General features: G+C 42.7%; 165 protein-coding genes, 1 tRNA gene and 4 pseudogenes (1 of these 170 cut by a window edge). 49 read left to right on the forward strand and 121 right to left on the reverse strand.

Annotation, left to right across the window (positions count from 1 at the left end; translation table 11 throughout):
• On the forward strand, positions 1–915 hold the 3' portion of the coding sequence (locus tag AABW11_RS02340; RefSeq protein ID WP_340103023.1) for a succinylglutamate desuccinylase/aspartoacylase family protein. 39 nt of this gene lie to the left of the window's left edge; 915 of the gene's 954 nt are visible here — the last part of the coding sequence; its start codon lies beyond the left edge, outside the window; it ends in the stop codon at positions 913–915.
• A 15-nt stretch (positions 916–930) separates the two neighbouring features.
• Complete coding sequence (locus AABW11_RS02345) at positions 931–1272, forward strand: DUF952 domain-containing protein (RefSeq protein WP_340103025.1); 342 nt, start codon at positions 931–933, stop codon at positions 1270–1272.
• 44 nt (positions 1273–1316) lie between these two features.
• On the opposite strand, the gene AABW11_RS02350 is transcribed toward AABW11_RS02345, so the two are convergent.
• From AABW11_RS02350 to AABW11_RS02365, 4 genes are all read right to left on the reverse strand, one after another.
• Positions 1317–1739 (reverse strand): response regulator, encoded by a 423-nt coding sequence (locus AABW11_RS02350; RefSeq protein ID WP_340103026.1) that lies wholly within the window; start codon positions 1737–1739, stop codon positions 1317–1319.
• 656 nt (positions 1740–2395) lie between these two features.
• A complete protein-coding gene (locus tag AABW11_RS02355) occupies positions 2396–3619 on the reverse strand; it encodes a hypothetical protein (protein WP_340103028.1) in 1224 nt (407 codons plus the stop codon).
• 8 nt (positions 3620–3627) lie between these two features.
• Positions 3628–4080 carry a hypothetical protein gene (locus tag AABW11_RS02360; RefSeq protein WP_340103030.1) on the reverse strand — a complete coding sequence of 151 codons (453 nt, stop codon included), beginning with the start codon at positions 4078–4080 and terminating at the stop codon, positions 3628–3630.
• Positions 4081–4146: 66 nt separating this feature from the next.
• Entirely contained in the window at positions 4147–4683 is a 537-nt protein-coding gene (locus AABW11_RS02365; protein WP_340103032.1) for an adenine phosphoribosyltransferase, read from the reverse strand.
• A gap of 63 nt (positions 4684–4746) precedes the next feature.
• On the opposite strand from AABW11_RS02365, the gene tadA reads away from it, so the two are divergent.
• Positions 4747–5214 (forward strand): tRNA adenosine(34) deaminase TadA, encoded by a 468-nt coding sequence (tadA, locus tag AABW11_RS02370; RefSeq protein ID WP_340103034.1) that lies wholly within the window; start codon positions 4747–4749, stop codon positions 5212–5214.
• Between the two features lie 47 nt (positions 5215–5261).
• On the opposite strand, the gene AABW11_RS02375 is transcribed toward tadA, so the two are convergent.
• Positions 5262–6833 carry a VTT domain-containing protein gene (locus AABW11_RS02375; RefSeq protein WP_340103036.1) on the reverse strand — a complete coding sequence of 524 codons (1572 nt, stop codon included), beginning with the start codon at positions 6831–6833 and terminating at the stop codon, positions 5262–5264.
• A gap of 15 nt (positions 6834–6848) precedes the next feature.
• On the reverse strand, positions 6849–7643 hold the full coding sequence (locus tag AABW11_RS02380; protein WP_340103038.1) for a lysophospholipid acyltransferase family protein: 795 nt from the start codon (positions 7641–7643) through the stop codon (positions 6849–6851).
• Between the two features lie 278 nt (positions 7644–7921).
• Here AABW11_RS02380 and AABW11_RS02385 point away from each other — a divergent pair, with 278 nt between their 5' ends.
• The gene (locus tag AABW11_RS02385) at positions 7922–8740 is read left to right on the forward strand and encodes an alpha/beta fold hydrolase (protein WP_340103040.1); all 819 of its coding nucleotides are present in this window, start codon (positions 7922–7924) and stop codon (positions 8738–8740) included.
• Between the two features lie 231 nt (positions 8741–8971).
• Here AABW11_RS02385 and AABW11_RS02390 read toward each other — a convergent pair whose 3' ends face one another.
• The 23 genes from AABW11_RS02390 to AABW11_RS02500 all read right to left on the reverse strand — a co-directional run bounded on the left by AABW11_RS02390 (position 8972) and on the right by AABW11_RS02500 (position 38784).
• Complete coding sequence (locus AABW11_RS02390) at positions 8972–10807, reverse strand: hypothetical protein (RefSeq protein ID WP_340103042.1); 1836 nt, start codon at positions 10805–10807, stop codon at positions 8972–8974.
• Positions 10808–10821: 14 nt separating this feature from the next.
• Positions 10822–11673, reverse strand: a complete 852-nt coding sequence (locus AABW11_RS02395; RefSeq protein ID WP_340103044.1) for a type 4a pilus biogenesis protein PilO — start codon at positions 11671–11673, stop codon at positions 10822–10824.
• 3 nt (positions 11674–11676) lie between these two features.
• The gene (locus AABW11_RS02400) at positions 11677–13416 is read right to left on the reverse strand and encodes a PilN domain-containing protein (RefSeq protein ID WP_340103046.1); all 1740 of its coding nucleotides are present in this window, start codon (positions 13414–13416) and stop codon (positions 11677–11679) included.
• A 3-nt stretch (positions 13417–13419) separates the two neighbouring features.
• On the reverse strand, positions 13420–14679 hold the full coding sequence (locus AABW11_RS02405) for a type IV pilus twitching motility protein PilT (RefSeq protein ID WP_340103047.1): 1260 nt from the start codon (positions 14677–14679) through the stop codon (positions 13420–13422).
• A gap of 553 nt (positions 14680–15232) precedes the next feature.
• Positions 15233–15724, reverse strand: a complete 492-nt coding sequence (locus tag AABW11_RS02410) for a Crp/Fnr family transcriptional regulator (protein WP_340103048.1) — start codon at positions 15722–15724, stop codon at positions 15233–15235.
• 11 nt (positions 15725–15735) lie between these two features.
• Positions 15736–17508, reverse strand: a complete 1773-nt coding sequence (locus AABW11_RS02415) for a GspE/PulE family protein (protein ID WP_340103049.1) — start codon at positions 17506–17508, stop codon at positions 15736–15738.
• A 1098-nt stretch (positions 17509–18606) separates the two neighbouring features.
• A tRNA-Ser gene (locus AABW11_RS02420) sits at positions 18607–18695 on the reverse strand.
• A 95-nt stretch (positions 18696–18790) separates the two neighbouring features.
• The gene (locus AABW11_RS02425) at positions 18791–20317 is read right to left on the reverse strand and encodes an MFS transporter (RefSeq protein WP_340103050.1); all 1527 of its coding nucleotides are present in this window, start codon (positions 20315–20317) and stop codon (positions 18791–18793) included.
• Positions 20318–20362: 45 nt separating this feature from the next.
• The gene (locus AABW11_RS02430; protein WP_340103052.1) at positions 20363–21721 is read right to left on the reverse strand and encodes an alpha-amylase family glycosyl hydrolase; all 1359 of its coding nucleotides are present in this window, start codon (positions 21719–21721) and stop codon (positions 20363–20365) included.
• A 70-nt stretch (positions 21722–21791) separates the two neighbouring features.
• The gene (locus AABW11_RS02435) at positions 21792–24686 is read right to left on the reverse strand and encodes an alpha-amylase family glycosyl hydrolase (protein ID WP_340103054.1); all 2895 of its coding nucleotides are present in this window, start codon (positions 24684–24686) and stop codon (positions 21792–21794) included.
• A gap of 3 nt (positions 24687–24689) precedes the next feature.
• Positions 24690–25706 carry a LacI family DNA-binding transcriptional regulator gene (locus tag AABW11_RS02440; protein WP_340103056.1) on the reverse strand — a complete coding sequence of 339 codons (1017 nt, stop codon included), beginning with the start codon at positions 25704–25706 and terminating at the stop codon, positions 24690–24692.
• Between the two features lie 407 nt (positions 25707–26113).
• On the reverse strand, positions 26114–27373 hold the full coding sequence (gene ispG / locus AABW11_RS02445) for a flavodoxin-dependent (E)-4-hydroxy-3-methylbut-2-enyl-diphosphate synthase (protein WP_340103058.1): 1260 nt from the start codon (positions 27371–27373) through the stop codon (positions 26114–26116).
• A gap of 178 nt (positions 27374–27551) precedes the next feature.
• Entirely contained in the window at positions 27552–28403 is an 852-nt protein-coding gene (locus AABW11_RS02450; protein WP_340103060.1) for a rhomboid family intramembrane serine protease, read from the reverse strand.
• Positions 28404–28405: 2 nt separating this feature from the next.
• Complete coding sequence (locus tag AABW11_RS02455) at positions 28406–29035, reverse strand: rhomboid family intramembrane serine protease (RefSeq protein WP_340103062.1); 630 nt, start codon at positions 29033–29035, stop codon at positions 28406–28408.
• Positions 29036–29042: 7 nt separating this feature from the next.
• Complete coding sequence (locus AABW11_RS02460) at positions 29043–30545, reverse strand: phytoene desaturase family protein (protein ID WP_340103064.1); 1503 nt, start codon at positions 30543–30545, stop codon at positions 29043–29045.
• 529 nt (positions 30546–31074) lie between these two features.
• On the reverse strand, positions 31075–31809 hold the full coding sequence (locus AABW11_RS02465; RefSeq protein ID WP_340103066.1) for an ABC transporter ATP-binding protein: 735 nt from the start codon (positions 31807–31809) through the stop codon (positions 31075–31077).
• Positions 31810–31869: 60 nt separating this feature from the next.
• A complete protein-coding gene (locus AABW11_RS02470; RefSeq protein ID WP_340103068.1) occupies positions 31870–33258 on the reverse strand; it encodes an efflux RND transporter periplasmic adaptor subunit in 1389 nt (462 codons plus the stop codon).
• Positions 33259–33283: 25 nt separating this feature from the next.
• Complete coding sequence (locus AABW11_RS02475; protein ID WP_340103070.1) at positions 33284–34651, reverse strand: TolC family protein; 1368 nt, start codon at positions 34649–34651, stop codon at positions 33284–33286.
• Positions 34652–35125: 474 nt separating this feature from the next.
• Positions 35126–35575, reverse strand: a complete 450-nt coding sequence (locus tag AABW11_RS02480) for a DUF883 C-terminal domain-containing protein (RefSeq protein ID WP_340103072.1) — start codon at positions 35573–35575, stop codon at positions 35126–35128.
• Between the two features lie 10 nt (positions 35576–35585).
• Positions 35586–36014, reverse strand: a complete 429-nt coding sequence (locus AABW11_RS02485; RefSeq protein WP_340103074.1) for a phage holin family protein — start codon at positions 36012–36014, stop codon at positions 35586–35588.
• A 5-nt stretch (positions 36015–36019) separates the two neighbouring features.
• Entirely contained in the window at positions 36020–36226 is a 207-nt protein-coding gene (locus tag AABW11_RS02490) for a hypothetical protein (RefSeq protein ID WP_340103076.1), read from the reverse strand.
• A gap of 96 nt (positions 36227–36322) precedes the next feature.
• On the reverse strand, positions 36323–37549 hold the full coding sequence (locus AABW11_RS02495; protein WP_340103078.1) for an ABC transporter permease: 1227 nt from the start codon (positions 37547–37549) through the stop codon (positions 36323–36325).
• Positions 37550–37551: 2 nt separating this feature from the next.
• On the reverse strand, positions 37552–38784 hold the full coding sequence (locus AABW11_RS02500) for an ABC transporter permease (RefSeq protein ID WP_340103080.1): 1233 nt from the start codon (positions 38782–38784) through the stop codon (positions 37552–37554).
• A 155-nt stretch (positions 38785–38939) separates the two neighbouring features.
• Here AABW11_RS02500 and bshB1 point away from each other — a divergent pair, with 155 nt between their 5' ends.
• The 6 genes from bshB1 to AABW11_RS02530 all read left to right on the forward strand — a co-directional run bounded on the left by bshB1 (position 38940) and on the right by AABW11_RS02530 (position 52124).
• A complete protein-coding gene (bshB1, locus tag AABW11_RS02505) occupies positions 38940–39683 on the forward strand; it encodes a bacillithiol biosynthesis deacetylase BshB1 (RefSeq protein WP_340103082.1) in 744 nt (247 codons plus the stop codon).
• Positions 39684–40364: 681 nt separating this feature from the next.
• On the forward strand, positions 40365–43475 hold the full coding sequence (locus AABW11_RS02510; RefSeq protein WP_340103084.1) for a SusC/RagA family TonB-linked outer membrane protein: 3111 nt from the start codon (positions 40365–40367) through the stop codon (positions 43473–43475).
• An 18-nt stretch (positions 43476–43493) separates the two neighbouring features.
• Positions 43494–45389, forward strand: coding sequence for a RagB/SusD family nutrient uptake outer membrane protein (locus AABW11_RS02515; RefSeq protein WP_340103086.1), 1896 nt, complete (start codon positions 43494–43496; stop codon positions 45387–45389).
• 120 nt (positions 45390–45509) lie between these two features.
• The gene (locus tag AABW11_RS02520) at positions 45510–49175 is read left to right on the forward strand and encodes an FG-GAP-like repeat-containing protein (protein WP_340103088.1); all 3666 of its coding nucleotides are present in this window, start codon (positions 45510–45512) and stop codon (positions 49173–49175) included.
• Positions 49176–49333: 158 nt separating this feature from the next.
• On the forward strand, positions 49334–50050 hold the full coding sequence (locus tag AABW11_RS02525) for a DUF305 domain-containing protein (RefSeq protein WP_340103090.1): 717 nt from the start codon (positions 49334–49336) through the stop codon (positions 50048–50050).
• A gap of 55 nt (positions 50051–50105) precedes the next feature.
• Entirely contained in the window at positions 50106–52124 is a 2019-nt protein-coding gene (locus tag AABW11_RS02530; protein ID WP_340103092.1) for an LVIVD repeat-containing protein, read from the forward strand.
• A gap of 67 nt (positions 52125–52191) precedes the next feature.
• On the opposite strand, the gene AABW11_RS02535 is transcribed toward AABW11_RS02530, so the two are convergent.
• The 3 genes from AABW11_RS02535 to AABW11_RS02545 all read right to left on the reverse strand — a co-directional run bounded on the left by AABW11_RS02535 (position 52192) and on the right by AABW11_RS02545 (position 56715).
• On the reverse strand, positions 52192–52995 hold the full coding sequence (locus tag AABW11_RS02535; RefSeq protein ID WP_340103094.1) for a CDP-alcohol phosphatidyltransferase family protein: 804 nt from the start codon (positions 52993–52995) through the stop codon (positions 52192–52194).
• Between the two features lie 102 nt (positions 52996–53097).
• Positions 53098–53904 (reverse strand): inositol monophosphatase family protein, encoded by an 807-nt coding sequence (locus AABW11_RS02540; protein ID WP_340103096.1) that lies wholly within the window; start codon positions 53902–53904, stop codon positions 53098–53100.
• A gap of 210 nt (positions 53905–54114) precedes the next feature.
• A complete protein-coding gene (locus AABW11_RS02545; protein ID WP_340103098.1) occupies positions 54115–56715 on the reverse strand; it encodes a DUF5689 domain-containing protein in 2601 nt (866 codons plus the stop codon).
• A 253-nt stretch (positions 56716–56968) separates the two neighbouring features.
• Between AABW11_RS02545 and AABW11_RS02550 the strand changes: the two genes are divergently transcribed.
• From AABW11_RS02550 to AABW11_RS02580, 7 genes are all read left to right on the forward strand, one after another.
• On the forward strand, positions 56969–57610 hold the full coding sequence (locus AABW11_RS02550) for a thymidine kinase (protein ID WP_340103100.1): 642 nt from the start codon (positions 56969–56971) through the stop codon (positions 57608–57610).
• An 8-nt stretch (positions 57611–57618) separates the two neighbouring features.
• Positions 57619–58950: a NupC/NupG family nucleoside CNT transporter gene (locus AABW11_RS02555; RefSeq protein ID WP_340103102.1), complete on the forward strand. Its 1332-nt coding sequence runs from the start codon at positions 57619–57621 to the stop codon at positions 58948–58950.
• A 203-nt stretch (positions 58951–59153) separates the two neighbouring features.
• A complete protein-coding gene (locus AABW11_RS02560) occupies positions 59154–61097 on the forward strand; it encodes a peptidylprolyl isomerase (RefSeq protein ID WP_340103104.1) in 1944 nt (647 codons plus the stop codon).
• An 11-nt stretch (positions 61098–61108) separates the two neighbouring features.
• Entirely contained in the window at positions 61109–62020 is a 912-nt protein-coding gene (locus tag AABW11_RS02565; RefSeq protein WP_340103106.1) for a peptidylprolyl isomerase, read from the forward strand.
• Between the two features lie 4 nt (positions 62021–62024).
• Entirely contained in the window at positions 62025–63437 is a 1413-nt protein-coding gene (locus tag AABW11_RS02570) for a peptidylprolyl isomerase (protein WP_340103108.1), read from the forward strand.
• Positions 63434–64435: an AAA family ATPase gene (locus AABW11_RS02575; protein WP_340103110.1), complete on the forward strand. Its 1002-nt coding sequence runs from the start codon at positions 63434–63436 to the stop codon at positions 64433–64435. The genes AABW11_RS02570 and AABW11_RS02575 overlap by 4 nt, the downstream gene beginning before the upstream one ends.
• Positions 64436–64454: 19 nt before the next feature.
• The gene (locus tag AABW11_RS02580; RefSeq protein ID WP_340103112.1) at positions 64455–66593 is read left to right on the forward strand and encodes a hypothetical protein; all 2139 of its coding nucleotides are present in this window, start codon (positions 64455–64457) and stop codon (positions 66591–66593) included.
• Positions 66594–67164: 571 nt separating this feature from the next.
• Here AABW11_RS02580 and AABW11_RS02585 read toward each other — a convergent pair.
• The 5 genes from AABW11_RS02585 to der all read right to left on the reverse strand — a co-directional run bounded on the left by AABW11_RS02585 (position 67165) and on the right by der (position 70915).
• Positions 67165–67635, reverse strand: coding sequence for a redoxin domain-containing protein (locus AABW11_RS02585; protein ID WP_340103114.1), 471 nt, complete (start codon positions 67633–67635; stop codon positions 67165–67167).
• 14 nt (positions 67636–67649) lie between these two features.
• Positions 67650–68105 (reverse strand): hypothetical protein, encoded by a 456-nt coding sequence (locus tag AABW11_RS02590; protein ID WP_340103117.1) that lies wholly within the window; start codon positions 68103–68105, stop codon positions 67650–67652.
• A 135-nt stretch (positions 68106–68240) separates the two neighbouring features.
• Complete coding sequence (locus tag AABW11_RS02595; protein ID WP_340103119.1) at positions 68241–68795, reverse strand: hypothetical protein; 555 nt, start codon at positions 68793–68795, stop codon at positions 68241–68243.
• 18 nt (positions 68796–68813) lie between these two features.
• Positions 68814–69500, reverse strand: coding sequence for a NuoI/complex I 23 kDa subunit family protein (locus tag AABW11_RS02600; protein WP_340103121.1), 687 nt, complete (start codon positions 69498–69500; stop codon positions 68814–68816).
• 104 nt (positions 69501–69604) lie between these two features.
• Positions 69605–70915 (reverse strand): ribosome biogenesis GTPase Der, encoded by a 1311-nt coding sequence (der, locus tag AABW11_RS02605; RefSeq protein WP_340103123.1) that lies wholly within the window; start codon positions 70913–70915, stop codon positions 69605–69607.
• A 105-nt stretch (positions 70916–71020) separates the two neighbouring features.
• Here der and AABW11_RS02610 point away from each other — a divergent pair, with 105 nt between their 5' ends.
• Entirely contained in the window at positions 71021–71254 is a 234-nt protein-coding gene (locus AABW11_RS02610) for a hypothetical protein (RefSeq protein ID WP_340103125.1), read from the forward strand.
• Between the two features lie 48 nt (positions 71255–71302).
• Here AABW11_RS02610 and AABW11_RS02615 read toward each other — a convergent pair whose 3' ends face one another.
• From AABW11_RS02615 to AABW11_RS02625, 3 genes are all read right to left on the reverse strand, one after another.
• Complete coding sequence (locus AABW11_RS02615) at positions 71303–73327, reverse strand: ATP-dependent helicase (RefSeq protein WP_340103127.1); 2025 nt, start codon at positions 73325–73327, stop codon at positions 71303–71305.
• A gap of 132 nt (positions 73328–73459) precedes the next feature.
• Positions 73460–73942 carry a peptide-methionine (R)-S-oxide reductase MsrB gene (gene msrB, locus AABW11_RS02620; RefSeq protein WP_340103130.1) on the reverse strand — a complete coding sequence of 161 codons (483 nt, stop codon included), beginning with the start codon at positions 73940–73942 and terminating at the stop codon, positions 73460–73462.
• A gap of 95 nt (positions 73943–74037) precedes the next feature.
• Complete coding sequence (locus tag AABW11_RS02625; protein ID WP_340103132.1) at positions 74038–75246, reverse strand: DUF3095 family protein; 1209 nt, start codon at positions 75244–75246, stop codon at positions 74038–74040.
• A 112-nt stretch (positions 75247–75358) separates the two neighbouring features.
• Here AABW11_RS02625 and AABW11_RS02630 point away from each other — a divergent pair, with 112 nt between their 5' ends.
• Together AABW11_RS02630 and AABW11_RS02635 are read left to right on the forward strand one after the other, a co-directional pair.
• The gene (locus tag AABW11_RS02630) at positions 75359–76828 is read left to right on the forward strand and encodes a capsule assembly Wzi family protein (RefSeq protein WP_340103134.1); all 1470 of its coding nucleotides are present in this window, start codon (positions 75359–75361) and stop codon (positions 76826–76828) included.
• Between the two features lie 458 nt (positions 76829–77286).
• A complete protein-coding gene (locus AABW11_RS02635) occupies positions 77287–78636 on the forward strand; it encodes an MFS transporter (RefSeq protein WP_340103136.1) in 1350 nt (449 codons plus the stop codon).
• 467 nt (positions 78637–79103) lie between these two features.
• Here AABW11_RS02635 and AABW11_RS02640 read toward each other — a convergent pair whose 3' ends face one another.
• Genes AABW11_RS02640 through AABW11_RS02655 form a run of 4 tightly spaced genes read right to left on the reverse strand, consistent with a single transcriptional unit; the run spans position 79104 to position 81699 of the window.
• On the reverse strand, positions 79104–79442 hold the full coding sequence (locus AABW11_RS02640) for an MGMT family protein (protein WP_340103138.1): 339 nt from the start codon (positions 79440–79442) through the stop codon (positions 79104–79106).
• Positions 79435–80322: a Rossmann-like and DUF2520 domain-containing protein gene (locus AABW11_RS02645; RefSeq protein WP_340103140.1), complete on the reverse strand. Its 888-nt coding sequence runs from the start codon at positions 80320–80322 to the stop codon at positions 79435–79437. The genes AABW11_RS02640 and AABW11_RS02645 overlap by 8 nt, the downstream gene beginning before the upstream one ends.
• Positions 80322–81074 carry an AmmeMemoRadiSam system protein B gene (gene amrB / locus AABW11_RS02650; RefSeq protein ID WP_340103142.1) on the reverse strand — a complete coding sequence of 251 codons (753 nt, stop codon included), beginning with the start codon at positions 81072–81074 and terminating at the stop codon, positions 80322–80324. Before amrB ends, AABW11_RS02645 begins: the two co-directional genes overlap by 1 nt.
• Positions 81046–81699: a 4'-phosphopantetheinyl transferase family protein gene (locus tag AABW11_RS02655; protein WP_340103144.1), complete on the reverse strand. Its 654-nt coding sequence runs from the start codon at positions 81697–81699 to the stop codon at positions 81046–81048. The genes amrB and AABW11_RS02655 overlap by 29 nt, the downstream gene beginning before the upstream one ends.
• A gap of 756 nt (positions 81700–82455) precedes the next feature.
• On the opposite strand from AABW11_RS02655, the gene lysS reads away from it, so the two are divergent.
• The 11 genes from lysS (at position 82456) to AABW11_RS02710 (ending at position 95702) form a co-directional block, all read left to right on the forward strand.
• Positions 82456–83982, forward strand: coding sequence for a lysine--tRNA ligase (gene lysS / locus AABW11_RS02660; protein ID WP_340103146.1), 1527 nt, complete (start codon positions 82456–82458; stop codon positions 83980–83982).
• A 93-nt stretch (positions 83983–84075) separates the two neighbouring features.
• The gene (locus AABW11_RS02665; protein WP_340103148.1) at positions 84076–85302 is read left to right on the forward strand and encodes an FtsX-like permease family protein; all 1227 of its coding nucleotides are present in this window, start codon (positions 84076–84078) and stop codon (positions 85300–85302) included.
• Positions 85303–85427: 125 nt separating this feature from the next.
• Positions 85428–85697, forward strand: coding sequence for a hypothetical protein (locus tag AABW11_RS02670; RefSeq protein WP_340103150.1), 270 nt, complete (start codon positions 85428–85430; stop codon positions 85695–85697).
• Positions 85681–86175 carry a hypothetical protein gene (locus AABW11_RS02675; RefSeq protein ID WP_340103152.1) on the forward strand — a complete coding sequence of 165 codons (495 nt, stop codon included), beginning with the start codon at positions 85681–85683 and terminating at the stop codon, positions 86173–86175. Before AABW11_RS02670 ends, AABW11_RS02675 begins: the two co-directional genes overlap by 17 nt.
• A 56-nt stretch (positions 86176–86231) precedes the next feature.
• Positions 86232–86702, forward strand: coding sequence for a GbsR/MarR family transcriptional regulator (locus AABW11_RS02680; protein ID WP_340103154.1), 471 nt, complete (start codon positions 86232–86234; stop codon positions 86700–86702).
• Positions 86703–86978: 276 nt separating this feature from the next.
• Entirely contained in the window at positions 86979–87638 is a 660-nt protein-coding gene (locus AABW11_RS02685; protein ID WP_340103156.1) for a TetR/AcrR family transcriptional regulator, read from the forward strand.
• A gap of 47 nt (positions 87639–87685) precedes the next feature.
• A complete protein-coding gene (locus AABW11_RS02690; RefSeq protein WP_340103158.1) occupies positions 87686–89194 on the forward strand; it encodes a TolC family protein in 1509 nt (502 codons plus the stop codon).
• Between the two features lies 1 nt (position 89195).
• Positions 89196–90284, forward strand: coding sequence for an efflux RND transporter periplasmic adaptor subunit (locus AABW11_RS02695; protein ID WP_340103160.1), 1089 nt, complete (start codon positions 89196–89198; stop codon positions 90282–90284).
• Between the two features lie 2 nt (positions 90285–90286).
• A complete protein-coding gene (locus AABW11_RS02700; RefSeq protein ID WP_340103162.1) occupies positions 90287–93637 on the forward strand; it encodes an efflux RND transporter permease subunit in 3351 nt (1116 codons plus the stop codon).
• A 547-nt stretch (positions 93638–94184) separates the two neighbouring features.
• A complete protein-coding gene (locus tag AABW11_RS02705) occupies positions 94185–94460 on the forward strand; it encodes a hypothetical protein (protein ID WP_340103164.1) in 276 nt (91 codons plus the stop codon).
• 480 nt (positions 94461–94940) lie between these two features.
• On the forward strand, positions 94941–95702 hold the full coding sequence (locus AABW11_RS02710; protein ID WP_340103166.1) for a hypothetical protein: 762 nt from the start codon (positions 94941–94943) through the stop codon (positions 95700–95702).
• 94 nt (positions 95703–95796) lie between these two features.
• On the opposite strand, the gene AABW11_RS02715 is transcribed toward AABW11_RS02710, so the two are convergent.
• From AABW11_RS02715 to AABW11_RS02770, 12 genes are all read right to left on the reverse strand, one after another.
• Positions 95797–96852: a sugar phosphate isomerase/epimerase family protein gene (locus AABW11_RS02715; RefSeq protein ID WP_340103168.1), complete on the reverse strand. Its 1056-nt coding sequence runs from the start codon at positions 96850–96852 to the stop codon at positions 95797–95799.
• 75 nt (positions 96853–96927) lie between these two features.
• Entirely contained in the window at positions 96928–98085 is a 1158-nt protein-coding gene (locus AABW11_RS02720; RefSeq protein WP_340103170.1) for a Gfo/Idh/MocA family protein, read from the reverse strand.
• A gap of 790 nt (positions 98086–98875) precedes the next feature.
• A complete protein-coding gene (locus AABW11_RS02725; protein WP_340103172.1) occupies positions 98876–99553 on the reverse strand; it encodes a hypothetical protein in 678 nt (225 codons plus the stop codon).
• Between the two features lie 100 nt (positions 99554–99653).
• On the reverse strand, positions 99654–100574 hold the full coding sequence (gene murQ / locus AABW11_RS02730; protein WP_340103174.1) for an N-acetylmuramic acid 6-phosphate etherase: 921 nt from the start codon (positions 100572–100574) through the stop codon (positions 99654–99656).
• 14 nt (positions 100575–100588) lie between these two features.
• Positions 100589–102094, reverse strand: a complete 1506-nt coding sequence (accC, locus tag AABW11_RS02735; RefSeq protein ID WP_340103176.1) for an acetyl-CoA carboxylase biotin carboxylase subunit — start codon at positions 102092–102094, stop codon at positions 100589–100591.
• A gap of 17 nt (positions 102095–102111) precedes the next feature.
• Complete coding sequence (locus AABW11_RS02740; protein ID WP_340103179.1) at positions 102112–102825, reverse strand: alpha/beta hydrolase-fold protein; 714 nt, start codon at positions 102823–102825, stop codon at positions 102112–102114.
• A 432-nt stretch (positions 102826–103257) separates the two neighbouring features.
• Complete coding sequence (locus tag AABW11_RS02745) at positions 103258–104757, reverse strand: methyl-accepting chemotaxis protein (RefSeq protein WP_340103181.1); 1500 nt, start codon at positions 104755–104757, stop codon at positions 103258–103260.
• 22 nt (positions 104758–104779) lie between these two features.
• On the reverse strand, positions 104780–105358 hold the full coding sequence (locus AABW11_RS02750) for an SCO family protein (RefSeq protein ID WP_340103183.1): 579 nt from the start codon (positions 105356–105358) through the stop codon (positions 104780–104782).
• A 704-nt stretch (positions 105359–106062) separates the two neighbouring features.
• Positions 106063–106233: a hypothetical protein gene (locus AABW11_RS02755; protein ID WP_340103185.1), complete on the reverse strand. Its 171-nt coding sequence runs from the start codon at positions 106231–106233 to the stop codon at positions 106063–106065.
• A 352-nt stretch (positions 106234–106585) separates the two neighbouring features.
• On the reverse strand, positions 106586–106780 hold the full coding sequence (locus tag AABW11_RS02760) for a CsbD family protein (protein WP_340103187.1): 195 nt from the start codon (positions 106778–106780) through the stop codon (positions 106586–106588).
• 413 nt (positions 106781–107193) lie between these two features.
• On the reverse strand, positions 107194–109113 hold the full coding sequence (locus AABW11_RS02765; RefSeq protein ID WP_340103189.1) for a methyl-accepting chemotaxis protein: 1920 nt from the start codon (positions 109111–109113) through the stop codon (positions 107194–107196).
• A 498-nt stretch (positions 109114–109611) separates the two neighbouring features.
• Positions 109612–109851, reverse strand: coding sequence for a TIGR03643 family protein (locus AABW11_RS02770; RefSeq protein ID WP_340103191.1), 240 nt, complete (start codon positions 109849–109851; stop codon positions 109612–109614).
• Between the two features lie 373 nt (positions 109852–110224).
• Here AABW11_RS02770 and AABW11_RS02775 point away from each other — a divergent pair, with 373 nt between their 5' ends.
• Positions 110225–112198, forward strand: a complete 1974-nt coding sequence (locus AABW11_RS02775) for a sensor histidine kinase (RefSeq protein ID WP_340103193.1) — start codon at positions 110225–110227, stop codon at positions 112196–112198.
• A 264-nt stretch (positions 112199–112462) separates the two neighbouring features.
• Here the strand turns inward: AABW11_RS02775 and AABW11_RS02780 are convergent, their stop codons facing one another.
• The 10 genes from AABW11_RS02780 to trpE all read right to left on the reverse strand — a co-directional run bounded on the left by AABW11_RS02780 (position 112463) and on the right by trpE (position 122604).
• Positions 112463–113206 carry a methyltransferase gene (locus tag AABW11_RS02780; protein ID WP_340103195.1) on the reverse strand — a complete coding sequence of 248 codons (744 nt, stop codon included), beginning with the start codon at positions 113204–113206 and terminating at the stop codon, positions 112463–112465.
• Positions 113207–113258: 52 nt separating this feature from the next.
• On the reverse strand, positions 113259–114359 hold the full coding sequence (locus tag AABW11_RS02785; protein WP_340103197.1) for a DUF4837 family protein: 1101 nt from the start codon (positions 114357–114359) through the stop codon (positions 113259–113261).
• A gap of 24 nt (positions 114360–114383) precedes the next feature.
• Positions 114384–115202 (reverse strand): tryptophan synthase subunit alpha, encoded by an 819-nt coding sequence (trpA, locus tag AABW11_RS02790; RefSeq protein WP_340103199.1) that lies wholly within the window; start codon positions 115200–115202, stop codon positions 114384–114386.
• The gene (trpB, locus tag AABW11_RS02795) at positions 115199–116389 is read right to left on the reverse strand and encodes a tryptophan synthase subunit beta (RefSeq protein WP_340103202.1); all 1191 of its coding nucleotides are present in this window, start codon (positions 116387–116389) and stop codon (positions 115199–115201) included. Before trpB ends, trpA begins: the two co-directional genes overlap by 4 nt.
• Positions 116390–116496: 107 nt before the next feature.
• Positions 116497–117171: a phosphoribosylanthranilate isomerase gene (locus AABW11_RS02800; protein WP_340103204.1), complete on the reverse strand. Its 675-nt coding sequence runs from the start codon at positions 117169–117171 to the stop codon at positions 116497–116499.
• 5 nt (positions 117172–117176) lie between these two features.
• Positions 117177–117995 carry an indole-3-glycerol phosphate synthase TrpC gene (trpC, locus tag AABW11_RS02805; protein ID WP_340103206.1) on the reverse strand — a complete coding sequence of 273 codons (819 nt, stop codon included), beginning with the start codon at positions 117993–117995 and terminating at the stop codon, positions 117177–117179.
• A gap of 2 nt (positions 117996–117997) precedes the next feature.
• Positions 117998–119020 (reverse strand): anthranilate phosphoribosyltransferase, encoded by a 1023-nt coding sequence (trpD, locus tag AABW11_RS02810; RefSeq protein ID WP_340103208.1) that lies wholly within the window; start codon positions 119018–119020, stop codon positions 117998–118000.
• A gap of 343 nt (positions 119021–119363) precedes the next feature.
• Complete coding sequence (locus AABW11_RS02815) at positions 119364–119954, reverse strand: anthranilate synthase component II (RefSeq protein ID WP_340103210.1); 591 nt, start codon at positions 119952–119954, stop codon at positions 119364–119366.
• A gap of 99 nt (positions 119955–120053) precedes the next feature.
• A complete protein-coding gene (gene trpS / locus AABW11_RS02820; protein ID WP_340103212.1) occupies positions 120054–121043 on the reverse strand; it encodes a tryptophan--tRNA ligase in 990 nt (329 codons plus the stop codon).
• A 91-nt stretch (positions 121044–121134) separates the two neighbouring features.
• On the reverse strand, positions 121135–122604 hold the full coding sequence (gene trpE, locus AABW11_RS02825) for an anthranilate synthase component I (RefSeq protein WP_340103214.1): 1470 nt from the start codon (positions 122602–122604) through the stop codon (positions 121135–121137).
• Positions 122605–123834: 1230 nt separating this feature from the next.
• On the opposite strand from trpE, the gene AABW11_RS02830 reads away from it, so the two are divergent.
• From AABW11_RS02830 to AABW11_RS02875, 10 genes are all read left to right on the forward strand, one after another.
• Positions 123835–124620, forward strand: coding sequence for a hypothetical protein (locus AABW11_RS02830; protein WP_340103216.1), 786 nt, complete (start codon positions 123835–123837; stop codon positions 124618–124620).
• Positions 124613–126232, forward strand: coding sequence for a hypothetical protein (locus AABW11_RS02835; protein WP_340103218.1), 1620 nt, complete (start codon positions 124613–124615; stop codon positions 126230–126232). The genes AABW11_RS02830 and AABW11_RS02835 overlap by 8 nt, the downstream gene beginning before the upstream one ends.
• Entirely contained in the window at positions 126232–127281 is a 1050-nt protein-coding gene (locus AABW11_RS02840) for a hypothetical protein (RefSeq protein ID WP_340103220.1), read from the forward strand. The genes AABW11_RS02835 and AABW11_RS02840 overlap by 1 nt, the downstream gene beginning before the upstream one ends.
• Complete coding sequence (locus AABW11_RS02845) at positions 127278–128228, forward strand: hypothetical protein (protein WP_340103222.1); 951 nt, start codon at positions 127278–127280, stop codon at positions 128226–128228. Before AABW11_RS02840 ends, AABW11_RS02845 begins: the two co-directional genes overlap by 4 nt.
• A gap of 14 nt (positions 128229–128242) precedes the next feature.
• On the forward strand, positions 128243–129280 hold the full coding sequence (locus AABW11_RS02850) for a hypothetical protein (RefSeq protein WP_340103224.1): 1038 nt from the start codon (positions 128243–128245) through the stop codon (positions 129278–129280).
• Entirely contained in the window at positions 129273–130670 is a 1398-nt protein-coding gene (locus AABW11_RS02855) for an oligosaccharide flippase family protein (protein ID WP_340103226.1), read from the forward strand. The genes AABW11_RS02850 and AABW11_RS02855 overlap by 8 nt, the downstream gene beginning before the upstream one ends.
• The gene (locus tag AABW11_RS02860; RefSeq protein WP_340103228.1) at positions 130667–132211 is read left to right on the forward strand and encodes a hypothetical protein; all 1545 of its coding nucleotides are present in this window, start codon (positions 130667–130669) and stop codon (positions 132209–132211) included. The genes AABW11_RS02855 and AABW11_RS02860 overlap by 4 nt, the downstream gene beginning before the upstream one ends.
• Positions 132178–133239 carry a glycosyltransferase gene (locus tag AABW11_RS02865; RefSeq protein WP_340103230.1) on the forward strand — a complete coding sequence of 354 codons (1062 nt, stop codon included), beginning with the start codon at positions 132178–132180 and terminating at the stop codon, positions 133237–133239. Before AABW11_RS02860 ends, AABW11_RS02865 begins: the two co-directional genes overlap by 34 nt.
• A gap of 205 nt (positions 133240–133444) precedes the next feature.
• Positions 133445–134563: a non-hydrolyzing UDP-N-acetylglucosamine 2-epimerase gene (wecB, locus tag AABW11_RS02870; protein ID WP_340103232.1), complete on the forward strand. Its 1119-nt coding sequence runs from the start codon at positions 133445–133447 to the stop codon at positions 134561–134563.
• A 348-nt stretch (positions 134564–134911) separates the two neighbouring features.
• Positions 134912–135274: a four helix bundle protein gene (locus AABW11_RS02875; protein ID WP_340103234.1), complete on the forward strand. Its 363-nt coding sequence runs from the start codon at positions 134912–134914 to the stop codon at positions 135272–135274.
• 199 nt (positions 135275–135473) lie between these two features.
• Here AABW11_RS02875 and AABW11_RS02880 read toward each other — a convergent pair whose 3' ends face one another.
• On the reverse strand, positions 135474–136802 hold the full coding sequence (locus tag AABW11_RS02880; protein WP_340103236.1) for a nucleotide sugar dehydrogenase: 1329 nt from the start codon (positions 136800–136802) through the stop codon (positions 135474–135476).
• Positions 136803–137202: 400 nt separating this feature from the next.
• Between AABW11_RS02880 and AABW11_RS02885 the strand changes: the two genes are divergently transcribed.
• A complete protein-coding gene (locus AABW11_RS02885; RefSeq protein WP_340103320.1) occupies positions 137203–137553 on the forward strand; it encodes a transposase in 351 nt (116 codons plus the stop codon).
• Between the two features lie 531 nt (positions 137554–138084).
• On the opposite strand, the gene AABW11_RS02890 is transcribed toward AABW11_RS02885, so the two are convergent.
• From AABW11_RS02890 to AABW11_RS20065, 7 genes and pseudogenes are all read right to left on the reverse strand, one after another.
• Positions 138085–138453 carry a DUF5615 family PIN-like protein gene (locus AABW11_RS02890; protein ID WP_340103238.1) on the reverse strand — a complete coding sequence of 123 codons (369 nt, stop codon included), beginning with the start codon at positions 138451–138453 and terminating at the stop codon, positions 138085–138087.
• Positions 138450–138680, reverse strand: coding sequence for a DUF433 domain-containing protein (locus AABW11_RS02895; RefSeq protein WP_340103240.1), 231 nt, complete (start codon positions 138678–138680; stop codon positions 138450–138452). Before AABW11_RS02895 ends, AABW11_RS02890 begins: the two co-directional genes overlap by 4 nt.
• Positions 138681–139014: 334 nt before the next feature.
• Entirely contained in the window at positions 139015–139257 is a 243-nt protein-coding gene (locus AABW11_RS02900) for a DUF4926 domain-containing protein (protein WP_340103242.1), read from the reverse strand.
• 1 nt (position 139258) lies between these two features.
• Positions 139259–139612 (reverse strand): DUF6883 domain-containing protein, encoded by a 354-nt coding sequence (locus AABW11_RS02905; protein WP_340103244.1) that lies wholly within the window; start codon positions 139610–139612, stop codon positions 139259–139261.
• Positions 139613–139991: 379 nt separating this feature from the next.
• Complete coding sequence (locus AABW11_RS02910) at positions 139992–140303, reverse strand: type II toxin-antitoxin system RelE/ParE family toxin (protein ID WP_340103246.1); 312 nt, start codon at positions 140301–140303, stop codon at positions 139992–139994.
• Positions 140291–140473, reverse strand: coding sequence for a hypothetical protein (locus AABW11_RS02915; RefSeq protein ID WP_340103248.1), 183 nt, complete (start codon positions 140471–140473; stop codon positions 140291–140293). The genes AABW11_RS02910 and AABW11_RS02915 overlap by 13 nt, the downstream gene beginning before the upstream one ends.
• Positions 140474–140605: 132 nt before the next feature.
• A pseudogene (locus AABW11_RS20065) lies at positions 140606–140683 on the reverse strand (hypothetical protein); the annotation flags it as partial.
• 657 nt (positions 140684–141340) lie between these two features.
• Between AABW11_RS20065 and AABW11_RS02920 the strand changes: the two are divergent.
• Both AABW11_RS02920 and AABW11_RS02925 read left to right on the forward strand, forming a co-directional pair.
• Positions 141341–141583, forward strand: a complete 243-nt coding sequence (locus AABW11_RS02920) for a UPF0175 family protein (RefSeq protein ID WP_340103250.1) — start codon at positions 141341–141343, stop codon at positions 141581–141583.
• Between the two features lie 51 nt (positions 141584–141634).
• Positions 141635–142864, forward strand: a pseudogene (locus AABW11_RS02925) (ISL3 family transposase).
• A gap of 263 nt (positions 142865–143127) precedes the next feature.
• Here the strand turns inward: AABW11_RS02925 and AABW11_RS02930 are convergent.
• The 6 genes from AABW11_RS02930 to AABW11_RS02955 form a co-directional block, all read right to left on the reverse strand.
• The gene (locus AABW11_RS02930) at positions 143128–143601 is read right to left on the reverse strand and encodes a DUF3368 domain-containing protein (protein ID WP_340103252.1); all 474 of its coding nucleotides are present in this window, start codon (positions 143599–143601) and stop codon (positions 143128–143130) included.
• Positions 143602–143610: 9 nt separating this feature from the next.
• A complete protein-coding gene (locus AABW11_RS02935) occupies positions 143611–143859 on the reverse strand; it encodes a UPF0175 family protein (RefSeq protein WP_340103254.1) in 249 nt (82 codons plus the stop codon).
• A gap of 722 nt (positions 143860–144581) precedes the next feature.
• Positions 144582–144908, reverse strand: coding sequence for a DUF5615 family PIN-like protein (locus AABW11_RS02940; RefSeq protein WP_340103321.1), 327 nt, complete (start codon positions 144906–144908; stop codon positions 144582–144584).
• Between the two features lie 250 nt (positions 144909–145158).
• The gene (locus AABW11_RS02945; RefSeq protein WP_340103256.1) at positions 145159–145395 is read right to left on the reverse strand and encodes a DUF433 domain-containing protein; all 237 of its coding nucleotides are present in this window, start codon (positions 145393–145395) and stop codon (positions 145159–145161) included.
• A gap of 595 nt (positions 145396–145990) precedes the next feature.
• Positions 145991–146344 carry a HepT-like ribonuclease domain-containing protein gene (locus AABW11_RS02950; protein ID WP_340103259.1) on the reverse strand — a complete coding sequence of 118 codons (354 nt, stop codon included), beginning with the start codon at positions 146342–146344 and terminating at the stop codon, positions 145991–145993.
• The gene (locus AABW11_RS02955) at positions 146313–146642 is read right to left on the reverse strand and encodes a nucleotidyltransferase family protein (protein WP_340103261.1); all 330 of its coding nucleotides are present in this window, start codon (positions 146640–146642) and stop codon (positions 146313–146315) included. Before AABW11_RS02955 ends, AABW11_RS02950 begins: the two co-directional genes overlap by 32 nt.
• Before the next feature lie 543 nt (positions 146643–147185).
• Between AABW11_RS02955 and AABW11_RS02960 the strand changes: the two genes are divergently transcribed.
• Positions 147186–148643 (forward strand): capsule assembly Wzi family protein, encoded by a 1458-nt coding sequence (locus AABW11_RS02960; RefSeq protein WP_340103263.1) that lies wholly within the window; start codon positions 147186–147188, stop codon positions 148641–148643.
• Between the two features lie 23 nt (positions 148644–148666).
• On the opposite strand, the gene AABW11_RS02965 is transcribed toward AABW11_RS02960, so the two are convergent.
• The 25 genes from AABW11_RS02965 to AABW11_RS03085 form a co-directional block, all read right to left on the reverse strand.
• Positions 148667–149863, reverse strand: a complete 1197-nt coding sequence (locus AABW11_RS02965) for a glycosyltransferase family 4 protein (RefSeq protein ID WP_340103265.1) — start codon at positions 149861–149863, stop codon at positions 148667–148669.
• Entirely contained in the window at positions 149844–151142 is a 1299-nt protein-coding gene (locus tag AABW11_RS02970) for a UDP-glucose/GDP-mannose dehydrogenase family protein (RefSeq protein ID WP_340103267.1), read from the reverse strand. Before AABW11_RS02970 ends, AABW11_RS02965 begins: the two co-directional genes overlap by 20 nt.
• 1 nt (position 151143) lies before the next feature.
• Positions 151144–153090, reverse strand: a complete 1947-nt coding sequence (locus AABW11_RS02975) for a heparinase II/III family protein (RefSeq protein ID WP_340103269.1) — start codon at positions 153088–153090, stop codon at positions 151144–151146.
• 69 nt (positions 153091–153159) lie between these two features.
• The gene (locus tag AABW11_RS02980) at positions 153160–154503 is read right to left on the reverse strand and encodes a hypothetical protein (RefSeq protein WP_340103271.1); all 1344 of its coding nucleotides are present in this window, start codon (positions 154501–154503) and stop codon (positions 153160–153162) included.
• 8 nt (positions 154504–154511) lie between these two features.
• A complete protein-coding gene (locus AABW11_RS02985) occupies positions 154512–155648 on the reverse strand; it encodes a glycosyltransferase family 4 protein (protein WP_340103273.1) in 1137 nt (378 codons plus the stop codon).
• 1 nt (position 155649) lies between these two features.
• Positions 155650–156615, reverse strand: coding sequence for a sulfotransferase family protein (locus AABW11_RS02990; RefSeq protein WP_340103275.1), 966 nt, complete (start codon positions 156613–156615; stop codon positions 155650–155652).
• The gene (locus tag AABW11_RS02995) at positions 156597–157772 is read right to left on the reverse strand and encodes a hypothetical protein (RefSeq protein ID WP_340103277.1); all 1176 of its coding nucleotides are present in this window, start codon (positions 157770–157772) and stop codon (positions 156597–156599) included. The genes AABW11_RS02990 and AABW11_RS02995 overlap by 19 nt, the downstream gene beginning before the upstream one ends.
• The gene (locus AABW11_RS03000; RefSeq protein ID WP_340103279.1) at positions 157769–158749 is read right to left on the reverse strand and encodes a glycosyltransferase; all 981 of its coding nucleotides are present in this window, start codon (positions 158747–158749) and stop codon (positions 157769–157771) included. Before AABW11_RS03000 ends, AABW11_RS02995 begins: the two co-directional genes overlap by 4 nt.
• A 19-nt stretch (positions 158750–158768) precedes the next feature.
• Positions 158769–159599 carry a glycosyltransferase gene (locus tag AABW11_RS03005; RefSeq protein WP_340103281.1) on the reverse strand — a complete coding sequence of 277 codons (831 nt, stop codon included), beginning with the start codon at positions 159597–159599 and terminating at the stop codon, positions 158769–158771.
• Positions 159592–160227, reverse strand: a complete 636-nt coding sequence (locus AABW11_RS03010) for an acetyltransferase (protein WP_340103283.1) — start codon at positions 160225–160227, stop codon at positions 159592–159594. The genes AABW11_RS03005 and AABW11_RS03010 overlap by 8 nt, the downstream gene beginning before the upstream one ends.
• Positions 160228–160389: 162 nt before the next feature.
• A complete protein-coding gene (locus AABW11_RS03015; RefSeq protein WP_340103285.1) occupies positions 160390–161493 on the reverse strand; it encodes a DegT/DnrJ/EryC1/StrS family aminotransferase in 1104 nt (367 codons plus the stop codon).
• Complete coding sequence (locus tag AABW11_RS03020) at positions 161480–162472, reverse strand: Gfo/Idh/MocA family protein (RefSeq protein ID WP_340103287.1); 993 nt, start codon at positions 162470–162472, stop codon at positions 161480–161482. Before AABW11_RS03020 ends, AABW11_RS03015 begins: the two co-directional genes overlap by 14 nt.
• A 1-nt stretch (position 162473) precedes the next feature.
• On the reverse strand, positions 162474–163898 hold the full coding sequence (locus tag AABW11_RS03025) for an NDP-hexose 2,3-dehydratase family protein (protein WP_340103289.1): 1425 nt from the start codon (positions 163896–163898) through the stop codon (positions 162474–162476).
• 116 nt (positions 163899–164014) lie between these two features.
• Positions 164015–165478, reverse strand: a complete 1464-nt coding sequence (locus tag AABW11_RS03030) for a lipopolysaccharide biosynthesis protein (protein ID WP_340103291.1) — start codon at positions 165476–165478, stop codon at positions 164015–164017.
• Positions 165478–166011 (reverse strand): dTDP-4-dehydrorhamnose 3,5-epimerase, encoded by a 534-nt coding sequence (gene rfbC / locus AABW11_RS03035; protein ID WP_445263732.1) that lies wholly within the window; start codon positions 166009–166011, stop codon positions 165478–165480. Before rfbC ends, AABW11_RS03030 begins: the two co-directional genes overlap by 1 nt.
• A gap of 9 nt (positions 166012–166020) precedes the next feature.
• A complete protein-coding gene (rfbA, locus tag AABW11_RS03040; RefSeq protein WP_340103293.1) occupies positions 166021–166887 on the reverse strand; it encodes a glucose-1-phosphate thymidylyltransferase RfbA in 867 nt (288 codons plus the stop codon).
• Between the two features lie 3 nt (positions 166888–166890).
• The gene (gene rfbB / locus AABW11_RS03045) at positions 166891–167940 is read right to left on the reverse strand and encodes a dTDP-glucose 4,6-dehydratase (RefSeq protein ID WP_340103294.1); all 1050 of its coding nucleotides are present in this window, start codon (positions 167938–167940) and stop codon (positions 166891–166893) included.
• Entirely contained in the window at positions 167940–169133 is a 1194-nt protein-coding gene (locus AABW11_RS03050; protein ID WP_340103295.1) for a Wzz/FepE/Etk N-terminal domain-containing protein, read from the reverse strand. The genes rfbB and AABW11_RS03050 overlap by 1 nt, the downstream gene beginning before the upstream one ends.
• Before the next feature lie 204 nt (positions 169134–169337).
• Entirely contained in the window at positions 169338–169493 is a 156-nt protein-coding gene (locus tag AABW11_RS03055; protein ID WP_340103296.1) for a type II toxin-antitoxin system MqsA family antitoxin, read from the reverse strand.
• Between the two features lie 82 nt (positions 169494–169575).
• The gene (locus AABW11_RS03060) at positions 169576–169983 is read right to left on the reverse strand and encodes a type II toxin-antitoxin system VapC family toxin (RefSeq protein ID WP_340103297.1); all 408 of its coding nucleotides are present in this window, start codon (positions 169981–169983) and stop codon (positions 169576–169578) included.
• Entirely contained in the window at positions 169974–170204 is a 231-nt protein-coding gene (locus AABW11_RS03065; RefSeq protein WP_340103298.1) for a hypothetical protein, read from the reverse strand. The genes AABW11_RS03060 and AABW11_RS03065 overlap by 10 nt, the downstream gene beginning before the upstream one ends.
• 382 nt (positions 170205–170586) lie before the next feature.
• On the reverse strand, positions 170587–171312 hold the full coding sequence (locus tag AABW11_RS03070) for a sugar transferase (RefSeq protein ID WP_340103299.1): 726 nt from the start codon (positions 171310–171312) through the stop codon (positions 170587–170589).
• 563 nt (positions 171313–171875) lie between these two features.
• Positions 171876–175301 (reverse strand): HEAT repeat domain-containing protein, encoded by a 3426-nt coding sequence (locus AABW11_RS03075; protein WP_340103300.1) that lies wholly within the window; start codon positions 175299–175301, stop codon positions 171876–171878.
• A gap of 236 nt (positions 175302–175537) precedes the next feature.
• The gene (locus tag AABW11_RS03080) at positions 175538–177286 is read right to left on the reverse strand and encodes a RagB/SusD family nutrient uptake outer membrane protein (protein WP_340103301.1); all 1749 of its coding nucleotides are present in this window, start codon (positions 177284–177286) and stop codon (positions 175538–175540) included.
• 20 nt (positions 177287–177306) lie between these two features.
• A complete protein-coding gene (locus AABW11_RS03085; RefSeq protein ID WP_340103302.1) occupies positions 177307–180426 on the reverse strand; it encodes a SusC/RagA family TonB-linked outer membrane protein in 3120 nt (1039 codons plus the stop codon).
• A gap of 1067 nt (positions 180427–181493) precedes the next feature.
• Here AABW11_RS03085 and AABW11_RS03090 point away from each other — a divergent pair.
• Positions 181494–182543, forward strand: coding sequence for an arabinan endo-1,5-alpha-L-arabinosidase (locus AABW11_RS03090; protein ID WP_445263733.1), 1050 nt, complete (start codon positions 181494–181496; stop codon positions 182541–182543).
• 177 nt (positions 182544–182720) lie between these two features.
• Positions 182721–183671: an arabinan endo-1,5-alpha-L-arabinosidase gene (locus AABW11_RS03095; RefSeq protein WP_340103304.1), complete on the forward strand. Its 951-nt coding sequence runs from the start codon at positions 182721–182723 to the stop codon at positions 183669–183671.
• 739 nt (positions 183672–184410) lie between these two features.
• Here AABW11_RS03095 and AABW11_RS03100 read toward each other — a convergent pair.
• From AABW11_RS03100 to tnpA, 16 genes and pseudogenes are all read right to left on the reverse strand, one after another.
• Positions 184411–184878, reverse strand: a complete 468-nt coding sequence (locus tag AABW11_RS03100) for a transposase (RefSeq protein ID WP_340103305.1) — start codon at positions 184876–184878, stop codon at positions 184411–184413.
• A 516-nt stretch (positions 184879–185394) separates the two neighbouring features.
• Positions 185395–186126 (reverse strand): ThuA domain-containing protein, encoded by a 732-nt coding sequence (locus AABW11_RS03105; RefSeq protein WP_340103306.1) that lies wholly within the window; start codon positions 186124–186126, stop codon positions 185395–185397.
• Between the two features lie 397 nt (positions 186127–186523).
• On the reverse strand, positions 186524–188275 hold the full coding sequence (locus tag AABW11_RS03110) for a sodium:solute symporter (protein WP_340103307.1): 1752 nt from the start codon (positions 188273–188275) through the stop codon (positions 186524–186526).
• 199 nt (positions 188276–188474) lie between these two features.
• Entirely contained in the window at positions 188475–189875 is a 1401-nt protein-coding gene (locus AABW11_RS03115; protein WP_340103308.1) for an L-fucose/L-arabinose isomerase family protein, read from the reverse strand.
• A 22-nt stretch (positions 189876–189897) separates the two neighbouring features.
• Positions 189898–190599, reverse strand: a complete 702-nt coding sequence (gene araD, locus AABW11_RS03120; RefSeq protein WP_340103309.1) for an L-ribulose-5-phosphate 4-epimerase AraD — start codon at positions 190597–190599, stop codon at positions 189898–189900.
• Complete coding sequence (locus AABW11_RS03125; RefSeq protein ID WP_340103310.1) at positions 190596–192305, reverse strand: ribulokinase; 1710 nt, start codon at positions 192303–192305, stop codon at positions 190596–190598. The genes araD and AABW11_RS03125 overlap by 4 nt, the downstream gene beginning before the upstream one ends.
• Before the next feature lie 501 nt (positions 192306–192806).
• On the reverse strand, positions 192807–193517 hold the full coding sequence (locus AABW11_RS03130) for an NUDIX hydrolase (RefSeq protein WP_340103311.1): 711 nt from the start codon (positions 193515–193517) through the stop codon (positions 192807–192809).
• Positions 193518–193622: 105 nt separating this feature from the next.
• Entirely contained in the window at positions 193623–194645 is a 1023-nt protein-coding gene (locus AABW11_RS03135) for an aldose epimerase family protein (protein WP_340103312.1), read from the reverse strand.
• A gap of 302 nt (positions 194646–194947) precedes the next feature.
• A complete protein-coding gene (locus tag AABW11_RS03140; RefSeq protein ID WP_340103313.1) occupies positions 194948–195103 on the reverse strand; it encodes a hypothetical protein in 156 nt (51 codons plus the stop codon).
• A 95-nt stretch (positions 195104–195198) separates the two neighbouring features.
• Complete coding sequence (locus tag AABW11_RS03145) at positions 195199–195525, reverse strand: TonB-dependent receptor plug domain-containing protein (protein ID WP_340103314.1); 327 nt, start codon at positions 195523–195525, stop codon at positions 195199–195201.
• 161 nt (positions 195526–195686) lie between these two features.
• Positions 195687–197183 (reverse strand): sodium-dependent transporter, encoded by a 1497-nt coding sequence (locus tag AABW11_RS03150; RefSeq protein WP_340103315.1) that lies wholly within the window; start codon positions 197181–197183, stop codon positions 195687–195689.
• A 129-nt stretch (positions 197184–197312) separates the two neighbouring features.
• Positions 197313–197762, reverse strand: a pseudogene (locus AABW11_RS03155) (prolyl oligopeptidase family serine peptidase); the annotation flags it as partial.
• Positions 197763–197864: 102 nt separating this feature from the next.
• Complete coding sequence (locus AABW11_RS03160; protein WP_340103316.1) at positions 197865–198314, reverse strand: sensor histidine kinase; 450 nt, start codon at positions 198312–198314, stop codon at positions 197865–197867.
• 12 nt (positions 198315–198326) lie between these two features.
• Positions 198327–200942, reverse strand: a complete 2616-nt coding sequence (locus AABW11_RS03165; protein ID WP_340103317.1) for a ligand-binding sensor domain-containing protein — start codon at positions 200940–200942, stop codon at positions 198327–198329.
• Between the two features lie 23 nt (positions 200943–200965).
• Complete coding sequence (locus AABW11_RS03170; protein WP_340103318.1) at positions 200966–201592, reverse strand: response regulator transcription factor; 627 nt, start codon at positions 201590–201592, stop codon at positions 200966–200968.
• Positions 201593–201858: 266 nt separating this feature from the next.
• Positions 201859–202296, reverse strand: a pseudogene (gene tnpA, locus AABW11_RS03175) (IS200/IS605 family transposase).
• 260 nt (positions 202297–202556) lie between these two features.
• Between tnpA and AABW11_RS03180 the strand changes: the two are divergent.
• The gene (locus tag AABW11_RS03180) at positions 202557–204764 is read left to right on the forward strand and encodes a hypothetical protein (RefSeq protein ID WP_340103319.1); all 2208 of its coding nucleotides are present in this window, start codon (positions 202557–202559) and stop codon (positions 204762–204764) included.
• The last annotated feature ends 594 nt before the right edge of the window (positions 204765–205358 follow it).

Here is a 205358-nt window from a genome sequence, read left to right on the forward strand (position 1 = left end):
CTCGGTGAAGACAAGCAGGTAAATATTGGTATCGCCAGGCTTCCGACGTACACAAGTATAGATCTCTCGATTCGCATTATACGGGCAAAAAAAGATGGTCCGGTTGTTCTCTTGACAGGCGGGCTTCACGGTGATGAAATTAATGGAATTGAAATCGTCCGCCGGCTCATATCTGGAAATCAATTGAATCTTACCTCCGGTACCATCATTGCGATTCCGCTGATGAATGTTTACGGTTTTATTCAGAACGTACGTGGCGTACCAGACGGGAAAGATATCAACCGGTCGTTTCCCGGGACTAAAAACGGTTCTCTTGCCAAGCTTGTGGCCCATACAATTGTAAAAGAAATCATACCAAAGATTGATTACGGAATCGATTTTCATACGGGCGGGGCGAGCCGGGCAAACTATCCGCAAATTCGCTGTGTTCTCGATAATGAAATGAACCTTGAGCTTGCACAAGCATTTGCACCACCGGTTATTTTGCATTCAAGGTTAATTGATAAATCGTTTCGTAAAGCCGCCCAGCGCAAAGGCAAACCAATCATCGTATATGAGACGGGTGAATCTATGCGCTTTGATGAACACGGCATACAAACTGCCATTGAGGGTACTAATCGTCTGCTAAACCACCTTGGAATGCGCGAAGGTAAACTTGACTCTCCCTACAAACCGGCGGTATTCAAAAAGTCGAGCTGGATTCGGTCAAAGGTTGCCGGAATATTTAATCCCAAAGTAAAGCTCGGAGACATAGTGAAACCGCGCCAGATTGTGGGGAAAATTACTGATCCGTATGGAAATGAAAGTTTTCGGGTTATCAATCGCAACGAAGGGCGCGTAATTGGTTTAAATAACAGTCCGGTCGTTCACAAAGGAGACGCAATACTACATATAGCAACATCAGAACTTAAATGATAAGATGAGTACCGCATGCAGGAAGATTTAATATTTCATGTTGTTTCAAGGCGAAAATGGCCAAAATTAAACAAAGAAGGGGTCTATGCGCCCGAAGATTTTGATCCGGAAGAAGGAATTCGATGTGCTTTACCTCAAACACTGGAAGAGTATCTGAATACCGAATATAGCGGACGAAAAAATATTTTTTTGTTAGTTATCGATGTATCCAGGCTGGCAACGAATATGAAAAAGAGAAAAGAGGGGGGATATGTCACCCTGCATCAGCCCATAAATATTGATGCCATTCTGGATAAAATACAACTCGATTCAAACGAAAAAGGTGAATTTGATATCAATGTAAAGAGCTTTACATAATCATAGCCTCTAGTAAATCCCGGGAATGAAAAAATTCCGGTACGCTAAATCACCTTAATGGATTCAATTGACTCTTTAAGTTTATAAATAGATACCGGTTTGCAAATATAATCGTGAAATCCGTATTCACGAGCTCGTGACTTGTGGACAAAATCTGAATTCCCCGTGATATAAATGATGACGGGTTCATACACTTTTTTTATTTCCCGGGCCACATCTATGCCGTTATATGAGTCTTTTAGCATGATGTCTAAGAGTACGATATCGGGCTTATTCTTTACGATTTGTTTAACTGCATTTTCACCGGACGCTTCAGTTCCGATATGCTGAAGCCCGAGTTTGCTAACCATGATCTCAAGAATTAGTGATTGAATTCTATCGTCTTCAACAATAAATAATTTCATTTTTACACACAGAGAATCATTAGATAGGATATCGTTTTTGTTTTCAATTCGCTTGTAATTCATATGAAAAATTTTGTTCCGCAGTATTGATAAAATTTTAAATCGATATCTATAGCTTGGTTTTATCATTGGTGATTACGATCTGTATTTCGTTGGTATAGTAGGTTTCATAACCGGGTTTCTGTCAGGGTCAAAAATAAACGCTGGCAGATCCAATGTGTGTACAGCTATGGATTATGGATGCACCATCCGCGGACAAGTTGCTACGATCATTCAAATATGACGCAACATGAGTAGTTCAAATCTATAATGCTGTAACCCCCAAGAAAAGTTTAAATATGTAATTATTGCTGAACCACTAACTAAAGCTGAATAATTATGTCGTATAATATATATTATGTAAAGTTAAATTCGCATGACCATACGGGTCATATCTGAACCAGTATTAATGTATCATCCATCTGCCCTGTTTCAGCTTTTAACAGTCTGATTTTATTTTTGAGTTTATCAGATATTTTAATGGTGCCTTACGTCTGAGAAATCTGCTTACGATAAGTGAATCACTCTCTCGACTGAACTTCCATATATGGATTCACTTTATCAAAGCATTAACAATTAGTTGTTTGCAAAAAAAAGCCCGCACGAAAAAATTTCGGTGCGGGCTTTTTATATGCATTGCCTATTCAGCCATTACAGCTGAATGACTTATAGATCTTTGTTTAGCTTTTCTTGGTAACAAGTAAAACAATGAGTCCAATAATTACTGCAAGACTGATCAGAAACAGAATAAACATCAGGTTAGATACGGGTTCTGCGTGTCGAGCCCATTCACCTAATTTTATGTCAATTTCTGCTATTTCAGCCTGAGTCATTACCTCACCATTGATTAGATACTCGCCCCAGTCACCTTTAACAGTACTATTCCAGTAGTCGCTAAAGCTCTGATAAAGTTCCAAATCGGCCTGCTCGTTTTGTGCTATTGCAGTCTCAATGGCGTTATCAACAAATAGATTTAACGCGGTTACAAAGGCATCTTCATTCGAGAAAGAAGGTAATTCAATACCATTCTGATTGAATGCAGTGCTTATTGCATTCCAGAGCTTGTTATTAATGCTTGATTCCCAGGTTGATAACAGGTCAGTTATTTCCTGGCGTGCCTCAACGGGCGTTTCAGACGCATAGGTACTTGCCATTCTTTCCCCGATATCATCCCAAACTTCTGCAAAATAAGCATGTTGTGCCCGCATGCGAATATAATCCGGAGCTTCAAGATTTGCTTCCTGGTCAGCCTGGTTAATATATTCCGATAGAATCGTTTGGACAATATCGAGTGGATTATCGTCCATGCTTTCGCTTGCTTCAGCAATATCAGACTGAGTTTGAGCATCCATTGCCTGATATCTGCTCAGCAGATCTTCAAGAAATTCGATAACGAAGCTGTCTCTTGCCTCGATATTCTGCCGGTATTGTGTGACTAAAGCTGACAATCGTCGCTCGTTGGATGCTGATCTTTCGATTCGCTGACGCAAAGCAACGGCCTCTTCATCCATTTGAGTAACTTGATTTCTCAAATCCTCCATCTCTGCCTGTAGCTGAGCTATTCTTTCATTCAACTCTTCGACAATGTCGATGTTGTTTCCTGTTCCGGAGATACGATCACGCAGATCAGCAATGCGTCCCTGAAATGTTTCAGGGTGCATAGCTCCATTTATTAAATCCTGGTATCCCGAATAATCGGCTTCAAGCTGATCAATATCATCTGATATTTGACTTATGTCTTCAGATGAAACTGCATTGTCAATAGCCTGAGTTATTTCATTATACTCCGCCCTGAAATCTTGCCATATTTGGTAGTCGGATTGCTGAGCAAATGCCGAACTCCCTGCAACGATCATTAAAAGGGCTGCCAATGTAGAAATTGTTGGTTTCATTACTTTTCTCATATCTATCCCTATTGTCTGAGTCCGTTTTGATCTAGGTTGTACGTGTCTCCTGTTGCAATATCAACGAGCTCAATACGGCCGCTACGCTGATTAAAAGCCGGTTGTTGGAGTCCGTTACCTGTTATATTGATTTTAGTTTGAAGCTCGAGTTTACTTTCAGCAGGTGCAAACACATATACGTTGTTAAACCCTGCTGCTGTTAAGAAATAATATCCGGCACTGTTACGAATCAGACGAACCTGGTCTACAGAATCTACGCCCTCTTCTTCGAGTACAGGTGAAATATTAAATTGAACTGCATATCGCTGATCATGAACTTCCGCATTGGAGTCAGGTGTTAGTACGCTTTCAATGGGTTGTGCGTAATCAACTCCCTGCAGCACAAGTGATGGACCGCATGCAGCAGCGCCAAACAGTAATGCAACACACATTGAAAGTGTGATTAGTTTTGGTTTTGCCATAATAGTTATGTTTTCTGTGATGTTTTGGTGATTGGTTATATATGGTAAAATTTTAAAATTGTTTCTTTATACTGATAAAAGTGTGTGACAAGTATAAGATTTACCTTCAAGGAGTTCCAAACCTTTTAAACTATCTATGTGCATGATAAAGGAAAAAGCAATAATATTACCACCTAATTTTTCTATTAATCTGGCGCATGCCATTGCGGTTCCACCAGTTGCAATTAAATCATCATGTATAATTACATTTGCGCCTTTTGAAAGTGCATCTTTGTGAACTTCCAAAGAATCAACTCCATATTCCAGCTCATATTCTTCAGCAAACGTCTCTGCGGGGAGCTTACCAGATTTTCTTACTGGTATAAACCCGGCATTTAAATCCTGGGCCAATCGCGGTCCCAATAAAAATCCGCGCGACTCCAGCCCTGCGACAATATCTATTTTCAGCCCGTCATAAGGTTTTTTGAGCAACTCGGATGTCATCGAAAGGGTTTCCGGATCTGCAAGCAGGGGTGTGAAATCTTTAAATTGAATGCCCGGCATTGGAAAGTCCGGTATTGTCCGGATTTTACTATACAGTTTTTTAAGCTGTTCGTTTTTCATCTGTGTATTTCAGTATTTTAGCCATCAACATAGTTCAATCATAACATACCATTTTTCTAGCTTATGTTTAACGGAGATATGTCTTCGCCTCATGAAAGATTTATGCGAGAAGCGCTGAAGCTTGCTGAGACTGCTTACCTAAAAGATGAAGTTCCTGTGGGAGCTGTGGTGGTTCACCAAAACAGAATCATTGGGCGGGGCTACAATCAGGTTGAGATGCTGTGTGATCCCACGGCACACGCCGAAATGCTGGCTTTGTCGGCTGCTTGTACAACCCTGCAAGAAAAATACCTGCGTAACTGCACGCTTTATGTAACACTTGAACCTTGTATGATGTGTTCCGGAGCTGCCGTTTGGTCGAAGCTCGAGCGAATCGTTTTTGGAGCAATGGACGAGAAAGCAGGCTCATGCGGAACCGTTTTTAATCTGGCGTCGAATAATAAATTAAATCATCAAACTGAAATTATTCAGGGAGTTCTTGAGAGCGAGAGCAGTCAGCTTTTAAAGCGATTTTTTAAGTCGAAACGGTAACAGACTTTAGTCATAGCTATATAAATTCAAAAGCGAGAGGGCATAATTTATTTGCCTATTACCCTTTGCTTCAATCGAATCAGGTATACAGCAAGCTCTTTTCTTCCTTTTTTGGTTGATAGCGGTACAAGAAGCTTAAACCCAAAATAGAGAACAATCACCAGGGTAAAGAAAATGTGTATTGCATACTCCTGGTAAATTTGCAGGTAGTCGAGCATCTGCTGCCCAACAATAATAGATGTTCCCAGCACCAGAGGCGTCCAGATTAGAATAGAGATTAAGAAATAAATAAAAAATGTCGGAAATGCAGTTTGAAGAACGCCTGCAGAAAAATAGGTTGGAAATCGCGTGCCCGGCAAAAATCGGCTTCCCAGTATAATTTTGAAACCGTTGTTTTTGAATAACATCGCTGTCCAATCAATATCTTTTCGAGAAATGAGCCATTTGAATGGTGCTTTTTGTATGATTGGCCGTCCAAATATTCTTCCCAGCCAGTAGATACCTGAGTCTGCAACCAAAATACCTACAAATATCACCAGGAATGCTGCCCAAATTGTAATAACATTGCCGGCAGCCAGTAACCCGGCTCCAATACACCCTAAATCCTCGCTGATCAGTGTAACAATGGTCAAAAGCAAAACTAACATGAAAAACGCCCAGCCGGCTACCGGTGGAACATCTCCAAAGTTGAAATCCTGTTTTGCAAGCTCTATCCGTTCGGCGGAAATTTCGCCCGGCCCGGGTGTGGTTTTGGCATCAACGTTTGATAGAAACTCGTTATAGCTCCTGGCCCAGGTGACAGCTTTATCATGAATTGCAGAATGGTCTCCTTCATTTATTACTATTGAACTTTGTGGGATTAAACGATGATGCTCCCTGGCGGTATTAACTGAAATTTGCCGGTCTTTTTCAGAATGCAGAATATGTACCGGCAATTTAACAGACGATAGAATATCACGAAAAGCCCGTTGATCCATTTTGTTAAGAAATCGAGCTCCCTCAAGATCGATGGGAATATGTTTTTTCCAGTGTGCGAGTGGTAACCCATGATCCACCAGCCAGCCAACAGGGTACAAAATTGTGTAGATCGGTTGATTAAGCACATGATAGCCCAAAAAATGAAATTCCTGAACACCAATCGCCGAAATCATCGAGTAACTCCTTATGCTTCGTCTCATATTTTTTTCGAGCATCTGGATTGCAACGGCATTCCCGAATCCATGGCCAATAAGATCAACTTGGTCAATTCCTTTTTTTTCTAAAAAACGATGCAGAATATCAGCCCGGGCCTCCGGCGAGTGGGTTATCAATTCTCCCTCGCTGTTCTCTGATGGGAAAAGTGGAATAATAACCCGTCGTGAATCTGAAATTGTCTGGGAGAATCTCTCAAATTTTTGAATAGGTATAAATGGGTCAGGAATCATTAAAACTACGGATTGTCCGTTTGACGGACCAAAGTCTAAGTACGAAAATGGAAGTGCTGATCCCTCCCATTCAAGCGTTTCAGCAACTTCATATTTATAGGACTTATTCTCTACTGGAAAAAAATGCTGAACCAAAAGAGAAATTGAGTACAAAACAAGGAGTACCAGCAGGAGTTTTTTGTAGGTGCGGCTCATTACTAACTAGTACCTTTAAAACTGGAGGGGTTCAAATTTTGTGTCATTCGAACTGCACATCGGATTGAATAGCTGTGAAATATTTTTGTGAAGTTTTCGAGATAAAATCTTTCTATCATTATCTTTTATCACCTTGTCTCCAAAAGAAATGGTTGCGTGTATAACTTTTTCCTTTGCCAATCGGGTTAGGTGTGAATTGAGTGAGATATTTTCCCACCAGTTAACGACTTTGTAGGCCGTATCGTCTCCATTTTCTGTGGAATACCAGAGTGCACAGTAATGGGCACCCAGCTTTGAACGTGCCGGATACTCAAGCAGAGCCGCGCGAAACGGCAAAATTTCACATCCGGGGCTTGTCGTTCCTTCCGGGAACAAAGTAAGTCCTCTGTTATCTGTTACAGAATTTGAAATCTCTTCATTAACACGGGCTACATCAGACCGTCTTTTTCTGTCGATAAACACAACACCAATCGTTCTGGCAATAAAGCCAAGTACCGGCCAGTCAGCAACCTCTGATTTTGCAACGAAAGTGGTTTTTAACTGACTAAAAAGAACTATAATATCAATATAGCTCAGATGGTTACTGACCATAAAAAAAGGTGGTTCCGGTACATGGCCTTTAACATGCACCTTTATTGAGAGTGTTCTGGCTGCCCATCGGCCCCAGGTAGACAGAGTTTTATTGCGCCAATTGTCTACCGGCTTATCAAAAAGTCGTAAGACACCATAGCCGGCGATAAATGCCGAATACACTCCAAGGGTAACTGCAACAACAGATATGATCTTACAGAAGGCGTAGATTGATCTCATTGACTAAAGGTACTAATGTTTAAGAGGTAAATCTGCAGTTATCAAACGATTTTTTAGTCCATAAAAACCTAAACCAATTTTTTTGATGGTAAAGGTTTGATTATTTTAGTTTTCTGTTATTAGCAATCTGAGTTCATTACCTCGTCGTATATCTTTTATCGAATGTTGCGCGATCACCTTAAACGGGTTATGAAATATATACATTTTTAAATTTGAACTGAACCCGGGATTTTAATTATTGATCTTTTTTAAACTGCCAGCTTAGCGCTTCAGGAATTATGCTTCACTACAAAAAATTTATAAAAGATAACTCAAGTGACTGGGTAGTTTTCATCCATGGTGCCGGCGGTTCGTCTTCCATCTGGTTCAAACAGGTTCGTGCATACCAGGAGTATTTTAACGTATTACTGGTTGATTTAAGGGGACATGGTAAATCAAAAGAAATGAGTACGATGAAGGCGTATTACAAAGAAAAGTATACGTTTAAAACTGTCAGCCGCGATGTACTGGAAGTACTCAAGCAAAATAAAATTGAATCTGCCCATTTCGTCGGTGTGTCTCTGGGAACAATTATTATCAGGTCAATTGCGGAAATAAAGCCCGAGGTCGTAAAATCGGCTGTAATGTGCGGTGCAATCACACGGCTTGACGTCAGGTCCCGCATTCTTGTTTGGCTTGGACATACCTTCAAGAAAATTGTTCCCTTCATATGGCTTTATAAACTCTTCGCATGGGTAATTATGCCAAAAAGAAATCACCAGGAATCAAGAAGTATGTTTATAAGTGATGCAAAGAACCTTGCTAAAAAGGAGTTTCTTAAATGGTTCCGGCTAACCTATGATGTCAATCCACTGTTAAAATATTTCAAAGAGAAAGAGATGAAAAATCCCACGCTTTATGTGATGGGCAGTGAGGATCATATGTTCCTCCCTCCTGTTAAAAAAATGATTGGGAATTTTGAGCGAAGCGAGCTTAAAGTTATTGAAGGCTGCGGGCATGTTTGTAATATTGAAGAACCGGAACTGTTTAATAAGATCTCTATTGAATACTTGATCAAGCAAAGTTCCAATGTTCACCAGGATACTTTAGCCAACTGATAATTATTTTATAGTAACGCTACAAGATGTTGATACACAAGACAAAAGTTGTATTATAAAATCCAGATTACATCAATTTTTTTAAAGGACTCTTTCCATCATTTTACTATTCTGAATAACTCTTTGGTCTGGTCAAACGTGGTGTTGCACAAGATTACAGACCTTGATCAAAAAAAAAGCCCGAACGAATGATTCGGGCTTTTCTCGAAATGGGCTATACTTCTTTACAAGTTACTCTCCGTTTAACTTGAGCCTTCTCTCTTGCTTAATCAATCTTGATAACCATGCTTCAGGCTGTCGATTTGCCTGAATCTGTTTTACATATTCTATAGATTTCTCTTTTGATTCAAACCCTTTATAGGCGACAAAGAAAAAACCGGTCACCGGGTTGTACAGCATATGAGCATCCAGACCCTCCTCTTTAAAAGAACCATAAAGTCGATCAGCGTTACTTCTAACTTTAAAAGACCCGCCGATCACGTAAAACTCATAGTCGCCATGATTGCTATTCACATTATGCATCTCCATCTCCTTATAGGCTCCATCATATCCCGACAAATCACGTTTATGCAACGGTGTATGCTGAACTCCTGCGTATTCCGACCCCGGTCTGATCTCATTCATATCGACTTCTTCACGTTCAACAGTTTCAAGAATACGGCGATTACTGTTATCTGATGCTGATGTTACGTCTTCCGAATCGTTTACTGCCCCAGAAGCCGGACCATTCATGCCACTGTTTTGTGACGTAGATGGCGGTACCGGAGATTTATCGCTTATATATTCCATGTTGTTGCGATGTCGCTCTTGCTTCTGAGAAAGTAGTTCACCTTTACTTTGAAATGATCGTTCAAGTCGTTCATCCAAAGATTCCTCGAGCTCCGCCTGCAGCAATACGATAAGTTCTGATTCCTGGCGATCTACGGAGTTGTATCCAAATAAATATTTCAGGCCAAAAAACCATCCGGGTAAATCCTTCAGGATGGGAATTCCCCGGCGAACTTCTGATTCCTCTGTTCTGTAAAGACCTGCAATAACTGTACTTTCACCATCCAGTAAGAGTGCATGCGTATTAGCCTGCTGCTTATTGATGATGGTGCTGACAGGATCGGGTTGTGCTGATGATCGTTCTGCCTCAAGCTCCAGGTAGATAAGCGTGGTATCCCCTATTTCTACAATCTGTGGACGAACCAGCAGAATGGTTCCCGTACTAAAGAATTGATCAGTGACATTGCCCGCAAAATCCCGCTGTTTAATTGAGAAATCCTGTCCAACCTGGATTCGTCCTTCCTGGCCGTCCATTACCTTTACGCTTGGTGTTGCAAGTATTTGCCCGAGATTGTCGGCCTCAAAGGCACTGAACAGAGCCTGAACTTCAATACCTCCGCCAATATCTCCAAAGTTTACGATAGAATTGAAGACACTCTGAGACACATTTTGTGCGCCTTTAGAATTTACGGCTACAAATCGGCCATCGAACTCAGTGCTTGGTAAGCTTTCGCTTGATTCTTCTCCCACAAAATCACCCAGGTTATCCGGAACACTATTCGATATGGTGGACCAGTCGACCCCAATTTCCTGTAATGCACGTTTGTTACCCTCAAAAAACGTGGCATTGATACGAACTTCCCGTGTTTCGGTGTTAACGGTAAATCCGTCGAACTCTTCGCCCGAAATTCCGGAACTTTGAACAGTTTCGTCTGTAGCTGAAGTAAGTTCCGCTGCCTCCTTCTCGGTAACAATTTCGAGAATATCTTCTGACTCAAGTACAACAAGTTTCTGAACCCGCATAATGTAGTTAAGCGCGTCTTTCCAATGCATAGCTGGTAATGATACACCTATTGGGCCGGTTGTATTAGTACGATCGATGATAAATCGATTTTCGTATTGCTGGGCGTAGTTCGTGAGAACTTCAATTGCATCCTGGAACTGGGTTCGTCTATCGAACGATATCATCTCCTCTGGATTAGTATATTCCCGCGGCGGTCGTTCTGCTGCTGCCTGCGAAAAAGCAATTTGGGTGAAACCTAAAAGGAATATAATTGATAAAATGACTGATTTGATCATAAGTTTTGGACTGTTCATCGTTCTACCTCCAGCGATACTGATTCGATTATACCGCCCTTATTCAGGCGAAAATTGGCGATACCCTGATTAATATTTATGGTTTCGAGGAAACCGAGATACACTCTGTCGCCCTCTCGAAGTGTTTGTAGCGAGCCGGTTTGATCGAGCAGGTAAATCATGCCGTTACCTATTCCCACAAGCTGACTCTGTTCAATGTTAATTCTGTTTTCCGTATTCGGCTCAACATTTCGAATCAGCGGATAAAATGGGTTATGGGATGCAAGTGTAATCTGCCCCGAGATTCCCGGTGTGCCGGACACATTAAAGTAATTGAGCCGGTCGTAATAGCTGGACAAGCGCATTGTAAATGTTACATAGCTATATTCTTCTGCCTCATTAACAGGTGATATTACAAGCTGTTCAATCTTCTGAACGGGTTCACTATTCTCAATACGAGTCAGAAAGTTCAAAACGGATGTATATGGCCCTCTTCCTGAAAGTTGTGATGTAACAATACCATACCGGTCGTTGCTTGTGGAATCGCTAAACACATAATCGAATTCAATCGGCGCCGTGTCACTCAACAGCGACAGGTACCGGTAGATACGATCAGGATTATTGGTTCTAAAAAGAGTTTTATCAAAATTTTCGATAAACATTCTGGATTCTTCAAACTTAACTTCCAGTTCGGGTAATTGATCGGCTATGGCCTTTTTTCGGTCATATTCCGTTTGAAGAGAAGAAACCTCTGCCTCGAGCTGTTCAATTATTGGCTGCTGATAAAAGCGGATAAAAAGATAACCACCTGCTCCAATCAATATTAGAGCCACCAGCAGAATGAGAGTATTTCGTAATGCGTACGACATAATTTAAGGTGTTGAAGCGTCTGAGATTTCAGGATTCCATTGAGGTGTGAACAGCGACGGATCATCAACTACGTCGCGGATCATCATGGAGAAAGCGTAAATTTCTCTCTCGCGGATTTCCTGTTTGCGTACATTTAGCAGCGTCACGGTTTCAAATTGTGACGCAAGTTCCGGTATCCTCTCCTGATAGAGAGAAAAGCCGTCTACCATAATCAAATCTTCGTTTTGTCTGAACGACGAAACCCACAGACTTCCGGTATTTTGAACGGCGCGGTTAAACTCATTGAGAGTTACAGTCCATTTTATATTATTTTCATTGAGCTCCTGCAGCAGTGTAAGCTGTTCCTGCATTGTGCTCAACTCCTGCGAAAGCTGTTCAGATCTGGTTACAAGAGGTTCAACATTGGTAATCATCTGCGTGAGCTGTGATGATTCTGATTCCAATGACTCAATTTGAGACTGGTTTTGCTGGTAAAAATGATTCAGCACAACAGGACTCAATCCAATTAGAATCAGAAGCAGAATACCATGCCATTGAAGCCTGAAAATCTTTTGCTGATCAATTACGTAAGAGGGTAAAAAAGAGAGTCGTATTTTTTTGGTGATCTCCGATTTTGCCGCTATTTCGGCCAGACCAATGGCTGTTGTATAAAAGGGTACAGTTGCACTTAATGTATCTCCGTAAATGACCTTTTCATCATCAAAAGTGAACTCTTCAACCTTCAGCTCACTAAAGCTTTCACGAAAGAAGTCAAGAACAGGTGTGCCTTTTCCGTTGTTAAAAATGATCAGCTGATCAAGCCCGGGTACCTCTCCTGTATCTATCTGGAAAAGTATTTTCGAAAAAATAGTACTCAGATAGTTCTTATCATCATACCCTTCATTTATAACGGGAGATACCTGTAGCAGCTGTTCTCCTTTCAAAAAAAGGAGTCTGCTCTTTGTTTTTCCCACCTGGAGAAGAGCCGAAACAATTTCGGGATTCATCTCATAATGCTCTCGGTAGAGCCCCGCCATCACAGATTCATCCGGGGTGACATCACCAATCAGGTACTTTTCTTTATTATTGGTACCGGCATTGAAAACAAGTGAAAGCGTTGGCGACTCATATTCAAGAGACCCGATGACCAGTGTGCCGTCGTCGCGAATCTCAAAATCGTAAAGATCTACATTCGGCTGACGGTTATACAGCGAGTAGAGCTTGTCTTCAATAATATCAACGAGCTCTTTTTTCTTGAGTTCAGAATAATTCAGGTCGTTGAGGAACTGGAAAATAGTATCGCCGGCAGGGATATTTACCGCAACATATTTTCTTTCTGAATCAACCGACGACAGATAGTCATAAACCAGTTTCTCATTCGAAATCGATTCATCGGTCTCGGCCATCAGGTCTTCCCGTGGATCTTCCCCGAACTCCTCTTCATCGAGCTCAGCGAGATCAATTTCGCCGAACAGTTCATCCGTCTCTTCTTTAGCTGAGCTCTTTTTCGCTGTTTCTTCGGGTTGGGATTTATCAGTGCCGTTATCAAGGCCAAAAATGAGGTCAGCATCAAGCTCATCTTCAAACGCATCACTCTCCTCATCCTCCATTGGTAAAGGCGAATTTGCTTGTTTAATGGGATTCACAAGCGTTAACTGATCCACACGCACAACGCGAAGCTTATTTTTTTCAGATACTACCCTGGCAAATTTGAGGCTGTCCCCTTCCAGGCTAATTCCAATATATTCTTTAGGTTTAAACATAGCTTAGTAATCCAAGTCGTTAAGGAGCTGGTAAAGTCTCTTTTTGTTATTGGCATTGTTGATAGCTTCCTCTTTCGAGATGATGCCCTCATCAAACAGCCGTTTCAAATCCTGCTCCATCGTGATCATTCCTTTTTCGCTGCCTTCGGCAAGCATCTGGTAAATTTCATTGACGTTATCGTTACGGATAGCAGCGCGAACTGACGGTGTGACCAGTAAAACCTCCTTGGCCAGCACCCGTTTGCCATCAAGGCTCGGAATCAATTTTTGACTTATAACGCCGGTTAAAACATCTGCAAGCCTTGATCGCACCCTGTTTTGTTCCTCGGTGGGAACCTCACCCAAAATCCGCTCTATACTTTCCATTGCGGACGAGGTGTGGAGCGTGCCAAATGTTTTGTGACCAGAGTCTGTAATTTCCAATGTTGTCATGATGGTTTCCGGATCGCGAAGCTCACCAATTACAATAATATCCGGATCCTGCCGCAGCGCCTGAATCGCCCCGTTTTTAAACGACGTTACATCCCTACCAACTTCCCTGTGGCGAACCACGGAGCGTATCGGCGTGTGAATTAATTCAACCGGTGAGGCGATAATGACGATATGTGAGTCAACCGTACGGTTGTTGGCGTCAATAATCGTATCGAGCGTACTTGATTTACCGGACCCCGTGATTCCTGTGATGAGCGTCAGCCCATATTTATAATATTTCAGGCTAAGCGCTTTGGCTACTCCCGGATGTACACCAAGTGTTTTAAACGGACGGATTTCTTCATCAATTTTCCGCATGTTCAGCGCAAGGTGCTCAAGGTCGAAATAGGCATTGGCCCGAAACCGCTGGGCTTTTTCGCCATTCTGGGTTGGCAAGGAATACGAAAAGTCAAGGTTTCGATTCTGCAATAACTGATGACGCTGCTCCTCGGTGATAATACTGTGAATGAGCAGGTCGGTTTCCCTGTGGTTGAGCGTTTCAGGAATATTCAAGGGTGATTTATTGCCAAATACCCGATACCAAATCTTACCATCACAACCGCCGCCGCCAATATCAATATCCGATGCTTCATTCTTTCGCATGTGGAGCAAAAACGTATGCAGCGAATTCATCAGCTGCTTGCGTTTCAGATCATCAAGCTGTTTGATCTGTTTTCCAAGCTCGGCGTGATAGTCAAGTCCCCGGAAGGAATCCGGTATGTTTTGAAGGATCTCTCCCGCAATTGAACGAATCGGTGCCAACGATACTGTTGATGTTTCTGACTCAACCATGAAGCAGTGATTTTTAAATATTAAAAAAATCTAATGTTTACTTATATAGACCAACTCACAACCAGTTTGTTACAAAATAATTTGAAGAATGGTGATATTGATCAAAGACGATTTTAAGACTGCGGCCCGATAGTTAGCATTTACCGGGCGGGCAAGATCTACTTACTATTACTTATCGTCCAAAATGGTTTTTTCTAAAGAAAGGAGTGTAATAGATGATCGAAAAGATATGTCGTATGTCTGTACTGTCTGAAAACGAATCAGCAGCATTTAGGAGGTGAGCTACTAACCTGGATGAATTGCTGCTGTTGCCTAACGACAAGCTAAATCAATTGGCTCTTTGTTGATTTGTGTGGATAAAATTTAAAGTGCTTTCATGATTGGTAAAGATTTTAATCTCTGTTGACTTCATGCAGGCTTTAAAAAAACCCTGAATTGACATCTATGTCAAAATCCATTTCCGAATCATATCCTCATAGAAATGAAAAAACTTTTAATAACAATATTCACCAATTAATGAGGAATCTATTAGCCAACCAATTAAACCTTTGAGTTAAGGCAGCATTGATTTCTTTAAATAGTACAGCTGAGTGTTCATATTCGAGATTTTATTTTGCTGGATCTCTATGATGTTTTTGGTAAAAATATTGAAAAGTTTTTCCGGCCGTTTGCGAAAATAATTCAGCGTCTCATATCGATCATATTGCAGCATAATGCAGTCCACCTCGCAGGTTACTCTGGCAAGCCGGTTGTTTTTGCTGAACAGAAAGGTTTCTCCCATAAAATTCCGTTCGCCCAGGGTGGTCAGCTGAATATTTTCTTTCCAGATGGAAACTTTACCCGTTGCAATCAAATAAGCTGAGTTGACATATTCATCTTCCCTGATGATCGTATCTCCTTCCACGAACCGAATTTGTTCTCCCAGTTCGAGAAATGCAAGCGTATCTTCATAATGAAAGTTTTTCAACAGATGCGGCGGATCTTTTAACAAGTCCCGTAAATGCTTCTGCATAATATCTGTGCCCGATTGTTTTTCCTCTTTCATACTCAAATGTACTAATCGTCTACTGTGATTGCCATAATTTCCTCAACGGTGGTATCCCCTTTCTTGATTCGCTCTCTGCCCGATGCCCGAAGAGTAAGCATACCATTTTTTATAGCCGTTTCCTTAATGTGTTCTTCATCAATTTCTCCGCCAGACTGCAGGATAATACGTTTTATCTCTTTGGAAAAATAGAGCGCCTCCATAATTGCCACTCGTCCCTTATATCCGGTATTATAACATTTTTCACAGCCGGCTGCTCTATAAAATCTGGAATTTTCAATTTCAGTATCGTTGAATCCAATTCCCCGCAAAGTTTCATGCTCAGGGCTATACATTTCCTTACAGCTACAAAGTCGACGTACAAGTCGCTGTGCCATCACAAGATTCACCGCATTTGCTATCAAAAACGGCTCAATTCCCATTTTGTATAGTCGAGAAACCGCACTTGGAGCGTCATTCGTGTGAAGCGTTGAGAACGTAAGGTGACCGGTGTTCGCCATTTTAATGGCAACCTCGGCCGTCTGAAGGTCCCGCATCTCACCCACCAGCACAATGTCGGGGTCATGCCGAAGAATACCACGAATAGCTTGTTCAAACGTCATATTCTTACCAATCTTAAGCTGACGTGCGCCTTTAATCAGGTACTCCACCGGCTCTTCAATGGTAAGCACGTTCTTAGTGGGATCAATAACGTAGTAGAGTGCGGCCACAAGCGTGGTAGACTTACCGCTCCCGGTTGGTCCCGTAATAATTACTATACCAGACGGCTTCTCTATCGCTTTCACAAAATCTTTCTTGGCCTGCTCCTGGAGACCAAGTACGTTAAGGTCGGTAATTACCTCACGGTCATCCAAGATCCGAATCACAATTGATTCGAATTTACGATCAAACTGTGCCCCAACCATCGGCATAATCGACACCCGGTACCGAATGTTGTAGTTATCTACGGCCCGCTGGATAAACCCATCCTGTGAGCTGTCTCTTTCAAAGCGGTCTACATTTCGTGTTTTATCTTTGATGACAGCCGTAATCGCTTCCGGTTTCACATTTTTCTGCTGATACCAGAGCTGAAGCTTACCGTCTGTCCTGAATCGTATATCCGTTGTTGTTGGGCCGCTGGGGATGATATGCATATCACTTACCCCACGCCGAACCCCCTCAACCAGCATTCCCTCAACAAGGGAATTAAGCATACTTTGGTTGATTTCTGCATCAATTTCGTCCTCATCAACCTCCTCCTCTACCTCGCTGATATCACCATCCTCCATGTCGATATCCTCGAGCAGATCCAAAAACTCATTTTTCTGCTCGTAAACTTTGGAGAGGATATCATCAATCAATTCATACCGGCAATAACGAATGTCGAACTCTTTATAATTGAGGTTCGATATAAGATTCGATAATTCAGGGTTGGAAGGATCGGGTGTTGCAATAGTGAGCGAAGTGCTGTTCACAGCAACAGGTATTGCTTTTTGATGAACCAATTCATCAAGTGTTTCCTTGGGAACTTTTTCGAGATATGTTTTTATCGACTCTATTTGATCTTCCGGCAGGGCATCAACCCCATAATAAATCTCATCGAAAGCATAAATACTTGCGATTTCACGCATAATAGCGTGACGGTCCAGGTTGAGATCCTGGTGCAAGATTTGGCCCAATCGTCGGTTTGACCCTGCCGGCTCCTCATCGAGAATTTGTACCGCAAGGCTCAGCTCTTTCTCACTTATGACACCTCTGCTTAACAGTAGATTGCCGATGTGTTGTTTTGTATTAACCTTGCCCATACAATCTGGAAGTTCCTCTGATCAATCAATTTGTTGTTGTTCAAACCGGTACACTTTTGGGAATGCAAACCGGCCGATAAACTACCCTTGAACTATCTATTTGAGGGTAGTTGGGATTACACAGCGTTTGACGGTTTTAATAGTATTTGTAATGTTATCGGTCAAACAGCTGGGAAACTAAAGTGGGCTTGATGAGGTGAGTAAGTACCAGGATATTTAAAATGAAGTTTGAATCACCGGCACTAAAAGCAGCACATATTTGATAATGAAAGGCTACTGCTGAAACGAAAATTACCCACGACATTCCATTTTTGTTTTTAGAGAACTGAAAATTGATAAATTGTGAAAGATTTTCTCTCTTATGAAACGATGTGCGTAGACGTTGTGAAATACTGAGGGCCCCACCCCTGCCCCAATAATAACTGGCTTCGGAAGTTTTCTCAGGTCCGAACCCTCACTGGGATGGAAATAATAAAAACCCTTTGGAATGAATTTATCCCCACTTTTTTGAGACATAGCGATTTGCTGAAAAGACCTCTCCTCGCCCGAAGGCTAAAAAAAAATAATGTATCAACTGTAAATTAATTTACATGATATAGCCACGAAGTCCCGAGGACACTAAGGATCACAAAGGTTTAATGGTTGAAATTATGGAACTTAGTGTATCTTCGTGACCTTGTACCTTTGTGGATAAAATGACTAATCTAAGGGTTTAATTGGTAGTTCTTTCACAACCTCACCAAAACGAGACAGACTCCAAAGCGACAGGCGGTTGCTGAGCAGCAACGAGCCAGAGGTGGGTTTGTTGATCTGTAATATTAGAGAGACATGGATCTACCTTGGCAATCCGATGAGGAACCTGTCGGCATCTCTTTCGAGATTTTGATTGACCTCGTCAGACATTGCATTTTTAGAGAAAAAATTAAGCGAGGAATTTTAAAACTGTGCCTTGCTGAAACTCAAGGAAGCAGCTCTAAGAAAAATACCATCTCTCAGAAAAAAATGCGGAATGGGAGAGATTCTGCTATGGGCATCCATTCGGTATCTCTTTCGAGGTACTATAAAGGCGGGAAATATAAAGATGGAAATCGTAAAATGCGGAGAGGGAGGGATTCGAACCCTCGGTACCTCTTTCGAGGTACACACGCTTTCCAGGCGAGCCCATTCGACCACTCTGGCACCTCTCCGGGTGAAGAATTCAGTTGTTCCTGAAAACTTGCAAGCCAAGAATATAGGGGTTTACTAATCTACTATCAATAAAATGTGCTGTTCTTTCATAATCTTAAGACTCGGCATCTACATCATCAACGAAATACATGGTGCCGGCAGCAATAATCATCACAATTCCGCCCAAAACAAGAGCGAAAACGGCCTCTCCTTCAAAGTACGTTCGGGTAACGTAACCAAGAATAGTCGCAGCTATGAGCTGTGGTAAGACAATGAAAAAATTAAAAATTCCCATATAGAGTCCCATCTTTTGAGATGGAATCGAGCCAGCCAAAATTGCGTATGGCATTGCAAGAATTGACGCCCAGGCAATACCTATGCCAATCATGGAGTAAATGAGATGTATCGGGTCAGATATATAGTAGATCATGATCAATCCTATTCCGCCGAGTATGAGTGACAGCGCATGTACCCACTTTCTGCTCAGCAGTTTTGCCATTGGTGCCAGGCCAAATGCTACGATGGCGGCTACCCCATTGTAAACGCCGAACATCACACCAACCCAGTCGGCCCCTATGTTGTATAGTTCACTCGTTGTATCAGTTGCTTCGTAAACATGAGCCGTCACGCCGGCTGTCGTATAAATCCACATGGCAAACAGGGCGAACCATGAGAAAAACTGAACTAAGGCCAGCTGCTTCATTGTTTTGGGCATGTGAATAAAATCGTGCATCACCACTACCAGCCCCTGTTCTGTTTTTCCATTCTTTTGAAACAAACCTGCAAAAAACATAACCACACCAATTGCGATTAATCCGCCTGTAGCAACGTAAACTTCCTTATCCAGAGCATATTCATAGGTCAGGTAAGTTGTAATTACGCCAATGACTGTGAAAATAAGTCCAAGATTAATTTTCTTCTGACCTTCGCCGGCAATGATAGGGACATCCCGAATGGCGTTTTTGTCTTCTATTTCATTTTTTTCAGCCGCTTCAAATGCTTCCAGTTCCTCCGGTGTATATTCTTTTGTGCGAAAAACAGTCCAGAGTACAGCACTTAAAAATGCAAAAGCACCAAGGTAAAACGACCACTTGACTGATGGCGGAACCAGTCCGGGACCGGCCGTATTGGCCACGCCGAACCAATTTGTTAAGATCCAAGGAAGCGCGGATGCCACTACCGCACCTGTACCAATGAAGAAACTCTGCATGGCGAATCCTTTCGTTCGCTGTTCCGACGGCAGCATATCGCCGACAAATGCCCGGAACGGTTCCATAGAGATGTTTATAGAGGCATCCATAATCCATAACATACCTGCGGCAACCCACAATGCCGGTGAATTTGGCATAAAGATGAGTGCGATTGAGGCAGCTATTGCCCCAAATAAAAAATAGGGCCGTCGTCGTCCAAGCCGGGTCCACGTGCGGTCACTAAAATACCCGATAATCGGCTGAACCACGAGTCCTGTTAAGGGCGCGGCTATCCATAAAATCGGAATATCGTCCACATTTGCCCCGAGCGTCTCAAAAATACGGCTGACGTTTGCGTTCTGTAATGCAAACCCAAATTGGATACCGAGGAAACCGAAACTCATGTTCCAGATCTCCCAAAAGCTAAGTTTTGGACGTTTTTGAGGCTTCATATTTTTTGAGTAGGTGACTTATTAATTTTGGAGATGAAAACCGTATTAGCGGCTCAATAATTTATAGCGGTGGGGCTCCATTTCGTAGTTTGAAGAAACGCTGACCGAATCAAGGCTAAACTCATCAAACCAACGACCCTGGTCGCCTGAATCGAACGTGAAATTGACGGGTTCATCTGAGAAGTTTAATATCACAAATACCCGGTCTTCATCTTTGATTCGCTTATATGAAAATATCGCATCATTTCTATCGGTAGATGCCTTTAAGTAACTTCCACCCTCGTCACCGTTGTACAGTGCCGAATTTTCTGACTTAAGCGTCAACAGTGTTCTATAGAAATCTTCCAGTGGATAATTACCCCATTCAATCAGGTCTTTCTCGAAAAAATCGAGCTGCTGATCAAGGCGTGATTCCTGACCGCTATAAATGAGTGGCATACCCCAGACCGTAGCCGACATCACCGCAAAATTCTCGAAATTCTTGCCATACATCTCAGGATCGCTACCCGTCCAGGAGTTTTCATCATGGTTGGTTGTGAAAAACATGCGATAATCAGACTTATCGAATTGCTCAAAATTTTCATTAAGTGCTTCATCAATAGCAGACAGTTCAGCCTCACCGGCCCCAACATTCCTGATGGTTTCCGCATAATCCCAGGCATAGGTCATATCGAATGCCTGATGAAGTTCAGGGACTTCTGCCTCAGCCAGCATAAATACCGGCTTGATCTCGTCGAGCCTTTTCCTTGCTCTTACCCAAAAGTCAGTGGGTACCATGTAAGCAACATCTGCGCGATATCCGTCCACACCAAACTCACTTACCCAGTACTCCATCGCCTGGATCATCTGCTCCTGCATCTGGGGATTGTCTACATCAAGCTGAATAACGTCTTCCCAGTCTTCTACAGGTGGTACGAAGTTTCCATTTTCATCTGTTTCATAAAACTCGGGGTTTGTCTCCGTCCAGACATGATCCCAAGCGGTGTGATTAGCTACCCAATCGAGAAGGACGTTCATATCATACTCATGAGCCGTTTCAATAAGATTCCTGAATTCTTCTTTTGTGCCAAACTCCGGGTTTACGGCTCTGTAATCAGCCACTGAGTAATAACTTCCGAGGCTTCCCTTTCGGTTTTTCTCTCCAATGGGATGTATAGGCATCAGCCATAAGATTTCGACGCCCATCTCCTTTAATCGCGGAATGTGTTCCGTAAAGGCGTTAAATGTTCCTTCCGGTGAATACTGACGAATGTTAACCTCATAAATTGAGGCGTCAACAGACCATTCCGGTGGTTCGGGAACGTACGCTGATGCGGCTGGTGTCTCCTCATCGCATGACATCAGGAATGAGGCAACCAATAGCAGAGTAAATATCAGGGTAAATCTTGAAGATGATATATTCATGATGTCATAATTATTATTCAACACTCCATCAAGCAGGATGAGATTAACTCACCCTGCTTTAAAGGACGCACTATTTAATGAGCGACATTTTCTGAATTCGTGTAAGCCCCTGGCTTTCCAGTCGTGTAAAATAGATGCCGCTGCTTAATTGAGACGCATCAAAGGTGACCGTAAATGTTCCGGCCGGGTGATTTTCACGTTGAACAAGCGTTGCGACTTGCCGGCCCAGCGCATCGTAAACATTCAGCTGAACCGGGCTGGCCTGTGGGATATCATACGAAATGGTGGTCGTTGGGTTAAATGGATTTGGATAGTTCGGTCGGAGGCGGAAATTCTCAGGAATATCAGCACCGGCAATCTCTTCATTACTCACAAATACTCCTTCTTCCGATGCCGGAATTTCCTGTGACGTATAGATACGTACTTCACCTGGTGCCATCTCAAACGATTGATTGGTTTCTGTCGCATTGAGTTCGGTACCAGACACAAAATCATACCATGTGCCGGTTTCCGGAAGTGTAATAGATGCACTTTGGCCAAAAACTCCAAAATTGCCCACGATAACAGCGTTCATATCATTGTGCAGCAGTTCTAACGATTTGATTTCACCACTAAGTGATGAGCTAAACTGCGTTTCAGCACTCGTAAAAACCGGACTTGACTCCCGTAATCGTAACAGTTCGCTCCAGGTACGGTAAAGATTATACCGGACTGAATTGTCTGCATACTCCCAGCGAATTGGTTTTTCATCTGTTCGGCCGGGATCGGATGGCGTACAATCTCCCGATCCGCTGCCACCGGGCTTCAGGCACTCGCCTTCTCCCCATCCATAGCCGAGTTCACCAAACTGCCAAAGCATTTTCGGCCCCGGTATTGTTAGAAAGAAGGACCCTGTAAGCTTTTGCCTGTCAATGGCAGTCCTGAAATCTGTTACATCGTATTCCGTATCGCTGTTGCCGAACTTACGGTTTTTGAGCATAATCCACTGTTCATCATGGCTTTCCATATAGCCTACAAGATGAGGATTGCTCCATCCTCTGTTGGCAAAGTGAATACCTGAAAAGTTGGACTCCTGCGTATAGCCCATCGATGCCTGGCTGTAATTGTGATTATGGTTGCCCCATAGCATCATTCCATAATCGGAAAGTTCAATTTCCTCAGAATTCGCAGCAAAATGCTCAAGAATAACATAGGCTTCAGGATCGTAAGACCAGATTTCATCAGCCATCCGTTTGAGATTTGTAATACGCTGTTCATTGCGTCCATCAAGAAGCGATTGGTTATCAACATTTGATGCAAATCCTTTGCTTAAATCAAACCGATAACCATCAATATTATATTCTTCAAGCCAATGCCGGTTCATCCGGTCCAGCCAGTATTTGATGTAGCTATTGTCGTGATTCAGATGAAAAAAGACATTGTAGGCGTGGCCTGGTCCAAGCAGAGGATTTTCCGAACTATTTGTGCCAAACATACGGACCAGAGGTGATTTATCATGGGCGTGATTATACACCACATCCAACAAAACAGCCATGCCGCGCTGATGTGCCTCATCTACAAATTCTCTGAATGCCTGACGAGATCCATATGATTTCTCTAGTGCTCCATGAAATGTTGGATTGTAGCCCCAGCTGATGTTTCCGTCGAACTGCGATACCGGCATCAATTCAATTGCATTAATTCCCAGGTTCTCGAGGTAGCTAAGTGTATCGCGCAAGGTCGAAAATGAGCTCTCTTCAAGAAAATCGCGCAGGAGCAGCTCGTAAATGACGAGCTCTTCCTTGGCAGGACGTTGAAAGTCAGGAACTTGCCATTGGTAGTCTGTTTGTCCCGTTTCAATGACGGAAACCATTTCCTCTGTTAGCCCCGCTGGGTATTCAGGCATATCAGGATAGATCGTTTCCGGAATGTATTGGTCGAAGTCAGGATCCAAAACCAGCTCTGAATACAGGTCAGCCACACGCAATTCTCCATCAATCAGATATTGAAATGTGTGCTGCACGCCCGGCTGTAAGCCATCAATTTCGATCCAGAAATGGGCACTGTCTGCACTGGCTTCATCAAGATTCATGTAATACTCATCCTGTACTTCCCAATCAGAGAAACTCCCAATCACGTAAGCGAACTCTTTGCCCGGGGCAAAAAACGATAGCGTTACTTTGTCGGTGTCAGAGGCGTGATATGTGATTCCGTCTTCAATCCCCTGTGGCCTTGCCAGCCGTACAACATCAGGTTTGATGATAATACTGAGCGTATCAGATGCTGTGGTTCCTTGCTGATCTTCGGCCACAGCATAAAAGTCAGTACGGCCTGATCCTGTCACAACATATGTAGTCGAGAGCATGTCAGTGTCTGAAACACTTACAATTTCGGTATCACCCTGTAATAACGTTATGGAGGAAAGCGTCCCCAGTTCAGAGGAACCCGCAATTTCGAAATTTATGCTCTGACCGTCGTCCGCAAAAAAAGGATTTAGACCCACGATCGACGGGCTCGTAAACCGAACCTGGAGTTCATCATCAAACAAGTCAACAAAAAGATCTTCGGTTTGGAGCGAGCCGTCACTGTTTCGAAGGACAAACGCCAATTGCAGCACTTCACCTTCAGAATCAGGAATTTCATAATACTCCCTGATATCGTCAATTTGTAGTTCCCACTGATCGTTACCCAGCGACGTTAGTTGTGCACGAGAAATATTAACCGGCCAATCGGCAATGACGTAGGACCAGCTCCCGCTGTTTTTATCAGCTTCGTTAAGAATAACACCCGTATGGGCATACACGCTGCCGCTGTAGCCTTGAAGATCATTATTCTGGGTCTCTGACACATCAAACACAATTGTCAGTGGCTTATCCTCTGCCGGAAATGCCGGATCGGTTTTGATGGCCTGCCCAAAAAGGGATAGCGGAATAAAAAGCAGTATCAGCGTAGTGACTATGGTGCGTAAACTGTATTTGTAGTTCATATTCTATGCTATTTTTTTGCTATCAGCAAGAACTTCAGATGAGCTCCTGATAACAAGTTCAGGTTTATAAATCAGTGTTGTGGGTTCCTCTTTTGGCTTGCTGATGCGTTTGATCAGACTTTCTGTTGCTTCAGCTCCCATCTTGTATATTGGCTGATGAACGGTGGAGAGCCCGATATATTCGGCAATTGTAAGATTATCGTATCCAATTAACGGGATATGCTTGCCGGTCTCCTCCATCGCTTTCATCGCACCGATTGCTTTAATGTCTGATGCACAAACACAAGCTTCGGGTAGCGGATCTATGGACAGGATTTTTTTCATTGCCTGGTACCCGCTTTTTTCAGTGAATCCATCCCGTGCCATATCATCACCACGCTGAATTAAATAATCATCGATCTCTATTCCAGCTGCAGACAATGCTTTTTCATACCCTGTCAGCCTTTCAATTACGGGAACTGAATCCGGTGCTGCTGATAAATAAGCTATTCGTTTGAATCCTTTTTTTATGAAATAGTCAGTTGCCAGGTAAGACCCTTCAACGTTGTCAACGTTCACGGAATCAAAAAACGGATTGGAATCATCAATGACGGAAATGGGGACTTCAAATTTCTTGAAAACTTCCCACTTATTCTTTTCAAAGTGAAGGGAGACAAATAGATAACCATCAGCCCACTGACGTTTAATCTGGTATTCCACTTGTTTGAACGGGTCTTCATCAGACGTTATATGAACAATATTTAGCTCGAAATTCTTTGCAGTTAATTTGTCCTGGATGGCACTTAATACCTCCATGAAAAAGTGGTTCGATATGATGGGAATAAACATCATAATACTGTTCTTCTTTTTCCTGGCTAAGCCCTGTGCAAATACTTGTGGATGATATCCCATTTTATCAGCCACGGCCAAAACCTTATTACGTGTCGATTCCCGAACTCTGCCTTTTTCATTGAATACTCTTGAAACAGTAGCAATACTGACGCCCGCTGCTTTGGCTATATCGTAGATTGTATTAGGCAATGGTTGAGTTGATCTGGTTGAAAGTCAGTTGAAAATCTTGTCGTTTTTATGTTCCGATTCATTGTGCGCTATACATTTGAAGAATTCGGAGTCTGACAATATTATCTTTCTTTAAAATCATACGAAAAAACTACTGTCTTATCTTATAATCCTGAAAGATACAGCAAAATAGTGCATGAGCTGTTTTACCGATTATTAATGTAAGCGCTTACATAATATCTGAATAAAAAAATTCAAGGTCAACCTTTTTGATTGCATATATAAGTAATGCGAAAAAATGGTGGTATTTAGGAAAAGCTATACCGATATGAATAAAACCTGCAGCCAAAGCACCATTCTGCTGTAGGTACAGCACGATGTATTATACAAATAGTTAAAAAAGCTGTTTCACATTGAATGGTCGATTTCTATGATGCAGGCTGAGAATCTTTTTGCTCGTCTTGGTCAACTGAACCATTGCTATAATTCTTAACAACATAATTGTCGAGAATTTTTCTAAACTCTGCTCCTATTCCTTCACCCCTCAATGTTTTGTAATGTTCACCATCAACATATACAGGAGCTTTAGGCTCTTCAAATGTGCCGGGTAGTGAGATTCCAATATTTGCGTGGCGCGATTCACCCGGGCCGTTCACAACACAACCCATCACGGCCACATCCATTTCTTCTACACCCGGATAAACTTCACGCCATACCGGCATCGATTCCACAATGTAGTTTTGAATTTCATCGGCCAGCTCCTGGAAATAGGTACTTTTGGTACGCCCGCATCCCGGACAGGATGTTACCTGCGGAATAAAGCTCCGAATGCCCAGCGATTGAAGAATTTGCTGGCTTATGCGAACCTCTTCTGCCCTGTCGGCTCCGGGCATGGGGGTTAGCGATACTCGAATGGTGTCACCGATTCCTTCCTGCAGGAGAATACCGAGTGCAACAGAGCTAGCCACAGTGCCTTTCATTCCCATACCGGCTTCCGTGAGGCCAAGATGCAGCGGATATTTAAGGTCTTTGGCAATTCTTCTATATACCGTGATGAGGTCCTGTACGCCGGACATTTTGCAGCTAACAATAATTTTATCGGACGAAAGACCTACATCTTCTGCAAGAGCCGTTGAACGACGCGCACTCTCAACCATTGTATCGAGCATCACTTCCTTCGATGTTTTTGGGTTGGGGCGATTATTGTTTTCATCCATGTATTGTGCAAGCAGCTGCTGATCGAGAGAGCCCCAGTTCACCCCGATGCGAACCGATTTATCATATTTAATGGCCTGCTCAACAATTGTGCAGAAGTTTTTATCTCTTGTCTTTGTACCCGTATTGCCAGGATTAATTCTGAAGTTTGCCAGAGCCTTAGCCATATCCGGATAAGCCGGCAAAAGTTTGTGCCCGTTGTAGTGAAAATCGCCAATAATGGGAACCGTCACTCCCCTGTTCAGAAGTTTCTCTTTAATGTACGGGACCGCCTTCGCTGAGGCATCATTATTCACGGTTATCCGAACAAGTTCCGATCCAGATTTGTGCAGATGATCAATCTGATCAACAGTTTCATCTATATCCGCTGTATCAGTGTTTGTCATAGATTGTACAACAATCGGATGATCTCCGCCTACGGGAACATCTCCAACATTAACGGTAATAGATTTTCTGCGTTCAATAGTGTTCATAATGATTAATCAGATATTTGAATTTTCTGTATCGAAAAGTCTGCTGCTAAATTCTGTTTACTAACAAAAATTGTATTTCCTAACGTCTTCACACCTCAAACCGTGTGTAAATGAGAATAATTCAGAGTTTAAAAATAACACCCTAACAATATTTCTTGCCTGCAGTATCGTGAGTAACTTAGTTCCGTTTACTCAGCTCAAAAAGTTTCTGTTTCTCCTCTTTAGTGAGACCGTCATATCCTTTTTTAGAAATTTTTTCGAGAATTTCATCAAGTTCATCGGCATCCTTCTCTTCCATTATTTCCACATCTGCAACGGCGTACATATCTTTATTCTTCTGTCGCTTTTTCTTTTTCGATTTCGTCCCTTTTCCTTTAAACATCTGTTCGATAGGACGAATGAAAGAGCTTAAATCATATCCTTCGTAGTGCATTTTTACAAGCAAATAACCTGTGCCGGCACCGCCAAGGTGTACAAGACGTGCTATGTTATCTCCTGCTCCGATTAGCAAAACGTCGAGTGCTACAAGTCCAGCCACAAAGAAACGAGCTTCGATCGGGGGAAGGAACAGCAGCATGATGGGAGTGGTGGGAAACAGATATGCGAAAGCAACGAGTGTACCTAAAACAGCACCTGAAGCTCCAATCACAATATTTGATCCTACTATGGATGCAAGTGCAATCTGTAAAAGTGCGCCGCCAATACCGGCTCCAAAGTAAATAACTGAAAAGGATCGAGGCCCGATAGTCTCTTCAACCGTACGTCCCATCCACCAGAGCCAGAGCATATTAAAGATAAGGTGAAAGGCTCCGCCGTGAACAAACATATAGGTAACGATTCGCCAAGGCTGTGTAAGGGCTGTAAATGGATCAGGATTAAACCCAAAAACATTCACGATTAATTGGCCTGCGAATATCATCAACAAAAAAACGATAACATTTATCGCTATAATTGTTCGTATAACAGGTGGGATTCGCATGAATCCGCGCTTGAGTGTATTCCAGAAAGAATCGTAGTCGTACCTTGACATAATTAGTAACTCTGTTTTGAGCCTTTTAAGCCCCAGTACTTAATGAGAATAAAACCAACAACCATACCACCAAGGTGGGCAAAATGAGCAATACCGCTGCCCGGCCTGAATACACCGCTAAGCAGTTCAATGGCTCCAAAGATAGCAACAAAATACTTAGCTTTAATTGGAACCGGAGGTATCAGTAACACGATGTAGCGATCAGGAAACATCATACCAAAGGCAAGTAAGATTCCATAAACAGCACCTGAAGCTCCTACCGTAGGAGCACCGCCTGCACCAATGAACATATGTATCAGGGCAGCACCTATTCCGGTCAGGAAATAGTAGACGGTAAACCGTTTAGTTCCCCAAAAATTTTCAATAGCCTGTCCAAAAATCCAAAGAGCAAACAAATTGAAGAATATGTGCCCCAATCCACCATGTAAAAACATATATGTAACTAACTGCCAAGGTTCAAACAATGGATGACCAATAGGCCAGAGCGCACCAAACCGGAAAAGTAAATCCCCAATGGTTGGTGTAGCGATTGCCAGAAAACAAAGAGCATTAACAATAATAAGGTGTTTAACAGCCGGTGGAAATACTGAAAACTGTGCGTTAGGTGAAAAACTGTCGTTTTGAAAATTCAAAAAATCGTTATTGGTTTAAAAAGTTCTGTATTCTGTAATATACGTTGATTCCGCTTAAAGTTACGCCGGGAATTCCCTGACCCGGAAACACAGTATCTCCTACGAGATATAGTCCTCCAAACGGTGTTTCATTTGGTGTCCAGTCGAGTAACGAACGATCCATTTGCTGGGGGATTCCTCCTACGCGTCCTTTCTTTCGATACACCCAGTTATTCCATGTAACCGGGGTAGACGAAAATACCGTTTCAATATTTTCGCGACTGAAGCCGTCAAGCCGTTCAACCATAATCCGAAGAATCTGTTCCTGAACCATCTGTTTATGATGTTCATAGCTGCCGTTGAGCTGAAACCACCAGTCAGGGTCTGTATGGGTTGACACATTTATTGTACGAAACCCATCGGGCGACCGAACTCTGTCATTCGGATGGGACAAAGATACGAAGATTGAGTCGGAATTCAGGCCTTCTATCTTATCATCTTTACGGAGGTGTATTTGGTGATGAAGCGGGATGTTGCGTTCAAATACATCTTTTATGGCCATTCCCATCGTAAAGGCACCCCAGGCTTTTTGGTACTTGCCGCTCTCTTTATCGAAATATTCCGAAATCCGGCCATGAGTAATACCGCTCATATTCCAGACAGGCAGATTACTAATCACAAATCTGCTTTGGTAAGTAAGTTTTTTTCGTGCTTTTTCTGAAATTACTGTAAAAAGGTTGTCACGCTTATCAATGCTGATAACTTTCTCTTTATTTCGGACCTTACCGTTATTTTTTTCAATGAAATCTCTGAGCGTATGAATCATTACAACAAGGCCGCCGGGAACAGAATAATTTGTTGCGTTTGTATAGGTACACGCGGGAGCGCCAAACAGAAAAGGTGTTTCTGAAGATGTTGCCTGGGCCGATATCATCAGCTGCTCATCCAAAAAAGTGATAAAATCAGGGTTCGATATTCCTTTCTCTACAGCAACTTTTTTGACTGAGCGAAGTGCGTATGGCAAGACCCAAATATCCCTGGGATCATTTTTCAGCAGCCGAAACCAGTCGAGCGGTTTCTGAGGAGGAAAAAAGTGATTTTTACCTGATACTTTCCAAACAACATCTGCAACCTTAAATGCCAGTTTCCAAAAGGATTCTTGAGCATCACGTTCACCAAAATGTTTGATAGCTTCGTCAATCCACTTTTGCCGGTCCTGGTATCGTGTTATTTTTTCACCGTTGAAGTGAACCTGCATCGAGGGTTCTATAGGAATCTTTGGGATGGTAATGCCGAGATCTTCCTCAAGAATTCTAAGCGGCTGATGCTCATCAAAACCAATAAGGGTTGTTGCACCTGATTCAAAAATGTACCCTTTTCTTTTGTAGGATGAGCTGCAACCGCCAAGAGATAATCCTGCTTCCAGCACGAGCGTAGAATAGCCGGCGTTTGCCAGGTAGGATGCCGCCGTCATTCCTCCCATTCCCGACCCAATAATGATGCAATCGTAGATGATATTGTCTTTATTCATGCTGTTCAAACAATCATAAAGGATTGATGGGTTCCTGAGGAAAGCTTAAAATTTTACAAAATTAAGTTTCTCAGATGAGCAGTAACTGAACAGAAGAGGGCTTGCCAATACAGCGCGTCTGGACGCTGTTTCTGCTGGCTGAGAGATTAGAGACACCCATTAAATCTGACAGCGTTGGTTTTTTACCGCTGAAACCTGAGTTCGATTATAAATCAGGACCAAAAGCACTCCCCTCCTGTGTAAGGAGGGGCTGGGGGTGGTAGCCATTAGGTTTTTAAGCTTAAATACGACTCAAAAAGCCTGATTCAAACACCCTTCCCAAAGGGATCCCTTATATGGGAAAATGAGGTGCTGAAAGAAGCCCGGCAAAGCCCCGAGGGATCGGGACCAGAAAATACTGGCACCGGGATTGCTGTCAGGTCTTTATCCGACAAATAAGAATTAACATAACATTGGAAGGTTGACTCAAGAAGATAAAAGAGTCAAAATTTAATCCGAAGACGGCTGACACGGCGGCAATATTGAATCACTAAGCCACAATCGCAGTATCCAAATCTGCATTGGCAAGTACAGGCTGGCTGACCGGCTCGTCGGTTTCAATTACTCCATCACGCAACCTGATGATTCTGCGGGCGTGATCGGCAATTTCCTGTTCGTGGGTTACAACAATAATGGTATTGCCATTTCTGTAAAGCCCTTCAAAAAGGCGCATAATTTCATCACCGGTTTTGGTGTCGAGGTTACCCGTTGGTTCATCAGCTAACAAAATTGAAGGATCATTGACTAAAGCACGGGCAATTGCAACCCGCTGACGCTGTCCGCCGGACAATTCATTCGGCTTGTGATCCATTCGATCACCCAAACCAACTTTGTGCAATGTTTCAGATGCACGTTTTCTTCTTTCCTGGGTCTTCATGCCGGCATAAATCAATGGCAGTTCAACATTACTGAGGCAATCAGTTCTGGGAAGCAGGTTAAATGTTTGAAATACGAATCCAATTTCACGGTTTCTTGCCTGTGCCAGTTCACCATCATCCAGTTTACTTACATCGTTTCCATTCAGAACATACGTTCCTTCCGTTGGTGTATCCAGGCAGCCTATCATATTCATGAGTGTTGATTTACCAGAACCGGACGGCCCCATAATAGCGATGTACTCATTCGGGTGAATATCGAATGATACGCCATTGAGGGCATTTACTTTCATTGTACCCATCAGGTACGTTTTCTTTAAATCGCGGATTTTTATGACAGTTTCGTTCATTGTTTCTTCGTTTTGTTGCGTATAGGTTTGCTGGCGTAAATTATATTCTTCAGGAGGTGATTATGACTCGCTCGTCTGAATGTTATTTGACACTTTTATCTTATCATCCTTTTGCAGTTCGCGTGACAAAATTCGGTAATTACCGGTTACTATTTCATCACCATCCCGGACACCACTCAGAATCTGGATATGCGTGTTGTCACTAATTCCTGTCTCAACCTCGGTGCGTTTTGCAACGCCGTTATTGTTTATAAATACAACTTTCCTGAAATCTTCTTCCTTCGAACTCCTGTTGGTTCGCATGGCCTCACCGGCATTGGTATCAGCGCCCGTAGAATCTGATTCAAGTGAATCACTTTCGGCAGCGTCCGCAGCAAAGTCCCTAACTGTTACTGCCTGAATGGGAACTGAAACAACATCAACCACCGTATTTGTACGAATATCTACAGTGCCAGACATTCCCGGCTTAAAGTTTGGAGATTCGGCCCGGGTAGGTGTTTCCTGATCAGTTACCTGAACGATAAAGTCTTCTGGCCCCGAATCGAGATTGTGAGGTGTTGTGATACGAATTTTCACCTTATAGTTTGTGATCTGTTCGGCAGAACCACTACTTGAAACATCAGCTGAATTGGCAATTTCTGTCACCCGTCCTTCAAAAATACGATTTGGATACGCATCAACCTCAATATCAACAAGGTCGTCAGTACTCACATTAACGATATCGTTTTCGTTGACATCAACTTCAACTTCCATTTGGTTCAGGCGGGCAATTCTCATCATTTCAGTACCGGCTGTCTGGGCATTTCCAAGCACGCGTTCGCCCTCCTCTACTGAAAGCCTGCTGATTGTGCCATCTCGCGGTGCTCTTATGACCGTTTGCTGAAGTTCTTCCTCAGCCCTACGCAGTTGAGCCTGGGCACTTTGGATCTGGTATTCGGCTGCTTTTAAATTTGCCTGGCGAGCTTCGTACGTATTCTTAACCTGGCTATATTCCAACTCTGAAATAAGGTTTTGCTGATACAGCTGATCACTTTTTTGGAATTCTGACTGAGACTGCAGCATGTTAGACCGAGCCTCTTCCATTCTTGCTTGCTGAGAGAGAAGCGAGGCACGAAGCTCATCAATCCTGGCCTGGTAAATATCAGGTTTGATTCGCAGTAAAAGATCGCCTTCCCTGATGAAATCTCCCTCTCTGACGTTCAGTTCAATAATTTCACCGGATACATCAGGCCGGATAATTACCTCGGTTTCCGGCTGGATTCGACCAGAAGCTGACACGATTTGAGTGATGGTCCGAAGCTCAGCATTGGCGGTTTCTACGCTAATTTCATTCTCTCCGGAATCCATCCATCCCATCGCGTTTGCAACCACACCTGCAGCTACAAGCACGAGTACCAGGATGCCCGCGACTTTTAAAAGTTTTTTTGTTGCCGAACTACTTTTTGTCATCGTATTACTCTCACTGTCTGTTTAATTAGTTGATCTCAATATTTTCATCAAGGCGGCCGATATAATAATCAAGCAACCGTTGCTGAAAGATGAAGTTATACACCGCCTGAACCCGCTCCGACTGCGCCTGTACATAGTTTGCATTGGCAAGATTAAGCTCAATCAGTGTCGTTGCACCAATTTCGTATCGTTGTTGCTCAGTTTCGTATGCGCGTTCTGCAGCTATTAAAGATTTTTGAGATGATTCCAGCTCTTTTACGATAGAGGTATAATCATTATAAGCCTGTCGCACTTCTTCACTAATTTGGAATCGAACATTTTGCAACTCAAGCTCGCTATTTTTAAGCTGTATTTTAGAGCTTATGAGGTTTGTACGATTGTTCCATCTGTTGAATATCGGTATAGACACAGAAAAGCCTATGTTTCTGCTTCTCTGCAGATCGAAAAACTGGTCGCTGAAAGATGCAACCTCTCTAATCATAGGATTATCAGGGTCTGGCACCCGAAACTGATCACTCCAGCGAGAACTTATTCCTGCACTCGCTGAAACCGACGGGAGCAGATTGGCACGAGCGATGATTTGAGCCTGCTCATTACTCTCAATTGCAAGTTGCTGAGCCTTGAAATCACTTCTGTTATTCAATGCAGTATCAATCATCTCATTAAGATTAAAGTTGACAGGTGCAATTGAAAGTTCATCCACTGAAGGCACGTTAGTTTCAATATCGGTGATGGTATCATCCTGCATAATTCGAATCAATTGTGCTTTACTTACTTCCAGTGTATTTTCTCTCTGAATCACCGTCAGTTCATTACTGGCAACCGTTGCCTCCTGGTTAAACAGATCAACCGTTGGCAGTGAGCCTACGTCTACCTGAGCACGGATTTGTTCAAGCTGGCTTCTGGAAGCTTCCAATGTTGACTCTGCGATTTTCAAAAGTTCTTCATTTAATACGACTTGGAGATATCGGCTGGCCGTATTAAAGATGACCGTCTCTTTTAGCCTTTGATTTTCTTCTGCCGTTGACTGATTGTCTACCCTGGCCTGTCGTAAATTTGCGATGTTTGCAAAACCATTAAACACCGTTACGTTAGCGTTTAGGCTGCCTCCCACTCCTTTAGTAGTTGCATCCTCAAACGAAAGATCTTCCTGGATAAACTGACGACCAATATTCAGTGAGCCATTGAAGTTTCCACTGAGGGATGGTAAGAAATCTGCCTTCGCACTAAAGACACGTGTATCTGCAAGCTGCTTGTTATTTGCGGCTTGTTTCAGCTGGTAGTTATTTTCGAGAGCGATATCAATCGCTTCCTGTAAAGAAATGTTGGTCTGTGCTTGCCCAATTAGTGGAAGGAAAAGCAGTACTGTGATGATGGTGTATATGCGAATCATAATTGTTTTTTAGTCGAGTTTGGGTGGTACTACGCAAGAAGTGTAAGGAGAGTTACAGTATTTTTATTCCCGATTTAGAAATAAAAACTTTTTTTAACAATTCAGCTTTTCCAAAATGAACTACCTCGGGGCAGAGCCCACGAGGTATAAACTTAGAACCAATAATTTTTGGTCCAATATTGAGCTTATTCTGGAGTGTCCCCCTTCGAAGGGGGCAATGGGGGATGATCAGTTAAGTTTCTGAACCAAGTTCAGGACATCTCAACACTCAGAAAGTCATCCCCCAGCTCACTCCGTTCGCTTCCCCCTTCAAAGGGGGACTTTTATCCTTTCCGACCCAGAGGGTCGGGGAATTAAACCACTTTAGATTAAAAGAAGTGAATTTAAAATCGGTTGGAATTTTTAGATAGGTGTATAGTTACATTCCAACTCCATAAATGAATCAAGCACATTTCATCAAAGATGCGGTCCGGTTTACCTGTCTGACTTATAATCTGATGAAGGATTCTCTTCAGATGAATCCGATTTAGATGATGTAAGTCCGGGCATAACTTTGCGATCAACAATGTCTGATATGTAAATCATTGCACGTTTAGCTGCCATGCGTTTAAGTTCGCTAATGAGAAGAGATGTAAAACCGGTGCCTTTAGATCCCGAATTACTTCCGACGTCTGTTGGACGACCCGCGGATTTTCGTTTTTTGCGCCCTGATACGCCCGCAATTAATCCAACAGCTATTGAAATTCCGATAGCTTTAAAGGGATTATCCCTGATTTTTTTTATCGGTTTTAACGTGGTATCAATTCCGCCGCTAATTTTACTCGCTTTCCGGGAATACTTCTCTTCAATGAGTTCAATCTCACTCTGAAGTTTTTCCTTTCGTAATTGAATATCATCAATATTCTGATTTTTCTTTTTACTCAAAACCTCTCACCTAATTCAGTTTCTTTTTATCATTGTCAGGGTCAGCTAGTGATGCCGTCTTCTTTTCAAAATTCAGAGCAATCTTCTCAATAATGTCACTTTGGATCTTCTGTTCAAGATTTTTTGAACTTCTGTTATAGAAGATGAATCCAAGAATTAGCAGCGGCAGCGAAGCTAGAAAAAATCCCAGTGCCTGGCTATTCAGTAATTCTCCCAGAAAAAAACCAAGTGCAATCCATAGAAACACGATGCCAAAAGAGAGAAAAAGCAACCCTATAAATTTTTGTATAGATGTGGAGACCGTAAATGCAATTTGCTCCGCAACCGTTATTGAAAATAGCTCAATACGGTTCTCCACATATTTACGAATATCCGGCCCGGGGGTAATTCGGTTAGATGCAGATTTCTTTGTGTGCTGTTCTTTGGAATCAGAGTCCATATGAATCAGGATTTGAAAATCTTGCCGATTAAATAACCTGCAAGAGCACCGGCAAGTACGCTTTGAATTGGGTTTTTGCGTATGAAAAGTTCAGTTTCTGTTTTAAATTCATAAAACCGGTCTTGAATCTCAGCATTTTCGATCATCTGACGACCTTCATCAATTACATCTTCAAGATCTTCATTCAAACTATTTAAAATATCTTCTTCCATAATGTCACGCTTTTAATTTTAATTAACTGACTTAAGATAACAGACTGATATGTAATGAAAAAGAAGATTTGTCGGTAATCGTTCGGTAAATTTAGGCTATTCGTACCGGAGGCTCTCAATGGGATCGAGCTGGGCAGCTTTAAATGCGGGATATACCCCAAAAACAACCCCAATGATTGTCATCCCAAGCAATCCGCCAACAGCCGAACTCCAGGGAATCACCACGCTCGATTCAAGCCACAGAGCAGCAGCATTACCCAGGGCGGCCCCGAAAATAATTCCTATGACGCCGCCGATCTGGCAAATGGCTATCGCCTCCATCAAAAATTGAGAAACAATTGCTTTTTTAGTGGCTCCAACAGCCTTTCGCACCCCAATCTCGCGCGTGCGTTCGCTTACCGATACAAGCATAATGTTCATCACACCAATGCCTGCCCCAAGCAGAACAATACCACCTATCACAAACCCAATACTGTATAATATTGCCGTAAACGAGTTAAATGAGTTACTGAGTGACTCATTTGTTGTAATTTCAAAATTGTTCTCCTCAATTGGATCCACTTTGCGAATGACTCGCAAATATCCTGTAATTTCATCAATCGCTTTTTGAATATTTACAACAGATCCGGCCCGTACCTGGATGCCTATATTCTGGTTTTTTCCGTAAACCCCGGCCAAGTTTGAATAGGGAATAACTACAAACCGATCGAGCGTATTTCCAAATACATTTCCTTTGGCTTCAACCATTCCAATGACTGTGTATGGTCGGCCTTCAATCCGAATCGTTTTTCCCACAGCATCTTCTCTGTCAAATAAGGCGGACTCAACATCGGCACCTATAATCGCAACCGCTCGTGCATTGTCAACATCCTGCGGCAGAATATTCCGGCCTTCACTTAATGTATATGCATTGTTATCCAGATAAAACTGGTTACCCCCTCTAATGCTAATATTAGGTTCCGTTTCAATATCCTCGTACGTAACACGGGTGGTTCGGTAGGTTCGATTTGGTCCAATGTCGGATGAACGATCCGTGTAGTCCTGAAGTCGCTCCATCTGTTCAAGGGTGATATCCTCACGATTCCGGAGTTTTTCCCAGTCTTGCGGCCCCATCGAAATTGTGGGAGTTTTTGTGATGGTAATTACATCGCCCCCCATCAAGCTGAGAGTATCTTTAAAATAGGTATCGAGAACAAGCACTGCAGTGTTCGCCCCGATAATTGCAAACACGCCCACAGAGATTGCAAGCAGTGTTAATGATGAACGCAGTTTGTTGGCGCGAATACTGTCAATAGATTGTCGGAAAACTTCTATAATGTTCATAGTTACTCGTACCTGAGTGATTCAATGGGGTCAGATTTGGCCGCACGTCTGCTTGGTAGATATCCGAAAAGCAATCCAATAAACGTACAAAGAAGTATTGCATTTAAAACAGTGGTCCAGTCCATGTAGGCTACAAATATTTGATTAATGAGTTCAGTGATCCCAATAGATAAAATCACGCCAATCACACCGCCAAAGATGCAAATGACAATTGACTCCATGAGAAACTGGAGCTGAATTTCCCATGATTTTGCGCCAACTGCTTTTCTGATTCCTATCTCTTTAGTTCGCTCCTTCACAGATACGAACATGATATTCATTACCCCGATGCCGCCAACAAAAAGGGCCAATCCGGTTAAAAATATACCGATCCCGTAAATGGCAACCTTCATACCCTGAAATTCCTGTTCAAAGAGTGCTGCCTGGTTAATAGCAAAATCATCGTCCTCCATGGGGTCTAGTCCCCTGATGAGTCGCATGGCCCCAATAACTTCATATTCCCCCTCCTGGAGTGTCTCCTCGTCCGGAAATTGAACGGATATCTGAATTCCCCACCGCAGATCATAGATTGTACCGTAGGCTGAAATAGGAACAATCATTCTGTTATCGCCGTCCTCGAGTCCCAAAAAGTTTCCTTGCTCTTCAAGCAGCCCAATAACGTTAAACCGCTGGCCTCGGATCCGAACCTGTTTATTTAACGGATCAGAATTTGGAAAGAGAACCTCGGCAACACTATTGCCTAAAATGACGACTTTCGCCGCGCGCTGCTTTTCCTCTCCTGTAAAAGCCCGTCCTTCAGCAATATTTAAGCCGGCCGTTTCAAAATATGATGCGGTGGCACCATTTAACTGAACGTTATCAGCAGACCTGTCCTGAAATCGTATAGCGGTTCCTCTGCTTGCAGATGCCGATACTGCCGACGCACTTGGCACCAGCTCCCGAAGCTGGTCCACATATTCGAGCTGCATCTCCCTCCTATTGCGATATTCCCACCATTTATACTCTCCGCCAAATCCCCATGGCCATTTTTCAACAAAAACTACGTTTCGACCAAGCATATCCATACTTTCCTCGAACGATCGGTCAACGCCATCCGTAATGGTATTCATAGCCGTTACAGACACAATACCAATAACAATGCAGGTTGTGGTAAGCAGCGCACGCACTTTATTTGCCCAAAGAGCAGACATTGCAATCTTGGATCCTTCAACTAAACTTATATAAAGTTTTTTCATTAAAAAGCTATTGGGTTTGAAAATTGATCGGATTACTTTTAAGCATGGAGTTCATTTATTTGGTGCGCATGCAGACATTTCGCAGATGGAGTACGTGAAAAAATGACATTCGTTGCAATTTAAAATAGAAATTTTTACTCAATTGAAATTTCGATATGAAAGCTGATATACTCGCTTTTGGTGCCCATCCCGACGATACGGAGCTGGGGTGTTCAGGGACGCTGGCATCGCTCGTAAAACAGGGACAAACAGTAGTTGTTGCAGATCTTACACGGGGAGAAATGGGGTCAAGAGGAACGGCTGAAATTCGTTTACAGGAAGCACAAAAAGCCGCAGATATTATCGGTCTTGCTGATCGTGTAAATCTTGGCCTACCGGATACCCAGCTTGAAAACACCCGCGAATTTCAGATACCGATCATAGAAGTCGTTCGCCGGTATAAGCCACATATCTGCATCCTGCCAGCTCCCGCTGATCGCCATCCGGATCATGGAAACGCCTCTGCCCTGCTGATTGATGCCATTTTTTATAGCGGTCTTGTCAAAATTGAGACAAAAGATTCAGACAGAAAACTTCAGGACATTCACAGGCCATCGCATATTATTCACTACATGCAGGACAGACCTTTTGAGCCTGATTTTATTTTTGATATTACTGGTACACTTGAAACGAAAGAAAAGGCAATCAAAGCATTTGCAACCCAATTCAACGTTGCTGATCCGGGTGATGAACCTGAAACGTATATTTCCGATCCGTCCTTTTTTGATTCGCTTCGGGCCAGAGCAAAACACCTTGGCCATCTTGCGGGCTTTGAGTACGGAGAGGCATTTCAATACGCCTCTTCCCCATTTCCTGCACGAAACCTCGATTTTTTGATGGGTACCTCTCCCAAGCGGTGATTTGAGTTATAAATCAGTTTTGATTCTATTTAGACATTTTTAAAAAACATAGCCTTTGTCCAAACTTGAATGCTAAATATATAGTGCTCAGCAGGAAAGCTCTTGGGACTTAAAATAAACCTGTATAAAGTATCTCATACAAGCCCCACCTTTCTGTAAAGAAATTTTAGCATAAGGAGCCGAATTACTGAAAGGATTTAGTATCTGTGTCAACTGTGGAAGAACTTCAAACAAAATTTTTTAATTTTGAATAAATAATTTAATTGAAATACTATGTTTTTATTAAATAATAATTCATACACCTAATATTGTCTTTTTTTATTTTATTTTTGAATCTTCATATGAACTACTAAAATAAAAATACTTGATATTCGATTTCATATGCATAGTTTATTATTGTTGTGATTTTTGCACTAATTAGTATCCAACAAAGTGTTCCAATAAATTAAAGTGGAAGAACACAAGCATAGTTTGGACATGTCAGCTTCATAATTTGCGAGGAAATACTATTATTTACACGAGAATGTTAGCGCTATCATTGTGATTTACATTCGTCTCTATAAACGGGAGTATTTTTATAAATGCATAAAAGCGCTTCCTTGAAAAATGAATCACTTTTTTGCTCTTGTAACTTGCTCTCTCCACGGCTAATACTTAAAAACAAAAACCGAATACTCTCTTATGAAACACATATACTATAAAAAACCATACGAATTCTTCAGGTGCCTGCCCAGGATATTATGCCTTACTATGGCTTCTATGCTTGGTATTATACTGATGGCTGGTATGGTTTATGCACAGGATATTGAAGTTACCGGTACTGTCACAGACGCAGTTACAGGTGAAACTTTACCTAGCGTGAACATACTAATTGTAGGAACCGACACCGGAACCACAACCAACCTTGATGGTGAATATTCCATTATGGTCCCGGATCTAAATCGTGAATTACGATTTTCCTTTATCGGATACGAAACAATGACTGTTCCAATTGACGGGCGAACGACGATTGATATAGCGCTGCAAACTCAGCAGGTTGTAGGTCAGGAAGTCGTGGTTACGGGTTACGGTTCGGTACGTGAACGTGAGTCAATTAGTGGCTCGGTGAGTTCCGTGACCGGTGAACGCATCGAATCGGTGCCTACCTCCAACCTTTCTCAAACTCTCGCTGGCCGGGTTTCGGGCCTGGCTGGTTTAAATACGGCTGGTGAACCCGGAGCAGATGGTACACAGATCCGAATTCGCGGAAATGCTACTCTCGGAAATAATGATCCCCTGATTGTTATTGATGGAGTCCCCGCACGACAAGGCGGACTTGATCGTATCAATCCTAATGATGTGGAGAATATCAGTGTCTTGAAAGATGCATCTGCTGCGATTTATGGATCCAGAGCTGCAAACGGAGTAATTCTCATTACAACTAAACGTGGCCGAAGAGGAGCTCCTCAGTTCACGGTAAACGCTTCTCAAGGTTTCAATCAGCCTACCGTCATCCCCGATATGGCCGATGCTGCTACGTACCTGACAATGATCAATGAGATTGATATTTATAATGGCAGCACACCAAGGAGATCAGAAGAGGAAATTAACCGATATCGTAATATTCAACAGCAGGATCAATGGGCTTATCACGATACAGATTGGTATGAGGAAGGATTAAAAAACTTTTCAAATGAAACAGAAGCATCTGTTGCGGTTAGTGGAGGTAATGAAACAATACGCTACCGTGTATCAATGCGTGGCCTCACAGAAGATGCCTATTACGAAGATAGTGCCACAAGATACAGCCAGGGTGAATTCCGCAGTAACGTTGATATTGACTTAAGTGAAAATATCCAAATGGGAGCCGACCTTTCCGGTCGTCTGGAAGATCGAAATTACCCGACCCAGTCAGCTGGTGCCCAGTTTCGGTTTCTGATGCGTGGAAAACCTCACCAACCTGCACGTTGGCCAAACGGGAAGCCAGGGCCTGATATTGAAAATGGAACGAATCCGATCGTTTCCGCCACTCCAGCGACCGGCCACCATGATATCAATGATTACTATTTTCAAAGTAGTGTTTATATGAATATAGAAATTCCTACGATCGAAGGATTGGCGTTCCGTGGAAATTTCTCCTACGACAGGCGCTTCAATGAAAATGAACTATGGGCTACACCCTGGACACTATATAGCTGGGATGGTTCCAGAGATGATAACGGCGATCCCGTACTCAGCCCTGGGCAACGCGGCCCGGGAACACCTGAACTAACCCGCCAAAGGGAAAACCAGCAGGATATTACCTTCAATATTGTTGGTAATTTTCAGCGAAGTATTCAGGAACACAATTTGGCTTTTATGCTGGGTACTGAACGCGAAACATGGCAGGGACAAAATGTTGGCGCCTACAGGGAAGGATTTTTGAGTGAACAGTTTCCACAGCTTGACCTTGGAGCTGCACAGAACAGAAATAACTGGGGAAATTCCTGGCATGGAGCCCGACAAAATTTCTTCAGCCGAATTAACTACGATTACGGACAAACTTATCTGTTTGAATTGATCGGACGCCTTGACGGATCATATATATTTCCTGAAGGTGACCGATATGGATTTTTTCCATCAGCATCTGTTGGATGGAGATTGTCTAATGAAGATTGGTTTCAAAACCTCAGTGGAGATGTCTTCGATGATTTTACTCTTCGATCCTCCTATGGACAAACAGGTAATGACCAGGTTAATCCCTACCAGTTTCTTGGAACGTATGCTTTTGGCGGTGGGTATGTGCTTGGCGGCTCTATTCAGTCTACTTTAAATGAAGCAAGAATTCCTAACCCGAATATTACCTGGGAAGTCGCAAACCAGTTTAATGTAGGACTAAACACGACTTTCTGGAATAACAGGCTCAAATTCGAGTTTGACTATTTCAACTATAACCGAGAAGGAATTCTCTGGCAGCGAAATGCTGCGCTTCCACTAATGGCGGGCTTCCAGCTTCCTGATGAAAACATCGGAGAAGTAAAAAGCTTTGGCTTTGACGCTACTACGAGTTACCTGCAGGCAATAAGTGAAGATCTGTTCTTGGATGCTACTTTTACGCTTAGCTATGCAACAAATGAAATCCTCTTTTTTGATGAACCGGACGGAATACCTTCATGGCAACAAAATGAGGGCAAGCCAATGAACACCAGCCTTTATTATAAGTCGATAGGTGTTTTCCAGGATGAGCAGCAGATAGCGAACACACCAAGCTGGGATGGAGCCCAACCGGGCGACCTGATTTTTGCAGACATTAACGATGACGGCGAGATCAACGCGGATGATAGAATCCGTGATGACCGAACGCAGTTTCCGAAATGGACCGGAGGTATTCAGCTGGGTACGAGCTACAAAAACTGGAATCTTTCAACATTCTGGCAGGGTGCTGCTGGTGCAGCAGTGTACACCCAAACTGAATCCGGTGAAATTGGGAACTTCCGTCAAAGTTTTGCAGAAAACCGATGGACACCTGAAAATCCTACAAACGATCATCCGCGTACTTGGAACCGCAGCGATGAGTACTGGGCATCTAATGCTAACACCTACTTCTTAGAAAGTACAAACTACATTAGGCTCAAATCATTGGAGCTTGCTTACACACTCCCCGCTTCATTAAGCAGTAAGGCGGGACTTGAAAGAACAAAGTTCAGCATTACCGGCATGAACCTTCTAACCTTTACCGGTCTGGAAGATCTTGATCCTGAAGCTGCTTCCGGTGCGGGTCAGTATTATCCGCAAAGAAGATCTGTTCGAATAGGTTTGCAAGTACAATTTTAATCCACAAGTATTATGAAAATGAATAAACATATATACACGAAATTATCACTGATCGCTCTTATGCTGTTTATGTATGCAGCCTGCGATTCAGTTTTGAACTTGGATCCCCTGGATCAGCCTTCTGATGCTGCTGTCTGGTCGGATCCGGCGATGTCCGAGGCATTTGTCAACGACATATATAGTGATCTGGCTCATGGGTATACAGAAGTGATGCTTGGAATTCATACAGATGAAGCCGCCTTCACACATATCGGTTCTGCTGAAGCTGCACAAGGAATAATCAATCCTACAAATGTGTATAATACAACCTGGGGTTCGGCATGGTGGACAGGCCCTCCGGGATCAGGTAATCTTCAGTGGGGAAACGCTTACGGCTCAATCCGGAAGACAAATCTTTTCTTCCAAAATTTTGAGCCCGAACTATTCGCCGATCAGAATCTTGCTTCTCAACTCACCGGTGAAGTTCATTTCCTGAGGGCAATGAAATATCATGATCTGTTAAAACTTCATGGCGGGGTACCCATTGTTGATGAAGTTTTTCAGCTTGATTCGGATTTACAGGTGCCAAGAGATTCATACGAGGATGTGTTGAATTTTATCTTAGCTGATATTGAAGAAGCTGAAAACAGATTGGATTGGCTTCCGAGACAAGCAGGAAGGGCAAGTAAAGGTGCGGCTTTAGCACTTAAAAGCAGAGTTCTCACCTATGCGGCAAGCGATTTGATTCACAACAGCCAATGGGCCGGTGGTTACAATAATCCTGAGTTAATCGGTTTAACACAATCTACACTGACACAGGAAGATCTATGGGAACGTGCACGTGATGCTGCCCGGGAAATCATTCAAAATGGGCCTTATTCTCTTTATGATCAGGATTCCAATCCGACTCAAAATTTCCAGAATATCTGGCTTGAAGGTGGTGGATCGGAAGCAATATTTTCGAGATTCTTTCTTGAAGAGCATGATCCCGGCGGTGGTAACTGGGGCATCGTATCACCGGGACAATGGTTTGGACCCAATGGCTATTTCCTATGGGGCGGCAGTACACCGCAGCAGGCCTTGGTTGATGATTTCGAAACACTTGACGGCGAAGCATTCGACTGGTCTAATCCAGATCATGCTGAAGATCCATTTGCAAACCGGGACCCACGGATGGAAGCGACCGTTATGTACAATGGATATCAGTGGCGTGAACGTCCTGAAGGGCCTCGTGCCACAGATCCTTTGGGAAAAATTGAAACTTTCCTATCACTCCGGTGCGTTGGATCAGCTGAGTGCCCTGAAGAACGTACAGGCCTGGATTCACGCAGAAGCCCGGTTGAAGACTGGAATGGTTCGAGGACAGGATATATTCTCAATAAGTTCATCAGTCCTAATGTAGAGCATTGGAATAACGTCCAGGAAGTTCCCTGGCACTTCTTCCGGTATGCTGAAGTACTGCTCAACTATGCTGAGGCTCAAATCAACCTCAATCAAGAAGGAGAAGCTCGTTCCGCAATCAACCAGGTAAGAAACAGGGCGGGTATGCCTGATATAAATGATTCCGGACAAGATTTAGTGGAGCGATACCGTAACGAGCGCCGCGTTGAGCTCGCATTCGAAGACCATCGCTACTACGACGTTCGGCGATGGATGATCGCACCACAAACTGCAGACAAAGATGCCTATGGCATTTATTTACATGCTCAGTATGAGTACGACCCCAATGATGAATTTGGCGGAATGTACGACTATGATTATGTCATAGACCCCTCAATGGATGTCCCAACTGAGGTGGAGCTTGCACCAGGAAACCCAAATATTGGTGTTCGTCCGGTTTGGTCACGAAGCTGGAATCCTGCAACTTATTTCCTTCCTATTCAACGGGATGAGATGAACAGGAATAACGCTTTAGTACAGAATCCTCTTTACTAATTTGACAAACGTCCCGTCTATCTAACTGACGGATAGCGATGAAACTAATGGTGATTTTGAGTATGTTCTTCATGCTCTTGATCACCATTTTTTTTGCATTGTATTTTGAATAACATCTATATGATTTCAAGAATATTCATTTTATTCCTCCCTCTCTCAATTTTGATTTTCTTAACGAGTTGCAGCACTACACCTGAGCTTCAGTGGAATGAAGAAGAAGGGTACCGATGGGCTGAACTTACGCCAAACTATTACGGTGATGATGGATTCGAAGCAAAAACCTCATCAGATACTGGAATCGATTTTTCTAATAGTGTTAGTAATGATATCATCGCCGAAAACCGACACTATGCTAATGGCTCGGGTGTGGCAATTGCAGACGTAGATAATGATGGATTAGCAGATATCTATTTTGCAAGTATTGAAGGCAGAAATCGACTCTACAAAAATTTGGGCAACTTAGAGTTTAAAGATATAACTGATCAGGCCGGTGTAACTCATGAAGGTTATAATTCTACCGGGGTGATTTTTGCTGATTTGAATGGTGATTCCTATCCTGATTTGCTGATTACCTCTTCGTCCGATAACAACTCCATTTATTTAAATGATGGAAGTGGAAATTTCTCACTTCATACCAAGAGTGGACTTGGTAAAAGCAACGGTGCCCATTCTGCTGCAATTGCCGATGTGAACGGAGATAATTTACCGGATCTGTACATTGCAAACTACAGAGTTCGGTCCGTCCGGGATCTTTACGGGCCTGAAGAGCTATCTTTAGAAAACACGACGACTACTCAAAATGGTCAAATGCAGATCCTGCCGGAATTTGAAGATTACTACAAGGTTATAGAGATAAACGGCCGCCAGTTCAGGCAGGAAGTGGGTGCCTATGATGAACTTTATATCAACCAGGGTGAGGGTATATTTCAAAAAGCAGACAGTGATATACATTTTCCAGTCAACGCGGAAGGAGGACCAGGCCTGTTTAAAGACTGGGGCTTCACTCCTATTTTCAAAGATATCACCGGCGATGGATTTCCTGATCTCTACGTCACCAACGACTTCTGGACACCGGACCGCCTTTGGATCAACCAGGGAAATGGGATTTTTCACGCTGCAGATAATCATGCCATTATCAACCAGAGTTTTTCATCGATGGGCGTTGATATGACAGATCTGAATAAAGATGGGGAAACGGATATCATGGTGACAGAAATGCTTAGCGACAATCACGAACGTCGTCTCCGTCAGTATTCAGACTACATGGGAGAATACCAGGGAAGTACACATCATAATCACAACTCTGTTTATTTAAACCGCGGTGATACCACCTTTGCGCAGATCAATTATCTAAGTGGCCTTGAAGCTTCCGAATGGTCGTGGGCAACAACATTTATGGATATCAATCTTGATGGACATGATGACCTGATTGTAGCGACCGGTTTTTACAGGGATTATCTGGATATGGATGCCCAGAGAACAATAAATCAACGATACCAGCAGATGGGCTCAGCGATGATGGAACAAGGTGATGAATTTCTGAGCTTTCCAAAACTGGAGATCCCTAACAAACTATTTATTAATAATGGTGACCTCACCTTCACTGACCGTAGCAGTGAGCTGGGATTTACCGCGGATGACATTTCAATGGGCATGGCCACAGGCGATCTGAATAATGATGGAACTCTGGACCTCGTGTTCAACAGATTCAATAAGAATGCCATTATTTACAAAAACACCACATCAAAGCCAAGAATAGCAGTACGTCTTCAGGGCAGATCTCCTAACACCAACGCCATTGGCGCAAAAGTAACTTTGAGAGGCGGCCCGACCTTACAACAGCACGAGATTACTGCAGGTGGCTACTATCTCTCAGGTTCAGACTATCTGCTTACTTTTGCCGCAGATGAATCAAATGAAAACCTTGTGATTGAAATTCATTGGAGAGATGGCACAACCAGCCGCATTGAAAACGTAGTATCAAACCGGATTTATGAAATCAATCAGTACGACATTGAAATCATCCCTTCAGAACACACGGTCAAGAAGTCCAAATCGCCTATATTTGAGGATATTTCTGACACAATTAATCATATTCATCATGAAAGCGACTATAATGATTTTCAGCGGGTTCAGCCATTACTTCCAAAAGAACTTTCAAGAAAAGGGCCTGCCGTTGCATGGGTCGATTTTAATAATAGCGGCCGCGATGATTTAATTGTCACCGAAGGAAAAGGCGGTAGTCTTCAAGTATTTGAAAACATGGGCAGTTCTCAGTTTAAATCTGCGGATGTTACGGCGGCCATGAATGAGGCTCTGGGTGATCAAACCGCATTAGCGGGCTGGGCATCGGCAGATGGGTTTACATTAGCGTATGGCAGCTCAAATTACGAACAGGGAAATCCCGGTGTACCGTCTGCCTATCTCCATACGTTTCAAAATGGAGCACTCGCACTAACAGATAGCATTCCTGGTGTTCTTTCAAGTACAGGGCCGATTGCCGCGGCAGATTACGACAATTCCGGATCTGTTGACCTGTTTGTTGGAGGGCATTTTCTTCCCGGGGGTTATCCACGGGACGCCTCATCGCGTCTTTTCAAAAATACTAACGGGACATTCCGGCTTGATGAGCAGAATTCAGCCGTTCTCGAGAACGCAGGCTTGGTAAATGCTGCTCTTTTTGCAGATTTCTCACAAAACGGAAAACAGGATCTGTTAGTAAGTACTGAGTGGGGTATGCTGAAACTCTTCGAAAACAGGGACGGCCGTTACCGGGAAGTGACTGCAGACGTTGGTTTCGATCAATACAGCGGTTGGTGGAATGGAATTGCAACGGGTGATTTTAACAATGACGGACTAATTGATATTGTGGCGATGAATATAGGAAGCAATAGCCCATATAAACTCAACGCGTCCTATCCTCTTCGCTTATTTTATGATGATTTTAACCTGAATAACCGCCTCGATATTGTTGATGCATACTATCATGAACCTGTGAGCGCTTACGTACCACGGAGACAGCTCTTGGACTTTCGATCGCTACCCACGATTCTCAGAAATGTTCAAAGCCACGAAGAATTCTCAGAAGCACCGATCGGTAAAATATTTGATCTTAGTATCTCCCGAGTGCCCTACAAAGAGATCAACACAGTGCATCATCTATTATTTTTGAATACAGGAAACGGGTTTGAGACTAAACAGTTGCCGATTGAGGCTCAGATGTCGACTGGCTACCACGTAGGGGTATTGGATTACGACAATGATGGAAATGAAGATCTTTTTATCAGTCAAAATTCATTTGAATACCCGTCCTCAGTCGCCAAACAAGATGCCGGGCGTGGGTTGCTGTTGAAGGGTGACGGAACTGGGTCATTTGAAGCGATATCAGGCATTGAAAGTGGTATAAAAATGTACGGTGAACAGCGGGGCGCAGCATTTTCCGATTTCAACAATGATGGAAAAACTGATCTTGCCGTATCACAAAATAACGGGCAAACGAAACTTTACGTGAATAAGACAGAAAAGGCAGGTATAAGAGTTCAGTTAATTGGCCCTGATCAAAATCGGTCTGCCATTGGGTCTGCCATTCGACTCATTTATGAGGATAATACCAATGGGCCGGTACGAACTATCCAGGCGGGATCCGGATATCGGTCACAAAACAGTGCCATCCAGGTTTTCGGTTACGCCGAGATCCCACAGGCTATTGAGGTAATCTGGCCTGATGGTTCAACAAGCCAGACTGTCTTCAATCCGGAGCAAACAACATATATCATTCACTATTGATGAAAGTATATAAGATCAGTCTAAAAACTTAATTCTCGTGACTAATTCAAATCAGCCAAGTTCATGATTTTAAAAATTGTAGCATTTTATACAGTATAGAATTATGTTCACTGATTGAAGCATACCGACAAAAAATTAATATCCATCTACACAATTGAATGACGTTACAATTTGATAGATCGGCCTTTTTTACTTCACTTTTACTTTCAATCATTTTTATTTTAGCGCTTTCCGGTTGTTCCGGAACATCAGCTGTAACGGAACAAAGAAAAGACATAGATTCGTCAGATACTGAGAACTATGATGAACTGGAAGAACTTTACTGGTCCCGAATTGAAAGCGATCGTATGTCGTTTACCGAGGCCGACGTTGCCTTTATGACCGGAATGATTGGCCATCATGCCCAGGCTTTGATTATGTCTCGCCTCGCGCCAAAAAACAATGCGAGTCCGGAAATTCAGCGGCTTGCCGCACGAATTATCAATTCACAGCAGGACGAAATACAATCGATGCAAACCTGGCTCGAACGTCGTGATCAACCAGTCCCTGAGGTTCACATCAACGGCCTCAACCTGATGATTCATGGTGTTAATGGCCACGGCAGCCACGATCATACAGACATGCCCGGTATGCTTAGTGATGAACAGCTACAGCAGCTCAGTGACGCCAGGGGCAGAGAATTTGACCGTTTATTTTTATCCTACATGATAGCCCACCACCAGGGTGCAGTAACAATGGTCGACACGTTGGTCAGCACAGATGGCGCAGCCCAGGATGAAGATGCTTTTCGGTTATCAGCCGACATCAACGCAGACCAGGTTACAGAAATTGAACGAATGAAACTGATGCTTGAAGAAATTCAGACAGCTAATTGATTCTTCCTTTTTTTCAAAGTACCACATAGATAAAACACTAATCCTTACCAGATTTATGAACTCAATCACTAAAAAAGACGCAGGGTCCGGCCGTTTACGTATTCCGAGATTCTCTGTCATACTTACCTTATTTGCTACTTTTTTGATGGGATTTTACGCCTGCTCAACAACCGACCAGGTTCAGGCTCCCCAGGAAGAATTGCTCACTCCGATTCATGAGATTCCGGCTCCGTCTGAAGATCCCCGTGTTGGACTTGCTGCCGGCCTGTTTGATGCAGAAGAAGCAATTTGGAACATGAATTTACTCTCTAATACTCCTCCCCCCTCTGATTTTGTGGGGTCAACGAACTCTGATCTGGCGTTTTATGAGCATTACGCGATCCAGGGGAACTACAACGGATTTATCATTTGGGATATCAGCGATCCGGCAAATCCGGATGTGGTAATCGATTTTCTCTGCCCTGCATCTCAAAGCGACGTTTCCGTGTATGAAAATCTGCTGTTTGTATCAGGTGAAGGACTTGGAGGCCGACTCGACTGCGGAACTGAAGGCGTTGAATCAGCCGTGAGTGATGAGCGACTACGCGGTATCCGAATATTTGATATCAGCAATATTCAGGAGCCTGAGTACCTGGCAAATGTTCAAACCTGCCGTGGTTCGCACACGCATTCTGTTTTGAAAGATCCCGATGATGATGAAAATATTTACATCTACGTCTCTGGTTCGGCAACTGTTCGCCCCGAAGAAGAACTTCCCGGCTGCACCAGTGCATTTCCTGATGAAGATCCAGACAGTCCTCTTTTCCGGATTGAAGTGATTCAGGTACCGCTTGATGATCCAGCAAGTGCGGCCATTGCCAATTCTCCCAGGATATTTGAAAATCTCGAAGCACCCCCAACTCGTGAAATGACTGAGGAACAGCGCCAGGAACTTGAAGCAGCCCGCGAACGTGGTGCATTTATAGGAATGTACAGAGGCGAAGAACGCATAATCCGCGGCTACATGATTCGTGATTTTCTTCAGCAAATTGTTGAAGAACGCGGCGGGTCCGGTCAGCCTACAGCGGCCGACAGTACAGAACTCAGGGAACGGCTGACAGAATTTATTGATGCCCGATTAGCCCGGGGCGGAGAGTCATCTCAGGCGCTTGGTCCCAATCAGTGCCACGATATCACGCTCTACCCAGACATCGGACGTGCAGGCGGTGCGTGCGAGGGATATGGCCTTCTTCTCGACATTTCTGATCCGCTAAATCCGGTGCGTATCGACGCAGTAGCTGACTCTAACTTTGCATACTGGCACTCAGCTACATTCAATAATGATGGATCCACTGTTCTTTTTACGGATGAGTGGGGCGGCGGCGGACAGCCAAAATGCCGTGCTGAAGATCCCATGGAATGGGGTGCAAATGCCATTTATTCCATCAACAGCAATAATGAGATGCGGTTTGAAAGCTATTATAAAATGCCGGCTCCTCAAACGGCGCAGGAAAACTGCGTGGCCCACAATGGGTCGCTAATACCAATTCCGGGACGCGATATTATGGTTCAGTCTTGGTACCAGGGCGGCGTATCAGTGTTCGATTACACAGATCCGAAAAACCCGATCGAAATCGCCTTTCACGATCGCGGGCCAATTAGCGCGGATCAAATGGCAAGCGGCGGCAGCTGGTCTATTTACTGGTACAACGGCGTGTTGGTAAACTCAGAAATCTCACGCGGTCTCGATATCTTTCAGCTATCACCCAGCCCTTATCTCACTGAGAATGAAATTGCCGCCTCCAGAACGGTAGAGCTGAATCAGTTTAATCCGCAGGGACAAGTACAGTTTAACTGGCCGGCATCTTATGCTCTGGCTCATGCCTACCTCGATCAAATGTCAAGAAACAGGGATATGACGGCAGCTGAAATATCTGCGGCTCGTCGTAGCCTTCATGAAGCTGAACAACGGTCAGGCAGCCGTAAAGGCGCAGTTCTAAGATCGCTTGCTGAGAAAATTGAATCCCAGGCGTCAGGCAGTTCAGAAAAAGTTACCAAATTTACTGAAACAGTAAGAAATTTGGCATCAATGTAAAAACCTGTCGATATCTATCTGAAGAAAGCCGGGCTCTGAGAAAATCAGGTCCGGCTTTTTTTATATGTTAATCACGGTATATCATCTGTTTCTGCTTCTCACCTGTCAGCACAAATCGCCGAAGACCTATGAACAGAAATATGAATACAGAAAAAATTATGAAAAACGGGATGATCAAATTAATCAATCCTGCTGCAAGTAGTATCGCTATGATAAGGAGCTGAAATCCAAGTCCATAGACTGATAGCAGGCACATAAACCATTTTGGAAACGGGTCGGCTTCAGGCGCTTTTCTATCCAGAGCGTAAATAATTTTGTCAAAAGCAGAATAAAAGACCCGGTAAATTTTGAATAACCAGTTCACCGCGGCCTGACTTTCCTGAGGATATGCTTCAGGTACGGATGTTTCAAATATCTTGCTTGTTCGATCACCCTCCAGCGAATGATGCCTCAAAATGACATAATAATAGTTGTAGAGTGTTCCCTGCAGCTGAAGGGAAAATATTGCGAGTAATGCTGCCCATAATGGGTGGCTGCCAACAGACCAGATGGCAATGAAGATGATGAAGTTCAGGATGAAGTCGAATACTGAATCAAGATAGCGGCCGGTGTAGGACGGCCGTTTTTTCATACGTGCCAGTTCGCCGTCCATCGCATCGATGATAGATTTCAATATCAAAAATATGCCTGCAATGATGTAATAACCGGCGAGTATGCAATAGACGGCAATCAGTCCCGCTATACCAAACGCTAAAGTGACTTGTATGGGTGTTGCTGATGTGTTCTTTAATTTGTCCGCTGCCGCTACAGCAAACGGTCGCCCGTAGTCTGATAGATCTATAAACGTGTCGTGCTTAGATAATTTTGACATGTAATATTTTCTTAGCTATAGTATGCTGATCATTTTTTATGATGGTGTTCAATCCGTCAGGACCAATTGATCCGGTTCAAATCGCAAAAGGCACTGCGTCCGTCAGATCACGTTTTTTCTTTTATCTTCGTCGATATATGTTACAATTTGCTCCAGAAGGTAAGTGTGGATATGACTATTTCCTGCGACCATTCGTTCACCAAACAGCCAGTCATATCCACCGGTCCAGTTGGTTACAACCCCGCCTGCTTCCTGAATAATCAGAGCTGCTGCAGCTACATCCCAGGCGTGAAGCGAATATTCAAAGAATCCATCAAACCGGCCGCAAGCCACACAACATAAATCGTAAGATGCGGCACCGGGACGCCGAATGCCCTGTAGTTCGCTCATCAAATGGCGAAATAGATTCAAGTAGGGATCTACCAGTGAGAGATCGTTGTACGGGAATCCAGTGGCGACAAATGCATCTGTATGATTGTTTTTTTCCGATACAAAAATCTTTTCTCCATTCAAATAAGCGCCCTCCCCTTTTACAGCGGTGAACTCTTCATTACGGTTAATTTCAATAACGACGCCTACTTTTGGCTCCCTGTTTTCCCAAAGTGCAACAGAAACGCAGAAGATTGGAAAATTATGGGCAAAATTTGTGGTTCCATCAATCGGGTCCACAATCCAGGTTCTCGACTTGCTTAATTCGCTGCTATTAGCTGTTTCTTCAGCCAGCACTTCATCATCTGGAAAGTTATCAAGCAGTACTCCTAAAATGGTTTTTTCAGCTGCAAAATCAGCATCAGTCACTAAATCGTGACTGCCTTTTTGTTTGATATTAAGAAATTTATCACGGAATTCTTTCACAGTATTCACGCCCGCTCTTGCGGCTTTTAACGCAATATCAAGGTCTTTATCCATTCTTTATTATAGTTTGATATTTGGTTTTCATATTGTGTCTGGCCTCAGTCACTATTTACATTACCTCGTCTTTAAGGTATGCAACTCAACTCTTAACAAGGCTCCTAAGTTCATTGATAACCTATTGCTTTTTCTGTTTAATATAGCTCATGCAATAAAAAAAGGCCCCGAAGGACCTTTTTAAAACACTGAGTAAGATGTGTTACTGCGTTATTTTACGATCATCATCTTACGTGAGAGTGTCATACTGTTATCCATGGTTAACCTGTAAATATACATACCGCTCGCCAGTGATGATGCATCAAACATAAGCGTATGAGATCCGCCTGTAAATGAACGGTTGTTAGCCAGCGAGGCAACTTCACGCCCCATCACATCATACACTTTCAGCGATACATCTGCGCGTTCTGGTAGTGTAAATGAAATATTCGTGGTTGGATTGAACGGGTTCGGGTAGTTTTGATTCAGCTCAAACGATTGAGGTGATTCAGCAACCGGCTCATCAATACTCACCAGGCTTCGGGTAAAGTCGAATCGGGTCCATACCGGAGCGTGATCGGATGTTGTCGAAATATAGCTGCCGATGTAGTTCGGATTTTCAACTCGTTGCGCACCGTCAATGTGATCCTCAATGAGTTCGTTAGTCACTGTCATGTGATCAATCATACTTTGATTTTGGCCTGCAATGTAAGAGTTGAGACCCCGCTGCTCGAGTGAGCTTGTAACCGTAAAGTAGTTATCATCCACAACAAAGTTGTTGTAAGGAGATACCTCTTCATTGTAGGTTGAGGTAAACAGCTGATCGTTATAATCACCCAAAAATAGTACGTTATCGTTCTGGCGATTATTATCAAGGTATACCTTTAGTCTAAGTGAAGCCAGTGTTCGCCGGTCGTATGATTCTTCATCAGCCAGTGCTTTTGCATGCACATTGTAGGCGTAAATCCGACGGGTAATGCCTTCAACGGTTGCATCAAATTCAAAAAAGAGCGGCAGGCGGAATGCCCAGTCGTATGTCTGCTGACCGGCTTCCAGAAGACCCTGATCTATAGAGTTGATCACCGATGTTTTAAACAAATAAGCGGTGTTTTGCGTCTGGTTTGAATAATTAGCCCAGAAACCAGAGTAATCTGCAAGACTGTCAACCAGTGCATTAAATCTTGTTTCGCTGGAGATCTCCTGGAGAGCGTAAAGGTCGGCATCAATGGTTTCAACCACGGAAATAACATTATTCATCTGCAAATCCAGATCACTCGGCCCATTGCCGCTGCTGCCAAACCACTCAATATTCCACGTTACCACGTCAAAGGTTTGATCTTTGGGAATGTAATCGCCGATTGGCTCAAATACCTCAATATCAATGTCGTTACTGTCTCTTGGTTTGAGCTGATAGGTTCCATCAAACTGCTCCACAACCCCGGTTATTTCGAGAGGTTCCTCAGGGATGGATGCATTCACAAGATCGGTAGCGTTCTGATCAATACGAAGTTCTGCCGACCCTGAAAAATCTGAAATTACATAGTTTGTCCCCCCCTGGAATGCACCGGATTCAACGAATGAAACGCCGGCTACAGTAACGAGTTCACTTTCAAACTCTCCTGAGTTCATTTCGGCGAGAGTAATTATTTGAGGTTCAACTTCCACAGCGGCTGTGTTAATCACTTCAAATGTGATATCATCATCATTCTGGTATTCAGCGATTTGTAATAAAAATGTACCGGGCGTGCCGCCAATTGGATTAAACTCAGTTAAAGGACCGGTTACAATTACTGAATCACCACGCTCAACGGCTCCATGTAAAGGATCCCAGAAAACGGCAATGCCCGCGGTTTGATCCTGAATGAAAGAGGGGCCTGAAAATTCTTTGCCAACTGTAACCCTGCCGCCAACCGTTACCCGGGTTCCGAATTCGAATTCCCGTGCCTCAGCAATAGGAGTAATATCATCTTCAGAAATGGCTGACCCAATGAGGTTCAGTACAAATGTTGGCAGGTCAGGATCGTTTGTCGCGATAGATAGCTGATCTTCATACGTATCTACTGCCGGAGGAGTGAATGTAAGAGTAAGCATACTGCTTTCGCGAGATGCAAGTGATCCGGTGATATCTGTATCAATGGAAAAGGCTGTGCCGTCAGTCAGAGAAACAGAGGTAATATCAAGATTTGGCTCTCCATTATTGGTGATATCAATATCAATCGTGCGGCTTGCATTTGCGGCAACGGCCGGGAATTCTACCAAGGCACTGTCCTGAAGGGATTCACCATCTTGCCTCACAACAATTGTGGGCGTAGCGTCGAGTTCAATATAGGGTTCTATACGAAAGTCGTCGACGTTAACTCGACCACCAGCTACCGTGTTGACCCTGAACCGAACAGAACCGATTTGAGTTGATGCAATTGTGTATTTATCCAGCGTGTTGCTTACTTCAATCGCCTCTCCATATTCTGTCCAGGTGCTTCCTCCATCGGTTGAAATATATACCTGAAGAATTCCGCCACCATCACCGGAAAATCCTGAATTTGCTGCAAAGAAACTTAATTCAGTGACCCCCTCCGCAAAGTCAAAGTTCATCTGTAAAATTGATTCACTGTCTCTATTATCCATTCTCACAGACTGAGAACCGTTTCTCGCATCACCACCGGCACCGCCGAGGAGAGCTTCGTCTAAAAACCATTGTCCGGTGGTTAAATTCACAAATCCGGGTGCATAACTTCCTTTATCCCCATCCTCAAAATCTTCGAAGAGCTGTCCAAAAGCGAGAGTGGTTATCGAAATACTAAAGAGTGCAAATAGTAGTAATCGTTTTAACATATAATAGAATGAGATAGATGTGATGTAATCCTTATTTTGAGTTTTGAGCTAATGTTGAGTAAAAATGGATTACGTTTAATTTTTCAGATGTCAAACTTACAAAAATATTCATGCAATGATGTTAACCCCTGTATAAGTTTTTTCCTGATGACAGATTTATGCATTGAGAAATCCCGTAAACTTATCTTTTCCTTTTACACGCTGAGGGGATATATTCCACGCAGAAATTGACCGGATGTTTGAATTGTAGTTTATGATTAATGAACCATGGTTTGTGCCAGCTAATGTAGGCTGGATAGAAGTTGTTTGCGGGGGAATGTTCAGCGGTAAAACGGAAGAACTTATTCGCCGTGCTAAACGCGCGCATATAGCCGGACAAAAAGTAGTAATTGTGAAGCCTACGGTAGACGACCGGTACAGCAAAACTGATATCGTTTCCCACAATGAGTCTGCCCTGCCTGGAATTCAGGTCGATACCGCTGATCAAATCATCCTGCTCACCTCCTCTGCAAAGGTTGTATGTATTGATGAGGCCCAGTTTTTTGACGACCGAATTGTAGATGTTGCCAATACACTGGCAAATGATGGTAAACGGGTTATCGTGGCCGGGCTCGATATGGATTTTGAGGGTAACCCATTTGAACCGATGCCTCAGCTTCTTGCCATTGCTGAGTATGTGACCAAACTGCACGCTATTTGTGCTGAAAGCGGCGTAATGGCAAACTATTCACAGCGGGTCGTCGAAAATGACGATCAGGTGCTCGTGGGTGAAAAGGATGCATACGAACCACGTGCAAGGCATTGTTTCCGCCCCCCTGTGGATAAAAAACGAGGCACCCCTCTTCCCCCACTAAAGGCAGACGATAAAAACATAATTGAAGATCCTGACTCTTAATTAACTCTATGGATATTATTCACGGCATTTTTGGAATGCTTGGGCTTATAGGTATTGCCTGGCTTTTCAGCAACAACAAGCGAAACGTCAATTGGAACCTCGTTTCGCGAGGCCTGATCCTTCAGATCGGTCTTGGGATTTTCATTATTAAAGGAACGGAGATGGGTGAATTTTTTGCCCCCCTTGGCTGGCCAAAATTAATCTTCAGCCAGGTGAGCTCCTTTTTTGTGCTTCTGCTGGGCTACACAACCGCAGGGGCACAGTTTATCTTCGGTGATCTTGCCATCAGCCCGGGCATGGATGGAAGCATGGGATCGTTTTTTGCATTCCAGGTACTCCCGACCATTGTATTCTTTGCTTCCATTACAACTATTTTATATCACTATGGCATCCTTCAGAAAATTGTAGCTGTCATGGCCAAAGGAATGCGAAAGCTGATGGGCGTCTCCGGTGCTGAATCTCTGTCTGTAACCGGAAATATTTTCGTGGGACAAACGGAATCTCCCCTGCTCATTAAACCGTTCATTGAAGGAATGACGCGTTCGGAACTGCTGGCCGTTATGACCGGTGGGATGGCGACCATTGCCGGCGGTATCATGGCCGTTTACATCCAGATGCTTGGTGACACCTATGCACTCGTTAATGATGTAAGCATTGAATTTGCACGGCAGATGTTTGCTGAGCAACTTCTTGGTGCAAGCATCATGGCAGCACCCGGGGCTCTTGTGATCGCCAAAATTTTCTATCCCGAAGTAGATACACCCGAAACCATGGGCAACATTGAAGCACAAGTTGAACAGCAGGATGAAAATGGAATTGACGCGGCGGCCTCTGGCGCTACTGAAGGATTGAAACTTGCCCTTAATGTGGGCGCAATGCTCCTCGCTTTCATTGCAATTATTGCCATGATAAACTCTTTTTTAAGCTGGTTTGGTGAGGCTACAACGTTAGCAACCCTCTTACCTTCCGGCAGTTTTACACTAGAAACTATTCTGGGGTGGGTTTTCTCTCCTATCACATTACTTATAGGTGTACCCTTGCAGGATGTGTTGGCAACCGGCAGCTTGATGGGAGTTAAAATTGTATCCACGGAGTTTATTGCATACCTCAACCTTCTCGAGCTGATAGAACAGCAGGCCATTGAGCCCAAATCTATTGCTATGGCCACGTTTGCGCTCTGTGGTTTTGCCAACTTTGCGTCCATCGCCATTCAAATCGGGGGAATTGGCGGGCTGGCACCCGGGCGAAAAGCAGAGCTTGCAGAGTTCGGTATCAAGGCGGTGATTGCCGGGTCTATCGTAAATCTGATGAACGCCGCTATTGCAGGAGTTCTGTTCTGATAGACGTCTATGAACACCGCATTCAAATTCGGGTAAATTATCAAATAATGAAAAGCACGCTTACCCGTTTATCACTCGTTCTTATCAACAGCATTTTTAGATAGATTTAATTCTCTGCCGAGCCAATGTACACTTGTTGTTATACTCTTTGAATCCTGTTAATTTTCAAGACTTTTCACTACCGACAATATCTAAACGAATCAATGAATTATATTAAACGAGTAACCAGTTCTGTACTTCTTTCATTAATATTATTGTCTCCTCTCCAACTGTTTGCACAATCCTCTCAAACCGTCAGTCAGAATATGGATGCTGTTGTCGCTGAAATTGGGGATGAATCAATTTCACTTGGCGATCTGATCAGCTACTATGAGAGGAACAATATCGAGGATGGTTATTCCTCTGAAGAGCTAAAGGAGTTTCTTCCATTCTATGTAGATTATAAACTTAAACTTGCCTACGGTAAAGACCAGGGACTTTATTCCGACCCCGAAATTCAGCAAGAGTTCGAGAACTATTCAAAGCAGGCAGCTTTCTCTTTCTGGCTTGAGAACGAAATCAAAAGTGAACTGGAGAAAGAATTTATAGAGCGCAGCGAATATGAGCTGAAGTCGACTCATGTACTCATCCGGCTCGATCCTAATAGTTCTGCAGATGATGCAGAGGAAGCCCGTCTGCGGATTGAAGAGGCTCGTCAAAGGTTCATCGATGGTGAAATGACAATGGAAGAGTTAAACCGTGAATATTCCACTCAGGTTCAGGGCCGGCCTGCCGGTGGCGAGCTCCCCTGGTTTTCGGCCGGAGTTACCGTTAAGCCATTTGAAGATGCACTTTACAGCCTGGAGAAAGGTGAACTTTCTGAGCCCGTACGTACTCAGTTTGGATTTCACATTATCTACCTTGAGGATCGCCGGCAGAGAACACCACAGCGAAGTGCAAGCCATATTTTCTTCAGAGGTTCACGGGATGATCTGTCTGCAGAAATTCTGGCTGACAGCGCTTACGCCACACTTGAAAAGGGACGCCCGTGGGATGAAGTTGTTCAGCAATTTTCTCAGGATGGGTCATCCGTAAATAACGGCGGTTCTGTTGGCTGGGTTGGTTACGGAACACAATACTCGGCAGATTTTATTGACGCCGTGTTGTCCGTGGATCCAATAGCGTCTTTTTCTCAGCCGATTCAGACCAATTACGGCTACCATATTTTCAGAATTGATTCGGTTCGATCGTACCAAAACGATGAGCAGCGACGGGAAGAGCTCCTCTCACAGCTTGAAGAACTTCCCCGCTACAACGCCAATCGTCAACAAGTGCTGGAACGTATTTCTGAGATTGGGAATTTTTCAAAGAACAGCTCTGTGCAAGAATCAATAACGGCCTTTTTTAGTGATGCTGACTCTTCGTTAATTACGAACATCGACCTGCCGGAAGACATAGCCGAACAAACGTTGATTTCGTTTAATAACCAAACGTACACTTCCGGTGACTTCAAGCAATGGCTTCATGACACTCATAGTGACAGGTCGACTAAAGAGTTTTCAGATCACTGGGTTGATTTATATGAGGAATATGTTCTCGACTCCCAAATCATCCCCATGACTAACGACCGTTTTCCGGAATTCAAGCGAGAAACGGATGGGTTTTTAAACGGACTCGTTGTTTTCCAGGTCAGTGATGAGAATATCTGGAATATTGAAACAGCAGACTCCTCAAATCTTGAGCAATATTACGAACGAAACAAGGATAAGTACAGGTTCGATGAGAGGCATGATTATACATTACTTGCATCACGTAATGACAGCGCTTTAACAGCTGCACTGGAGATGACCCGGCAGGCAGTATCAATAGACAGTATTTCCAGGACATTTGATAATCTTATTATTACACGTGATTCTGTGGCCACGCCATCCGATGAGATCTTAACGGCACTAAATGCTACAGAAATTGGTGAAACATCCGATAAATTCACATACCGCAACCGAGATGCGTATGTGATCTATCATCAGCTTCTGGAACCCCGAACGATGACCTTTAACGAGGCATTTTATAGGGTTGGAAGTGACTATCAGCCAATTCGGGAAGAGAATTTCATGAATGAACTGAGATCAGAATATCGCGTCAGAATCTATCCGGAACGAATCCGGTAATAAATGATCAAATGTATATAAATCAATATTTTAAGCTCTTTATTTTTGTCATCATCCTGATGGTGTTTGTCTCCTGTATGACGGGACCTAACCAAGACTCATCTCCCGTTATTGCTACCGTAGGGAATGAACAGCTCACTGTGGAAACAGCTCTCCGCCATATACCGGACATTGCATTACAGCAAGATACGCTGCAGGCTTTTCAGAACTATAAGCAGCAGTGGATCAACGAAAAAGTTGCTGTGAATGAAGCTCGCCGACTTGGATTGCCCAACGATAAATCCTTTCAGGCTAAAATGGAGCGGATGGAGCAGCAGCTATTAAATGAGATGCTACACCAGTTTATACTTGCTGAGAACCCGGAAGAGCTTGAGGTCAGCCGTGATGAAGCGCAAAATTATTACCAGGCCAATCGTGATAAATTTATTTTAAATGAACGGTATGTGAGGTTTCGTCATCTTACTGCAACAACCCGTACTGCGATTGATAATGCCCGACGTGACCTGTTAAGAGGCGTTGAATGGGAAGATGTGTTAAACAAATATAGCGTAAATCCTGATCTACAGCTGCGCCAATCAACGCAATACTTACCAATTTCAATGGCAGTATCTGATATCCCCATGTTAAATCGCTATCTTAATATAATTGGTCTTTCTGAGATCTCCCCCATTCACAATGCAAATGGGCAATATCATTTTGTTCAGCTCAGGGAACTCAGGAATGCAGGCGATAATCCGGATTTTGAATGGTTGATACCACAAATACAACAATGGCTGAAACTTGAAAAATCAAAAAGAATAACAAACGCTTTCAAACGTAATCTTTATCTGCAGGCTGATTCTAACGATGAATTAGACCAGCTTCAGGGTGAGGAGATGAATACCGTCATCAACGATTATATCTCAACTTTAGAACTGAATTAAATTCATGACCCATATAAATCTGAAATCGCTACTCATATTAACCTTGCTTTGCCTGATTGGAACAGCATCTGCACTTTCACAGCAAAAACAGGTAGCAGACAAGATTGTTGCAGTCGTGAACGACCGCATCATCCTAAAATCTGATGTGGACACTGAAGTTCGCCAGTATCTCCAACAGGCTCAGGCCAGTAATCAGCAAATAACATTTTCTGAAGATCTATGGTACAGCGCTTTGCAATCGATGATAGACAGCAATGTGATGCTGGAACAGGCTGAGATTGATTCCGTAATCGTGTCGGATGAAATGGTGAACCGGGCGATGGACAGTCGTATTAACCAGATGATCCAGCAGGCCGGCAGTGAAGAAGCTCTCGAACGAGCTCTTGGAAATAGCATTGTTCAAATTCGTGCTGACTATAGAGATCAGTTTCGTGAGCAGATGACAACGCAGCAAGTTCAGGAACAAAAAATGAGCAGCGTTGAAATTACCCGTCCAGAAGTGCGAAGTTTTTTCAATGATATTCCTGAGAGTCAGCTCCCTACTATTCCCGAACAAGTTGAGCTGTCTCAAATTGTAGTAACGCCTCCTGAACTTGAAGATGCCCGCAATGAGGCTTTGCGCCTGGCTGAAGCATTGCGGGATTCTATTGTTGTCCATGGAAAGGATTTCGAAGAATTAGCGCGCAAATATAGCGATGGTCCTTCTGCTTCCCGTGGCGGACTATTGCCCATGATGCCTTTGGGAGATCTTGTTGCCAACTACTCTGCTGCTGCCTCAGCGCTCGAGCCCGGAGAGATTTCACAGGTTGTCCGTACTGATTTCGGCTATCATGTGATTCGGCTTAATAAACGCCAGGGTGACAATATTGAAACCAACCATATTTTGATCGAAATTGATGAAGAAAGTGTGGATGAGGATTTTGCAATCAATAAGCTTGAAGCTTTGAAAGACAGTGTGATTAACCATGGGGCTTCTTTTCGTGAACTTGCCCGTAAACATTCGGAAGACGAATCAACAAGCGCGATGGGTGGCCGCATCATGAACATGCAAACAGGCGAGCGAAAAATGGCTCTGAGCGATCTTGAGCCGTCATTATATCGAATCGCCCTGCTGCTGGATGAACCTGGTGAAATTTCAGATCCCCGCCCGTTTACAATGCCTCAAACTCAAAAAAGAGCGTACCGTATTGTACGGCTTGATGCCCACTATCCAGAGCACGTGGCCAATCTTGAGGATGATTATGCGCGAATTCGTGAAATTGCATTGCAAAGAAAGCGGATGCGGGTAATGAATAAATGGCTCGAAGATCTCAGGGAGAAAATTTACGTAGATATACGTGTTGACATACCGGAATCGGCAGATGATGAAAATTTGATGGCCCCTAATCAGGAATCAGTGCCCGTGGGGGAGGAATGAACGGAACTCATTCAATTCCGAACGATCCTAAAGAAGCCGCTGCTTTTTTCGAAAACTCTTTTTCACAGATTCGATCTGAGATCTCAAAAAAAGTTGTGGGACAGCAAGACGTCGTTGAGCAACTGCTGATAGCGCTGTTTTCTCGTGGACACTGCGTTTTGATCGGTGTTCCCGGTTTGGCTAAAACACTGTTGATCCAAACAGTGGCTCAAACTATGAATCTCTCGTTTAAACGCGTGCAGTTTACCCCCGACCTAATGCCCGGAGATATTACCGGCACCGAAGTTATTGAAGACAACAAACAAACTGGTGAAAAAGCATTTCGGTTTATCAAAGGACCGATATTTGCAAATATCGTTCTTGCTGATGAAATAAACAGGACACCTCCTAAAACCCAGGCAGCCCTGCTGGAAGGCATGCAGGAGGCTACCATTACGGCGTCTGGAAACAGATACGACCTCGACCTACCGTTTTTTGTTCTCGCTACCCAGAACCCGATTGAACAGGAAGGAACCTATCCCCTTCCGGAGGCTCAGCTCGACCGGTTTATGTTTAATATCTGGCTCGACTATCCTGCACTTGAAGAAGAAATTCAGATTGTTTCACAGACAACCTCTGTCCGCAATGAACAAATAAATTCCATCCTTGAGAAGGATCAGATTCTGAACCTGCAAAATCTCGTCCGGCAAGTTCCGGTACCTGATCACGTCTTGCGTCAGGCGGTTGAACTCGTGTCAAAAACCCGGCCTGGAACGGAACACTCCACTTCTTTCGTGGATCAGTATCTTGGATGGGGTGCTGGTCCCCGGGCATCACAGTTCCTCATTCTCGGTGCAAAAACCCGGGCGCTCTCCCGGGGCCGCTATAATGTTGAGCTTGAGGACCTCCATGCACTGGCTGTCCCTGTTCTGCGCCACAGAATAGTTACAAACTACGCGGCAGAAGCTGAAGGGATTTCGTCTGTGGATGTGATTAACCGGCTGCTGAAATCATTCTAAATGTAATTGAGGCTGAGGAATGACCACTCTATTTTTTCAGGGATTCAACCCGATTATTCCAATCCTGGCCGGGTTAATCCTCTTGATTGTCTGTTTTACCACAGCCTGGTGGAGCTATTCTTACCTCTCAACTGTTGCGCCATGGAAAAAATGGAGTCTGATAGCCATACGCGACTCTGTGTTCTTCATACTCGTTGTTCTGCTGTTGAATCCATTCTTTATTGACCGGAATGTTGAAACATCCAGTCCGCAGATAAATGTTTACCTGGACAACACGCAAAGTTTAACGGTTGAGCGCGGTAACTACTCTGGCCTTGAAAGTTACAGATCTGTTGTTAATGAGTTAACGTCACAAATTGACGACCGATATGATGTAAACTTTCACCTGTTCGATACAGCCGTAAATGATGGACGTGAGATCAGTGGGAACGGAACAGTCACCAACCTGCAGTCGGTTGTTGATCACCAGATTGAAAATCAGGATCAGACCGTAGCCAACCTGTTATTCAGTGACGGAATTTACACTCAGGGCCGTAACCCTGTCTTTTCGGCTCAAAACCTGGGCACGCCACTTTTCACGGTTCCGATTGGTGACACAACCGACGTTCAGGATATTGTCATCAGCGATGTGGAGTATAATGAACAGTCTTATACCAATACTGAGCAGTCGTTTCGGGTTAATGTAAACCAGGACGGTTTTGAAGGCAGTACTATTACAGTACAGTTCCTGAAAGACGGGGAACTGGCGCAATCAGAACAAATTACATTTTCAGAGTCGATATCAAACCACCTGTTGCTGTTTACCGATCAGCACACTGAGCCAGGGTTTTATGAATATGAGATCAACATTCCGGGACTTGATAAAGAGTTTACGCTGCAAAACAACAGGGAGGAATTTACAGTTGAGGTACTGGATGAAAAAACCCGGATTGCATCCCTTGCTTTTGAGATCCACCCTGATGTAGGAGCATTCAGGCGATTGATTGCGACTGATCAACAGAACGAACTGATATCAGGTACCCGTCTTTCCAACGGTGCAATGATGGGTGAAGATTTGACTTCCCTTGATACCCCTCCAGACCTGATTGTTCTTCACGGCCTGCCCGACAGTAACGATCCGTTGCTTGATTGGCTGCAGCAACAAAATGAAGTTCCTGTTATCTATTTTATGCTCCCGGCAACCCGACAATATCATCAGCGGCTTGATGATGCAAACTTTCTTGTGTATTCCATCGAAAACAGCCGCCAAAACATAATTGATATTCATTTATTACAGGAACGCGAACCGTACAGTCATCCGCTGCTTGAGTTTTCACCTCAGGAGTTCAGGCGGTTTCCTACCCTTAAAACATATCGGTCCGAAGCCGGCAGCTCCGCACTTGCTGAGATACTTTTTACAGGGGAATTCCAGAGAACAGAAACCGATATCCCGATCATACTGACAGAGTCTGGTGGAGTTCGGCGCCTCGCAGGAATAAATGCCTTTGGCTGGCATCGGTTTAATCTTACCGCAAACGAGACTGTTTCGAGATTTTACACCACTTTTTTCACAGACCTGTTATCATGGGCAGCAACGCCTCCCAATCAGCAGAACCTGAGTATCAATACCATCAAGCCAACGTTTACTGAGACAGAAAATATTGAGATTCAAGCTTCATTGGTAAACGAACGCCAGCAGCCGGAAACAGATGCCGTCATTAATGTAACGGTGATCCCCGCGGATGTTGAAGCTGATGATTTAGAATCGGATCCGCAGCGTTTTGTGATGCGCCACACCCGGAATGGAGAATATAGAGTTAACATTGGGAATCTGCCACGGGGCAACTACCAGGTGACAGGAAATGCAACAAAAGCAGACCGCCAAATTGGAGAGGATCAAGCAAGATTCAGCGTCAGTCAATCGAGAGTTGAGTTTATTAATACAGAACGAGATGATCAGCTTCTTCAACAGCTTGCATTGCGAACAGGCGGCATTTTTTTAGGTGACTACTCAGCTAGTCCAATGCTTCAGTTTCTCGAAGAAAACAACCTGGATCAAGTCGTTGAAACAGCAACCCAAGAGACACGTTACTTCAGCAACTCTCCCCTTTGGTTTGTGTTTGTGATTTTACTGCTCACCGGAGAATGGCTTATTCGGCGCTCGCTATCTTTGCCGTAAAGCGGGTTGCATAATCCCATGATTATTATGGTCATTGGATGAGTTTTTCGGTTCTACCGGAAAGTTTGTGGGTGATGGCAAAATATGTGAATAATCGCTTAGACCATGCTCAAAAATTTCCAATCATAGGCCATTGCTTTTGCAGATCCTTCACTGCGCCATTAACTGCAATGGCTCGATCAGGATGACGGGCTCAACTTTTAGCACGCGGGCGGCGTCGGCGCATTCGTTCTATTCAATATCATCGTGTCATCACGCCGCCCAAGACCCCAAGACGAATCATTGTCATTCTGAATAAAACGGTGATTTTCCGTTTTGTGAAGAATCTGTAAAAGCACCATGTTTTGTTCTCAGATAAACTGGTTTAACCTTCTGAATAACTCATCTGAATTAATCAGACTATGCATAGGATTATAACATGTACCCACAAACTTTCCGGTAGAACCAGTTTTTCTAAGAAGCTAAGTGATTTCGAATAAAAACATCACTCGTTTAAGACTCATCCGATACCTCAATCTGAAAAGTGATTTCAGAGATGAAGTAAATGTTGAAACCGATCATTACAGCCCAACTACGACATCAAAGCCTTCTGAATGGCTTTGAAATCAGGAAGTTTACCGGAATCTTCCAGCACTTCAGCATACTTTATTACGCCATCGTTACCGATGATGAAAGAAGCTCGTTTGGGGACACCTTTTATCCCGAAATAGTCATCGTAAAGTACGCCGTAGGCTTTGGAAGCCTCTTTGTTGAAATCACTTAGAAGCGGAAACTTAAGGTTGTTCGCTTTCTTAAACACCTTAAGCACAAAAAAACTGTCAGCACTTATCGCAGCAACGGTAGTATTAAGCGAATTATAGAGTTTCATATTATCGCGCATGGTGCAAAGCTCGTCAGTGCAGACACTTGAAAAGGCAAGCGGGAAAAACGTGAGGAGTATATCGCCCTTGTCCTGTTGTTGTAAATCCTGTAAAGAAACAAGGTCGCCCGACGTATTAGTTAATGTGAAATCCGGAGCTGTGTCGCCTGCTTTTAATGCCATTCTTTTAAATGAAATTAACGTTTATGTTCAATTAATATGGATGGAAACTTAAAGCTTGTGATGATCATTCCGGCAGCGATAAATAAATGAACCATAGGTTGTATTATAATGCTATCGAATTCCGGGTACCAGTAAAGTGTAAATGCGACAATGTAGAACAGGATAGCGAGATAAAGCAGGTATCCCTTTTTAACAGCCCTCGAATACATCACAACCAGTCCTGTAAAGATGATTAGTGCTGTGGCCTGAATCGATAAATTTGTTATAAATTCAAGTATTTCACTGTCTATGAAATAGGCATAAAATGGAATAATTATCAGCGGGAAGTACGAGTAAATTACCGGGTGCCGTGCGTACCGGGGCTGTATTAACCGCACTGATATCAACAGAAATACGAGCACCAGAAGGGTTACAGACAAATGAGCAAGATCAATGTAATGAATCAGTTGTTCGGAATTAACAATAGTCATGCTAAACGCAGCTGCGTTCAGTAAGAGAATGACATAGCTTAAATACTCGGGATGCGATAACTGTGAAATCCGTCTATAAACTACGATACAACAGAAAAGTGAAATCAGGACAAGTAAAATCTGGCTCCACAAACTTTACTCCTCTATGTTATGGCGTTGACGTGCTTTGGCGTCAACCTGCCGATTTGCTTGCTTATTGTTTTGATAAATAAGAACAAGATCGGCAATTTCTTTAAGAATTTTTCGCTCATCCCGCACCATTTTATTAGCGAAATCAAATAGCCTGATGGACTGATGACCAGACTTAACTTCTCGCTCCCAGTCAATCAATGGAATTTTTTCGAAAAGATTTAACACAGCTGCTCTGTGTTTGCTTATTTTCCTCAAAATTTTCTGAACATCTTTCTCATCTTCGGGAAACTCGAATGTTTCATCGTACGATTCGAAATTGTTGAGCTGAAGTGAACGCGGATTTGAAAAGCTTTTTTCAATAAGAGGACGGTAATAATTTTTTTGAGCATGATCGATCAAAGCGAGCATTTGAATGATCGACATGCCATCAGAAGGTGCTTCTGTATAAGGAACCTCGTCAATGATGTACATCAAAGCCTCAGCCTCATCCTGAAGATATTTTGCATCCTCAAGCAGTTCTTCATACTGTTCCTGAGTAACTTCTTGATCAGATGTCATAATCTCACCCACAACAAATTAAACAGACCAATTTGAAGACGCTTTTGTCTCGTCGTTTTTCTTCTGCTGTTCAAGCATATCTACGAGAGAGAGTCCTGTATTCCAATCACGGTCGCGATCCCGGACGGAGTGAATGTTGTTCTCTTCCTGGAAATCCCAAAATTGTCCGAATTGGCGATTTTTGTATTCCTTGAGAAAATCGAGCCGTTCTTTGAGATCTTCTTTAGGAACAAGCAGACGCTCCTTATCATAAACCGCGTCCTCTCTTGATTCAAAAACGATATCGTAATCCTTACTCATCACAATGGCTTCTTCAGGGCAAACCTCTTCACAGTATCCACAGTAAATGCAGCGAAGCATATTAATTTCAAAGAAATCAGGATAACGCTCTTTTGGATCATCCTCATCTTCATTTGCCTGCATGGAAATGGCAAGCGGAGGACATGCACGTGCGCACAAACCGCATGCTACGCAACGTTCTTTCCCATTATCCTCAACGAGTACCGGACGCCCCCGGAAGATGGAAGGCGGATCCCATTTTTCTTCGGGATAGTTCATTGTAAACGTAGGAGCGAACATCTGTTTGAAGGAGTACCAAAGGCCTTTAAAGATCTCCGGCAAATATAGATTTTCAAGAAACGATAATTTTCGTTCCCGCTGAAAATCTTCCGTTAAAGCATTCGAAACCGGCTTGTCTAATTCCATTTAAAGAACTGTCTGTTTTTTGAAATGTGATAATATCTTGTAGTCAATCAATAAAAATAACCTTTTGCGCTGTATCGTTCAATGTTATTTCAGTATTCACAAACTTATTTCTGGCGAAAGACCATGGTAATGGGTACACCCGTGAACCCGAATTCTTCCCTGAGTTTATTTTCGATAAATCTCCGGTAATTTGGCGGCAATTCCTGTGGATTATTCATAAAGAATTTGAAGACCGGCGGATTGCTTTTTACCTGGAGTGCATATTGAATTTTAAGCTGACGGCCACGTTTCATTGGTAAGGGACGTTCTTTCAATATTTTTTGGACGAAGTCATTCATTTCGGGTGTACTGATTTTCTTCCGGCGTTCCTGAATCACCATCTCAGACATATCGAGCACGCGTTCAATCCGCGTCCCCTTCAAGGCAGAAATAGAAATGACGGGAATATAGTTTGATGTTCGAATACGTTCGTAAATATATGTTTCGAACTCTTTGTGAACATTTGAATCTTTGTCCGGCACAATATCCCACTTGTTGAGAGCGATGATAATTCCCTTATTGTATTTTTCGGCGTCGCGGATAATTCGTTTGTCCTGTGCATCAAATCCCCTCATGGCATCCAGCAAAAGCACAACAACGTCAGAATCGCGGATGGACCGGTCTGTCCTTACCGTACTGAAAAATTCAATATTTTCTTTAACTTTTGCGCGTTTTCTTAGCCCTGCCGTATCAATCAGCGTGTACTCTCTGCCATTATAGGTGAGTTTACTGTTGATAGAATCACGGGTCGTACCCGGAATATCCGTGACAATACAGCGATCATTTTTGAGAAGTGCATTCATGAGTGAACTTTTGCCAACATTAGGCCGGCCGACAAATGCAATTTTTGGATTTTCATCCCTTTCAGCATCCACTTTCTCTTTTGGTAACAGTTCCACAACACGATCCAGAAGGTCACCGGTTCCTGTTCCGCTGATTGCAGATACCGGAAAAATTTCATCCAGCCCAAGCTCGTAAAATTCCACGGCATTCATCGCCCGTTCTTCATTATCGCTTTTGTTTGCCACAACAAGAACAGGTTTATCAACCCGGCGTAAAATATTTGCAACCGACTTGTCGAGTGTATTCAAACCACTCTCAATATCGACCACAAACAGGATGACGTCCGATTCTTCAATGGCAATATGTACCTGTTCGCGGATACCTTCAACGATGACACCTGCTTCCTCCGGCAGGTAACCACCTGTATCGATTACATTAAAATCACGTCCGTTCCAAAAACTTTCACCATAGTGACGATCGCGGGTAACACCATATTCATCATGTACAATTGCCTGCCGCTCTCCGAGTAAACGATTGAAGAGAGTAGATTTTCCAACATTAGGTCGTCCTACTATAGAAACCGTGGGTAACATCTGATAAAGTTAATTCGTAAGTTATGTGTGTGCTTTGCCAACACACCTGATATTTTACTGAATGGCAAATATTAACACTAAAGGTAACGATAAATAAGCAAGAAAATGCTTGAATCATTTTACAATAATTTCGGATTTGTAGGGTCACTCATTATTTCGTTACTGATCTTTCTCTTCTTTATTTTCTGGATGGGCGGTGTAGCCGGAATCTGTCAGGAGCACGAGGGAAAAAAGGAATCCATCATACGCCTCGCTCTTGCTATTTTGATTCCAGTATACCCAGTTATATGGATTATTTCAGACATGATATCTCAGAAAAAGCAGTTGCGCCGATTGTAGATTTTGACACCTAAATCTGCAATATTATTTCCAAATAAAGCCTATAAACTACTTCCCATCAGTTAGTTGCGTGTCGATACCATCCTCAATTGCAGGTTGTTCCGGTTCCTCAACAAGCATCCATGGCTCCAGCAAAGTATCCGGAATATCTTCTATGAACCGGGATGGATTTGTAAAGTAATCTCCATAAAAACTTTGATGCATAGCCGGGTATGTTAAAAAGAGCTGATCTTTGGCCCGTGTGACCGCCACATACACCAGCCGAATCTCTTCCTCCATTTGCTTTGGATCTTCAATAGCATAACCGGATGGAATAATACCATCAAGGCACTGAATCAAAAAAACCGTTCTCCACTCCAGACCTTTCGCTGAGTGGATGGTGCTGAGCACGAGCGGGGATTCATCTTTTGAAGCGGCCTCTGTTTCGATAGCGGTTGCCTCAATGGGATCAAGTGCAACCTCTTCTATCAGGTGCTGCAGCGACCGGTAGCTTCCGGATATGTCAACAAATGTTTCGAGATCCTTCATCCGTTTGGGATGGTCATCAAACCGCTTTTTACAAAACGTGCTGTAATATTCCACAACAGTCTTAAGCTGATCCGGAACGGAGCCATCATATTGTTTCAAATCAGAGAACAAGTTACTCAAAGCCCGGAGTTGTTCCAGGTACCTGTCACTTGCATGAGGCGCTTGATGCGGTTTAAATGGGTCGCTACTGTTCTGCGCCCACTGGAAAAACTGTTCCGCCGTCTTTGGTCCAATGCCCTCCATCAGCATCAGTGCCCTGTTCCAGGAAATAGTATCCTGTGGGTTGATGAAGATTTTCAAATGTGCCAGCACATCTTTCACGTGAGCAGCTTCTGTAAACTTCTGGCCGCCGAATTTGACAAAGGGGATATCTTTCTTGTTCAGCTCCACTTCAAGATCATACGAATCCCGGCCGTTTCGAAATAGCACGGCCATGTCTGAAAGCTCCCTGCCCTGCTCCCTCAGGTTCAAAATCATTTGCGTTAAAAATCTGCTTTGATCATTCACGTTTGCCGCTTTCACGAGTCCTGGCAGTTCCCCCTCTTCACGATTGGTAAACAATTCTTTCTTGAATGTCTCTTTTGATTGAGACAAGACACGGTTTGCCAGATCCAGTATTCGCTGGGTTGACCGGTAGTTCTCCTCAAGTTTAATAAGTTTTGTGCCTTCAAACCGCTCAGGAAATTGCTGCATATTTTCCGGTTCAGCTCCCCGAAATGAGTAAATGCTTTGAGCGTCATCTCCTACCGCCACAACGTTATTGTGAACCGAACTGAACAGTTCCGTCAATTCAGCCTGTAGTGAATTTGTATCCTGGTATTCGTCTACCATCACATGTTTATGAGAGTAAGCAACTTTCTCGCGCACATCTTTGCTGTCTCGCAAAAGGTCTCGTGTATTGACAAGCAGATCGTCAAAATCCATCACATAATTGACCTTCTTATAGTTGTTGTAATCATCGAACAGACTCTGTATTGCATCAGTGTGTTTTTTGAACTGAGGATACTCCTTCTCGAGCACATCATGAATTGGAATCGTTTTGTTAACCGACGTGCTGAAGATGGAGTAGAGCGTGCTTTTTTTAGGGAACCGTTTTGTCTGCTTGATGGAACTGAGCCGGCCGCGGAGCAAATTTATAGTGTCCATTGCATCGGAAGAGTCGATAATCGTGAAATTCTCCGGGTACCCCACTTTGTCGGAATATATATGAAGCAGCTTACTGCAGTAGCGGTGAAACGTCCCTCCTTCAACCCGACGGCACCTGTCGTCCAGAAGCATGCTTGCGCGGCGGAGCATCTCACCTGCTGCTCGTCTTGTAAATGTTAACAGCAGAATGGATTTGGGATCAACGCCGCTTTCAATCAGCCGGGCTACACGATAGATGAGTGTCCTTGTTTTCCCGGTACCAGCCCCTGCAATTACCAGTGCGGGTCCTGAGTTGTGCATGACCGCATCAAACTGAGCCGTATTCAGCAGGTCACGGTACTCAATCTTAAAATCTTGAGAAGCACGGGCATCTTCTTTTTGTAAAACAAATTTTTTCATACCGCAAACTATGAAATTTTTGCTGTATGTAAAATTTATGTAATGATATTACATCACACAGTTACAAAACTACCCCATTTTGATGGATGTGAATATAGTTTAAGGGCAGCACAGATTCTATACCTCTAAATTCTAACTTTCTTCATCCGGTTTAGGGACAAAATAAAGTGCCTTGGAATTCATGCAGTACCGAAGGCCGGTTGGCTCAGGTCCGTCATCAAACACATGCCCGATGTGTGAGCCACAGCGTGCACAAACAGTTTCAGTTCGGGTCATAAACAAGCTTTTATCAACTCTCTCATCTACTGCACCCTCCCGAATGGGCTCCCAGAAACTCGGCCAGCCGGTTCTGCTGTTATATTTTGCATTGGAATGAAACAGCGGATTACCACATCCTCTACACAGGTAGACTCCCTCTTCGTAAAACCCATCATATTCATTTACATACGGTAATTCTGTACCTTCATTTCTAAGGACTCTGTACTCCCCCGAACTAAGCATCTTTTTCCATTGCTCTTCAGTGTGCTCAACCGTTTTGGAGTTATCAGTGTCATTTAACGCTTCCTGGTAAGTTATAGATTCTAAAAAATCGGTGTGTTCTTCTTGTGTGGACATAGATTGCTGGCTGTGAGAGTTACATGCGGTTGATATTAAAACAGCGTACAAAATAATGGACTTCAAAAAAGTGTATCGTAAAGTGCTAAATCTCATTAGACGCTTGAATTTATTTTGGATTTCTGTGTGTTTAACTGTTTCAGCTGCTCTTTTAGTTCCACTGATGCACTTGCGTACCCTCCATTGGTGCCGTCAATAAAATGCACATGCATTTTTTGGTAGTCGGTAACAAAACATGTGGTCATGGAAGCAGGAGACGAATGTGTTCCAAAAACGAGATTACCCTTTCTGTATTGCGCCTTCAGATAGGACCTTAGGCGGATACGCTGGTCAGTGGTTCCGGATAAAACAAGTTTCAGACCATCGCTGAATTTTTTAAAATCAGCATTTTTAACAAAATCAGTCTTATAATCCCCCCAATCTGTATGTTTTGTTGATATTTTTTTCTTCATCAAATACCATCCGGCCAGCTGCGTGTAATAAAGCTTGAAAAAATAAACCGCTTTTTTAACCAACGTAGCCGGGTATGATCTGATTGTTGCTTCACCTCTCAGGGATTTTGGTTTGATTGACAGCGTCATTCCCTCCTCTTTAACGGGTGCATAATCAGATTCGTCACCGTAAATTTTTTCAATCATCTGAAAACACTGTTTGTAGAACTCACTACGTTCAACATCATTTTCGATAATTGATTTGATGATGACTGAAATCACTTCATCTTTTTCCGACGGTATTTCATTCCAGCGGCATTCTAAACCGCTGAAATTGCCTTCTACCATCTGAACTAACGAAAGATTATTTTCTGGCTGTTTGATGATCTCTTTTATATAGTCAACACCATCTCCCCAAAAGATAGCTTGACTCACGTGGTCGGAGAGCAAATATTTGCCAATTTTAATGTCTCTGCCATCTTTTCTGATTTGCGCCATTGATTGACATCCAGCCGCAAGCTCAAGTCCGAATGACGAGTTCACAGCCTCCTTGCAGTATTTCAACAAACCCAGAATGTGATCTCTGCCGACATCTGGCATTGCAATAGTCACACCATCACCTCCAAACACAAACGGTATCTCCAGATCAGGAAAATCGTTGATGATGGCCGCTATAGCACAAGCACCAGCCATATTTACCGCTCTGTATTTGCCATTTGATATGGCTTCAGTTGATCCGCGGATATCAGTGGCAATAACAAGCCAATCATCTGGCAATGGCCGATATTGACGAATATCAACAATTTCAGAAAACTGGTCGATACCTTGCAAATCTCTAAAAAAATGCCGGTTGTTGATAATCTTACTACTCATAACATTTTGTACAATCTTTCTAAATACTCAAAGTTACACCGTATATTTGCACCAACCTCTTACTGCTATATTTTCTATCACCACTTAAACAAGATTGGTTTACACTAATACGATGGATTTTTCGAATTGGGCTGAATTTATATCGAGAAAATGTCTCATTGCTCTGCTATTTTTGTTATCGGGATATTTCTCGTTATCAATAGGACAGACACTTGATACTTCAATCGACGTGATTGGTATAGGGAGTTCATCCGACCGGACCCCATTTTGGATTGAGTCCAACCGTTTCGGCCGTTTTTCTTCCAATGGATCACAATTTCTTACCAGATTTCAGGCTTATGGGAGCACTGATGAGGATCAATTTGGCCCCATAAAGGTGTTCTACGGAGCAGATTTGATAGCAAGGCCCGGGCCTCAAAGCACAGTCAATTTTAATCAAGGCTACCTGAAAATCAGTGCTTATGCATTTGAATTTTCCGGAGGACGGTTTCACGGCCGATCACCCCTCCATGATGAGCGGCTAAGTATGGGATCATTGGGCGTGAGCGGCAATGCAGTACCAGTACCACAGGTTCGTTTTGGAATTCCTGAATGGACCGGCATTCCATTTACCCAAAACTTTGTTCGGATACGTGCTCACCTGGCTCATGGCTGGCTCGAAAAAGATCGATATACAAAAAGTCCCTTCTACCAGGAAAAAGTTGGGCATTTGAGATTTGGCGGCAAATTTCCGCTAAATGTCTACGGCGGCCTGGCGCATTACGCTATGTGGGGCGGAGATGACAACCCGCAATTTGGCGACCTCCCCGACGAGTTATCAGATTTTTTTCGCGTATTTATAGGCGTTGGCGGTGATGAGCGTGCCCCGGATGTGGAGGCAGATTACCTTTTGGGAGACCATTTGGGCGCCTGGGATTTTGGCCTTTTTCTCGAGCTTGATTCTGTTTATATGAAAATTTACAGGCAGCTACCGCTGGAGACCAAAGATAATTTGAAACTGAAAAGTCTGCAGGATGCACTAAACGGTATTTCCATTCGGTTTAATGAGAGCCTGAACTTCCCTGTTAAAGGCCTGACCTACGAATTTATGTACACAAAATGGCAGGATGGCCCGCGGGTTGAAAATGTACTTCCCGACGGAACTCGATGCTTTGATTTTCCTGAACGCTGCCGAGATCCGTATCAGGGAAATGAAAATTACTATAACCATCACATTTATCGTGTTGGATGGGCAAACCGGGGACGAACTATCGGTAATCCCCTGTTTCAGACATCGGAGGTCCCAACTGACCAACTTGGTGAGGGTATCATCAATAACAGGATCGTTGCTCACCATATTGGCGTCGAAACAGAAGTGATGAACACAGAAGTAATTGGAAAGTTTACGTTTAGCCGAAATTATGGGACACGCAAAAATCCGTTTGATAGCCCCATCAATCAATTTTCGGCCGGTATTCTTACACGACGAAATATCACACTCTTTGATCAGCCGCTTATCTTACTCGCTGATTTTGCCCTCGATTCAGGAGATCTGTTTGGGTCTCAGTTTGGCGCATCTGTTGGCTTGCGGTGGTCGCTTTAGAACATATCCACTTTATTCTAAAAAATGCGCTATAGCTTTTGCAAATCCCTGCCACGCAACTAAAAGCAATGGCTTAATCCCCTAAGGGGCAGGCAGGATGACAGGCTCATAGAATAAAAGTGAGCGGTGTGTTCATTCTTCGTTTTTAATTTAATCTTTACGTATCACCCCTGCCCAAATTCGAATCTTGGTCATTCTGCCCACCATTTGGGGAATAAGACAGTAGCTTTCCCTTTTGTGCCCCGAGAGAGATGCCAAGGATAATGATTCAATTATAGCAATATATTTTGGCCTGCTGAATGACCCGAATGGCTTGAAGAACTTTTTTTGATAATTTTATATAACCACAAAATTTTTAAAAAATCGAACATCAACTGTATGTAACAGTTGCATCATAGGTAAGAATTGCAGTCTTTAACATCTCTATCCTAACTAACCAAAATTAAGTTTGTTGGACTATGAATTCAGATCGTTATGTGATATCCAGGCTGAGCATTATGATGTTTATGCAGTTTTTTATCTGGGGTGGCTTTTTTGTGGTGATGGGGGTTTATTTACTGGAAATATTTCAGGGTGAAGAAGGCCTGAACACCATTATTGGCCAAGCCTATGCCACACATAACTGGGCAGGTCTTCTGGCCCCTGTTATTGTAGGGTTAATAGCCGACCGTTATTTTAATGCTGAACGCGTTAATGCAGTATGTCACATTCTTGGAGCGGGTCTGCTTTGGTATGCGGCGGGAATTACTGAACCGGGCGTGTTCATTTGGGTGATGCTTGCCTACTTCATGCTTTACATGCCGACGCTTGCGCTCGTAAATGCAATTTCATTTGCCAACATTGGTGACCCCGATAAAGAGTTTCCTAAAATCCGTGTCTGGGGAACAATCGGCTGGATTGTCTCAGGTTTCGTTGTTGCTCAAACCATTCTCGGCTGGGTTGAAGTTCCGTTCTTAACTTGGTTTACAGGGATCGAAAGCAATATTCAAACTACAAGTATTCCTCTGTACATGAGCGCTATCATCTCTCTGATTTATGGGCTTTACAGTTTCACACTGCCCAAAACACCCCCATCCGAAAAAGGGAAAAAGTTCAGCCTCAAAGAAGCTCTTGGTCTTGATGCGCTAAAACTCCTGACTAACAAAAATTTCGCTGTATTTTCTTTCAGCAGTTTTGCCATCAGCATACCGCTCGCATTTTATTATGCCCGAACGAATGACTTTGTTGCCGCCGTGGCGTTTGGGGAACAATCGGCATCATTTATGGCAATCGGCCAAATGAGCGAAGTTTTGTTTATGATTTTAATACCATTCTTTCTTGTCAGGTTAGGCGTAAAATGGATGCTGCTTGTAGGTATGCTGGCCTGGACAGCCCGATACCTGCTGTTTGGTGCCTTTCCCGAATCTGTATCGCTTGTCATTATCGGAATCGCACTTCACGGAGTTTGTTACGACTTTTTCTTTGTAACAGGTCAACTTTATGTTGACAAAAAAGCTCCAAAAAATTTAAGGGCCAGCGCCCAGGGTTTTTTCAACCTGCTCACCTACGGAGCCGGTATGCTCATCGGGAATTACCTTCTTGGCTGGTGGGGCGACAGTATAAGCCTTGATGGATCCACAGAAGCCGGCTGGCTTGAAGGCGCCTTCCAGTTCTGGATCATGCCGGCATTGTTTGCTTTAGGTGTTGCAATCATGTTTTTCATCTTCTTCTGGGACGATGAAGTAGAGGCTGAAACATTGGATGCAGAAGGTTTATCTCCTATCTCGGATTCAAGTACTGAAGAGATTAGTCCCGGAACTGTGGGGTGAAGGCAAAATTCATGAACAGTAGTTCTGAGCAGATTCAACATGTTCAATAAAATAGACCTTTGCTTTTGCAGATCCTTCTCTGCGCCATCAACTGCAATGGCTTGATCAGGATGACTGGTGAAGAGGATTAAATAGGGGCGGCGGGGAGACGTTCGAAGTTTTTTCGTCATATCGACCTGCTGCCGTCCATCCCCATGCAATTATGGTCATTCTGAATAAAACGGTTTTTTACGTTTTGTACCCCGTAAGGGATGCACAGGGCAAAGTATCTGTAAAAAGAACACATTTTGCACTAATTGAATGTCACAAATGACTGTTGTAACCTGTTAAATAATCCAACTGGTTTTACGAGCATGTTTGATGAACTCTACACAGGGTTATTTTATGTACTACAAACTTTCCTCTTGGACAAATTATCAGAGCTTCATCCTAACTGGGTGGAGCTTTTTTTATACTTGAGACAAGATTCACTCCGCAGGATCCCAAAAGTGCTCTTCCATATCCACTGTAAACTCCGACTTAAACGACACTCCCTCCTGCGTGAGACGTTCACGCATCGTGTCACCCGGGAAATAGGCGCGTCCGGTTAACTGTCCCAACCGATTTACAACTCTGTGAGCCGGAATATTTCGATGATCCGGTGTCGCCTCACGTGTTAACAAATTGTTCAGCGCATATCCAACCATCCGCGCGCCTGACCGAACCCCAAGATGTCCGGCGATTGCGCCGTAGGTTGTAACCCTCCCGGTCGGAATTTGATCTACAACCGCATACACTTTTTCATAAAAGTCTTTTGAGTCACTCATCAAATTGAGATTTCAGTTGGGTTCGAACCTTACGAAAAACTTCTTCATCTAACTGCCCGGATGATGTTGCTATTTGTGATGCAATCAAACCAAGCTGTCGATACAGGTTAAAGTGATCTGAATTATTCTGCAGCCGTTTAAGATGTGCAGCTATCGTTGTTTGATCTCCACGGGCAACCGGTCCGCTTAATGATTGCCTTGCCCCCTTTTCAAATATATTATGTAAGGTTTGATGGATAATCGGATTCAGCATCTCAAGTCCATCATTAATGCCTGCATCCTTGGATATTTGTTCCGCCACATCCATCAGCGATACAAGATAATTTGAGGCAAAAACCGCAGCCAGGTGCATGGCCGATTTTTGGTCTGACGTCAGAACTTTAGTTTGTGCGCCAAATGGGGTAACAAGCTGATTGAGCATTGGAAACAGTTCGTCACCTCCTTGCAAAGAAAACCAAATTCCTTTGAAACGATCAGCTCCATCACCACGGGTAAACGTTTGAAGCGGATGCATGGAGGCTGTTTTTGCACCGTGTTCAGCCAGTGGTTTAAGAATTGAGCTGTCAACACTTCCGGAGAGGTGTATTACAGATCGTCGATCCCACTGGATGGCGGTCTTCGACAACTGCCGTACAATTCCAGCGAGTTTATCGTCGGGGACAGATAAAATGGTAAGATCGCCCAAATCATTGTCATTTGATGGTTTGGGTTTATCAGCAGGTTTCTTCTCTTTGCCCGCGGAATCTAAAATGTAGCTATCGGATTGAGTGCAACCCCAGACAGAGGCAAGTGTAAAGCTTGAATGCCTTGAAACCAGGTCGATCATTGCGCTGCCCAACGCTCCCGGGCCAATTACCGATACTGGTACAGTCTGATTCATTATCCAGGAATAGGTTGAAATTGGACCTCAGCAAATGCCGATACCGGACCTGCTGATGGGTCTGGTTGTGTAAATGTAAGTTTTGTTTTCCACTTTTCCGCGATTAACAATCCGGCAAGAAATGAGCCTGCACCATTCATGGTAACGCCATCAGAATTTAGTGTATTAATGAGGCCTGACCGGTTATCATTATCAAACTGTGTCACAATCTTTTCGAGTACGCCTGGTGACAGGTGATGAATATCGCAGCAGAAAACCAGTAGCGCATTTCTTGAGGCAAGAATTTCTTCCAGGGCGGCTGAGAGTTCTTTAACGATAGAAGGTGATTCATCTGTGATTTGAATGCTGAGCACAGAGAAATCCTTGAGTCTGTTTTGAATGAACAGTAGCTGATCAAATAAACTCAGGTTTTTACTGTAGGCTTCATCATCAATAAAAAAGTCATCGTCTTCATCACAAAGTTCATTTCGAAGCTTTTTGTTTACAGCCAAATCTCCAAACCGCGTACTAAATGTATTATGAGACGGCATCGGTAACTTCTTCTCATGAGTACCAGGCTGAGATTCAACAATCACTACTGTATCAAAATCTCCCTCCGAAACCCTACTATAAATATCAGCGAAGCGGTCAATTGAGTAATGATTTAAAGATGTGGGAGAAAATACAATCCTTAGTGGATGAATATCATCAGTGGAATTGCTGGCAGACTGGGCCAGTCGCTTTTTAATCTCGTCTTGTTTGAATAGGCACATATGCTTCAGATAAATATGATTCGGTTAATTCAGGTAATATATAGCAGATTGAAATCCACTGATCCATCAGTTGAAAACTGCAGATTTCTGCGTTTATATCATTAAAAAACTGGACGCTGTAGTTATTTTCAGTAACAGATTTCAGGCACACGCTGTTCATCGGTTTTCTGAGTCCGGTACCGATTGCTTTTAATGCGGCTTCCTTCATCGTCCATATTTTAATTATCGGATTATTCTCGTATAACTTGAATGCCTCGTCAGGATGTTTCATTCGTTGTGATAGGCGTTCGCTCACCTGACGATCCGTGTATTCCATATCAATACCCACGACCCAGTTTTTAGAAACAACGCCTCCCACAGAGTGTGATGTGTGTGAAAAACTGATGGAAATGATGTCACCATTCAGATTTGCCGAGGGTTTTTCGTATTTGAGAGTCGTAAAGCTGGGATCGCCTTTTTTATAACGATCGGAAATCATCTGCCGGAGCAGTTCACGGCCGGATAGTGATTCAATAGAATGGTCCATCGTGGAATGATCAATATCCGGGTCAGGGAGCGGAGATATTCCTGCAAAAAGTCCTTCTGGAATAGATGAATGCTTAATATTCTGGTAAGATGTTATCACCGGCTTACAATCTATGGCTTTTGTAATTGCATGAGTAAAAGTACCCGCTATATCACAAAAAAGAAACGTTTATTCCACGATTTATAATCGATCAAGATCAGCGAAGGAATTTTTTTATTAAAATAGTTTTGAGAAAACTGGTTCTAACGGAAAGTTCGTGGGTGATGTCAAAATATGTGAATAATCGCTTAGACCATGTTCAAAATTTTCCAAATTATCGGCCATTGCTTTTGCAGATCCTTCTCTACGCCATCAACGACAATGGCTATATCCCCCTGGGGGCAGGCAGGATGACACGCTCTTTGGTAAGCACGTGGGCGGCGTGGGTGAATTCGTCGTGTTCAATATCGCCTTGTTGCCACGCCGCCAACCACCTCCAGCCGAATCATTGTCATTCTGAATAAAACGGTGGGTTTCCGTTTTGTGCCCCGTGAGGGATGCCCAGGGCAAAGAATCTGTAAAAGCAACTCATTCCGTCCTATCGAATAACTTATATGTCTGGTGTTACCGACTGAATAACCCAGTGGGTTTGATTAGACTGTATGAGAAGCTGCATATCTAACTAATTTCTGTACCCACAAACATTCTTGTAAAACTAAATTGCATTTGGATACATACTAATTTAGAGTTCAAATCATCCAAATAACAAATAACTAATTTCCCGATAACCAACTAAGAATAAGAAATGCCATTTTGCGTGCATTTTTCTTACTTTTGATCCTCTTAAAAAACCAGAATATTTTCTATACCTATTTTATGGCTCAATCTGAACCTACCCTTAGTGAACAACAGGAGATCCGCCTCGAAAAACTGGATCAGCTTAAAGAGTATAATGTCAATCCTTACCCTTATGAGTACGACGTTACTCATCACTCCCGGGAAATCCTGGATGATAAAGAGTCATATATTTTTGAGAATACCGATGAGTCGCCAAGAGTGTCAGTAGCGGGCCGGGTCATGACCCGCCGCATCATGGGGAAAGCTTCTTTCTTTACGCTCCAGGATTCGCAGGGAACCATCCAGATTTATATTCGCCGTGATGATGTAGGTGTCACCGAATACAACAAGGTATTTAAGAAAATGGTAGACATTGGTGATTTTGTGGGGATTAAAGGCTTTGTTTTTACGACCGGTACAGGTGAAACTACCATTCACGCTGAATCATTTGAGTTTCTGGGCAAGGCAATTCGCCCTATTCCCACCCCTAAAGAAGTTGAGAACGAAGAAGGTGAAACGGTTGTCTACGATGCGTTTACAGATAAAGAACAACGGTATCGTCAGCGGTATGTTGATATGGTGGTCAACCCCGAGGTTCGTGAGACGTTTCGCAAGCGAACGCAACTCGTTCAAACCATGCGAAACGTGATGAATGAACGCGGCTACCTCGAAGTGGAAACACCTATTCTTCAGCCCATTTACGGCGGTGCTGCGGCAAGACCATTCGTAACACATCATAAGGCTCTGGATATGGAGCTTTACCTTCGAATTGCCAACGAACTTTATCTGAAACGACTGATTGTCGGCGGGTTTGACGGTGTGTATGAATTCTCTAAGGATTTCAGAAATGAAGGACTTTCCCGTTTTCACAATCCTGAATTCACCCAGGTTGAACTTTACGTAGCCTATAAAGACTACAACTGGATGATGGATTTTATGGAAGAGATGATCGAGAAAGTGGCGCTCGAACTTCACAATTCCACAAAAGTAACGGTTGGTGAGCATGAGATTGACTTCAAGCGCCCATGGCCGCGGATTCCGATGTATGAAGCCATCGAAAAAGAGACCGGCCATGATTTGTCAGGCAAATCGGAAGATGAAATTCGTGCCATCGCCAAAGATCTTCACATTGATGTAGACGAGTCTATGGGTAAAGGAAAACTGATCGATGAAATATTTGGCGAAACAGTTGAGCCCAAACTGATTCAGCCTACATTTATCACCGATTACCCGATTGAAATGAGTCCCCTGGCCAAAAAACATCGCAGTAAGGAAGGCCTTGTGGAACGGTTTGAGGCGGTTTGTAACGGAAAGGAGATCGCCAATGCATTCTCTGAGCTGAACGATCCGGTAGACCAGCGCGAGCGTTTTGAAGAGCAGGCGCGGCTGCGTGCCGGCGGCGATGCCGAAGCGATGACTGTGGATGAAGATTTCCTTCGCGCTATTGAATACGGAATGCCGCCTACCGCGGGAATTGGAATTGGCATCGATCGCCTGTCAATGATCATGACCAATTCTGACTCAATAAGGGATGTTCTCTTCTTCCCTCAAATGAAGCCGGAATAATCTGCCTCACCCGGGGTATTCATACGGCACAGGTAACTCATGCGTTATAGCCTCAATTGAAGCATAGCTTCTTAATCATCAACAGGAACGTTCATGTCTTTTACATGGTACATTGCCCGGCGGTACTTTCAGGGGAGTAAACGAGACTCGAAGTTTCTGTCTTTTATCAAAATCATGTCGATCATAGGCGTAGCTGTAGGATCAGCCGGACTCCTCATTGCGCTGGCGATTGTTCATGGTTTTAAATCCACCATCAACGAGAAAATCCTCGGGTTTGCACCGCATATTACGAACCAAACATTTGTAGGAGTTCCGCTTCAGCGAGCCGATACGCTTCAGCCATATCTCATGCAGTTTGAGGGAGTTTCAAGGGTGGAGCCGGCCGTAACAGGAAATGTGATGATTCAATCTGCATCAGGTATCAGCGGTTCCGTGATAAAAGGGATTCGTCCCGGTGGTGATGTGACACAGCTGTCTACCTACATCACACAAGGAAGCTATACGATAGAACGCAATAGCAGCGGCCTCCCTGGTATTATTCTGGGAGAAACACTCGCACAGTCGATTGGTGCCGACATTGGTTCACGGGTAACGGTATTTGCACTCGATGGTCTGCCCTCTCCTCTTAACACGCCCGAAATACGACAGTACTATCTGAGCGGAATCTACGAAACGGGAATCGACCGGTTTGATGACAGCTTTGCAATTGCCGATATCTCAACTGTCCGAACGTTATTCGGGCTCGGAACACGCCAGGCATCTGTGATGGAAATTAACGTAGACGATGAATCGCAAATAATGTCTGTTTACGCAGCTATTCGTGACGGTACCTCCTTCCCCATTGTTACCGAAAATATCTATCAGCGATATCGCAATATTTTTGCGTGGATAAACTTGCAGGAGGAAACCATTCCGCTTGTCATCGGTGTGATGGTAATTGTAGCCGCTTTCAATCTCATCGGAACCGTTCTGATGATGGTATTGGAACGCGTCAAGGATATCGGAATCTTAAAGACAATTGGTGCAAGAAGCACCTCTATTCGAAAAATATTTCTCCTTGAAGGACTTTTTGTCGCTGTCTCGGGCCTGGTGATCGGCATTGGCATTTCTTTGCTCTTCTGGTTTCTGCAAACAACCTATAATATTATACCGCTGGCCCAGGAAAATTACTACATGAGTACAGCACCGGTGGAACCCCACCTGCTCGACTTTTTCATCGTTGGGGGAATCACCATTTTACTTTGTGCCCTCGCCTCCTGGCTCCCCGCAAGAATTGCGGCAAAAACAGATCCCGTCCAGGTTCTTTCATTTGGACGTTAAGAGGCTTTGTCACAACTTCCTCAGCCTAAATCTTCTCAGAATTGGCTGCGATTAACGATACAAGGAAAGACAGGTTGAGGCTGAGGTTCTTTGTATCAACATCCTAAACCTTAACCTTCTCAGAATTGGCAGCGATTATTGATACAGGGAAAGACAGTTTAAGGCTGAGGTTCTGCGTTACAACAATCCTCAACCTTAACCTTCCCAGAATTGGCAGCAACTATCGATACAGGGAAAGACAGAATGAGGCTGAGGTTCTTCGTTTCAATATCCTCAACCTTAACCTTCTCCGAATTGGCAGCAACTATCGATACAGGGAAAAACAGGGTGAGGCTGAGGTTCTTTGTATCAACATCCTAAACCTTAACCTTCTCAGAATTGGCAGCGATTATTGATACAGGGAAAGACAGTTTAAGGCTGAGGTTCTGCGTTACAACAATCCTCAACCTTAACCTTCCCAGAATTGGCAGCAACTATCGATACAGGGAAAGACAGAATGAGGCTGAGGTTCTTCGTTTCAATATCCTCAACCTTAACCTTCTCCGAATTGGCAGCAACTATCGATACAGGGAAAGACAGGTTGAGGCTGAGATTCTTTGCAACAACATCCACAGCCTAAACCTTCTACGAATTGGCAGCAACTATCGCTACAGGAAAAGACAGGTTGAGGCTGAGGTTCTTTGCAACAACATCCACAGCCTAAACCTTCTACGAATTGGCAGCAACTATCGCTACAGGAAAAGACAGGTTGAGGCTGAGGTTCTTTGCAACAACATCCACAGCCTAAACCTTCTACGAATTGGCAGCAACTATCGCTACAGGAAAAGACAGGTTGAGGCTGAGGTTCTTCGTTTCAATATCGGCATTCAGTAACGGGGATTTTTTTGCTTATTTTATCTTTAAACCAGAACGTATCATCTTATTTAAACATGGGTTCAGAAGGCTACTCGAGTAAAACAGAATTTGTTGATGATTTCAGCCTTAAGATTGAAGAGCTGGGGCATCCACGTATCTATGGACAAATTCTTGGCTGGCTGTTGATATGTGATCCGCCGCATCAATCGTTTACAGATCTGATGGAAAATCTGGACATAAGCAAGGCCTCCGTCAGCAATACAACCCGCATTCTGATTGAACGCGGACTCATAAAAAAAATTCGTATAAAAGGTGAACGGCAGATTTATTTTCAGCTGAAAGAGGGATCGCTGATGGAGTTTATGGAAAAACAGATGCAGCTGACACTCGATCTCGAAAAAATTACCAAAAAAGGCCTCAGGCTGGTTGAGCAAGATGAGACTACCGATTCAGAAAGGTTAAAAAAAGCAAATGATTTTCACCGCTTTCTCGCCGAACAAACCGAAGACCTTATCAAGAAGTACAAAGAGAGTTACAACAATTGATCGAGCTTGCGCACAAAAACTGACCGTCAGTTCAATGTTTTCCCCACCGCCGGTAATTCTGCACCATCCTTTTCATATTTTTAAATTCTTTGTAAACGCTTTTCCACTATTTTAAACGAACCAATCGGCCATTTTTAGCAGCCCTATTAGCCAAAATTATCATTTAATAAAACGTTTCCTGTTGGAATTATTAATTGTTTATTTTGTTTACTAAGTACTAAACAATAAACAATTTGTATCTGACTGGCAGTCACTTAACTGTTTCAACCATACGTAATGACAAGTAACGAGAGAAAAAATCAGGAGCGGAAAGAGCGTAAAGAAAAAATTTTATCCGCTGCTATTGAACTGATAGAAAAACAGGGATTTGAAGATACCACGATGGATGAAATAGCCGATTATTCAGACATCAGCAAAGGTACACTTTATCTTTATTTCAAAGACAAGGCTGAGCTTCATCAATCGATCAAAAAGAAAGCGTTGGCGATGATCCATGAAAATTTTCATCAAATATTGCATCAAGATATAACCGGAGCGGAGATTGTCCGTAAGATGGCCCTTCTGTTCCTCGATTTTATCCTCGAGAATACTACATTTAACCGGGCAATGATGCTTTTTGAACAATCTAACCGAGATAAAACCACAAGCAGTGATATATCTGATGATTGCATTGCCCTCGAACATGAACTCTTCATCCTTATGGTCCGTGCGCTTCAAATTGGCAAACAGGACAAAAGCATTCTCAGCGAACTACCGCCTAAAATTCTTGCGATGCACCTGGAGTTTCATTTAAGAGGCATAATGCAATATTACACCATTGGAAAAGAAGGAATGATTTCATCCATAATTGAAGAAGAAAATACAACACTATATAAAATGCTGGATCAATTTATTCAAAGACAACTCAACGCTCATACTGAAGCTTATCCGGGTTAGCATCTGCAATGAGCCTTCAAAAATTTACAACCGACTGTTTAACAATTATGACTTCGACATTAACATTTAAAGGAACAGCTATTACGGCCTTGTTTTTGGGGCTCTGTCTCTCATTGCCAACTGCATCAGCCCAGGAGATAGCCACAGAGGCCGATACCCTTTCACGCACATTTAATCTTGAGCAGGCTATTCAGACAGCTCTTGCCAATAATACTGAAATGAAACGGGCACTACTCGATGTCCGCACCGCTGACCAGGATGTTCGGTCGGCTTGGGGTAACGTGATGCCACAGGTTGCCGCATCGGCTAATTATACACGTAACCTCGAAATTCCGGTGAATTTTATTCCGGAAACTGCCTTCGACCCGCAAGGAGATCCGGATGCCCTGGTTCCTATCGCATTTGGCACTGATAACAACTGGAACGGTGGACTTTCGGTTTCACAGACCTTGTTCAGCGGTCAGGCATTTGTTGGTATAAGCAGTTCAGAGCTTTTTAAAGCAGCTCAGTCAGAAAATCTACGAGCAATATCGCAAGGAGTTGTCACTCAAACGCGTATTGCTTACTACCGGGCACTCGCGGCCAAAGAATCTTTGCGGCTGATTGAGGCGCAGGCCGAACGAGTCCGGGAAAATCTTGAAGATACCCGAAAACGTGCCGAACAAGGCTTCGTAGATGATTATGCCGTTCTTCAGCTTGAAGTTCAGCTGGGAAATCTTCAGCCACAAATTACCCGTTCCCGATTTTCGGTAGATAGCAGTTTGCGTGATCTTCTCGACGCCATGGGACTCCCGGTACAACTTTCCATTGATGTACGAGGAGACCTAAGCTCATATGACATCAATGATGCAGAGCTGGAAAATTCTGAAAATGCATCCATCAAAAAAATAGACCAGATGATTCCCCGTCAGGTTGAAAGTGATTCACTGTTCACCGAAAAAGCCTTGCAGCTTCGTGGTGATCTGAGAATTTTACAGGTCCAGGAAGATTTGAGAGGAAAGCAGCTTGATGCTGAAAGAAGTCGCTATCTGCCCAATATTTCTGCCAACTATAATCTGCAGTGGAATGCATCTCAAGCCGGACAGCCGGTATTCTTTGGTAACCCGATGCAAAGGGCACGATCGCAGACAATATCAGTTGGTGTCCAGATTCCTATTTTCCAGGGATTTCAGCGCAGCGCCGCTGTACAGCAGGCTAAAATTGAGGTGAAAGATGTGCAGCTTCAGCAGTTTCAGGCAAAGCAAACTGCAAACAAAGAGATTCTTTCTGCCGCCCAGGCCGTTCGGGAGGCGCTTCAAACAAGCGATGCCATCCGGGATGTTCGTGAACAGGCACAGATTGGTTATGAGCGCGCACTTGTCCGCTATCAAAACGGGTTGGGCTCTCAGCAGGAAATCAACGATGCCAACCTTCAGCTTCAGGAAGCAGAAATCAATTACGCACAGACGATATCAAATTATCTTTCCGCCAAGGCACAATACGACCAGGCCATTGGACAGGTCCCTTTTGTAGGCCAGGACGTCAGCGATATCCAGGAAAAAATAACGATCAAATAATATGAAATTCACATTAACACCGACTCAAATGAAATCCTACCTCCCACTATTTGCACTACTCTTTGTTGTTTCGGGCTGCGGAAATGACCAGCCTGAGCAATCAGCTGAAACCCGACGCAATGCCACACCTGTTTACGTTCAGGAGATTCAGCCTTCAGAATTTCGCCATTATGTGAATGTTTTGGGAAGTGTTGAATCCGACAAAACTATCATGATTTCACCTAAAGTATCTGCCACAGTCGAAGAGATTAATGTCCGGGCAGGCCAGCAGGTTGCAAAAGGTGATGTGCTTGCACGGCTTGATGGTGAAATTACCCGCAGCCAGATTCGGGAGGTACAAACACAGCTCGATCTTGCTGAAACGCTGTTAGAGCGTCAAAGCAACCTGAGGGATCAGAACATAGGGTCCGAAGTTGAATTCCTGCAGGCACAAAATCGTGTAGAATCTCTTCAACGACAGCTTGCAACGCTCAATGAACAGTATGAAAATTTTACGATTCGGGCCACTATTTCAGGTACTGTGGATCTTGTGGAAATGAAAGTTGGCGAAACGGTTAGCCCGGGAATGCCTGTAGTTCAGCTCGCAAACTCAGAAGCGCTGAAAGTGACCGCCAGGGTATCGGAGGCGTACATTACCCGCATCACACAAACAGATAGTGTTGAGATTAGTTTTCCTAGTCTTGATGAAACCATCAAAAACCAGCTTAATGTAGTGAGCCGGGCTATAAATGCATCAAACCGTACCTTTGGCGTAGAGATATTTATTCCAAATGGCAGTGACCAGATCCGGCCTAATATGATGGCCCAGGTAAAAATTAATGACATTACACTATACGATCAGATAGTGGTCCCGGCAAATACGGTTCAGCAGGCAAATAATATAAGCTTCGTATTTATTGCCGAAGAGACTGACAATGGCTGGACTGCGCGTAACAGAGAAGTAACCACAGGATATAACTACGATAACGACCTGGTGATTACAAACGGGCTTGAGACAGGCGATCGGCTGATTACGTTAGGCTACGCAAACTTGTCTAATGGTGCCGCCATCTCAATTCAGGAAAATAACAGCACAGTAGCGAGTAACTAACCATGGATTTCAAAGAATTTAAAATTTCAAGCGTCTCGATTGACAACCGCACGACGGTTTACCTGCTGACGGTTCTGATAACAGTTATCGGTGTTTATTCATACCTGATTCTCCCCAAAGAATCATTTCCCGAAGTGGAGATCCCAATATTTAACGTGGTAACTATTTATGCAGGCGCCTCACCGGCAGACATTGAAAATGTGATCACACGCCCCATTGAGCAGGAACTTCAGGGAATTGATGGTATCGATCAAATAACCAGTGTGTCTAAACAGGCGACATCTATCATCACCATTGAATTTCTGACCAGTAAAGATAAGCTGGTCGCTCAGCAGGAAGTAAATGATGCCGTGGAATCGGCAAGGGCCGATCTTCCCACTCAGCTCACGCAAGAGCCTCAGGTAAATGATTTTAACCTGGCCGATCAGCCGATTCTGAATATCAACCTGTCGGGTAATTTCGACCTGGTGGAACTAAAGGAGTTTGCTGATGAAATCCAGGATGAAATTGAAAGCTTGTCTGATGTGAATGAGGCTGAAATTATCGGTGCGCTGGAACGGGAAATCCAGGTAAATGTAGACCTGACCAAAATGAAGGCGTCGGGCATTACTTTTGCCGACATTCGAACGGGTGTGCAGAATAAGAATATGACGGTATCAGCCGGTCAGCTTGATATGGGACGTATGGAACGGTCGGTTCGGGTTGAAGGTGAGATTGAAGAGGCGTCTGACCTTGAGAACCTTATCATCCAAAATGTTCTGGGCGATGAAGTTTATCTGAAAGACATTGCATCTATAGAAGATGGCTTTGCCGACCGGGAAAGTTACGCGAGCCTGAATGGTGAACCGGTTATCACCATCAACGTGAAGAAAAAAAGCGGCGGGAACCTCATTGAAACGTCCGAAGCCAGCCTGGCCATTGTGGAGGAGCTCCAGGAAACTCAATTTCCTGAATCGCTGAATATTAACATTACCGGTGACCAGTCTCAGCAAACTAAGGATAGTGTTTCTAATCTTTTTAATACCGTTATTCTTGGGTTCTTCTTTGTGGTACTCGTTCTGATGTTCATCATGGGAGTTCAGAACGCCATCTTTGTGGGACTGGCCATTCCCCTCTCCTCTTTGATTGCGTTTTCCGTGATGCCGCCGATTGATTTTTCGATCAATACCGTGGTACTGTTTGCGCTAATTCTCGGTCTTGGTATCGTGGTTGATAACGCCATTGTAATTGTGGAGAACATCTACCGGCACGTCACTCAGGGAAGCCTCAACAAATACGATGCCGCCAAAAAGGCCTGTGGTGAAATTGCCCTGCCCGTCATTACCGGTACACTTACGACCATTGCCCCGTTTGTGCCGCTCCTTTTCTGGACGGGAATTATCGGGAAGTTTATGATTTACCTGCCTATCACCATCATTCTAACGCTAACGGCATCTCTGTTTGTAGCTCTTGTGATGAATCCCGTGTTTGCCGTTTCTTTCATGACTGAAGACGACGCGGATGTAAAAGACGATGAGTCATCAAAGGATAATAAATTTTTATGGGTGGCCGCGGGAGTTATGGGAGCACTTGCCGCCATTTTTTACATGACGGGCGGATTTTTCATTGGTAACCTGTTAGTTTTCTTTTTCTTATTGTGGCTGCTCGAGCGATTTATCCTGAGGCCTTTAATCCGTGGATTCAACCGAACAACACTCCCAAAAATCCAGGAGTATTATCACGATTCTATTGAATGGGTACTGGTAGGACGCCGGCCATGGTTCACACTTGTGGGAACCATTCTATTCCTGTTTTTCAGCATCTTTCTGCTGGGTGTGGTGTCTCCAAAGATTGTCTTTTTCCCTGAAAATGAGCCCAACTTCGTGTACGTATACAACGAGATGGCTGCCGGAACGGACCTCGATGAAACCAATCGTGTGACTAAAAAAATCGAGGCCCGCGTGTATGAAGTTATAGGTCAGGATAACCCTGTTGTTAAATCTGTGATTACTAATGTTGCGGTTGGAGCAAACCCGCCGAATAGTATCGATCCCACACCATCGGCAAATAAAAGTAAAGTTAGCGTGGAGTTTGTGGACTACCAGTATAGAGATGGAGTCTCAACCCAGGAAATTCTTGAAGATATTCGCGATAACGTGCAAGATATTCCCGGTACTGCTATAACAGTTGATAAAGAACAGAACGGCCCTCCCACCGGAAAACCGATTAATATTGAAATTACCGGGGATGATTTCGCGCAGATTATTTCGCTGACCGAACGTGTCAAAAGTTTTATCCAAGAGCGCGATATTGCCGGGATCGAAGAGCTTCGCTCCGATCTTCAGGTAAACAACCCTGAAATGATTATTGATATCGATAATAAAAAAGCAAACAGCTACGGCCTGAGTAATGTGCAAATTGGCGGTGCGATTCGAACGGCACTTCTGGGTGAACCGATTTCCACTTACCGCGAGGGGGAAGACGAATATGACGTCACACTCCGCCTGCTGGAAAAAGACCGATCAAATATTACGGATTTGATTAATATGACTCTGGCAACACCTACCGGTAATATTCCAATCTCTGCCGTTGCCACACCAAAACTTGAAAGCAGTTACGGTGCCATTAACCGAATTGATCTTGAACGTGTTGCGACACTATCATCAAATGTGCTTACCGGCTACAATGCCAATGAAATCAACGCCCAGATCCGGGATGCCCTACAGGATTTTAATGTGCCCTCCGGATATGAAATCTCTCTGACAGGAGAGCAGGAAGAACAGGCAGAAACCGCACAATTCCTTGCCACCGCACTTATAGCAGCTGTACTGCTAATATTCCTTATTTTAGTTGCCCAGTTCAATTCCATCGGTAAGCCGCTCATTATTATGTCGCAGGTGGTGTTCAGTTTAATCGGTGTATTTATCGGGTTTGCTACCTTTGGCATGGATATGTCAGTTGTTCTGACCGGGATGGGCATTATTGCTGTAGCCGGTATTGTGGTGAAAAACGGGATCATTCTCATCGACTATATCGATATTATGCGAAAAGAGGGTTCATCTCTTAGAGATGCTGTGATCGAAGGCGGAGCTATTCGTCTGAATCCGGTACTGTTGACGGCCGCATCGACCATTCTCGGCTTGATTCCGCTTGCAATAGGGTTGAATATAGACTTCTACGGACTGTTTGCCAGCCTTGATCCCAATCTCTATTTCGGTGGCGACAACGCCTCATTCTGGGGCCCGCTGGCCTGGACCATCATCTTCGGCCTGGGCTTCGCCACATTTCTAACCCTGATCCTGGTTCCGGCCATGTACTTCATTGGTGTGAACACCAAAACGTGGTTCAAAGAGAAATTTGGCTCAGCGACATAAGAAAACTTTTCAACGAATCTCTCTTGATGAAGCCCGGTTTGTGAATGGATATCCATTTGCTGCCGGGCTTTTTTATGTAGTGAGATTACATACTTCAGACTTAACTTGTCAGGTTTAAATTAAAACCATAGAAAATCGAGATCTGTCACCCTACAAAAAAACTTAAAGTACAACCGATCCTAAAAAAACCTACCAGGCATACAAGTGTAAGATTCCAGAAACGACTGGGAGTTTTTTTATTTTTTTTGTATCCGCGTAACGTAGTAGCTTTGTCGGATAATAGATTTAATAATACCATCATGCTGAAGATGCCGGTTACAGCTCCGAGTAGAAAATCGATGAATGCAGTCATGGTTTTTTAGTATGACAATTTGTTGATTTTGAATAAAATATAAATCAACCAAATTGAGTGCAATTAGCTGTTCAGATTTATGATCAGACCTAAATAGTACATAGCGGATTTCGAAAATTTTTCAAATCTGTGACATTCACAGGGGATTTGTGACGCATATATAGTAATATACCGCAAACTAAACCCCGATCCATCATGATACGCTATTACCGACTCTTTCTTACACTGATTCTGTTTTGCCTCTTCCCTTTTTTCTCCCTCTACGCCATGCAGGACGGTCAGACTACCATTACAGTGTCCGTAGAAGATGATTATACCAACACGCCTGTAGAATCGGTCTTAGTGAGTCTGCTTGATGGAGGAAGCGAAATAGCCTTGGCCACCACGGATGAAAATAGCGTGGCTGAAATTTTTATTAGTGTAATCTCCATTGACGCATCCACAGATATTATCCAGAGTCGTTTCAGGTGAGCGTGAGCGACCCCAACCCGTTTGAGCAGTCGGGCTGATGTGTATCTGCATGTGGATGAAGCTCAGGAAGTGAAAGCGGAAATTTACAATATTATTGGATAACGTTGGGTCTCGCTGCAGGTAAAACTGACGCCGGGAACCTATACCCTGCAGAGCTCACTGGGGCATCTTGCACAGGGCGTCTACTTGCTGCAAATTCTCGGCACGCAGTCTCAGACCATCAAGATGACCTAAGTAGGTGAGCGTATCTTTTCGGGCGGAACAATCTTAAATGTCAATCCTGCAATATTTGTAACGCGCAGCGGTCCGGGTGCAGCTGCTCTTGCACTTGATGAGCAAGTCGTAAAACCATCATTCTCAGATGTTCCTGATGGCAAACTGTTATTATATGATGAGTTCAACCAGGCTATCGGGAAAGAAACATTTAATTCTGCCAGCTCGTCCCGATTTAGAGATGTTGCAATAATTGATACTCAGCTTATGAATCAGGAATATACAGCAATTGCTGTTAGCAATGGCCGGGCTGATGTTAAAGAATCATCGAATGAGGATTACAGAATTGAATTAAAGAGAGCTGAAAGCATACAGTTCAATACCACCACAAATCAAACTATTCCATCTGATAGCTTCAAATATTATCATATTGATGCATCAGAACCAGGGAAAGAAATATCTGTTGCAGCAGTGGGATCAGGTGTTGTCATTTCCGGAAATGTGATAACCGACCCGATAGAAGATTTTCTTAGAGTGGGTTTTGCAGGATCTCAGAGCATCGAGCCTACTCTTTTGGAAACATCAGGTAACTACTTGCTAAGAGTAAGTTCTGAAACGAACATATCCGCCAACTTTGATCTCACCATTGTAGACCTTGAACCTAGCCAGGACATCACTCTTTTGCAAAATGATGTCATATCTGAAAATGGTTCAATACGATTAAGCGGAGATATTGATCGATTCGACTTTATTCCTGATGCAAATGGAACAATAACGATTTCAATCAAACCTGCTGACAGCAATAGTCTGGATGACTCCGGAGACCTAAATGTTCAGGTCGCTGAACTTCCAAATGTCAATAGAATTGTAAGACCAAGTAGTGAAGATACATTTCCGATAGGCGATGAACTATATATTTGGGAGGGGGCGGTTTCAGCACTAAACGATTACAGGATTAGTATTCTGGATCAGGCAGCATCTGCGACGGGAGATTTTATCCTCGAAATCGAATTCACGCCCGACTCCTGATTTAAATCGAAATCTCAAAAACAAAAAACCCGCAATGATATTCACACTGCGGGTTTTTTATTATCAATCTATTCAGAATTCTGATTTTAAAGACCTAATCAATCCCCAGAATCTTCTTATTCAACTCTTTGTCAGGCCCTGAACCGGCAAAATCATCAAACGCCTTTTCAGTCACACGAATAATGTGGTCCTGGATGAACGGAGCGCCCTCCTCTGCTCCCTGTTCCGGATGTTTAATGCAACACTCCCATTCCAGAACGGCCCAGCAGTCGATATCATACTGAGAAAGTTTGGTAAAGATGCCACCGAAATCAACCTGTCCGTCGCCGAGTGACCGGAATCGTCCCGGGCGATCAATCCATGATTGGTAGCCACCGTACACGCCGCTTCTGCCTGTCGGGTTAAACTCTGCGTCTTTCACATGAAACGCCTCGATGTAATCTTTATAGATATCGATGAATTCCAGGTAATCAAGCTGCTGCAATACAAAGTGGCTGGGATCGTACAGAATTCGGGCACGCGGATGGTTGCCGGTGGCTTCAAGAAATCGTTCATAGGTAATTCCATCGTGTAGATCTTCGCCCGGATGAAGTTCGTAACAAACATCAACGCCCTGTTCATCAAACTCATTAAGAATGGGTTTCCATAGATCAGCGAGGGCTTTAAAGCCATCATCAACCAAGCCGGCAGGACGCTGAGGCCAGGGATATACGGTGTGCCACATCAGGCCGCCGGAAAACGAGGCGTGAGCATCAAGTCCAAGATTTGCGCTGGCTTTGGCCGCCATCTTCAATTGGTTGACGGCCCATTTTTGTCGCTCTTTGGGTTTGCCGTGTACTTCTTCCGGGGCAAAGGCATCAAACATGGTGTCATATGCCGGGTTTACCGCCACAAGCTGTCCCTGGAGGTGTGTTGACAGTTCGGTAATCTGTACACCGGTCTCTTCTATTTTACCTTTATACTCTTCAGCATAAGTTTTGCTGTTGGCCACTTTTTCGATGTCAATCAACCCGGTTTCCCAGGTTGGAATCTGAATCCCTTTATATCCCAGTGATTTCGCCCATTTACTAAATGCGACAATATCATTAAACGGTGGTTCGTCATCTACAAACTGTGCGAGAAATATGGCAGGTCCTTTTATTGATTTCATATTTAATGTATTAGTTAATTAGAAATTTAGAAAAATGGTGACGTAACATTTTTGTTTAGACTAATGATAATATTGCTAAACCTTGAACTCCGTCCATTTTTTATCAGATCCTGACGATTTCAGCATGTTTTGCACAAATGCCATTCCCCGCACTCCTTCGGCTGCATCAGGGAAATCGTAGTCGTCAGCTGATTTGTAAGATCCATTAAAATGGTCGTTTACTGCGGTTGCAAATTCCACATAAATATTGGCGAACGCTTCCAGGTATCCTTCCGGATGACCGGCTGGGAGCCTTGTGTTTTTAGCCGCGAGGTCTGTCAGGTAGCCTGTACCGGCTCTTAATATTTGCGCGGGTTCTTCATGTGGCTTGAAAAGTAATGTATTGGGATCGGTGTGAGTCCATTCAAACCCACCGATTGAGCCGTAAAGACGTATTCTCAGGTCGTTCTCTTCTCCAGTAGCCACCTGGGTTGCCATTAATACGCCGGAGACTTTCTCACCAAATTTGAGCAGTGCCGAGGAGTCATCATCCAGGAGCCTACCCTCTACCGTTGTCCGAACATCAGCACAAAGGTGCGTTATTTCAAGCCCCGAGACGTACTCTGCAAGGTTTGCAGCGTGAGTGCCAATATCGCCAATGGCTCCGCCGGCCCCGGATTTCTCGGGATCCGTTCGCCAGGACGCCTGTTTATTTCCTTCATTTTCGAGTGACGATGCGAGCCATCCCTGGGGATATTCCACGTATATTTTTCGAAGGTCTCCTATTTGCCCGGCTGCAATTCGATGCTTTGCTTCTTTAATCATCGGGTAGCCGGTGTAGGTGTGGGTCAGCGCCAAAACGCGCCCGGTAGACTTGGTAAGTTCTTCGAGCTCTTTTGCCTCATCCAGCGAAAACGTAATCGGTTTATCGATAATAACATGAAACCCGTTTTCAAGGGCTTTCTTTGCCGGGTCGAAGTGAACGTGATTGGGAGTCACAATGGAAACGGCGTCCATACGTTCATTTTCAGGACGCTTTAGCTCCTCTTCAAACATCTGGTCATACGATTCATAGACTCTCTCAGAATCGAGGTGAAGCGCTTCCCCGGTTTCCTTTGATTTTTCATACGACCGGCTGAACGCACCACAAACCAAATCAAAATGTCCATCCAGCGCTGCCGCTTTCCGGTGAACTGCACCAATAAATGCATCAGGTCCACCACCTACCATACCAAGACGAATTTTTCTATCCATATCTTCTTTTACTTCATTTATTTAAAACGTTTCAAGTCAGTTTAAAAAAAGAAGATTTCCTGTTAAAGTAAATGAATGATTTTGGAGGGGGCGTATTTGTGAACTTCGGCTATTAGTAATGTTATCAGGTTATCTACATTCCTTGCTTTTGATGAAATGGTTGAGGTTGTGGGTTGTTGAACTTGAGAACCATAGCCTTCAGTATTTACGCTCAGGTCTCAGAATCCCGTGATTTTTCAGAACAGGTTGAGGTTGAGGGATGTTGAACCGAAGAACCTCAACCTTCAGTAATTTTGATTGGCCACAGTATCCTGTGACTTCACGGGAAAGGTTGAGGTTTAGGAGATTGAAACAGAGAACCTCAGCCTCAAGCTTTTTTTCAGTGTATCATTGATTGCTGCATTTTCAGAACAGGTTGAGGTTGAGGGATGTTGAACCGAAGAACCTCAACCTTCAGTAATTTTGATTGGCCACAGTATCCTGTGACTTCACGGGAAAGGTTGAGGTTTAGGAGATTGAAACAGAGAACCTCAGCCTCAAGCTTTTTTTCAGTGTATCATTGATTGCTGCATTTTCAGAACAGGTTGAGGTTGAGGGATGTTGAACCGAAGAACCTCAACCTTCAGTAATTTTGATTGGCCACAGTATCCTGTGACTTCACGGGAAAGGTTGAGGTTTAGGAATGTTGAACCGAAGAACCTCAGCCTTTAGTAGCACAGCCAAAGTACCCCTATCTCGTACTTCTGAATAGCGTGTTGAGGTTGAGGATTTTGTAAGAATCACCTTAGCCTCAATAGTTAAACCGCTGGTTGATATATGAACGTACAGGTTCTCCACCCTGGCGGGCCGGACGGAATCGCCATTGAAGGGCGGCACGCAGAACGGCATCCATCAACCCGTATTGAATGAATTCGAGTACTTCATATTCACCATCACCAGAATATTTTCGGATTTCAACGATCGATGCCTCTTCTACACGGCCATCTTTATCAACAAGAAAATTCACAATCATCTCAATATTGCCCTTTAGTTCAGGGGGCACGCCTTCCGGTGAACTCGCCTCAACGATTCTGACCACTGTTGGAGGGATTTGGGGATTTGACACAATTGCCGACTCCTCACCATCAGTAGCAGTCCCCGTCCCAACTTCCAAATCGGGCATGTCGGGAGTCTCGAGATCAAGTTCGAATTCAGGTTCAAATTCAATCACTTCATCGCTTGGAACGGGCTGAGGAATCTGAGGTTTAGGCGGTGGCGGTGGCGATGACCGCTGCTTGGTAATCTGAATCTCATCAATCAGTACCTCCTGTTGCGGAGGCTCAGATTGGTAGGTGACTTGCTGCCGGGCATCAGTTGGCCAAAATTTGAACAGAATGAGTACCAAAACCTGAATTGCCAGTATTGACACAAGCAACCTGTTAATGTAACCCGATTCGGTAAGGTGTTCTTTGATATGAAAGATAGTCAACGATCGATTAATTAATCAGCCAGGTGAATGTTACTTCGGCGGGTAACGAACGAACACGAACAGTATTTTAAGAAGAGCGGCAAATGATATTTCTGAACTGTTAGACCGATGCCCTTACAAATCCGTCATTCTCATTCAACCGCTTTTGTGCCTGATCTTTTGTTTGATCGTTCAGTATCATCACAATGGCTGTTTTAACGTGTCCGTTCGTTTTATGAAGCACTTCCTCTGCGACATCATAACTACAATCTGTCAGCATCATCACAATACGTTTTGCACGTTCTTCTAATTTCTTATTGGTAAGCTGCAAATCCACCATCACGTTCTCATACACTTTTCCGAGGCGAATCATTGCACCTGTACTCAACATATTCAATACCATTTTTTGGGCCGTTCCGCTCTTCATGCGCGTACTGCCCATTACAACTTCCGGCCCAACCGGGATATCAATCATATAATCAACCTCATCGGCAAGGGTAACCTGGTCAGCAGAAACAGTTGTGATAAAAACCGTGATCGCCCCGCGGTCTTTTGCCTCTTTAATCACACCGTGTACATAGGGTGTGCGTCCACTGGCGGCCAGACCTACGACGACATCATTTTCGGAAATGGATCGTTTATCCGCTTCGTCACGGCCTTGCTGTTCGCTGTCTTCTGCCCCTTCCTGAGCCTCATACATCGCCTCTTTCCCCCCGGCTATAAAGCCCTGAACGAGTTCAGGATCCGTTCCAAACGTGGGGGGACATTCGGCTGCATCAAGCACGCCAAGGCGTCCGCTTGTTCCGGCACCGAAATAGAGCAACCGGCCGCCATTCTTTATTTTTGATGCAATGGCCTCCACCGCATCCGCAATAACCGGCAGTTTTGGCTCAATTCGTTCAGCTACTTTTTTGTCTTCCCTGTTGATCTGTGAAACTATCTCCAGGCTGTCAGCAAGGTCAATTGTTTGTGTATCAGGGTTTCTCTGTTCGGTAAGAAGGGTATTAAGCTGATCAAAAAGTTCTTTATTGGTTTGATTCATATGTTATCGATAACCTATTGTCTGGCTTTCCACCAGTTAGTTTGATGTTGATGTTTAACGTTGTTTTGCTCTTTAGCTGACTGCGATCCATTATTACCTTGTTCTCCCGAAAGTGCAGATATCAATGAAACGGCAAGCGCGTCAGTTGCCCCTTCTTCTTCAAATAGATCATGTTTATGGGGTTCAAAGTGATCAGGCACAAAGTGTGTGTCGTATTCTGCATTGGCAAATGACGGATGCCGCATGGTGAAATCGCAAAACGGAATGGTTGTTTTACAGCCGCTGATCTGATATTCACTCAGCGCCCGTATCATTTTTTTAATGGCTTTCTCTCGAGTTGATGCGTGCACAGACAGCTTAGAAATCATCGGGTCATAGCTGATGGTGACCTCACCACCCTCTTCAACTCCCGCATCAACACGAACGCCCGGCCCCGACGGTATGCGATGCCGCAATAATCGTCCGGTGCTGGGAAGGAAATTATCAACCGGATCCTCGGCATAAATTCTGCATTCTACTGCATGCCCTGAAGCTTCAATATCGTCCTGGGTAAATGGAAGCGGCTCACCGGCTGCCACCCGTATCTGTGCTTCCACCAGGTCGATGCCCGTAATCATTTCTGTAACGGGATGTTCCACCTGCAGGCGCGTGTTCATCTCCAGGAAATAGAATTTCTTATGTTTATCAACCAGGAATTCAATTGTGCCGGCCCCTTCATAATTACAGGCTTCTGCGGCACGAACAGCAGCATCTGCCATTTCGGCTCTTAAATCGTCATCAAGCAGAGCGCTTGGGGCTTCTTCAATTACTTTTTGATGCCGCCTCTGAATCGAGCATTCACGGTCGAACAGGTGAACAGTATTGCCCTCCTGGTCTGCAAGTATCTGGAATTCGATATGACGGGGTTCTTCAAGATATTTTTCGACATAAACACGATCGTCGCCAAACGCATTTCTTGCTTCAGATTGAGCAGCTTTCACACTGCCGGGAAAATCTTCTTCATTGTGGACAATCCGCATCCCTTTTCCACCACCGCCGGCAGCAGCTTTAACCAGCACGGGAAACCCGACCTCTCGGGCTACTTTCAAGGCAACCTGCACATCTTCCATGGCATCCTTGGTTCCCGGAGGGCATGGCACGCCGGCCTTTCCCATCAGATCCCGGGCGGCTGTTTTATCACCCATTAATCGAATAGATTCTGCACCGGGACCAATAAAAATGATGCCTTCATCTTTACAACGGTTTGAAAACGTCCCATTCTCACTTAAAAACCCGTACCCGGGGTGAATCGCATCTGTCCCGGTTTTTTTCGCCGCATTGATGACCTTATCGATATCTAAGTAGCTCTCGGAAGAAGCCGCTTCACCTACCCAAACAGATTCATCAGCGAACATCACATGAAGAGAGGTAGCATCAGGTGTAGAATATATAGCTACAGTTTTAATTTCCATTTCGCGGCATGTGCGCATAATTCGAAGAGCAATCTCTCCCCTGTTAGCTACTAAAACTTTTTTGATCATCGTATTTTTATTTGCAATTAAAAAAGGTGTTCAATAAACATAGAATCAACGAGCTTCCACGGATCCGAAATAACTTCATCCCAAACATAAAAATTATGATCCACATTTTTTAGCCAAAGTGTATCGCTCATCCGTTGAGTACCACTTCGCTGTGGATCATTGGAATAAGACAACAATCGAAAGTCGACCTCTGAGATTTTTGCGAGAATTGTGGGATCGTTTAAGTTTGGTAAAAAATCCACGGGATTATTATAATAAACATTGTCATCGTAGTGCCCGTCAAGGTACGGTTTGATATCGTAAGTTCCACTAATTGCAATGACTTTGTTCACCTTTTGCGGGTATTTTAGCGCATAAAGTATTGCATAATATGCACCTAAAAATGCCCCTGAAAATATAAGAAATGGATTGCTGTTGTTGTCACGAATAAACGGAATAACTTCATCTACCACATATTGTTCGTATTGCATCTGCCGGTGTATCCGACGGCGTGGTTCTGCATCTCCACTGAGCAAACTTTCGTCAGCAACTGAGTTGATACAATAAAACTGGTTGTACTCTTCTTCAATCTGTTCATCCAGAGCGTCCATGATGCCGGCCTCATTCCACTCGTTCCAGCCGCCTTCCTCTGATGGGAAAATAAGCACCGGTGTTCCGGCTGTTCCAAAAACCGACAGTTTCATTTTCTTACCAAGGCTCGGACTTTTCCATTGATGTATCTCAGGTTTCATGATCAATCCCTTTTATTAATATGATGTGATATAACTTTTGGTTTTTCAAAGTGCAATAGCAGATGATGGAGTTGAATCCAATTTATTGCAATGACTTACATGAAAGATAGAGGAAAGACTAATTATTTGGAAGCGCTTTTCCAAGTAGTTACGGAGAGGTTATCATCTTCATTCAATACATCATAACTAAACGACCTACCGAGCTTTTACCAGACTGATTACTTTGTCGGCAAATCGAATGTCATACAGATAATACGATTAGCGGGTACTGCATTTAAGAACAGGATACTCATACACTGCCAGAAAATTTATACAGGGTATGATTGTAGATATGAGAAATTTTAAAAAAAAACTGCACGCTCAGGCAAAAGAACCGAGAGCACTCATGAAATCCTCGTCAAAACTTCCGTTCCACCCTGCCTATGCAATTGATTAACGGCCGTTTTTAAAGCCGTTACCGTTTGAGATATGATGCTCAACTGATGACCGATTATGAGCAGACACATTTGGCTTTTCCAGCCCTTGAAACCTGACATTTTCACCAAAATCAAACCCGTCGCTACCTACAGAATACTGAGGATTGCTTTCATCATTTACACGCGCTTTTAAATCTTTAATAATTCCTTGTAACACATGTACCTGGCTTTGAAGTTCTTCTGCTGTAGCCGCATTTTTCTCGGCCGTATCAGCGGTATTCCCGGTGGTCCTGGCAATTCGCTCAACAACCTGTTTCAGATCTTCCAGGGTACCAACCTGGCTACCAGCCAATAAATGAACATCATTTATCCAGGTTTTCAGATCTTCTATTTGCTCTGAAATTTGTTCCGAGACCTGTGTTCCCCGGGTCGCCTTCTCGGCATTGTTCTCGATCAGGTTGCCAATGTCACTTGCGGCTTTTGCCGTTTTTTGGGCCAGCACCCTTACCTCATCGGTCACCACTGCAAATCCTGCTCCCGCTTCGCCTGCACGTGCTGCCTCAACAGCCGCGTTCAGTGCAAGAAGATTGGTCTGAGACGCAATGCTGTCAATTGTCTTGATGATTGATGTGATATTCAGGCTCGACTCTTTGAGCTCTTCCATCGACCTATTCATTTTTGAGGAGTTATCGTTGATGAGTTCGACTTTTTCTTTGGCCGATGAGGTCTTTTCGTTAAGCGACTTTATGCGCCCATTCATCACTTTAATACTCTCGAATGATGATTGAACCGATTCAGTATTGTTTGATGCATCCATCGCCAGTTCCTGGCCCGACTCGGAGATGAAGTCCGCGGCATCACTTGTGTATTCAACAGAATCATTAAGGTGATCAATGATGTCATACACTTCTGCGTTTTTGATAAACTCGCGGGTTAAATTCAGAATGATGCTGCTGTACACGCCCATTGCAATAAGCACAAATGTTGCATGGATAGCCACAATATCCCATCCGCATCCATAGTCAAAAATCATAATGGGAGTACCTGCAAATGCAAGCTCAGCGTCTTGTGCAGCATTAAAAAGTGCATGATGAACTGCCGTGGTTAGCGTAGCGGCAAGAACGGGAGCTATATCTTTATATCGAATCAGAAAGGCAAGCGACACGAATATGTGAAAGTGCATCTCAATACGCCCGAGATGCTGCTGAATGAAAAGCATAGAAAATGCCATAAATGCGGCCCCCATCGTCATGCGGCTCAGCAACGATCCGGGGTTGAGTTTGTACACGCCGTAAGCTGTTCCGAAAATAAGGCCGCCACCTACAAAACCAAGAAGATAGGTACTGAATGCAATGGCGATCACCGTACTGGCGACAATCCAGTGAATCAGCAAAAGCTTCAGCATGAATTGATCAGTTTGATCAAAACTTCTGCTTAACTGAGTTTGTACACCTTTTGAATGTGCCGAATCATAGGCAGGAAAAAGTGATTGAATATTAAAGCCGGTTGTGTTCATAGCGTTTAAATTGCTTTACTTTCTATAAGTTTTTCATGCTTTGGGCGATGATGTCTATCATGTGTGATTCATCAATTTGGTTATTTAAGACCCTTTCGATCGTCCACTGATCACCATCCCGCACCAGGATAAAGAAATGATCTGTATGTGAAATCTGACCCTTATCACCCCTGCTTTCATACAGGCGTATAATGAATTCGTCTGCCAGTTGTCGATAGGATTCCATATCAGGAGTATATCCGCGAATACGTGAAGAAAATGCCCGACCGTATTGATCAGCATTACTGATGTCACGACCAGACTCTGTTGTAGCTTTAACGTCAATAAAGAGTCCGCCAACCGTTCTATCTTCTTGTTTCAATTGCTCTGAATCCAACACGGAGGCAATTTTTGCAAGTGATGACGGGCAAACAGTTGCACAACCAGCAAACCCAAAGAAGAGGACCTCAACGTCGTTAGTTGATTCTTCCAAAAAATAATCATCCTCAATAACAGATCTTTCAATGGGATGTGCAGACCCGGTGTAGGAAAACCCAACAACCAAAGCTGCCGGTAAAATTAGCAATCCCAATAATAAAAGAGCACCCACGATTTTATTCATACGAAGATATTAAGACAGTAACCGGTCCTTGATGTTATCGCTTGATGGTGCTACTCTCTTAAATGGGTATGATAGATTTTTTCAGAGATATTTTCCTGATGATTACTGTAAGGATGTTGCCCGATTTCGGAGTAAAATTAGTGCTAACCCGGAAATCTAACAGTAATTTTTTTATTTTTTGTATAAACAATTTGAACGTAAAATTTTAGATCAATATTAAATGATTGTAAAGAATAACAGGGTGTTTTTCGGGAAATTCCCCCCTGCTTCGTTTGCCCTGGGCATGCCTTCGCCTTGCTGAGAGAAAAATTTCTTGTTGAGAAATCCGAGCTAATTCCTTGTCTAAAATCTTCTTCCAACGCAAAGCGGACACAAATATATTTTCCATAAAAAACGCAGCCTTTTCGGCTACGCCCGTGTTATTTAGTATGCTATGTTATTCCAGGCAGTGTGGCTCCCCTAATCAGGTCGAGTAATACTACAATTACTACAATCACAATCAGAACATGAATTAATCCGGTGAGCTCATGACGCCGATGATCCAGCCAATGACCAAAATAAGTGCGATATCTTAGAGCATTGATCTCATGCTGATACTCCCTTAAAATGGGTACAGAGATTCGGAACCGGATAAATCATCTTTAATATCCCGAAGATTATTTCGCTACTCTTCAAGCGTATAAAAAACGCTGCCTGAGAGTTACTCAGTGGACTGATATTACTAAATCCCGGGTTTCTTTCGATGTGACCTGAGCAATATCTATAGCGCAGCATACTTCAGACCATTCTCCGTGAAGCTCCTCTACAGCGTCTTCTTCCTTCTCTTCAATTATCGCCTGTAGGTTCTCTACTTCTTCATCCAGTTCATCATGCAAATCTTGGTGAACTTTCTCTATTTTGTTCTACGATTCTATGTCACTTTCACAGTACTGTATAAACAGTGATGTAAAGAATATATGTAACCTAAGAACAACCAATTTTTTACTGAGTTATAGGTTTGAGTTATAACTGAATTATTTGCAGGGAGATTATCAAATCGTACAAGAGAATAACACCCGCAGTTGTAAGAATGATCTATTACCATGTCATTAGATATTACAGGTCACACCTCTAAATTGTACCCCGCTATTAAATGTAAAAGTAACTCTTGATTCTAACTATTACTTTGAAACTTCTTGTTCTTATACACTGATCAGTTTTTGAAGACTGAGTTTTGTGATTTAAGCTTTATGAATTAATCATCTTTTTAATTTCACCAGCTAATTCATCTTTCGATTTGCCTAGCTTTTTTTGAAGATTTCCTAACAACTCGTCTTCCTTACCTTCAACATATTTCAGGTCGTCATCAGTAAGGTTCCCATACTTTTGTTTCATTTTTCCTTTCAGCTCATTCCAGTTGCCTTTTATGTTAAGATCTGCCATGATTTTACCATTTTTTTTAAATTATCGATTACTACATCTCTGTGAATACACAAATAAATTATGTTTCGGCATAGTTCGATTTTGTATCGAGAAATTTAATGATGGCACCGCGTAACCCACTGTAAGACAGACGATTTTAAAATGATAAGCTATGAACCCGGTACAGTGATTCGTAAATTTTTGATCTTCTTATTAAGAATGAAAAGTCTTGAATAGATGATTTTACGGATGTGATTGTAAATCAAAAAAATATCTACCAAATGTTGGTGTACCAGTGGACTCTGAGAACGTCTGGAATCATAAGCTGGTGAAACAGTCTGAAGAGAATCAAAGTAGGCTTTATCTCATTGCCAAAGTCCAAAAAAAAAACGACAGGGATCGGTCAAAATCCCTATCGAATCGTCTGTGTTACCCTAAAAGCCTGAAAAGTCATCTGAAAATTCTTCAGGTAATGGTTCTGAACTTTTGTTGTTTTTGCCATCCCTACTCTTTTGAGCACGGGCAGGCTGTCTGTTTACCTGAACATCATCCCAGTCATCAAAATCATCATAGCGGGGAACTTTATCTTTGTTCAGGCCGGACATTCCTGAACCTGATGAACCATTGCCAATGATGGCCCTAAGACTATCAACCATATGTTCGAGTTCAGAACCCAGTGAGGACAATTCTTCGGCAGCGCTTGCCGTTTCTTCCGAGTTGGCAGCATTGGATTGTACAACTTTATCCATTTCTGACATGGATGTGCTTACCTGGTTGATGCCCTGAGTCTGCTCGTGAGAAGCCGCAGCAATTTCAGCAATCAGCGTCCCTATGGCATCAGAACTTTCATTTATGCTATTTAGCTGACTTGCCACTTCGCCAGCTACCTCAACACCTCTTTTTGCGTTATCCTGGGATTGTTCGATTAGCTCCGATGTATTGCGGGCTGCATCAGCACTTCTTTGTGCGAGGCTCCGAACTTCCTCAGCAACCACAGCAAATCCTTTTCCAGCCTCTCCGGCTCTGGCAGCCTCAACAGCTGCATTTAAAGCAAGCAGATTTGTTTGAAACGCTATCTCATCAATGGTTTTGACAATTTTTGATGTCTCATTTGACGACTCCATTATGGTGTTGATAGCTGTAACCATGCGTTTCATTGAAACCACACCTTTACTCACAATCTCCGATGTTTCTTTCATAGATCGATCAGCCTGGTTTGCATTCGCAGAATTCTGCTTTGTCTGAGCGGAGATCTCTTCAAGTGATGAGCTGGTTTCCTGAATACTTGCTGCCTGTTCACTTGAGCCTTCAGCCAATGTCTGGCTTGACGATGATACTTCTGTAGATGCCGATGATACCTGCTCACTCGCAGCTGTAAGTCCATCGATGGCGTGTTGCAGCGGAAAAGTAATATTTGAACGCACAAGGTAAACAACTATAAATGCTGCAGCCAGCAATATGGCCAAAGATACACCTGCTATTGTCCAAAAAACGGAGTTCACTTCCGCCATAGCGATACGCTCATCAATTTCTACCACGAGGCCCCAGCCAAGTTTTTCTATAAAATTGTAGCTGCCTACCACAGTTGCACCTATTGCATTCTGATAAGTATTTACACCTGTCTTCTCTTCTGATATTTCATTCGCTGCCAAAGTACTTACCGTCTCAAGACCCCTGAGTGAGGGCGCCTTTGATACTGCTCCTCCCTCCTTATCAATCAAATAAACCTCGGTACCTTCAGCCCGGTCAATTTCAGCCAGGCGGTTGGTTAATGTTTCAAGCAGCACCGCCGCACGAACTACACCAATTATATCACCATTGCTACGGACCGGAATTACCACGTTACTGACACGGTTGCCTGTTGAGCGAGAAACCAGTGGCTGGGAAAAAACATTATTGCCTTTTATTGCACTTTGAAACCACGATCTGTCATCAACCTGAAAGTTGCGCGCATTTTCGCCCCGGATTGGGACGGTTTGTCCATCATAAGCAACACCCACAATTCCGGTTCCTTCGCTATTTACAAAGTAAATAGTGTCATAAAATCCATTGTTATCACTTATTTTAGTAAGCAGATGTTCAATATCATCTTCATGTACATCTTTTACGGCATCAAGTGACGCTACATACCTTATTTCATCCTGCCGTGCTTCAATCCACTCCAGGAATGAATCAGAATTAGCCTCACCTGTTGCTATCAGTCTTTCCCTGACGGCTTCCGAATATGAAATACTGAAAACACTATAAACGATACCCGTTGTTGTTGAGATTGCAATAAGAAGTATTGCAAGCATAGCCATTGTCATTCGCTTGCCAATGCCTGCGGAACTCCAAATCTGATTTACTAACCCCATAAGTGATCCTTTATCGTATGTTCGTTATTGAATGAGCTATGAAACAAGACCATGCTGTTTAAAGACCAGATTTCTGCACAAAGCTATTTTTTAGTGGTTAAAATGTTCTTTTCGACAAGTTACCATTATTATTAAATTTTTCTAATTTTTGTAAACAAAAAATTGTTTACGCACTAACATACACAGCTTTCTGCCTACTAAACATTTGTTTTTATTACTTTTAATATATTTGAATGGACTTTTTCCGTATTCCGATGGTATTTATTGAAAATGAATTACTGGATACCACGAAGAATCAACATGAAAATTAAAACAGATAGGACGATTTATTTCTCTCGATTCCTTTTTTAAAATTAAGCAAGGATATGCGACTGCCACGGCGTTAAAAAGCTTGCGATTAGACTGAACAGTCAGGAAATAAACACAAGCTTTTAATCAACGCTTGTGTTGAAGAAAACCCGCATCAAATAGCAGTTATTTTCTAAACAAAAGGGATGGTTACTTCGGGCTTGTAAACCTGTCCACGTCATCTTTCCTGAGCTTTCGGTGTTTTGTTTTACGTCCTGAGACTCGTTTACGCCACATTTTAAAGCTTGATGACTTCATTTCTTTCCGCATTAGCTCAATGACATCTTCCTCGGATAAGTCAAATTGATATTCAATTGCACCAAATGGAGTACGATCTTCCCAAGCCATTTCGATGATACGGCTTTTCTCTTCTTTTGATAGATTTTTCATAGTTATTCCTTCGTTAGACTTTGATTAATTTTTTGCGGGAAACCATGTCCGATATATTAAATTAACAGAGTTTCTCGTAAGTATTTTAACCTACGCTGCGGTAGTAATGTATAACAAATTATAGTGAGCTTAGGCTTAAAGACGTAGGTATACTGTAATTTATATATAAAATGCAAGTCATTAGGTCACAATTATCCCTATTTTCAGTTTACCAACACTTTTATTAGGATTTTATAATTTATTATAGCAATACACTTACGAGACTGGCATTAAGTGACGAAAACAAAGTCATACAACCTGCTCTACATATATCATCATAATTTAATTATGTAACGTGATTCAAACATTTATATACTTATCAACATTCTTGTTATTGTTTACCCCGAAGCAAGCATCAGGTGAACAGTCTGGACTTGAAATACAAGAAGACCAAAAAGACTACTTCCTATATGACAGCTCAAGAGATTCCTTTAATAAATTTCCGAAAACTGAGGAAGCTGTAGACAGCCTGCTTTCAATAGGCTTTGACTTTTTAAACAAAGATTCCGGCATTTCATTCCGTGCAGCTCGGCAGGCAGAAACGTTAGCTGATGAAATTCAGTATGAAACAGGCCTTGCAGGCGTATATAATTTATTGGGAAGTAATTATCTCGATTTTGGAGATCATGAAATGGCAAATACCTACTATCTAAAGGCGTTGCGCATAGAAGAAGAGTTGGGCAACGAGCGAGGCATTGCAAGTGCCCTAAACAACCTGTCACTTATATATGTTGAGCAAGAGGATTATGAAACGGCAGCTAAGTATCTGGAAGAAAGCATTGAAGCATGGAAATCTCTTGACGATGAACAAGAATCACTTATATCAACCAATAATCTTGGGGTGATTCACCGGCGACAGGGAAATTATGAAAAGGCCCTCGATTATTTTTGGGAGACATCAAAACGGGCAATCCTGAGAACTGACCCCGACAGCCTTTCATACATTATTGCGACACTTAATATTGGTAACACTTATCGCAATATGGATGACTTTAAACGTGCAAAAATTCATTTAGATACGGCTCTGGATTATCTGAAACGGCATGAACAAAGCAACCACATGATTTTCACGTATATCGTGCTGGGAAATCTATACAACGATATTAATCAGCCGGAAAAAGCAATTAATTATACGACTAAGGGACTCCAACTGGCAGAATCGGAGGGTATGCGCGAAAAAACGAAGGAAGCGCATCAACTCCTTGCTACTATTTATGAGGGACTCGATAATTACGCACTTGCTTTTCATCATTTTCAGCTATTTCACGAACATTCAGATACACTTCAATCTATGCAGCGGGGTGAAAAAATAAGTGAGTTGCAGTCCAGGTTCGACGTGGAACAAAAAGACCGTGAAATAGAAATTCTGAATAAAGAAGCTGAGCTGAGAGAAGCAAATTTAATGAAAATGGATCAGCTTCGGAGTTTTTTGATTGCGGGGGTCATTGTTCTTTTCATCATCATTGCACTGCTATATAGTTCCAACAGAACACGAAAGCGAAACAACAGAAATCTTGAAGAAAAACAGCGCCAAATTGAAGAGAATAATAAAAAACTGTCTGCCTTAAATGCAGAGAAAGATGAGTTTATGAGTATTGCCGCGCACGATCTCAGGAATCCGCTCTCTTCGATTAACCTTGCAGTGGATATGATAAACAGTGAAGAACAACTTGATCAGCAAACGGTACGGGAATATACCGAGCTCATTAAAATATCTTCCAGTCGGATGATTACCCTCATCAACGATGTTCTTAAAATTCATACGATTGACGCATATGATAAAACGGAATCCGGAGCAGTATTAGAAATTAACTCTTTGGTGGAAGAATCTCTTCTCCATTTCAGGGAACCAGCGAGAACCAAAAATATTCAAATCAAGTCAGTTCTCAATCGAACACTCGACCCGCTTATAGGAGATTCTGATAATGTCTTGAGAATTATGGACAATCTGATTTCCAACGCCATCAAATATTCACCCTGCAATACTTCCGTAATCATTTCTACAAAGCAGGCCGGAAGTAATGTTCAGATAACAATTCGTGATCAGGGGCCCGGGATCTCACCAGCAGACCAGAAAAAGCTTTTCAGCAAATTTTCAAAACTTAGTAATAAACCTACAGGAAACGAATCCTCTACCGGTCTTGGCCTATACATTGTGAAGAAGATTTGTACTACTATGAATGGATCGGTAAGATGCGAGAGTGAGCCGGGATGCGGGGCTACATTTATCGTTGAACTGCCGACCTCAAAAAACAACAGAGCTTCACTTAACAAACCTATTAGGCGTAAAAAACGTACGGCTGGATGAGTTTCGTAGATCAGCCTTGATTTAATATATGATATTTTGGCTGTCGGATGTGCTGCTACGGAATACTGCATTTAAAATTGGGTCCACTATATTTTCCCGCATTTTTTTGACCATTCCTCTCTTTCTTGTTTTCGCCTAACTTTTTTATCGTAGTTTCAAAGCAGATCGGATATCGATATCACGAGAGTCTTACGGTTCTAAATCGAATCTGCCTGTTAATCAACTGATATTTCACTTTTAGAGGCAGTATAAATTTAAAGTGAACTACTCCCCTATTCGTTTAATAGCCAGGAATACGTTGTGGAAAGTCATCCCTATTTGTCCGTCTTTGGTTGTTTTCCAGTGTTCATTCAGAAGGTTTTTCTCTTTGTCTGATAGCTGCCGTTCCTCGCCTTCAATATCTAAACCGCCTGATGACATATGAACAAGAAACTGATTGAAATCGTCGAAATACTTGATTGATTGGTCTTCGTAGAAATCAACCTGTACAGGTCCCATTGAGATGTGAATCACAAGCGGCTCCGTTCCGGGCATCGGTTTGCCCGTAAATGGAATACCGAGATCAAGGCACGTAGATCGCCACTCCTGAAAGGAATCTTCGCCCGGAAAACTCACGAGCATCAATCCATCAAGGCTTAAACCGAGTGCCAGTTTTTCAAGTGCCGCGGCTGGATTATCGAACTGATGGACAACGTGATTGCCACAGATTAGCGAATAATGTAGCTGTTTGATTTCATCCGTTTCAGCGTCGAACTGTTTAAAATTTATTGCCTGCTCTCTTTCTAATCTGGATTTTGCATACTCGATCATCTCATTTGATACATCACTTACAACCAGCTCTCTGTTGGGAAACATCCGAATGATATGATCGGTAAAATGACCGGTTCCGGCACCGATTTCAAATATGGGTCCCGGAGGCACAATATTTCGCCAGGGCTCTAAAGAGTCGGCCAATCGTTTGGCAGAATCCTGTTCAGGTTCAGCATTTTTGTGGTATCGCTCTGACATGGAAGTTCCGGTTGTCGAGATTGACATGTACTTATGCAGGATCAAATGTGTGTTACTGTGCTTCGGACAATTGCTCGCCTCTGCTCGTGCGGTTCCAGGTAGAATCACTTTCAAAGGTGCGCCCCATGGCCTGGAATTGTCGAACAAACCGGCGTTTATTTACGCTGGGCGCAAACTGGGCATATTCAACCATAAATAGCCGGTCAGTTTCGGGATCATAAAAAGTGAAATGAACAAAGGGCCCGCCCATAAAATCATTTGTCATTCGCCAGAGGCCTTTAGTTTCGTACCCAATCAGGCGGTCTTCCCGATCAATTTCCTTAGTTTCCAAGGGCCGTCTGTAATCTGTTGTCACGTACGATCCCTCGCGCTCTCCCTGGGCAAGATGCTCCATCAGTGAATCGCGTGTCGCATTAATCCATCCGGGATCGATGAAATCCGCTTCTTGTACATCATTTTTCCACCAGGCCCACATCCAGCGATTGTTGTCAGGCAGGTAGCGGCGAAACATCACTGCGTTGGTCGTATCGATCACCTGTATATAGTCATGCTGCATACGCACTTTCCATCCATGATCTTCCCAGAGTGAGTCGGCAATCGCGACCTGCTCTCCTCTGCTGTATATATTTTCTATACGGCGTTCAAATTCACGCTTCATCAGGTGGCTGACCAGCGACTCTTCCGAATTTCTTATTTTCTGGGCAAGCGCATCATCAGAAACTGATGTCAGTATCAACACCCATTGGTCTCTCACCCATCGGTCGGACAGTGGAAAAGCAAAACTCTCTTCATTTCGAACACGTTGCTTAATATCATCAGATAGAATTCCAGTCACAAACTGCGATACGGTATGATCCTGGTTAAGAGGAGATGCAAAAATTACGTTTTTGTACTCCTGAAGCTGGTCAAGCTGATCGTTCGTATTGAAATCCTTAAAAACAAGCGTATATGCGTTTTCCGGCGTAGGTACGGTTTCAATTTGCCGGCCAAACGTTTCACGAATCGCCATGGCAGTATCACTGTTCCATTCAGTTGAATCCATCACAACATAAATCTCATCCACTGTTCCGATGGACCTTGGCCTGTAATCGCCTTCGCAGGCGGTGAACAGGATGATAAAAGCAATGGGTATTAAAAGGGAGTAAATTTTCATGTTGTAAAAATTGGATGGATAATTTCAGATGTTAAGATTCCCATATTTCAGATTATTAACAAAAGAAAAAAGCTTTTTTTGCCAGCCTTCGTCAGGATAATTCGAACGGATATTTTCAATCAACGCACTTCCAACGATAAATCCATCAAGTCCCTCAGAGATTTTCATGGCGTCATTATGGTTTTTGATGCCGAAACCAACAAGTTTTGGATTTTTCTGAACATTGTCCCGCACTCTGCTAATAAACCGCTGAACAGATTGCGCAACCTCATCCCCATCTCTTGCACCAGTCACACCGGTCACCGACACACAGTAAACAAACCCGTCGCTTTTCTGATCAATCACTTTCATTCGCTCGCTTGATGTATTGGGTGCCACAAGGTAGATCATATGCAGCCCGTGAGCTTTGGCGTGATCGGTTAAAATTCCTGATTCCTCAATGGGAGCGTCAGGTATAATGAGTCCATCTACTCCAGCAGATTCCGCTTTTTCACAAAACTTTTTTACGCCGTAGCGAAAAACAGGATTGATGTATCCCATCAGAACAATAGGAATTTGTGATGACTCCCGAATTTTTCTCACTATCTCAAAAATGCCATCCATCGTGATTCCATTTTCAATGGCCACATTGCTGGCATTCTGTATCGTAGGGCCATCGGCAAGAGGATCACTAAATGGCATACCCAGCTCCACCATGTCGGCCCCATTTTTTTCAAATCCAAGTACAAGGTCTGCTGTAGATTCCAGGTCAGGATATCCGGCTGTTAAAAACAGCGACATGATTTTTTCCTGATCAGTTCGGTTTTCGAAAAGAGATTCTATTCTGTTTTTTTGTGCAATCATGAGGAGAAATATTCTGAGATGGTTGACATATCTTTATCACCCCGACCTGAGCAGTTTAGCACCACTATTTCATCCGGAGACGTCAGGGGCATCAGTGTTTCCAAATAAGCAATGGCATGAGCTGTTTCTATAGCGGGAATGATGCCTTCAAGCCTTGAGGATCGCTCCACAGCGGCCATAGCATCCTTATCGGTCACACCATAATAGGATACACGTTTCATATCGTGCAGATACGAATGTTCCGGCCCGATACCAGGGTAATCAAGACCAGCACTGATTGAATGAGCGAGCTGAATCTGGCCTTCTGTGTCATGAAGAAGATAGCTCATTGACCCGTGCAAGACACCGGGCGTTCCTTTTGTGAGTGTAGCTGCGGTTTGATCCGTATCGGCTCCTAAACCGGCCGCCTCAATTCCAATCAGTTTTACAGATTCGTCATTGATAAACGGGTAGAAAAAACCAATAGCGTTGGATCCGCCGCCTACGCAGGCTAGCATATAATCAGGAAGGCGGCTTTCAGCCTGAAGTATCTGCTTCTTTGTCTCTTTTCCAATTACCTGGTGAAAATTACGGGTCATTTTAGGGTATGGATGCGGCCCAACAACCGATCCGATGATGTAGAACGTGGTGTCCACGTTGGTCACCCAGTCGCGAATAGCTTCGTTCGTTGCATCTTTCAATGTTTTTGAGCCGCTCGATACTGGTCTGACTTCCGTTCCAAGCAGGCGCATTCGGTCAACATTCAATTTTTGGCGGCGCATATCTTCCTCGCCCATGTAAACCACACAATCCATTCCGAATTTAGCACAAACTGTTGCGGTAGCCACGCCGTGCTGACCGGCTCCGGTCTCGGCTATTATCCGGTGCTTACCCATTTTTTTGGCAAGCAAAATCTGCCCAATGGCGTTATTAATTTTGTGTGCGCCGGTATGGCATAGATCTTCGCGTTTAAAATAGATTTTTGCTTTACCGTAGTAATCGGTCATCCGGTCTGCAAACGTCAGCTTTGTCGGCCTGCCGACATACTCCTCAAGCAGCGCATGATACTCATTCATGAAGATGGGATCATCCTGTGCTTCGTCAAATGCTTGTTCAAGTTCGTCGAGTGCGGGCATTAATATCTCGGGGACAAACTTGCCGCCGTAGTTACCATAGTAGCCTGCTTTAGTGGGGGCTTCGTAATTCATAAATTTATGATCTATTCTGATTCTTTAAGATTTGTGTATTCGGTTTTCTTAAATCTGTCCGTTTCCTATAACATAGACGTTGTCAGCTCCGCTGGACGCTTACAAGTCTACAACTCCCCCATTTCCTGGAGGTCCCAGATGTCACGTAGTTCGTCAAAAAGATCTTCAATTTTTGAGAAATCTTTAAGACCAGGCGACTCTTCTACTCCGCTCGAAAGGTCTATGGCATAGGGTCTGGCAAGTTTAATAGCCTGCCGTATATTTTCAGGCTTTAATCCGCCGGACAGAAAGAAAGGTTTAATTTCTTTTAGATCAGACAACACGTTCCAGTCAAAAGACGTGCCGGTTCCGCCCCATTTATCCGGTTGTTTTGTATCGAACAGCAAATATTCAACTGAATCTATATATGGTTCTATCGACGTTCTTAGATTTTCTGCTGATGTATCAGGCGTTATGTGAAAAACTTTGATGACCGGTTTTTCCATAAGATCACAGTATTCAACTGATTCGTCCCCGTGCAGCTGAACATAATCGAGGCCTGTCTGGCGCGCGATTGACTTCACATCGTCCAGCGGCTGGTTTACAAATATGCCCACTTTTTCAGGCCCTTCAAGCCAGTTGATAATCGCTCCCGCTTTTGCCGGTTCAATAAACCGGGGACTATTCGGGTAAAAAATAAACCCGACATAATCCGCAAGTGCCCCGGAAACAAACCGGGCATCTTCAAGATTAGTGATGCCGCAGATTTTTACTTTTGTTCGATTTTCAGGTTCTGCAAACATAGAGGTTATTCATCTGATGTATACGTTTCAATTTTATTTGACAAATCGTCGAGTAATTGCTCAAGAGCATTTCCAGGATGTTTTTTTCGCATCAAATGCTCGCCAATAAGCGCAGCATTAATATTATTTTTATAAAGATAAAAAAGATCGTCTGCGGTTGAGAGCCCGCTTTCAGACACCCGTACTTTATCTTTCGGAGATTTTTGCAGCAGTTTCACACCACGGTGCAGATCCACTTCGAATGTACCCAAGTCGCGATTATTGACGCCCAGGATATCGACGGTGTCCCAGTTCAGATTATCTACTTCATCCTCATGATAGCACTCGACAAGCGCCTCGAGTCCGTATTCTTTCGATGCAGTTAGTAGCTCATGAAGCTGATCGCCTTGGCAAATAGTAGCAATAAGTAAAACGGCATCCGCACCGTATGCTGCAGCTTCCTTTACCTGGTACGGATCAATGATAAAATCTTTTCTCAGAACCGGAATAGTACTGATCTCTGAAACAGACTTAAGATATTCGAGAGATCCCATAAAAAACGGTTCGTCCGACAGAACAGAAATAGCTGCAGCACCACCTTCCTGGTACATTTCAGCCAGCTTAACGGGATCGAAGTCGTGCCGTATAATTCCTTCTGACGGAGATCCTTTTTTAATTTCCGCAATGACAGACACTTTCTCATCTTTTTTCAGAGCCTTATACAGTGACTGCCTCTTTTTTTCATATCCGGCAAATGATTCGAGACTTTTCCAGGAAATTTTCCCTTTACGTTTGGCCAGGTCAGACGCTGTTTTTTCTACAATTTGATCAAGAATAGTAGCCATAATTATGCAATCCTCCGTGATACCTCTATAAATTGATTCAATTTTTCCTGTGCCCGACCGCTGCTGATACTTTCAGAGGCCAGTTCAGCTGATTCTTCAAGGGATTCTGTGCGACCCGTAACATATATTCCAAATGCGGCATTTAATTCTACAATTCGCTGCTGTGCGTATGAAGCGTTACCGCTTACAATATTCGTGATAATTTTTGCATTATGCTCGGCATTACCACCCAGAAGCTCTTTAAAATCAACTTTTTTAAATCCTAGCATCTTTGGATCAAACGTTGCGGATTCGCCGGTCATATTCGATTTTAGCTCAAAAATTTCAGTCGGAGATGACAAACTCACTTCATCAAGCCCGTCGTGGGCATGAAGCGTATAAGCGGTGTCGGTCTCAAGGTTCGCCAATATTTGAATCATCATTGCAGCAGCATCTTTACTAAATGCGCCAACAACCTGGTGACGTACACCGGCAGGATTTAATAACGGGCCAAGCATGTTAAAAAATGTTCGCAGTTTCAGGGATCGCCGGGCCGGCATCACATATTTCATTGCCGGGTGAAAGTTTGGGGCAAACATGAATGCCATGCCGGTCTGCTCGAACAGCTTTTCAACACTCTCTTTTTCGAGGTTGGGAACAGCTCCAAGTGTTTCAAGCACATCGTAGCTTCCGCTTTTACTCGATACACTTCTGTTGCCGTGCTTTAAAACAGGAACACCGGCACCGGCTACCACAAACATTGCTGCGGTTGAGATGTTGAATGTACCGGATTTATCCCCGCCTGTTCCGCACAAATCCACAGCTCCGGCAGTGTCTACATCCACGGACTTAGAAGCATTTCTCATCACCTTAACAAATGCCGTTAGCTCCTCAACACTCTCTCCTTTCATCCGCATACCCAGCAAAAAGGCGGCCACCTCTTCATTCGATACATCGCCATTTACAATAAGTTGAAGCGCTTGTTCTGCCTCGTCTGAAGTAAGATCTTCGGATACAGAAATTTTCTCAAGAAAATATGTAAACATTTATGCTGGAATGGTTTAAGAAATATTAAGATTAGTTAAATTAGGTAGTCTGTATTCCAAAATTTTGATTAAATCATAAGTGATTTAATTCCCCCTCTGTTCGGAAAGGATAAAAGTCCCCATTTAAAGAGGGAAACGACCCCGACAGCGGTCGGGAGAGCTGGGAGATGACTTTCTAAGTTTCGAAGTGTTCTTTGCTTAGTTCTGAAATATAACTGATCATCCTCCATTGCCCTCCGCCGGCTGGCTGATGAACACTCCAGAATAAACTCCATATTAATCAAAAAGTTATAGATTCTAAATTGGTATCCCGTGTGCTCTGTCCCGAGTTAGTTCATTATTATCACACAGTAGCTTTTACGGGTTGATGTTCGAGTGTTAACCAGTTTTTTACAATCTTTGGCCCCTCGGTTGTTAAGATACTTTCAGGATGAAACTGAATACCTTCAATCGGGTATTTCTTATGCCGTATGCCCATAATAACTCCATCTGCTGTACGAGCTGTTACCTCCAGTGATTCCGGAATTGATACCGGCTTCAGCGCCAGCGAATGGTAGCGTGTTGCAATAAAATTTTCGCCCACATCCGTGAACAAAGAACATCCATCATGATTAATGAGCGACGTTTTTCCGTGCATAAGGCTGGGCGCATGAATCACTTCAGCTCCAAACACATGGCCGATAGCCTGGTGCCCAAGACACACACCAAGTATCGGGATATCCGGGCCGAGTTCACGAATTACATCTTCGGTGACTCCCGCATCTTCCGGTCGGCCCGGCCCCGGCGAAATCAGAATCTTTGATGGATTCAAATTCCTGATCTCTTCCACGCTGAACTCATCATTGCGTATCACCTTGTAATTGTCGGTCACCCCGGCAACGATATGAACAAGGTTGTATGTAAACGAGTCGTAGTTGTCGATGATTAAAATCATAGTCTTTTTATCAAATGTTAATGAATCTGCAGCGACTATTTATTGGCTTTAAACAATTTAACCCTCTAAGCGTTTGAAACACATGGAGGGTTTTCTAACTCAATATTCAAAACTTCTGAATAATCCGGTAGCTGAACGGATAGGCTCCATCACCTCTTCCGCACGTTCCCTGGCGCGACTTCCGCCGGTTTGTAAAACATCGTTTATATATGATTGATCCTCTGCGAACATCTTACGCCGTTCACGAGCTTCTTCAAAATATTCATCAATAAGCTTTAAAAGCTGTTTCTTAGCATGGCCATATCCGTAGCCGCCTTCCCTGTATTTTTCAGCAATATCTTCCCGCAACGGTTTATCCGCTAAAAGCTTGATTAACGCAAACACGTTACAGGTTTCAGGATTTTTTGGTTCCTCAAGAGGCGTTGAGTCTGTTTCGATTGACATAACCTTCTTTTTCAATGTTTTGCCTTCATCGAAAATGTTAATCGTATTTCCGTACGATTTACTCATTTTACGACCGTCTGTGCCCGGAACCGTAGCTACTGATTTTACAATATGCTCTTCAGGTATTTTCAGAAGGTCATCACCATACGCACGGTTTAATTTACCTGCCAGGTCACGGCATATTTCAATATTCTGTTTTTGATCTTCCCCAACGGGCACAATATCTGAATGGTAAATCAGAATATCCGCCGCTTGCAAAATTGGATACGTAAACAAACCAATATTGGGGCTGAGTCCGTTCGCTACTTTATCTTTATAGGCTACCCCTTTCTCCATGAGCGAAACCGGCGTCAACGTTCCGAGAATCCAGGCCAACTCTGTCGTTTGCGGCACATCCGACTGTGCAAAGAACGTGCATTTTTCAGGATCCAGACCCAGTGCAAGATAGTCCAGCACCACGTCCATGGTATTCTCGTTGATCCGGTCTCCGTCAGTTATAGAGGTTAAGGAGTGATAATTAGCCAGGAAATAAAAGGCATCCCCTTTTTCCTGCATCTCAATATGCTGCTTCATTGCACCAAAATAATTACCGATGTGCAGTTTGCCGGATGGCTGGATACCGGATAAAATTGTTTTCTTTTTCATGTTTTAGTTGTGAGTCGTGAGTCGTGAGTCGTGAGTCTTTGTCTTAAGTCGTGAGATTATTTCTCAAGACTCATGACTCAAGACTCATTATCTATTTTGTGATTTCAAGTGCAAGGCTTAACGCTTCGACCAGCGCCCCTGCTTTATTTCGTGTTTCCTGGTACTCCATCTCGGGATCGCTATCGGCCACAATTCCGGCACCGGCCTGAATATAAACCGAATCGTTTGTCACCACCATCGTGCGGATGGCAATACAGGTATCCATATTCCCCGAAAAATCGAAGTATCCAACAGCCCCGGCATAGGGTCCGCGTTTCGTAGGTTCAAGCTCATCAATAATTTCCATCGCTCTTATTTTTGGAGCGCCGCTGACAGTTCCGGCCGGAAAACAGTTCTTTAACGCCTGAACTGACGTCTTGTTTTCAGCGATCTCCCCAACTACGTCAGACACGATGTGCATCACGTGAGAGAATCGCTCAATCGACTGATTTCGCTCCAGCTTCACGGTTCCTGACTTGCACACGCGGGACAAATCATTTCGGCCAAGATCAACCAGCATAATATGCTCTGCAATTTCCTTTGGATCGTTTTTGAGATCTTCTTCGTAGGCGAGATCCTCTTCATGCGTGTCGCCTCGTGGCCGTGTGCCGGCAATGGGCAGCAGCCGGACCTCCTTATCAGTAACACGCACCAACACTTCAGGGGATGACCCGATCAGGGCAAAATCATCAAGTTCAAGGAAGAACAGATAGGGTGATGGATTCACCATCCGAAGAGCGCGGTAGAGCGTAAACCGGTCACCTTCGAACGGTATCTCAAACCGCTGGGAGAGAACCACCTGGAAAATATCGCCTTCAAAAATGTACTCTTTGGCTTTCTTTACGTTGCTGTGAAACGTCTCGCGGGTGATGTTACTCGTAAGCTGATCTGCATCAAGGTGAAATGGTTTTGATGACGGCCGTGCAGCAGTTGCTGTCTCCTCCATTTTATCGAGTGCATGTTCGGCTGATTTATAAGCTGACTCAAGATCAGCATCATCATCATCAACAAATACCGTCTTCATCAGTACTACCTGCTGCTTCACGTGATCAAACGCAAACACTTCATCATAAAACGACCAGATCGCTTCCGGCAGATGCAGATCATCTGCCGGGGGATTCGGCAGATCCTCCAACTCCCGAACCGTATCGTATGATGAAAAGCCAACTGCTCCGCCGGTGAGACGTGGAAGTTCTTGTAAAAGAGGTTCAGTATGTTGAGTTGTGAGCCGTTCAAGGGCATCAAAATAATCTTCAGTCAGCAGTATTGGCTCATCATTTTTTTTGTGAAGCGTGACGGATTCACCATCAAACCGAAGCGTTTGATACGGATTCTTTCCAAGGAATGAGTAGCGGGCCAGTCGTTCGCCGCCTTCAACAGATTCAAACAGAAATGGAAGGTCAGCTCCTTCACGTATCGATAAAAAGAGAGAGACCGGCGTTAAGATATCCGCCAATATTCGACGTGATACCGGGATTGCGGTATACGACTTTGCTAGTTCAGAAAAAGTTTCAAACGTCATAATTATTCCAAAAAAAAACCCGCTTCAGTTCACTGCAGCGGGCTTTGTATACTTTTTAAAAAAAGTTGTTCAGCTTATAGGATTTCCACTGCCAAATATGTTCTGTTTGGCCACCACCAGCTGATATGTGCATTCATTTCTTTCATCGCCCTGAAACTAAATGATCTGAATATTAAAAGCAACGGTTTTTATGCGGGTTGATGATCAAACCTAATAAAGCAATGGTTATTTATAACAGGTTAGAGGATTATTTTAAAGCTGAGTCATTTACTAAAATTTTTGGATTAACGGGAGAGGCACGGATTGATAAAAAAGCCTGTGAACAATCACCTTGAACATATTCAAAATATTTCAAAAATAGGCCTTAGCTTTTGCAGATCCTTCACTGGACCATCAACCACAATGGCTTGATCAGGATGACAAGATCATTTGTTTGACAAGTGGGCGGCGTGGGCACAATAGTCGTTTTCAATTTAGCCTTGTCGTCACGCCGCCCTACACCCCAGCCGAATCAGTGTCATTCTGAGTAAAACGGTGTGTTTCCGTTTTATGAAGAATCTGCAAAAGTAACACATTTCGTTCTAATAAATGATTGGTATTTTCATTTTGAATGATCCATCTGGGTCGTTTAGAATGTGAATAGGTTTGTTACATATGCACATAAACTTTCAGGTAAAACCGTAAATATTTTGAGGCGGAGTCATTAACTTAAAATGAAATATCCCATTCTTTCCCGATCTGTACATCCTGTCATTAGCTAACCCTTTCTGTTACAAGGATGGTAGATCGCAGTTCTGAGCCCGCGATGACTTTTGGAGGTGAACCAGAATGGGAGATGCCGCATCGGGGTGCGGCATGACATCACTTCATAATAATGCTCATTCTATTCAAATCAATTTTCATTTGTATATGCTTTCAGATCAGCTTACTATTTAACTCGAATCATTCACGAAAGGATGTGTAGTTTAATGTAGAGCACTAAAAATTTATGCATATGCATAATAAAGCAGCCTACATTTGAACTACCGATTTTACAGCGAAATTTTACCACGAGCTGTGTTGCAGGAAAATAAATCGTGCTCAGAGTACGTCAAGTACTCTTCCGCCGCTTTTTTCCCTACGCCTTGCTCCTGACAAAATTTCTTGGTGAATAATCCGAGTTAAAAATTTCATTCAGACGATCGCCTATATCACAACGTTACAGACAAGATTTTTAACAAACCAAACGTTTTGAAACACTACCTGATTTTCCTCATTGGGGGATGTCTCATTTTATGGGCGACTGGATGCGACAACCCCTCCTCACCTGCCGGAACAGACAGCGCAGTGCTGAGTTCACTATCCATTCAGCCAAACAGCGTTCAGTTCGGGCCTCAATCCTCTATTACCGACACAACCCTGACGGTTCAAATCAGGGCTAATACTACTGAATCTCCTGCCAACGATTTGGTCTACACGATTGAACGTGACGGCGAGCTGGTAAAGGAGGGGACGCTCCAGCCTGAGTCCGACACTATATTTTTAGCTGAATACTCACTCGAGGTCAACACCGCTCGCAATGCCAACATCACGATATATATATACGAGGCTGATAACTCGAGCGGCCAGCGCCTCCAGGGGAAACTTCAGGTGCGCGGACGAATCGTCTCCCCTCCTGTCATTGAAGAGGTAAGCAATACGGAAGAAGCAGTCATTCCGGATAGCGGAAACCAGAGAATCGACTTTTTCGCTCGGGTGGTTCATCCCAACGGACAAGATCTCATCGACCGGGTTAACTTTTTTCTCATTGACCAATCCGGCAATCAGCTTGGGGATGATTTCAGAATGTTTGACAACGGAGTTTTTAACGAGGTTGAAGGATTTATTGATGAAGCTGAGGGTGATTCGCTTTATTCCCGTGCTTTTTTCACCAACCCGAATAATAATCCTGATGAAATAACGGTCAACTATTACGCAATCGGTGCAGACGGACAATCCAGCGATACACTGCAAACCCAATTAAGCATTATTGAGTAGTATGATGATGAGGCAGCTTTTATTTATCCCTGTTGCGGTTATTTTGCTTTTTGCGACTGGCATTCACGCCCAGCTTATTGGCCCAATCCCTGACAGGTATGAAACTCTTCGCCAAAATTCTGTTACTTCACTTGATGCGACTGGCAACAGTCTGTGGATCGGTCCAGGCTTGAACCGGATAGATGAAGGATCTCCCGATATATTTGTACCCGAAACTGCAGACAGTGTATTTAACGGACGAGGCCGTGTTTTTTCACTTGAAGCTGAACCAAACAGGGTTATTGCAGGACTTGGCTATAATACCGACAGCGGTGATGAAAGTGTTCAGACGGCGCTGGGATTTTATGAGTCTGAAGACAATGGCAGCAGCTGGCGGTTTATCCCTTTTCCGCTAGATCCACAGCCAGAGTCCGGCAACTGTACGCCATCATCCGTTGGCCCTCCTTGTGATCTCGAATTCATATATGGCGGAGAAACCTATTTCCAGACCCGCATCACCGTTCCTCAGCAGTCCCCGCCATTTGAAACAGATTTTAGTGGTGATACAATACTCGCCGCAGCCTGGGCGTCGGGCATTATCCGCAGTACTGATAATGGGAACAGCTGGGAGCGTCTGATTTTGCCACCGTCTTCGGCATCAGAACTTACCCCGGACAATACCTATAATTGGACATCTCAGGCGGGAGATCAAGGAACCGTTCAGCGCTACGATCCGCGGTTTGATAACAACCTGCTCGGTTTCGGGCTGCTCATCGACAGCCAGGGACGCGTTTGGGCCGGAACAGCTGCCGGAGTAAATATATCTGAGAATGCACTTACGGCACCTGTTGATCAGATCAGCTGGAGACGCGAAGTGGCCGATGGTTCTATTGACGGACTGCTTGGTAATTGGGTCGTTAATATTCGAGAACAACCGGGAACGGGCCGAATATGGATGAGCAACTGGAATGCATCAAGCAGTCCGGATGATCGCTTTGGGCTTGTCTCTACTGATGATGGCGGACAAACATTCAGCCACTACCTTGAAGATGAACGCGTTAATGATATTGGATTTTTTGACGGAAAAATATTCGTGGCCGCCGACCGCGGGCTTTTTATCTCATCTGATGATGGCACTACCTGGCTTCGGATTGGTCAGATTCGAAGTCCCAACCAAATTATTGCACGGGATGCCAGCTACTTTGCCATTTCAGCAACTGATGAGCAGCTTTGGGTGGGAACCTCAGATGGACTCGCATCAACCCGGGATGGCGGCGAAACCTGGTCGATTCTGAGAGTTGATATGCCTTTAGAAGGTGGAAATATCTACGATCCTGACTCCCCAAACGTCAGCACATACGCCTATCCCAACCCCTTTTCACCCAGCGTTCATGACAGGGTACGGATAAAATATGAGACATCGAGTTCAGGGCAATCAACCTTGCGTATTTTCGATTTTGGCATGAATATAGTCTACGAAGAGTCATCAAATAGCTCGGGGCAACCGGGCGCTTACGAATTTCTTTGGAACGGAACCGACAACTCCGGGCGCGTCCCTGCGACAGGATCATATATTTATGTGATTGATACGCCGGACGGACGAGTTGATGGAAAAATATTACTGACTGACTAATGCAGACATTCAAAAAACAACTCTGTTTACTTTTTGTTTTTGTATGGATGGCGATTCCGGCAGGCGATCTGCTCGCGCAAGCAGGCGGATTCACCGGGTCTTTCAGCCGGCTCGGGTTCGGTCCTCGCGGAATGGCCATGGGTAACGCGCTGACGGCCGTTCATCACGACGGTGCCTATGGTTACTACAACCCGGCCCTTGCCGCCATGCCAAATGATTTTGTTCAGATCGATATTTCAAGTTCATCAATGGCATTCGACCGTCAGCTTCACATGGTATCTGCACAGTTTCAGCTCCCGCCCTCCGCGGGATTATCGGTCTCAATTTTGAACGGGCGCGTAAGCGATATCGACGGCCGCACACAAAGCGGGTATCATACAGAAACGCTTTCGACCAGTGAATACCAAATGCTTACCAATTTTGGAATTCGGTTCAGCGACACATTCTGGGGCGGCGTTGGCATTAAGATAAACCTAGCTGATTTTCACAGTGATGTCTCATCAGAAACATCCATCGGCCTTGATGCCGGGCTTTACAAGCAGGCTGGGCTAATTGGCATTGGGCTGGCAGTGCAGGATCTGTTTGCCAAAACAAATTATGATACATCAGACCTTTTTGGATCAAATACAGGCGGTGCACGAAGTAACAACTACCCTACACGGTTAAAACTGGGCGGATCGTACATTTACGACAGCAACCTGCTGATTAGTGCTGAATATGAGGTTCAGGTACTCAGCTCAGAATTGAAGACTGTTGAAACAACGCTTATAGAAGGACGGCCGGTGACCAATACCGTTCGGTCTGACGTTACGACCAACACACAGATTGCCCGCCTTGGAGCTCGTTACCACATCCACCCAAGAATTACGTTTCGGTCAGGCCTGCAGGCTCTTGATCTCAATCACGATAGTTTTAACCTTCAACCAACTGCCGGTTTTTCCTTACATTTACCGTTTGACAAGTTTTCGCCTACAATAGATTATGCTTTTGTGCGTGAACCCTCGAACATTTCAACTATGCATGTTTTTTCAATCCGTCTACAGATATGAGATTTTTTGCAACCGGTCTCCTTTTAATGCTATTCACATCTACCCTTTCTGCTCAACAGGACACCGGCAGCGGCATGGACTTTTTGAATATTGCGCCTTCACCCTATCAACTGTCTCTTGGAGAAGCCACCTCTGCTACTTTAACCGGCTCATCTGCCATCTACTCAAATCCGGCACTTTTGGTAATGGAACCCTTATCAAGTGTAGAAGCAAATTATACGCTATGGATTGCTGATGTGAATAATCAATACGCCTCCGTAAATTTTTTGAATGATGATTATGCCATTGGATTCGGCGTTTACAACTCGAGGTCTACTGAATTTGAGGCGAGAAACGAGCCCGGCCCCTCCCAGGGAAATTTTGATATCAGCTATCTCTCACTCTCAGCAGCCGCCGCTTATCAGGTGGGGCCAATCTCTGCAGGATTTACAGCCCACTATCTTCGGGAGGAAGTCTTGCAGCTTCGCGCAAACGGGTATGCCGTTAGCGCTGGGCTCGCAGGGGAGTTTCTGAATGAGCGGGTTAGAGTTGGAGCTGTTGTGCAAAATCTCGGCGAAATGAATGAGCTCGGTCAGGTGGCCACTCCTCTGCCTTCAGTGTTCAGAATTGGATCCACCGTAGATGTTATCGAATTTACAACACCCGGCAGAAACGATTTGCCAATTCTGTTATCCCTGCATTCCGAATGGATTCACCCTCTCGAGGATCTTTCCGGCGGCGATTATACGAATCAGGAGGAAAATGACGATTTTTTCAGCCTTGCCATGAGCGCCGACATCGCGGATTTAATCAATCTGCGAGGCGGCTATAAATTTGGGCCTACCGAACGGCCGGTAAGCCTGGGGCTTGGCGTAGTCATCGACCCGGTAACGGTGAATTATGCGATGGTTCCTTTTTCCACCGGCTTTGGGATGGCACATTCAATTGGTGTTCAATTCTATTTTTGATCTGAGCTGTGACAATGGGTACACACGATCAGCTTTTAAAGCTTTACAGGGATTTACTACCGGATAATGATGACGGCGTAATAAAGCTATATGTCGTTCCGCTTATCAGGTACGACTATCAGCAGTCTGACTACCTCTACCTGCTCTATCGTGACATCATAGAAAACAGGCAGGACGAATTTCAGGTAAAAAGCATAAGCGTTTGGAAACACTGGATATTTGTCGCTAAAGCGCTTACCTCCCGGAATGTAATTCTGCACTATCACTGGCTGGAATGTACGGATTTAAAATCTGCAGCCGGGATGATCTACAAGCTCACCTGTATCTCACTGTTTAAAGCCGCCGGCGGACGTCTCGTCTGGACCGTTCACAATAAAATGCCTCACGATAATAAGTTCCGCAAGCTCAATTACCGTATCCAGATGTGGATGGCATCACGTGCCAATTTATTGCACATTCACTGCAAGAGTGCCGTTGAAGAAATCAGCAGGTTTTACAATCAGCCCTCATCAAAATTCAGGGTTGTTGAACACCCGACATTTCCATCAAAAAAGATCGAACGAAATAATGCAATTAAACGGCTGAGAGAAGAACGGAATCTGCAGCTAAAGAAGACAGACACTCTTTTTATAATGTTTGGTAACATTAGTGCCTACAAACAGATAGATAAGGTGTGCGAGATGTTTTCTAACCTATCTTTACGCAAAAAATTGTTAATTGTGGGGCCGGTAAAAAAAGGTCAGATGCCGAACTTCAGAGAGATCCGTGAGTTCGCTGATCACAACGAAAATATATTTCTCGATCCTCATTTCATCCCCGAAGAAATGGTTCCTCACTACATGAATGCGGCTGATTGCGTAGTCTTTAACTATCGCCAAATCCTTACCTCGGGCGGCGTTGAACTTGCACGCAGTTATGGCCGTCCTATCCTGGCACCCGACATGGGCTGCCTCTCAGAGCTTGATGAGGAAAATGTGACTCTTTTCAACTCACAGAAGCAGCTGAAGCATCTCCTTGAGACGTTTGAACCGAACACAGAAACGGATGCGTAATCTCACCGCCAAGGCGTTCTGGATACTATTCAGCGATGGAGGTGCAAAACTATTCGGATTTTTTACTACAATTTATCTCGCCCGGACATTTGGTGCAGACAGCTATGGCCTGATTGTACTTTCACTTTCGGTGATGGGAATTTGCATCTGGTTCAGCGACCTTGGTATCCAGACGTTAGCTACCCGCGCGATGGCCGCATCTGATCCGGGGAAACGAACTCCGGCTCGCTACTTTTGGCTAAAAGTCTCACTGTCGGTAGTTGTCATTTTAGTGTCAGCCGCCATTGTTTGGGTGGTACTCGCACACAACCCCGCACTTCGGACGCTGGTACTACTATTTCTTCTGTCACTTTTACCTCAGTCACTTCAGATACAGTGGTACTACCACGGTATCCAGGATTTTAAATGGATCACAGCCGCCAACTGGATTCAGGGCGCTCTCTACCTTGGCTGTTTGGTCTTCATTGTCAGTTCCGATGATCTGTTTCTCGTACCGCTTGTCTACTCATTATCAATTCTGGCAGGCGCCCTTACATTGCTGATTTCTTACCGTGGTAAACAGTCACTTTTCAGCACTCCCGACTTTTCAAAATGGCCTTCCGACTTAAAAAAAAGCTTCTACCTGGGAGCCGGACATTTTATGGCTCAATCCATTATATTACTGCCTCCCATATTGATAGGATTTTTCTTTAGTGAATATGATGTGGGCTATTACAGCGTCGCATTCAAACTCGTCCTGGTGGTGATGCTTGCAGATAAAATGATCAACGTTCTGCTACTGGCCAACCTTTCGAAGTTGTGGGTTGAGCGTCCTGAAGATGTTCCGGGTCAGCTCTCTATTGTGGCCCGCTGGATGATTGTCTTTGGATCGCTTGGATCAATCATCCTCTTTTTTATTTCGTCATCCATCATACCATTTCTGTTTGGTTCCGAATATGGCGATTCCATTATTATGCTGAAATATCTATGCTTTATTCTGCCGGTAACGTTCCTGAATTCGGTGTACTCCTATGGTTTGATATCGTTTGGACAAGACGAGCGCTTCTTGAAATCGACGCTGATGGGTGGCACAGGAGCGATGTTACTGATGTTAGCCGGGGGAGCATCTTCACTTATGAGTGTGATGCTAGCTTCGATTGTGGCAGCTGAAATTCTGATCACCGTGTCGATGTATTACCAGTTCAAACAAACCGTGCGGCTTGATGTGACTCGATTTGTGTTTTTTGGCACCCCGCTGCTGGCGATCTCTGTTTTGTCGGGTCTCTTTCTGCCTGTTCACAGCCTGCTGATGATGATGATGTCCCTCACGGCTTTTTGCTTATTAATCTATGGGACGGGGCTGATTCCAACGGAAGACATCCACTGGCTCAGACGGAGGATCACTCAATGAAACGACATATCAGGATTGGATACATTGGTCGAAACAAAAGCTGGGAACAGGTGCTGGGTCAGATTGGGGCGTCTTGGGACCGTGTTAATCCAGGCCGGCCTATTCCGTTTGAAGACTACAGCTGTATTATCGTGGACAGATCCATGAACCGGGCGGAATACACCCATGTTAGCAATTACCTGCAAAAAGAGGGGGCCATCATCGACACAACCGGCACATTCTGCAGTTCTTCAGTCCAAAGGCAATTTATCTCCACGATAACACCAAATCCGGAAGATCCGCTTTTTGGGCATATTGATGAAGTTCCGGTGCATTGCGTTTCATATTCAATCGATTCATCAGCGAGATTAAACGGAACAGTTTGGTTTGATCCGTCTCCGGGCCGAAACATGGCGTTTTGCGGCCTCCCGATTGATCAGCTCTGGAGTGAGTTCAAAACCGCTCATCGGCCATTTGGATCAACTACAACCGCCCTGACTGCCGAGCGAATATCACAACGACAAAGCCGGCCTTATGTTGACGTAGTACTAACTCTTCTCCGGGCACTCCATGATAAATCAGGACTTCCGTTTGTCCACAAGTGGTGGCATCCGGATTCTAATAAACTCGCAGCTACGTGTCGCATCGACAGCGATTACGCTCCACTGGATACAATAAAATTGCTCTCCGATTCGGCCAGGGAATTAGACATTCCCCTTAGCTGGTTTTTACATACGTCTCATCATGAACCTCATCTGAAAGATCTGATTGAGCTACTCCCTGATACGGATGAGGTTGCACTGCACTGTTATCGGCATTATGAATATAGTACTTCCGAGCAGTATCGGTCAGACATCCACGAGGGACTTAGGTTACTTAATACTTATGGTGTGTGGCCAGCGGGCTATGCTGCACCATACGGCTGCTGGTCAAAGCCTTTAGCAGATGCTCTCACTTCATTTTCATTTGAGTATACAAGTGAATTCGGATACGATTTTGATTCACTCCCGTCCACGGCTCATGCTTCCGGAATACTGCAGCTTCCGGTTCACCCGGTATCTATCGGATCGTTCAGTCGCTTTATGGCTGATCAATCACATATTCAGTCATACTTTCAGCAGGTAGCCGATAAGAAGTATTTAACTCACCTACCGCTTCATCTCTACCACCACCCCAATGATTGTGAACCGGTCCGATTTGCAGATCTGTTGAAGCTGTTTGACAGAGATAACTATCATTGGATGACGTATTCAGACTGGAGCAACTGGTGGAATAAAAGAGTGTCCAAAGCAATAAACGTCCGCTATGATACCAAAACAGGCCAGCTACACCTTACGAAATCGAGCACAGGATCAATTCCGATTGCAATACACCAGCATAGTGGCTTACATGTAACGGTATCAGATGAGCCAACACTTCAGTTGGAAGAGCTGCCATTTCGTCCGTACATTGACCCGGAATTGAAATCTATAGCAGAAAAAAGAATAAATGAGTCCGGACTGTCATGGTTCAGACTTAAAAAAGATCAATGGCTGACTCATCTTTGGAGGAACCGGGCATGAAGATATTGATGATCGCTCCCCTATCAATCGGGGTTGTGAAAGGCGGTGTTCGCATGCAGTCATTAAAAACGGCCGAACACCTGAAAAAACTTGGTGTGAATGTAGAACTTTTTAATCCCTGGCGTGAAACCAACCCGGAAAACTTTGACCTGGTCCACTTGTTTTTGGCCTCCAATGAAACACTGTCGATAGCAAACCGGCTGAAAGACATGACATGCAAACTGGTTGTCTCACCGGTATTTTATACACGGAGATCAGCATCCGTGATACGGCAGTCTGTTAGAATAGAATCCATTGCTGGCAAAGTAGTTAAGGGAATTTTCTCAGATTATTCTATTAAGGCATCGGTCTGTAAAGCCGCCGATCTGATACTCCCAAATACGGCATCTGAGGGAGCCTTGATCCGGGATGGGTTCGGCGTTTCGGAGGATAAAATAACGGTAGTTCACAATGGTGTGGATAGGGAATTTGCCGATGCGTCAGCTGACCTCTTTCAGTCCATATATGACGTCAGGAATTTCACGCTCTTTGTGGGAGATGCATCCGCCCGCCGAAAAAACCTGCTGAACCTGCTGAAGCAACACACGCCTGAAGACCGGCCACTGGTTATCATCGGGAAATTTGATCAGAGCAACTATTCGAAGCGATGTCTTGAGATTATTAATAATCGGAAAAATGTATTCCATCTTGGCCCACTTGATCATGATGATTCCATGCTGTCGTCAGCCTATGCCGCAGCCGATGTGTTTACGCTGCCGTCTCAGTTTGAGACGCCCGGAATTGCTGCACTCGAGGCAACTTTGGCCGGATGCCGAATTGCCATTACGGAGATTGGCGGCACACGTGATTATTTCGGTAGCGACGCTGACTATATTGAACCGGAAAACAGTGCCACCATTATGCAGGCGATCAGGAATGCACATGAAAGGCCAAAGAATGAATCACTTAAACAACGAATTCTTGAAAACTATACCTGGGAAGCCACTGCGGAGAAAACATTGAATGCCTATAAAAGGCTATTTGAATAGATCAATTCGCAAACCTGAGGCTGTCCAAAAAGGTCGTCTAAAAAAACATCCATCATTAATTTTGTCATGCCTGACCCCGATCCGGCATCTCCTGCCTACTTTAAGATGGGAGATCCCGCATCGGGCGCGGGATGACGTCCTTTTGGGACAGCCTCAAGTTTCCAAAAAAAATTCAAAAGCTAATAAGTTTTAGAGATCAGCTGACATGAGTAAACCCATAACCATACTATTTGGTACCCGCCCGGAGGCGATAAAACTGGCTCCGATCATCCTTGAGCTTAAGAAACAGAACATTCCTTACCGGGTGATTCACACGGGTCAGCATCTTGAGCTTGCAGAGCAGATACTCTCCGCATTTGATATTACTCCCGATCACAGACTCAAACTGATGACAGAAGCACAGCAGCCGCTCGACCTGTTACAAAAACTGCTATCGACGCTGCCCGACTTAATTGCTCCTGACCATACAGGACTGCTCATAGTTCAGGGCGACACAACCTCCGCCCTTGCGGGTGCATTGACTGCCCACCATCAAAAAGTGAAGGTGGCACATCTCGAAGCTGGACTTCGCTCCTACGACCGCATGCAGCCCTTTCCTGAGGAATCAAATCGAACGCTGATTAGTCATCTTGCTGATTTACATTTTGCGCCAACCGCGGGTGCGCGACATAATCTGCTGGCCGAAAATATCGATCCGGATACTATTCATGTCACCGGAAATTCTGTGGTTGATGCGCTTCATTTTATTCTTGATCAGGCATTCGTAACACCGGGTGAAATCAGGCAAAAATATGATGCCGGAGAGGGTAAGCTGATTCTTCTGACAACCCATCGCCGCGAGAATTTCGGCAAACCGCTCGAAGAGATTTTTGGTGCCATCCGGGATATTGCAGAAGAGCATCCGGAATACACCATACTGCTTCCTTCCCATCCCAATCCAAATGTTCAGCAGGCTGTGAAAGCACTCAGACAGATTCCGAATATTCATGTGATCGATCCCCTGACGTACGAAGAGTTCGTCCCGCTAATGGCCGCAGCGGATCTCATCCTAACTGACTCCGGCGGCATCCAGGAAGAAGCCCCGGCCCTCGGCACGCCTGTATTTGTACTGCGAAACAAAACCGAACGGCCCGAACTCCTCGACAGCGGTGCCGGAAAACTCATCGGCACAAATAAAGCCAGAATCATAGAAGAAGTCACCAGCCATTTTCGCCGGCACCAGGCTAACGAGCGTCTTGAAGTCTTTGGTGATGGTCATACGGCGGAGCGGGTGGTTAGGGTTTTGAAGGCTGAGGTTCTCGGTATCAAAATCACTCAACCTTAATCTTCTCCGAAATGGCAACCCAGTCCGCATCGCATACAAAACTACTGAAGGCTAAGGCTCTCTGTATCATAAAAACCTCAGCCTTAACCTTTTCTGAAAAGTCACCAAATTCAGCGGCTTGATCAGAGTTACTTAAGGTTGAGGTTCTCTGTAGCCACTTCCCTCAACCTTAACCTTCTTTGTTTTGGCAGCGTAATTTGAAACGCACACAATGTTACTGAAGGCTAAGGTTCCTTGTTTCCACATAACTTAGCCTCAACTTATCGTTTCAAGAAAAGTATTTGTAATATTCTACTGATTTCCGAACAATCTGAGATCATTTAACAAAAACAAATGCAGGAGAGCACCATGATTAAGAGTTTCAGGGATATGAGCGTTTGGCAAAATTCATTCCAGCTTTCAATATCCGTTTTCAATCTTACAAAAGGACTACCCCGGTCCGAAGATTACGCTTTGACGTCACAGATACGACGATCATCGAATAGTGTATCGGCGAATATAGCTGAAGCTTTTGGCAGACGAACCAGTAAAGATAAGATCTATTTTTATACTGTTAGCAGGGGTTCAGCCTATGAAACGCAAAATCATCTATTATACGGAGAGGGCGTTGAGTATTTTGATAAAGAGCAAATCAATCAACTCGTCGATCAGTATGATAATCTGATCCACGAACTTAATAGGATTACCAATAAGCTTGAGAGGAAGAGTTAAGGCTGAGGTTCTCAGTATTAAAATCCCTCAGCCTCAACCTTCTCTGAAAAGTCACGGAGTTCAGCGACCCAAACAAGATTACTAAAGGCTGAAGTTCTTTGAATCAAAATCCACAAACCTCAACCTTCTCTGTAAGTTCCTAAAATCCTGAGGCAAAATGAGACCTCTAAAAAACTCGATCCCTTTGCAAAGCTACCAGCTACGCCTTAAACACCTGACCGTCTTTCGACCCTACTTCTTTCATTGCATTACGGGTGTCAACAATACAGGGTGACCATTTGGCAAGCTCTCGGTAGTTGATGTTGTCGTGGTTGGTGGAGATGACGACAGCATCGAACTGGCTGATCGTCTTCTCATCCCATTCGACAGATGTTCGGCCAGCGTATTGTGCATACTCGCGTGACGGCTTGATTTCCGGCACGTAGGAGTCGTAATAAGAAACCTCAGCACCCATATCTTCATAAAGCTCCATCAGCTTGTAAGTTGGGGATTCCCGGTCGTCATCCACATTGGGCTTATATGCCAAACCGATCAGCAGCACTTTACTGCCATTGAGTGATTTTTTGTGATAGTTCAAAGCTTCGAGCGTTCGCTGTACCACGTAACGCGGCATGTTTGTATTGATCTCCCCCGCCAGTTCAATAAAACGTGTGGGCTGCTCCACTTCACGCGCTTTCCAGGTAAGGTAAAACGGATCGATTGGTATACAGTGTCCGCCAAGACCTGGGCCCGGCGTAAATTTCATAAAACCGAATGGCTTGGTGCCGGCCGCGTCCAAAACTTCGTGTACGTCGATGCCCATGGCTGCATAAATGACTTTCAGCTCGTTGACCATCGCGATGTTCACAGACCTGAAAATGTTTTCGGTCAGCTTCACCGCTTCTGCCGTCTTGGTGTTGCTGACGGGGACGGTCTGAACGATGGCGGTATCATACAGAGCACAGGCCAGCATCAGGGCTTCATTGCCGTGACCGCCCACTACTTTTGGTATCTTTGAGGTGTTAAAATCAGGATTGCCGGGATCTTCCCGCTCCGGGCTGTAGGCCACATAAAAATCTTCGCCCGACTTGAGGCCGCTTTTCTCTTCAAGAATCGGAATAATCAGGTCTTCGGTCGTTCCGGGATAGGTCGTTGACTCCAGAATGACCAATTGTCCCTCTCTTAAATGCTCAGCAACCGTTCTGGTGGTCTTCTCCACGAAAGTCATATCCGGCTCGCGGTGGTGATTCAGCGGCGTTGGAACGCACATGAGTAGCGCATCTGCTTCCGGCATTCTGGAAAAATTGGTTGTTGCATCGCACTTATCACTTTTTGAGAGAATCCCCATCATCTCTTCACCGAGGTGCTTGATGTAGGGTGTACCGGATTTAATGCAGTCCACTTTTTTCTTGTCGACATCAAACCCGAGAACCGGCATATCTTTCTTGTGAAACGTCCACATCAGGGGCAGGCCAACGTATCCCAGGCCAATAACTCCGATTGTAAATGTCTTGTTATTAATTTTTTCCAGTTGTTCCGATAGACCCATTTGTTTTACTCTGTAATTTATATTCCTTGATTAAAGCAAGTCCAAAATATACGATACCGCGTTACAATATAGAAATGCCCAAAACATTAGTTTTTCACAGCTCAAAGATAGGCTGTTTAGGGAATTTTATAACTGCCGCAACTTATTGGTTTATTATCGGATGGCGCAGGTTATAGTTAAGACGCTTTATCAGAATATCTCATCAAAACTGTAAGGAATATTCCATATTACTATCATGCACTCCACCGAATCATTTTTTACACAGATTTCCAGCTAAGGTAATGGAGGAACAGACATGCACGTCATCACAAATCATATATACATCCATACTATGTTTTGCACAAAAAATTGTCTCCGCCTGATTTTACCGGAGTATGAAGAAAAATTATGAAAGAGCATTATAGAATATGGCCGTCACAATGCATGTCCGGTTTCATCCATTGGCGGCATCTGCGATCACGTTCATCTTGTGATCACTCCTCTTCCGTCGAAGACTATTGATTCATTAATCAAAGAAATTAAAGAGTTCACAAAAACCTGGATGAACAACTCTTTTTTTGGAGAAAAACGGCCATTTGATTGGCAGGATGGCTATGGGGCATTTAGTGCCAGCCGGTCAGACTTCACAAAATTAGCTAACTATATAGACAATCAAAAAACCATTCATGAGTCTTTGACGTGTGAAGAGGAGTTTATCGGGATACTGGAACACAATGGTGTTGAATATAATAAGAACGGACTTTTGGCTTAGTGAACTGATGGACGGAGTGAGGGAGTGAGGGAGTGAAAGAGTGAGGGAGGGCAATCATTGCTCCTAAGATGTCATTATGACAATATTTTTTATTCTTTAGAAACCCACCATATTACGGTTTAGCAAGTCCGTACCAACGCCAAAATTTTACGGACTTGGTACGGAGATGGTATGGACTTGGTATGGGGATTAAGCAGCATCTTTTTCGAACACTCATGAGTCAGATTACTGTCATAATGTCTGTCGTTTTCCTAACTTTTATATCTGAAAAAATCGAACAGAATGAGAGATGGAGAGACTCCAGCTTTTTCCAATTATCAACCTGTCTTGAGAACTACATTTAAACAGCGCCTCAACAATTTCCTTCCAATCGAACTGACAGGGCCGCGATTTGGGAATGTGCGGCGCTGACGGCGCAGTTCCAGATCAACGTTCTTCGTTGCGCTTCAATGCCCAGCTTAAACGTTTCGGCGTAGGAAAGAACTTTTTTACACTCGTATTTCTGATACTCGGAACTTAAAAGTAGCCCTATCATTTTTTCAGAGGCAATATACGTGCACGCATTCTGCCGGGATCAAGAGTGATTAAAGCACCTTTTCCAAGACGGTGATTAAATTGATGAATTGCCTTAAATAACACTACTTTTAAAGACTCGGGCGCAATATTATTAGTTCGTACCTGAATTACACTGGGTCCTTTCGCTCCTGTAGCGGCTAATATATCTCCGAAATCAAGATCATGGGTAAATACTATGTAACCATTCGAATAAGCATATTCCATAATCTCCTCATCAGATGCATTTAACGCCCCAACTGCAGACCAGTGAATAGCCTGAAATCCTTTTTCCTGAAATGTATCTATCCAATCAGGTGATAAATTCATATCAATCAAAAATTTCATGCGGGATCCAATGGCTGCTCAAGTTCATCGGATCGCCACGCGGCGTATTGAAGGGCCTGTGTTATATCTTTGTCTTCCAGGTACGGATAAAGATTGAGAATCTTCTCCGTTGAATAACCGGATGCAACAAGTCCAACCACGGCACCTACTGTTACGCGCATCCCCCTGATGGTTGGCTTCCCTCCCATTATATTTGGGTTAAATTGAATACGATCGAACTCTTCCATCTCAAATGTGGCTTTAAATCTTAATTATCAAATACAATCTACTAAAGTCAGTATTAAAATGATATTTGAAACTATTTAATGGGATGAGAAGACCGAAAACGACTTGCGTGATGGTTCGTATTTACTGCGTGAATGTTGAGTATTCTGCTGCCGCAGAATGGTAAGTGTTCGCCCCGATGGGTCGGGACCAGAAATGCACTGGCTCCGCTCACGGTAAGAGAATCAGCCGTTCATGGTCCTTACGTGCGAAGCACACTTAACAGCAAGCGAAGCATAGCCATAAACGGCACGCAAAGCGTGCCACTCAACACGTACAAAGCAAGAAAAACAAGATTTAAACAGCTCCCATTGATCTGATACGTAGTACTTCACTCTCTTTAAGTGATTCAATATCAGATACAGTAACTGTGATTACAGCATTTGTATCAACAACCGCATTAAATACTTCAAGCGTATACCCATCTTCTGAAGATTCAGATGGGTGATTCTCTACAACAGTAGCAATCTCACCTGTTTTCAATTTTTCTTCAGGTATATCTTTTAATAATACGACTTCGCTAAACAATTCATATTTCATATTAACCTCTATCACGGAGTGGATACATTGTTATAAATTTAGTTAATTTGGAGCCATATTCTTCCACCCAGATAGATCGAACAAACAACGATTTTCCATTTGGACCATTCAATTTTCCTGTTATTTCATATATGTCACCAAATTCATTTCTCTGAACAAGAACAGCTTCACGAATTAATAATTGCATTCGTATATCTTGCTCCAGTCTTTTCCAATTCTCAGAATCATATCCAGCTTTTTTGCCATGGGCATCCTTTGGGGAAAGCCTCTTCGATTTATCACTTCTTTTTCTATAACTCAGTAAGTATTCTTTTACTTTTCTTTCTGAAATTATAGCATTTATTGGCAGCCTCATACCAACTATAATACAAAACGAGCTCAAAAAATCATACTTATCCAATTTTTCAAATAACTGTAACTATATTACAACAAATACTCGTTGATGGAGTGATGGAGTGATGGAGTGATGAATTTTCAAACTGAATGGTAAAAAACAACAAAAGCCTGAGATTCTTGGTTACCGCTTTTCTCAACCTTAACCTTCTCCGAAGAGGTAATGAATTCTTTTACCTGCACAAGATTTCTGAAAGCTGAGGCTCTTTGTTACAACCCTCCTTAATCTCAACCTTCTCTGAAAAGGCACCGAACATGTTGCCTGCGCAAAACTACCAAAGGCTAAGGTTCTTCGTTACAACTCTCCCCCTCACCCACTCACTCTTTCTCAGCTGTTAATCTTAAAGAAACGACTGTAGAGCGTCATTTCCCTCAATACTTCTGCGACTGTGATGGATCGTTAAGATGTCGACCCGATTTTCATCAACTACTCTGTAAATGATCCGATAAAATCCCAAAATCAATTCTCGAATAGATTCATTTTCAATTTCCGGCACTATCCTTCCCGTTCTAATTTGATTTTCCAATGCTTCTGCAGTGAAGAAAAAACGTTCTGTTTGAATTGCAGCGTATACCTCGGAATCTTTTGCTATATATTCGGCAATATTATTCATATCAGAAAGTGACTGAGGTGTCCATCTTACCTCAGCCATTTCTCGAGATGTTTTTTTGCATCTTCGGTGCTTACAGTTTCATCATTTTCGGACTGTGTTAATCCAGTTTCAATTTTTTCAATTAACAGCAATCGATCCAGAAGATCATCTATAGAGAAATGCTCGGGGAGTTTTTCAAGACCTTGAATTACATTCTTTTTTGAGATCATAGGATTCTATTCTTAATGTTTATTCTGCAAAAAATAAAAGTTCTCAAATGTAACGCTTGATGCATTATACTGTTTCGTTTTTGAATGTACAAAGTTAAAGAGAAAGGAAGTGACGGCGAGACGGATTTACAAAGACGGAAGACGGAAGACGGAAGACGGAAGACGGAAGACGGAAGACGGAAGACGGAATTTTCGAACTGAATGGTAAAGATGCAACAAAAAGTTGAGGTTCTTGGTTACCGATTTCATCAATTTTAACCTTGTCCGAAATGGCAGCGAACTTTGTTGCCTGCACAAGTTTACTGAAGGCTGAGGCTCTTCGTTGCAACTCACCTGAACCTCAACCTTCTCCGAAAGGGTAACGAACTCAGTTGCCTGATCAATATTACCAAAGGCTAAGGTTCTTCGTTACAACTCAACTCAACCTCAACCTTCTCCGAAAAGGCAACGAACACTGTTGCCCGCACAAGATCACTAAAGGCTGAGGTTCTTCGTTACAACCCTCCTGAACCTCAATCTTGTCCGAAAAGACTACGCATTACTCTGCCTGCACAAGATTACTAAAGGCTAAAGCTCTTTGTCACAACTCTCCTCAACCTTCTCCGAAAAGGCAACGAACACTGTTGCCCGCACAAGATAACTAAAGGCTGAGGCTCTTGGTTACAATCCTCCTCAACCTCAACCTTCTCTGAAATGGCAACGAACACGGTTGCCTTCACATGATTACTTAAGACTAAGTTTCTTTGCTACAAATCTCCCACTCTCACCCTCTCTTCCGCACCCTCTCTTCCTAAACTGGTATATTCAGCTTAAGATCAAAATCATTATATTACTTGCAGACTAAATTTCAAATTGATCGTTTTCCAAATGAAAACCGTGACTTTAAATCTTCCGGATAACATAGAACTGAATAACCATGAAATAGAGATGCTTGTCGCCAGTCGTCTTTATGAAAGCGGAAAACTTTCTCTTGGCCAGGCAGCCCAAATAGCAGGATTATCCAAACGGGCATTCGCCGAACTCTTGCATAAATACAATGTGTCTATATTCAACTATCCTGCCGGTGATTTAAAAAAAGGCTCTATGTTGATTAGTGTGGGTAAGATATAAAAGTGCTACTATTGATCCACTCAATCAACCAGCATTTTTTACCGAGAATAAATGAATAGTAAAGAACTTTTTTCGATGGCCTTAGGCTTGCAGCATCCCTGGAAACTCAATAACGTTGATTTTATCGAGGAGGATGGCCAAAAGGTTCTACGCATTGATATTGGCTTCGAAAAAGGAGCCAAATTTTCTGATCCTATTGCCGGGGAGCCGTGCTCTGTTCATGACACAATGGAGCGTCGCTGGCGTCATCTGAACTTTTTTGAACACACCTGCTATATTCATTGTAAGGTTCCGCGAGTGATTTGTAGTGATGGCACCGTCAAACAAGTAGATGTCCCCTGGGCACGTAAAGGCAGTGGATTTACGATGTTGTTCGAGGCCTATAGTATGATGCTTATTGAATACGAAATGCCGGTCAACCGGGTAGGGAAAGCCATGCGGGAGTACCCTAACCGCATTTGGACGATCTTTGATCATTGGGTTGGTCGGGCGTATGAGAAAGCCGATCACAGCCAGGTAACCCAGCTGGGTGTCGATGAGACGAGTTCCCGCAAAGGCCACCGCTACATTACCATTGGGGTGGATATGGACGAGCGGCGGGTAATTCATGCCACAGAGGGGAAAGGCGCGGATACGATTGAGTCAATCAAAGACTACCTGGAAACCAAAAAGACCCCGCCCGAACAGATCAGCCAGGTGTGCATCGATCTGTCTCCGGCGTTTATCAGCGGTGTGGAGTCCTGTTTCCCAGACGCGCAGGTTACCTTCGACCGCTTCCATGTAAAAGCCCTGCTGAATAAGGCGATGGATGAGGTTCGCAAGAGTGAACGGCGGCGTCATGTGGAGTTAAAAGGACATAAATACACCTTTTTAAAATCCTCCAAGCAGTTAACCGAGGACCAATCCGTACAGCGACATGCCCTTGTTGAACTGTATCCGCAGCTTGGCGAGGCCTAGAGGCTAAAGGAGCTGTTTGATGATTTTTGGACCATGAAGACCCCGCAAGAAGCCCATGGATTTTTAGCCTTTTGGTGTGATATGACTCAAGAATCAGAGATTGCTCCCTTTCTGGCGTTTGTAAAGACGGTAAAGAAACATTGGGATGGAATCCTCAACTACATTACATCGAAACTGACCAATGGTATACTGGAAGGAATTAACTCAAAGATACAATTGATCAAACGCAGAGCCCGCGGCTACAGAAATACAAAGAATTTTATCAACATGATCTACTTCACCTGTGGTATACTACAATTTGATTACCCACACCGATCAACATAGACCCTAAAAAAAGATGCAGACAATGCATGAAGAGGTTATTACGAATACCAGTTGCCTGATTGTATTAACAAATATTGATGAACTTCGATTGCTTAATGAACTATATGGAGACATTACGACCACACCTGATGTGATAGAAGAATTAGGTGATAAACATATACCCGACTGGCTCCAGATTAAATCCCCATCGGATCACACTCAACAGCACGCAAAGAGTGCCCTCAACACGATCCACCGACTGACGATCTTATGCCTCAACGGTTTCATTTACCGGCCAGGCGAATTGCATGTTCTAATAGATCATCGCCGATTCTAAATCCTGTTTCCTTTAATTTCTCGAGATATGCGACAGGCTTTTCGATATGTCCCTTTTTATTTGCGACCAAAATAAGTCCAATCGTTCCAATAACACTAATTCCCAAACTTGCTGCACAATTTCGCGCTGCTTTATCGTCCAAAGCTGCTTTTACATCTTTTCTTGAATAGGCATGAGTGATAACTTCCGTTTCACCTTTTCCCAAATCCCACGATTCAATAACCTTTGGCGTGGTATCAATCTCTATGACATACTTATTCTTATGCTTATCAACCCATTCACAGGCTGCATCATTTTGACCTTTAATTTCCTGATAAACCCCGATAGGTATCGTGAGATTTTCAGTAAGTTGTGGCAGTACATCAATTAAATCAATTTTTGCAAGAAATATTAAAGGGGAGGCATTGCATACAAGCAGCATAGATTAATTTTATTGAATTTCTTTCTCAAGATCGTCTGGCGTGTATTGAAAGGGAGACACATTGTACTGTTTAAGCACTTCTAAAAATTCCTGCCTGGACAAACGTGCTATTTCAGATGCTTTAGACTGAGAGATCAATCCTTGCTCGTACCACTTACTTAAAGCAGCATGCAGTAATTCTTTTGCAAAATCACCCGGATGTTGTCGTAAGACTGAAAATGATTCTTCAGGCAAATCAAGTGTTATCTTATAGCTCATTTCAAATAATCTTATAGGCAAAAATCATATCATTATTTTAATATACTAATCTTATTGTTCGTTTAAATAAAAAAATTACCGCCTGATTGCCGGTCATTATCCCCGTCATTTTTTCCTGAGGCTATCGCACAAAAATTGAGCATCCTGCTTTGGGCGGTATGTTGAATAGTCTGCTTCAGCAGAATGGTAAGTGTCCGTTTCGCAATCCTTAAGTACAGAGATTTACGGCCCAACATCCTGTCTCAATAATTCAACACGCAACAGCGCTCTCAATACAAGCGAACCGAATAGCTCAATAACTCTCCATATTATCATTAGCTTTCTTTAATAAATTAACCAAGAACCGATAATAAAATGGTCCAGTTACGTTATTCCTCGGATGTTTAGAACAGATCTCATAATCAACCTTTGAGATGGAGAGATGGAGAAATGGAGAGATGGAGAGATGGAGAGATGGAGAGATGGAGAGATGGAGAGATGGAATTTTTCAAATGAAAGGTGAAAAAGCAACAAAAAGGTTGAGTTCTTGGTGACCGCTTTTCTCAACCTCAACCTACTTCGAAAAGGCACCAAACCCCGTTGCCAGCACAAAATGACTGAAGGCTGAGGTTCTTCGATACAACCCTCCTAAACCTCAACCTTCTCAGAAAAGTAGCAAGACACTTTCCCTCCTTCACCCACTCAGTCCCATACTCCTTCACTCTTTCAATAACTCTTTCCGTTTAATCTATACTATACAATTTATCTTCGTAAACATTTACCAACTTACTTTTCTCACTCAGCTTAAGAATCTCATCCCAATGTTTAGTTAAAAATTCATAAAGCTGGTTCAATTTAATATTGCCAATCTTTAAATGAATAACTTTTGGTGGTGGATTTGTCATAATTATTCGATTAGAGAAATCTGAATCCTTGGTTATCACAGTCAGGTTATGTTTTCTTGCATATTTCCAGATTCTTTCATCACTCCACGTATCACCTAAATCAGCTTGATGCACAAACTTCCCTCCTTCCCAAAAAGAAAAATAATAAGGCAAATTGACATCTATTAACCCGGATTATTCATCAAGAAATATTGATGTGAACAAGGCGAAGCGAAAATGGTGACGGAAGGGTACACTTGTACCCTGAGTAAGCCATTTGCACTTCAACGCAGTGCACATTAAAATTTCGCAGAAAATATCTACGCCCAAATTTGAGCTATATAATCAATTTAGTAAATAATAGAATTTTAACACTTTAAGCTAATACTGCACACTTACTAATGAATAATTCGGGTTAAATATTCGGGCTTTGACATTATACCATTTGTTTAACCGTATAATTATGCTCCATCATTGATGCAGCAAATTTAAGAACAGCATCAATATCTTCTGATTCCAGGCTCGGATATTGTTTCAAAATAGATTCTTTCGACTCTCCTGCTGCCAGGAACTCCATAATAGTTTGTGCGGTGATCCTCTTCCCTCTTATCACCGGCTTGCCATTACAAATTGCCGGGTCTATAGTTATTCGATCTATGATTTTATATTCCATACTATCATCAATTTAGGTGATTACAATAAAACATAACTCAATATATTAAATTTTACTATTCCCCTTTCCTCAACCTAAACCTTCTCATAACAGTGGCAAGAAATAACAACCACCCGGTGCCCAACGCTCGTAAAAATTCCACCACCTCAGATTGTGCCGCAACAAAGTGAATAGCAAACGTTCGACAAACGGTTCGATTGTTGAATTGTGGAACTGTGGAACTGTGGAAAGGTGAAACACATCTTACACTAAATTTCATTAATTTTGCTTAATAAGTTAGCCTTGAACCGATAATAAAGTGATACCAAAACGGTTGTTACAAACTGCTTACGCAAAGGCTGATAACCAATCATGAACTGACCGTCCAGCTAATATCTTTTATCTATCATCTAATATCTAAGTTGACGCTGTCAGGCCTCATTTTACAAAACCAACAAATTTCCAACACCCTGCTATATGTCAATATTTCCAACATCACCCACTCACTCCCTCTCTCCATCACTCCCTCACAAAAGCAGTACCCAGGTTCATATACAGACACAAAACACGCGAGGCAGGAGCCACGCGCTACATCCCTCTCCCCTTCTCTCTTTCATTAGGACCGATTTCTGTCTTTTTCACTTAGCAATTTTTCAACTTCGTCTTTAAGTTTTGGCAGATATTTGGTAATAACGCCCCAAATTATTTTATCATCAACACTATCATAGCCGTGAATGACCCAGTTTCTGGTATCTACTATTTTACGGGCATGTGCGATATTGACGGAATCATCCAGTTTTAAGATTCGGTTCGTAGCTTCGCCAATAATCTCAATTTCTCTCTCAACAGCTCTTCGAATAAGTTTATTTTGCTGATACTCTTCAAATGAATCAACAGGCTCAACATATTCCTCAATCGATTCAATAGCAGTTTTTATATCAAACAGATATTTTTTGATGCTTTTTATCATAGATCAGCTTTTTACTGCTGTTGATACTCTCGGTGAAGTATGGATTTAACAGGGACTGCTCCGTAACCAGATCTATTTTTCTGTTAAAAAGATCTGACAGCTTTTTGTGAAGCAAAAAATAGTTATCTGCATAATCCTGAGCAGATAAGTCACTATTAAAAGTTACAAGAAAATCAAGATCGCTCTCATCCTGTAATGAACTGTCTGCACAGGAGCCAAAAACATATAGCTTATCTACAGGCAAGGATCTGCAAATTTTTTCTAAAGAGTTTTGATTCTGACGGATAATTGAGTTCATGCCAACAATATAGCTATTCTGATCTGAATTATTAAAGGCTAAGGTTTTTTGTTACAACTCTCCTGAACCTCAACCTTCTCCTAAAAGGCTGCGAAATCTGGTTCCCGATGAAGTTTACTAAAGGCTGAGGCTATTTGTTACAACTCTCCTCAACCACAACCTTCTCCGAAGAGGCAACGAACTCTGTTGCCTGCTCAAGTTTACTAAAGGCTGAGGCTCTTCGTAACAACTCTCCTCAACCTCAACCTTCTCCGAAGAGGCAACGAACCCTGTTGCCAGCACACGATTACTTAAGGCTGAGGTTCTTCGTTACAACTCACCCACTCACCCACTCACCCACTCACTCTCTGCAGGACCAGGAAAAGCAATGCGACGTGTGATACATCTCTCCCCCATTTTCATTAACTTTCTTTAATAAATTCACCACGAACCGATAATAAAAGAACCCCTTAACGGTTTTCTATGAATGTGTTAGCTGAGCCAAAACCATTCATTGATAGAAATTCTTCAATTTTGAATCATCAATTTTCAATTCCCTGCTGCATGCCCCAAAATTTTAAACAACTATCTGTCCTCCTGCTGCTTACTACCCTGGCACTACTCGTATCACTACCGCAGCAGGCACACGCCCAATTCACCCCCCCCGATCTAACCCTCGAAACCCACGCCCTCGTCAGCTCCTCCGGCACTACCCCGTTCTGGCTCCAGAGCAACCGCCATGGGATGTTCTCCTCCGAAGGAAGCCAGTTTCTTACCCGCATCCAGGCCCACAGCACCAATAACCCATTAACCAATTTTCTAAATTTCAGTTACGGTGCCGATTTCATTGCCCGGCCCGTCACCCAACCCACTGCCTTCTTCAACCAGGGCTACGTGCGCCTTGACGCCTGGAACCTGTTCCTGCAGGCGGGGCGGTTTCACAACACCTCCCCCATTCATGATGAAGAGCTCGGCATGGGCTCGCTGGGCGTTAGCGGAAATGCCACTCCAATTCCACAGATCCGGGCCGGGCTGACTGACTGGACCTCCCTCCCGTTCACCCGCAATTTTGTACAAATTAAAGGTCACATGGCTCACGGTTGGCTGGGCAGTGAGCGCTACGTCTCCGATGTTCTCTACCATGAAAAAGTAGGTCACGCACGCTTTGGCGGGGATTTTCCGTTGAATCTGTATGGCGGGATTGCACAGTATGTACTTTGGGGGGGAAATAGTCCTGAGAAAGGGCAACTAGACTCTTCAATTGATGATTTTTTCAGGGTTTTAATCGCGGTCAGTGCGAGTGAAGGAGCAGCAGAAGGTTCTAATTTTATTATTGGAGATCAAAAAGGTGCCTGGGATTTTGGATTCTACCTTGAACTGGACGCTGTGGATGTGAAAGTCTATCGCCAGTTTCCCCTTGAAACGAAAGACAACCTAAAGTTAAAAAGCCCGCAAGATGCACTGACAGGAATCAGTGTTCTTCCCGGTAGACAGTTGAATCTCCCCATAACTCAGTTAACATATGAATTTTTGTATACTAAACACCAAGACGGACCCCGGCGTGAAAATATTGGAGGTGATTTGACCCGAGATCGTTACCGTGGTAATGAAAATTACTACAATCATGGTGTTTACCGATCCGGTTGGGTTTATAATAGTTCTACAATTGGTAACCCTCTGTTTGTTCCCAGTTCAGATCCTATGATCAGTGTATTTAATAACCGAATTGTCGCTCATCATCTTGGAATGGCCTTTTCCCTTCCACAGAGCATCCAACTTACTACCAAAGCTACCTTCAGCCGCAATTACGGTAAACGATGGGATAACCGTATCCCGGAAGATTCAGAAAAGGCCCCATTGTTTGATCCGTCTATAGATCAGTGGTCATTTTATATAGGTATGGAGACACAAAAGATTATTCAAGATATTCCGTTCACTTTCAATACTGAATTCGGTTTTGATCATGGAGCACTAATTGGCAATCAAATCGGATTACTAATCGGTATAAAGTGGGCGCTTTAGTTGATATGAATACCTTTATTTTTCTATTTATTCAAACAGTGTCTGTAGGCTTTAAGTAATTTCTTTTCTTGATACTTCCATTCAAATTCTTCCTCCATTCTCTTTCTTCCTATCGCACCCATTTTCTCTCTTAATTCTTCATCCTCAAGAAGTACCTCAATTTTATTGGCTAAATCTTCGATATCGTTTGGTTCTGCATATAATGATGCCTCGCCTGCAGATCTCTTTCCCTCTAACAAATCATACTGTACAATAGGCCGTTCAAGTGCCATATATTCCAAAATCTTATTCATTGTGGATTTATCATTTAGAGGATTTAATGGATCAGGATTGGCACAAACATCACATGATGATAGCCTTTCAATCAATTCTTCATCAGATACTCTACCGGTAAATTCAACATTTCCCTCAATTTCAAGATTTTCAGATAATTCTTTTAAGCTTTCAAGCATCGGGCCGCCGCCTACAAAACAAAATTGAATATCCGTTCTCCCTTTTTCTTTTATCAAATAATGAGCGGCTTTTACAAGATGATCTACACCATCAAACTCACCCATTACTCCCAGATATCCTACCAGGTATTTCTTATTATTTCTGTACGAATTGTTTTCTTCAACCTTATTGAAGAAACGAAGATCCGGACCTGATCGCACAACAATTACATCATCCGGATTTTTCTTCCCACGGATTTCTGCAATCTCTTTGTATGATTCATTTGTACTGATTACAGTATCAGCAAGTTTGAAAGTCAGTTTTTCTGCAACTTTTAATGCTGAATGGAAAAATCCTTTTTTATTGAATTTTGATTCATACAGCTCAGGATTTAAATCATGCTGATCAAAAATAAATTTTGTCCCGTGAAATAGTTTGAACCAGGAAGCAACAATGAAGATTAAATCTGGTGGATTACAGGCGTGAATGACATCAAATCCGTGATTCTTCCTAATCAATCTGGCTAACCGGAATTCGTGCCATAGAGCATGTGAATATTCTCTTAAATATCCTTTGGCGCTGCTAACTTCGGGTGGAAGGTTATGTCTGTATATATGAATACCATTTAATTCTTCATAATCATCTTCATAACCTTTTCCTTTCGGGCAAATGATGGCTACTTCATATCCATTTTTTTTGAGTGTATTGGATTCCATCCATACTCTTCTGTCAAATGGTAATGGTAAATTTTCTACAATAATCAGAACTTTACCAGGCGATTCCTTCATAATTCTTAACAGACTTTAAATTTTTAACAATTCCGGTTAGGTCCAATACAGGAATAGATTGATTGGCTTTCTCCAGTACTTTCCTAAACTCTCCGGCTCCATGTGAAACAATTAAAACATCCACATCTTCAATAATTTTATTTTCGTCAACAAGTAGTTTAGACAGATGTGGAATTTTTGAGTCTATAAACTCTTTATTACTACCAATTAATCTGCTTTCATTAATTGCCGGATCATAAATTTTCAATTCAAATCCTTTTCCGATTAATTGTTCGGCCAGTTCAACAGATGGACTTTCTCGCAGGTCATCTGTTCCGGGTTTAAAAGCGAGGCCAAGCAATGCAATTTTTTTGTAATCGTTTTGTCTTATTAAATCAAGAGCTAACTGTATCTGTGCTGTATTACTCTTTGATAGTGAATCAAGTAACGGAACTCCGACATTGTTGATTTTTCCATAGTACTCTAAAGCCCTTACATCTTTGGGCAAACAAGAGCCACCATAAGCAAAACCAGGGCGCATATAGGCTGTGGAAATATTTAATTTCCGATCTTCTACGAGGATTTCCATCACCTTTCTGCCATCAACACCAGCATGTTTTGCGACACGTCCAATTTCATTTGCAAAAGCAATTTTAGTAGCGTGCCACGCATTAGCAGCGTATTTAATCATTTCAGCAACGCCCGGTTCAACTACAACAAATGGTGCATCTACTGATGCATACATATCTTTCAGAGTCAATTCCACCAAATCAGATTTTGTGCCAATAATAGTAAAAGCAGGCTCATCAAAATCTTTGACAGCTGAACCTTCCCGGAGAAATTCAGGATTAAATCCTATTTCTATATTTACATCACCAGAATGTTTCTTCAATATTTCAGCACATTCTTCCGTTGTGCCAGGAAGTACAGTACTTCGAATAACTACGATGTGATCTTCCCCTTTTTCAGCTGCAGCTTTTCCAATGATTTCACATACCCTGTAAACATATTGTAAATCAAGAGCGCCATCAGATCTGCTGGGAGTACCAACACTTATTATTGATATTTCAGAATTATTAACAGCTTGTTCAGCATCAGTTGTTGCCGTTATTCGCCCTTTTTCCACACCAGCTTCAAGCAATTCAGTCAAACCTGCTTCTACTATGGGTGATTCACCTCTTGCAATAGCTTTAACTTTATTTTCATTGATATCTACACCTATCACATTAATTCCATCTCTCGAAAGGCAAGCCGTTGTAACTGCACCTACATATCCTAATCCAAAAATACTAACGTTCATATTAAGTCTTAATCGTTTTTATGATTGTTTTAATTTTAACAGGCAATTCAATGTTTTGCTTGGTCACAATAATAGTTGGTGACTCTACTTTCTTGTTAAATGACGGAGAATACCAGCCTGCATTTTGCTCCCCAACCGCCACTCGAGACATCCAATCATGTGGGAGCTCAATTTGCAATTTCTTTTCTTTATTTTGAATCAGGTACCCATTTGGTATTTCTTTTAATTCACAATCAGGGTGTAAATGAAATCTCTGTTCTGCAGAAGACACTTGGTTTCCTGTTAGTTTATCTGTGATACTTAAACCTGATTCATTTAATTCAAACTTACGGTGATGAATAACATCTAATCTTTTTTTATATCCATCATGACGGGCCTCTAATATATTGTTTTTTGAATCCCATTTCTCAACAAATGTCTCAGCCTTATCTGTCCATAAAAATGCCCCAGCTTGTTCTGACTGATCTAATCCCTCAACAGTTATTGTATTATGTGCAGAGGTTCCGCGAAAATATTTTCGCCATTTAAAGTCGGTATGATAAACATATGTACCCGGATCAATAAAAAAAGGAATCCCTCCATAGGACATTGTGAAAGATAAAGCATCTGCATGGCCGTGGGCAGCAATAGATAGAAAACCAAGTGGACCGGCATCTGCCACTACAAATAACTCATCGTCTGTATTTCTTTGCTCACTCATTACAAAAATTCCCGCATCCTCAAAACCAATCGAACTCTTAAGAACAGGTAAACTATGATTGGTAGGGAGGCTGTCTTCTTGGTTAGATAAAAGCACAGGAAGTTTAGGCCTTTGATGGGTTGATGTTCTTGTGCCTAACAAAAAATCTCCCAACTGCAATAACCAATCGTCTCTACGTTCTTCAAGTGATTGTAATTGAATAGCCATCCCTTCATCCCCGTCACCATAATTGGGCAAATTACCTCCCATATCAGTCATTTGTGGGATTGCATTTACCATTTTTCTCAACAAGTCTTCAGTTTTAGTTGAAAACGAGTCGCCAGCTTGGTTTGCCTCAAAAAGTGACAATAAATAGAACTCCAATACAAAAATATGATAAGAAAACGCTAATTCTTTATTAACTCCGCTATCGAAAGTTTGTTTAACAATTTCTTTCTCAAGGCTATTTTTGGCAAGATTTTGCCAATGCTTAGATTTATCAAACCAAGGCCAAACGGTTGAAGAAATATAGAGACCGGCCATCTCCCCAATAAGATGATTGTTCGCAGAAGAACCCCGCGAATAAGTATTTTCAATAAAAAGCTGATGCTGATAAACTGAATCCCAAATTTTTGAATCCTTATGAAATAATTTATCATAACTTTTTGATGAACGCAGTAATCGTTCACACCAAACCCAAGAGATTAATCTTATTCCTTGTTCAAGAGGATGTGTCCAGTTAACACCAACTAAATATGGATTTTGGTCTATCCAACTTTGAATCTGTGCTATTACTTCTTTAGCATATTTTTCTTCCCCTGTTAAGTGGTAACCAACAGCCAGAACTGTTAAATGATGGTGCCGACTCTTTTCCCAAGTCAACTTAACATTTCCAACGAGGTTCTCATCGCGATGATTAATGGAGTACCCAAACTTTAGAGGAGCCTTAATTCCGGTAACCGGATCCATGTGCCAGTCTATTTCTTCTTCTGAAATATTCTGCAAACCGAAAAAAAGCCATTTGTGATTTAAATAATGCTCGGCTTCCTCGATTAATAACTGAGCTTCCTTATCAGAGGAATCAAGATTTAGTTTTGGCCACTTTTTTTTTTGATTTGGTTCAACAGACCAATTAGCAGTTTGCCATACACTTCTTTTATTTAGAGTATTCTTCCAAGTCCATTTTTTCAATTGAAATCTGATTCGAAAAAATATTTCGTCCAAACTCATTGCGCAAATGCGCTTCCAATACCAAAGAATTTTATTCATCTAATTTTAAGAATTATATAATCAATCATGGAATACTTTTGCAACCTAACTTAATCAAATATGTAAGAACTAACTTTGCTTCAATTTAGAATTCCTTAAAACATATGGTGCTTTGCCACTTTCAGATTTTAGCAATGCATCAACTTTTTGTACTTCAATTTTAAATGAATTTGGTATTTTTGTTCGAGCATTTTTTAGTAATTTAGATTCATCCTCTGAATTATAACCACCTTGAGGAATTACATTAATTACAACGTGATCATAAGACTTTTGATAAATTTGAGCCTGTGAAATGTGTTCCACTCCTCTGGGTATCAACGTCATTCCAACTAATCTTTCTCCCTCGCTAGTAATTAAATAATCTATAGTCCTTCCAACAATACCTTGAAAAGGCTCTAGCCCTAATCGTATATCTTCCAATTTTTCTCTCGTAGTATCTCGAGGCACCTTCATTAAATCCCCAGTTTTAAAACGAATGAATGGCATCGCATCATTAATAAACGAAGTACCTACTATTTCGTAATAATCGTATTGTTCATCAGAGGAATTAAAAAGGAACTCTACATATGCATAAGTAGGGAGAAAGAAATAATTCTCCCCATCAAAAGAATAGGCAAAAACCATCCTCTCTGCCAACCCGTAATAATCAATTACGACACTATTGGGACATACCTTTTTAAAAAATCTTCTAGTACTATTATCTAATACTTCAGAAGAAGTTATAACTGCTTTCACTTTAGGCAAGTTACCTACGTCAAAAATATTTCTTAAAAGCTCTTCAAGTGCGCTAGGGTAACCAATTAATAAATTAATATCTGATTCCTTAATGAAAGAATAATAATGATCAATTGTTTCTGGTGATAAATGAGTGGAAGAAAAAGCTACTTTAGATGAGGAAATTTGCTTCCAAAATGGGGGATCAGTATCGTCAGGAGATTTGATATCATCTCCTCGAAATATTCCAACATTCGATCTTTTAAAATCACCACCAGCTTTATTTACTATATAATCAATAGTTGCTTGTTCATAAGAAATTGAAGAGAGGCTTCGATATAATTTAATGGGTATGCCCGTTGAACCACTTGTACTTGCACTAATGGTAAATAATTTATTTCTCGTTAAGAGTTTTTCTGCATTATCCCTTACTGTTGATTTCTCTAAGATTGGCCAATCTTCAATATTTAAACTATTTAAATTATTCTTCTTAGCATATCTACTATTACTTGCTATTTGCAATACTCTCTTTAGATTATGCCCTACTACTCTACGTTTTTTATCTTTATTATAGGTATCTATTTTTTTAAGATCATTATAAAAACGATTGTAAAAAAGCGGAGGTCTTCTTAATAGATTGTCAACAATGGAATTGTACTTTAAATTCTTTATAAATTCAGATATTCTTTTATAAATCATGCTTATTATTAAGCTAAAATAGTATTAATTCCTTGGATAAAACTATTTGCCATATTCTCGATTGTTAAGTGTCGGATACTATTCCAAATCTTGTTTGTCTTTAACTGTATATAATTCTTAGAAAATATTTCATCAATTTTTGCAGCATATTCTTTATAATTTGAATTAATTGGTAATATGAATGCATTCTGCTCATTTAAATATGCATATTCGGGCATATGTCTCTTTGAGTCTATTGTAACTACTGGTAAACTATAGCACATCGCTTGCAAGGGCCCCAGCCCAACTAATCCAGGAAACATAAACATATCGCTAGCAATATAATATGGTGCTAACAGGTCGGGATCTGTAATCGCATTATATAAAGAACAATTTTCATCCGGTATTTCTGAAAATTCTGATTTATCACCATTACCTATTACTAATAAATGGTAATCATTTGATTTTTTTAAAAGTTCTATAAAAGCTTCCTTAATAACAGGTATTTTTTTATTCTTATTTATCCTGCCAACAAATAGTAATACACGTTTGCCATCTAATCCCTTTTTTTTTCGAATTTTCTCCCGCTGAGGTAAATAATTTTCATAATATTTCCTCTGTTTATTAATATCGATGGTATTATTAAGAGTAAATATTTTTTCTTTACTAATTCCTTTATCTACCAAGTATTGTTCAACAGACTCAGTGTAGGCAAAGTATAAATCACTTAACTTCACCTGTTTTAATTTGAGTTTTTCAGTAAACCACTTGATCCCTGTAGGGTTTATTACGCTGGAATGTTTCCCGTGCCCCCAAAGGGCATATCGTTTCCCCATTAATTTTACCATAAAAGATAACGGGTATGACACATTGTTAAATGCATGTTCTACAACAACAGCATCATATTTATGTAGATATTTAAGATAATCTTGATAAGTGACCTCATAGCCTAAAATACTACCTGTATAGGTTTTCGTTTCTATAACTGGAAAACGAAAAGAATCAAGATCAATTTCTTCGGAAAAAAACCTATTCTCTTCTAATTCGGTAGTATCATACACTACCTCAAATTCCCAGCTATCTGGTTTTAACTCATTTAATTTATTATAAAAGTCAATGCGGTAATGAGGGATAGTGGATTGGTGAGCAATTAAAACTTTTTTCATTTCAGGAAGTCTTCAGCTTTATCTGTTTGACTACTTCCGAAATACGATCTTTAAAAGAATTATTTTCTTTAGCTCTGTTACCTACAAGCAGCATAGCTAATACATCATACATAATGCCATATTTTTTGTAAAAATGACTCAACGGTTTTACTTCTTTAGCATGGGCAGTATCATAATTTAACTTTTCCATTCCATCAAAAGCTATTTCCTCTATTCTTCGGATAAATTTTGGTTTAGCAGTTGTTTTCCATTTTTGTTTATTGCCTTTCTTTATCGGGTTGCCATAATTGATCTTACCATCTACAATAGTGTCGGTATGTTTGTGGTAAGTTAGCATCCTTTCGTCCCATTCTATTTCAATAAACTGGCAAATACCCTTAGTGACACGTTCCGTTTCTGATAATAAATCCTCAAATTTTAACAATAGGATTCTATCATTCACTTGGGCTAGGTCATGTACATGACTCATCCGACTAGCCCATTTATCGGCAACTAAATATGGATTTTTACCCCATTTCTTCTTCCAGGAAAGTACGACATCCCTTACGTCTCGAGTTACAACTATTAGTTTACTATCAGGAAATAATTTAAATAGTATTTCGGCATTTTCGGAATTTTGAGGTGTTTTATTACCCCATACATCTCTCTCTATCTTAGAAAACAATTCGTAGAAAAACTGATATTTGGAAATACTACGACCATTCAAATTGTAAATACTCTTTTGCATACTTTCCTTATTCGTAAGGTTATCCCAGATATCATGATCAGAGAGCCACTCTAAAAGTTTATTTGTTTCCTCTTGGGTATAGCTATCGTTTACAGCAAACGGCAAATGAGTTGGGAGTTTATATAGGAAGGGCATTTCCCCATTGATATGAACAGCCGGGTGAGCATTTAGAACATTTTTAAGAAGATCAGTTCCACCGCTTGGGAAACCGCCTATAAATATTAATTTTTTTTCAACCACAACCTTTTTGGTAATTTTTTTTGACTATTAACTATAATATATACCATCAAATAAAATACAAACATTAAACTAGCATCATTATAAATATCGGACGTTATAGCTAGTAATAAAAAAATAAGTACTATAAGATAACTAGATGATGTTTGTTTAAGTTTACTAAAGATAATTACAAGAATCCCAGTAATAGAAGTCAATAATCCTAAGATACCCAGTTCTGCATAAGCCTTAAGGTATTCACCATTTAGTCCTAGTTCCATTTCTCCCACTAAAGGATTTGTATAGACACCAGGACCATCACCTATAACTTTTAGCGGTTCACTCAAAAAATACAATATTGCAGCTCCCCGTGAGTAACCACCAGTCTTGAATGTTTCCATATTAATTCCCGACTGAAATGTTATTTGATTATAGATTACTATTAATTGTTCCTGTAATTGAGTTGCATACCCTGCCATTGAGAATATTAGAAAAAAAATTAGTATTGATGTTAATCCATATATCTTCTGCTTAAACGTTGAATGAATAATTAAGAAAAAACCCAATACAACGAAAAGTGCCAATTGTGAAACTCTTGAATCAGCAAGTATTATTGATAAGCTAGAAGCAATGAGTACAATAATATTCCATTTATCAAATTTCTTTTCTGCAAATAGGATTAAAATTATTACAAGCAACAAAAATGTACTCATCACAGGATCGCTTTTTACAAAAAATGTACCGAACCTAAAGTCTAAAAAATCTATATCTATTGAACTAAAACCACTAAGAGTAGGGTAAAATAAAAACTGAAATAATACGACAGGTAGCTGAAATAAAGCTATCCATTTAATTACACTATTTAGATCTCCATCACTATTTTTAAAATAGCCATCAATTACCAAATACATCGTATACGAAATAATAGGTATTCGTAATCCAACAATTAGTGAATTTAAGCCACCCCCATTATAAATAGATGACACAATAATTAATGCAGAATAGAATAAATGAAACTTGGTTATTTTATTAATTGGCAAACTAAAAAGTGGAAGTAGTGCAAGTACAATTATTGAACTATAGAATGGTCGATAAGGAAGAATACCCGTAAATGCGATGAAACCACCAACTAATAAATGTAACGTAAATACTGTATAAAATAGGCTTGTTTTTATACTCACTTTTTCGAAGTCGAAATTATATCCTTAATATAAGTCATGAACCCTGAAAAGTAGGTATAACCTCCCTTTAAATATAATAATGAAAGAGGTATAAATCGTGTAATAATATTCTTTTTAAGAAGATTAATTCTTTCATCTAAGGTTTTAAGAGTATCTTTTATTAATAATTGTCTTTTCTTTAATGTAGTATTGCAACTAACTAAACTACTTTTTTCAAATTCCTTTTTTTTAATCCAGTTAATTAGAGCCAAGTATAATTTTTTTTTTCTCTTAGCATTATAAAGTGAATCATTATTAATTTTATGCCATATATATTGATTTAACGTTAACTCACTTGATGAATTTATTATATTTGATTTAGTTGCATTTGACTCATGTCGCCTGTATAGTGATAAAACCTTCTCATATATGCACCTTTTACCTAAATTTAACGCAATATTATGCAACCATGTATCATAGTTTACCCCATTAGGAATAGGTAAGCAATCATTTAATAATTCTCTTCTTACCGTAGTTGCCATTCCTGTTACATAATTGTCCAAATTTCTAAATTTTTTAAATCTCTTTACCTTTGTCAGAGGCAATGGATTAAGATTCATATCTGTATACTGCAAATCATGAATGATTAAATAACAATCTGGATTATCTTTAAAATATTCTGAAACATCTTCTATTTTTGTTTTGAACCAATAATCATCTTGATCACAAATAAATATAAAATCTCCAGTGGAATTCTTGAATGCATTTTGGAAGTTACTATTGTATCCATTATTTGGATTTATTAATAATTTAACTTCAAAAGGAGCATTAATTTTGAAGTTTTCTATAATCTCAATTGTATTATCTGTTGAGTTATCATCACTTATCACCAATTCGTCGGGCTGTCTTGTTTGTCCTAAAATACTTTCAAGTTGTGCTTCTAAATATTTAGCCCCATTAAAGGTTGCTATTGCAACTGAAATTTGCATTCTTTCCATTTTATTAATTCAGTTCTAATTATTTAAGCAAATTTCTAAATTTACGTATAACTTTAAAATGTAATTTTTGGCCTCTTGTAATTTTCTCTTTTCTTTCTTTTAAGATTTTCATTACTTTTTTGTCCTTATTTTCAAAATATTTTACTAGTATATCCAGATATTGAATAATAGATGGAGTTTTATCTTTATTACTCCACATACCTTTATCGTGAACCCTATAAACTGCCATGGCTTTTTCTATTTTTTTTATCAAGTTTCCATTCCTTAAAAGAAACATATATAGTATGTAATCCCCAATGGGAGCTTCTAAAAACTGCTCCGGATAGCCCTCTAATTCGTTTCTGAATAAGACGGATGGAGTATGTATAAAATTCTGTTTTGCAAGTTCGTAGATATTACTGGTTTCATTGACATTTCTCGTTAAAAAGTCATCAACGATCTCATCCTCTTTCTCAAGTTTTATTCGAACAGTATGAAAACAAATAGAGTATTTTTTGTTCTGTTCCATAAAATCGATCTGTTTTTGAAGTTTTAGCGGATCGGTCCAATAGTCATCTCCTTCGCAGAGGGCTATATACTTACCTTTACATTGTTGCAAAGCCCAAACAAAATTATCTATCATACCTTTATTATTATCATGTCTATGGTATTTAATCCAGTGACCATTCTCATGATTTTGTATAAGGTCTTCAACAATTATCTTAGTAGAATCAGGTGAACTGTCATCAGCAATAATTATCTCTACATCATGTTTAGTTTCTTGATTTAAAACACTCAATATAGCCTCCTCAATATACTTCTCGTGAGCATAGGTTATCATGCAAACTGAAATCAGGATTGAACTACTCATTATTAACTTTAATTACTTTAGCAGGAACACCAACTGCAGTTGAATTTGATGGTATGCTTTTTGTAACTACAGATCCCGCACCTATCTTACAATTCATCCCTACTTTAACATTTGGCAAAATTGTTGCATTTGCACCTATAAATGAAAAGTCATTAATGTATACACCACCAAGGATGGTGGCGCCAGGTGCTATGTCACAAAACTTTCCAATTTTTACATCGTGATGAATTTTCGCTGATGTATTTATAAGTGTACCTTTTCCAATAGAAACAGAGTTTGATATGAAGGAATTGGGCATAATATTAAGTCCATCAGCTAAATTAATATCAAAATTTCCTATTATGGAATTTCTAGAAATAATAGATGTTAGAACTCCTCCAATATCATTTAATTTATTACTGATAATTTCTCTTTGATTTGTACCGCCTAAACCCAGAACAAAACTATTGTCAGTTTTAAGAAATTCTTGAGCCTCCTCTATTGATCTAAGGATTCTATATTTAGAAAATATATGCTCAGATAGTTCTGCTGTTACATCGTCAAAAAAAACTATTTCTTTGTTAGTTTTTTGTTCACTTATAACTAAGAGTAAATCTTTAGTATGTCTACCTGCACCAGCAATTAACATAATTATAAAACTCGTTATATAATTTTCTTATTTGAGATATTTAATTTTCACTCTAAATATAATAAATTGGGATCTACAATTTATTATAGCGATTCCTTAGGAATGACCTTAATCCAATGACTTCAAATAATCCTGATTCTTCAAACTCAAATAATGAAGCGGCTATTTGACAGCTATTCTATTCATAATGGTTTTTATAATTAACTCTTGCGCATTACTGGTTAAATTAAAATATAAAGGCAAACACAAAATCCGTTTCGAAATGACTTCTGAAATAGGCATTGATTCATATTTGACAACTTTTGAATACGTGTTTACAGATGGATAAAAATATCTTCTAGGAAAGATGTTTTTATCATTCAATGCCTTCTCAACTTTATTCAGTAGTTCTTCAGAAGGAAAAATGACCGGGAAATATGAATAATTGCATTCACCATCACTAATTTTTTGAAATTGTAAATTTGAAATTTCAGAGAGGCTTTCATGATACATTCGATACTTCTTTTTCCGGTCATTCAATACATCATCATGATATTTTAAATTGGCCAAACCTAATGCAGCATGTACTTCCGTCATTTTACCATTAAAGCCGTCTTCAACAATGTCTTTATCTTCATTATGCCCAAAGAATCGTAACCTTTGCAGTTTTTTATCCAGCTCGACATTGCTAGTCACACATCCCCCTCCTTCAGCCGTATTAAGCAATTTAGTAGCATGTAAACTTGTAGCACTTACATTGCCATACTCCAACAGGCTTTTCCCCTTATAGGTTGAACCAATAGCATGGGCTGCATCATAAATAATCTTCAAATTATATTTCCTTGCAATAGCGTCGATCGCTTCCACATCACATGGATTTCCAAAAACATGAACCGGCATAATAGCTACCGTTTTATCGGTTATATGGTCTTCAATTTTTGTTGGATCTATATTTAATGTTCCCGGATCAATATCACAAAATACTGGGGTGCAACCCTCCCACTTTATGGCACTAACAGTGGCAATCCATGTAAATGGGGTAGTAATAATTTCACCTTGTAGTTCAAGAGCTTTAATAGCCATTTGAAGGGCAATAGTACCGTTAGATACCGCCACAAAATTATTCAGACCCATTTTCTGGCATAATTCTCTCTCAAGACGCTGAACTAATGGGCCATTGTGTGTCAAAATACCATTTTCCCATACCCCTTTTAGTAATTCTACATATTCCTCCAAAGGCGCAAGAGAAGGTTTAGTTACATAGATCGGCTCGTTATTTTTTTTCATTTATATTAGCTATGGTTTTAAATTCTTTTATTAATCGAGCTTGGTTTAGGTTTAATTGAGCCTCTTCTTCTGAGCCACCTTTTAAACATTGTTCATAAAAATGATTCAACATCTTACAAAAATGATGATCAGGCTCTAATGTTAACTCTTTAATTCCATTCTGATTTTCAATTTTCAATATTGGTTCATAGCCCGGTGGTGCTGTAAATATACGATTTGTTGATAATTTACCTTTACTGCCCCATAAATCAATCGAACATTGATAATGTTGGTCAAAGCCAAAGGCAATTTCTGAAAAAAGATCTGAAGAATTATCCTGTACAAAACCGCCTCCCCAAATATCTACGCCTTTTTCTTTATCCATAAAACAACTGGCTGCAGTAATCCTGCAATCCAATCCAAGAAAAAGTTGAGAGGCTTTCAAGGTATAAGCTCCTGCATCTAACAGGGCTCCGCCGCCCAATTTTTTGCTATAGCGAATGTTGTCTTCATCCCGAAAAGGAGGAAACCCAAATGAACTTCTTATGCATCGCAATTCGCCCATTATACCACTATTGAGTATGCTCCGAATTTCTTGTAATTGCGAATGAAATCTAAATTGAAAATTTTCAATTAAAGCCAAATTATACGAACGTGCAAGCCGGGAAAGTTCATCAACTTCGGAATAAGAGCATGCCAACGATTTTTCCACAAGAACATGTAAACCTGACTCTAATGCCTTTTTAACCCATTCATAATGAAGTACATTGGGAAGAGGTATATAAACAGCGTCTATATCCTCCAGATCAATCATTTTTAGATATCCTGTAATACCTTTAGTATTAAATTTATCAGCAAATCTTGATGCATTCACCCTTGTTCTGCTTGCAACACCCACCAATTTAAATTTTTCCGGCATTTGTTGTATTGCAGGAATCATATACTTCTCTGCTATTGAAGCTCCTCCCAGAACTCCAATACGTATAATACTTTCTTCCATATTAAATAAATGATATAGCTGATATTAAACTTCTGGCTTGAATATTTAAGTAATTGTTATATTTCAAAAAAGTATGCAATTGATTTAGAGTCATCCATATATAATTTTCAGGTAACTCCAATGGAATTTCATCACCCGCAACAATAATTTTGTTTTTGTTTTGCTCTCGGAAAAAACGCCCACCTTCCTCAGATTGAATTGCGTCAAAAACGGTTTTTTCCTCAGGAGCATTTAACACATAATCTAGAAAAGGTAATTTGCCTTTTTTCGTGTCACGATAATTACCTGTTAAACATTGCACGGTAGGAGCAAGCTCTATAATATCGAAATTACCACATTCCAATTTTGCCTGAACCACAAAGTGAAGTACGCCATTAATTTCTTTACAAACAAAGGCGCATAATCCGTCTTGCGTTGGCTGTACCATTGGTTGAGACCAACTAACTACTTCCCTATTTCCAATTTCAACTTGCACAGGTATAACTTTAAAGTATTTATTTTCTTTGTGCTTTATTTCTGAAGGCGTATATACCCAATCATCAATTTCCTTAAGGGACACTCTTTCAACTTCTAATTCATAGTAGCTTTTAAGCCGGGTTATAAACTGAATGACTTCATCATTCGTATGTAGGGAATTTTCTAACAAAGCAGATGCAAGAAACTTTCGCCCTATATTATTATTACCTTGATATCCGAAAAACTTGAATAATCCTACAACATCTTCATCATACGAACCATACGGTATTCCCGAAATTACGGTACGGGTATCCATATTAACCAAATTATCGAAGTTCATTAGTTTTTTTAATTGAGCTAAAGTAAGCCAAATAAAATCGTCTTTAACTTCTATTTCTTCATCAACTTTAATAATTATATTTCTATTTCTTTTCTTTAAAAAACGCCCTCCTTGTTCCGATTGTAGCTGATCTAGAAGTATTTGATCCGGTTCTGCATTTCTAAAGAAGTCCAAATAATGAGGTTTCTTACCTTTATGAACCTGAGTATAATTACTTTTTGTTGCCTGTAAAGTTGGGGAAAGCTGAACATAATTTACATTACCCGGTTCGATTTTAGCTTGCATTAGAAAGTGTAGTGTTCCATTAAATTCTTTGGTTATGATTCCCAAATAACCCACCTCCGGCTGATTGATAATGGGCTGCTCCCATTCGTTTACATTTCCCCAATTTGTGCTAACCTTAATACCATCAATGGAGAAAAATTTACCAGAATCGTGTCGTAACGACCCAGAATATTCGTCATACTTCCATTGCTTTAACTCATAAAATTTCACCTTCTCAATATGAATACTTACCTGTTCATTTCTTTTTTCAAGCCATTTAATTACTGATTTTGTTGGTGTAATAGATTCTTCTTCTGAAAATGCAGATTTTATAAAAGAAAAAATATTTTGTGAATTTTTTAACATACAATTAAACCCTAAAAGATAATATATAATACAGTTTGCAGGGCAAAAATAATGCCCATTAGAAATGGTACAGCAGGTTTTCCTCTCTGGAAATCATAAGTGGTTTATATATGGGTTCATAAGTTAAAGATGGCTTTAATTCGCTTTGGTAAAAATGGATGCGCCATTTCTAATACAATGTTTACAATTTCCGTTCGGAATAATAAATTGCTACCAACATAAATAGAACCAGATAACAACAAATATGCAATCAAGATTAAGAGAGACTGTACCGGAAAAAAAAACGAGAGCGCAGCTATAATTGCGATCATTGGAATGGATAATACCAAAACTTTTAATACGTCTTCTCCCTGTTCCAATATTGAGTAGTTCAAAAACTTGGCCGTGTACCAAGTATTAATAAATAAAGCTATATAAGATGAAATAACTTGTCCAACCAAAAGGCCATAAATTCCAAACTGTAATCCAACCAAAATGGCAATGGCAATATTTACTTTCTTGATAATTTCCAGTTTTAAAAACAAATCAGAACGACCTAATACTTTCAAAATATTGAGGTTTACAGCATGCAGATGATATAATATCCCACTAAAGCATAAGATTTGGAGAAACGGAGCTGCATCAATCCACTTCTCCCCCAACACATAAAGCATAATGGGCTCTGCAAATAGTATTAACAGCAACATTCCAGGAAATATCACAAAGGAGCTACTCTGTATAACCTGCCGGTATCCTCTTTTTAAGCGAACCGGATCACCCCCGGTTTTGGCCAATAATGGATATGTCACTTTCTGAATTATTCCAACCAAATTCTGACTAGCCATCTGTTGCATCTTTTTTGCCTGTGTATAGAAACCGAGCGTAGCGGCTACGAAAAATTTCCCAATTACAAGTTTATAAATATGTAGAAAAATAGTATTCAAAAGTCCTGAAAGTAATAATTTATACCCAAATCCAAACAAACGGTTAAATGATTCCTTATCAAAATGAAACCGAATTTTGGCTGGTTGTAATATCCACAGGGCTATACTGCTGCAAGCTGCAACCAATAAATACTGCGCCACCAACGACCATACTCCAAAATCCATATATGCCATGGTTATAGAAACTGTTCCTGCAATAAATACGGCCGGCACCTGTGCATAGGCTTGTTTTTTAAATTCCAATTGTTGGGTCATCTCAGAGCGCTGTACAATGGCTATTCCAAAAAAGATAACCGCCAATCCCATAACCCGTGTTAAATCCACTAATTCAGGGCGGTTGTAGAATTCTGCAATCCAGGGGGCACCCACATACAGCAATCCATAAAAAGCCACAGAAAGCAGCAGATTCAGCCAAAATACTGTTGAACGATCTTGATCAGAAATTTCTTTTTCTCGAATCAACGCCTGTCCCATGCCGCTATCAATAAAGCTTTGGGCAATAGCAAAAAAAATCATGAGCATCGCTATTAAGCCGAAGTCTTCCGGTGTAAGCAAACGGGCAAGAATAATAAAAATAACAACTTGCAGAATCTGTTGTCCAAATCGTTCAACTGCAACCCACAATACACCAATGGAAGCCTCTACTTTTAAAGACATTATTTTAAAACAAATACAAATGATCCAAGTTTATTGTCTTTATTACTGACAATTGGATTTTTTAAAGGCCAATTTATACCTATGCTATCATCGTTCCAGATTATTCCATCTTCATAATTAGGGTAATAGTAATCCGTACATTTGTAAACAAAATCAGCTGTTTCTGACAGCACACAAAAACCATGAGCAAATCCAGGAGGAACGAACATTTGAAAATGATTTTCATCAGTTAGTTCTTCCCCATACCATTTGCCAAATGTGGGAGAATCATTTCGAATATCAACCGCCACGTCAAATACTTTTCCTGAACGAACACTCACTAACTTTCCCTGGGGATGTTTTTTTTGGAAATGCAGCCCTCTTAATACGCCTTTATATGACCGGGACCAGTTATCTTGCACAAAATCATCTTTTATGCCTATTTCTTTGTAAAGTTTTTTTTGCCAGGTCTCCATAAAGAAACCTCGTTCGTCTTCAAACACCTTTGGCTTAATGATCAATAATCCCGGTATAGGTTCTTTAATTACTTCCAGCATTTAAACTTAATCCTTTACTAAATTGAGTAAATATTCACCATACCCACTTTTAGTCAATGGTCTTGCTAATTCTTTGAGTTGAGTATCATTTATATAATTCATGCGCCAAGCCACTTCTTCCGGACTGGCTATTTTTAAACCCTGCCGCTGTTCGACAGTTTGTACAAAGTTTGCAGCCTGTAGCATAGAATCGTGAGTTCCTGTATCCAGCCAAGCCGTTCCCCGTCCCATCAACTCAACAGTTAGCTCTTCATGTTCCAGGTAAATTTTGTTTAAATCGGTGATTTCAAGCTCACCTCGTGCTGACGGTTTAAGGTTCTTAGCTATCTCAACCACCTTATTGTCATAATAGTATAAGCCAACTAACGCATAATTTGATTTGGGTTTTTCTGGCTTTTCTTCAAGGCTTAATACTTTTCCATTTTCATCAAACTCTACCACCCCATAGCGCTCTGGATCATGCACATTATATCCAAATATGATAGCACCGCTCTCCAATTCTGCAACTTTTTGAAGCTTAGTTGAAAGACCTTGCCCGTAGAAAATATTATCCCCCAGTATTAGGGTTACACTATCATTACCTATAAATTCTTCTCCAATAATAAAAGCCTGTGCAAGTCCTTCTGGCTTTGGCTGCACTTCGTAGCATAACTCAATTCCCCACTGTGATCCATCACCCAACAACTCTTTAAAGCGTGGCAGATCTTCCGGTGTGGAAATAATTAGTATTTCTTGAATGCCAGAAAGCATTAAGGTCGATAATGGATAATAGATCATCGGTTTATCGTATACCGGTAGCAACTGTTTACTCACTACCAATGTATTTGGATGAAGTCGTGTACCAGCTCCACCGGCTAAAATTATTCCTTTCATCAGTTACTTTTTTGTACCTAATCGTTCTAAATTATAATTCTTATCCGTTACGGCTTCTACCCAATCCATGTTTTGTAGATACCACTCAATCGTTGCTTTAATACCTGTTCCAAAAGTTTCGTCCGGTACCCATCCAAGTTCTCTCTCAATTTTTGACGCATCAATGGCATATCGAAAGTCATGACCGGGTCGGTCTGTAACAAAAGAAATCAGATCCCGGTATTTCTCTTCTTTTGGAACTAACTCATCCAATGTATCACAGATCGTGTGTACTACTTCTAAATTTTGCTTTTCGTTGTGTCCGCCTATATTGTACGTTTCACCAGCTACTCCATCCTGAACGACTTTCAGCAGTGCCTTGGCGTGGTCGTCTACAAAAAGCCAATCCCGTACATTTTCGCCGGTTCCATAAACAGGAATATCTTTCCCCTGTAATGCTTTCAAAAGCACAACCGGAATAAGTTTTTCAGGAAATTGGTACGGTCCGTAGTTATTGGAGCAGTTAGTGATCATCGTCGGCAAACCATAGGTATGATGCCAGGCTCGTACTAAATGATCGGAAGAAGCTTTACTCGAAGAGTAAGGCGATCGCGGATCATAAGGAGTTTCTTCGGTAAAAAAGCCATCTTCTCCTAATTCACCATAAACCTCATCTGTTGAAACGTGCAGAAATCGAAAATTTTCTTTTTGTTCGTTCTCTAAACCTTGCCAATATTTCTTAGCTTCCTCTAACAGTATATGTGTTCCATTAATATTAGTCTTAATGAATTCGGCTGAACCATCAATGGATCGATCTACGTGTGATTCTGCTGCCAGGTGCATGATGGCACCCGGCTGAAATTCATCGAAAATGCGATTGATAGTTTCTGCATCACAGATGTCCACATGTTCAAATTGGTAACGGTCTGATTCAGCAATAGATTCAAGAGATTCCAGATGCCCGGCATAGGTCAGTTTATCAATGTTTAGAACGTCATGATCCGTCTCATTGATGATCATTCGGGCTAAAGCCGAACCTATAAAACCTGCACCTCCTGTTAAGATTATCTTCATTATTTCCTTATATAATATTTAAATAGGATTAATACAATACTGCATACACCTGCTAACACTACAAACAAAATTAATACCCTCAACCCACTCGTCGTATCATCCACCGGCACCTGAACAGGCTGCAAAATACTCACTACCGGTGTTTGTTCCTGTACTTTCAGCTTGGCCTGCTCCACCTGCTGGGCCATGGAATTATAAACGTTAAAGGTAAGATCATATTCCGACTGGAGGCGCTGCTGCTGGGTCTGGGCCCGAGCGGTAGACAGATTGATGTTGGCGTCCCTAAATTCGGCCAGCCGGTCCTGGGCTTCCCGGAAACGTTCTTCGGCGCTTTCAAGCTGTTCCTGGGAGAATTGAAGGTCCTCCTGGGCTTTCCGGGTTCTGTATTGGGTTACGTATTCTTTTATCAGCTCTATACTGGTTTTTGCCACTTGAGCGGCGGCATTGGGATCGGGCATCTCAACTGTGAGGTTAATCACTCCGGTCTGTTCATTTAGGGACACATTCACCCGTCCACGCATATTGTCAATAATTTCCATCTGGTCTTTCGTAACCGAGATGATCGAGTCGGCCTCAAACCCACGGGGAAGCCCCATTTCAGGAGTCTCTTCCCGGAACAGCCCAATAATCTTTCCAGGTAACCCAATAGTGTACCCGGTTATGTAAGAAAAGATTGAAGGTGTGTTAATCTCGTCAAAAAATGTGTACACCGTTGCGGTGGTATCAAACTCGTTAAACCTCACCTCCTGGTTCAGCAACTCTAGCTGAAAAGGCAAACTCTGAACGATCTGAGGATAAAGCTGTGGAGGGATCATGCCTTCAGATCCCAGATCAGCACTACCGCTCATTCCCAGCAGACCGCCATATTGCTGCAGCAGACTACTTGCACCACTTTCAGAAGGCATTTCCGGCATCAGGGTGGCTCCGCTCTGGTACTCTTTAGGACTCAGAAGGGCCACGGCCAGACCAAACACAATACCCACGGCCAAAAACTTATAAATCGTGGAGCGGTTCTCCCAGATGTGTTTGGCAAGTTCTACAAGGTCAATTTCATTCTCGCCATTATCGCCGCTGCCATCCCACTCCTCCACAGGCACCAGGCGGTACTCCTGCAAAGGAAACTCATCACCATCTTTTTTCGATTTTCTTTTTTCAGGACGCGGCTGCCCTGATGATTCTTTTTCGTCAGACAAAGGGGTAATTTAGATTAAAGATTAAGGATAATAGATTATAGAGAACAGGTAAAGATTATGATAGTGAATTCATATTTTTTGCTGTAGATGACATTTTTTTTAACAAGCTTTTAAAGCCGATAGTGACATGACTTCCACGACGCTGTGTTTGTCTTTTGCTTCTTTTACGATCGTTTCAATTTTGTCGTTGACCGTATTATCGAGCTATTCCATTCCACATTGGGAACAGATCGTGGCTGGAACATTTCGAATAACCACTACTCCACTTCCAAAATCTACGGTAAAGGTGGTTTCACCTTTTTCCGTACGTCCTCCACAGGAAGGAAAAATAGCCGGTGGTGCAAATTTTGGGTTTTTCATTATTTTCATTTTTCTCCAAATCCGTCCCTTTGGGATTACCTTTAATCACTAAGACAGATCACCTTTATATCTGAAATCCTTTTCAATGCTTCATCTTCAATGCTTCATCGTTGGTCAAAAAAATATCCGCATTCATATTAAGGGCGGTAGAAATTTGTATAGCATCCGGTGTTCGTATGTAATATTTAGCTCTTAATTTTGCAGCATTTTCAGAAATTTCATGAGTCACTTCAAAAGTAGTTAACCTTTCTGCATTCAATAATATATCTCTGTATTTCTTGGCCAATTTACCATTATCTGTCCTGTATGGCTGAACCAGAACTTCCAATAAAGTTATATTCGATGTTATAGCTTCTATTGAACCCTTTTCAATATTTTCAAAAATCGGCTTGGCAATAACTCCAAAATGTGAATGCTTTTCCATATAATAGATGAATGGAGCAGTGTCAATAAACACTCTTTTATTTAGGAGTTTCTCTATTAATCCCAAGAATTTCTCTCCTTTCGGATGTATTCTTGTACGTCAACTTCATTCCAGATTTCTGCACCTAAGCCATCAAGTTCTGTAATTTTGTGTTTACCAGATTTTCTTCCCACGTGTTTTTTTAATTTAGCGGATAATAATTCAACCAAACTTAGTTGTTGCTCAGGATCAAGATTATCTACTCCTCGTACGTAATCTTCGTAAGTCAAAACACTATTTTTTTTCATAAATTCACCTTTATATTCTGTATTAAATCTTTTCTTCCACAAGAAAATTGGACATGATAGGAAAATGAAAGATTTAAGATAACAGATTGTCCCAAAGGGATGCCTTGGGGCAATCTTCAATTATCATTTCTTCTATATCTTTTGAATCAGTTCAACAAAATTTAATACATGCACTTGGTCAACTAACGGCTTTATACTTGTAATCTTATCATCAGTTGTGATTAAGTAATCACAATCTGACTCTATTGCACAAGCAATATGAAGCGAGTTTTTGATATTGAATAAATTGAAGATTACAAATTGAAGATTATTAATTGTGAATGATCAATTTTCGCCGAGGGCATCCCTTTGGGACAATTTTGAATTTTCAATCTTCAATTCATTAGTGCCCATTCGTATCACGGACCACCATCCGTTTCACTGTTTTGTAGATGATTTTCATATCAAATGAAAATGACGTTTTTTCTATATAAATCAGGTCAAAGTCCAGGCGCTTACGCATCAGTTCCACATCGAGTGTTCCGCCGCGGTATCCCTGGGCTTGAGCAAAACCGGTAATGCCGGGCTTTAAAATATATCGATAATAGTGATCATCAAACGCCCGGTTCCAGTAGGCACATTCATCTACCGGGTAAGGCCGGGGTCCCACAAGGCTCATTTCGCCTTTCATCACATTCAGAATCTGAGGCAGTTCATCCAGGTTTGTTTTACGCAGGAACTGGCCAAATGAAAAGATTCGATTATCCCCCTTTTGGGTGACAACCGGCAGGCCGTTCTCAGCTTTTTTCTGAACCACATGCATTGTACGGAACTTATAGCAGAAGAAAATATTGCCATTTTTCCCGGTACGCGGCTGCTTAAACAAAACCGGGCCTTTAGATGTTAATTTGATTCCCGCAGCTATAAAAGGATATAATATGAAAAAACCCGTAAGAGCCAGAGCGCCGATCATCAAGTCCAGCACTCGTTTTGCCGAATAGCCGGTTTTCGGAATAGCCTCAAAAACGTTAGGCCTCACGTAAGTAATCGAACTGTCAGCGGATTCCCTTGTTTTGACCTTCTCTTTTAATACTCTTTGCCTCAGTACTGTATCTGTTGCTGCACTCATAAATGTTTAGTCGTCAAAAAGTTATCGCACCTAAAGTCTCTGCCACACCGTGATGTCGTATGCTATTTTAAGCGCAAAAATTAAGTGTTAAAAAGTTTTAATCCAAAAAATATTTCAGATCATTTGATACAATTGTGATAGGTCAAAGATCATACCAACCCAGCAGCTAAAAGTTGTATTCTTGCTGTTTTTCACAATATTTGGCTGGGTTACTTCCTATAGCCGATAATTGCCTTCTTTGTAAAGTAAAGGCCTCACTCTGCCATGAAGTTATTGCTACAAGTACATGGAGGCGAATACCTACCATAATCTGCTAATTTCTATAATTACGTGCAGTAATGAATCTTCCATTTGCATCTGCCTGTTTATCGGCAATGGTTCAAATTACTTAAAGAATTGCGCTCACTATTTAATTTAGATTAAACTCAGCTTAATCATTTTTTCTTTTTTTAATTTTACAGGGACAGTTTATGTAAGGAATCATTTTCTTATTCAGATGGAAATTTTTTCCTCATTTATATTTGAGAGAGACGGAGTGACGGTAGATGAAAGAACTTTGCCAACTAATGACTTTCAATTTCCTCTTCGGCGTTATCTCCACTGGGACCATCGAGAGTTGTCATGAACTCAACTAAATCGCGCAGCTCTCTGCGAGTTAGCAGGTCACCCATGGCCGGCATGGAGGACGGCGTGGTTTCAGCGGATTCGATATCTGATTTCTGAATGGTTCGTGAACCATCGCCATCGGAAAGCACGTAGTAGCTATCCGTCTCTTCCTGAAGTGCCCCGCGAATCGTTTCGCCATTGGCCATTGTTGCAGTAACTACGCCGTATCCCGGTGCAATCCTGGCTGATGGCGCAACCATCGATTCAAGAAGTCCTTCACGTGACATCCGGGTTGCGACGGCCGTCAGTTCAGGCCCGACTTCGCCCCCGCTTCCGTCAACAGCGTGGCACCGAATACACTGAGCCGAAGGATTTTGATAAAAAATACGGCCACCTTCGCCGGCATCACCGCCCCTGAGAGCTCCACGATAGGCAGCAAGTACACCCTCTGAAGATTTTGAGTCCATATAATCATTGAGATTAGCTTTAAGCTCATCCGAACTGAGGCTTTGAACCGTTTCGATAAGTTCAACATGAACAGCCACGGGAAGTTCGCCATTTGACATACGGCTGATCTGTTCGTTCAGAAATCGGTAGGATGCCTCATTGTCGAGATCGGCAAACGCCTGGAGTGCCGACTGTTTCTCTTCTACAGACTCCTCCTGGAAAGCAGCACTTAGAAGTGCCACCGCAGTTTCATCATCGATTTCAAGGTTCGGAATCATCAAAATGGCGGCCATTCGCACTGACTGATCATTATCATCAAGAGCAACCCGGATCGCCTCATCAATATTTGCATATCCGAGTGTTTGCAGGCCTCTCAGCGCCGCCACACGTACATTGACTGACCCGCCCTCACTCACAAGATTGTGTACACTTTCCGTGGCATCCCGATAATCAAGTTGGGCAATCGTTTCAATTACAGCCACCTGAACGTCAGCAGACGAATCTGACAAAAGCTGTTCCGCGACAGACGCAAGGGCGTTGCGGGCATCATCGGCACTGTTTTGCATTTGTCCCCGATGCCGGCCTGTTACCCGGTCAAAAATAGAGGGTTCGTCCCAAAATCGAAGTGTTCTGAGAGCTTCAATTCTCATGGCTTCTGACTGATTCATATCGGTCGCAAAACGCGTCAGCCGGTCTGCATTTTCTGCCGTACCTGTATAAAGATTTGCATTAATGATTCGGCGAATCAATGGCTCGTTATCAAACCGGGGATTATCAAGCAGGGCTGCCAGTTGTGGCATGGCCTCATCCACGAACGCATCGTCGCTGATTGCACGCGCCGCATTTGTAACCACGAATTCACTTTCATCATCCAGGAATCGCGCAGATCCCGGATGCTCCAGGCGTTTGAGCGCCACTACAGCTGCAATCCGAACAGCTTCCGAGTTATGCTCTGACAAGTCAGCAAGAGCTTCTCCATTTTCAAAACGGGCGAGTGCAATTGCCCCGGCATGCCGCAGGTAGACGTCCTCGTCATTATTCTCTTCCAGCATCTGAACGACTTCATCAAAGGCTTTGCCGTAGCTCATTCGTCCCAATGCTTCCGTAGCAAAAAATCTAACTCGCGGATGCTCATCCTGCAGAAGCGGTACGATGGATTCAGCGGCGGGATTGTAACGGACATCCCCCAGCCATTTTGCCGCCTGTGCACGAATTTCGTAGTCTGAATCATTTAGCAGGTCAATCAAAGGATCCACTGCATCAGCGGTTTCCCGTCCAAGCTGTGCCAGCCCCCAAATACCGTGAATTCTTGCCAGCTGCTCATCACTTTCGCCAATGGCACGTTGAAATGAGTCTGCATCTCCCCGACCGGCCAGCTCAAACTGGGCTTTCTGCCGTACCCGCATATCTTCATGCCCCAGATACTCGATCAACAAATCTGCATCGTGCTCTTCAAAAGAGTCGGCGAGCAGTTCTTTAGTTTCAAGACGCTTTTCTGAATTGGCATTATCTGCATCATCAAGTTTCCAGATGCGTCCCTGGTCTTTTTGTCCCCAGCCCTGAATCCAGTCGGTCATATACATCGCGCCATCGGGACCAAAGTCGAGCCCAACAGCGAGAACACCTTTTAGCGCCTCTTGCTCAGTTGCAAGTTCGTAAGATGCTCCGTTTTCATCGAGTGTGAAAGCATAAATGGGTGAATTAGCAACAGATCCCCGAAAAGACATCACAAAAAAGTGATCGTCCCAGCTGTCGTTCAATGCAGTTCCCGGGTTGTAGGTCATACCTGCCGGCCCGGAATGAAATCCTTTCAGTGGCGGAAGGATATGTGCAGCTTGTCCCTCCCACCGGGGTCTGAAATACTCTTCATCCATCCACACTTTATAGTCATTATTTTTGTCATCCGTGTACTTTCCAAACTGCCAGTTTGTGCGCCAGCCGCTGTCCGATCCATTAATGAGATACACAAGCCGTTCAAACTCTCCTGCGTGATCGCCATCATTATCAACCGTAATCAGGTTACCGTATTTATCAAACACAAACTCGTGTGTGTTCCGAACGCCGGCTGCAAAAACTTCAAAATTGCTTCCATCGGGATCAGATCGAAGAATAGCGCCCCTGTTTGGGTAGTGCCATCTTTTTCCTTCCTGATCTGTCACGCTAAAGCCCATGTCGCCAATACCCCAATAAATGCGTCCGTCAGGACCAACTGTAGCTCCTGACATACCGTGACCACTAAACCCGATGTGAACATTATATCCGTGACTGATCGATTCCTTAGTATCGCTGATGCCGTCGTTATTTGTATCCCTTGTTCGCCACATATCGGGGCCTACACCTATAAACACATCGCCATTGTGCTTTAACACAGTTCCGGCCACATCCGTGACTTCACTGTTGAAATCTCTTATATAAAGTTGTGAACGATCGGCATACCCATCGCCTGACGAATCTTCTACCGTCCAGATCTCTTCGCTCAATACGGTGAGATCGGTCCAGTCGTGTTCTCCATCCCCGTTATGATCCCACAACCATTCATTCTGATCGCTTTTTTCCGGGGCAAGTTCCTCATGCAAAAACTCCCGCCTGTCTTCAACAGTCTCCCAGGTCATCGATTCGATAAGCCAGCTTTGATCGACATCACGAATATCGAACTCCGAGTTCCGGCTTCGGTTTGTTACCGTAACCCATGCTTTGCCGGAGTCGTCCATATCTATTCCAATGGGATCTCCCAACAGATCTGTTGTTGCCCAAAGAGAGACCGAGAGGTCCTCAGGTGTTTCAGTTGCCTCAGATTCAGCCAGTTCCGCATCCATAGTTCGGGCCTCCTCACCAGAGACGGTTCTTATTTCGGGTTCCTGGTGTGTTTGTCCGCAGCCTGCTAATCCGATTAGACAAATTGCAAACAGTAGAGAATGGGTAAATTTTAAGTTCATCTGTATATGTTTAGATATGATAACATGTTTTCGATAACATAAAGAAAATCACATTGATTAGAAGGTGATTTACATACTTTTTTTTGGTGAGGGTGCATCTTAAACATAAAAAGAGACGAGTCATCAACCCGTCTCTTTTTGAGGTACGTAAAATAGTAAACTGGCTGAGGCACGCTGTACCATCAGCCAGTTTTGTACATCACCCGTATTTTTATACGAGTGTTAAGAGTTCTTAATTAGTAACCAGGATTTTGTCCGAGATCCGGATTCAGATCTCGCTCACCCGATGGTATTGGCCAAAGATAATCTCTTGGTGCCTGAAATGATCGGTCATGAATTCCCGGCAGAGGATTAAATTCGCCACTATTGTTAGCAACATCAATGCCGTGAGTTTTATCATTCAGCAGATTTACGGCGCTTCCCCATCTTCGGATATCCGGCAGATGAAGACCTTCCCAGGCAAGCTCGATGGTTCGTTCATTTCGGATGAAGTCGATCGCTTCCTGCTGATTCATCGCTGTTACATCATAGGGATATGGCAGATTTACACGATCGCGTATTTCCTGAATAGCATCGTTGACTGACGCATCCAGTTCATTCAGCTCGGCTTTTGCTTCGGCATACATCAGCATCACATCAGCCAACCGCATTTTGATAATGTTCAGGCCGCTATTTCCCGGTGACGGCTGATCCTGCGGATCAACATATTTCATGGCTATATAGCCTGTATACGTGTTATTGAAATCCGTACTCAGGATTCTGTCTGACGTTGGGCTGCAATATCCCTCAGGAGCTCCACCACTACAGGCTGGGTAGGAGTTGTAGACAGCACCATTAAACTCGCCACCAGGATAGAGCACGGTTCCGTAGAATCGCGGGTCACGGTCTGCATACCTGCCCAGTGTTTCTACTGTGGGTGTTCCATTTGCATAGGTAATACGGGGGGGAACTGGGTCATACATGGGAGACTCCTCAATCGTAAGACCATCTGCCATTGGGAACATATCTACCAGTTCACGGGTTGGCGACACGTCTACGTTACCACCCATTGAGCTTGGAGCAAAACCCAGCCATGCCCACCAGCCATTCTGACCCTCAACTTTTTGGTAGTCAAATATAATTTCGCTGCTCTGCTCACCTGCGTAGGTAAAGAGCTCACGGAAATCAGGATGAAGTGAGTAGACATTCAGATCCATCACGGCTTGTGCCTTATCAACTGCTGTATTGTAAAGCTCATTAGCCCTTGAAGCGTTGCCTTCATGATTATCCTGCCAGCTCGCCTCATATAAAGCAGTTCTGGCGTGATAAGCCAGGGCTGCTCCTTTGGTGGCACGGCCATATTGGCTCGATGGCAAGACGGATTCCAGCAAGTTTGCGGCTTCCGTCAGATCAGAATCAATACGGGCGTATACCTCCTCTCGTGACGACCGGCTAACTTCCCTTGCCTCCTTTACAGTTGGTATACTCGTAAAGACAGGGACTTCGCCAAACATCCAGAGGAGTTCATGATAGAAATATCCTCTCAGAAACAATGCTTCACCGCGAATTCTGTCTGTTGCATCCGGCGTGAGAACACCGCTTTCAACTTGTTCCAGACGCGCCAGAATTTCATTTGCCCGGCTGATTCCGGTGAAATTTCTTGCCCAGATACCGGCTGACCATCCTGAAAGTGCATTTGCACGTCCCATCACATACTCATGCTGACGCATCCAGTCTGCATGAGAATATGCAATCTCCGTTGCACCATCGAAGTAAATCGGGTCCAGATTTACCCCCATCATCCTGTCATACGCACCGTTCAACCCGGTGTTAAAATCGCGCTCACTCCCCCAGAATGTCGCGGAGGACACGCGGTCGGTCGGTACAGTTGTGAGGAGTTCATCATCGCAGCTTGTTACTCCGATTGCGATAACGAAAACCAGTATACCTTGAAACAGTACTTTCAAGTTCCTTGTCATCTTATATCTCATAGTTTTTTTATTCATAATAGTCCTTATATAGTCGTTTAGAAGCTGATGTTTGCACCGAAGCTGATCACCTTCGTCTGCGGGTAATAATCACCCACTGTCCATGGATATTCAGGATCCAGATCGATTCCCAGGTTGTTTTTTGTCCACAGGTTTTTGCCTGTTACATAAAACCGGGCGCTACCTATACCTATACGGCTGATGACATTCTCAGGCAGCGTATACCCAAGCTGTACATTTCGCAGTTTCATAAAGCTTCCGTCCAGGATCCACCAAGAGTTTGTGGTGTAGTAGTTCCGGTTCACGTTTGAGTAGTACGCGGGATGTCGGGCATCCGGATTTTCTGGTGTCCAGTAATCATTGTGCCATTCAGACGTGTAATTTTCCCAAACCGGCCCCTGGGCAAACCCAAGACCGAGATATTGGTCACGTTTTCCAACTCCCTGCAGGAAACCGCTGAAGTCGAAATTTTTATAGGCAAGATTTATATTAAAACCGAAGATATAGCGTGGATTAGGATCTCCAATCACAACACGATCCTCTTCGTTAATAACGCCATCACTGTTTTGATCTTTGTAAATAATATCGCCAAGACGCGTTACCTGACCTGCAGGTTGTGCGTGAGAGTCGATCTGATCGTATGAGCTGAAAAGCCCCTCAGCTTCCAGGCCATACCAGGCGCCGATAGGCGTTCCTTCCTGGATTACATTGCCGCCAAGGTTACCGCCTTCCACATATGGACCGGTGCCAACCAGGTCAACCACTTCATTTCTGTTGTCAGAAAGATTCAGATCAATTCCATAGCTGAAATCGCCCGAGACATCCTGCCATCCAATAGCAAGCTCCCATCCTTTGTTCTCAACAATTCCGGCATTTTGAAACGGTGCATTCAAACCTACCATTTCCGGAATTGAGAGCGGAAGCAAAATATCTTCCGTTCGGCGTGAATACACATCACCGGATACAGTCAGGCGATCTTCCAGAAATGCTGAATCAAACCCAATATTAAGAACCGTTGTAGTTTCCCATGACAGCTCTTCATTAACCAGATTAGTAGCAGCACCGCCCGTTGTCTGGGTTCCGGGTGAGTTACCCAGTAGGTACGGAATATTCAGATTTATTGACGAATAGTACGAGTAAAGCGGTACGTCCTGGTTGCCCAGCTTTCCCCAAGATCCGCGCACTTTAAACTCGTCAACAAAGTCAAAATTAAAGAAATCTTCTTCAGTCACTCTCCACCCAAGTGAGAATGAAGGGAAGAATCCATACCGGTGTCCTTCTGCAAACCGGCTTGAACCGTCCATTCGTGCGTTGAACTCAAACATGTATCTGTTAAGAAATTCATAATTCACGCGTGTAAATGCAGAACGAAGCGCCCATTCATTTCCGAATCCAAGGTTTCCGTCATTTGAAGAGTTGCCAAGGTTCAGCTGCTGCAATTCATTATTATAGAATTGATCTCTCCATGCTCTGAATTCATCATATTCGAAATTAATTTGCTCGTAACCGACAATACCGGATACGCTATGCATCTCATTGAATTCATGACCAAAATCAACAATTCCTTGCAGAGTCAATTGACGATCTGTGCTCGATCTGTTTTCACCGAAACTAGGGCCCCAGTAATATGCATTAGACGGATAGGTTGGAATCAAATTTGGATCAGTTCGGAATAGATTCCAATCCATACTGCCATAATCATATGAGGCAAGTGTTTGAAGTTCTGCCCAGCCCGGAATCAGATCATAATTAAGCCGGCCTGTCACTTTACCTTCCCAAAACACACGGTCTTCGTTACCGCTCACTTCAGCTGAAGCCAATGGACTACGACCAAATAGGTTCAACCCATAGGTTCCATCACTAAAACGTGTTCGGCGCGTAGGAGGCGTATCATGTACAATATAGAATGTAGACGCCCAGTTTTCGGCGGGAATCACATCCCATCGACGGTTAGCGGATACATCGAGTCCACCCGAAATTCTGTCCGTCATCTGGAAATCAGAGTTCAGGCGAACGCCATACCGGTCGGCTCCCGTATTTGCCATCATTCCTTCCTCGCTCATGTAATTAAGAGACAAGGAGTAACGTGCATTTACATTACCACCCGAAATTTGAAGTGTGTGATCCTGGATAGGTGCCGGATCAAACATAGCGTCCAGCCATTCATTATCTGGATAGGCATCAGGGTCAGTGCCGGCAATTGTATTCTGAATATAGTCTTCAGTGTAGCGTGGCCCATATCTTGAGTCATTGCGACACGCAGCCTCTGACCTACCATCACGACCATCAAGACACCAATTCAATAAATTTGTACGGGCAAGATTGGCGAGCCGCATGTGGTTTTCAGTACTTACACGTTTCGGGAACGATGTAATATCCTGCATACCAAAATAGCCGTTGTAATTAACCTGCAATCCTTGTGCAGAGCCACGTTTTGTTGTCACAAGAATAACGCCATTAGCAGCCCTTGAGCCATAAATAGCGGCTGATGACGCATCTTTCAGGACTGATATTCGCTCCACGTCGTTAATGTTAACATTTGCAAGATTCCCAGCTACACCGTCAATCAAAATAAGCGGCCGGGCTGCTCCTGCACTTCCGGTATCGCCTCCGCGACCCAATGTGCCCTGTCCCCTGATAAGAAGATCAAGCTGGTTGCGTCCCGGTCTGTCGCCACCATCAAGCAGCTGTAAACCCGGGGCCATCCCCTGAAGGGCGTGCGTCACCGTTGGCACGGGAGCTCTGGCCATTTGATCGGTTGCAACGGTTGCAATGGAACCTGTAAGGCTCTCCTTGCTTTGCGTTCCATACCCTACAACAACAATATCGTCGCCCATGAGTACACTAGGCTGGAGCGCGATATCGAGCACGCTTCTGCCTTCGAGTGCAACTTCGAGGGTTGTGTATCCAATGTATGTGAAGACCAGAGTCGCATTGTCATCCGGCGTTGAAAGTTCAAACGTACCGTCGATGTTAGTTGATGTTCCCTGGTCCGTACCCAAAATAAGAACACTTACCCCGGGAAGGGCTTCACGGGAATCTGCATCAATAACAGTTCCGGTAACCTCGTGTTGTGCCTGGGCTGTGTTCCACACCAATAGGAGTGGAATCAAAGCCAGGAGTTTATAAAAAAGAGTGTGATGTACCTGTTTTTTCATAGCTCTAGGTTTGTTTTTTGGTAATTAAGACTTGGGACCGCTTTCACGACTTAGAGAACAACAGGGGGTGCTAATTCCCGTAAACTAACGTTCATCGACAAAGCGCTTCCAACAGCTTTCTAAAAGTGTCAATTTCACATTTATAAAGCAATACCTTGAATAAATGTCTTTTGAACACTAATTAATCACCCGATTCAGAACTCAAAATCACTCTATTTGATAAATTACAAGGCTTTTAGACGGCAGCATGGAGTAAATCTTTGAAAAAATCTGGATGTAAAAAATTGTAAAACGTAAAATTATCAAGTTTTTTATGTTCATGGTCGAATCAAATATTCATTCAAAGTAGAATCCGATTTCGCAACATTGGGTAAATTGCCTATTAAATTCTCCAGTCGAATTGTCAAAATTTTATACGCCGAAAATGTCGCGATTAGTTAAACCCATTCCGTGTGTACAGCTTCACTCTAATTCAATACAACCGTCAAATCAATCAGAAGGCCAGTAAACTCTCTTGCTGAATTACAGCTGATAGTTCATGACAGTCCACTTTAAAAGGCTCTCTGCCTAAAACACACCTCTTGGAGATTAAAATGAAAGACCACAGTACTTTGAAGAAGGAGTTAATGTAACGGCCTTGAGTTAACGGCAGCGTGGCAATAAGGGATCAGATCAAGAGAATACATGTCAACAATTTTTTTACTATGACGTCTTTCAAACGCTAAACCAATGATCAAAACCGGTTTCTTTAGCAATAAAAGAAATACCTGATCTTTAAGAGCTCTTTTATTATCGACATCTCCAATTTTTGCCGAAAAGTCTATGTTTACAAATTTTCATTCGGTAAACTCAAAAATTTTATAGAACATGTGATGAGCATTCAATACAAATACATGAGTTTGTTAACCAGTTCAATTGTTGACAGCAAACTCCATCTATCAACCTGTATCCTCAAATTTGAGTCAATGATACACCCGCTTCACAACAGAGTAAGACACAACCTATTAAGCCACCTTTTGATACTACCGTTTTTCATTCTTGCTGTGACGAGTTGTATTTCAACACAGGTGCCATTGGAAGATTCAGAGAATATGCGCGATAATCTCCACCTGAACATAAGCGTCCACGATCCGTCTATGATCGAACACGACGGAAGATATTATATGTTTCATACTGGCCGTGGTATTGCCAACTGGGTATCGCGTGATATGGAAAACTGGATTCGCCTTGATCCTGTTTTTGAGTCGGCCCCGGAATGGACACAGGATGTTGTCCCGGAGTTTGGGAATCACATCTGGGCACCCAGTATAACCTTCCACAACGGCACCTATTATCTCTACTACTCTGTATCCTCCTTTGGCCGTAATAATTCAGCCATCGGTCTGGTAACCAATCAAACGCTTAATCCCGACGATCCTGAATTTGAGTGGGTCGATCAGGGGATTGTCATTGAATCGGTCCCCGGCCGCGACATGTGGAATGCTATTGATGCCACGCTATCGTTTGATGAGGACGGCACGCCCTGGCTGGCGTTTGGTTCACACTGGATGGGTATTAAACTGGTTCAGCTTGAAGATGATCTAAAAACAGTTGCTATCACGCCGGAAGGAAACGAGTGGTACACCATTGCCGAACGACATCGTTACTGGAAACTCGATGAACGCGATGCGGGCGATTCTGCAAATCCTGAGCTCGACTACGACGAACTGTATCCCGATTCTATTCTTGAACTAAATCGCCAATCGGAAAGCGGCGCCATTGAAGCTCCGTTTATTTTTAAGAAAGGTGATTATTACTACCTGTTTGTGTCATGGGATCGCTGCTGCCGGGGTGTTAATAGCACTTATAAAGTAGTCGTCGGCCGATCTGAATCGATTACCGGACCCTACCTCAGCAAAACCGGTCAGCGCATGGATTACGGCGGTGGCTCCATTGTCGTGAAAGGCAATGACGAATACGCGGCAGTCGGCCATAATTCGGTCTACACATTTGACGGCACGGATTACCTGGTGGCTCATGGCTATGATCTTAGTGACGAAGGCCGATCGAAGCTGGTTATCCTCGAAGTCACCTGGGATGATGATGACTGGCCTGTTGTTGAGCTCGACAGAGACTGATTTCCAGATTGAATTCGATATTTCTCATTTACTTATGACAAACCCTTACACAGATTAACAATGACACTTTCGACACAATCAGGATTCAAAAGAAAAAGAATATTTCTATACACTCAAATCAATTCGCTTTTATTTTCTCTGATGATAGTGGTTTTTTTCATCACTCTTTTGTCACCCATGGCTCACGCACAACACCTTGATGTTGGTGTTCACGATCCTGTGATGATTCAGCAGGATGATCAGTACTATCTGTTTGCCACCGGGCGGGGTATTGCCATGTGGACGTCACCGGATATGGAAAACTGGGAACGGCTTGACCCTATTTTTGAAGAAGCTCCCGAATGGACCCACAACATTGTTGAGGGAGGCCGTTACCATCTTTGGGCACCTGATATTACGTATCACGACGGCATGTACTATCTCTACTACTCCGTCTCAGCTTTTGGGAGAAACACATCGGCTATTGGCGTACTATCAAACCCAACACTCCACCCTGACGATCCCAACTATAACTGGACCGATCACGGACAGGTTGTGCGCTCGGTTCCCGGCCGGGATCTTTGGAATGCCATTGACCCCAATATCGCCTTTGATGATGAGGGCACTCCCTGGATGTCGTTCGGTTCATTTTGGAAAGGCATGAAGCTTGTTCGACTGAATGACAATATGATCGAAATTGATACAGATAATCAAGAGTGGCATACCATCGCGGCACGCCATCGCTACTGGAAGCTTGAAGACCGCAATGCCGGTAACTCAATGAACGGTGCTATTGAAGCCCCATTTATTTTCAAGAAAAACGGGTATTACTATAATTTTGTCTCCTGGGACGTTTGCTGTCGCGGTGAAGACAGCACCTACAAAATTGTAGTGGGGCGCTCGCGAGATATGACCGGCCCCTATCTTGATAAAGAGGGGGAAAATATGGTTCATGGCGGCGGCTCGCTTGTGTTACAGGGTGATGAAAATTATGCTGGAATCGGCCATCAATCTGCCTACACGTTTAACGGCATCGATTACCTTGTTGCCCATGGCTATGATCTCCGTGATGAGGGCCGCGCCAAACTCATTATTCTTGAAATGACCTGGGATAAGAATGACTGGCCGGTAGTGAATTTGTATGAGTAGAGAGGTTTACTTGATGATTAAATAAGTCAAGTCACATAGAAAATCTAAAAATTGAACATTACCATGCGGGTTACCGGAAACTGGTTTTTTCTACTGTACCAATTTGTGTGTAGCCATCCATTTCTAAATTTTTTTATCACCAATAACATAAAATAGTCCTTATCTCTGAAAAGAGAATCTCCTGAGTTCGACACTTTTAAAATGCATCATGTTTTTAGTCAATAAAAACAATTAGTTAACCCATTCATGCTCATCATTTTGGGTGTCCCAAGACCTCTCAAGGTAACTTGGTTCGCAGCAAATACCGGTTTCTCAGGCTTTCTACTTGAACTATGTCATTACTTTCTTATACAGATAATTCAAGTCTCATAGAAAGCTGATGATTTGAATAAAAACAGTGACAGGTGGTAATCAATGCTATTATGCCCCTTACTTTTGGTCCGCCAAAAGTAAGCAAAAACTCCAGGCTGTGATGGCTTCCGGGCACGGTTTGCCCCGCACGGTTACACTATGAGAATGCTCACGGTGTGAGCGCTCATAGCGATTTCTCCCGTGCTGTAGTGCAAACCATGCTATCCCTCCACCCATCAAGGCCGGAATCCTTCTTCCTAATCAATATTGCCGGATTTGTTGAATGAATTATTTCTGGGTGTCCCAGTGTCGAACTCAGGAAAATAGTCCTTATCTCTGAAAAGAGAATCTATTTCAAAAATAAAGTGAATGATGTTTTTTTCTTAATTTAGCACAAAGCAGCTCCAACGGAGCGCCGGTCAATAGCATTGTGCAACGCGTGATGACGATGACATGCAAATAACCCCATCCCGCAGCCCCAACGTGGGCGAAGGCCTGAGATGTCAGTCCCACACATATCGCGTTCATCAAAATCAATGCCGTATTGGTTTAAAATTTTTCTGTATTCATCCTTAAAGCTCACCCTTTGATGGTGTTTGTGCTGATTTATTGTGTATTCAATCACGGTGTCCACATGGTTCGGGGATACAGAGAAAATCCCGTATCCATCTTGCCAATAGAAATCAGCATACCGTGGATCGATAGTTTTCACCCATTTGGATGACCCCCGCTTGACTTGCTGAATTAATGTCATCTGAGCAATCTTTCTTAACAGCAGGCATAAAAAGATGAATGTGATTTTTATGTCCTTCAACCTGAACGGGATAACACTCCAAATCTTTACAAATTCCGCCAATGTGATTGTGGCATGATAAGGTTTTGTCTGGATGACGCCCTTTCAGGGCTTATGTTATTTACTGCCACTTCTGCCATAGCGCGCTGCACTATATTATTGACATATCCCCCTTTGGGGCAAAGAAGATCCTGAAATAAAAAGCCAGACGTATTTACGATCACGTTATACATAAATCTAAAAAAATAATATGGACACTTTTTTCGTGATCACATAACTAAAGAAGATGCTTATTTTACCAACTAACGATAAGCAGCCCTATTTCTTTCCCTTTCAGCCGTAAAGTTGACTATAAAACTGGTAGTTTGGTTTTAAATTACTTTCCTCTTGCCCAATAGCTTCGTAATTACATGAGTTCGAGTCGTGTGACAAGTGAATTTCACTTTAATAAGTCCGAAAAAGGCGTCATGCCGAATCGAGGTCCGGCATGACACTTTTGGGAATTAATTTATAACGGAACGCCCATTTTGAATAGCTTTCTCTATTCGTATTCTTTAATCGAACTCAGATGAATTACTCTTATTCCTGCAGCCACTCCACACTATTCTCCAGTATTGCGACGAACGCTTCATGGGTATGAGCATCGCCATCATGACCAAGCGTGATGTTTAGGACTTTACCATCACCGTGTTCTGTGGCCCAGACTACCGGATATTCGTTTCCGGTATCAGGTTCAATCCCGGTTGCCAATACATGCATGTCTACACCGTCCTCATCCCGCTGAAACCGATAGAGTTCGTCGGTAATAGTAAATCGTTGTGGTACGTTCTGCATCACCGGATGATCTTCGTCGTTTACCACAACCTCAAATTCACCAAGCGGACCGTGACTATTGGAACCACCGCCAATCAGGTTGCTGAAATACTCGGGCCAGTCCCAGATAAACCAAGTGGATGCATGTAACAAAACCAAGCCGTTTCCGGCTTCTACAAAATCTAAAATAGCATCGGGATAGGCATCGTGGTCGATCGCCTGGTTCGTACTCATCACCAGAAGATCAGCGGTCTCCAGCTGGGAAACTGCTTCAGCGGGATCAGATGTATAGCTGACCGACGCCCCGGTTCCTGCAATGATCGTTGAATCTTCTTCATTGAACCAGCGATCAAAATTGTGATGGTCTCCACCGCCAAAGATCAGTACGCTGGGTTGATCAGCAGATTGATCGGATTGTGCTTCCGAAGAACATGAAATGAAGGAAAAGATTAGTAAAATAGGTAATACGTATGAAAGAATAGATGTACGAGATTTCATTTTTGTCTGTTTTAAGTTGAATTGATCTTTTTCAATATAGTAAGGGACAATTTTGTCGAAATAAGCGAGCAACGCAATGTTAAACATGTGATTAGGTATTAAATCTGAATCTATGCTTCACGGCAGTGGCAAACGCTTTTTCATTGAAAAATAGGAGATCGCGGGTCAACGCCCGCGATGACACCTTTTTTTTACAACCATCATATTACGTCATGCCACGCTATGGGGCGTGGCATCTCTCATTCTCGCCAGATCTGTAATCCTGCCACTGGTAACTTATTCCCGTTACAAATATGGGAGATCGCGGGTCTGTGCCCGCGATGACAAGTTATGGTGCAGATTCAGAGATCCAGCGTCGGGGCGCGGAATGACAGCTTCCGGATTTCAAAATATATAGTTAACTAAAAAACAGGTAGATAATCACAATAAATACAATCAGCAGTATTGATGTGGACATATCCAGCCAGTTCCAGCTGCTCCTGTTTTCAGACCGGTCGGTGTCAGTCAGGGTTCCAAAGGTCAGCCCGGAAATCCTCTCGTAATCCGGCGGCTTAGTCATGTAGCTTACCCCGACCATTACAGCAACTGTTACTATAAATATGAACAGACTGTAGTACTGAAAAAACGTATTGCTCACAATCCAGAGGAATGACCCCTCGGCGTAGGCGAATCCATCAATCAGCGCAACCGGCGTATCAATGGCAAGCCTGAAAATGCCAAGAGAAAATCCTGCGAACAGTGCGGCAAGACATCCCTCCTTATTCAGTCGTTTAAAGAATATCCCCAGGAAAAAGACCACAAATATCGGCGGGGCAAGGTAAGACTGAACACCTTGCAGGTAATCATAAAGTCCCCTACTTCCCTGGATAACCGGAATCCAGGCCAGGCCAATGATAACCATGACTACAGTGGCAAGCCGTCCCATTAATACTAATCGTTCTTCTGATGACTCCGGCCGGAATTTTCGATAAAAGTCCATTGTAAACAGTGTTGACGATGCATTAAACACACCGGCAAGAGAACTCATCAGCGCAGCCAACAAACCTGCAACCACGATTCCCCGGATTCCAACGGGAAGTATCTCAGTGACAAGCATTGGAAATGCAGCCTGGGCATTTTGCGTGATTACCTCGCCATCAGCGTTAATGAGAGTTTCCTGGAGCATTGCATTTTGACCCGATTCAGCAAGTGCAAACGCGATAATACCGGGAAGGATAAAAATAAATACAGGAAGCAATTTGAGAAAAGCAGCTGCAATGGATCCGCGTCGTGCTTCCGTAATATTTTCGGCACCCAGCGCCCGCTGTACAATATATTGATCGGTCGTCCAGTACCACAGGCCCACAATTGGTGCAGCAAAAAGCATTCCCAGCCATGGATAGTTGGTGTTGAAATACCATGCCATTCTATCTTCCTCAAGCACAGGTGCCCATGTACCTTCCATTCCTTCAGGGACAAGTGGCTTCCACAGATCAAACATATCTTCTCCAACAATGCTGATGAGCTGATCCCAGCCGCCTATGGCCTGAAGACCGTAAATCATTACCAGAAGAGATCCGAATATCAACACAACTGTTTGAAGAGCTTCGGTATATGCAACGGCACGCAAACCACCCAGAACAGTATAGGCGCCTGTAAAAAGGATCACGAGAATAGATCCGATCCAGAAGCTGTTCATGCCCATAAAATTCAGCTCAGGCATCAGCACACTAAATACAATACCACCCGCAAAAATCCCCACTGCAATTTTGGTGAGAACGTATGCTACCAGCGATATTCCCGATAGCAGTGTTCGAGCAAGCGGTGAAAATCGCCGTTCAAGAAACTCGGGCATTGTAAACACTTTCGACCGGATAAAAAATGGCACCATCACCCAGCCAAGAACCAGCAGACACCAGGCGTGAAGCTCATAATGAGCCATTGCAACCCCATCCGTAGTTCCCGATCCTGCAAGCCCAACCAGGTGTTCCGATCCAATATTTGATGAGAAAATGGATGCCCCGACAATTAAAAATCCGAGGTGGCGACCAGCGAGAAAATAGTCATCCGGCGTATCCGTTTTTTGACGGATTACCCACCAGGCAAGCCAGCCAATCAGGAAAAAATATGCGGCAATAATGACCCAGTCGAGAGTTGCTAATGTTCCCATAAAATGCGTGCTATAAAAGTTTAAGTTATGTTAGACAGTTCATCAAAAGCAGTTAAAGAGGGCTTTGCGCAGTAGGCACCCCGACGAGGAAATGCCCATCTGTCAGCTGGTTTTGCGCCAACAGCATTACTTTGGGCCGGCTGATGGGTGGCCTTTACCCGTCAGCCCATAGAAACAACGTGCAGACGGGGCGGCCTCACTAAACTTCGACATATTCAATCCCGAGTATTCGTGCGAGCATTCGCCATTTTTCGCGCTGATCGCCAAGCTGCAGCGTTTGATGGTGAGTGCCGCCTGCACGAAGCCAGCCGTCGTTGGCAGCCCTGAGGCCACGGTCGGGTTTGAAATGGAAATAGGGCATTTCAATCGTTTCTACTTCTTCTGTATCCAGGATATCTCCATATATCGTTACCAGCCGAAACAGACCTCCCGAAAGGCCAACAAGCGAGACCATTGTAGCGGGGCCAGGCTGCGCCATAAAGACCGGAGTGGGCGGATTATCGAGATCACCAATACCAAGCTCGCGATTGGCAAGCCTGACCGGTTTTCCCTCCCTGGCCACTTTCCAGTTACCTTCGCCCATGTGGCTCATCAGCATCGATCCTTTTTCAAAATCCATCGCGTACATTTCAGTGAAATGCGCTGCACCGTTCAACAGGTGCCCGGCTGCCACTATGCTTGCCGCATTCGTGTCACCTTCCGCACCATAGCCATACCCCTCCGACATCAGGTTTGATGCGGCCAGCATGTTTATCTGGCTGAACCGGCCGTCGCCTTTGAACGAGTCGAAATGTGCGGAAAAGCCGTCATAGTCGTTCTTTTCAAGAAAATCTTTAAACCCAAGATACATCCTAACTGCATATCGAAGCGTGTCAGCGGGCATATCGTCATCTATATCAAACTGCTCTTCATGACGCTGAATCTCTTTGTCCAGCACGTCATCATTCACATCCTCCATCAACCGGTAAATGTCGCCCATATATTCGCGATTCACTTCCGGACCTATAATACGAGTCAGTGCTGCGTCATCAGTTAAAGTATCCCCTACGCCGTGCATTTTACCAAAGGCTGCAATCTTCATTTTTTTCATCTCTGATGCAGTCATCGCTGATATTGACCAGTCAGCCACAAAGGATTTAAACTCATCACTTTTCCAATCTGCTGAGATCACCTCATACGACTCACCGGCGGTTCTTAGCAACGCATTAGCCATATCCTGTGCGCCGTGAATACCCTGGTTGTAGGTCAGATCGGCCATATCCCAATCAGTTCGGACCACCGGTTCGGGCTGAATATTTGCCAGAAGAATCGGCAAGTTGTTTTTTTGGAGTGCCCTCACAGTTCGCATGGATGGCCCATACGTAAGCATCACAATCATGATTCCATCGAGGCCAGCATGATTAAAATTTCCCATGATCTCTTCAATATCGCTTCTGTTCCTTGCTGCTCTTGGAAACGTCCAATCGGCAACATCCGAAAGCTGACTGCAAACATCACGGGCGTAGCCCTCCTGCCGTTCCGTAATTCCAGGCAGTGATTTGTCATAAAGTTCCTGCATGATTCCTAAAAGGCCAATTCGTGGCTTTCTATTTTTTCTCATTTACCTATCGTTAAGATTTAAATTACCCCTGCCCGTAGTAGGCATCCTTTCCATGCTTTCGCTGAAAATGTTTCTTGATGAGGGTTTGTTTTAGTTTAGGCGCATCCGGCCTTATTTGCTTGGTAATGGAAGCCATTTTTGCAACTTCTTCCAGAACAGCACTTTTATAAACTGCTTCATCCACTGATTTGCCCCATGTAAATGGAGCATGGCTGCCAACCAATATCATACCGGCATCTTCATGAGAGATTTCTCGGTTCCTGAATTCCGAGATGATCTGCATACCGGTTTCAAATTCATAATCGCCCTCAATCTTGTCATCTGCCATTGGCTGCGTACAAGGAATATCCATTGCAAGATGATCGGCGTGAGTGGTTCCCAGAATAGGCAGATCCGTCAGAGACTGTGCCCAGGCTGTGGCATAGGTTGAGTGAGTGTGAACGACCCCGCCCACGTTTTCCCAATGTTTGTACAAAGCGGCATGAGTTAGCGTATCTGATGAAGGGCGCAGTGAACCTTCAACAACCTTTCCGTTAAAGTCGACAATAACCATATCACCGGGCTCAAGATCATCATAAGGCACACCGCTTGGCTTGATGGCAAACACGCGATTATCACGGTCAGCTGCACTGGCGTTACCGAATGTAAACAATACGAGCTTCAGCTCGGGGAGTCGCATATTGGCTTTATACGCTTTCTCTTTGATCCCAAAATACGTGCTCATAACTGTGCCTTTGTTTCGTCATTTTCTATATGTGCTCTCGCTTCGATGACCTCACCAAATTGCTGATATCTGCTGTAAAGTTCTTTGTAGATATCAGTCTTCTGTTTATCCGGGTGATATGTTTTTTCAAACCCGTCTCCCATAGAGGTCATTGCCTTTTCAACTGTTGGAAAAAGGCCTGCAGCCGTTGCCGCAAACATAGCTGCACCCATCGCACACGTTTCATCAGACCGTACAATTTTAATGGGCATATCGAGTACATTGGCAAGCGTTTGCATGACATAGGGTGACTTCTTTGCCACTCCCCCCAAGCCTATCACACCATCAATTTCAATTCCTTCGGATTCAAAACGCTCAACAATCGCTTTTGCTCCAAAGCATGTAGCTTCAACAAGTGCTTTAAACATATGAGGGGCGTCGGTGGCCAGGTTAAGTCCCTCAAATGCTGCTTTCAGATGTTGATCTGCATCCGGTGTACGGCGGCCGTTAAGCCAGTCGAGGGCGATTTCGTCATCGGGTGACGGCTCTAGTTTTGATGCGGCATCGGAAAGAATTTGGATGGTGTGATTATCCAGGTGGGTTTGTAAGCGCTTTTTTTCTGAGCTGTTTAAAAAATCGATATCCTCCAATCCATGCTTTACCGGCCACTGTAATATATCTTTAAACCATGCATACACATCTCCAAAAGCCGACTGCCCAGCCTCGAGACCCATTAAGCCCGGGATTACGGATCCATCAACCTGACCACAAATACCGCGGATCAATTTTCCATCGATATCGTTGTGAGGTACAACCAGCATATCACATGTTGATGTCCCCATCACACGGCTAAGATAGTAGGGTTTAATTTCTCCACCAACGGCACCCATATGAGCATCAAAAGCCCCCACCCCTATCGTGATGTCCGTATTCAAACTCCATTTTTCAGCCCATTTGGAGGATAGCGATCCCGCAGCCTGATCAGATGTTTCAGTAGTTCTGTAAAGCCTCTCCCTCAAACCTGACAGCAGAGGGTCCAATGAGGATAAAAATTCCTCCGACGGCAGCCCGTCAAATTCTTCATGCCACATCGCTTTATGTCCTGCAGCACAACGGCTTCTCTTCATACTGGCGACATCTGTTCCACCAGTTAGTTCGAAGGTAATCCAGTCGCAGTGTTCGGCCCAGGAATAAGCGGCGTCACGCACATTTTCATCCATTCTGCTAATGTGTAATAACTTCGCCCAAAACCATTCTGACGAGTAAATTCCGCCGACATACTTTGTGTAGTTCGTTTCTGGCCAGGCAGAGGCGAGTGCGTTAATTTCACCTGCTTCTTCAATCGCGGTGTGATCTTTCCAGAGTATAAACATCGCGTTCGGATTCTCTTGAAATCCTTCAGTTAACGCAAGTGGTTCACCTTTCTGAGTTACCGCTACCGGCGTCGACCCGGTTGTATCAATTGACATGCCTTTAACTAAGGATTTTTCCTCGACAGACAGATCAGAAACAATCTCGCTCACGGCTGTTTCCATCGACTCGAGGTAATCCAGAGGATGCTGACGAAATTGATTCTGTGAAGGATTACAGTAAAGCCCCTGCTTCCATCGCGGGTATTCTGATGTGGAAACTCCTCTTACATTACCGTTTATATCAATCAAAATGGCACGAACGGAATCCGTGCCAAAATCAATACCAATGACTAGATCAGCAGCTTCTTTCACCATCTTTATGCTGTTTGGTTGATGTCAACTTGTACTCAATGATGTATGCCCGTTAACACTTTCATATCAAGGACTAGTAAGTAAGTGTTATTGTAACACTTTTCGAGGAGTGCGTCAAATGCTACTTTCTTGTAATTGCAAATTTATAAATAGTTGAAGAGAGTTTTGTAAGACAGTTGATCAGAGATTAATCTCCGAACCTACGGGATGAAATATGGTTTAGAGAGGGATTTGCAAAACCAGGGATTTAATTTAGCAATGGAGATCCGGAATCCATTTAAGAGTTGTAAACCTAAGGCCAAACTTTTTTCAAATAGCTATAGGTGCCAAACCCAGAAATATGGAGCAATTCGATATTTGATAAAACCAGTTTATGTACTCAAGCGCCAGCGAGAAACCACGGCTATCACATTTTACGGACGGTTTTTCATTTCAGTGATTATCGAATCTTTATCACATAAGAAATCTCGGAAGGATTCTTTTAAGATAAGCTAATGCCGAAGCCTATACTTTCGGCGGCTTGAACATCATTTTTGTTCCGCCATTCTTGTTCTTCTGTTCCGAGTACTTGTCTTCGTCGAACTTATAAAGGTAGGCCCCCTTCTTGGAATACTTCTTCTGTTTTTTGTCTGTCTTCTCAAGAACATTCATCGATAAAATGCGACGACGAAAATTACGTTTATCGAGGCTTGTCTCATAGATCGCTTCATACAGCTGCTGAAGTTCCGGAAGAGTAAAGGTATCCGGTAACAGCTCAAAACCGACCGGCTGGTTTGATGCTTTATGACGTAAACGAGCCTTTGCCAGGCTTACCATCTCTTCGTGATCAAAAATCAGGTTCGGCAGCTCATCGATAGGAAACCACTTGGCACCAAATTCCGGAAGAAGATTTTTATCATGATCATTTAGATTAATCAAAGCGTAGTAGGCAACTGATATCGTACGGGCAACAGGATCACGGTCAACTTTACCGAATCCTTTAAGTTGTTCGAGGTAAATATCTTTCAAACCGGTAAGGGAAGAAAGTATTCGGCTGGCCGCCTCATCAAGGCTTTCATCCGACTCAAGAAATCCCCCCATCAAAGACCAGTCCCCTTTTCGGGGTTCAAAGTTTCTTTTGATTAATAGCAGTTTCAGATCCTTGCGGTCGAAGCCAAATATAATACAGTCGAGTGCCACGTAGCACTGCTTATGTTCAGAATAAGAATAATCCATAAAATAATGTTAGTTATCAGAACAGAAAATACCGCATTTCTGCCTCAAAATTGTCAATTATAATTGAGCATGATCCCTTTAATAGATTAGGAATTTGACGTTAAATTATTTAGCGCCAAATTCATACACAATTACATTACGATATGTCTCGCCCGGATTTAATATCGTTGACGGAAAATTGGGTTCATTTGGTGAATTCGGAAAATGCTGAGGTTCAAGACAAAAACCTGAGTACTTTTCAAGTTCAATCCCATCTCGGTTTGTTAATTTGCCATCCAGAAAGTTACCGGAATAAAACTGAATTCCAGGTTCTGTGGATAAGACATTTAATGTTCTCCCCGATCCAGGCTCCCTAACTTCAGCCTGGAGTGATATACCGTTTTCATTATTATCGGTCACAAAATTATGATCATAACCGCCCGAAACATTTTCAATGCGAGATCCAATGGTTTTGAATTCAGTAAAATCGAATGGAGTGCCCTCTACCGGCTTTATTTCACCTGTTGGGATTAAGTCGGCCGTTACAGGCGTGTAGCTGTCGGCATGGATCTTCAGCTCGTGATTTAAAATCGTATTGGAAGGATCGCCGGTCAGGTTAAAATAACTATGCGCCGTTAGATTAACGGGCGTGGCTTGATCAGTAGTGGCTTCAAATTCAAGCCGCAGCTCATCGTTATCTGTCAGGATATAAGTTGCGGTAACATCCAGCCGGCCGGGATAGCCTTGTTCGCCATCTTCACTCGTATAGCTGAGCTTCAGAGTGTTATCGTTAATTATTTCTGCATCCCACAACACTTTATCGAAGCCCTTTGTGCCCCCATGCAGATGATGATCGCCATCGTTCACTGTCAGCTGATATTCGGTTCCACCCAGCTCGAACTCCCCGTTTTCAATCCGGTTACCATAGCGGCCTATAAGCGCTCCAAAGTACGGATGTTCGCCCAGGTACGAGTCAAGGTCATCAAATCCTAAAACAATATTTTCGATATTACCGTCTTTGTCGGGCGTTTTAAGCGAGACAATAATACCGCCATAATTTGTGATTTTAGTCTCTATTCCATTCTCGTTGGTGAGAGTAAACAGGTGAGCTGTTTGTCCGTCGCTAAGTTGACCAAATTCTTCTTTCACTATGTTTGATGAGTTAATTGATTGGGATTGATTACAAGCTGTGACAAAAATTGTAGTTGCTATGCAAATCAGTATTGCGGGCAGCATTCTTTGGATTCGAGACGTTGACTGAAAGCGCTTTTCACATATTGTTTTAAGCATGTAATACTGATGTTATTTAGTGTTATTGAAACACTTAAGGAAATACTAAATATTTTTATAAACAACAAGTGAATCTGCAGTAAACGATTAAAATATCTTCAGTATTGAAAAAAACTCTTCTCTCTGGAGGAGTCCTGTAAACACAGATAGAAGTGAGTTATTTACTCAAGCGTAGTTGAAAGATCAAATGCAACTGTTGTGGTGTGGCCGGTTTCATATTCGCAAACCAAGGCATGTTTCAAAATGTAGGTGACACTTTTTAAACTGCGCCAGAGAAATTGCCCGATAAAATTTCTGAAGATATTTTTATATCCCAAAATAACTATCTCTGTTTTGTCGTAATGATTATCGCGCCGCTGCTGGCAGCTAGTCCAAAACGAGAAGACGCGTCCGGCCCTTTTAGAATCTGTATCTAATTAATGAAATCGAGCGGAATCAAATTCTCCACCCGGTTATAATCATTGCCCATTCTCACGCCATCAACCACAAACATCGGGTCTGATGTTGAGTTAAACGACAGATTACCGCGAATCCTGACTCGGGTTTGGCCATCAATATTGTGAACACTCACGCCGCCTGCGCGGCGAATGTAATCAGCAAGAGTAAGCGACGGATCGTGAACTTCAATCGCATCTGAATTATCACTGTTACTGCTGCCTGACGAGCCAGTTGTGACGCAGCCGGATAAAAGCAATAGAGCCGCTATAGCGACTGAATATGCATAGGTTTGAATTCTCATAATCGCCTATGGGTCAAAGTTTAGATTAGATCGAAACCCTCCAAGCGTTCGGAACACCTGTAGTGATATTGCTAATCTGTGCCATTGAGCAGACCTCCAAGGTTTCCGCCCCGAAGGGATCACTTTGTGAAAAACCGGAGGTCTTACCCTGAACCCACCACTTAATCAGTTTTCCCCAGCGTCTTATTTGCAATCTGACGGTTATAAATGATAAAAAGCACCATCACCACGCCCCACTGCACAAAAACGGTGGCCACCGAAAACGGACTCAGTGGATTATACCAGGTGTCGGGGGCATACACCGCGGCACTCAGGTAGATCCACCACGCAAGCAAACTGACCACCTGGACCGGCACTACATACTTCAAGATAAATGTCCACCATTTGCCCAGCTGAAGACCGGTATCATGGGCATTCACAACTGTTTTTCTAAATTTTTCGGGACCGAATCCAATCACAGCAAACGACATAAAACCGCCGGAGACCATCAGACCGACGCCCCACACAAAATCCTGGTTGGCGAAGAAATCAAGCGACAGAGCTGATGGCAGGCCGAACAGAAATCCGGCAATACAGACGCCGATGGCCGCTTTTTTTCGAGATATTCCCATGTCGACAAAAACTTTAGTAGCGAGTTCAATCATCGAAATGAGCGAACTGAATGCAGCGAACGTGAGCCCAAGGAAAAAGAGAATGGCAAAAATTTGCCCTCCCGGCATGGAATCGAACAGCTGCGGCATCCACATAAATGTGAGGCCGGTTGAAGCAGGGCCTGACGTTTGCATCACTCCCAGGATTTCACCGTTTGTCATATCATCGCCGAGAATCCCGAATACAGTAGAAAAAATGATAACAGCGGCAATCAGCGATATCATATTATTTCCAATACCAGTCTGCAGTGCACTGACAGTAATGTTATCCTGCATTCTCATGTAGGCTCCGTAGGTGAGTATAAGTCCCCAGGCCGCGCCGGTATCCCATGCGTTTTGCGTGAGTGCCTCGAGCCAGATTTGCGGCTCTTTGAGAGTACTCCAATCGGGAGTAAAAAGGTATGCGACCCCTGCACTGCTGCCTTCAAGCGTTAATGCCCTGATCAGCGAAACAATTAAAACCAGGATCAGAGATGGAATCAAAATTTTGTTGATCCGTTCAATACTTTTCACGCCTTTCAAAATTACAAGTCCACCCAACGTTATCATAATTGCATGAAACAGGGAGGGAAACACTGAGCTTTGAAATCCTGTCCAGACCAAATCGGCCTGCTCAACGCTCTCGGGAAGTGACGCAAACAATGATTCGAGCAAATAGTAAAGGCACCAACCGGCAACCACGCTGTAGTAAAACATGATGGCTGTGGCAACGAATCCAATGAAAGCCCCCATCCATGCAAATTTTTCACCAATCATTTTGATGAAGGACCCAACCACGCCCTGCCTGCCGTGGCGTCCAATGCCGTACTCAGCAATAATCAGCGGAATGGACCAGATAAACAGGAACGTGACCCACGCTACTAAAAAGGCTCCGGCTCCATCTTCAGTTCCATTCTGAGCCGCGATCCGGGGAAACCGCCAGATGTTCCCGGTTCCAACCGCAATTCCAAGAACACTTAAAATCAGCCCCCATTTTGTCGCAAACCGTTCGACTGTAGTTTTTGCCATATGACCCTGTATAAATTGAAATGTTTAGTCAGTAAATAAAGGTAAAGCTGCCGTGGTTTGATAGTTTAGAATCAGCAGCCTCCTTATAATTGGGCTTAATTTAATCGAAAAAGTGAAGACCTTCATCTTTTATTCTGAATCGCTTACATCGTCAGCCATCTGGTTCCAGTCAGGAGTCGTTTCACCCTGCAAATGTTTCACAAAGTAATCGAAGCGTTTACGCTCCTCATACCTGCCGATGGACCCGTGTCCAGCTCCGGGAATTGCGATAAAATCGAAATCCTTGTTCGCCTTGATCAGCGCATCAGCCACCTGGTAAGTGGAGGCGGGATCGACGTTTGTATCCAATTCGCCCACAACAAGCAGCACATTCCCCTGGAGATTATGAGCGTGTTCTACATTAGAGGAGGCCGCGTACTGCAGACCTATTGGCCAGCCCATCCACTGCTCGTTCCACCATATTTTGTCCATTCGGTTGTCATGACATCCGACGGACGACACGGCTACATGGTAATGTTCGGGATGAAACAGCAGTCCGCCAAGAGAACTTTGGCCACCGGCAGAACGTCCGTAAATACCTGCTCATAATAATTTGAAAAAGAATATTTTAATGGTATTTGTGGTTCAGGTTGAGCTGTAAATTTCTTTGAGCTACACGTAATTTCGTATCAACATTAAACTTTACTTCACCGGCACCGTAATTTGCCATAAAATGCCCTCTCCCTCGGCACTTTCTACCTTGTATTCTGCATTCAAATCATCGAGCCTGCGACAAACAGATCTGAGCCCGACTCCATCAAAATTTTCAAGATTGGAAGAATCAAAGCCGACGCCGTCGTCAGAAATAAGGATATGAATGCCCTGATCATACCTTAGCGTCATACTTACTTTATTCGCTGAGGCATGTTTTAATATATTGGTTATGATCTCTTTGAAAACAAGGAACAGCTGTTTTCGCATACCAGGGTTGATCCGGATTTGCGGATCTCCCTCAATTTCCCAGTCGATTGTCCAGTGGTTTTTTCCTATTACATTTTGAACATAGCCCTGACACGCTTTAATAAAATTTCCCCAGGTATCCTTTTTTGGATCAACTGACCACATCAAATCCCGCATCGTTTCAACAGCCATATCAGAGGTTTTCTATAGCTGCTCAAATTTATCATTCCCCAGATTTTGACCAGGTTTTAGTGTGTTAATATTAAAATTGATACTGGCGAGCACCGACGCCAGGTCATCGTGAAGATCTCCCATGATCCGGTTCCGTTCTTTTCTTATATCGGAAAGGTGCTTGTATCTCTGGTAGATGTAGCCTCCGGCAATCCCAAGAAAAAGTATCGCAACAAATGTTTCAAATAGTGTTGTTTGCCAAAAGGCCGGGTCAATTGTGATTGAGAGTAGCGACGATGCAACTTGAGTATACCCGTACTTGGATTCTACTCTAACGTCCATTTGATAATCACCCGGACCCAAATTTGTAAACTGCATAATATTTTGATCTGTAGCCGGCAGCCATTGATCCGAGTAACCATTCAATCTGAAAAACCACTTTTGTGATTCCGGATCACGCAAATCGAAATTGGAAACACTCAGTTTAAAGTTGTTTTCATCGTAGTTGAGCATCATGTCTCGATCAGGTTTGAATGTCTTTTCAGATCCTAAAACTTCAAACGAGACAACATTTATATCGTAACCATTGGATGGAATCGTCAGGCTATCTGTTTCAAATGCCACGATCCCATTATAGGTAGACACCCAAAGTTCTCCGGTGTTGCTTTTGAGTAGAGAATAAGATATTTCCCGATTGAACATCCCATCTCGCTCATCCAGCCGAATGACTCTGCCAGTATGATCTGAAATTACAATTCCCTGGTTCGTCCCGGCCCACCACCTGTTTTTGCTGTCTTTGTAAATACTATTCACACGTTCACCCTTCAAGTGAGAGAATTCCGCAGCCGGTATCATAGTCCTCAGTTTTTCATCTATTTCAAATACGCCCTGATCTGTCAATGCCAGCGTCCTTCCTCCTTCGATCTTTTCAAAGCCATAAATTTGTAGCAGCTGATCAACTTGTTCATCAGGAAACAGGCGTGATATAACAGGTTTCCCGCCTATCCATTCTATAACCGATACTCCCTTTGTGTTATGACCAACCCATAATCGATTTTGCCGGTCGTCAAAATAGGTCGATATAATGAAATCCTCAGCAAATGAATTCTCAATATTGGAATCTGAATGGTATGTCGTCCATCGATCATTTAGTGACGAATACTCATGCAACCCATTCCGGCTGCCAACCCAAACCCTTCCCTTCTTATCTCCTGCCAGAGTTCGCATCAAATCAGGCGCAGGCCCGGTAATTGTATCTTGCTGCTGAACAGGGTACCACTCCCACTCGGCATTTTCATGATCATATACGTTCTTATCAAAACTCGCCAGCCTGTAGGATGTTGACGCCCAAAATGTATCGGCTCCATCCCATCCTGACCATACGGAAATATGAGGTAAGTGACCCTCCGCCACCTCATTATTGTGAAACAAAACATTGCCGAGATGATCCATTAGGTAGTAGCCGTTTTCATACGTACTCACAAAAAACGTGGAATCATCAATGGCGCGCATGTGGAGAATTTGAAGCGCAATTTCGTCACCTTTAATAGATTCAGTTGTTAGTAACCGCCTGCTTTTACGTGTCAGCGGATTGATTTTAGTGAGTCCCCCGCCTTTCGTGCCGGCCCAAAGTATGTCTTGTTCATCTACATAAACACGCATGATATCGCTGGGTAGACGGTTGTACTTATCTTCTATTTCAACAAATGTTCTTGAGTTAGTATCAAAATAAACGAGTGATGACACTCTCGTACCTAACCAAAACTGATTAGGCTTTTTTGGAGATTTCGTGGCATCAGGAATAAAATGGTTGACCCATCCCTCTTCCGGTGGATTAAATCTATACTCATGTAAGCTCTCCTCATGTCGATTGTATAGCAGCATCCCTCTGTCAACACTCGAAAACCAAGCGAGACTATCACCCTCAAAAAAGATCTTCCGGGCACCACGTAGATCATTTGGAGGATCAGCAGTGCGAACAACTTGAAACACTGTATCTGTTGGTGCTTTTCTGAGGACCGCATCCGTGATTCCAAGCCACTCTGTTCCATCATCTGTGGTGTCATAGAAATATAGTACAGAATCTTCCGGTTTTATTTGATTATCTAAGTACCTCTGGTCTTCTTCTGTGATGGGCAGATGCATATGGCCATACTCCTGAATCGATGGATTGAAATAGAGAAGTTTCAGGCTTTCATAGGTCGGCTGGTCAACGAACTGGAGTAAGACCGTATCAGGAGAGTGTTCGATAAACGAGTACCAGTCGTGATCTCTCAGGGATTCGGGAGCCATCGGCTGTGGAACAAAATCCTGCAGGTCCTGATCGTATTTGTTAATATAACCGACATCTGAAATGGCCCACAGTGTTTGATTTTTGTCGACATGCAGCCTTCGAATATTGCGGCCTTTTATGTTCGAGTAATCACCATGTGCATAATTTTTAAACGTATATCCGTCATATCGTGTGACTCCCGACTGATGGGCAATCCACAAATAGCCGGTTGAATCTCTCACGACGTCCGTAACTAAGGATTCACCAAGCCCGTCAGCCGTTGAAAACTGCTCGATCACATATTGCTCAACGTCAGGCTCTTGATACGACGCCGACTGGAGCATCAGGAAGCTTGTAAGCACATAACCTAAAAGCATGTATCCCTCTCACTGTACAGGACTCAAAGAAGCTGTCGTTTAATGGCGATTGATATGGCGGCAGCTTTGTTGTTGACCTGTAGTTTGTAGTAAATATTTCTTACATGATAACGGACTCCGTCTACACTTAAATAAATGATTTTTCCTATTTCTGCAAATGTTTTTCCGTCTATCATTAGAGACAGGATTTTTTTCTCTCTTTTGTTTAGATGAATATCATCCTCTTTGTTTTGATCTTTGAAAAAATCAACGATTTTACCGGCGATGAGCGGACTGATAGGAGACCCTCCCTCTAAGATATCCTGGATAGACTGAAGTAGATCATCAGGCCTGACATTTTTGTCCATATAGCCCACGGCACCGGCTTTCAGCGCCTTAAAGATATGTTCTTCATCATCCAGAACCGAGACCATCAGTATTTTAATTTCGGGATTTTCCTTGAGGATCAGCGGAATCCCGTCTATACCGTTGATACCCGGAAGCTGAATATCAAGCAGTAGTATCTCCGACTCTTTCAAATGCGTTGAATGTATAGCCTGCCTGACAGATTCAAACCCAAACACCTCTTCAATCTCCTCCTGCTGGTTCAAAAAATCTTTCCAGCTCTCCCGAAGTGTTGCATTGTCTTCAATTATGGATATGATGGTCATGTACACTCCGGCTCATCTTGGGATTGTCCCTTGTGTTTCATGCAATGTAATGAGATCGATGGCCTAAATCACTGCATCATCATGCAGTCAATTCCTACCCTACTATCAGAAATTGTGTACAGAGACCGGAAAAGTGAATTTGCCTAATAAAACACAAAGTTTAAGTTCACAAGTTTCAAAAACAAATTTTTTTGTTCTGAGAAATTAATCCTATCACTAAACCACCCTGCACTGAAAGTACATGGGTTTAATAACGGACTAAAGTTCTATTCCAAGATGAAACCTGAGACGTCACCGATCACCTTGCTTCTGTGGTGCTCCAGGTACGCCTGAACCATCTAATCAGTTATATTCCCGGTGCTCTATTCTCTATATCCAGTCTCCCAAAAGTTCCGGCCCCAATACCTTTTCTTTAACTCAGGGTATTCTGTCTGAATCATTCTCGACGAGTGTCCTTTAATTCGTTTCACTAATTGACTTATCGAAGTGCGGGGTAGATATTCAATTTGGATGTGGACATGGTCTTTGCTGACAACTCCTTTCAAAATCTCCACTTCCTCCACATCACAGATCTGAATGACCAGTTCACGACATCGTTTCTGGATATCTCATTTCAGCACACGACATCGATATTTCGTGACCCACACAATGTGACACGTTAAACGATTCGTTGTGTGACTTCCTTTGCGCATTGGCTTTCCCATAGCTTAAAGGATACCACTTTTTAGACTTTTCGAAACTCTAAAGTTCTGCACTGAAAGTGCAAGGTTTTAAACCCTCCTTTCGGACCAATAAAATCGATTACACAAGCCAACTTAATTCTTGTGATCAAGAAAATAATTTGAACGGACTCAATTTAAAAAAGTATCGATAAAATAATATGAGTCATATACTACATAATTATGTAGTTATAATTACTAATCAAATTTTTATACTCGTATAAACACTCACAAACCAATCTAGCATGAAATCTATAACATTATTCTTCATAATCTTTTTATTCAGCCTTTTTTTTATTGGATGTCCTTCTACTACTAAAAATCTTTCAACTTCAATACCAGATTATGGTGAAAATAAGGATGAATACGAAATTAACCGAGGAAATATATCGGTTTATCCATCCCGGATGACAGAAATCAGTACAAAAGAAAAACTACTTGATTTAGGTGATCTTTTGGAAGCATCATTTATATACAATGCCATTTCGGGCACTAGACAGGCTTCTATTTCAAACAGCAACAGAAACAGTTTTGGGTTAAATTTAAGTGCTCGTGATTTTATTGCTAAATCATTGGAAAAAAATACCTCTGACTCATCTCAAATCAATGAAAGCTCTTCTATTACCCAGACATCTGTTATGAATAACGAAGGTGGTTCTACTTCCAACAATACAGTTCGAGATGAAGATTCTAGTTTTTCATCTAGCAGCAATCAAAATTCCTCACTAACTAAAAGTTTCGTCGATCAACCTGAAAATATATATTCATACAAATCTTTGGCCAGCCCTGAAGATTCTGGAGATAAGGAAGTTGCTTTCCGAGAACTGATTACTGCTGTTGTAAATGCCCAATTAGGTGGGAGAGGGTTATTACGCAGAATGAATTTATCACCGTTGGCCTCAGAAACACATAAGATGTATATGATGCCAGTTGATATTAATTTTACACCAGGAAGATATACCTCAAAAAATTACCGAGGACACGCCGAACTTCTATTGGCTCCGCCACATATAAATGATGAAGAAACTACATTTAATATCATCGCTGTAGCTCCGATGGGATACTCTCAAATTGTTTCCGAATTTTCATCAGCTTTAAAGGAATTAACTGCGAGCGCCTTTGCCGGTATTGGAGCGTCAGGAATTTTAATGGAAGGAAAGCTGGAAAGTTTAATACAGCAGTTATCTGAACTTGATGCAATTGTTTCTCAACCAGAGTTTGCTGCTAATATAACGGAGCCTGACAGGGTGGTATTCGATTATTTTGGCACCAAAGATTTATCTGGCTCCACCAAATTAAAAGCTCAATCATTTCAGGTTGAACTGCTAATACTTGTCAGTAACATTGAAGCTAATGGAACTCCAGAAAAACTTGAAATAAGTGGATCTGAATTAATTCAAAAATTTGAAAATTCAACTTTTAACAATGCTTTGGCAGCAATTACTAACTCCAAAAAATCTCCCGTTTTTTCATACAAGTGGCATTATATACCAACTGAAAAATTTAAAAAGGGAAATACTTGGAATCCAAATGTATATGGTATGGGTTTCAGAACTATACAAAAAACTTTAATGACTCAACAGTTGGGTAATTTTTCAAGAATAGATCTTACAGGTGTTACAATATTAAATCAATCATTTGATAATAATACTAACAAATATACTGGTCATTTAATGTTCAATGGCACAGGACTTAATGTTCATAGAAAAATAAACAACTTGTATAAAGCTACTAAAGAGGGAATAGATACCAATTCTAATTACGATAAATTTTTAGAAGAAAAATCATTATCTAGCTCTAATAATACAAATACAACTACAAATACTAGAAACACTTATCCCAACCCCAATAATGAACTTAGTAGTTTTATTTCAACTGTAACAACAACTGATGGTGAAATTATCATCAACAGCTTACCTCATGAAAATGCTTGGGTAAGTGATAAACATGTGAGCTTTGAATTCGAATCAAAAGAAATATTAGAACCTGGACAAAAGTTAAATGTAGTACTGCAAGTTAGAGAATGGATAAAAGACGAAGATGACGGAAAAATATCTGATCCACATGAAACGATAATTCTATTTAAAACACTTGCTGTAGCAGGTAAAAAAGTTGATCAAAAAGAAAAGGGAATTACAGACTTGACTGCTAAAGCAATAACCTTAGAGCGTGGTTTGGTTGGCATAGAAATAAGTTTTAATCAAAAAGGCGTAACGGCTAGTACGTTTGAAGTCAATGGGACCAAAATTGAAAGCTTTTTACAAGAAGAGATTAAGGATTTAAAAGATGCCTCTGGAGAAGCATACCAACAGGTTACTAAGACTCTTAAGATTACCCTTACTAATGATGAGCAGGAATTACAGGAACTATCAAATAATAAATATTACCTGGTCATTAAAGATAATAGTAACCCTAAACCAAAAGTTTTAGTGTCTAAACTCGTGGAAGAATGATTATTCTAAATCATCGTTTTATCATTAATAATTGACAGATTTAAGGGAATGTTATGAAAGCCGAAGGAGATTTTCTTCTTTGGCTTTTTAATGGGGCTCATCGGTCGTTTGAGTCTTCAGTATCACATGTGCCGTTGGTATGATTATTATCGAATCATCTAAAGGTGGCTTTGCTGTGCAAAGCCTGTCCATATCTTATTTACGCTCATCTGGTTTCCCTTTACAAGCTGGATTCCGATTAGAGACCCTGTAAAAGAGTATAGCAAGACTATTAGGTTAGAGGTTTTCAAAGCTCACCTGGAAGGTGTCTCAGGGGACTCTTACTAACCTAATACCGTAAACTTATCCATAAATTTTTCCAATTTATCATTTCGGACTACAATAATTTTATGAACAGTAATAATAGCCAATATCATATAAAAAATATTCTACGTAAACATGTAGTGTAAATAAACTATCCTAAAGTTAGGTTGTTCATAGAACCAGTTATTCAACTGGTATTAAACCTTAATCAAATCAAAACTTATGAACTGGATATTCCGGTGATACTGACCCCCCATTCCGGGCATATTGACCCCCTAAGGTTTGGATTTC

Source organism: Rhodohalobacter sp. 8-1, from assembly GCF_038150125.1.
In the GTDB taxonomy this organism is placed as follows: domain Bacteria; phylum Bacteroidota; class Rhodothermia; order Balneolales; family Balneolaceae; genus SW132.

Coding starts and splice junctions, on each gene's coding strand:
- AABW11_RS02345 (WP_340103025.1), top strand. CDS start 931: ATGCAGGAAGATTTAATATTTCATGTTGTTTCAAGGCGAAAATGGCCA.
- AABW11_RS02350 (WP_340103026.1), bottom strand. CDS start 1,739: ATGAATTACAAGCGAATTGAAAACAAAAACGATATCCTATCTAATGAT.
- AABW11_RS02355 (WP_340103028.1), bottom strand. CDS start 3,619: ATGAGAAAAGTAATGAAACCAACAATTTCTACATTGGCAGCCCTTTTA.
- AABW11_RS02360 (WP_340103030.1), bottom strand. CDS start 4,080: ATGGCAAAACCAAAACTAATCACACTTTCAATGTGTGTTGCATTACTG.
- AABW11_RS02365 (WP_340103032.1), bottom strand. CDS start 4,683: ATGAAAAACGAACAGCTTAAAAAACTGTATAGTAAAATCCGGACAATA.
- tadA (WP_340103034.1), top strand. CDS start 4,747: ATGTTTAACGGAGATATGTCTTCGCCTCATGAAAGATTTATGCGAGAA.
- AABW11_RS02375 (WP_340103036.1), bottom strand. CDS start 6,833: ATGAGCCGCACCTACAAAAAACTCCTGCTGGTACTCCTTGTTTTGTAC.
- AABW11_RS02380 (WP_340103038.1), bottom strand. CDS start 7,643: ATGAGATCAATCTACGCCTTCTGTAAGATCATATCTGTTGTTGCAGTT.
- AABW11_RS02385 (WP_340103040.1), top strand. CDS start 7,922: ATGCTTCACTACAAAAAATTTATAAAAGATAACTCAAGTGACTGGGTA.
- AABW11_RS02390 (WP_340103042.1), bottom strand. CDS start 10,807: ATGATCAAATCAGTCATTTTATCAATTATATTCCTTTTAGGTTTCACC.
- AABW11_RS02395 (WP_340103044.1), bottom strand. CDS start 11,673: ATGTCGTACGCATTACGAAATACTCTCATTCTGCTGGTGGCTCTAATA.
- AABW11_RS02400 (WP_340103046.1), bottom strand. CDS start 13,416: ATGTTTAAACCTAAAGAATATATTGGAATTAGCCTGGAAGGGGACAGC.
- AABW11_RS02405 (WP_340103047.1), bottom strand. CDS start 14,679: ATGGTTGAGTCAGAAACATCAACAGTATCGTTGGCACCGATTCGTTCA.
- AABW11_RS02410 (WP_340103048.1), bottom strand. CDS start 15,724: ATGAAAGAGGAAAAACAATCGGGCACAGATATTATGCAGAAGCATTTA.
- AABW11_RS02415 (WP_340103049.1), bottom strand. CDS start 17,508: ATGGGCAAGGTTAATACAAAACAACACATCGGCAATCTACTGTTAAGC.
- AABW11_RS02425 (WP_340103050.1), bottom strand. CDS start 20,317: ATGAAGCCTCAAAAACGTCCAAAACTTAGCTTTTGGGAGATCTGGAAC.
- AABW11_RS02430 (WP_340103052.1), bottom strand. CDS start 21,721: ATGAATATATCATCTTCAAGATTTACCCTGATATTTACTCTGCTATTG.
- AABW11_RS02435 (WP_340103054.1), bottom strand. CDS start 24,686: ATGAACTACAAATACAGTTTACGCACCATAGTCACTACGCTGATACTG.
- ispG (WP_340103058.1), bottom strand. CDS start 27,373: ATGAACACTATTGAACGCAGAAAATCTATTACCGTTAATGTTGGAGAT.
- AABW11_RS02450 (WP_340103060.1), bottom strand. CDS start 28,403: ATGTCAAGGTACGACTACGATTCTTTCTGGAATACACTCAAGCGCGGA.
- AABW11_RS02460 (WP_340103064.1), bottom strand. CDS start 30,545: ATGAATAAAGACAATATCATCTACGATTGCATCATTATTGGGTCGGGA.
- AABW11_RS02465 (WP_340103066.1), bottom strand. CDS start 31,809: ATGAACGAAACTGTCATAAAAATCCGCGATTTAAAGAAAACGTACCTG.
- AABW11_RS02470 (WP_340103068.1), bottom strand. CDS start 33,258: ATGACAAAAAGTAGTTCGGCAACAAAAAAACTTTTAAAAGTCGCGGGC.
- AABW11_RS02475 (WP_340103070.1), bottom strand. CDS start 34,651: ATGATTCGCATATACACCATCATCACAGTACTGCTTTTCCTTCCACTA.
- AABW11_RS02485 (WP_340103074.1), bottom strand. CDS start 36,014: ATGGACTCTGATTCCAAAGAACAGCACACAAAGAAATCTGCATCTAAC.
- AABW11_RS02490 (WP_340103076.1), bottom strand. CDS start 36,226: ATGGAAGAAGATATTTTAAATAGTTTGAATGAAGATCTTGAAGATGTA.
- AABW11_RS02495 (WP_340103078.1), bottom strand. CDS start 37,549: ATGAACATTATAGAAGTTTTCCGACAATCTATTGACAGTATTCGCGCC.
- AABW11_RS02500 (WP_340103080.1), bottom strand. CDS start 38,784: ATGAAAAAACTTTATATAAGTTTAGTTGAAGGATCCAAGATTGCAATG.
- bshB1 (WP_340103082.1), top strand. CDS start 38,940: ATGAAAGCTGATATACTCGCTTTTGGTGCCCATCCCGACGATACGGAG.
- AABW11_RS02510 (WP_340103084.1), top strand. CDS start 40,365: ATGAAACACATATACTATAAAAAACCATACGAATTCTTCAGGTGCCTG.
- AABW11_RS02515 (WP_340103086.1), top strand. CDS start 43,494: ATGAATAAACATATATACACGAAATTATCACTGATCGCTCTTATGCTG.
- AABW11_RS02520 (WP_340103088.1), top strand. CDS start 45,510: ATGATTTCAAGAATATTCATTTTATTCCTCCCTCTCTCAATTTTGATT.
- AABW11_RS02525 (WP_340103090.1), top strand. CDS start 49,334: ATGACGTTACAATTTGATAGATCGGCCTTTTTTACTTCACTTTTACTT.
- AABW11_RS02530 (WP_340103092.1), top strand. CDS start 50,106: ATGAACTCAATCACTAAAAAAGACGCAGGGTCCGGCCGTTTACGTATT.
- AABW11_RS02535 (WP_340103094.1), bottom strand. CDS start 52,995: ATGTCAAAATTATCTAAGCACGACACGTTTATAGATCTATCAGACTAC.
- AABW11_RS02540 (WP_340103096.1), bottom strand. CDS start 53,904: ATGGATAAAGACCTTGATATTGCGTTAAAAGCCGCAAGAGCGGGCGTG.
- AABW11_RS02545 (WP_340103098.1), bottom strand. CDS start 56,715: ATGTTAAAACGATTACTACTATTTGCACTCTTTAGTATTTCGATAACC.
- AABW11_RS02550 (WP_340103100.1), top strand. CDS start 56,969: ATGATTAATGAACCATGGTTTGTGCCAGCTAATGTAGGCTGGATAGAA.
- AABW11_RS02555 (WP_340103102.1), top strand. CDS start 57,619: ATGGATATTATTCACGGCATTTTTGGAATGCTTGGGCTTATAGGTATT.
- AABW11_RS02560 (WP_340103104.1), top strand. CDS start 59,154: ATGAATTATATTAAACGAGTAACCAGTTCTGTACTTCTTTCATTAATA.
- AABW11_RS02565 (WP_340103106.1), top strand. CDS start 61,109: ATGTATATAAATCAATATTTTAAGCTCTTTATTTTTGTCATCATCCTG.
- AABW11_RS02570 (WP_340103108.1), top strand. CDS start 62,025: ATGACCCATATAAATCTGAAATCGCTACTCATATTAACCTTGCTTTGC.
- AABW11_RS02575 (WP_340103110.1), top strand. CDS start 63,434: ATGAACGGAACTCATTCAATTCCGAACGATCCTAAAGAAGCCGCTGCT.
- AABW11_RS02580 (WP_340103112.1), top strand. CDS start 64,455: ATGACCACTCTATTTTTTCAGGGATTCAACCCGATTATTCCAATCCTG.
- AABW11_RS02585 (WP_340103114.1), bottom strand. CDS start 67,635: ATGGCATTAAAAGCAGGCGACACAGCTCCGGATTTCACATTAACTAAT.
- AABW11_RS02590 (WP_340103117.1), bottom strand. CDS start 68,105: ATGACTATTGTTAATTCCGAACAACTGATTCATTACATTGATCTTGCT.
- AABW11_RS02595 (WP_340103119.1), bottom strand. CDS start 68,795: ATGACATCTGATCAAGAAGTTACTCAGGAACAGTATGAAGAACTGCTT.
- AABW11_RS02600 (WP_340103121.1), bottom strand. CDS start 69,500: ATGGAATTAGACAAGCCGGTTTCGAATGCTTTAACGGAAGATTTTCAG.
- der (WP_340103123.1), bottom strand. CDS start 70,915: ATGTTACCCACGGTTTCTATAGTAGGACGACCTAATGTTGGAAAATCT.
- AABW11_RS02610 (WP_340103125.1), top strand. CDS start 71,021: ATGCTTGAATCATTTTACAATAATTTCGGATTTGTAGGGTCACTCATT.
- AABW11_RS02615 (WP_340103127.1), bottom strand. CDS start 73,327: ATGAAAAAATTTGTTTTACAAAAAGAAGATGCCCGTGCTTCTCAAGAT.
- msrB (WP_340103130.1), bottom strand. CDS start 73,942: ATGTCCACACAAGAAGAACACACCGATTTTTTAGAATCTATAACTTAC.
- AABW11_RS02625 (WP_340103132.1), bottom strand. CDS start 75,246: ATGAGTAGTAAGATTATCAACAACCGGCATTTTTTTAGAGATTTGCAA.
- AABW11_RS02630 (WP_340103134.1), top strand. CDS start 75,359: ATGGATTTTTCGAATTGGGCTGAATTTATATCGAGAAAATGTCTCATT.
- AABW11_RS02635 (WP_340103136.1), top strand. CDS start 77,287: ATGAATTCAGATCGTTATGTGATATCCAGGCTGAGCATTATGATGTTT.
- AABW11_RS02640 (WP_340103138.1), bottom strand. CDS start 79,442: ATGAGTGACTCAAAAGACTTTTATGAAAAAGTGTATGCGGTTGTAGAT.
- AABW11_RS02645 (WP_340103140.1), bottom strand. CDS start 80,322: ATGAATCAGACTGTACCAGTATCGGTAATTGGCCCGGGAGCGTTGGGC.
- amrB (WP_340103142.1), bottom strand. CDS start 81,074: ATGTGCCTATTCAAACAAGACGAGATTAAAAAGCGACTGGCCCAGTCT.
- lysS (WP_340103146.1), top strand. CDS start 82,456: ATGGCTCAATCTGAACCTACCCTTAGTGAACAACAGGAGATCCGCCTC.
- AABW11_RS02665 (WP_340103148.1), top strand. CDS start 84,076: ATGTCTTTTACATGGTACATTGCCCGGCGGTACTTTCAGGGGAGTAAA.
- AABW11_RS02680 (WP_340103154.1), top strand. CDS start 86,232: ATGGGTTCAGAAGGCTACTCGAGTAAAACAGAATTTGTTGATGATTTC.
- AABW11_RS02685 (WP_340103156.1), top strand. CDS start 86,979: ATGACAAGTAACGAGAGAAAAAATCAGGAGCGGAAAGAGCGTAAAGAA.
- AABW11_RS02690 (WP_340103158.1), top strand. CDS start 87,686: ATGACTTCGACATTAACATTTAAAGGAACAGCTATTACGGCCTTGTTT.
- AABW11_RS02695 (WP_340103160.1), top strand. CDS start 89,196: ATGAAATTCACATTAACACCGACTCAAATGAAATCCTACCTCCCACTA.
- AABW11_RS02700 (WP_340103162.1), top strand. CDS start 90,287: ATGGATTTCAAAGAATTTAAAATTTCAAGCGTCTCGATTGACAACCGC.
- AABW11_RS02705 (WP_340103164.1), top strand. CDS start 94,185: ATGATACGCTATTACCGACTCTTTCTTACACTGATTCTGTTTTGCCTC.
- AABW11_RS02710 (WP_340103166.1), top strand. CDS start 94,941: ATGAATCAGGAATATACAGCAATTGCTGTTAGCAATGGCCGGGCTGAT.
- AABW11_RS02715 (WP_340103168.1), bottom strand. CDS start 96,852: ATGAAATCAATAAAAGGACCTGCCATATTTCTCGCACAGTTTGTAGAT.
- AABW11_RS02720 (WP_340103170.1), bottom strand. CDS start 98,085: ATGGATAGAAAAATTCGTCTTGGTATGGTAGGTGGTGGACCTGATGCA.
- murQ (WP_340103174.1), bottom strand. CDS start 100,574: ATGAATCAAACCAATAAAGAACTTTTTGATCAGCTTAATACCCTTCTT.
- accC (WP_340103176.1), bottom strand. CDS start 102,094: ATGATCAAAAAAGTTTTAGTAGCTAACAGGGGAGAGATTGCTCTTCGA.
- AABW11_RS02740 (WP_340103179.1), bottom strand. CDS start 102,825: ATGAAACCTGAGATACATCAATGGAAAAGTCCGAGCCTTGGTAAGAAA.
- AABW11_RS02745 (WP_340103181.1), bottom strand. CDS start 104,757: ATGAACACAACCGGCTTTAATATTCAATCACTTTTTCCTGCCTATGAT.
- AABW11_RS02750 (WP_340103183.1), bottom strand. CDS start 105,358: ATGAATAAAATCGTGGGTGCTCTTTTATTATTGGGATTGCTAATTTTA.
- AABW11_RS02760 (WP_340103187.1), bottom strand. CDS start 106,780: ATGGCAGATCTTAACATAAAAGGCAACTGGAATGAGCTGAAAGGAAAA.
- AABW11_RS02765 (WP_340103189.1), bottom strand. CDS start 109,113: ATGGGGTTAGTAAATCAGATTTGGAGTTCCGCAGGCATTGGCAAGCGA.
- AABW11_RS02770 (WP_340103191.1), bottom strand. CDS start 109,851: ATGAAAAATCTATCAAAAGAAGAGAAAAGCCGTATCATCGAAATGGCT.
- AABW11_RS02780 (WP_340103195.1), bottom strand. CDS start 113,206: ATGTCAGAGCGATACCACAAAAATGCTGAACCTGAACAGGATTCTGCC.
- AABW11_RS02785 (WP_340103197.1), bottom strand. CDS start 114,359: ATGAAAATTTACTCCCTTTTAATACCCATTGCTTTTATCATCCTGTTC.
- trpA (WP_340103199.1), bottom strand. CDS start 115,202: ATGATTGCACAAAAAAACAGAATAGAATCTCTTTTCGAAAACCGAACT.
- trpB (WP_340103202.1), bottom strand. CDS start 116,389: ATGAATTACGAAGCCCCCACTAAAGCAGGCTACTATGGTAACTACGGC.
- AABW11_RS02800 (WP_340103204.1), bottom strand. CDS start 117,171: ATGTTTGCAGAACCTGAAAATCGAACAAAAGTAAAAATCTGCGGCATC.
- trpC (WP_340103206.1), bottom strand. CDS start 117,995: ATGGCTACTATTCTTGATCAAATTGTAGAAAAAACAGCGTCTGACCTG.
- trpD (WP_340103208.1), bottom strand. CDS start 119,020: ATGTTTACATATTTTCTTGAGAAAATTTCTGTATCCGAAGATCTTACT.
- AABW11_RS02815 (WP_340103210.1), bottom strand. CDS start 119,954: ATGATTTTAATCATCGACAACTACGACTCGTTTACATACAACCTTGTT.
- trpS (WP_340103212.1), bottom strand. CDS start 121,043: ATGAAAAAGAAAACAATTTTATCCGGTATCCAGCCATCCGGCAAACTG.
- trpE (WP_340103214.1), bottom strand. CDS start 122,604: ATGACGTTTGAAACTTTTTCTGAACTAGCAAAGTCGTATACCGCAATC.
- AABW11_RS02840 (WP_340103220.1), top strand. CDS start 126,232: ATGCAGACATTCAAAAAACAACTCTGTTTACTTTTTGTTTTTGTATGG.
- AABW11_RS02845 (WP_340103222.1), top strand. CDS start 127,278: ATGAGATTTTTTGCAACCGGTCTCCTTTTAATGCTATTCACATCTACC.
- AABW11_RS02850 (WP_340103224.1), top strand. CDS start 128,243: ATGGGTACACACGATCAGCTTTTAAAGCTTTACAGGGATTTACTACCG.
- AABW11_RS02855 (WP_340103226.1), top strand. CDS start 129,273: ATGCGTAATCTCACCGCCAAGGCGTTCTGGATACTATTCAGCGATGGA.
- AABW11_RS02860 (WP_340103228.1), top strand. CDS start 130,667: ATGAAACGACATATCAGGATTGGATACATTGGTCGAAACAAAAGCTGG.
- AABW11_RS02865 (WP_340103230.1), top strand. CDS start 132,178: ATGGCTGACTCATCTTTGGAGGAACCGGGCATGAAGATATTGATGATC.
- wecB (WP_340103232.1), top strand. CDS start 133,445: ATGAGTAAACCCATAACCATACTATTTGGTACCCGCCCGGAGGCGATA.
- AABW11_RS02875 (WP_340103234.1), top strand. CDS start 134,912: ATGATTAAGAGTTTCAGGGATATGAGCGTTTGGCAAAATTCATTCCAG.
- AABW11_RS02880 (WP_340103236.1), bottom strand. CDS start 136,802: ATGGGTCTATCGGAACAACTGGAAAAAATTAATAACAAGACATTTACA.
- AABW11_RS02890 (WP_340103238.1), bottom strand. CDS start 138,453: ATGAAATTTTTGATTGATATGAATTTATCACCTGATTGGATAGATACA.
- AABW11_RS02895 (WP_340103240.1), bottom strand. CDS start 138,680: ATGGAAGAGTTCGATCGTATTCAATTTAACCCAAATATAATGGGAGGG.
- AABW11_RS02900 (WP_340103242.1), bottom strand. CDS start 139,257: ATGAAATATGAATTGTTTAGCGAAGTCGTATTATTAAAAGATATACCT.
- AABW11_RS02905 (WP_340103244.1), bottom strand. CDS start 139,612: ATGAGGCTGCCAATAAATGCTATAATTTCAGAAAGAAAAGTAAAAGAA.
- AABW11_RS02910 (WP_340103246.1), bottom strand. CDS start 140,303: ATGGCTGAGGTAAGATGGACACCTCAGTCACTTTCTGATATGAATAAT.
- AABW11_RS02915 (WP_340103248.1), bottom strand. CDS start 140,473: ATGATCTCAAAAAAGAATGTAATTCAAGGTCTTGAAAAACTCCCCGAG.
- AABW11_RS02920 (WP_340103250.1), top strand. CDS start 141,341: ATGAAAACCGTGACTTTAAATCTTCCGGATAACATAGAACTGAATAAC.
- AABW11_RS02930 (WP_340103252.1), bottom strand. CDS start 143,601: ATGCTGCTTGTATGCAATGCCTCCCCTTTAATATTTCTTGCAAAAATT.
- AABW11_RS02935 (WP_340103254.1), bottom strand. CDS start 143,859: ATGAGCTATAAGATAACACTTGATTTGCCTGAAGAATCATTTTCAGTC.
- AABW11_RS02945 (WP_340103256.1), bottom strand. CDS start 145,395: ATGGAATATAAAATCATAGATCGAATAACTATAGACCCGGCAATTTGT.
- AABW11_RS02950 (WP_340103259.1), bottom strand. CDS start 146,344: ATGATAAAAAGCATCAAAAAATATCTGTTTGATATAAAAACTGCTATT.
- AABW11_RS02955 (WP_340103261.1), bottom strand. CDS start 146,642: ATGAACTCAATTATCCGTCAGAATCAAAACTCTTTAGAAAAAATTTGC.
- AABW11_RS02960 (WP_340103263.1), top strand. CDS start 147,186: ATGCCCCAAAATTTTAAACAACTATCTGTCCTCCTGCTGCTTACTACC.
- AABW11_RS02965 (WP_340103265.1), bottom strand. CDS start 149,863: ATGAAGGAATCGCCTGGTAAAGTTCTGATTATTGTAGAAAATTTACCA.
- AABW11_RS02970 (WP_340103267.1), bottom strand. CDS start 151,142: ATGAACGTTAGTATTTTTGGATTAGGATATGTAGGTGCAGTTACAACG.
- AABW11_RS02975 (WP_340103269.1), bottom strand. CDS start 153,090: ATGAATAAAATTCTTTGGTATTGGAAGCGCATTTGCGCAATGAGTTTG.
- AABW11_RS02980 (WP_340103271.1), bottom strand. CDS start 154,503: ATGATTTATAAAAGAATATCTGAATTTATAAAGAATTTAAAGTACAAT.
- AABW11_RS02985 (WP_340103273.1), bottom strand. CDS start 155,648: ATGAAAAAAGTTTTAATTGCTCACCAATCCACTATCCCTCATTACCGC.
- AABW11_RS03000 (WP_340103279.1), bottom strand. CDS start 158,749: ATGGAAAGAATGCAAATTTCAGTTGCAATAGCAACCTTTAATGGGGCT.
- AABW11_RS03005 (WP_340103281.1), bottom strand. CDS start 159,599: ATGAGTAGTTCAATCCTGATTTCAGTTTGCATGATAACCTATGCTCAC.
- AABW11_RS03010 (WP_340103283.1), bottom strand. CDS start 160,227: ATGTTAATTGCTGGTGCAGGTAGACATACTAAAGATTTACTCTTAGTT.
- AABW11_RS03015 (WP_340103285.1), bottom strand. CDS start 161,493: ATGAAAAAAAATAACGAGCCGATCTATGTAACTAAACCTTCTCTTGCG.
- AABW11_RS03020 (WP_340103287.1), bottom strand. CDS start 162,472: ATGGAAGAAAGTATTATACGTATTGGAGTTCTGGGAGGAGCTTCAATA.
- AABW11_RS03025 (WP_340103289.1), bottom strand. CDS start 163,898: ATGTTAAAAAATTCACAAAATATTTTTTCTTTTATAAAATCTGCATTT.
- AABW11_RS03030 (WP_340103291.1), bottom strand. CDS start 165,478: ATGTCTTTAAAAGTAGAGGCTTCCATTGGTGTATTGTGGGTTGCAGTT.
- rfbA (WP_340103293.1), bottom strand. CDS start 166,887: ATGAAAGGAATAATTTTAGCCGGTGGAGCTGGTACACGACTTCATCCA.
- rfbB (WP_340103294.1), bottom strand. CDS start 167,940: ATGAAGATAATCTTAACAGGAGGTGCAGGTTTTATAGGTTCGGCTTTA.
- AABW11_RS03055 (WP_340103296.1), bottom strand. CDS start 169,493: ATGAAAAACCCAAAATTTGCACCACCGGCTATTTTTCCTTCCTGTGGA.
- AABW11_RS03065 (WP_340103298.1), bottom strand. CDS start 170,204: ATGAAAAAAAATAGTGTTTTGACTTACGAAGATTACGTACGAGGAGTA.
- AABW11_RS03070 (WP_340103299.1), bottom strand. CDS start 171,312: ATGAGTGCAGCAACAGATACAGTACTGAGGCAAAGAGTATTAAAAGAG.
- AABW11_RS03075 (WP_340103300.1), bottom strand. CDS start 175,301: ATGAACTTAAAATTTACCCATTCTCTACTGTTTGCAATTTGTCTAATC.
- AABW11_RS03080 (WP_340103301.1), bottom strand. CDS start 177,286: ATGAATAAAAAAACTATGAGATATAAGATGACAAGGAACTTGAAAGTA.
- AABW11_RS03085 (WP_340103302.1), bottom strand. CDS start 180,426: ATGAAAAAACAGGTACATCACACTCTTTTTTATAAACTCCTGGCTTTG.
- AABW11_RS03095 (WP_340103304.1), top strand. CDS start 182,721: ATGGCTCACGCACAACACCTTGATGTTGGTGTTCACGATCCTGTGATG.
- AABW11_RS03105 (WP_340103306.1), bottom strand. CDS start 186,126: ATGAAATCTCGTACATCTATTCTTTCATACGTATTACCTATTTTACTA.
- AABW11_RS03110 (WP_340103307.1), bottom strand. CDS start 188,275: ATGGGAACATTAGCAACTCTCGACTGGGTCATTATTGCCGCATATTTT.
- AABW11_RS03115 (WP_340103308.1), bottom strand. CDS start 189,875: ATGAGAAAAAATAGAAAGCCACGAATTGGCCTTTTAGGAATCATGCAG.
- araD (WP_340103309.1), bottom strand. CDS start 190,599: ATGAGCACGTATTTTGGGATCAAAGAGAAAGCGTATAAAGCCAATATG.
- AABW11_RS03125 (WP_340103310.1), bottom strand. CDS start 192,305: ATGGTGAAAGAAGCTGCTGATCTAGTCATTGGTATTGATTTTGGCACG.
- AABW11_RS03130 (WP_340103311.1), bottom strand. CDS start 193,517: ATGGATTATTCTTATTCTGAACATAAGCAGTGCTACGTGGCACTCGAC.
- AABW11_RS03145 (WP_340103314.1), bottom strand. CDS start 195,525: ATGAGAATTCAAACCTATGCATATTCAGTCGCTATAGCGGCTCTATTG.
- AABW11_RS03150 (WP_340103315.1), bottom strand. CDS start 197,183: ATGGCAAAAACTACAGTCGAACGGTTTGCGACAAAATGGGGGCTGATT.
- AABW11_RS03160 (WP_340103316.1), bottom strand. CDS start 198,314: ATGGCTGTTGAAACGATGCGGGATTTGATGTGGTCAGTTGATCCAAAA.
- AABW11_RS03165 (WP_340103317.1), bottom strand. CDS start 200,942: ATGCTTTTAGGTTATGTGCTTACAAGCTTCCTGATGCTCCAGTCGGCG.
- AABW11_RS03170 (WP_340103318.1), bottom strand. CDS start 201,592: ATGACCATCATATCCATAATTGAAGACAATGCAACACTTCGGGAGAGC.
- AABW11_RS03180 (WP_340103319.1), top strand. CDS start 202,557: ATGAAATCTATAACATTATTCTTCATAATCTTTTTATTCAGCCTTTTT.